This is a genomic window from Mesorhizobium sp. WSM4806 (assembly GCF_055811635.1).
Genome location: NZ_JBVVQZ010000016.1, coordinates 1 through 194,602, shown reverse-complemented (window position 1 = coordinate 194,602; position 194,602 = coordinate 1). Strand labels below are relative to the sequence as shown.

Here is a 194,602-nt window from a genome sequence, read left to right as displayed (position 1 = left end):
TTCACTATTCACTATTCACTATTCACTATTCACTATTCACTATTCACTATTCACTATTCACTATTCACTATTCACTAATCCATCATCGCCTGGCAAGCAGGAAGTCGATGAAGACTCGCAAGGCCGGCGGAACCTGCCGGGAGCTTGTATGATATAGGTAAAAGCCCGGAAATCTCGGCGACCAGGCTTCGAGAAAACGGATGAGCTTGCCGGTTTCGATCCACGGCCGAACCTGGTAATCCAGCATGTAAGCCACGCCGATCCCATCCAGCGCCGCCCTGATCATCAGTTCCGTGTCGTTGACCGTCAGACCGCCGTTCACGGCTATTTCCAAAGCGTGTTGGCCTCGCGCGAACTCCCATCGATAGACGTTGCCGCCACGGGGCCACTGGAAATTGATGCATTGGTGATGGTGCAGGTCGGCGGGATGACGGGGCATGGGGTGATCCTCGAGATAGCTGGGCGCCGCCACTGCGGCCATCTCCAGCTCCCCGCTGAGTTTCACCGCCACCATGTCCTTATGCAGCCGCTCACCAAGCCTGATTCCGGCATCGAATCGTCCCTCGACAATATCGGTCAGCATGTCGTCGACGATGATCGTGAGGGCAATATCGGGATAGGCGCGGCGGAAATCGCCGAGGATGGGCACGATGAAACGCATGGCGGCGATGCGTGGAACATTGATACGCAGCGAGCCTGCCGGTCGATCGCGTGATGCATGCGCGTCGGCGACAGCCCCTTCGAGTTCGCTGAATGCCGGAGCGAGGCGGGCAAACAGCGTTTCGCCTGCAGCGGTCGGCGACACGCTGCGGGTCCCGTGCGGTTTCGCAGCCGGACACCGACACGCACCTCCAGCCCGCGTATCGTCTGGCTAAGCGCCGGCGGCGAAATTCTGAGCCTGGCCGCGGCGCGGACAAAGCTGCCTTCCTCGACGATCGTCGCGAACGCCCTCAGCTCGGAAAACTCGGTCCCTCGCATTATGTACCCCAGACTTAACAAGCCTGTTCGATCATAGGCTATTATCTGATCAATAGCATGCCCCTAACGTCCACATGGAACGCCGCCGCTCGATTTGGAACGGCCGTAGCCAGACGAGAAAGGGACAGCTATGTATCATTCGCTTGAAGGCAAGATCGCGCTCGTGACCGGCAGTTCGCGCGGCATCGGCCGCGCCATCGCCGAGGGGCTCGCGGCAAACGGCGCGGCCGTGGTCGTCAATTATGTCGGCAACGAGAAAGCGGTCCAGGAAGCCGTTGCCGCCATCCGCGAGAATGGCGGCAAGGCCGTCGCCATTCGGGCCGATATCTCCATTGTTTCCGACATTCGCCGGCTGTTCGATGAAACCGAGAAGCAGATGGGCGCGATTGATATCGTCGTCGCCAATGTCGGCGTCGCCGTCATAAAGCCGTTGGTCGAGGCCACCGAAGCCGACTTCGACCACGTCTTCGGCGCCAATGCCAAAGGCACCTTCTTCACGCTTCAGGAAGCGGCGCGGCGCGTGCGCGACGGTGGCCGTATCATCGCGGTTTCCACCGGTGGAACCAAGATGTTCTTCACCCAGACCGCCCTTTATCTCGGCAGCAAAGGAGCCGTCGAGCAGTTCGTCCGCGTCCTCTCGCGCGAACTCGGACCGCGCTCCGTCACCGTGAATGCGCTTTCGCCAGGCTTTACCGACACCGACCTGCTCCCGCAGCGGGATCGCGCGATCGCCGCCGGGATGTCGCCCTTCGGCAGGATCGGAGCGCCGCGCGATGTTGCCGATGTCGCGGTTTTCCTCGCCTCCGACGAGGCCCGTTGGCTGACCGGCGAGAACATCCAGGCCGGCGGCGGCGTTGCTTAGTGGGTAGTGAATAGTGAATAGTAGTGGCAGTGGAATTAGGCAGTCACCGCTGATTAATGACTATTGACTACTGACTACGCACTATTCACTATTCACTATTCACTATTCACCATTCACCATTCACCATTCACCATTCACCATTCACTAATCCGCCATCGTCTCCAGGCTAGCAAACCCCTGTGGCGCATCGCCCTCATCGAACGGCGTCGTCACCTCGACAAACGTGTCGGGATAGAAGCCGTTGAACCGTGTCCTCAGCGACAGCGAATAGGCGCCGATATGGCCGATCTCGATCCAATCGCCGGTATCGACCGTTTCCGGCAGCCAGAACGGCCGCGACAGGATGTCGACGGAATCGCAGGTCGCCCCGCAGACCTTGAACGGCACGATGGTCTTCTCCTCGCCATTGCGCGAGCGGATCGCCGGGTCTGGAATGAAGCGCGCCGGCAGCGTGATCTTGCCGGTCCATGAATCCGACAGCGACGCCCAGATGCCGTCATTGATGTAGAGCCGCTTGCCCTTGCGCAGCAGCACGCGCACGATCAGCGACAGGCAGCGCGCCACGATTACCCGGCCCGGCTCCGCCACCAGCGGCATCTGGTCGAACTGGTATTCCTTGAGATCGCCCGACAGCCGCGACATGATCTGGCCGAGCGACGGCATCTCGATCTGCTTGCGGTTGGGATCATGGCCGTATTCGGCGGGAAAACCGCCACCGACGTCGAGGCCGGCGATGTCGAAGCTGACGCGGTTGCGCACCCAGTCGGCCGAGGCCAGCGCGCGCTCATAGGTGTCGGGATCCTCGATCTGGCTGCCGACATGAAAGCACAAGCCGACCTTGTAGCCCGTCCTGTTCAGCCGTTCGGCCAGTTCGACCGCATTGGCCGGTCCGGCGCCGAACTTCTTCGACAGTTCGTAGGCGGCCGATCCTTTCGTCTGGATGCGCACGAACACGGTGATCGCACCCGGATCGATGTCGAGCGCCCGCACCACGCGGGTCAGCTTGGTGATCTCGTCCTCGTGGTCGAGCGAGATGACCCGGATGCCATATTTCTCCAGCGCCAGCTTGATGTCCGACTGTGCCTTGACCGGATGCATGTAGAGCATCTCGGCGTCCGGCGAGACCGCGCGCACGGCGGCGAATTCGCCGGGCGAGGCCACGTCGAAAGCGCCGACGCCGGCCTCGACCAGCGCCTTCAGCACGATCTGCTCGCCGTTGGTCTTGACCGCATAGGCGGTCTTGCCGGGAAACATGCCCATGAACTGCCTGGCGTCCGCCTTCAGCACCTGCGGGCGGAAGCAATAGATCGGATCGTCCGGGCGAAGCGCCAGCGCCGCTTCGCGCGCATTTTCGAATTGCTGCATGGACGAATCCCTTGGCTTAGACTGCGCACAATTAATCCAACCTATGCGGGAATGAAAACAATTCTGTGTCTCGCACCCCTGACGCTGCGGCGCTACGGCAGATGATGCAATGCTAGTCCACTGATCTGGTTTCGGGTGGCCCTTGCCATCGAACAGAATATGGCCTGAACAGACGCCTGATTGACTTGGCATTCAGAACCATCCGGGAGGATTCTCCATGGCGATCACAACCACGACGGCAATGCGCGGCCCCATGGTCTTGAAAGACTGGGCGCAGCTTCTGCTGCTCGGTGCGATCTGGGGTGGCTCGTTCTTCTTTGCCCGCATTGCGGTTGCCGAGATTCCGCCGCTGGTGCTGGTGCTGTTTCGCGTCGCCATCGCGGCGCTGGCGCTGCATCTCTATCTCGGCCTGCGCGGTCCGTCCTTCCGCATCGCCTTGCCGCATGCCGGCCTGTTCTTTCTGCTGGCGCTCGTCAACAACGTCATACCGTTCTCGCTGATCTTCGCCGGCCAGACCGAGCTTGGCGCCGGTGTCGCCTCGGTGCTCAATTCGACGACGCCGTTCTGGACGTTGATCCTCGCCAACGCGCTGACATCAGACGAAAAGCTCTCCTGGAACAAGCTTGCCGGGATCGCGCTCGGCATCGTCGGCACTGCGGTGATGATCGGTCCCGGCCTGCTTGCCGGGCTGGGCGGTCCGGTCTGGGCGAAATTTGCGCTGGTCGGCGCCTCGCTGTCCTATGCGGTGGCCCTGATGATCGCCCGCCGCTTCAAGGGTGTGCCGTCACCGGTCATCGCCACTGGACAATTGACCGCTTCGACCATCATCATGATCCCGATCGTGCTGCTTGGCCACGGCACTGCCAACCTGTTTTCGGCCTCGCCGCCGGTCTGGGCGGCGGTGTTGGCGCTGGCCCTGCTGTCCACCGCCTTCGCCTACATCCTCTATTTCAACCTCGTCGCCTCGGCCGGCGCCACCAACGCCTCGCTGGTCACGCTCATCGTGCCGGCCAGCGCGATCCTGCTCGGCTTTCTGTTCCTGGGCGAACGGCTCGAATTGTTCGAGCTCGGCGGCATGGCGCTGATCGCGATCGGCCTCGTCACCATCGACGGCCGCCTGTTCGGCCGACGCTGATGCATGTCGCCCAAAAGCACGCCCTCGGGCTTGAACCGAGGGTGCGTAGCGGTTTGCGATAACGACATGCATGACCAACAAGCTGAAGCGGGTCGCTTCCCAGGCCTGACACGATTGAGGGTCCAATCGGACGCCCAAACGACGCTCCAACTCAACTTGTCGAATCTTCGTACCGACGCGAAAATCGATTCCGACTTTCAGCGGCGGTAGCGCTGCCATACCCATTCTTGCCCCAGCTCCGTCACATTTTGTACACAGGGCCGAAGCGGGATTTTGCCGAAGAGTTTCAATGCCTAACGGCAAATGGCCTGTCGCAAATTCCACATTGTCGTCGCATTGCAGCATAGTTTCCGCTTGCCTGTGGCAGAAATGCCCCTAGACTCTGGCCATAGCTCTTTAAGAGGAGGCTATGACATGGGGCTTACCAGGCCAATCAACGCATTGATGATTTGTGCTGCATTTGCATTCATCGGGGCGCTGATTATGGGCTTTCTTCCGTAGACCCGCCAAGCAACGGAAGCAGCACAAAATAGTCCAAGTCATTGAAAAGGCCGGGTTTTTTGCCCGGCCTTTTTGCATCCCGGATTTGACGGGGAGTTACGCCGCGGCGGACCCTGCGGCTTCAGCCTCGTGCGAGCGGATGCCGATCATGTGGCAGATGGCGAAGACCAGATCGGCGCGGTTCATGGTGTAGAAATGAAAATCGCCGACGCCGCGCTCGACAAGGTCCAGCACCTGCTCGGCCGCCACCGCGGCCGCCACCAGCGCATGTGTCTGCGGGTCCGTCTGCAGCCCCTCGAAGCGCTCGGCCATCCACGCCGGCACCAGCGCGCCGCAGCGCGCCGAGAAATTGGCGACCTGGGTAAAATTGTGGACTGGCAATATGCCCGGCACGATCGGTATGTAGATGCCGGCCCGCCGCGCCCGCTCGACATAGCGCTCGTAGAGGTCGTTGTCGAAGAAGAACTGGGTGATCGCTCGCGTCGCGCCATTGTCGACCTTGCGCTTCAGCATATCGATGTCAGTGGCGAAATCCGGGCTCTCCGGATGCTTTTCCGGATAGGCCGAGACCGAGATGTCGAAATCGCCGACACCTTTCAGCGCCCCCACCAGTTCGGCGCCATTGGCATAGCCGTCCGGATGCGGACGATAGGCGGCGCCGACGCCCTCGGCCGGATCGCCGCGCAGGGCGACGAAGCGGGTGACACCCATGTCGGCGAATTCCTGGATGACTTCATCGACCTCGTGACGCGCCGCATCGACGCACGTCATGTGCGCCGCCGGCGTCAGCGTCGTTTCGTTGAGGATGCGCTTGACCGTGCGCGCCGTGCGCTCGCGGGTCGAGCCGCCGGCGCCATAGGTGACGGAGACGAATTTCGGCTTGAGCGGCTGCAGCCGGGTAACTGTGTCCCACAGCCTTGCTTCCATCTCGTCGCTCTTCGGCGGGAAGAACTCGAACGAAACCCTAATCTTGTCGCCAATGTCGGGGCGGCGGGAAAAGCGGAACTGGTTCATCAGGCGGTTTCCCCTATCGGAAAGGCATTGGCCGGTTGTGCATGGTTGGAAGGATCGGCGATCAGCATGCGCTGGTCACGGCCGAGCCACAGTTTTACGGTGAGCCGGGGTTCATTGCCGGCGCGCGGCTCGAATTCCTGGCTCTCTTCGAGGTCGAGCCCGGCCTCGGAAAACCACTCGGTGATCTGCCGGTCGGCAAAGCCGAGCCGCACATGCGCGTGGGCGTCGCGCAGGAATTCCAGCGAATGCGGAGCGAAATCCACGATCACCAGCCGGCCTGCCGGACGCAGCAGCCTTGCTGCCTCGCGGATGGCGCGGGCGGGATCGTCGAGATAGTGCAGCACCTGGTGGATGGTGACGAGATCGAAGGCGTCGCGCTCGACCGGCGGCGCAAAAATGTCGCCCTGGCGCACCTGCGCATTCGAAATGCCGGCCTTGTCGAGATTGGCGCGCGCCACCGTCAGCATCTCGCGCGACATGTCGATGCCGATGCCGCGCCGGTAGAGCGGCGAAAAGATCTCGAGCAGCCGCCCGGTCCCAGTGCCAAGGTCGAGCATCGACTGGAACGGCCGCTTGCCGACGAGCTTGACCAGCGCTGCCTCCACGGCGCGGTCCGGCACATGCAGCGAGCGGATGTGATCCCAGCTTGCGGCATTTGCGGAGAAATATTCGGCGGCGCGATCCTGCCGCTTGCGCTTGACCGCCGCCAACCGCTCGAGGTCACGCTCGACCTGCGGATCGGCACCCCGGATACCGGAGACCAGCCTGAGCACGAAGTCCCGCGCCGCATCCGAATCCGACAGCCGGAAGAAGGCCCAGGAGCCCTCCTGATAGCGGCCGATCAGCCCCGCCTCCAGTAAAAGCTTCAGGTGGCGCGAGACGCGCGGCTGCGACTGGCCGAGGATTTCGGTGAGATCGGAAACGGTGAGGTCGCCGCGCGACAGCAACGCCAGGATGCGCAATCGGCTGGATTCGGCCGCCGCCTTCAATGTATCTACCATGGTGTCGAGCGCGACATGCATGCGAGCATTCTCTTTGAAAAGATATAAACATATGTTTATGTCGATTTTGACAGGCTTGCAAGCGCTATGTCGCTCCCGGACAAGAAAATGGCGCATGCGTGGCGGATCGCGCACAGCCGGAAGCAGGATCGGGGCAAAAACCATGTTCGAAACGCGCAGCGGCGAAAAGCTTCTGGAAACTGATCCCGCCGATATGCCGCCGGATGGCCATGTCGTCTTCATCGGTCGCATCGCCTCGCCCTGGACCTCGCGGGAAACTTGCCCCAAGAACATGAAAGCCGCGCGGGAAACGGGCAAGCCGGCAGTTCTCACCGTCGACCTGCCCTATCGCGAGGGCCTGCTCGGGCTTGAACGCGCCAGCCACGTCATCATCCTGTCCTGGCTGCACCACGCACCGCGGACCCTGATTGTTCAGAAACCCCGCCATGCGGCTGAACCGAAGGGCGTTTTTTCGCTGCGCTCCCCGGCCCGGCCGAACCCGGTCGGGTTGCATATCGCCAGGCTCGTCGCCCTCGACATCGAAACGGGCCGTATCGATCTCGATGCCATCGACCTGCTCGACGGCACGCCGGTGATCGACATCAAGCCTTATTTCGCTTCGACCGATGCCTTTGCCGACGCGACAATTGCCGGACGGGACGAGCGCGGACAGGTCGGGCCCGGACAGGTCGGGCGATGAACGCGCCGACCGGTCGCCGCCGCGCCATCGCTAAGGCGCTGACAGCGCTTTTGCCGCTGGCGCCCTATGCCGACATGGAGAAGATCCGCGCCGACGCCGGCGCGGTGCATATGAAGAGCTTGCCGCCGAGCATTGCCGTATGGCTGGCGACAATAGCCCATATCCGTCATGTGCACACCGACTACGAGAAACTGCTGGCCGAAGGCTACGATCGCGACTCGGCGCGTTTCTTCGTCATGGAACAGACCAACAGGGTGCTGACCCGTTGGCGCGCCACCCGTCTGCTCCAGGATGAGGACGAGGAATAACCAGATCCCCCGATGGCTCATCCGCAACCCCGGCCTGTGTCTTGTGCCAACCGCCGCAGCGCTCTATCGCGTTCGACGAAGACGACCTGACGGAGGACGTGATGAGCAACTTGATCGATCCGCACGCCAAACCACTGCCCTCGCTCTCCGCCCATCATATAGACCCGCACTCCTACCCCGATGGTGTTGCCTTCCTGGACGGGCAGTATCTGCCGATGTCGCAAGCCAAGATCTCGGTGCTGGATTGGGGCTTCCTGCATTCCGACGCCACCTACGACACGGTGCATGTCTGGGACGGTCGTTTCTTCCGCCTCGACCTGCATCTCGATCGCTTCTTCGGCGGGCTGGAAAAGCTGCGCATGACGATCCCGTTCGACCGCGATGGAGTCGCCGAAATCCTCCACAATTGCGTGGCGCTGTCGGGTCATCGCGACGCTTATGTCGAGATGCTGTGCACGCGCGGCGCCTCGCCGACCTTCAGCCGCGACCCGCGCGACGCGATCAACCGCTTCATGGCGTTCGCCGTTCCCTTCGGCTCGGTCGCCAATGCCGAGCAATTGCAGCGCGGCCTGCATGTGGCGATCAGCGACAAGGTGCGCATCCCACCAGCCTCGATCGACCCGACAATCAAGAACTACCACTGGCTCGACCTGGTGCGAGGCCTCTACAACGCCTATGACCGCGGCGCCGAGACCGCACTGCTCCTCGATTTCAACGGCAATGTCGCGGAAGGCCCCGGCTTCAACGTCTTTTGCGTGGACGACGGCAAACTATCGACGCCGGCTGTCGGCGTGCTGCCAGGCATCACCCGCCGCACCGTCTTCGATCTCTGCACGGAGGCAGGGCTTGCCGTTGCCGCGGCCGATGTCAGCGTCGCTGCGCTGCGTCAGTCCGATGAGGTCTTCATCACCTCGACCGCCGGCGGCATCATGCCGGTAACGGTGATCGACGGTGTTCCGGTCGCGGACCGCAAGGTCGGTGCGATTACCAGGCGCCTCATGGCGATCTATTGGCAAAAGCACCGAGATCCGACCTAGTGCAGCCCGGTGCACTATTCCTGACCATCCCTGGCCTCAGGCCCGGTAAATCCACTGCTCGGGCACACGCACCGAAATCTCCTCGCCGGCCGTGATGCGTCCTGGTTTTTCCACCCAGGCGACAAGGCCGCGCAACCGTTTTGCCGCTTTCGGGAACAACAGCGCGCCGGCTTCACGGTCGGCCATTCCGGCATTTTCCGCAACCGATCGCCCGGCGATGCGGCAAGGTCCGTTCTGCGCATCGACCTTGACGGTGACGCCGCCTTTGAAGAACAGCAGCGTGCCGGACGGCAGCATCGAGAGATGCGGCAGGCCTTCGATCAACAGATTGGCGCCGATCCACTCCGGCTTGATCTCGGCGATGGCCATCCGCCCTGCCACGATCGCCAGTTCGTCCGCGGCCACGATCGACAGCTGCCGCTCGTTGCGCATCTCGGTGCCGCGTGGATACCAGGGCTCGCGCCCGCCGGAGCGCCGCGTCGCGCCGGCGTGGAAATCGCCGTCGATGCCGTCGAAGCCAAGCCGCAATTCATCCACCGCGCGTGTCTCGAAATGATCCGATGGCGCGACGTAAAGCGCGGCCACCCGCGCGACAAGTTTCCGCGCCGGGATGATTTCGACCGGGTTTACCGTCTCGGGGAAGAGGTCCAGCATAGGCTTCGCTCCGTGCGTGATGCCAAGCAATTAGCCGCAGTGAGTTCATCAGGTCCAGCCTAAAGCACTGATGCTCCAGTCAAGCAGGCTGATGCGATTACACCGGCGCCTTCCAATGCCGGTGCCGTTCGCGCCAATCAGAGCATGCGCAACAGCGCCCCGCCGATCGAATAGCCGGCGCCGAAGGCGCAGAGCAGGCCATAGTCGCCGGCGTTCATGTCGGCGTGGTTTTCCGACAAGGCGACGACGGCACCGGCGCCGGCGGTGTTGCCGAGGCGCTCCAGCACCATCGGCGCGCGGTCATGGTCGACCTCGTGGCCGAACGACAGCTTCAGGATCATGGCGTTCATACGTGCATTGGCCTGATGCAGCCAGAAGCGCCGGATCGCTTGCGGCGTCAGCCCATGCTCGGCCAGGAACTCGACGATGAATTTGTGCCCGGCGACGGTGACTTCCTTGAACACCTTGTTGCCGACCTGATTGATCAGGTTGCCTTCCAGGTTGATCATATACGGATCGTCCTGGGCGGTGCGCGTGTAATAGCCGAGATTGGTGCGGATGTTGTTGGACATCTGCGTCCAGGTCCGGGTGTCGAGCACCTCGAAACGTCCCGGCCGCTTGTCGCCCTGGGCAAGCCCCTCGACGACCATCGAGACCGAAGCATCGCCGAAGATGAAATGCGTCTGCCGGTCGCGGAAGTTGAGATGGCCGGTGATGATTTCGGGCGTCGTCACCAGCACGCGCCTGTGTGCGCCCGCCCGCACCAGATTGACCGCGATATGCAACGCCGCCGCCGCCGACGAACAGCCAAGGCCCATGTCGAAGCCGGCGCCCCTCGTGCCCATCGCCTGCTGCATCTCGATGGCGATCGCCGGATAGGGCCGCTGGTGATGCGAGGCCGAGCAGATCACCAGGTCGATATCAGGTGGCTCCAGGCCGGCATGGTCGAGCGCTTTCCTGGCCGATGCGATGCCGAACTCGGCTTCCAGCGACAGTGCGTCGTCCGGCCGCGGCGGAATGCGCGGCGCCATGCGGGTCGGGTCGAGAATGCCTTCCCGCTCGATCACATGGCGCGTCTGCACGCCCGAAGCATGGACGATGAAGGCGCTGTCCGACTTCTGCAGCAGCGTCTCGCCCGAAACCTGGCGGCGGACATTCTCCATCTCGACCCAGGCATTGAAGCTGTCGACCAATTCCTCATTGGTGATCGAAGGCTCGGGGATTTCAACGCCGATGCCGCTGATGATGACGCGATGCATTTTCAGTTCGTCCCCATGCGCAGGCGCTACGGCTTGATGTGGGCGCCGCGAGAGTTCGGCGCAACATTATTCGCATCAAGCTAGTTTAAGCCGGCTTAAATCAAGGGCCTGAGGCACAAGACCACAACCTTGCGTGGCTGAAATACGCGTTGTGGCGAATCAAGCGCAGCCAGGCAGTGCGTCTCGGTGTCGCCAATCGTTTCTAGGCAGCGCGCCGCGCGACGATGAAAAGGCGCGGGAAACGCAGCAGCACCTTGCCGTTCGCCGTCTTCGGATAGGCTTCGGTTATCCCAGCGGTGTAGCGCGTGAGAAAAAACCGTCGCTCGTTCTCGTCGAGCGGATCGAGGAACGGCTTCAGCCCCGTCGACTTCAGCCACTCGACGATTGCCCCGGCATCGGCCAGCGGATGATTGTAGGCGGTGTGCCAGATGTCGAGCCGGTCGGAGAACGGCGACAAAAGATCGTAGTAGAACGACACTAGCGGCAGCGGCCCGCGCGCAGCACACTCGAGCTTTTCGGCAAACGGCATTTCGGCCGCCGTCTCGCGCATCAGCCGGTGCGACGGCTCACCCATATTGTCGGGCATCTGCACGGCAAGCGCGCCGCCGGGCGCCAAAAATCCCATCAGCCGCTGGAAGATCGCCGGATGCTCGGGCAGCCACTGGAACACCGCATTGGCGAAGATCACGTCGACCGGCTCTTCGGGCTGCCACGCCGCCGCATCCGCCAGTTCGAAGGCCACTTCCGGCAGACGTGCCCTCGCCTTCTCGATCATGTCAGCCGAGGTGTCCAAACCGCTGACCTGCGCGCCCGGCCAGCGCTCAACCAGCAATTCGGTCGAGTTGCCCGGCCCGCAGCCGATATCGACCACCCGGCGTGGCGCCGCCACCGGCACCTGCGCGACGAGATCGCGCGCCGGACGCGTGCGCTCGTCCTCGAATTTGAGATATTGGGCGGCGGACCAGTCTGCCATTTCAGCTCCTCAGATCATTTGAGAATTCGCCGCCCTAAAAACCCCTATCGCGTCAACCTCTTGTACGTCATGCGGTGCGGGTTGACGGCATCGGGACCGAGCCGGCGGATCTTGTCCTGCTCGTAATCCTCGAAATTGCCCTCGAACCACTCGACATGGCTGTCGCCTTCGAAGGCAAGGATGTGCGTCGCCAGCCGGTCGAGGAACATGCGGTCGTGCGAGATGATGACGGCGCAGCCGGCGAAGTTTTCCAGCGCGTCTTCGAGCGCCGCCAGCGTTTCGGTATCGAGATCGTTGGTCGGTTCGTCGAGCAGCAGCACATTGCCGCCGGTCTTCAGCATCTTGGCCAGATGGACGCGGTTGCGCTGGCCGCCGGACAGATTGCCGACCTTCTGCTGCTGATCGCCGCCGCGGAAATTGAACGAGGCGCAATAGGCTCGGGTGTTGGCCTCGAACTTGCCGAGCTTGACCACTTCGGCGCCGCCCGAGATTTCTTCCCAGACGGTCTTGGTCGGGTCGAGCGCATCGCGGCTCTGGTCGACGTAACCGAGCTTGACCGTCTCGCCGACGCGGATCGTGCCGGCATCCGGCTTTTCCTGGCCGGTGATCATGCGGAACAGCGTCGTCTTGCCGGCGCCGTTCGGGCCGATGACGCCGACGATGCCGCCGGGCGGCAACTTGAATTCGAGGTCGTCGATCAGCAGCGTGTCGCCAAAGCCCTTCGACAGGTCCTCGACCTCGATCACCACATTGCCGAGCCGCTCGCCATGCGGAATGACGATCTGGGTGTCGCTCGGACGCCGCTTGTCGGCCGCATCCAGCAGATCCTGGAACGCCTGGATGCGCGCTTTCGACTTGGTCTGCCGTGCCTTCGGGCTGGACTGGATCCACTCGCGCTCGCGGCCGATCGCCCGCTGGCGCGCATCGTCCTCGCGGCCCTCCTGCTTGAGCCGCTTGGCCTTGGCTTCGAGATATTTGGTGTAGTTGCCCTCATAGGGAATGCCGCGGCCGCGGTCGAGCTCGAGGATCCAGCCGGTGACATTGTCGAGGAAGTAGCGATCGTGGGTGATGATCATCACCGCGCCCGGATAGGCGCGCAGATGCTTTTCAAGCCACGCCGTCGTCTCGGCGTCGAGATGGTTGGTCGGCTCGTCGAGCAGCAGAAGGTCGGGCTGACGCAGCAGCAGTTGGCACAGTGCCACGCGGCGGCGCTCGCCGCCCGACAGCTTGGTGACGTCGGCTTCCTTGGGCGGGCAGCCCAGCGCTTCCATCGCCATCTCGACCTGCTGTTCGAGATCCCACAGGTTGAGCCGGTCCATCTCGTCTTGGAGCTTGGCCGACTCGTCGGCCGTCTCGTCGGAATAGTTCATCATCAATTCGTTGTAGCGTTCGATGATCGCGGTCTTGGCGGCGACGCCTTCCATGACGTTCTCGAACACGGTCTTGCTCGCATCGAGCGCCGGCTCCTGCGCCAGGTAACCGACGGTGGCGCCTTCGGCCAGCCACGCCTCGCCGCTCCACTCCTTGTCGATGCCGGCCATGATCTTGAGGATGGTCGACTTGCCGGCGCCGTTCGGCCCGAGGATGCCGATCTTGGCGTCCGGGTAGAAGGAGAGGTGGATATTCTCGAGCACCTTCTTGGTGCCATAGGCCTTGTTGAGGCCGGCCATGTGATAGATGAACTGGCGTGCCACGCGCGCTTTCCCTGAAAAGTCGACTGGAATGTCGGATTGAATGGAAGTTGCGCGCTATGTAGGCGATGCCGCGCCGAACGGCAAACTGTTTTGGCATTTCGGGTTTGTCTTCCGGCCGAGACGGGCGCGATCGGCATCGGCGCATAGGCATCCAGTGTCACTGGAACTCGATCGGATCGATGATGCCTTTCGGACAGCCGGCATTGTTCGTCGGCACTGAGGCCAGCAGCAGCTCACTGAGCGAAGAGTTCGGACCGATTGGGCCGGTCAGGCCGAGCGTCAGTTCGCCGATCAGCCGCCTGCCGCTCGAAGGATCGTTCACGCAGGAGACGCGAACCCGATCGCCGGCGCCGGGACCAAAGGCACTGTCGAAGGCGGCGCGGATCTGGCCAGAGGTCAGATCCCGGCCAATGTTTTGCGTGAAAAGATCACGCACCGGTGAAGCATTCGCCGCGCGCGTCAAGTTCAGCGCATCGGAAAAATACGCCTGCTGGCTCTTGCCGTAACAGGTGCCATGCTTGATCCATTCATGCCTGTCGAGAGCGGATGCGGTGCCTGGCATCACCCGATCGAGCTCCGACCGCGTGTTCGGCTCGAGCTCGACCGGCGGCAGGTCCTGCCAGCGCGCCGGATTGTCGTTCGCCTTGTCGGCCGCTGCCACCTGGCAATAGAAATTTCCGTTCGGCTGCGGCCACAGCCCATGCAAGGTGAAATGCGTCGCGTCAAAACCGGCCGCGGTCTGCGCCTTGCATTCGGTCTTGCCGGGCTTGGTCTCGCAAAACGCCGGCTGCCAGCTCAGCGCGAGGACATATTCGGGCTTTCGCGACGCCGGCGCAGCAGGCTTCTTCCGATCGGCCGGCACAGGTGCTGCCGGTTCCGTAGACGCGCTGCCACCCGAAACATGGCCGCAATCGACCTTCACCCACCGACGCTCCGGATCGGCACCGGGGACGCGGATCAGATAGTGGCTGGGAGCATCCTTGTTGCCAGCCAGAAGCTCGTAGCTCTGTCCCGCATCGGTCGCGATATTGCCGGGGTTCCTGCCGCTCCTGATGGCCTGGGTGGCTGGACAGGTGGCGTCGGCGACGAAAGAGCCGCTCATCTTGACCTCGGCCCGCGCAGCACCCGTCAGCGGCGCGGCGACAAGCGCCAATCCGAAAACAAGACCTGTCAGCGTACGCATAGGTACTCTCCGGTTGAATAATGCTGGGCAACAGACTGCCGCCCTCTCTGGGTAGCAAATTCTCCATGTCAGAATTGCGATACCCGCGTTGCGACGCAAGAACAGCGCTGCAAAACACCGCGAACGGATTGACGCAAAACCGGCGTCGGCGCACACAAACGTTCGCAGGCGCTAAAGACGCGTTGGAGACGAAGCGACAATGTCATTCAGCCAGCAGCGCGTGCTGCGATCGCCGACCGGCGCCGAGCTCAACCTTTACGTGAAACGCGCCGAGGGCCGCCCGCGTGCGGTCGTCCAGATCAATCACGGACTGGCCGAACATGCCGCGCGCTATGTCCGCTTCGCTACCTTTCTGGGCGAGTGCGGCTTCCACGTCTATGCCCATGACCATCGCGGCCATGGCGCAACCAAGGCGCCAGACGCTCCGCTCGGCAGATTCGCTAATGTGGATGGCGGCGCCAAGGTCATCGCCGATGTCGCCGCCGTGCATGATCTGATCGCCGGCGACCATCCCGGCCTGCCGGTCATCGTCTTCGGCCATTCCATGGGCGGCCTCGTCGCGGTGAATTTCATGCTTCACCATTCCAACCGGCTGCACGCCGCCGCCATCTGGAACGCCAATTTTTCCGCCGGGCTCGCCAGCCGTGCAGCGCAAGTCATCCTGGCCTGGGAAAAATTCCGGCTCGGCTCCGACATGCCGTCGCGCATGCTGCCGAGACTGACCTTCCAGGCCTGGGGCAAGGCCGTCCCCGGTCACCGCACTCCGTTCGACTGGCTGTCGCGCGACGCGGCGGAAGTCGACAAATACATCGCCGATCCGCTGTGCGGCTGGGATGCGTCGGTGTCGATGTGGCGCGACCTGTTCGGCTTTGTCTTCGACGGCGCCGACGACGCTAATTTTTCCGGCATCCGCAAGACCCTGCCGATCTGCCTGGTCGGCGGCGAAAAGGATCCTGCTACCGATCGTGGCAAGGCGGTCAGCCATCTCGCTGGGCGCCTGCACAGGATGGGCTTTTCGAATCTCGTTTCAAAGGTTTACGCCGAGACCCGCCACGAAAGCCTGAACGAGGTGAATCGAAATATCATCATGGACGATTTCGCCGCATGGGCCGACAGCGTGCTGAAACAAGCCTGATCGAGAGGTCCGGTTGGCCCATTGCAAGAGCCGTGACTTCGGCACGCGGGATTGATAGTGCATGTTGCCCAAAAGTGCGCAGCGGTTTTGGATAACGACATGCATAAAAAGAAAACCAGAGCCTGCGTTTCCGATCAATCACGGTGATCCATGACCGAGCCTCCGCTGAAAGGCATCCGCGTAGTCGAACTCGCCCGCATCCTGGCCGGGCCGTGGGCCGGGCAGCTGCTTGCCGATCTCGGCGCCGACGTGATCAAGGTCGAGAGCCCTGATGGCGGCGACGATACCCGCAAATGGGGTCCGCCCTTCGTCATGAGCCATGACGGCGAAAACCTCTCGGCCGCCTACTACCATTCCTGCAATCGCGGCAAGCGCTCCATAGCCATCGATTTCTCGACGCCCGAAGGCGCCGAGACAGTGCGCCGGCTGGCTGCGACATCGGACGTGCTGATCGAAAACTTCAAGCTCGGCGGGCTGAAGAAATACGGCCTCGACCATGACAGCTTGCGCAAAATCAACCCGCGGTTGATCTATTGCTCGATCACCGGCTTCGGCCAGGACGGGCCCTATGCGCCACGCGCCGGCTATGACTTCATCATCCAGGGCATGGCCGGCATGATGTCGATCACCGGCGAGGCTGGCCGCGAGCCGCAAAAGGCCGGTGTCGCCATTTCGGACATTTTCACCGGCCTCTATTCGGTGATCGCCATCCAGGCCGCACTTCGCCATGCCGAGAAGACCGGCGAGGGCCAGCATATCGACATGGCGCTCTACGACAGCCAGATCTCGGCGCTCGGCAACCAGAACCTCAACTATCTGGTTTCGGGAAAATCGCCGGTGCAGATGGGCAACGCGCATATGAACATCGCGCCCTACGAAGTGGTGCCGGTCAAGGACGGCCACATCATCCTTGCCATCGGCAATGACGGCCAGTTCGCCAAGTTCTGCGCGGCCGTCGGGTTGGACGAGCTGCCATCGAACCCCGATTTCGCCACCAATCCCGCCCGCGTCGCCAGCCGGGCCAAGCTGCGCGGGCATATAATCGAGGCGCTGAAAACCTTCGATCGCGATCCGCTGCTGGCCAGGCTGGAGGCGGCAGGCGTGCCTGCCAGCCCGATCAACACGATCGGCGAGATGTTCGCCGACCCGCAGACCATCGCGCGCGGCATGCGGCTCGACCTCGACGACGGCCATGGCAATCTGTTGCCCTCGGTGCGCGCGCCGATGGTCATGTCGGGCACGCCGCTGTTCTATGAACGGCCCTCGCCGCGTCTCGGTGAACACACCGAAGAAATCCTTGCCGAACTGGAGAGGTCAGGAAAATGAAGACCGGCGGACAACTGATTGTCGATGCGCTCGAAGCCAACGGAACGGACCGTATCTATTGCGTGCCCGGCGAATCCTACCTTGCGGTGCTCGACGCGCTGCACGACTCGCCGATCCGCACCATCGTCTGCCGCCAGGAGGGCGGTGCTGCGATGATGGCCGACTGCCATGGCCGCCTGACCGGCAAGCCAGGCATCTGCTTCGTCACCCGCGGCCCCGGCGCCACCAACGCCTCGGCCGGCATCCACATCGCCATGCAGGATTCGGTGCCCGTCATCCTGTTCATCGGCCAGGTCGCCAGCCACGCCAAGCAGCGCGAGGCTTTTCAAGAGGTCGACTACGTCAGGTTCTTCGGCGACATCGCCAAATGGGTCGTCGAGATCGACGACGCCGCGCGCATTCCCGAATTCGTCACCCGCGCCTTCGCGGTGGCGACATCCGGCCGTCCCGGCCCGGTCGTCATCTCGCTGCCGGAAGACATGCTGACCAGCCTGGCCGAAGCGCCGGCCGCCCTGCCCCACACGCCTGTCGAAACGCGGCCGGGCGAGGCCGAGCTCGATGCTCTGGAAAAGCTTCTCAACAAGGCAAAGCGCCCCTTCGTCATCCTCGGCGGCACGCGCTGGGATGCGGAGGCCGTCGCGCGGATGCGGACGATCGCCGAAGCCTGGTCCCTGCCGGTCGGCTGTTCCTTCCGCCGCCAGATGCTGTTCGATCATCTCCACCCGAACTATGCCGGCGATGTCGGCATCGGCATCAACCCGAAGCTGGCGACCGCCATCAACCAGGCCGACATCGTGCTGCTGATCGGCGGCCGCATGGGCGAGATGCCGTCCTCCGACTACACGCTGCTCAAGAGCCCCTATCCCGACCAGTTGCTGGTCCATGTCCATGCCGACGCCGGCGAGCTCGGCCGTGTCTACCGGCCGACGCTGGCGATCAACGCCTCGCCGTCCGCCTTCGTCGAAGCCTTTGCTGGGCGCAAGCCGGCCGCCACACCAGTCTGGGCGGATGAAACACCGAAGCTGCACGCCGCCTATCTCGACTGGTCGACACCGCCCGAAAGCGGCCCCGGCGCCGTCCAGATGGGGCCGATCATGAACTATCTCGAAAAAATGCTGCCCGACGACGCCATCCTCACCAACGGCGCCGGCAACTACGCCACCTGGGTGCACCGCTTCCACCGTTCCCGCCGCTTTGCCACGCAGGCAGCACCGACCTCCGGCTCGATGGGCTACGGCACGCCGGCAGCGGTCGCCGCCAAGGAACTGTTCCCCGAGCGCGATGTGATCGCCTTTGCCGGCGACGGCTGCTTCCTGATGAACGGCCAGGAATTCGCCACCGCCGTGCAGTACGATCTGCCGATCATCGTCGTCGTCGTCAACAATGGCATCTACGGGACCATCCGCATGCACCAGGAGCGCGAATATCCCGGCCGCGTCGTCGCCACCGACCTGAAGAATCCCGACTTCGCGGCGCTCGCCCGCGCCTATGGCGGCCATGGCGAAATCGTCGAGAAGACGGCCGACTTCGCGCCGGCCTTCGAACGCGCCCGCGCCAGCGGCAAGCCGTCGATCGTCGAGATCAGGCTCGACCCCGAGGCGATCACGCCGACCCGGACGATGACCCAGATACGGGACAGGTCGTGAGCGCAGAGGCATAGGCCGAGTTCCTTCGCAGCGCTTTCCCGCAAACTTCGACAGGCTAATGCAGCACTCCGCCGGGGCGCCGCTGCGCTACATCGTCGCCGCCTTCTCGATCTGCCCGCGAATCTCGCCGTCCTTGTGGGCCGCCGTATGGATGTTTATGTAGTATTTGCCGGCCATCAGGTCGGCAGCCTGCGCGTCGGTCAGGATCGCGGCCCCCTTGAACGGGCTTTTCGCAGCGCCCTTGAACGGGACGACGACGTCGGCATTTTCACCCTTTGCTGCCGGACCGTGAATATGTCCGGCCGTCGCCGGTCCACTGAGACCTGAATACATCACGTTCCAGGTTAGCTGTTTCGTGTCGGTGTTGAAGCCGAGAGTGGCCTCGCCTTTGCCCTCCGTGGTGACAGGTGGATTCTGCTGAGCGCCATCGAGCGTCGCCTTCATCTTCATCATGTCGGCCAAGGCCGGTGAACCGCACAGGAAGGCAGCCGAAACGGCCAGCGCCGAAAGCATCGGCGAGAAGGATTGCATGCGCATGGAATTCTCCGTTGTGGCGATGACATCCGCTGAAGCAGGATGCACTGGAACAACGGTTGTGGCGAGCGGATGTTTCCACCGGTAACGGCTATTTTACATGCCAAAAAAAGGGGCGGTCGCCCGTCCCCTTTTTTTCGAATTGCGGGCCGCAGAGGCCCCGGTTGATGGCCCTTACTTGATGGCCTTGTCGGTGATAGCGGTCGTGTACGCGCCGGTCGGCTCCTTGGTGATGATCTTCTGGTCGAGCAACGCCTTGGCGGTGCGCGCGTAGGTCGCCGGGTCGAGCTTGCCGTCGGCATTGTCGATCAGCTTGGCGACTTCGCCCATCATGCGCTTCTGGTGGTTCTCGTCCTGGCCGCCATTGTCCATGACGATGCCGGCCGCCTCGTCGGAATTGTCGACGGCGTATTTCCAGCCCTTCATCGAGGCGCGCACGAAACGCACCATCTTGTCCTCGAAGGCCGGATCCTTGAGCTTGTCCTCCAGGGCATAGAGCCCGTCCTCAAGCAGGTCGTTGCCCATGGCCGAGTAGTTGAACACGATCAGCTCTTCCGGCTTGTAGCCGGCATCGATGAGCTGCCAGTATTCGTTGTAGGTCATGACCGAAATGCAATCCGCCTGCTTCTGGATCAGCGGCTGCACGTCGAAACTCTGCTTCAGCACGGTGACGCCATCCGGGCCGCCGTCGGTCTTCAGGCCGAGCTTGTTCATCCAGGCGTAGAACGGATACTCGTTGCCGAAGAACCAGACGCCGAGCGTATGGCCCTTGAAGTCGGCCTCGGTCTTGACCGGGCCATCCTTCGGGCAGACCAGCTGCATGCCGGCCTTCTTGAACGGCTGGGCGATATTGACCAGCGGCACGCCCTTTTCGCGTGCGGCCAGCGCGCCGCCCATCCAGTCGACGATGACGTCGGCGCCGCCACCGGCGATCACCTGCTCGGGCGCGATATCGGGACCGCCCGGCTTGATCTCGACGTCGAGGCCCTCGGCCTCATAAAAACCCTTGTCCTTGGCGACGTAGTAGCCGGCGAACTGGGCCTGTGTGACCCATTTCAGCTGCAGCGTCACCTTGTCTGCGGCCATCGCCTGGAACGCGGCAAGCGACATCGCGCCGGCCAGCATCGAAACAACAAGTCTTTTCATGCTTTTACCCTCTGGAGTTAAGTGTTCACCCTTTTAGGACCAGGACCTTCAATCCAACCCTGATTCCAAACCCGCCACCGCCCTATCCACCACGGACGGAGGGATGCCAAAACGTGACTGCTCTCTCGAAAAGAGCGACCACGCCATAAAAGACCGAACCCGCAAGTGCTGCAACTGCGATTTCGGCCCAGACCATGTCGATATTCATCCGTCCGACTTCGGTCGAAATCCGGAATCCCATGCCGACCACCGGCGTGCCGAAGAACTCCGCGACGATGGCGCCGATCAGCGCCAGCGTCGAATTGATCTTCAGCGCGTTGAAGATGAAGGGCGCTGCCGCCGGCAACCGCAGCTTGAACAGCGTCTGCCAGTAGCTCGACGCATAGGTGCGCATCAGGTCGCGTTCCATATGGCCGGAGGCAGCAAGCCCGGCGACCGTGTTCACCAGCATCGGGAAGAAGGTCATGATGATGACGACGGCGGCCTTCGACTGCCAGTCGAAGCCGAACCACATGACCATGATCGGCGCTACGCCGATGATCGGCAGCGCCGACACCATATTGCCGATCGGCAAAAGCCCGCGGCGCAGGAACGGCACGCGGTCGGCCGCGATGGCGGCAAGGAAGCCGGCACCGCTGCCAACGATGTAGCCGAAGATCACCGCCTTGAAGATGGTCTGCCGCACGTCGGCCGCCAGCACCGGCAGCGAATTGGCGATGCGCACGCCGATGGCGCTTGGCGGCGGCAGCAGGATGAAGGGAATGCCGGCGCCGCGCGTCACCGCCTCCCAGATGATCAGGATCCAGGCGCCGAAGATCGCCGGAATGATCAGCCTCAAAGCGGTCGCCGCCCAGCGCGAGGCCGGGCGAAGCGCGGACAGCACCGTCACGCAGCGCCAGGCCAGGAGCCATGCCGCGGCAAGCAGCAGATAGAACGACGCGCGGGCGGTGCCCTCATTGCCGGTTATGCCGGCGAGCAGCAGCCACGCTGCGCCATGCGCGCCAAGGAAGAGCAACACCACCCCAATTGCCGGCGGGAAATTATCGGCCCCAATTGCCAGGAGCAGCAACAAGAAAATCAAAGCCGCAGTACCGACACCGTAGCCGGGCGCCGCATCGACAAGCGGCCAAAGAAGCAGCGCGCCGGCAAGAAGGACAAGCGAGGCATACCCTTGCCACGAGCGGGGGGTGATCGACGAAAGGCTCAGGAGATCGCTCATGCCGGCCTCCCGCCCATGGCGCGGTCGACGAGGCGCCCGGCTATGCCGACCACCATCACCAAAAGGGCCGCCACCACCGAGCCCGCCACCAGCGCCGACCAGATATCGATGGTCTGGCTGTAATAGGCGCCGGCGAGCAGCTTGGCGCCGATGCCGGCGACGGCACCGGTCGGCAGTTCACCGACGATGGCGCCGACCAGGCTGGCGGCCACCGCCACCTTCATCGAGGTGAACAGGAACGGCACCGATGCCGGCACCCGCAACTTCCAGAAGGTCTGCGAGGGGCTGGCATTGTAGGTGTGCATCAGGTCGAGATGGGTGAGTTCGGGCGAACGCAGCCCCTTGACCATGCCGACCGCCACCGGGAAGAACGACAGATAGGTCGAGATCAGCGCCTTCGGGATCAGGCCGGTAACGCCGATCGCCGCCAGCACGACGATGATCATCGGCGCCACCGCCAGGATCGGAATGGTCTGCGAGGCGATGATCCACGGCATCAGGCTGCGGTCGAGCGTCGCCACATGGACGATGCCGACGGCAATCAGGATGCCGAGCGCCGTGCCGAAAGCGAAGCCGAGCAGCGTCGAGGACAGCGTCACCCAGGCATTGTAGACAAGGCTGCGATTGCTGGTGACCTTGCGCAGAAACGTGTTCTCGAAGAAATTCACCGCCACCTGATGCGGCGCCGGCAGTGTCGGCTTCGGCTGCGCCATCGTCTTGCCGATGAACTCCACGATCCCCGGCGTCTCGCCGGCACGGCGGTCGAGATCGCGCTGGAACGGCGCGTTGAGGATGACGGCGAAAACATACCAGACGACCACCACGCCTGCGAGGATCGAGGTCACCGGAACGATCTTGTCGCGAAAGGAGTCCATCAGCGAAGCTCCCCTCCTCTCCCCAACGGGGAGAGGAGGGAGCCCATCCCGCCCAATCCTCATAGCTGTGCCCTGCCCTGCGCCGCGTCGCTTCGCTCATTGCTCCGCCCTAGGATGACGAAGGCATGGTTGGCCGCGCTCTCGATGAACGCCGCTTCGCGGCGGCTCCGCCCTAGGATGACGAAGGCATGGGTGGGCCCGCTGGCACCGTCGGGGAGAGGAGAGAGCCCATCCCGCTCAATCCTCATAGCTGTGCCCTGCCCTGAGCCCGTCACGCACCCGCGCCGCGATCGCCAAAAACTCCGGCGTCTCGCGAATGTCGAGCGGCCGCTTTTTCGGCAGCGTCGATTCGATGACATCGCTGACGCGGCCCGGGCGCGGCGACATGACTATGATCCGCGTCGACAGGTAGACCGCCTCGGGAATGGAATGGGTGACGAAGCAGATGGTCTTGTTGGTCCGATCCCAAAGCTCCAGCAGCTGTTCGTTGAGGTGGTCGCGCACGATCTCGTCCAGCGCGCCGAACGGCTCGTCCATCAACAGAAGATCGGCATCGAACGCCAGCGCCCGCGCGATCGAGGCACGCTGCTGCATGCCGCCGGAAAGCTGCCACGGGTATTTCTGCTCGAAGCCGGCCAGGTTGACGAGATCGAGCGTGCGCTTGATGCGCGCCGCCTGCTCTGCCTTCGACAGGCCCATGATCTCCAGCGGCAGCGCCACATTGCGCTCGATCGTGCGCCACGGATAAAGTGCGGCCGCCTGGAAGACATAGCCATAGGCGCGGTTTTCGCGCGCCTGCTCCGGCGTCACGCCATTGACGGAGATGCTTCCCGATGTCGGTTTCTCGAGATCGGCGATGACCCGCAGCAAGGTCGTCTTGCCGCAACCGGACGGCCCGATGAAGGAGACGAATTCGCCCTTGCCGATGGTCAGGTCGACATCCGACAGCGCCTGCACCGGACCGTCGCTGGTCTGGAAGGTCAGGCCGAGCTTGCTTGCCGAAACGACGGCTGGCGACTGTCCGGTCATAGGCCGCAGCCTGGCTTTTCGCACCGCCGCCGCGCCGGCCGCACTCCCGTTGCTTTTGCCAAAATGCTGCTTTCCACTTATCTTGTCCCACTCGATCGAGAGTTTGCCCGATGTCGTCCAAACCCACCTGCCATCTTATCCGCCCCGAAGGCTCTTATGAAGGCAAGCAGGGATTGAGTTATTTCACCGGCATCGCCGCCGAGACGGTCGGCTCTACCGGCATCTGCATGCACCTGCTCACCATGCCGCCCGGTGCCCGCGCCAAGGCGCATATGCACGAAAGCCATGAGACGGCGATCTATGTGCTCTCCGGCGAGGTCCATACCTGGTATGGCGATCGGCTCGAGCAGCAGACCGTGGCCAAGGCCGGCGACCTCTTCTACATTCCCGCCGGCGTGCCGCATCTGCCGGCCAATCTGAGCGACAGCCCGGCCTCGGCGGTCATCGCCCGCACCGATCCCAACGAACAGGAAAGCGTCGTGCTGCTGCCGCAACTGGATGGGCTGGTCGCCTGAGGCCGGCTTCAGTGCAATCGCTTCAGGTTTGCGCTGCCCCTGAGGGGCGGCGCCGACTTCGACAAACCCGCGCAAGCTCACACCCCGGTCGCCGGAATGCCTGATCGTTCCACCTTGCGCGGCGCGGAAATTTCCTTCCAGGTCGACAGCGCCCGGTTGACCGCGGCATTCGGCTCGCGAGCGACGAACTCGCCATGGCCGGGCTTCGCCTTGACCTCGTTCTCCTGGATCGACAATTCGCCGCGCGAAAAGACGAAGCGCGGCAGGCCGGTCACCTCGAAACCTTCGAAGACGTTGTAGTCGATCACCGACTGCTGCTTCTTGGAGGTGATCGTCTTCTTGCGCTTCGGGTCCCAGACGAGGATGTCGGCGTCGGCGCCTTCGACGATGGCGCCCTTCTTCGGATACATGTTGAGGATTTTGGCGATGTTGGTCGAGGTCACCGCGACGAATTCGTTCATCGTGAGCCGGCCGGTGTTGACGCCCGTCGTCCACAGCACCGGCAAGCGGTCCTCAAGCCCGCCGGTGCCGTTCGGGATCTTGGTGAAATCGCCGACACCGTTGCGCTTCTGGCTGGTGGTGAAGGCGCAATGGTCGGTCGCCACCACTTGCAGCGATCCGGCCTGCAGGCCGGCCCACAGCGAATCCTGGTGCAGTTTGTTGCGGAACGGCGGGCTCATCACGCGGCGCGCCGCATGGTCCCAGTCCTTGTTGAAATATTCGCTCTCGTCGAGCGTCAGATGCTGGATCAGCGGCTCGCCGAACACCCGCATGCCCTTCTGCCGCGCCCGGCGAATGGCTTCGTGCGCCTGCTCGCAGGAGACATGCACGACATAGAGCGGCACGCCGGCCATGTCGGCGATCATGATGGCGCGGTTGGTCGCCTCGCCTTCCACTTCCGGCGGCCGCGAATAAGCGTGCCCTTCGGGGCCGTTATTGCCGGCGGCCAGCAGCTTCTGCGACAGCGCCGCCACCACGTCGCCATTCTCGGCATGGACCAGCGGCAGCGCGCCAAGGTCGGCGCAGCGCTGGAACGACGAATACATCTCGTCGTCGTCGACCATCAGCGCGCCCTTGTAGGCCATGAAGTGCTTGAACGAGGTGATGCCCTTCTCGACGACGGTGGCCATCTCGTCGAACACCTGCTTGCCCCACCAGGTGATCGCCATGTGGAAGGAATAGTCGCAGGAGGCTTTCGAGGTCTTGTTGTCCCACATCTGCAAGGCCTCGAGCAGCGACTGCTGCGGCGCCGGCAGACAGAAATCGACAACCATGGTGGTGCCGCCGGCAAGCGCGGCGCGGGTGCCGCTCTCGAAATCGTCAGCCGAATAGGTGCCCATGAACGGCATTTCGAGATGGGTGTGCGGATCGATGCCGCCCGGCATCACGTAGCAGCCGGTGGCGTCGAACTCGTGATCGCCATGCAGGTCCGGCCCGATGGCGATGATCTTGCCGTGCTTGAACAGCACGTCGGCCTTCCAGCTTCGATCGGCGGTGACGATGGTGCCGTTCTTGATGACTTTGGACATTTTTTTGTTCCCTTGTTCTCTTCGCGCTTCTTGGTGAGCGACGTTCGGAATCTTGGTTTCTAGCTCACCCCACGATGACAGCTGTCTCCACCACCGCGTGGAACAGCACATCGGCGCCGGCCGCCGCCCATTCCTTGGTGATTTCCTCGGCCTCGTTGTGGCTGAGCCCGTCGACGCAGGGGCACATCACCATTGCCGTCGGCGCGACGCGGTTGATCCAGCAGGCGTCGTGGCCGGCGCCGGAGACGATGTTGCGATGCGTATAACCCAAGCGCTCGGCCGCATCCCGCACTGCCTTGACGCAGCCCGGATCGAAAGTCACCGGATCGAAATGGCCGACCTGGTCGATTTGATATTTGATGTCGAGCGCTTCGCAGATCGTGTCGATGCCTTCGCGGATGCGCCCGTCCATGGCGTCGAGCACTTCCTTTTCCGGTGAGCGGATGTCGATGGTGAACATGGTGCGGCCGGCGATGATGTTGCGCGAGTTCGGATAGACCTCCATGTGGCCGACCGCGCCGACGGCGTCGGGCTGGTAGTCCATGGCGATCTCGTGCACCAGTTCGATCACCCGCGCCATGCCGAGCCCAGCATTGCGGCGCTTCGGCATCGGCGTCGAGCCGGTATGCGCCTCCTTGCCGGTCAGCGTCACCTGCAGCCATTTCAATCCCTGGCCATGGGTGACGACGCCGATGTCGATGCCCTCGTCCTCGAGGATCGGGCCCTGCTCGATATGCAGCTCGAAGAAGGCGTGGATCTTGCGCTCACCGACTTTCTCGCTGCCTTTCCAGCCGATGCGTTCGAGCTCCTCGCCGAATTTTTTGCCGTCCTTGTCGACATGTTCGTAGACGTCGGCTTGGTCGAGGACGCCGGCGAACACGCCGGATGCCATCATCGCCGGCGCAAAGCGCGCGCCTTCCTCGTTGGTCCAGTTGGTGACGACGATCGGATGTTTTGTCTTGATGCCGAGCTCGTTGAGCGAGCGTACGATCTCAAGGCCGCCAAGAACGCCGAGCACGCCGTCATACTTGCCGCCGGTCGGCTGGGTGTCGAGATGGCTGCCGACATAGACCGGCGGCAGATCGGGCTCGGTGCCCTCGCGGCGGGCAAACATCGTGCCCATCTCGTCGAGGCCCATTTCAAGTCCAGCCGCCTCGCACCAGCGCTTGAACAGCTGCCGCCCCTCGCCGTCCGCGTCGGTCAACGTCTGGCGATTGTTGCCGCCGGCAACGCCGGGGCCGATCTTCGCCATTTCCATTATCGAATCCCACAAACGGTCTGAATTGATTCGCAGATTCTCGCCCGGAGCGGCCATTTCTAAAACCTCATCGATTGCGCAGCGTCCCCCAGGGAACGCTGCCGCGCGCCCTTCAATCCACCGCCCTCAGCACTCCACGCACATGGTCGATCAATTCGTTGATCTGGCCCTTGGTGATGATCAGCGGCGGCGACAGCGCGATGATGTCGCCGGTGGTGCGGATCAGCGCGCCGCGCTCGAACGCTTTCACAAAAGCCGAGAAGGCACGCTTGGTCGGACTGCCGGGAATCGGCGCCAGCTCGATCGCACCGATCAGGCCGATGTTTCTGATGTCGATGACGTTCGGCTCGCCCTTCAGCGAATGCAGCGCGTCTTCCCAATACGGCGCCAGTTCCTGGCCGCGGGTGAGCAGGCCCTCTTCCTTATAGGTATCGAGCGTGCCCAGCGCCGCCGCACAGGCGATCGGATTGCCCGAATAGGTGTAGCCGTGGAAGAACTCGATCATATGCTCGGGGCCGGTCATGAAGGCGTCGTGGATTTCCTTCTTGACGAACACCGCGCCCATCGGGATGACGCCGTTGGAGACGCCCTTGGCGGTGGTCATGATGTCGGGCGTGACGCCGAAATAGTCGGCGGCAAACGGCGTGCCGAGACGGCCGAAGCCGGTGATGACCTCGTCGAAGATCAAAAGGATTCCGTGCTTGGTGCAAATCTCGCGCAGCCTCTCGAGATAGCCCTTCGGCGGCAGGATGACGCCGGTGGAACCCGCCACCGGCTCGACGATGACGGCCGCGATGGTCGAGGCGTCGTGCAGCGTGACGATGCGCTCCAACTCGTTGGCCAGTTCCGCGCCATGCTCGGGCACGCCCTTGGTGAACGAATTCTTCTCCGGCAGGTGGGTGTGCGGCATGTGGTCGACGCCGCCGAGCAGCGTGCCGAACATCTTGCGGTTGGTGACGATGCCGCCGACCGAGATGCCGCCGAAATTGACGCCGTGATAGCCGCGCTCGCGGCCGATCAGGCGGGTGCGCGAGCCCTCGCCTCTGGCGCGGTGATAGGCGATCGCCATCTTCAGCGCGGTCTCGACCGATTCCGATCCGGAATTGGTGAAGAACACGTGGTCCATGCCCTCCGGCGCCAGGTCGACCAAACGGTTCGCCAGTTCGAAGACGATCGGGTGACCCATCTGGAACGCCGGCGCATAGTCGAGCTCTGCGGCCTGGCTCTGGATCGCCTCGGTGATCTTCGGCCGGCAGTGGCCGGCATTGACGCACCACAGGCCGGCGGTGCCGTCTAAAACCGTGCGGCCGTCGCTCGTCGTGTAATGCATGTCCTTGGCGGACACCATCATGCGCGGCGCCTGCTTGAACTGCCGGTTTGCCGTGAACGGCATCCAGAATGCGCTGAGATCGTTCGGCGTGACTTTCAGCCGGTTGGACATGACCAAGACTTCCCCTTGTAACCTGTTTCGGTGCGGCTAACGCTTGGTCTTCCCGACACTTGGTCTCTGCTGCGTTTTCGTGCTACGCAAATTTTGACCGATTGGACAAACGTTAGCACCGCCCTGTCGGCGGTCAAGGGATTACTAGCGGAAATGCGGCAGCTGAGGCGCGCTCCACAGGCCGGAGAAAAACTGGTCCAGAGAATTGGTCCAGATGGCTCTCCAAGCCATGGTATGCCGCGGTGACGGCCGACATGGAAATTCCGGCCCCTCGCCGTACCCGCATCCAGCAGGAAAAGCGCGAGCTGATCCTGGAGGCGGCGCTCGAGGTGTTCTCGACCAGCGGCTTTCGCGGCTCGACCATCGACCAGATCGCCGAAGCCGCCGGCATGTCGAAGCCGAACCTGCTCTACTATTTCCGCCGCAAGGAGGACATCCACGAGACGCTGATGCAGCGGCTTCTCGACACCTGGCTGGCGCCGCTGCGCGAACTCGACGACATCGGCGATCCCTTGACCGAATTGCGAAGCTATATCAGGCGCAAGCTCAAAATGGCGCGCGATTTCCCCAGGGAAAGCCGCCTGTTCGCCAACGAGATCCTGCAGGGCGCGCCGCGCATCATGCCGATGCTGGAAGGCGAGCTGAAGACGCTGGTCGACGAGAAGGCCGCCGTCATCAAGGGCTGGATGCGCGCCGGCAAGATCGCGCCCACCGACCCCTGGCACCTGATCTTCTCGATCTGGGCGACGACGCAGCACTATGCCGATTTCGACGTTCAGGTCCGCGCCGTGCTCGGCCCCGACCGCGGCGGCGACGGCCGCTTCGAGGATGCTGCAAGGTTTCTCGAACAATTGTTCATCGACGGGCTGAAGCCGAAGAGCTGAAGCTTCAGCAATTGGTTTGACAGATTGAGACCGTTTGCCAGAGGCTGCGGCGGCTGCCTCCGCGAGGCGGCCACCGAACCTTCAAAGCGGCTGCGCCGCCAGCGCCAGGAAACCTCCAGTAAGCGCCACGTTGCCGACAAAGCCGTTGATGCGCGACGCGCGCTTGGGGCCCTGATGATCCCAGAAATTGTGGAACATCGGCGTGGCCACCATCAGGAACAGCACCAGGCACAGAGCCGCGGCAGCGGTCCAGACACCTGATATCACCAGCGCTCCGGAAACGATTTGCAGGACGATCCCCAACCACAGCATCAGCCGCGCCTGCGGCACGCCTCGCGTCGTCATCAGCTGGGTCAGGAAGCCTGCATTCTGGATGTTGCGCAGGCCGGCAAAGACAAAGGCGCCGCCAAGCAGCAGGCGTGCGGCAACCAGAATCTCATTCTCAAAATTCGACAACATGGTCTTGATCCCAAAGCAAAAAGAGACGCGCGGGGCGTTAAGGCCGCGCATCCAGTTTCGTCTGCTCAGGCGGCCTTGGCCGCCGCTACCGGATGAATGGCGTGGAAGGGAACGCAGAGCCGGTTCCAGGTGTTGATCATGCCGATCGCGACGGACAGCTTGACCAATTCCTCTTCCGAGAAGTGTTCAAGCGTGCGAGCATAGAGATCGTCCGGCACGCCGCTGTCGGCGATCTTCGTCACCACGTCGGTCCAGGCGAAGGCAGCACGTTCGCGCTCGGAAAACAGCGGCGATTCCTTCCAGGCGGAGACGAGATAGAGCCGCTGCTCGGTCTCGCCATCTCGGCGCGCCTCGCGGCTGTGCATCTCGACGCAGTACGAACAGCCATTGATCTGCGACGCCCGCAGCTTGATCAGATGCAGCAGGCCTTCCTCGAGCCCGCACTCGTCGACCGCCTTGTTGAGCGCCGATACCGCTTCATGATTTCCGGCGCCGCGCCGAAGAATTGCAGCCTCTGCTTCATTCTCTTTCCCTTCACGCTTGCTTGGTTGAACTGGATTTCTGCGGTCGTTGATGACGCTCGACAAAGGCGCAGTTGGCGGCGACTGAACGGGGATCGGCATCGCTCACGTATTCCGCAACGATGTCGGACAGCCGGGACTCAGCAAGAGCGGCGCGATAGGCGCGCTCGGCCTTCAGCATCGCGACGCTGATGCCGCAGGGTTTGACATAGGCCGAGGCATCGAGCCTGGCCGGCCCGCGCTGACGGATTTCGCCGCAACGGAAGGCCGGTTCGCGTCCTTCGACGGCGAGCACGATGTCGAGCAGCGTTATGCGCTCCGCCGGCCGCGCCAGCCGGAAACCGCCCGATGGCCCGGGCACCGATTCCAGGATGCCCGACGCCGTGAGCGCGTTGAGATGCTTGAGCAGATAGCTTGGCGACAGGCCGAACGCTTCCGCCATGGCAGCACCCGGCATGGTCGACGCGCCTTCCACGCCGGCAAGCATGGCGGCGCAGTGGATGGCCGCTTCAACGCCCTCGCCCAGCTTCATTTTTCTGAATTCCAATTCATGGATATATCTTATCGTGGATAATTTTTATCCGCAATAGGAATATCCGGGCCTACGGTTCCTTTTCAAAGGTTGCGCTGCCCCTCATTGCCCTGCCGGGCATTTCTCCCCGTATAGTGACGGGGAGAAAGACGCTATCACCGATGATTTCGCCAATTGTCGGCGGTGCAAAAAGGGCGGCGAGGTTGCGGCAATCCCCCTTCTCCCCGTCACGATACGGGGAGAAGGTGCCGGCAGGCGGATGAGGGGCAGCGCCAACCTCGACAATTCAACCGGACGAAACCGATCTGGCGCTTCGACCAAACTTACTCCGCGGCCACCTTGGCCATCGGGTTGTTTGGATGCGTCGTCCAGTTGGCGTAGACCGGCGACACCGGTCTGCCGGTGCGCTGGTCGATGACGCCGGCCGCCAGCGGCTCCATGGTGATGCAGTTCTCGACAGGGCAGACATTGACGCAGAGGTTGCAGCCGACGCATTCGGCCTCGATCACCTCGAAATGCCGCTTGCCGTCAACCATGCTGGTGATCGCCTGGTGCGAAGTGTCCTCGCAGGCGATGTGGCAGCGGCCGCATTTGATGCACGCCTCCTGGTCGATATGCGCCTTGGCGACGTAATTGAGGTTGAGATATTGCCAGTCGGTGACGTTGGGCGTGGCGCGGCCGACGATGTCGTCGAGCGAGGCATGGCCCTTCTCGTCCATCCAGTTTTCCAGGCCGGCGATCATCTCCTGCACGATCTTGAAGCCATAGGTCATCGCCGCCGTGCACACCTGCACATTGCCGGCACCGAGCGCCATGAATTCGGCAGCGTCGCGCCAGGTGGTGATGCCGCCGATACCGGAGATCGGCAAGCCGTGCGTTTCCGGATCGCGGGCGATCTCGGCGACCATGTTCATGGCGATCGGCTTCACCGCCGGGCCGCAATAGCCGCCATGCGAACCCTTGCCGTCGATGGTCGGCTCCGGTGCGAAACTGTCGAGATTGACGCCGGTGATCGAATTGATGGTGTTGATCAGCGACACCGCGTCGGTGCCGCCGGCAAGGGCGGCACGCGCCGGCTTGCGTATATCGGTGATGTTCGGCGTCAGCTTGGTGATGACAGGCATGCGGGTGTTGGCCTTGCACCAGCGCACCACCATTTCGATGTATTCCGGCACCTGGCCGACGGCGGCGCCCATGCCGCGTTCCGACATGCCGTGCGGGCAGCCGAAATTGAGCTCGATGCCGTCGGCCCCGGTCTCCTCGACCACCGGCAGGATCGCCTTCCACGCATGCTCCTCGCAAGGCACCATCAGCGAGACGACGATGGCGCGCTCGGGCCAGTCCATCTTGACCTGCTTGATCTCGCGCAGATTGGTCTGCAAGTCGCGGTCGGTGATCAGCTCGATGTTGTTCAAGCCGAGCAGGCGGCGATCGGCGCCCCAGATCGCGCCATAGCGCGGGCCGTTGACATTGACCACCGGCGGCCCCTCTTCGCCGAGCGTCTTCCAGACAACGCCGCCCCAGCCCGCCCTAAAGGCGCGGATGACATTGTAGGCCTTGTCGGTCGGCGGCGCCGAGGCCAGCCAGAACGGATTTGGTGATTTGATGCCGACGAAATTGTTTCTGATATCTGCCATGCTCATGCCCTCCCGTTCGAGGTCAGTGCCCGGTGGATCGATTCGGCCGCGTCGCGCCCCTGCGCGACTGCCGAGACGGTGAGGTCGTCGCCGCCATAGATGCAGTCGCCGCCGGCCCAGACGTTTGGCAGCGAGGTGCGGCCTTCGGCGTCGACCTTGATGCGGCCGGCTTCCAGCGCCAGCAAGGCGCCGCTGCCGTTGAGCGCAGCCGGGACAAAGCTCTGGCCGATCGCCTTGAACACCTGGTCGGCGGTGAGCGTCATTCGCTCGCCGGTGCCGACGAGTTTCTCGCCATCCATCGCCGTATATTCGAGCTCGATGCCTGAGACCTTGCCGCCTTCGGCAATGACCCGCTTCGGCTGCAGCCAGTGGCGGATGATGACGCCGTTGGCGGCGGCCAGGTCCTGCTCGAATTCCGAGGCGTTCATGTGCTCCTGGCCGCGCCGGTAGCAGATCGTCACCTCTTCGGCGCCGAGCAGCTTTGATTGCACCGCCGCGTCGATCGCCGTCATGCCGCCACCGATGACGACGACACGCCGGCCGACCGGCAGGCTGGCAAGATCGCTGGCCTGGCGAAGCTCGGCAATGAACTCCACCGCATTGGTGACGCCTTGCGCGTCCTCGCCGTCGGCGCACAACGCGTTGACGCCGCCAAGTCCCATGCCGAGGAACACTGCATCGTAATTCCTGGTCAGGTCCGACAGCTGGTAATCGCGGCCAAGCGCCTTGCCGTTCTGGATGTTGATGCCGCCGATCGAAATGACATAGTCGACCTCAGCCTGGGCAAAATTGTCGATGCTCTTGTAAGCGGCGATGCCGTATTCATTGAGACCGCCGGCTTTCGGGCGGGCCTCCAGGATGGTCACGTCGTGACCGTGGCGGGCGAGCCGATGGGCGGCGGCAAGCCCGGCCGGTCCGGCGCCGACCACGGCGACCGTCTTGCCGGTCGGAGCGGCGCGCGCATAGAACTGCTTGTTCTCAGCCATTGCGACATCGGTGGCATAACGCTGCAGGCGGCCGATCTGCACCGGCTTGCCTTCCGCCACTTCGCGCACGCAGACCTCTTCGCACAGCGTCTCGGTCGGGCAGACGCGGGCGCACATGCCGCCCAAAATGTTCTGGTCGAAAATCGTCCTGGCCGAGCCGATCGGATTGCCGGTCGAGATCTGGCGGATGAACAGCGGGATGTCGATCGAGGTCGGGCACGCGTTCATGCACGGCGCATCGTAGCAGAAATAGCAGCGATCGGACTCGACCAGCGCCTCGTGATGATCGAGCGGCGGATGCAGGTCGGAAAAATTATCGGCGTATTGCTCAGGCGAAAGCCGGCCGCCGGCAATGCCCTGCTTGAAATGACCAGTCGCCATTCCGCTTCCCCATTCCTTGTTGTTTTGCGGAAGGCTAGCACGTTTTGTTTTTTTATCAATTGGTCAATTTTCGAGGCAAGCCGCTGAAAAGCCACAACAAAAACATGATATCAATACTCATGTTTTCTATATTGGCCTTGGCTGTCGGAATTCCGTCGCGAAGATCGTCCTAGATGGATCACGCATGATCGCTGACTGGAAACCCAAGGAGCACGACAATGCCAAACTCCCCGACGTCCTTCTTCTGGTACGAGCTGATGACCACCGATCTCGACGCTGCCGAAGCGTTCTACACCGACGTGGTCGGCTGGAAGGCGCAGCCCTTCGACGGCGCGCCCGGCATGCCGCGCTATATCGTCATGAATGTCGGCGAGCGCGGCGTCGGCGGGCTGATGACGCAGCCGGACGAAGTGCGCAAGACGGGCATGCCGCCGGCCTGGGTCGGTTACATCCATACCGGGGATGTCGATGCTTCGACGAAATCGCTGAAGGAGGCCGGCGGTACGGTTCACCGCGAACCCGATGACATTCCGGGCGTCGGCCGCTTTGCCGTCGTCGCCGATCCGCAAGGCGCGGTCTTCAATTTCCTGCAGCCGATTGGCCCTGACCAGCCGCCGTTGCCGGCTACCACTCCCGGCAATATCGGCTGGCATGAACTCTACACGACCGACTGGCGCGCCGCGTTCGATTTCTATGCCGGGCAATTCGGCTGGACCAAGGGCGACGCCATGGATATGGGGCCGATGGGCACCTACCAGCTGTTTGCCGCCGGCGGCGAACCTGTCGGCGGCATGATGAACAAGCCCGAGCAGGTTCCGGTGCCGGTCTGGCAGTTCTATTTCAATGTCCCCGCAATCGACGCGGCGGCCAAGCGTGTCACCGATAATGGCGGCACGATCCTGATGGGACCGATGGAGGTTCCCGGCGGCGGCTGGATCGTGATGTGCACGGATCCACAGGGTGCTCATTTCGCGCTAACGGCGCCGGTGCGGTAGCTGGGCCGGCGTCATGCTTGTCGAAGTGGGCGATCCTTCGCGCCCCCCTCTGTCCTGCCGACCCCGCGCATTTTGGATAGCCTCCACCTAGCAGCGCCCTCACCCGCGCATCCGCACGAGATTCGCGTCGAACAGCGGCGTCGGCTGCACCCGGGCGGTGTAGCGCTTGCCCAGGAGCTCGATCTCGAAACCATCGGCCTCGTCGGCGATCTCCTTCGGCACATAGCCCATCGCCACGGACGTCTTCGAATGATGTGCGTAGCCGCCTGACGTGACCCAGCCGCGCACGGCGCCGTCGAACCAGATCGGCTCGTCGCCGATGACGTCGGCGTCTGCAGCATCGACGACAAAGGCGCGCAGCCGCAGCTTGCCGCCTTGCTGGCGCTCGGCCAGTGCCGCCTGCTTGCCGATGAAATCGGTTTCTTTCCCGTAGGCGACGAAACGGTCGAGCCCGGCCTCCAGCGGACCGTAGATCGGCCGGTATTCGCGCGCCCACGAGCCGTAATTCTTCTCCAGCCGCAGCGCGTTGAGCGCACGCGCGCCGAACAGGCCGATGCCGAAGTGTTCGCCGGCCGCCATCAGGGTCTGGTACGCGGCACGCTGATATTCCGGCGCCACCCAGATCTCGTAGCCGAGATCGCCGGTGTAGCTGACGCGGCCGACCAGGCACGGCGCCATGCCGATATCCATCCTGGCCGTCGCCATGAACGGAAACGCCGCATTCGACACATCCGCCCGCGTGGCTTTTGCCAGCACGTCCCGCGCCCTCGGACCGGCAATCGACAGGCCCGTCAGTCTCGCCCCCAGCGCCTCGATATGGACCGAGCCATCTTGCGGCAGATGCGCCTCGAACCAGCGCATATGATACTGCTCGGCAATGCCGGAACCGGCGAGGAACCAGCCCTCCCCGCTGGAATTGCCGCTGCCGAGATTGGCCAGCGAAAAGTCGCCGATCAGCCTGCCGTCTTGCTTCAGCATCGGCGCCAGCGTCATGCGGCCGGGCTTTGGCAGCTTGCAGGCAAGCAGGCGGTCGAGCCAGGCCGCCGCGCCCGCGCCCGTCACCCTGTATTTGGCGAAGGACGAGATTTCCGACAGGCCGACACTTGTCCGCACCGTCCTCACCTCTTTTGCGACATGCTCGAAATCGCTCGAGCGCCGCCACGAGAACTCGTCCCTGACGCCTTCGGGCGCATACCACAACGACACTTCCAGCCCATAGGCCACGCCCCACTGCGCGCCCTTCGCCGACAAAAGGTCGTAGACTGGCGTGGTCTTGAGCGGCCGCCCGGCAGGCAGTTCCTCATTGGGGAAGCGGATGGAAAAACGCCGCGAATAATTCTCGCGCACCTTGGCGTTGGTGTAGGCCATCGTTGCCCAGTCGCCGTAGCGAGAGACGTCCATCGCCCAGATGTCGGCGCCGGGATCGCCCTCGATCATCCAGTTCGACAGCGCCAGGCCAACACCGCCGCCCTGCGAAAAGCCGGCCATGACGCCGCAGGCGACCCAGAAGCCAGGCAGGCCGCGCACCGGCCCGACCAACGGGTTGCCGTCGGGCGCGAAGGTGAAGGGGCCGTTGATGATCTGCTTGATTCCGGTGTTCTGGAAGGCCGGGAAATGCCGAAACCCGACTTCCAATGACGGCGCGATGCGGTCGATGTCGGGCTCGAGAAGCTCGTGGCCGAAATTCCACGGTGTCTGGAGCTCGGACCATGGCTTGTTGGCCTTCTCATAGGTGCCCATCAGCATGCCGCCGCGCTCCTGGCGCAGATAGAGCTCGCCGTCGAAATCGACCGCGTGGATGATCTCCGTGCCGGTCTTCTGGTTCCAGGCGGCGACCTCCGGCATGTCCTCGGTGATCAGGTACATGTGCTCCATGGCCAGCACCGGCAGTTCGAGGCCCACCATGCGGCCGACCTCGCGCGCCCACAGGCCGCCGGCGTTGACGACATGCTCGGCCACCACCTCGCCCTTGTTGGTGATGATCCGCCACAACCCGTCGGCGCGGCGCACGATATCCTCGACCTTGGTGAAGCGCTCGACCTCGGCGCCAAGTTTTCTGGCCGCCTTGGCATAGGCGTGGGTGACGCCGGACGGGTCGAGATGACCGTCCTCCTTGTTGCGCACCGCGCCGACGAACTGTTTCGGGTCGAGCAGCGGCATCAACTCGGCCGCCTCATCAGGCGAGATCTCCTCGAGGTCGATGCCGAGATAGCGGCCCTTGGCGACAACGCCGCGCAGCCAGTCGAGCCGCGCCTCGGTCGCCGCCAAAAGCACGCCACCGGTCAGATGCACGCCGGTCGCCTGGCCGGACAGCTCCTCGATCTCCTTGTAGAGCGAGATCGTGTATTTCTGCAGCTTGGCGACGTTGGGATCGCCATTGATCGTGTGCATGCCGCCGGCCGCGTGCCAGGTCGAGCCGGAAGTCAGCTCGTCGCGCTCCAGAAGCACAATGTCGGTCCAGCCGTGACGGGCGAGATGGAACAGCACGGAACAGCCGACGACGCCTCCGCCAATGACCACGACCTTAGCATGCGATTTCATGGGTTTTTCTCATTATTTCAGGGAGTTGGAGGGGTGAGATGAGGGAGGAGCCAAGTCACCCCCCTCTGGCCTACCGGCCATCTCCTCCTCAAGGTCCCCCCAAGGGGGGAGATTGGCAGTTTCAACGCCGCCGCGCTCTTTTCAACGGTGGTGATTGGCGAAGGAGAACGTGACAGCCAATCTCCCCCCTTGAGGGGGAGATGTCCGGCAGGACAGAGGGGGGTACACGAGCGCAAGCCTTCGACCATCACGGCTCGCCCTGCCCGATCGCTTCCTTGCGCCTGGCCACATACGCCTCCAGCGCTTCGCGCACCGCAATATCCATCGTCGGCTCGACATGATCTTCCAGCGCCTTCTTCCACAGCCGCGTCGCCCGCGCCGTGGTGTCTAGCCCGCCGGCCTCCTGCCAGGCCTCGTAGTTCTGCCAATTGGAGAGCATCGGCTGGTAGAAGGCGGTTGCATAGCGCTCCAGCGTGTGCGGCTCGCCGAAGAAATGGCCGCCGGTCGGCACCGCACCCAGCGCCTCGACGGCGAGTTCCGCCTCGTTGACTTCGATCGGGCGCAAAAACTCCATCATGTGCTGGATCATCTCGACATCGATGATGAACTTTTCGAACGACGCGGTCAGCCCGCCCTCCTGCCAGCCGGCTGCGTGGTAGACGAGATTGCCGTGGCCGAGCACCGCACCCCACAGCGCCATCAGCGTCTCATAGGCGCCTTGCGCGTCGGCCGCGTTGGAGGCCGAGCCCGGCGTCGTCCGGTAGGGCAGTCCATAGCGCCGCGCCAATTGCCCGGAGGCGATGTTGGCCTTGGTGTTCTCCGGCGTGCCAAAGGCCGGCGCACCGGACTTCATGTCGACATTGGAGGTGAAGGCGCCATACATGACCGGGGCGCCAGGGCGGACAAGCTGCGTCAAGACCACGCCGAACAGCGCCTCGGCGTTCTGTTGCGCCAGCGCGCCGGCAAGCGTCACCGGGCTCATCGCCCCCATCAGCGTGAACGGCGTCACCGCAACCGACTGGCCGAACTCGGCCATGGTCATCAGGCCTTCGGCCATCATTTCGTCGAAGCGGCGCGGCGAGTTGACCGAGATGATGGTGGTGACGCCGGGATCGTCGCGCATTTGGTCGAGGCTCAAGCCCCGCGAAATCGCCATCATTTCGACGCCGTCCAGCGCCCTGCCGCGGCCGATCGCCGAGACGTGAAAACTCTTGTCGGTCAGCGTCAGATTGGCGAAATAGGTGTCGAGGTGGCGTGAATTGGCCGGCAGTTCCACCGGTGCGCAGACCTGATTGCCGAGCATGTGGATGCAGTTGAAATGCTGCGCCAGCCGGGTGAGGTCGCAATAGTCGCGCAAATTGCCGGCGCGCCGGCCGCGTTCCATGTCATGCACGTTCGGCGGTCCGGCGACGAGCGTAAAATTGATCGTGTTGCCGCCGAGATGGACTGTGTGGGCCGGGTTGCGCGGCGTCAGCGTATAGCTGGACCGCGTCGTCTTCAGTGCCTCGTCGACCATGCCGCGGTCGATGCGGACAGTCATCGACGCATGATTGACCTTGGCGCCGGCCTTCTCGAATAGCGAAAGCGCCCGCGGGCTCATCACCTCGATGCCGAAATTCTCCAGAATGTGCATCGACGCCTGGTGGATCGCCTCGATCTGATCGGCCGAGAGCATCGCCATCGGCGGATAGGGATTTGTCACGCGGCGCAACGGCAGTTGCGGGATGGCGGCCGGTCCCCTGTTGCTGGTTCGCTCGGCGCCGCGCTTGCGTCTCGGTTCGGTCATGCGGCGCATCAAAGCGCCGGCACGACGATCGGGCTGTCAGAAATCCGCCACCTGCGGGCGCGATTTTAGCCAAGGCGGCATTTTGGGATTTCGTGCCGACAAAAGCGACGGAAAACGTCGGAATATCTATCCTCGCTGTGTCCCGGCCAAAGCGGCCGATCAGCCGTTAAGGAACGCTGCAAGATTCCCTTTATGATTCCAGCCTAATCCTCTTCCAATGGGTAGGTCGAGTTTTAGCAAAATTGTAGCCGTTACCGTGCTGCTGGCGCTGTCGGCCTGCGCGACGCCGCCGAGCCATATCAACAATGTCTGCGCCGTCTTCGACCAGAATGACGGCTGGTTCGACAACTGGCAGGCGGCGGCCGAACGCGCCGAACGGAAGCACGGCGTGCCGGTTCCCGTGCTGATGGCGACGGTGCGCAAGGAATCCGGCTTCAAGAGCAACGCCAGGCCGCCGCGCAAGAAACTGCTCGGCTTCATTCCCTGGAAACGTGCCTCCAGCGCCACCGGCTTCTCGCAGGCGCTTGACGGCACCTGGGCGCAATATCAGAGCGAGACCGGCAGCTGGGCGGCGCGCCGCACCAGCTTCGCCGATGCCGTCGATTTCGTCGGCTGGTATCATTCCAAGACATCAGACACGCTCGGCGTCGCCCGCAACGACACCTACAATCTCTATCTGGCCTATTATCTCGGCTGGACGGCCTATGGCCGCGGCAACCGCGGCGATGCCGGCGTGCAGCGCTATGCGCGGGCCACGGAGCAGATGGCTCGGGACTACGCCGCGCAGCTACGCCAATGCGCGCGTTGATGGCGCCACGGATCTAATCGTCCGTCAGCTTCGGCCTCTTGCCATGCGGACGCTGCGGCGGAGCGCCGGCAAAGCCCGGACCGATGCCTTGCGGCGCGTCGTCGGGCACGCCTTCATTGGCGGCATGCTCCTTGTCGAACTTGATCACCGGCTCCATTTTCGCCAGCACGTCGTCGGCAAGCCAGCACAGGCTCATATGACCGTCGCCGAGATGCTTGACCGGCGGCACCTGCGTCTCGCAAAGATTGTCCGGCACCAGCTTCTTGTAGCCGCAGCGGGTCTGGAACGGGCAGCCGGTTGGCGGGTTCATCGCCGACGGGATGTCGCCCTCCAGCACGATGTGCTTCTTGATAACGCTGGTATCGGCGATCGGGATCGCCGACAGCAGCGCCTCGGTATAGGGATGATAGGGCGGCGAAAAGATCTGGTCGGTCGTGCCCTGCTCGACGATATAGCCGAGATACATGACGACGACGCGGTCGGCGATGTAGCGCACCACCGACAGGTCGTGGCTGATGAACAGCATCGTCGTCTTGTTCTTGCGCTGGATGTCCATCAACAGTTCGGTCACCGCCGCCTGCACCGACACGTCGAGCGCCGAGACTGGCTCGTCGGCCACCACCACCTTGGCATCGCCGGCAAAAGCCCGCGCCACGCCGATGCGCTGCTTCTGGCCGCCGGAAAGCTGGCGCGGCTTGCGGGTCTCGAACGCCCGCGGCAGCTTCACCAGGTCGAGCAGTTCCAGCATGCGCTTGCGGCGATCGGCAACGGTGTTGCCGACATTGAATTTTTCCAGCGTGCGGATGATCTGCGAGCCGACCGTATGGCTGGGATTGAGCGTGTCGAACGGATTCTGGAACACCATCTGGATCGACGACACCGTCTCGACGCTGCGGTTCTCGACCCCGATCGACTGGATCTGCTGGTTGCCGAGCGTCACGCTGCCGGAGCTTGCCGTCTCCAGTCCGAGCAGCACCTTGGCCAGCGTCGACTTTCCGCAGCCGGACTCGCCGACAATGGCGACGGTCTCGGATTCGCGCGCCATGAAGGAGATCGTCTCATTGGCCTTGACGACGCGGCCCTCGCTCGAGCCGAACACCTCGCTGCCGCCGACCTTGTAGTACTTTTTGAGATCCTCGATCTTGAGCACCGGCGCGCCGGGCTCGACGCGCTCGTTGACCTTCTTGGCGCCGGGCGGCAGCGCTTCCCAGTCGATCTCGTTGAAGCGCACGCAGCGCGAAAAATGGCCTTCATGGCCGTCGACCGCGATCATCGGGATTTCTGCGGCGTTGCAGACGCCCTCGACGAAATGGTGGCAGCGGGGGCCGAAATTGCAGCCCTTCGGCCGCTCGTGCGGCAGCGGCAATTGCCCCGGGATTGAGATCAGAGGCCGCGAATTCTTGTCGGCGCCAGGCAGCGGGATCGAGCGGAACAGGCCTTGCGTGTAGGGATGGCGCATCCGGTCGAAGACGTCCTTGATCTTGCCGGTCTCCACCGCTTCGCCCGAATACATCACCGTGATGCGGTCGCAGGTTTCCAGGATCAGGCCGAGATTGTGCGACACGAAGATCATCGAGGTGCCGAACTTCTCGCCAAGTCCCTTGACCAGGTCGACGATGCCGGCTTCGACCGTCACGTCGAGCGCCGTCGTCGGCTCGTCGAGCAGCAGCAGCGCCGGCTTCGACAGCAGCGCCATGGCGATGACGATGCGCTGTTGCTGGCCACCGGAAAGCTGGTGCGGAAACGAGCGCATCATCCGCTCCGGATCGGGCAGCCTGACCGAGCGCACCATTTCCAGCGCGCGTTGATAAGCCTCTTCCTTCGACACCTTGTCGTGGATCAGCGGCACTTCCATCAGTTGCTGGCCGACCTTCATCGCCGGGTTCAGGCTGGCCATCGGCTCCTGGTAGATCATCGCGATCTTGTTGCCGCGGATGGCGCGCAGTTCCTCGTCGGACAGCTCGCCCATGTCCTTGCCCTGGAACTTTATCCGGCCGCCGACGATCTTTCCGATGTTGGAGAGGTCGCGCATGATGCCGAGCGACACGGTCGACTTGCCGCAGCCGGATTCGCCGACGATGCCCATCGCTTCGCCAGGCATGACCGTGCAGGAAAAATCCATGACGGCCGGTATCTCGCCCTTGCGGGTGAAGAAGGAGATCGACAGGTTCTCGATCTCGATGATCGGCCCATTGGTCGGCTTGGCGGGATTTCGAACTGCCTCATTCATGGGTCGCTCCAATCCTGGTTCTTTCAGCATATCGGGTCGAGAACCCGTACATCAATCTTTCATCGATTGCTCACGCAGCGAGTCGGCCAGCAGATTAAGGCCCAGCACGAACGACATCAGCGCGATCGTCGGCGGCAGCGCCGGATGGATGAAGGAGCGCAGCAGCCGGCTGGCATCCTTGATCGCGGTGCCCCAGTCCGGGCTCTCGGGCGCCAGCCCCAGGCCGAAATAGCCGAGCGTGCCGAGCAGGATCGTGGTGTAGCCGATACGCAGGCAAGCATCGACGATCAGCGGCCCGCGCGCATTGGGAAGTATCTCCCACAGCATGATGTACCAGGGCGATTCACCGCGCGTCTGCGCCGCTGCCACATAGTCGCGCGTTTTGATGTCCATGACCAGGCCGCGCACGATGCGGAACACGCCGGGGCTGGAGGCGAACACCACCGCCACGAAGATGTTGAGCTGGTTGGGATCGATATGGATGATCCTGAACGGATCGGCATCGAAGACCAGGCCGGCATAGACCCAGCCGCCAATGATCAGCGTCAGCCCCAAGAGGATGTAAAGGCGGTCGGGCCGTTTCTTGTAGCGCGTCCAGAACAGCACGCTGAAGAAGATGATCGGAAACATGAAGAACAGGCCGGCCATCGCATAGGGGATAGGTGTCTCCATGATGCCCGGCGTCACCAGGAGGTAGAACAGCAGGATCACCGGGAAGGCGAGCACCAGATTGGCGAGGAATGACAGCACCGTATCGATCCTGCCGCCATAATAGCCGGCCGGCAGACCGAGCGTGATGCCGACCATCAGCGCAAACCCGGTCGCCGCCGGCGCGATGATCAGCACGATCTGACTGCCGTAGACCATGCGGCTGAACACGTCGCGGGCAAGCTTGTCGCCGCCGAACAGGTAGACAAGTCCCGATTGCGGCTCGACCGCGCCCGGCAGCGCGTCCTTCATGATCGGGATCTGGACAAGCGGATTGAACGGCGAGACGGTCGACGCGAAGATCGCCGTGAACAGCCAGAACAGGCAGATGCCGACGCCGACGATGCCGACGCTGCTGTCGAAGAGCTGACCGTAGAGGCCAAGCCTCTTCTTGTAGGCGAAGCTCGCCCCCATCACCACGACGAGAGCGATCCAGACCGGCCAGAAACGCGCAAGCACGCCAAGCACCACATTGAAGGCGCCGATATATTCAAGCTGCATCCGCTCGATCCCCTATTGAACTCTGATACGCGGATTGAGAAACGCGTAGCCGACATCGGAAATGAGCTGCGTGATCAGGACGATGAACACCGAGACCAGGGAGCAGCCGAGCAAAAGATCGATATCGTTGTTGCCGGCCGCCTCGACCAGCGTGTAGCCAAACCCCTGGTAGCGGAACATCACCTCGACGATGACGACGCCGGTGAGCAGCCAGGGAAATTGCAGCATGATGACGGTGAATGGCGCGATCAGCGCGTTGCGCAGCGCGTGCTTGACCACGACGCTGCCGAAGGAGAGGCCCTTCAGCCGGGCGGTGCGGATATATTGCTGCGTCATCACCTCGACCATCGAGGCGCGGGTCATGCGGGCGATGTAGCCGATGCCATAGATCGCCAGCGTCATCACAGGCAAGGTGAAGTTGTAGAAGGTGATGCCCCGGCTGGCGGAAGCCGCCGAACCGTTCAGCAGGCCGAGCCATGAGGCGAAGATGACGGTGAAAATGACGCCCGAGACATATTCGGGCGTCGCCGTCGAGGCGATCGAGGCGACCGACAAGGTCCGGTCGGTTCGCGAGCCTTCGCGCATGCCGGCGAGGATGCCGATCAGCAGCGAGATCGGCACCATCACCACAAGCACCCAGAACATCAGGATTCCGGTAGCACCGAGCGCCGGGAAAAGCTTCGACGCGACCGTCGTCTTGAACTTGGTCGAGCAGCCGAAGTCACCCTGCAGCACGCCGGAGAACGTCGGCTCGACAGGATCGTTGCAGAAGGCAAAACGTCGCGTGGGTTTGCCCGTTGCCGGGTCTGTGACCGGCTGTTTGGGTACGATACCCAGCCATTGGCCATAGCGGGAGAAGAAATTCTGGCGGTAGCCATGATTGACCAGCCAGTTTTCGAGCTGCTCGGCCGAGGTGTGCATTTCAGTCTGGCTGATCGCCAGCTTTTTCAGATTGGGATCGAGATTGATCAGGAAGAACACGACCATCGTCAGGCACAGCATCGTCAATGCCATGGTGCCGAGGCGTCGAAGGATGAAAGAAAGCATGGCGGTCCCCTGCCGGCTGGTTGGGGTTGAGGCCGGCTCGGAGCCAGCTCGGCCGCAATCGGCAGAGCTGGCTGTCAAACGGACCCTCAGAATGCGATCAACCCTGTCTTATTGCACGCCCCTTTCCGAAGAGTCTGCGCTTTTTTTCTGCGCCGACCTGCGGTTGTGGGATCATGCATGGCGTGGGTGGAAGGGGCGAACCGCCCCTTCCACGATCGATCCGATCAGGCCTCCTCGTCGAGCCAGACCTTGCCGTAGTCGCGCTCGAAGGTCGGGTGCATGGCGTAGTTCTTAACGGAAGCGACCGAATGGCTGTAGAGCTTGCGCCAGTAAGGCTGGATGATGATGCCGGCATCCTGCAGGATCTGCTCGATGTCCTTCATCATTTCCTTGCGCTTGGCGGGGTCGGCAACGGCGAGCGCAGCGTTGAGCTTGGCATCCCACTCCGCATTCGCCCAGCCTGTCTCGTTCCAGGCTTCACCGGTGCGATAGCCGATCGCCAGAACCTGGACGCCGAGCGGCCGCATGTTCCAGTTGGTCATCGACAGCGGGTATTTGGTCCAGTCGTTCCAGAAGGTCGAGCCCGGCAGCACCGTACGCTTGACCTTGATGCCGGCGTCGCGCATCTGCGCGGCGATCGCATCGCCGGTGTTCTTGTGCCAGTCTTCGTCGACCGTGATCAGCTCGTGCTCGAAGTCGGCCTGGCCGGCTTCAGCCATCAGCGCCTTAGCCTTGGCCGGATCGCGGGCAATCTTCGCCAGCTCGAAGTATTCCGGATGGATCGGCGAGACATGGTGGTTTTCGGCAACTGTGCCGGCATTGCCGTAGCCGAGCTGCAGGACGACAGCGTTGTCGACCGCAAGCTGCAGCGCGTTGCGAACCTTCTGATCGTCATACGGCTTGTTGGTCACATTGGTGCGGCAGACGATCGTCGAAGCGGTGACCACCTCGGACTTGACCAGGTCGACACCGTCGAGGATCGACACATAGTCGGCCGACGTCTCGAAATTGGTATGGACTTCGCCGGCTTCGAAAGCGCTGACCATCGCCGCCGGATCGGTGCCATAGTCGATGAACTCGACGCCGTCGAGAAACACCTCACCGTCCCACCACTTGTTGTCTTCGCGGCGTTTGTAGACGACCTTCTGGCCGACATCGTAGGAGACCAGTTCAAATGGGCCGGTGCCGATCGGGCAGGCTTTGAAATCGCCGCCCTTTTCGTCGAAGGTCTTGTGGACGACGAGACCGGGATAGTCGCACACGTTGGGGATGAGCGCGATATCCGGCGAGCTGAGCGTCAGCTTGACCGTGTGTTCGTCGACCTTGGTGACGGCGCTCTCATCCAGCTTGTCGTCCTTGACCAGCGAGCCGAGACGACCGGGCATGGAATTGCCTTCGGCCTTCTTGTCGGCCCAACGCTTGAAGTTGAAGATGACATCGTCGGCGGTGAACGGATCGCCGTTGTTCCAGGTGACGCCCTTGCGCACATGCAGCGTGTATTCGGTGGCGTCGTCGTTGACGTCCCAGCTCTCGAGCAGGTAGGGGCGGAACGTGTATTCGTTCGTGTACTTGACCAGCGGCTCGAGCGCCTGGCGCTCGGCATTGGCGATTTCCGACCAGTCGGCCTTGCGCGGATCCTTCGGATCCTTGATCCACATAGCGACCTTCAGTATGCCGCCTTTCTTGCCCTGCGCGTCCTGCGCTCTCGCCGGCGTCGGGTCGGCGAGGCCGAGCATGCCATAGGCCATCGCCGTGGACGCGCCGAAGACGCTGGCCAAAGCGAGAAACTCGCGGCGATCGACACGTCCGGCCCTGGCTTCCTGGGCCATCGCATGGATGTGATCCGGAACGCGGTCGCCATTACTCTTGTAGATTGTCATCGAGAACTCCCATTGTTGGCTTTCTGCCTTTTACCATTCCGCATCCGGGCCGTGATGTCAAAAACGGCACCGGATTGGGAACATGCCAAGGAATGTGCAACTTTGGAAGGGAAGCAGTTCGCGTGATAACGACAGTCTTGGCGCAAAATTGCTATTGCCCGGCAGATTTCGTTCGAATCTCCGGCATCGATCAAACTGAGACATTCACTACCCCGCCGCACGTCCCGTCGGGCGCGCAACGGACGCTGTAGCGGTTTGATTTTGCGCCGAAATCGATTTCGATTCTCGCGGTCATGCGCGAAGCTTTGCACCGCGCCGGCCGATCGCGGATGAGTGCCAGAACGGCGACGAGGGCTGTCGGACTGCCGGCCACGCAGGCCGGCTTCAGTACTCGCGTTCGTAGAAAATGCCACCCTTGGCTTCGCCGGCATCGGTGGCTTCGCCGCGCAATTTGACGCCGCGGCCGACGTCGAGATCGATCGCCGCCTTGCCCGAACCCGGCTTGTCGCCCTTCTGGATCGTCACATAGGTGCGGTCGTTGAGATATTTGCCGGCCGAGACCGCGGTGCCGCCCTCCTCGTCGGTGACGACGTCGAGATCGTCGACGCCGATGGCGCTGCGCAGGTTCTGGAGCAGTGAGGTCGAGCCGCCGATGCCGGCCAGTTGCGCGGCGGCTTCGGCAAGCTGGGCGATCTGCAGCGGCGACAGGTTCGACATCGAGCGGCCGAAAATCAGTTGCGCCAGGACCTCGTCCTCTGGCAATGCCGGCACCGACGAGAAGTTGAATTTCGGATTGGTCGCCTCGCCCGACACCACGATGGTGACGGTGGTGCTGCTCGTCGTCGATGTCGCCGTGAGATTGAGATAGGGCACCAGCGACCCCGAAAAGCCGACCGTGCCTTCGGTGAAGGTCAGCCGCTTGGCCAGGATCGACAGCCGACCGCGCTGCAAGTCAAAGGTGCCGACCGCTTGCGGCGACGATGCCGGGCCGGTCAGCCGCAGCGAACCGCCAAGCTCGGCATCGACGCCCCTGCCCTGGATGAAGATCTGGCTGGGCGCGTTGACCGTGACATCGAGGTTGAGGCCGCCACCACCGCTGCTGCTGCTCGCCGTCGCCGGACGCAACGCCTTGTCTTGCGCGCGCACGGCGGCCGGTGCGTTCTTGTGCCTGATGTTGAGCGCCGCCAGCGAGCCCGGCAACTTTTCGGGAACGGTGATGACGGTCTTGGCCAGGTTGATCGTACCCGAGATCAACGGCGCCGATGCGAGTGGCCCCTTGATGGTCAGGTCGCCGCCGAGATTGGCGGTGACCACCCTGCCGTCGGTGTAGCGACCGTCGACGAGCTTGACCGACAGGTCGGCCGGAAAGCCTTGCGCCGGATTGATGCCGACCGTGCCGCTGGCCGACAGGCTGCCGCGCGTCGACAAATTGCCGGTCAGGCGGTTGATCCTGGCGACGCCATCGCCGATCGCCACATCGGCGGTGATGTCGTTGATTGCAAGTCCCGAGCGTGCATCGATCAGGCGGGCACCTGACGTGCGGACCGTGCCTGTGATCACCGGCGCCGTCGCCGGGCCGCGCACCTTCAGATTGACGTCGGCAGTGCCGCTCAACGACAGGCCTTGTGCGGCCAGTGTCCGGGTCAGGAAGGCGAACGGCACCTTGCCGGAAAAGTCGAGATCAAGCGTCGGCGTGCCTGATGTCGTCATCGTGCCGCCGCCCTTGAGGCCGAGACCGGCGGCATCGCTCATGTTGGCCTCGAAGGTCAGTCGGTTGCCGGAAAACGTGCCGGAGGACGAAACACCCATGCCGCCGAAACCGGCGCCGCGGGTCTGCGACGTCTGGACGCCTGCGGCGTCGACCTTGAAGGCGACGGCCGGATTGGCCGGCGCGCCCGTCACCTTCACCGTGCCCGAGATCGTGCCGGCGGCATCGAGGCCGGGCGAGAAACTGTTGGCGAGCGACATCGGCACCCGCGCCAGCGTCGCGTTGAGATTGAGCGCCTCCCCGACCTTGCCCGAAACCGTCGCCGTGCCGCCGCCGAGGTTGAGTGCGAGCCTGTCCAGGCTGGTGGTGCCGTTGGCGGTGGTGATGGTCGAGGTCTGGGCGATCGCCGCCTTGATGCCGCGCATCGTCGCCTGGCCGGAGGCGAGCTCAACCGTCGTCGTGCCATTGGCGACCCTGACGCGGCCGGCCGCCTTGGCCGGAATGTCCTTGACGGTGGCGCCGCCGGAAAAGCCGGTCCAGTCGCCGTCACGGGTGAGATCGACATCGATGCCGCGAATGACGGTGTCGCCGGAGGTGACGCTGTCGGCCCGGATTTTTCCGGAGATCACCGGTGCCGCGAGATAGTTGCCGATCGATGCATCGATGGTCACCGTCTTCGCCGAAACATCACCGCGTGTAATCGACGCCGTCGAAGCCTTGACGGTGACGCCAGGCGCATTGCCGGTCTTCGAGAACACGATCGTGCCGCGCACGTCGCCTTCCGCCTTTTCCAGCGCAAGCGCTGCCAGCGGTCCGATGTCAGGTAGGTCGAGCGCCACGGTGCCTTCAGGCACGAACGCCTCGTCAAGCGCCAGGTCGCCTGATATCCGGTTCTTGCCGAGCGACAGCAAAAGCCCGTCGATGGCGCGCTTGCCGTTTGACGTCGCCAGCACGGCGCTGCCTTGCAGGGGCTGGCCCGCGACGTTTCCGGTCAGTTGGACATTGGCCGCCGGGTTGGCGGCATCGGCCTTGCCGGTGGCGGTGAGGCTCAACCCGGTGATCTCGCGTTCGGCAACCGAAAGCCGCTCGCTGTTGACCGTCAGCGACAGGTCGGGCGCGGTGCTGGCGCCTTGCGCGTTCAGCGCAAAGGTGATGGCGCCGTTGGCGTCCCCTGACAGAAGCGAGATGTCGGCCAGCGCGCCTTTGATGTCGACGGTGAGCTTGTTGTCGGCAAGGCTGGCCTGCCCGTCGGCGGTCAGCGCGCCGGATACCAGCCTGATCGCATCGGCGGTGACATTGCCATTGGCGTCGCGCTTCAGCGCGGCACTGAGTTCCGTCCGCTGCGCGAGCACGCCGCGCGCTGCCGCCGGCAGCGCCGCGGAAACGGCATCGGTCTTAAGGTTGAGGTCGATGGCGCCGTCGGCCAGCGAGATCCTTCCATTGAAGCCGCTGTTCAGCGCGTCGCTCGTCACCGACCCGCTGTCGATGACGATGGTATCGGTAGCGAGATCGCCGGCGACCTTGGCAGTAATCTTTCCGGCGAGCAGCGGCGCGATGGTCGGATTGTCCAGGCCGATTTTGTCCGCCGTCACCGTGCCGGAGATCGGCCCTGTTCGGCCCTTCAGATCGAAGGCGTCGGAATGGAGCGCAAGCGCGATGCCTTCGGCCTTGGCGAGGTTGGTGGCGACCGACGGCAGTGTCGCGGAGATATTCAGCGTCGATTGCGTGCCCTGCCCCGCGACCTCCACCGAAAGCGCCTGCAGCTCGAGCTTGATCGGGCTCTCGGTGCTGCCGAGCGTCAGCGGCAGGCTCGGGCCGGTCGAGGCCAGGTCGAGCGAAAAATCGCTGGCGCCGTTCGGATTGATGGTGCCGGCAGCCTTGCCGGAAATCTTGTCCCCGGCAAGCGTCGCGTTGTCGATGGCGACGCCGCCGGCGGAGGAGAAGCTGCCTGCGGCATCGAGGTTGAGCTGCCCAAGCCCCGCCTGGCGGGTCTGGCTGGTCTCGGCGCCGTTGAGCTGCGCATTGAAACGAATGTCAGGGGCTGCCGACGGTCCCGTCACATGCGCCGTTCCACCGAGTGTGCCCGCGGCGTCGAGGCCGGGTGAAAAATCATTGGCCAGGGCGGCCGGCAGCCCGGAAAACTCTGCCGCGAGATCGAGCGTCTGGCCGGCGGTGCCGGAGACTGTCACCGATCCGCCGCCGACATCGAGCATCAGCTTCTCGATGCTGGCCGCGCCATTGGCGATGCTCAGGGTCGACGGCTGCGCGATCGCCGCCTTGATGCCGCGAATGGTCGCTTCGCCGGAAGCGATTTCGACGCTTGTCGTGCCGTCCGCGATCCTCACCCTGCCTTCGGCCCTGGCCGGAATTCCGGCAACGGTGGCGCCGCCGGAAAACCCGGTCCAGTCGCCGTCGCGCTTCAAATCGACATCGATGCCGCTGATCACGGTGCCGCCGGAGGTGACGCTGTCGGCACGGATTTTACCGGAGATCGCCGGTGCGGCGACATAGTTGGCAATCAGCGCATCGATGGTGACCGTCTTTGCCGAAAGATCGCCGCGCGAAATTGAATCTGTGGTCGCCTTGATGGCGACATGAGGCGCATTGCCGGTCTTCGAGAAGACGATCGTGCCACGCACGTCGCCGTCAGCTTTTTCCAGCGCCAGGGCTGCGAGCGGACTGATATCGGGTAGATCCAGCGCAACCGTGCCGAGCGGCAGGAATCGATCGTCGAGAGCAAGGTCGCCGGAAACTTTGTTGTCGCCCAGTGACAGGCTTAGTCCGTTTATGGACCGCTTTCCCTGGCGCGTTACCAGCGACGCCTTGAAATCGAGTGGCTCGTCATTGACGGATCCGGTGAGCGAGATATCGGCCGCCGGGCTGGCGATGTCGCCCTTCCCCGTCGCGGTGAGCTTTAGCCCGGTGATTTCTCGCGCCGCCACCGAAAGCCGGTCGCTGTTGACCGTCAGCGACAGGTCGGGCGCGGTGTTGGCGCCTTGCGCGTTCAGCGCGAAGGTGATGGCGCCCTTGGCATCCCCGGACAGAAGCGAGATGTCGGCGAGCGCGCCCTTGACGTCGGCGCTGACCTTGTTGTCGGCGAGGCTGGCCTGCCCGTCGGCGCTGAATGCACCTGATACCAGCCTGATGGCGTTGGCGATAACATTGCCGTTGGCGTCGCGCTTCAGTGCCGCGCTGAGCTGCGTCCGCTCGGCGAGCACGCCGCGCACTGCCGCCGGCAGTGCCGCGGAAGCCGCAACCGCCCTGAGGTTGAGATCGATGGCGCCATCGGCCAGGGAGACCCTTCCATTAAAGCCGCTGTCCAGTACCTCGCTCGTTACCGAGCCGCTGTCGATGACGATGGTATCGGTAGCGAGATCGCCGGCGACCTTGGCAGTAATCTTTCCGGCGAGCAGCGGCGCGATGGTCGGATTGTCCAGGCCGATTTTGTCCGCCGTCACCGTGCCGGAGATCGGCCCTGTTCGGCCCTTCAGATCGAAGGCGTCGGAATGGAGCGCAAGCGCGATGCCTTCGGCCTTGGCGAGGTTGGTGGCGACCGACGGCAGTGTCGCGGAGATATTCAGCGTCGATTGCGTGCCCTGCCCCGCGACCTCCACCGACAGCGCCTGCAACTCGAGCTTGATCGGGCTCTCGGTGCTGCCAAGCGCCAGCGGCAGGCTCGGGCCGGTCGAGGCCAGGTCGAGCGAAAAATCGCTGGCGCCGTTCGGATTGATGGTGCCGGCTGCCTTGCCGGAAATCTTGTCTCCTGAAAGCGTCGCGCGGTCGATGGCGACGCCGCCGGCGGAGGAGAAGCTGCCTGCCGCATCGAGGTTGAGCTGCCCAAGCCCCGCCTGGCGGGTCTGGCTGGTCTCGGCGTCGTTGAGCTGCGCATTGAAACGAATGTCAGGGGCTGCCGACGGTCCCGTCACATGCGCCGTTCCACCGAGTGTGCCCGCGGCGTCGAGGCCGGGTGAAAAATCATTGGCCAGGGCGGCCGGCAGCCCGGAAAACTCTGCCGCGAGATCGAGCGTCTGGCCGGCGGTGCCGGAGACTGTCACCGATCCGCCGCCGACATCGAGCATCAGCTTCTCGATGCTGGCCGCGCCATTGGCGATGCTCAGGGTCGACGGCTGCGCGATCGCCGCCTTGATGCCGCGAATGGTCGCTTCGCCGGAAGCGATTTCGACGCTTGTCGTGCCGTCCGCGATCCTCACCCTGCCTTCGGCCCTGGCCGGAATTCCGGCAACGGTGGCGCCGCCGGAAAACCCGGTCCAGTCGCCGTCGCGCTTCAAATCGACATCGATGCCGCTGATCACGGTGGCGCCTGATGTGACCGTGTCGGCCTTGATCGTGCCGGAGATCGCCGGCGCCTTGAGAAAGTTGGCGACCAGCGCCTTGACGGCGATGGTCTTCGCCGCCAGATCGCCGCGGGAAATAGACCCGCTCGTCATATCGATGACTACCGTCGGCGCGCCACCATCATTCGAGAGGCGGATGCTGCCCTGCACGTCGCCGGCCGCCGTCTGCCCGGCAAGCGCGGCCAGCGGGCCGATATCGGGCGCTTCGAGGGTCAGCGTGCCGAGCGGCAGCAAGCTGTCGTCGAGCACGAGATCGCCCGAGACCTTGTTGTCGGCCAGCGACAGGCTAAGCCCGTTGAGGGAACGCGTTCCGTCACGCGTCACCAAAGATGCCCTGAGATCGAGCGGCTGGTCGTCGACGGACCCTGTCAGTGCGACATCGGCAGCGGGATTGACGATGTCGGCCTTGCCCGTCGCTGTCAGCTTGATCGTCTTGACCGTCCGGCCCGACGCGGTCAGGCTGTCGCTGTCGGCCGAGACCGAGAAATCCGGCGCCGAGCGCGCGCCGCTCGCCGTCAGCGCGAAATTGACGGCCCCGCCGACCGGTACGCCAACCATCGGCGACAGCACCGAGACATCGCCGAGCGTGCCCCTGATGTCGGCCTGGATGTCGGTGCCCGTCGCGCTGGCGGTGCCGCTGGCGCTGAGCGAGCCCGAATTGAGTTGCAGCGCATTGGCGGCAAACAAGCCTTGCGGGTCGCGGGTCGCGGTCGCCGAGAATGTCACACGCTCGCCGAGAACCGGGCGGATCTGCGGCGGCAGCGCAGTCGAGACGGCATCGGCATTCATCTTGAGCGTCATCGCCAGATCGGCCAGCGTCACCTTGGATGTCACCGAGGCATTGAGCGCATCGCTGCGCAGCGTGCCTTGATCGACGACGATCTCGTCCTTGCTGACCGACCCGGCGAGGTCGGCGGTGACCCTGCCGGTCACCAGCGGCGCCAGCGTCGCCACGTCGGTGTTCAGGCCGCCGGCGATAAGCTTGATGGTGACCGGTCCGCTGCGGTCCTGGATGTCAAAGCCGTCGGAATGGATTTCGGCCACCAGATCGTCCACCCGCGTGCCGCCCGCCACCACCGAGACCAGGGACGCGCCGATGTCGATTATCGGCGCCTTGCCGCCGCCGAACGCGCGAGCCGTGGCGCCGGTGATCGCGACCGTCACCGGCTGCGCCGCGGCGCCGAGGCTGAGCACGATTGGTGGACCCTTGGCGGCGAGTTCCACCGAAAGGTCGCTGGCGCCGTTGGGGTCGATGATGCCCGCGGCGGTGCCATGCACGGCATCGCTGTCGATGCTGGCGCGCTCGACCTCGACGCCGCCCGTCACGATCGCGGTTCCGGCGAGGTCGAAGCTGGTCTTGCCGGCAAACAAGGATTTCAGATTGTCGGGCAAGAAGCGCTGGAAGTCGCCGTCGCCCTTGGCCTCGACATAGTTGCCCTTGTCGGTGAGCTGGTGGCGACCTGTGAGCTGGGTGACGATCTGGCCGTCGACGACGAAGGTACCGATGCCGCTCCAATTGGCGACCGGCCCGGTGCCGGTGACGACGATGTTGACCGGCGGCGCATCCGGCAATTTGAGCAGATTGGCGATGATGCCGCCGGCCGGCTCCGACGCCTTCAGATCGAGGTCCAGCTTGTTGTCGGCGGGCGCGAAATGGATGTTGGCGTCGAGCTTGCCTTGCTTGCCGTCGCGGCGGGTGATGTTGAGGCTGGTTGCGAGCGCCAATGGCGCCGCATCGGCCTTGAACGATCCCTTGGCGGCGAGCTCGGCGATACCGCTGCCGACCAGCGCCTGCCCGAGCGCGATTTCCGGCAGGTCGATCTGCTTGATGTCGAGCGACACCGGCAGCGTGGTGGCGCCACCTTGGCTCGGCTGCGTGCCGGCCGCCGGCAGCCGCGCCAGTTCGATGCGATCGGCGCCGATGCGGCCGGCGCTGAAGTTTTTCGACAGAAGCGCCAGCGGCGACCAGTCGACGGCCACCTTGCGCGCCACCAGCCAGGCGCCCTGGCGATCCTCCAGCACCACATGGTCGACCGTCAGCGCGCCGGACCAGATGCCGTCGATGCCGCTGACCGTGACCTTCTGGTCATCGGTCGACGCCACGGTCGAGATGATGCCGGCGAGATTGGCGCGGCCGCGCTCGGTCTTGGTCAGCACGACGAGCGCACCGACCACCGCCGCCACCAGGACGAGCAGCGTGTAAAGGGCAATGCGAAGGATGCGCTTGAACATTGTCATCAAAACGCCTGGCCGATACCGGCATAGATGCCGAAATCCGGGTCGTCGGGATCCGGGTTGAGCGGCACCGCCGCATCGATGCGCAACGGTCCGAACGGCGTAATATAGCGCAAGCCGACGCCGGCGCCGACCTTCATGCCGGAAAAATCCGGGAATTGATCGGTCGAGACGGTGCCGGCATCGACGAACGGCACGACGCCGATCGTGTCGTTGATGGCGATGCGCATCTCGAACGAGGTCTCGAAGAAGGACAGCCCGCCGATCGGCTCTCCGTCGGCGTCCTTCGGACCGATGCCCTGATAGGCATAACCGCGGACCGAGCCGCCGCCGCCGGAATAGAAGCGCCGGTCGGCCGGAACATCCTGAAGGCCGGCGCCGATGATCGAGCCGATGACGACGCGTTCGGCCAGGACGAACTTCGAGGCCGCGTCGAGCGACTGATAGGCCGATCCTTCGCCCCTAAGCTTGACGAAGGCGGCACCGTTCAAAATGTCGTAGCTCGGCTCGGCATAGGCCAGCGCCCTGAATCCGGTCGTCGGGTTGAGCCGGTTGTCGCGGTTGTCGTAGACATAGCGCAGCGGAATGCTGGCGATCAGAAAAGTGTGCTTGCCGAAGGAATCGGTGATCTTCGAATAGTCGAGCGCGACTTCCGCCGAAACCGTCTGCTGCCGGTCGAGGTCATACGACAGGCCGGTGTTGCCCTTGACCGAGAAACGGTCGTAGGCGTCGGGATGCTCCAGCACGGTGTTGGCGCCGGCGAAGAATTTAGACGCCGGCCCGACCACGCCCGGCTTTTCGAACATGATGCCGGCATTGTAGTTGAGCTCGGTCAGTTCGTTGCTGCCGATGCCGCTGATTTCACCCTCGATGCGCAGTTTTTCGGCACGGCCGAACAGATTGCGGTGACCCCAATAGCCTTCGAGGCCGAGCCCCTCGGTGTTGGAGAAGGTACCGCCAAGGCCGAAATAGCGCGGCTTGCGCTCGCTTACTTCGACGCCGATCGGGATGTTGCCGCCGGCGTCGAGACTGTCGGCCTCCTTCAGCGTGACGCTGTTGAAGACTTCCAGCCGGAGCAGCCGGTCGCGCGCCTCATCGACCTCTTCCGGCGAATATTGGCGGCCGCGCTTCAGGCCGGTCATGTATTCGGTGAAATCGCGGTCGACCTTTTCGGTGCCTTCGACCGTGGTGTCGCCATAGCCGGCAACCGGCCCGGCGGCCACGGTCAGCGCCACGTCGAGCGTCGAGGTGGCGTGATCGGCAACGATCTCGCGGGCGGTCACCTTGGCCAGCGGCCTGCCGTCCTCCTTGAGCGCCCGCACGATCGACGCCTCGGCCTTGAGCACGGCACCGGAACCTGCATCGCCGCCGGCGATCAGGCCGAAATCGGCGCCCGACAGCCCCGCCGCATCGCCCTCCAGCCTGATGTCGCCAAGCGTGAACTTCGGCCCGGCCGCAATGTTGATCACCACCGGAATCGGCTGCGGACCCGAGAATTCGGCGTCCGGCGGCAAATCGTCGAGCGGCTTGCCTTCGATGGTAATGGTGACGACGCCCTCGTAGCGGGCGTCCGCATAAAGGGCGGCGACAAGCTGATCGCGGTCGGCACGCGCCTTGGCCAGCAGGCCGAGCGAACCGGAGACCGGACGTTCTTCGTCGTCCTTCAGCGCCGAGGCGTTTTCGAGCTTTTCGGCGAGATCCTCGTCGGCGTCGGGCGCCTCGATGGTCACCGCATAGCGCAGCGGATCGACGATGTCGGCATCTTCATCCTCCGACGATCCCCACAGCTTGATGCCGAAGATCTCGAAAGCGGCCGCATTTCCGCTCGCGCCAATCAGTGCAGTCGAGCATAGCAAGGCGGAAAGCAAGGCGAGCGAAAACACGCGCCGTGGCGCGGTTCCTCCCGACATCTGCCTTTCATACGCCGACATTACAACTCTACACTAGCGGCCAAAGCTAAAATTGGAATGAAGTTCTGAATTGCTCGTAAACGGGCCACAATCCAAATGCCACAATCCAACTGTCTGAAATGGACAGGGCTTGGAATTCACACCTTCTGCGTCGCCGCGAGAAAGCGTGATCCCTGTCCTGTGGAGGTACTACCGGTCATCGGCCGGAAAGGAAACCGTTGGCAGGCGGGAACCTGCCGCGTCCTTGTGTTGACAAGCTGGACCGAAGCTTGAACATGTCTGGGCGTAACGTGGACGTAACGTAAGCAGTGTCCGGAGGGGTGTCATGGCAATGCGCGCGGCTCGTGGTCTGTCGATTCTTTTTCTTCTCTTTTTCGCTTGGGGCAGTGTCGCGCAAGCGGCCGAAGCGCGCCGGGTGGTGACATCGGACAATTCCGATTATTTCGGCTTCGATCTCAGATCCGACCAGAACGTCAGCCTCGATCAGTGCACGACGACATGTCTCGGCGATCCCGCCTGCCGCGCCTTCACCTACAACCCCAAGGCCAAATGGTGTTTTCTCAAATCCGATTATAACACGCTGAAGCCCTTCAAGGGCGCCGTCGCCGGCAAGGTCGTCAACGTCGAAGGCGACCCCGACATCGGCGCGCCGCCGGCGCTCGCCTTCTTCCCCGCCTGGATGGCCGACCAGGCCCAGCAATACCGCAACAGGCTCACCGGCCCGGCCTACACCAAGCCCACCGAAGGACTGACGGCGCTGCGGGAGGCGGCAAGGCAAGCGTCGCAGACCGGCGACCACCGCTTGGCCGTTCAAAAATACGAGGCTTTGGTTTCGGTATTGCCCGACGATGGCCAACTCTGGCTTGAACTGGCGCGGGAAACACTTGCCGTGCAGCCGACCGCCAACAGCGCCGAGGCGTCGACCCTGCCGGCGAACGCCACCTCCGCCGGCTTCAACGCCTACAAATTGCTGCGCACCACAAAAACCCGTGCCGAAGCGCTGGCACTGCTTGGCGACGGGCTCGATCGCCGCGACCTCGCTCGGCCGGCCCTGCAGGCCTACGAAGCGAGCCTCGCGCTGGTCAGTTCGCCCTGGGTCACGGCCGCCTACCACGACCTCAAGGCGCGCAAGGGCTTCCGCGTCGTCGATCACACGGTCGACGCCGACACCAGCGCGCCACGCATCTGCGCGCAATTTTCAGAAGACCTGGTCAAGACCGGCGTCGACTACGCGCAATTCGTCACTGTCGACAACGCCGCCCCCAAGGGCGTCGAGGCCAAGGACAAGCAGATCTGCGTCGAGGGGCTCGAGCACGGCCAGCATTACGACGTGACCTTCCGTCCCGGCCTGCCGGCCGCCATCGGCGAGGTGATCTCCACCCCTGTGGTGCTGTCGATCTATGTGCAGGACCGCGCCCCGTCCGCCCGTTTCACCGGCGACAGCTTCGTGCTGCCGGCCGGCGCCCGCCGAGGCATCCCGGTCGTCACCGTCAACATGAGCGCCGCCGAAATGAAGCTTTTTCGCATCGGCGATCGCTCGCTGACCCAGCTTCTGTCCGGCTACCAGTTCCTGCGCCAGCTTGACGGCTACGACATCTCCAACATTTCCGACCAGATGGGCGAGCCGGTCTGGCAGGGCCTGATCGACATCGCCAACGACCTGAACAAGGAAGTCACAACCTCCTTCCCGGTCGACGAAGCGCTGCCGCAACGCAAGCCCGGCGTCTATGTGCTGACCGCGCAACCGGTCGACGAGAACGACGACGACTATGATTCGCGCGCCACGCAATGGTTCGTCATCTCCGATATCGGCCTGTCGACCTATACCGGGCAGGACGGGCTGAACGTCTTTGCCCGTTCGCTCGCAACCGCCAAGCCGATATCAGGTGCTGAACTGACGCTGCTGGCCAGGAACAACGAGATCCTCGGCACCGCGACCACGGATGGTGAAGGCCGCGCCGTCTTCAACCCCGGACTGACGCGCGGCGACGGCGGCATGGTGCCGGCCGTGCTGACAGCCAGGCAGGGTGACAGCGACTTCGTCTTCCTCGACATGGGCCGCGCCGGCTTCGATCTTTCCGATCGCGGCGTCACCGGGCGTCCGGCGCCGGGCGCGCTCGACGTCTATGCCTGGACCGAACGCGGCATCTACCGCGCCGGCGAGGACGTCCATGTCGCAGCACTTGCCCGCGACAGCGCCGCCAAGGCGGTCGAGAACCTGCCGCTGACCTTCATCTTCACCCGTCCCGATGGCGTCGAGAACCGCCGCATCATCAGCGACGGCGCATCGGCCGGCGGCCATGCCGTCGACCTGCCGCTCGAACCCAACGCCATGCGCGGCACCTGGACGGTGGCGATCCACACCGACCCCAAGCAGGCGGCGGTCGCCAGCCAGATGTTTTTGGTCGAGGATTTCGTGCCGGATCGCATCGAGTTCGACCTGTCCTCCGACAAGCAGGAGATCGCGCAGGGCGAAACCGCTAACGTTACCGTCGACGGCCGCTTCCTTTATGGCGCGCCGGCCGCCGGGCTGGCGCTCGAAGGCGAACTGACGCTGTCGACCACCCGCGCCTGGGACCGCTTCAAGGGCTATTCCTTCGGCCTCGCCGACGAGCAGTCGGCGGAACCGTCAGTGACCCCGTTCACCGGCCTGTCGGTGGTCGGCGACGACGGCAGGGCGACCTTCCCGGTTTCCGTCGACCAGTTGCCCTCGACCACCAGGCTGGTCGACGCCAAGGTTACGGTCAGGATGCGCGAGACCGGCGGCCGCGCCGTCGAACGCTCGCTCAACATCGCCATCCGGCCGCAGGGCCAGATGATCGGCATCCGCCCGGATTTCGACGGCGACGAGGTGCCGCAAGGCGGCACGGCGAAGTTCGGCCTGATTGCCGTCGACCCCGACGGCAAGCGCGAGGCGCTCCAGGGCGCGCAATGGTCGCTGGTCAAGGTCGAACGCAATTACCAATGGTACCGCTCCAGCAATTCCTGGAATTATGAGCCGGTGACCTTCACCAAGTCGGTGGCCAGCGGCCAGGTCGACATGACCGCCGACGGCGAGGCCACCGTCTCGCTGCCGGTCGACTGGGGCCGCTACCGGCTCGAGATCGAGACGTCTGACCCGGAGGGCCCGGCGACCAGCTACGAGTTCGACGCCGGCTGGTATGTCAGCTCCACCACCACCGAAACGCCCGACGGCCTCGAAATCGCCCTCGACAAGGACAGCTATGCGGCCGGCGAAGTGGCCAAGCTCAAAGTGTCGCCGCATTTTGCCGGCGAGCTGCTCGTCACCATCGGCGCCGACAAGCTCTTGAAGACCGTCACCGCCAGCGTGCCGGCCGGCGGCAGCACCATCGACATCCCGGTCGGCGACGACTGGGGCGCCGGCGCCTATGTCACGGCAACGCTGTTCAGGCCGGGTGATGCGCAGGAAACCCGCATGCCGGCGCGCGCCATCGGCGTCAAATGGCTGAAGGTCGATCCGGGCTCGAAAAAACTCGCCGTCAGCCTGACGCCGCCGGACAAGACCATGCCGCGCCAGCAGCTGTCGATCCCGGTTTCGGTGGCCGGCGTGCAGCCGGGCGCCAACGCCTATGTCATGGTCGCGGCCGTCGACGTCGGCATCCTCAACCTGACCAACTACAAGGTGCCGGATCCGGAGACCTGGTTCTTCGGCCAGCGCATGCTCGGCCTTGAAGTACGCGACCTCTACGGCCGCCTGATCGAAGGCTCGCTGGGCACGATCGGCAAGCTGCGCAGTGGCGGCGACGGCGCCAACATCCAGTCGCAAGGCAGCCCGCCGACCGAAAAGCTGGTCGCCTTCTTCTCCGGTCCGGTCCAGCTCGACGCCGACGGCAAGGCGCGGGTCGACTTCGACATCCCACAGTTCAACGGCACCGTGCGCGTCATGGCCGTCGCCTGGACCGAGGACGGGGTCGGCCACGCCCAGTCCGACGTGATCGTGCGCGATCCGGTGGTGATCACAGCCGGCCTGCCGCGCTTCCTGGCGCCCGGCGATTCGGCCGTCATGCGGCTCGACGTCACCGACGCCGACGGTCCGGAGGGCGACTATGCGCTGTCGATCGACACCACAGGCGATCTTTCGACCGGCAGTGCCGCCCTGCCCGAAAAGCTGACACTGGCCAAGGGCAAGCGGCGGACGCTGACCGTGCCGCTGATCGCTGAGGCACCGGGCAACGCCTCGATCACCATCAAGCTCGCCCATGCCGACGGCACCGCTGTCGAGCAGACGCTCTATGTCCCGGTGCGCCCGGCGCAATTGCCGGTGACCACCCGCATGGTGGTCGACCTCAAGGGCAATGGCGGCTCGCTGCGCGTCGACAAGGAGCTCTTGGCGGCAAGCCTGCTCGACGGCGCTTCGGTCAGCGTCGGCGTTTCACAGGCGGCGGCCTTCGACGTGCCGTCGCTGCTGATGACGCTCGACCGCTACCCCTATGGCTGCGCCGAGCAGACCACCAGCCGCGCCATGCCGCTGCTCTATGTCAACGAGATGGCGTCGGGCGCCGGCATGGCCAGCGACGCCGATCTGCACGGCCGCATCCAGGACGCCATCTACAAGGTGCTGAGCTACCAGGCCTCGGCCGGCAGCTTCGGCCTGTGGGGCCCGGGCTCCGGCGATTTGTGGCTCGACGCCTATGTCACGGACTTCCTGACCCGGGCGCGCGAGCAGAAATACGACGTGCCGGCGCTGGCGATGAACCAGGCGCTGAGCAATCTGCAAAACGCGATCGGCTATGACCAGGACGTCAAGGATCGCGGCAGCGAGATCGCCTATGCGCTCTATGTGCTGGCCCGCAACAAGAAGGCCTCGATCGGCGATCTGCGCTACTATGCCGACACCCAGCTCGAAGCCTTTACCAGCCCGATGGCCGTCGCCCAACTGGCGGCGGGCCTGGCGCTCTATGGCGACACGCAGCGCTCGGAAGCCACCTTCCAGGCCGCCCTGCAACTGGCCAATTCGACCTCGGCATACGACCACTACAGGTCCGATTATGGCTCGCCGCTGCGTGACGGCGCGGCGATGCTGGCGCTTGCCGCCGAATCCAAGCCGGTGCCGACGATCGTGCCGGTGCTGATCAAGCGGGTCACGCAGGAACGCGCCGCCGTCAGATGGACCAGCACGCAGGACGAGTCCTGGATGCTGCTGGCGGCGCGTGCCCTAAAGGCCGGCAATGATGCGATCGCGCTGACCATCAATGGCGCGCCGCATGCCGGCGCCTATTCGAACCAGATCGCCGGCAGCGACATTGCCGACAGTCCGCTGACCGTCGCCAACACCGGCAGCAACCCGTTGCAGGCGGTCGTCACCACGGTGGCCTCGCCGATCCAGCCGCTGCCGGCCAGCGGCGACGGCTTCACCATCGGCCGCACCTACTACAAGCTCGACGGCACCGAAGCCAATGTCACGCAGGCGACCCAGAACGAACGCTATGTCGTCGTGCTCAATATCTATGAGCAGAACAAATGGCCGTCGCGGCTGGTGATCACCGATCTGCTGCCGGCCGGCTTCGAGATCGATAATCCGGGCCTGGTTTCCAGCGCCCAATTGTCGAATTTTTCCTGGCTGGCCCAGACCGACGCCGCCCATCTCGAATTCCGCGACGACCGTTTCGTCGCCGCTTTCAATCCGAACGACGGCGAAGGCGACCGCAACATCACGCTCGCCTATGTCGTGCGTGCGGTGACGCCGGGCACCTATGCCCACCCGGCGGCAACCGTCGAGGACATGTACCGGCCGCAATATTCGGCCCGCACCGCAACCGGCATGATGGAGGTCAAGGCGCCGTAAGGCAAAGATGGCGAACCATGGCGATGGCGCTGCCCCTCATTGCCCTGCCGGGCATTTCTCCCCGTATAGTGACGGGGAGAAAGAGGCCTGCGCCGAAGTTTTCGCCAAATTCGAACGCTGCAGAAAAGCCGCCGTGGGCCGTGACAGCCCCCTTCTCCCCGTCGCTATACGGGGAGAAGGTGCCGGCAGGCGGATGAGGGGCAGCGCCGTGCTCTCCAAAAAATTCCTGCGCCGTTCAGCCATCGCCGCCGCCTCCCTCTCCGGCTTCGCAGCAATCGCCGCCGCCACCCTTTGGCAGCTCGACCGCGCCTTTCCGCCGCCGCTGCCGGCGGCGCTGACGGTATCGACCGAAGTCCAGGACCGCGACGGCCAACTGTTGCGGGCCTTCGCCACGCCGGACGGCTATTGGCGGCTCGCCACCCGCCTCGACCAGGTCGACAGACAGTTCGTCGACATGCTGGTGACTTACGAGGACAAGCGCTTCTGGGATCATGAAGGCGTCGACGTGCTGGCGCTGGCCCGCGCCGCCGGCCAGTTCGCGACCAATGGCCGTATCGTCTCCGGCGGCTCGACGCTGTCGATGCAGCTCGCCCGGCTGACCGAACCGCGCGACAGCCGCAGCCTCGGCTCCAAGCTCAAGCAGCTGCTGCGCGCCCTGCAGATCGAGCGGCGGCTCAGCAAGGGCGAGATCCTCGAACGCTATCTGACGCTGGCGCCCTATGGCGGCAATCTCGAAGGCGTGCGCGCCGCCTCGCTGGCCTATTTCGGCAAGGAGCCGAAGCGGCTGGACGTCTCGGAGGCGGCGCTGCTCGTCGCGCTGCCGCAACTGCCGGAAAAGCGCCGGCCCGACCGCAACCTGGCAATCGCTTACGCCGCCCGCGACCGGGTGCTGACGCGAATGGTCACATCAGGCCTGCTCGGCGAGCCCGAGGCCGCACGTGCCGCGCTCGACGATGTTCCCGCCAGCCGCCGCCCGCTGCCGGCACTCGCCGCCCATGCCGCTTATGCAGTGCTGCCCCGGGCCGTCCCCGGCCACAAGCTGCGGCTGACGATCCGCAAGAGTGTCCAGGAAGGGCTGGAACAGGTGGCCAGGGATGCCGCCGCCAGGCTCGGCCCTCGCCTGTCCGTCGCCATGGTGCTGGCCGACGCCCGCACCGGCGACATCCTCGGCGAAGTCGGCTCTGCCGACTATTTCGACGCCAGCCGCTCTGGTTGGATCGATATGACCAGGATCGCCCGCTCGCCCGGTTCAACGCTGAAACCGTTCATCTACGGGCTCGCCTTCGAGCAGGGATTGGTGGCGCAGGAAACGCTGATCGATGACAGGCCGACGGATTTCTCCGGCTATCGGCCGAAGAATTTCGACATGGGCTATCAGGGCGACGTCAGCATCAGGCAGGCGCTGCAGCTGTCGCTCAACGTGCCGGCGATCAGTGTGCTCGACGCGGTCGGGCCGGCGCGGCTGCTCGCGCGCTTCCGGCAGGCCGGCGTCACGCCGATCCTGCCCGTCAACAAGGCGCCGGGTCTCGCCATCGGCCTTGGCGGCGTCGGCGTGACGTTGCGCGACCTCGTCCAGCTCTATGCCGGGCTCGCCAATGGCGGCAAGGCACACACGCTGCATGACGGCACCGAGCCGGCGAATGCCGAGCGCTCGACCGCTACCGTCCTCGACGATCAGGCGAACTGGCAGATCACCGACATACTGTCGGGCGTCAAGCCGCCCGAGGGCGCCGCCCGGCGCGGCATTGCCTACAAGACCGGCACCTCCTACGGCTACCGCGATGCCTGGTCGGTCGGCTTCGACGGGCGCTACGTGCTGGGCGTCTGGGTCGGCCGTCCCGATGCCGGCGCGGTGCCCGGCCTGTCCGGCTATGTCTCGGCCGCACCGATCCTGTTCGAGGGTTTTGTCCGCTCCGGCCTGGCTGCCATGCCGCTGCCAGGCCAGCCGGCCGGCGTCACCAGACCCAGGCGCGACGATCTGCCGGTGACATTGGCGCGCTTCGGCTCTGGGATCGACGGCCTGGTCCAGGCGACGCCGACCGAGCCCGCGCCGACGATCATCTTTCCGCCCGACGGCGCCCACGTCGATCTCGGCGCCACCGCCGCCGACGCCACGCCGCTGGTGCTGAAGCTGCAAGGCGGCCGCGCCCCGTTCCGCTGGCTGGCCAATGGCAAGCCGCTGGTCGGCATCGACCGGCGGCGCACCGCGACCTGGCAGCCGGACGGCACCGGCTATTCGACCCTGACCGTGATCGACGCGGCCGGGCGTGCGGCCAGCGTGAAAGTGTTCGTTGAATAGAATGCGCCAAGCCATTCAGGGAATTGGCTTTCCATTGGTCGGCGAGTAAGCAGGACACGCTCGACTCCTCAGGCCATTGCCGAGGCGCGACCTGTCTCTAGATAGATTGCTTCATAAGCCCGGATTCGGCACTGCAGCGTTGCGAGGAAAGAATTTCTTCGTGATGCCGAAAGCCGGCGAAAAATTGCTTCATAAGGCCAAAAAAAACAACATTGATTGCATCTAATTTCTACCAATTCAGTAGATTGAGGTGATCTCAACGGAGGCGGAAATGACCAATCCTCATTTCAGGAAACTGCTCGGCGCACTGGTCGCCACATCTGTCCAGTTCGGCACGCTCGGTTTCGCGTTCGCCGATACCACCATCCTCAATGTGTCGTATGATCCGACGCGTGAGCTTTACAAGCAATTCGACGAAGCGTTCGCCGCCCACTGGCAGGCCGAGACCGGCGAGACGGTGACCGTCCAGCAATCGCATGGCGGGTCGGGCGCACAGGCCCGTGCCGTGATCGACGGCCTCGACGCCGACGTGGTGACGCTGGCGCTAGAAGGCGACATCAACGCCATCGTCGAGAAATCGAAGAAAATCAATCCCGACTGGCGGACCAAATTCGAGAACAATTCGGCGCCCTACACCTCGACCATCATCTTCCTCGTCCGCAAGGGCAATCCGAAAGGCATCCACGACTGGGGCGATCTGGTCAAGGACGACGTCCAGGTGATTACGCCGAACCCCAAGACTTCGGGCGGCGCGCGCTGGAACTATCTCGCGGCCTGGGCCTATGCCAACGCCAAGGATGGCGGTGACGAGGCCAAGACCAAGGAATTCGTCGGCAATCTCTACGCGCATGTTCCGGTGCTCGACACCGGCGCGCGCGGCGCGACCGTGACTTTTGCGCAAAAGGGGCTGGGCGACGTGCTGCTGGCCTGGGAAAACGAGGCCTATCTGGCGCTCGACGAATTCGGCGCCGACAATTTCGATATCGTCTACCCGCCGACCTCGATCCTGGCCGAGCCGCCGGTCGCCGTGGTCGACGCCAATGTCGATGCCAAGGGCACGCGAAAAGTCGCCGAAGCCTATCTGAGCTACCTCTACTCCAAGGAAGGCCAGACGCTGATCGCCAAGAACCACTATCGCCCGTCAAAGCCGGATTTGGTACCGCCCGAGGACCTCGCGAAACTGCCTGAGATCAAGCTGATCACCATCGACGATCCGCTTTTTGGTGGTTGGAAGAAAGCACAGCCTTACCATTTCGGCGACGGTGGTATATTCGACCAGATCTACAAGCCGGCCCAGTAGACCCAGTTAGCTAGATTCTAGATCAGGACGACATGACCACAGCACCCGCCAAGGCGGGGTGGCGGTTCAGACAGCCGAGCGTCATTCCGGGTTTCGGATTGACGCTCGGCTTCTCGCTTGCCTACCTCACGCTCATCATCCTCATTCCCCTGTCAGGGCTGATCTGGCGATCGGCCGCGCTTGGCTGGGCCGATTTCTGGGCGATCGCCACCGACCGCCGCACCATCAACGCGCTTGAAATCAGCTTTGGCACCGCCTTCATTGCCGCCATGGTCAATGTCGTCTTCGGCACGATCGTCGCCTGGGTGCTGGTGCGCTACAGCTTTCCGGGCCGCCGCATCGTCGATGCCATGGTCGACCTGCCCTTCGCCTTGCCGACGGCAGTCGCCGGCATCGCGCTGACCACGCTCTACGCGCCGAACGGCTGGCTTGGCAGCCTGCTGGCGCCGCTCGGCGTCAAGGTCGCCTATACGCCGCTCGGCATCGTCATCGCGCTGATCTTCATCGGGCTGCCCTTTGTCGTGCGCACCGTCCAGCCGATCATGGAGGAGATCGACAAGGAGGTCGAGGAAGTGGCCGCCACGCTCGGCGCCAATCGCTTCCAGACCATCGCCCGGGTTCTGCTTCCGGGCCTGGCGCCGGCCATCGTCACCGGTTTCGCGCTGGCTTTCGCGCGCGGCGTCGGCGAGTACGGCTCCGTCATCTTCATCGCCGGCAACCTGCCCTACAAATCCGAGATCGCGCCGCTTCTGATCGTCATCCGGCTGGAGGAATACAATTATGCGGCGGCGACCGCGATCGCGGCGATCATGCTCGCTTTGTCGTTCGTGATGCTGCTGGTCATCAATCTGGTGCAGACGTGGAGCCGCAAGCGCTATGGCTGATCCGGAGATCAAATCCTACGCACCGCACCACGAAAGCCAGTCGGCGGCAGTGACCGAAAGCCGCCCGGCGAAAGCCGTGCTGATGATCGTGACCTTTGCCTTCCTCGGCATTTTCCTGCTGTTGCCGCTGATCGTCGTCTTCAATGAAGCCTTCGCAAAGGGCATCGGTGCCTATACCGAGGCGCTGACCAATCCCGACACGCGTTCGGCGATCCACCTGACGCTGCTCGTGGCGGCGATCTCGGTGCCGCTCAACATCGTCTTCGGCGTCTCCGCCGCCTGGGCGATCGCCAAGTTCGAGTTCAAGGGCAAGGCCTTCCTGACCACGCTGATCGACCTGCCGTTTTCGGTATCGCCGGTCATTTCCGGCCTGGTCTATGTGCTGTTATTCGGCGCGCAAGGCCTGTTCGGCGCCTGGCTGAAGGCGCATGGCATCGTAATCCTGTTTGCCGTGCCGGGCATCGTGCTGGCCACCATCTTCGTCACCTTCCCGTTCGTCGCTCGCGAACTGATCCCCTTGATGCAGGAACAGGGCAATGGCGACGAGGAGGCGGCGCTGTCGCTCGGCGCCAATGGCTGGCAGGCGTTCTGGTACGTGACGCTGCCCAACGTCAAATGGGGGCTGCTCTACGGCGTCTTGTTGTGCAATGCCCGCGCCATGGGCGAGTTCGGCGCGGTCTCCGTCGTGTCGGGCCACATACGCGGACTGACCAACACCATGCCGCTGCATGTCGAAATCCTCTATAACGAATACAATGCCGCAGCCGCCTTCGCCGTCGCTTCACTGCTTGCCGGCCTGGCGCTGGTCACCCTGGTCTTGAAAACACTTCTCGAGATGCGCTACGGCGCCGAGCTCGCCGCGACGCGCGGACACTGAAAAAAGGGACGGTTGATGGAAGTTCGCGTTGCCAACGTGCGTAAGGAGTTTGAGCGGTTTCCGGCCCTCCACGACGTTTCGCTCGACATCAAGTCCGGCGAACTGATCGCGCTGCTCGGGCCATCCGGCTCCGGCAAGACGACGCTGCTCAGGCTGATCGCCGGGCTGGAGCGGCCGACGAAAGGCAAGATCTTCTTTGGCGAGGAGGATGCGTCGCAAAAGTCGATCCAGCAGCGCAATGTCGGCTTCGTTTTCCAGCATTATGCGCTGTTTCGCCATATGACGGTCGCCGACAATATCGGCTTCGGCCTAAAAGTTCGGCACGGGCCGTCACGGCCGTCGGCGCAGGAAATCCGCCGCCGTGCCTCAGAGCTTCTCGACCTCGTCCAGCTTTCCGGCTTGGAAAAGCGCTATCCGGCTCAGCTTTCGGGCGGCCAGCGCCAGCGCGTGGCGCTGGCCCGCGCGATGGCGATCGAACCGGCCGTGCTTTTGCTGGACGAGCCGTTCGGCGCGCTCGACGCCCAGGTCCGCCGCGAATTGCGCCGCTGGCTGCGCGACATCCACGACGCCACCGGCCACACCACGGTCTTTGTCACCCATGACCAGGAAGAAGCGCTCGAGCTTGCCGACCGCGTCGTGGTGATGAGCCAGGGCAGCATAGAGCAGGTCGGCACCGCCGACGAAATCTACGACACGCCGAATTCGCCCTTTGTCTACGGCTTCATCGGTGAATCGAGCGCGCTTCCGGTCAAGGTCGAGGACGGCCAGGTCTGGATCGCCGATCGCCCGATCGGGCTGTCGGCGCCGCAGGCGCCGCGGGGCGAAGCAACGCTGTTCTTCCGCCCGCACGATGTCGACCTGGTGGACGAATGCAATGGCTGCATCGCCGGCACGGTCGCCGCCAGCCGCCGCGTCGCCGGCACCAGACGCGTGGAGCTCGAAATCGGCGGCAAGCGCCAGCGGGTCGAGATCGAGCTGCCGGTCGACCATCCGGCGGCGCAGAAGAGCCGGGTAGCGTTCAGGCCGCGGCGCTGGAAGCTTTTTCCGGGTGCTTGATCCCCTTCCGGCGCTACTCAGCCAGTTCTCGACCTTCAGGCCCTTGATCCGGTTGAACTCTCCCATGTTGGCGGTTACCAGGGTGGTGTCCAGCGCGTAGGCGTGGGCAGCAATAAAAAGGTCGTTTTGGCCAATAGTGGCTCTGCCCGCCGGGTTTCGGATCATGTCGCTGACAAGTTGGTGTCCAGCATGAGCCGCATTAAAAAATTCTTTCGGATTTGACAGGCATATCGTCGGTTCCGGGGAAGTCGTCCTCGGGACCGAGCGGTGGCTCTTGCGCCCATTGCGCGAGCCGCGCCGAGAGGCCAGGTTTGCGGACCGGCTCGATGACCAGGCGGTCGCCTTCACGGCTGATCAAGACCTTTTCGCCGGGGAGCTCGAACTCGACAGGAATGCGCACCGCCTGGCTGCGATTGTTGCGAAACAGCTTCGCCTCTTTCGGCGGAGTCTTGGAATGGCGGCGCTGGGGCATAGCGATGGCTCCTTTGTTTATACCATTTGTAAAATGCCAGACAGTGTCGCGATGCAATCGTCTTGCTAACGCATGGGGACTGCTGCCCAGGTGCTTCGCAAGACTCCGGGTGAAAGAAAATCCTAGCAACGGCCTGGAATGGGAACATTTTTCTCGCGATGGCGTGGTGAAGCCGCTCTGCGTGTCTCGTCGACCACCATGCCTTGCCGCTATGGTTCGGCAATAAGCGCACTGCATCGGAGTCCTGTTTTCATGAAGCGATTTTTGCTTGGCGTCGCCACATTGGCCGGCCTGTTCCTCGCATCCTCCCAAGCCTGGTCGGCCGACAAATTGCTGAACGCGTCCTATGATGTCGGCCGCGAACTGTTTGCGCAGATCAACAAGGCCTTCGTCGCAGAGCACCCCGGCGTGACCGTCGACCAGTCGCATGCCGGGACGTCGGCGCAGGCGCGTGCCATCGCCGAAGGCCTCGGCGCCGATGTCGTCACCTTCAACCAGGTCCTCGACATCGACTTCCTGGTCTCGAAGGGGCTTATCTCCGCCGACTGGCAGAAGGACTTCCCCGACAACGCCTCGCCTTTCTATTCGCTGCCGTCCTTTTTGGTGCGCGCCGGCAACCCGAAGAACATCAAGGATTGGAACGATCTCGTGCGCGACGACGTCCAGGTGATCTTCCCCAACCCGAAAACGTCGGGCAATGCGCGCTACACCTATCTCGCGGCCACCGCCTACGCCAAGGAGGCCTTCAAGGGCGACGACGCCAAGGTCAAGGAATTCGTCACCAAGCTGTTCAACAACGTGCCGATCTTCGACTCTGGCGGGCGCGCCGCCACCACCACCTTCGTGCAGCGTGAGATCGGCGACGTGCTGATCACCTTCGAGTCGGAAACGCGCGGCGTCCGCAGGGAGTATGGCGATGACAAGTTCGAGCAGGTGACGCCCTCGGTCAGCCTGCTGGCGGAGTTTCCGGTGGCGATCGTCGACACGGTCGCCGACGAGCATGGCACGCGTGACCTCGCCAAGACCTATCTCGACTTCCTCTACACGCCGCAGGGCCAGGACATCGCCGCCCGCAACGGCCTGCGGGCTCGCGACGCGGCGGTCGCCGCCAAATACAAGGCCGAGTTTCCCGATGTCCGGCTGCTGACGGTCGAAGATGTCTTCGGCGGCTGGGCCAAGGTCCAGGCCGAGCACTTTGCTGCCGGCGGACTGCTCGACCAGACCTATGGCAGCCGCTGAGCCAAGCGATCTTCGAAATTGATTGAAAGCCGGCTTTGCCGGCTTTCTTCGTTTTTCGCGCTCCGGACAGGTGATTTCCCGCAGGTTCCCAGCGCGCCGTCCAAAACGTCACGAACAATCAACGTGTTTGTGCCTACTGTGCCCTCGGACGGCTTGTTTCGCGAAACTGCATCGCGCGACAAAACGTCATGATTTGCACACAAACAACCGCCAGATGCGGGCGGTTGGGGTTTTCATGAACTGAATCGGCATGCTTACCAAAAAAGGCAAATACGGCCTCAAGGCCCTCGTGCATCTGTCAGGCTTGCCGGTCGGCCAGTTGGCGTTCGTCAACGACATTGCCGTCGCCAACAACATCCCGAAGAAATTCCTGGATGCCATTCTGGGCGAATTGCGCAATGCCGGCTTCGTCCAGAGCCGCAAGGGCAAGGAAGGCGGCTATCGCCTCGCCCGCCCGGCCTCCGAGATCAAGATCGGCCATGTCGTGCGCGTCCTCGACGGGCCGCTGGCGCCGATCCCTTGCGCCAGCCGTACCCAATATCAGCGCTGCGATGATTGCGACGAGGCGACATGCCAGGTCCGGAACATGATGCTGGAGGTGCGCCATGCGATCGCCGAGGTGCTGGACAATCGCAGCCTCGCCGCCATGCGCGACGCCGACAATGACGATTTTCCAGTCGAACTGACGTCACAGATCTGATCTGGCGTCTTGAAGCAATATCCGCGCCGGCGACCCCCTCATGAATCCGGCTCGAACAGGCTTGTGACGTCAGCGACAATGTCGGCGATCGGGCGCGTTGCATCGAGCGTCAATGCATTCTCGTCGGCTGCCGGCGTTTCGAGCGTGGCGAACTGGCTGTCGACCAGGCTTGCCGGCATGAAATGGCCCTGGCGGGAGCCGACACGCTGCTTTGCCGTCGCCGGATCGATTTCCAGGTAGAGGAACAAAATGTCCTGGCAAAAGCCGCGCAGACGCTCGCGATAACTGCGCTTGAGCGCCGAGCAGGCGGCGACGACGCCCTGCCCATCGCCGACCGGTCCTGCAATGCGCAGGCCGATCGCGTCGAGCCAGCCTTCGCGCAATGCGTCGGTCAGCGGCTCGCCGCTTGCCATGCGCGCGACGTTTTCCGGTGGATGCAGCCGGTCGCCCTCGACGAAGACAGCGCCCAGCGCCGCCGCCAGCGCTTCGCCGACCGCCGACTTGCCACAGCCGGCGACGCCCATCACCACGACGGCCGGTGCGGGCCGAATGCAATCGCTCTGCATTTGTGCTGTCTTTTCGTCCACGATGCGGGTCAGCGGCTGGCCGGCGCACGGCCGTAAAGCAGGAGCATGGCGACGATGACGACGCCATAGATGATCTGCCGCCCCGCCTCCGGCATCTGCATGACGGAAAGAATGGATTGCAAAAGCGTGATCAGGATGACGCCCGCGACCGTGCCGAGATAGGAGCCGCGGCCGCCGAGGATCGAGGTGCCACCAAGCACCACCGCAGCGATCGACGGCAGCAGATAGGCGTCGCCCATCGACTGCGCCGCCTTGGAGGCATAACCGGCCAGAAGCACGCCGCCGAAGGCGGAGAGCCCGCCGGATACGGCGAAGGCGATCAGCACCACGCGCCGCGTGTCGATGCCGGAGAGGTAGGCGGCGCGCTCGCGGTTGCCGATGCCGTAGACCGTGCGGCCGAAGCCGGTGCGGGTCAGCACGAAAACCATCGCAGCGCCGATCAGCGCCCAGATGACGACGGCATTGGGCACACCCGGAATGGCAAAGCCGGTCGCCAGATAGCGCATCGCCCGGGTCGCCGAATCCTGCGGCGAGAAGCCGCCGGTATAGACCACCATCAGCCCTTGCGCGACGGCATTGGTGGCGAGCGTGATGATCATCGAGGGAATGCGCAGATAAGCGACGCCAATGCCGTTGACGATGCCGATCGCGACGCCGCAGAAAATGCCGAACGGGATCGCCAGCGCCACGCCGAGCGGGCCGTAGGCGGCGGCCGCACAGGCCATCATCGCGCCCGTCGCCACCGACCACGGCACCGACAGGTCGATCTGGCCAAGGAGGATGACCAGCATCATGCCGGTGGCGATGACGCCGAGAAACGACGCCACCTTGAGCTGCTGCAGCAGATATTCCGGCGACAGGAAGCTGCGCGAGTAAAGGCTGCCGACAAACAGCAGCAGCACGATGCAGGCAAAGGCGGTCAGCACCGCAGGGTCGGCGCGGCGGATGAATTTCGGCATGCGGCCGGCGATGCCGGCGATGGTCGTTTCGCTCACAGGAACCACTCCAGCCGGTTGCGGACCCTGAACAGGGCGAAGGCGCCGAGGCTGACGGCGATCAGCAGGATGACGCCCTGGAACAGCGGCTGCCAGAGCGGATCGAAATCGAAGACGAAGAGCAGGTCGCCGATGGTGCGGAAGGCGAGCGCGCCAAAAATCGCGCCGATGGCGCTGCCCTTGCCGCCGAACAATGAGACGCCGCCGAGCACCACGGCGGCGATCGAGAACAGCGTATAGGCATTGCCGCTGGCATAGGCCGCCTCGCCCGTATAGGTGAAGAAGGTCAGGAACAGCCCGCCGATCGCGGCCAGCAGGCCGGCCAGCGCATAGGCGGCGAATTTTCCCCGGCGGATCGGCACGCCGGACATGTAGGCTGCCATCTCCGAAGATCCTGCGGCATAGGCCGCGCGCCCAAGCACGGAGCGGCTGAACGGCACCCAGACGACAAGCACGACGGCCAGCAGCACCATCAGGCTCGCCGGCACCACGCCGAACAGCCGCCCGGTCAGCGCGTCGGCAAGATCCTCGTTGACCGAACCGCCCGGGAACGGTCGCAGCAGCAGCGCGATGCCGAAATAGACCGCGCCGGTGGCGATGGTGGTGACGATCGGCTGCAGCCGTCCGTAGATGACGATGGCGCCGTTGATCGCCCCGCACAGCAGTCCGGTGCCGAGCACCGCGACGACACCGAACGCGGTCTCGATGCCGGTGCCGATGACCAGCCACGAGGCCAGGCAGTTGGTCAGCAGAAAGATCATGCCGACGGAAAGGTCGATGCCGGCGGTGATCACCACCAGCGTCTGCGCCATGGCGACGAAGGCAAGCAGCACGCCTTTGTTGGAAGCCGTCTGCACGACATTGGCGGTAAAGCCGGCCGGATGGTTCGAGGTGTAGATCGTGAACATCACGATGAAGATACCGAACGCCAGCAGCGTTCCGCGTTGTTCCGCAAGCCAGTAGCGCCAATCTTTCACGCGTCCGCTCCTCGGGCTGGCGTCTTCGCCATGCCTCTAACGGGCATCTCTTCGCCATGGATGTTGAGCGCGCTGGCGATCAGCGCCCGCTCGGTGATCTCGGCGCCGACCAGCTCGCGCTTGACCGCTCCGTCATAGAGCACCAGCACCCGGTCGCAGCAGCCGATCAGCTCGTCATAGTCGGTCGAGTAAAACAGGATCGCCGCGCCCTGGTCGGCAAGCTTGCGCATCAGCTGATACAGTTCCTGCTTGGTGCCGACGTCGATGCCGCGCGTCGGGTCGTTGAGCAGGATGATGCGCGGCTGCCGCATCAGCCATTTGGCGATGACGACCTTCTGCTGGTTGCCGCCGGACAGCGCGCCGACCGGGATGTCGAGGCCGGCCGTCTTGATCGCCAGCAGGGCGACCATGTCGTCGATCAGCCGCTGCTCGGCGGCACGGTCGATGATGCCGGCCCTGGATAACCGGTCGAGTGCGGCAAAGGAGAGGTTTTCGCGCACCGTCATCGGCAGCATCAGGCCTTCGGTCTTGCGGTCCTCCGGGATCAGCGCCATGCCGATCCGGTCACCGCGGGCCTTGGCCGGGCTGGCGATCGCCACCGGTTTGCCGTCGATCAGTATCTGGCCGCTGAGGCCGCGCAGCACGCCGAAGAAGGCGAGCAGCAATTCGCGCTGGCCCTGGCCGTCGAGGCCGCCGAGGCCGACGACTTCGCCCGCCCCGACCGTGAGCGAGATATTGTCCAGCCGGTCGGTCCACGACAGTTTTCGCGCCTCCAGTACCGGAGCGGTTATAGCCGGGGCGCGCACCGGCTTCGGTGGGAAAATATGGCTGTATTCGCGGCCGATCATCAGCTCGACGACTTCATTGTCGCTCTTCGAGCCCGCAACATAGCTGGCGACGTTGCGGCCGTTGCGGAACACCGTGCACTGGTCGGCCAGTTCGGCGATCTCGTTCATCCGATGCGAGATGTAGAGCAGCGCCAACCCTTCCGAGCGCAGCCGCTTCAAGACGCCAAAAATCTTGGCGACGTCGGCCGCGGTCAGCGCCGAGGTCGCCTCGTCGAGGATCAGGATGCGCGGCTTCCTGGCAAGTGCTTTGGCGATCTCGACCATCTGCCGTCTTGAAAGCGGAAGGTCCTTGACCAGCGCCAGCGGGTGGATGTCGGCGGCGCCTGCACGCGCCAGGGCTTCTTCCGCGATGCGCCGCTGCGCCTTGCGGTCGATCATGCCGAACCGTGTGGGCGGATCGGAAATGACGATGTTGTCGGCGACGCTGAGTTCGGGGACGAGCGACAATTCCTGGAAGATGCAGACGATGCCGGCCTGGTTGGCCGCGGCCGGCGACGCGAAGCTCACCTCGCTTCCGTCCAGCATCATGCGGCCTTCGTCAGGCGCGACGACGCCGGCCATGACCTTGATCAGCGTCGATTTGCCGGCGCCGTTTTCGCCGAGGATGGCGTGGATGCTGCCTGGCGTGACCGAAAGCTCGGCCTTTTCCAGCGCCCGCACACCGCCATAGCGCTTGGATATGCCCTCCATGCGGAAGAGCGGAACCGCACCGTCCATCGGCCCCTCCCAAGGCGCTTGTTCACCGGGACCGGCGCCGCGTAATATCCCGCGGCGCCGAGCGACCAGCCTACTGATTTTCCTTGCTCTGGCCCATGATTTCCTGCGCGGTGAAATTGATGCCGCAGGTCGGGAAGGAATTGCCGACGAAGAAATTGTCGGACTGGTCGGGGAAATAGTCCTCGCCCTCCTTGAAGTTCGGATCCTCGACGATCGCCAGCGGCAGCTTCACCGCCTGCGGGACGACCTGGCCTTCGAGCGCGGCGATCGCCGTCTTGATGGCGACCGCCACCTGGGCGGGTCCGGTTCCGGCCGACGAGCATTTCAGCCCTTCTGAGGCGAATTTGGCGCAGAATTTGCGAAAGCCATTCTCCGTTTCGCCGCCGAACGGCACGAACGGATGCTTGGCGTCGATCATCGCCTGAACGATGCCGGTGTCGCCACCCTGCCCGGTGACGCCGTCGAAGGGACCGTTGGTGGCGATCGCGTCGGCCGTAGCCTTTTGCGCGACGCCATCGTCCCATTTGCCGACGACTTCGGTGACCTCCCACTTCTTGCCTGAAGCGTCGAGGGCCTCATGGATGCCGTTGTGGCGGTCGGTGTCGACCGACGTGCCGGCAACGCCCCGCACCTCGAGGAGCTTGCCGCCATTGGGGATATGCTTGATCAGCCAGTTGGCCCACAATTCGCCAAGGCCTTTCTGGTCGACATTGACGTTGATGGCGTCCTTGGTGTCGAGGATGTTGTCGAAGGCGACCAGCACGACGCCGGCTTGCTTGGCGCGCTTGATGACCGGACCGAACGCCGTCGGATTTTGCGCGTTGACGACGATCGCGTCATAGCCGGAATCGATGAAATTGTTGATCGCCGAAATCTGCGCCGGCACGTCTTCGCCGGTCGAGACGACTTTGAATTCCTTGAGCTTGGCCGCGACCTCCGGCTGCGCCGCATAGGCTTTTGCCGTCTGCACCATCTGGATGCGCCAGGTGTTGGCGATATAGCCATTGGCGAGCGCGATGCGGTACGGGCCTTCCTTCTTGGGGAACTTGAAGAACTGCGTGTCGGCGGCCCATGGCGCGAAGCATTCCGGCTCGGCGGATGGGCCTGCGACGATTTCCGGTTCGGCGAGCGCCGACGAACTCAGCATGACGAATGCAGTGGCGGCGACGACGCCACCTACGAGTGACTTGATCATCGATATTCCTCCCAGTTGCAGTTTCTGATTGTTCTTACGCGTCTCGCGTGCCTGGCTCGGCACCTCCTGCCTTGCCGTCGCGCTTTCAGGATGGCCGAATGCCAACCCGATCTCCTCCCTCGTGGCTCAGTAAACCGGAATAAAAACTATCATATTATACATAATAAACAAGCATCAGCTGTCGCTTATATATAATAAACAGACTTTCGCTGTTTCGCGAGCTTTCGCCTGGATATAACTGGTAGCGCTACCATGACGTAGAGTAAAGCGGCATTTGGCGATGCCTGCAAGCGCTTTCAGCGGGCAGTGCTCTCACGGCGCTTGAGTTCGAAGCCAAGGTCTACGACCGGTTGTTGCGGCCGCTTGCCTGCAATCGCCGCGAGCGCCATGGCGACCGACAGCCGGCCGATCTCGTAGCGAGGCGTCCGGACGCTGGTGACCGAGGGGAAAGCCACTTCCATCATGTCGAGATCGTTGAAGCCTGTGATGCCGATCGTCTTCGGCACGGCGATCGAGGCGCGGTGGCACTCGAACAGCGCGCCGAGCGCGATGTCGTCATTGTTGCAGAAAATCCCGTCCAGCGTCGGCATCTTGGCCAGCGCGTCGCGAAACAATTCGCGCCCGAGCGTCACGCTGGACGGCACCGGCGTGGTGGTGACAAGCCGCGAGTTGAACAGGCCGGCCGCCTCCATCGCCGCGCGATAGCCGGCCAGACGCCGCTGCGAGCGCGGGTCCATGCGCGCGCCGATGAAGCCGATGCAGCGATAGCCCATTTCGATCATGTGCTCAGTCGCCGCCCTGCCGCCATCGAAATGCGAGAAGCCGACCATCATGTCGACCGGATCGGGGCCGGTCTCCATGACCTGCACCACCGGGCAGCCGGCCGTCTCGAGCAGTCTTCGCGAAACTGGCGTCTGGTCGATGCCCGCCACGATCAGCGCCGCCGGGCGCTGCGGGCCGAACACCTGCAGCAGCCGTTCCTCCTCGAGGCCGGAATAATGGGTGTTGCCGAGCTGGATGCGGTAGGAGCTGTCGGACAGGCTGTCATAGATGCCGCGCAGCACTTCGGCAAAGACGCTGTTGGTGAGCGACGGCACCAGCACGCCAAAGACCTCGGCGCGCGCCGAAGCCAATGCTCGCGCATTCGGATCGGGCAGATAGCCGAGCTCATCGACAGCAGCCAGGATCTGGCGGCGCAGATCCTCCGAAACGCGCTCCGGCTCGCGCAAGGCACGGGAGACGGTAATGGCGCCGACGCCGGCCTTGCGCGCGACATCGGCGATCGTCGGACGGCCGCCGCCACGGCGCGAGCGCGGTTTGGTCATAGCCTGGTGCCGAACGCGGCGCCCTCGCCGAAGCGCGACCGCGAAATGCTGTTCAGCGTCTTTGCCACTGTCGCCATGCCAATCCGACTTTGCCGCACCCGACTTGCCACACCCGTCTGGCGTCGCGCAGCCTTACCCCATTGTCAAGCGAACCGGGCAGGACGCTACCCGAACTCGGGTAGCGCCACTGTTTGAATTTCGGCTGTGGGTGGTGAGCGGGCGTCTTGTCGTCCACCGTGCTCAGTCTTCTACGCCGTGCGTCGTCCGCTGCGCCAGTTCGTGGCATAGGGCAACGCGAACAGATAGAGACCGCTGAGCATGAGCAAGCCGAGCGGGATCAGCGGCATGAGATATACCCAATAGGCCGGCTCGACACCTACGCCCAAGGTGATGAAGATCGCAGCGACGACCGCCGTAAAAATGATCGACAGCCAGCGGTGGAATTGCCGGATCCACGTGTTCCAGTTCATTTGGGACCTCCTCTGAAGACGAGCCGCACGACCCGCTTGGCGGCTTTTTTGCTACCTTGTTTCGTTGACAGACGTCTTGTTGGGCATTGCGTTTCGCCCGCAGATGCCTATGGCGCCGGCACGCCTATTCTATTCGCGCCAGGACCTGCTCCAGCTTCGCAAAGAACCGCTGCCATCCGTGTTGGGCGCCCTGATAGTACTGCTGCTGATCCGGCCGGAAGCCCAACTGCTCCATGCGCAGATGGGTCCCCGTGCTCGTACGGGTGAGCGTCCACGTGACGACACTTCTGAGATCCTTGGTATCCCACGTGTAAGACAGCGTCTTGTTGGGCTCGACTGCCTGGACCTGACAGTCGACCGTCCCCCAGTCCGCGCTCAGATTGAAACGGTGCCCCTCGTCTGGCTTGAAATCGTTCTTCATCAGCCACTCCTCGATCAAATCTGATTGGGTGAGCGCGCGCCATATCTTTTCCGGCGGAAAAGCAACCTCCCGTTCAACAATGACGGCGCGCGTTTCGGTCTCGGTATTGGTCATTGGTCCATCCTTTTGAGCAGATCTTCGAGGTTGTCGAACCGGCTTTGCCAGAACCCAGCCATTTGGTTTGTCCAGTCGATCAGCGGCGCCAGGGCGCCGAACTCCGCGCTATAGTGCGTGTTGCGGCCTTCGTGGCGATCGCGCACCAACCCGGCCTGCTTCAGCACCCCAAGATGCTTTGACACGGCCGGTTGCGAGACCCCGGCCCGAGCGGTCAGGGCCGCGACGGTTTGGTCTCCATCGCGACACAGCCGCTCGAAGATGGCCCGTCGCGTCCGATCGGCAAGCGTTTTGAAGAGGATCTCGTGGGGCTGTGACATGGCGATCGATAACTCTCTGGCTATCGGAAACCAATAACCGCCGAGATATGTGTACGTCAAGCAGGAACCTGGACCGGGCTCCGCGTCAGGGGGCCTACCCCATGTCGCTGCCATCGCTCTGGCCAGCGGGTCAGTGCTCAGGCCATCGCCGCGGCGCTGCGCCGCGCCTTCCACAACAGCAGCACCATGGCCGCTATGTTCAGCAGGTTCCAGGCGATGCCGTTGAGGAACGCGGCGGCGTAGGAGCCGGTCAGATCGTAGATCCAGCCCGACATCCAGCCGCCGATTGCCATGCCGAAGATAGTTGCCATGATTACGATGCCGACGCGCTGGCCGGCCTCTTTGGCGGGCATGTATTCGCGCACGATGATGGCATAGCAAGGCACGATGCCGCCCTGCGACAGGCCGAAGACCAGCGAGACGACGTAAAGCGACGCGAGCCCGTCGAAGGGGATGTAGAACAACAGCGACAGGGCTTGCAGTACCGAGCCGATCAGCAGGGTTTTCACGCCGCCGATGCGATCGGCAAGGAAGCCGGACGCCAGCCGGCTGACGACGCCCGCCGCCATCATGATCGACAGCATGTCGGCGCCTCGCGCCACGCCGTAGCCGAGATCCATGCAATAGGCGACGATATGGACTTGCGGCATCGACATCGCCACGCAGCAGCCAAGTCCGGCGACGACGAGCAACACCTGCAGCGCTGCCGGTGACAGCGTGATCGGCTGGACCGGCCGGCTGCCGGGTGAACCGGGAGCGGCGGCATGTGGTGCGCCGCGCCTGAGCAGCATGATCAACGGCAGCATGGTGGCGAGGCAGACGACACCGATTGCGGCATAGGTGAAGCGCCAGCCCTCGCTCTGTATGATGTAGGGCATTGCCAACGGCCAGATCACCCCGGCGAGATAGCTGCCGGCGGCGGCAGCCGTCACCGCGACGCCACGGCGGCGGTTGAACCAGTGCGAGATGTCGGCGATCAGCGGCCCGAAAATCGCCGACGTGCCGACGCCGATCAAAAGTCCCTGGACAAGGGTGAACTGCAGGATCGAAGTGGTCAGCGACGCCAGCAGGAACCCGGTACCGAGCGTCACCGAGGCAATGAGCGCCGGTATCCAGTAGCCGATGCGGTCGATGGCGCGGCCGACCAGCACATTGCCGACGGCGAAACCGGCCATGGTCGCGGTATAGGGCATCGAAGCGGCGGCGCGATCGACGCCGAATTCGGCCTGCATGGCGGGCAGCACCACGACCACCGCCCACATGCCGACACCGCCGATCGTCGCCAGCAGCATCGAGATGCCGAGCCGCAGCCAGGCATAGGCGCTGTCTATGCCGGAGCTGCTCGGCCGGCTGGAGGCGGTTGTGGTCAAGGCGTTTCCTGTCCGCGGTGCGCAAGTCGACGGGTTCGACACCACTATCGGCACATTGGCGGCGCCGTGCAGCGCCACATCGCCCAATTGCGTGGCTCCAGGGATTTTGAGCTGCAGTGGAACGGTGGCCGCCGTCCCGGAGTTTTTCATCAAACTTGCCAATGGGCCAATAGAAGGGAGAAGGAGCTTGTCATGACCGCGAAAAGGAAATGGTCGGCCGAGGTCACCGAGCACAGTGATGCGCTGGACCTCGAGGAACACATCTTCGAATCCCACGACCCCAAGAAGATCGCAGCCTCGCTGAAGCGATCGGCCGAGCACAGCGACCGGCGCAAGGCCGAGCCGTTCCAGTCCGCCATGTCGATGCTGAATTTCTACATCAACCGCGCCGGCACGAACCTGCCGGCCAAGCAGAAGAAAGTGCTGGAGGACGCCAAGGACGAACTGCGCGCCGCGTTTGGCCGCCCGAGAGAACACTGAGCAAGGAGCGAAGCGACGCGGCGCAGACCCTGGGAGCCATTCCGTGACAGCCGCCGAAGAATGCAACGGCTCAGAATAAAAGCGCTCTGTAGCGATCCTTCGCGCCCCCCTCTGTCCTGCCCTCTTTGCCAAGACTCGACATCTCCCCCACTTGGGGCAGATCGGCAGCTTCGCGGACAGCGTCCGCAAGGTTGGTGATTGGCGAAATCAGTGATGAAGCCAATCTCCCTCCTTGTGGGGGAGATGTCCGGCAGGACAGAGGGGGGCGCTGTCCCTCCGCGATCAAAGGTCCTGCACCGCAGCAGTGCTCCAAGGTAACGGCATGGATCCTGGGGTCTGCGCGGCGTCGCTTCGCTCCTTGCTTCGCCCCAGGATGACGAAGGCATGGGACCCTGCGGCTAATCTCAAATCTTGAAGATTGGCGGCTGTGGCCCGGCGGCGATCGCGAACGGGGAGATTGCGAACGGCGAAATTGCGGGCGGTGGAGAAAGAAGATGAAGCGCTGCAGTGGTCCCGCGCTATATCAGCGCGACTTGATGACGCTATCTGTATTGGCCAACAGCTTGCGCACCGCGTTGCGTGCCGCATCCGGCCGCTGCAGGCGGATGTTCCTTTCGATCGCCTCGTGCAGCTTCTGCGCGTGCTGCAGATCGTCCAGTTCCCGCGTCGTATAGGCGAACAGATGATCGAACGCCGATTCGATCAGCACGCCGAGCGGCACCAGGAGGTCGTTACCGGAGGCGCGCAGGATCGCCAGGTGAAACCGCGTGTCGGCGCGGGTGCGCTCCTGCAGCGTCGCCGCCGCGCCCATCTCCCGGCAGGCCCGGCTGATCTCGGCCATCTGCTCGTCTGTGCGCCGCATCGCGGCAAAGGCGGTCGCTTCCGGCTCGATGATGTGGCGGAACTCCTGCACCGTTTTCAGGAACACCTCGCGGTCGGGCGAGGTCGCGTACCAGGCCAGCACGTCGCGATCGAGCAGGTTCCAGCGCTCTTTCGGCTCGACCCAGCTGCCGATCTTTGGACGCGACGCCAAAAGGCTCTTGGCCATCAGCATTTTTATCGCTTCGCGCACCGCCGAGCGGCTGACGTCGAAAGTCTCGGACCATTTGGCCTCGTTGGGCAGGATGGTTCCCGGCGGATAGTCGCCGCGCACGATCCTGAGACCGATTTCGTTGGCCAGCGACGCATGCACGCTCGCCCCAGGCATGCGCGCCGTATCGGCACGGCGAACGGCAGCCGGGCGCTCGGCCGACGCCGCCCTGGCCGGTGTTTTTCGCTTATTCGGCTTGCCGTCCCGCATGCGTTCACAAAGTCCGGATTGCGAAAGCTGTCAAGCACCGGACAAGCCTCGGGCGGCAAAGCCTGCTTCTGTGCAAAGATCAGCCGGGATGCATCGGCCTCGTCATGCCGTCTTGACGTATTTCCGCCAGCTGTGTTCCGGGCGGAAGCCGAGGATATCCCGCGCCTTGCGGTTCGAAAGCAGCGTCTCGTATTCGCCGAGCTCGCCCTTGACCGGCACGCCGGGATAGAACCGCTTCAAGAGTTCGGCCGTCGGCAGGTCGGACGAGGTGTCGTCATTGGCGGCGTTGAACACCTGATAGCCGAGCCCGTCCTTCTCGATGGCGCGCAGGGTGATCTGGCCGAGGTCGCGCGCGTCGATATAGCTCCAGGCGATCCGCTTGCGGAAACCTGGATCGGCGAACCATTTCGGGAACAGCGAATATTCATGCGGCTCGATGACGTTGCCGATGCGCAAGGCGTAGATGTCGATGCCGCCGCGCAGCGCGAAGGCGCGCGCCGTCTTCTCGTTGACGATCTTCGACAGCGCATAACTGTCCATTGGATCGACGTCATAGTCCTCGTCGAGCGGGAAATGTGTCGGGTCGCGCGTCTCGTTGGCGAAAACGAGCCCATAGGTCGTCTCGCTGGAGGCGATCACCACCTTGCGGATTCCGAGCTTCACCGCCGCCTCGATGACATTGTAGGTGCCGAGCGCGTTGATGCGGAACACCTCGTTGTCGGGCGTGATCATGATGCGCGGGATCGCAGCGAAGTGCACCACGGCATCGACGGGCTGCGCGCGCAGCGACGGGTCGAATTCATGCAGGCCCATATAGCTCGACAGCGCATTGAACACCTGCCCGCTGTCGGTGATGTCGGTGATCAAGGTGCGCACCTTGGGATTGTCGAGCGGCTTGGTGTCGATGTTGAGCACCTGGCAGCCCTGCTCGACCAGATACTGCACGACATGACGCCCAGCCTTGCCGCTGCCGCCGGTGAACATGATCCGCTTCGTCATTTTGCTCTCCACATTCCCTGGAATTCAGGTGTATTGTCAGACAATATCGAACTCTGCAATCGTCCGCCAACCGCTTTTGGTAAAACCCGCTTCAACAATTCGCCTGCCGAAGTGCGGCGCCGTCATCGAGACCGCAACAGGGATTACACGACATGAACACCACCGCCGCGAGCGAAAAGATCGGCTTCATCGGCCTTGGCCTGATGGGACACGGGATCGCCAAGAACATCGTCGACAAGGGCTATTCCCTGACGTTTCTCGGCCGCAAGAACCGCGCACCGGCGCAAGACATGCTCGACCGCGGTGCGAAGGAAGCCGCAACCTCGCGCGACGTGGCAGCGGCATCCGATATCGTCTTCATCTGCGTCACCGGCTCACGCGAGGTCGAGGCCATCATCCGCGGGCCGGGCGGCCTCAAGGAGGGCCTGAACAAGGGTTCGGTGATCGTCGATTGCTCGACCTCCGACCCGACCTCGACGGTGGCGCTTGCCGCCGAACTCAAGGCGATCGGCGTCGACTATGTCGATGCCCCGCTCAGCCGCACGCCGAAGGAGGCCTGGGAAGGCACGCTGGACGCCATGGTCGGTGCATCCGACGCGGTCTTTGCCCGGCTGAAGCCAGTGCTCGACACCTGGGCCGGACGTATCGTCCATATCGGTGACACCGGCGACGGCCACCGTATGAAGCTGCTCAACAATTTCATCTCGCTGGGCTATGCGGCGATCTATTCCGAGGCGCTGGCGCTGGCCGAAAAGGTCGGCATCTCGCCGCCGCGCTTCGACAGCGTCATCCGCAACGGCCGCATGGATTGCGGCTTCTACCAGACTTTTATGCGCTGGACGCTTGAAGGCGACCGTGACGCGCACAAATTCACCATCGCCAACGCCTTCAAGGACCTCACGTATCTCGAATCGATGGCCGGTGCCGCCGGCATCGCCAACCCGCTCGGCAATGCCACCAAGAACGCCTTCGCCGGCGCATTCGCCGCTGGGCCCGCCGATCAGTATGTGCCGATGCTGGCGACGCATATCGGCAAGGTCAACGGCGTCGATTTGACGCCGACGAAGGATGGGAAGAAACAGACGATTTAAGGCGATCGGCTCGCTGTATCTGATCAAAGTTGGCGCTGCCCCTCATCCGGCTACCGCCACCTTCTCCCCGTGAAAACGGGGAGAAGGGACAAGCTCCAGCGCTGGCGTCCCCCCTCTCCCCGTTCTTCACGGGGAGAGGGTAAGGGTGAGGGGCAGCGCCGACTCTGCGGTATAAATCACCGCCGCGACCGCCCGATAACCTCGTCATTATTGGTGAGCAGCCTGTGCACGGCACTCCTTGCAGCCGCCGGACGCCGGAGACGGAGTTCTTCTCGATTGCCTCATGCAGCGCCTGCGCCCGAGCCTGGTCGCTGGTTTCGCGCGTGACGATGGCGGCAACCTGCACCCATATCAGTCGTCGACAATGACGATGCAGACTACCTCTTTTTGAGGAATTTCCCGAACGCCGTCTCACTGTCATCGTTCGAGGAGAAGGTGCGGGAATAAACAAGAATTTTGAGGCGACCCATGACGCGAGAGCGTGAACCTACGCTTGACGATCTCCTGAGCGAGCCGATCATCCTGACGATCATGGCAATCTACGGTCATACTGCAGATGACATCCGACATCTAATACACCAAGTGGGCGCTCGGAAAACGCCATCAATGCTTCAGAAGCCCTCTTCGATGGCTCACGCGCCCCAGCGGATTTCCAGTCCCGCCTTGACGGCCACTTGATGGCGGATCGGTTGGTGACAGTGGCTTTTCCACGGGACGTCGTTGAGAACCGCGATCCGTGTCAATCGGCGTTTAGGCGTGACATCCGCCGACAGCAGATCGCCCAGGAAACGCAAACAGGTCAGGTTTCTCTATCCCAGACCCAGTCCGCCGGCAGCCAGCGAAAGCCATCGCCCTCCTTCACGACATGGCCAACGCCCGGGAACGGATAGTGGTAGCCGTTGAAACTTTGCTGGGGTCGGATTGTGCGAGGTTCAGACTTCCCTAGTCTCAAAGAGCATTAGCTCCACTCCGCCATCTGCAAAATTGCCAAGATCAGCCGCAGTGGCCCGACCCTCGGAGGACGCTAAGGCCGCTTGAATATCCGCAACGGAATCGAAGTAGAGCGTAGCAATAAGATGATAGCCTGAGGCCCCACCCGGCGAATGGACGCCGCCATCGCTGATTTCGTATTTCCTCAAGCCGGGAATGGCTTTGGCCAGAGGAATGTGGGTCGAAACATAGTAACGGTCGAAGGCGGCCACGTCTTTCGGAGTCTTGTAGAGTGCGACAAGTCTGGCCATGCTCCCCCTTTCAACCGACACTCACCGCCAGCTTTGGGCAAAAGGATACTCCTCAGCAAGAGTGCTGGCAAATGGGTTCGTTCCTCGCTCTGAGGAGGTCAACGAAGCATATGGGTTTCAGGCCCGACGTGAGTCTTCCAGGTCGCCGCTCCCTGGCCGTTCAGAGCGATTGCGTTTGACCTTACCGCCGCGACCGCCCGATAACCTCGTCGGTGTTGGCGAGCAGTCGGTGCACCGCGGTGCGGGCTGCCGCCGGCCGCCGAAGGCGGATGTTCTTCTCGATCGCCTCATGCAGCGCCTGCGCCCGAGGCTGGTCGCTGGTTTCGCGCGTGACGAAAACGAAGAGATGATCGAGCGCCGATTCGATCAGCACGCCCAGCGGCACCAGCAGGTCGTTGCCCGAGGCGCGCAGGATAGCCAGGTGAAAACGCGTGTCGGCGCGGGTGCGCTCCGGCAATGTCGCCGCCTCGCCCATCTCCCGGCAGGCCTGGCTGATCTCGGCCATCTGCTCGTCGCTGCGCCGGATCGCCGCAAAAGCGCTGGCTTCCGGCTCGATGATGTGACGGAATTCCTGGACAGTGCGCAGGAACATTTCGCGATCGGGCGCTGTCGCATACCAGGCGAGCACGTCGCGATCGAGCAGGTTCCAGCGCTCTTTCGGCTCGACCCAGCTGCCGATCTTGGGGCGTGAGGCCAGCAGGCTCTTGGCCATCAGCATTTTTATCGCTTCGCGCACCGCCGAGCGGCTGACGTCGAAAGTCTCGGACCATTTGGCCTCGTTGGGAAGGATGGTTCCCGGCGGATAGTCGCCGCGCACGATCCTGAGGCCGATCTCGTTGGCCAGCGACGCATGCACGCTCGATCCGGGGATCAGCGCCGCGTCGGTCCGGCGGGCGCCGGCCGGGCGGGCGACCGGCGCCTTGACCTTGGCCCGTGCCTTGACCTTGGCCCGTGCCTTGACCGTAGCCCGTCCCTTGACCGTGATAAGTCGCTTTTTCGATCTGGCGTCCGACATCCATGTTCCCCGGCACAGGCTGAACTCAAGGCGCGGCAAAGCAGGAGCGGTTCGCCCCAGCCACGTCACCTCGTAGATTTTCGTGAACCGGCGTGACGGGGCGCCCGTCGAGCGGACGCCCCGAAAATGCGAACCTACTTCTGGATGCAGGTATCGACCGTATCCTTGGTGCACTCGTCGAGACCGGTGAAGACCGGATCGGCAACGGGCTTGCCTTCGACAAGGTCGATCATCACCGAGGGCGCCTTGTAGCCCATCTCGAACGGTCGCTGGCCGACCAATGCGGTCACCAGGCCCTCCTTGGCAATGGCCACTTCCTCACCGATCGTATCGGCGGCGCCGATGACGAACTCGTTCTTGGCGATCTTGTCGGCCATCGGCTTGAACAGGTCGCGATAGGGCTGCGGCGCACCGAACAGCGGCCAGCCGCCCATGATGCCGAAGGCGTCGAGATCGGGATTTGCGGCGAGGATATCGGTCATCGCCTGCACGCCCTTGGCACCGTCGTCATTGGTGAACACCGGGCAGCCGGCGACCTCGGTCCAGCCGCCCTCGCCGGCGAGCGCCGGGAGATCCTTCTGGCCTGTAAGCGCGTCACGCATGCCCTGGGCGCGGCGCAGGATGTTGTCGGCCGCGGGATTGCCCTGGATGGTGCAGATCTTGCCACCGTCGGGCTTGGCCTTCTTGATGTACTCGCCGATCTTGTAGCCCATCAGGTAGTTGTCGGTGCCGAGATAGGTCTTGCGCAGCGCCGCATCTTCCTTGCTGAGATCGGCGTCGAGCGTCATGATCGGGATCGACGGATTGGCGCTCTTGATCGTCTGCGCGATCAGCGGTGCGTTGGACGGCGAAATCGCCATCGCCACCGTGTCCGGCTTGCTCAGCATGTCCTGGACGATCTGGGCTTCGCCGGCTTCGTCCGAGGTCGATGCCGGACCGGTGTAGAAGCACTCATACTCCGAGTCGGCGTTTTCCTTGTTCCATTTCTGGCAACCCTGGTTGATGGCCTCGAAGAACGGATTGTCGAGCCCCTTGACCACGATGACGAGCTGTTTCTTGGCCAAAGCCGGCCCGGCGCCCAGCGCCAGCATGGCGACGGCAGCGAGCAATAGTGACTTCCTCATTTCAGTCCTCCCTTGAAACAGACGGACACGGCGTGCCCGCCACACAGACCAGCCCGGATGCGCGATGACAGAGGTTCGTTTCGCGAGCGCTCGTGTCGTCAAGCCGGGCCGATAAGAATTTCCAGATGCGGTTGCAGACCAGCGCGATAGGGACGCTGCCAGATCCTCGACCGATAAACCTCCGCCTGCTCAGCCCCGGCGAGCCGGGGCAGGAGATCGGCATAATCTCCTCCGACGCCTAGCTAATATCGGCTTGCGACGGACGTCAATTGCTATTTGTCCTACAAAACGGATTTTTCGAAAGAAGCCGCTGTTGACGGCAAGGGGGCATATGCGTAAATGGGCGAAAGCGCGGTTCCCGGGAGGAGCTGGGAAGAGCGAGGCCGCGGCAGGACCGCAGGCCGAAAGCACGGAGGAAGCAGACTGGTGCCGGTTCTCGAACTCGCCAACATCTCAAAACATTTCGGCGCCATCCAGGCCGTCAACGACGTTTCGCTGTCGATCGAGGCCGGACAGGTGGTCGGGCTGATGGGCGACAACGGCGCCGGCAAGTCGACGCTGGTCAAGATGATCGCCGGCAACTTCCGCCCAAGCCTTGGCACGATGCAGATGGACGGCAAGGAGCTGATCCTGCACAAGCCGGTGGAGGCGCGCCAGCACGGCATCGAGATCGTCCATCAGGATCTGGCGTTGTGCAACAATCTGACGGCCGCCGCCAATGTCTATCTCGGCCGCGAGCTGCGCCGCGGCGTCGGGCCGTTTCGCATCCTCGACTACGCCGCCATGTACAAGCGCGCCGGCCAGATCTTTGCCGTGCTGAAATCCGAAACCCGCCCGCGCGATCTGGTCAAGCAGATGTCGGGCGGCCAGCGCCAGGCGGTGGCGATCGCCCGCACCATGCTTTCGCAGGCCAAGATCGTGCTGATGGACGAGCCGACGGCGGCGATCTCGGTCCGGCAGGTCGCCGAGGTGCTGAACCTGATCCGCCATTTGCGCGACCAGGGCATTGCCGTCGTGCTGATCAGCCACCGCATGCCCGACGTCTTTGACGTTGCCGACCGCGTCATCGTCATGCGGCGCGGCCGCAAGGTCGCCGACAAGACGATCGCGTCGAGTTCGCCCGAGGAAGTCACCGGGCTCATCACCGGCGCCATCGAACAGGTTTGATGCCAGCCGGTTTCACCACGCAAGCAGATAAAGGTCGACGATGGCAGTAACTCTTGACCAGACGATCGCGCAGAAACAGCACACTTTGCTGACCAGGGTGTTTGCCAGCCAGACCTTCTGGGTGGTGATCGCGGTCATCCTCGCCTGCCTGTTCCTGTCCGTCGCCACCGATTCCTTCGCCACGACGAAGAACCTCTACAACATCACCCGCAACATCACCTTCGTCGCCATCGTCGCGCTCGGAATGACCTTCGTCATCATCACCGGCGGCATCGACCTGTCGGTCGGCTCGGTACTTTGCCTGTGTTCGATGGTGCTGGCGGTGACCATGCATGCCGGCTACGGCATCGAGATCGGCATTGCCGCTGCGATCGCGACGGCGCTGATCATCGGCGCCTTCAACGGCATCCTGATCGCCTATCTCGGGTTTCCGCCCTTCGTGGTGACGCTCGGCATGCTGTCGATCGCGCGCAGCCTCGCCATGGTCGCCTCCAACAACACCGTCGTCTTCCAGTTCGGGCCCGACCACCACAAGCTTCTGGCGCTGGGCGGCGGCGCCTTTGTGTTCGGCATCGCCAATCCGGTGCTCTACATGATCGTGCTGGCGCTGATCACCGGCTTCGTCCTGCGCTGGACGAAATTCGGCCGGCACATCTTCGCCATCGGCGGCAACGAGCATGCGGCGACGCTGACCGGCGTTCCGGTGCGCCAGATCAAGGTCGCGGTCTACATGATCTCGGCGCTGGCGGCAGGCCTTGCCGGCATCATCCAGACCGGCTGGCTGGGCGCCGTCACCACCAATCTCGGCAACGGCATGGAGCTTCAGGTCATCGCCGCCACCGTCATCGGCGGCGCCAACCTGGCCGGCGGCATGGGCACGGCCTTTGGCGCCGTCGTCGGCGCGGCGCTGATCGAAGTGATCCGCAACAGCCTTGGCCTGCTCGGCATCAACGCCTTCTGGCAGGGGGTGTTCATCGGCGGCGCCATTCTGATGGCGGTCCTGTTCGACCGGCTCCGCAATTTCCGGCGCAACGAATAGGCCGCGGTCACGCGCGCAATTCGTTGTCGTTGCTATCGCTCAGTCTGAAAATCGGCCGGCGCGCCGCGTGGCGTGCGCCAGGCGCGCACATGCGCCTTGACGCGGACCCGGACTGAGCAGCACTATCCCGATTGCAGGCGAAGGGAGGCCAGTCGCCTGCGGGAGGATATACCCATGACGGAAGCGATCAGGCTCTACTGGGGCCGGTTCGGACATGTTTCTGTCCTGAACGTCGCCAGCGACTTCGTCACCCATGCCCATGTCGAGGCGCATATCATCATCTGGCTGGAAGGCACGGCCGGCGAGATGACCATCGGCCGCGAGACGGTGCGGCTTGGGCCCGGCACCGCCGCCGGCATCAATTCCTTCCAGCCGCACAGCCACGCTTTGTCCCGCGACGGCCGGCCCGGGCTGTTCCTCGCCTTCTACATCGATCCGGACTGGGCGCGCCGGCGCCGCGACCTGCCGTCGACCGCGCCGCTGTTTTCGGCACCGGCGATCACGCTGGAGCCGTGGCTGCACAAGGCGGCAGCCAATCTTCTCGACCATCTCAGCGACAATGAGAGCATCGACGACATCGCCAATTACGAGATCGAGCGCTTCATCGACAGTGTGCTCGACGCCGCCGACGCCTCGGCGCCACAAGTGGCGCGCGCCCGCGTCCACAGCGTGCAGGATTTTCGTGTCCGCAAGGCGATCCAGCTGATGAAGGCCAATGTCTGCGAACGCATCTGCTTCGACGAGGTGGCGCGCAGCGTCGGCCTGTCGCGGCCGCATTTCTTCGCGCTGTTCAAGGAGCAGACCAATCTGACGCCCAATGTCTACTGGAACACGCTGCGCATGGAGGAAGCGGTGCGGCAGTTGCAGTGGTCGCAGGAACCGCTGATCTCGGTCGCCTGCAATCTCGGCTTCACCACGCAGGGCAATTTCTCGCGCTTCTTCCGCGACCATGTCGGCGTTCCCCCGACACTCTATCGCGAGGCGGCGCGGGCCATTTCCTGAGCCATTTTCAGACTGCCCGTATTTCAGACTGCCCGTTTTTTTTCAGGCTGCCGTTTTTTCAGATTGCCGGTTTTTTTCAGACTTATTGATAGGCGCTTAAGACGCATTGATAAGTGCTGCCGGGCTTGCCGCCCTACCCTCGCGACACAGCTATTGCAAGGGAATGATCATATGGCGAAAGTCACCGTCTCCAGCGTCATCGACGCACCGGTCGAAAAGGTCTGGGCGCGCATACGCGATTTCAATGGGCTGCCGAGCTGGCACCCTCGCATGGTCGAGAGCCATATCGAGGACGGCAAGGACACCAGCGCAATCGGCTGCGTGCGCAATTTCCAGCTCGCCAGCGGCGCTCGCATCCGCGAGAAGCTGCTCGACTTCTCAGACGACAATTTCCTCGTCAGCTACTCCATCCTGGAGACGCCGCAACCGCTGACCAACCACAAGGCGACGCTGCAGCTGCGCCGGGTGACCGATGGCAACCGCACCTATGCCGAATGGACCGCAAGCTTCGACGCGGCTCCCGAGGAAGCTGACAAATTGGCCGAAGGCATGGGCGCTAACGTCTTCCAGGGCGGCTTTAACGCCCTTAAGACCCATTTCGCCGGCCAGGGTTGAGCTGAATGGGCTCACAAAAAGGATAGTTCCATGGCGCTTGCACTGCAGACTTTCTCGACGGTCAAGGACGCCAGTGCGGCGCTGAAAGCCGCCGGCACCCGCTATCTCGGCGGCGGCACGCTGGTCGTGCGCGCCGCCAATGAAGGCGACGTTTCGGTCTCCGGCCTCATCAGGTCGACCGAACCGGCGCTGTCGGCCATCACTGTTTCCGGCAGGGAGGTCCGCACCGGCGCTTCGGTGACCATGGCGGCGATCGCCCGTCACCCGGATCTGTCTTCCCTTGCCCGCGCGGCGCGCGCCGTCGGCGGCCCGGCGATCCGCAACATGGCGACCATCGGCGGCAATCTCTTTGCCCCGGCGCCCTATGGCGATTTCACCGTCGCGCTGCTGGCACTGGGCGCAACCGTCGGCACCGATGACGGCGAGGTGCCGATCGAAACCTTCCTGGCAAAACGCGAAGACAATCACGCCATCGTCACTTCGGTCGGCTTCAGCTTGCCACTGGAAGGCGGCTTTCGCTTCCTGAAAATATCGAGGGTCAAGCCGAAGGGCGTCTCGGTGCTGAGCATCGCCGCCGTGCTGGAACGAGCGCCGGACGGAACCGTGTCATCGGCGCACATCGCGCTTGGCTGCCTGGCCGACCGGCCGATGCGCGCCAAGGCGGCGGAGAAGGCGCTGCTCGGCAGGAAACTCACCAGCGACGGCATCGCGCCGGCGCTGGCCGTCGCGAACGACGGCACCTCGCCGATTACCGATCCGATCGCCAGTGCCTGGTATCGCAACGAAGTCCTGCCGGTCCATCTCGGCCGGCTTTTGCTCGCCTGAAAGCCGATGGCGCGCATCTCCGCCTGGCTGCGGCGCAAGGAGTAAAAAATGGCAAAGATCCCGGTTCAGTTCACGCTCAACGGTGCGGAGAAGGCCGAATTCATCGACAGCGGCACGACGCTGCTCAATGCGCTGCGCGACAAGATCGGCGACACCTCGCCAAAGGGCGGCTGCCATCAGGGCACATGTGGCGCCTGCTCGGTGATCATCGACGGCGAGTTGCGGCTGTCCTGCCTGACGCTGGCCGAAACCTGCAACGGCGCGGCGATCACCACGACGTCAGGGCTTTCGCAAGGCGGCGTGCTGCATCCCTTGCAGCGCGCCTTCCTCGACGCCTTCGCCACCCAATGCGGCTTCTGCACGCCGGGCATGCTCATGGCCGCCAAGGTGCTGCTCGATCACACGCCGGACCCCAGCCGCGACGAGGTGGTCCAGGCGCTGTCGGGCAATATCTGCCGCTGCACCGGCTACGAGCCGATCATCCAAGCGGTGCTGACCGCCGCGCGGTCCAATTCGCAGAACGCAGCTTGAGGGGAGTCGAAAACATGGAACTCCGCAAGAGCTACTTCGCCGACCAGCGCAAGGACGATCTGCACGAGATCGGCCAGCCACGGCCGCGCTCCGATTCGCCCGGTCATGTCACCGGCAAGACCGCCTATTTCGCCGACCGCAATTTTCCAGGCATGCTGCATCTGAAGATGGTGCGCAGCCCGCATCATCACGCCCGCATCCGCAGCATCGACACTTCAGAGGCGCAGATGCATCCGGGCGTGGTGAAAATCCTGACCGCCAAGGACGTGCCGCACAATGTCTACACCATCCTGATCCTGATCCAGATCGGCCCGGAGGACGAGACGGTGCTGGCCGACGGCAAGGTGCGCTGGAAGGGAGAAGCCGTGGTGGCGGTGCTGGCCGAGACCGAGCGTGCCGCCCAGGAAGCGGCGGCCAAGGTCAAGGTCGACTACGAGGTGCTGCCGGCCGTTTTCGACATGGAAGAAGCGCTGAAGCCCGGCGCGCCTGTCGTCAACGAATATCACGGCCGGAATTATTACCTCTATGACAGCGGCGAATGCCGCAAGGTGCGCTTCGGCGATGTCGAGGCCGGTTTCGCCGGCGCCGATCACGTGCTCGAGCAAACCTATCAATCGTCGCCGATCGAGCACGCGCCGACCGAGACGACCGGCTGCATCGTCGCGCCGGAGGGCAACGACCGCTTCACCTGCTACACCAACACGCAGGCCATGTTCTTCACCCTCGACAACGCCTCGATCATCCTGCAAATGCCCGGCAACAGACTGCATTTCGTCGGCGGCACCGTCGGCGGCGGCTTTGGCGGCAAGGTCGACGTCATCGTCGAACCGATCGCCATCCTCGGCGCCAAGCTGACCGCGCGGCCGATCTCGTTCATCTACAGCCGCGAGGAGGAGATGCAGATTTCCTCGCCGCGCGCCGCCGAAAAAGTCGTCATCAAGGACGGCGTCATGAAGGACGGCCGTATCGTCGCCAGAAAAGTCACCGGGTACACCGATGCCGGCGCCTATTCGCGCCATTCGCCCTATGGCGCGCAGAAGGGCGCCGGCCACTATCCCGGCCCTTACACCATCCCGAATGTCTGGATCGACACCTACTGCGTCTACACCAACCGCACCCCCTCCTCCGCCATGCGCGGCTTCGGCGTCACCATCGGCGATTTCGCGCTTGAGGTGCAGATGGACAAGCTCGCCCGGCTGATCGGCATGGACCCGCTTGAATTCCGCTTCATCAATGCCTACCGCGACGGCGACATGAAGGCGCACCGCCAGCCGACCGAGGGCGCGGCGCTGATCGAGTGTATGCAGGAAGCCTCGCGCGCCGCCAACTGGCCGGTGGCGGAAAAATTCATGGCGATGTCGTCCTACGCGAAGGGAGCTTGAAATGGCGATCAGGCGCGGGCGCGGCGTCGCCGCGATCAACTATCCGACCGGCATGAACCTCGGCGGCGATCCAACCCAGGCGCTGGTCCATTCGACGCCGACCGGCAATTTCATGGTGACGCTGTCGAGCGTCGATCTCGGCCAGGGCATGAAGCAGATCATGGCGCAGATCTGTGCCGAGACGATCGGCGTGCCGACCGACCGCGTTGTTGTCGACACCGCCGACACCGACACCGGCCCGCACTGCATGGGCACCTTCGCCTCGCGCGGCACACATCGCGCCGGCAACGCCGTCATCCAGGCGGCCAGGGAAGCCCGCCAGGTCATGCTGGAAGTGGCGGCCGAAGAACTGGAAGTGAACGCCTCGGACCTCGAGACCGACGGCCAGGGCAACATCCTGGTCAAGGGTGCGCCGCAAAGATCGATCTCGATCTTCGATGTCGCGCTGTCGGCGCATTTCAAGCGCGGCCGCTCGATTTCCGGCCGCGGCATGTTTTTGATCCCGCGCTCCTATCCGGAAAAAGAAACCGGCGCGATGAAACCGTCGACCTGCTACGCGCATGCCTGCACGGTGGTCGAGGTCGAGGTCGACGACGAAACCGGCGAGGTCACCGTGCTGACGGTGAAGAACGTCTTTGAGATCGGCCGCGCGCTGAACCCGAAAATGGTCGAGCAGCAGCTCGTCGGCGGCTCGTGGATGGGCATCAGCCACGCGCTCTACGAGACGACGGAACCCTATTACCCCGACCGCGATCATGGCGGCACCGACTTCAACCAGTATCTGATGCCGGGACCAGGCGATCTTGCGCAAACCGAGATCATCGTGCTGGAGAGGCCCTCGGCCGACGGACCCTTTGGCGCCAAGGGGCCGGGCGAAATGTGCGCCAACCCGCAAATCCCGGCGGTCGCCAACGCGGTCTTCGACGCCGTCGGCGTGCGCATCGACACGCTGCCGATCACGCCGGAACGCATCCTGCGGGCGCTGAAGGCGCAAGCCTCGAACTGAGTGCTGGAAATGCCCAAAAGAAGCGCCCGGACTGGAAGCGCCGACACTGTCGTGATCTCGCCGGAGGCGGTGGCATCGCGCCTCGCCGCCTCGCGCTATCTGGCCGATGAAAGCCTGGCCACCGCCATTTTCCTGGCGATCCGGCTGGGCAAGCCGCTGCTGCTCGAAGGCGCGCCGGGCGTCGGCAAGACCGAAGCGGCAAAGGCGATAGCCGAACTGCTCGGGCGCGACCTGGTGCGGCTGCAATGCTACGAAGGCATCGACGCCGCACACGCGCTCTACGAATGGAACTACCAGCGCCAGTTGCTCGCCATCCGCCATGCCGGCGAGCATGAGGTCGACATCTATGATGACCGCTTTTTGATCGCGCGGCCGCTGCTGCAGGTGCTGAAGGCGCCGGAAAAGCGCGTGCTGCTGGTCGACGAGATCGACCGTTCCGACCATGAGTTCGAAGCGCTGCTGCTGGAATTCCTGTCCGACTTCCAGATCAGCATTCCCGAGCGCGGCACCATCCGCGCCAAAGCGCAGCCGATCGTCGTCCTGACCTCGAACCGCACCCGCGAACTGGCGGAGGCGCTGCGGCGGCGCTGCGTCTACCACTGGATCACCTATCCCGACGCCGAGCGCGAGGCCGAAATCATCATGCTGCGCGCCGGCGACGTCGCCAACGCCACGGCGCGCGCCGTGGCTACCGCCGTGCGCGACATCCGCGCCCGCCCGCTGGCCAAGCCGCCAGGCATCGCCGAAGCGGTCGAATGGGCGAACGCCGCGACGATCCTCGAAAAGGGCGGCAGCCCGTGGCCGGAAGCGTTCCGCCGCGCCATCGGCGTGCTGATCAAGGACGAGGAGGACCTGTCCTACATCGCCCCCGAGCTTGGCCGGATCGTCGAGGAGGCATTGGCGTGACACGCGACGTCAACGATCCCTTCTCCCCGTTCACGGCGGGGCGGCCGAATACGGATCGACCTCACCGCTGGCGGGACAGCGCCCGCGAAGGAATGATGCGGAAAGAAAGCTTCCCCCGCGCCGCAGCACCTCTCCTCGGTTTTGGCCGGCTGCTGCGCCGCTACGGCTTTCCGGTGGCGCCCGAGCAGGTGTCAGGCTTCATGCAGGCGGTGACGCTGCTCGGGCCCCGCTCCATGGCCGATATCCACGAGGCCGCCCTTGCCACGCTGGCGCCGCCGCCCGACCGCCGCGACGAATTCGAGGCGCATTTCCAAAGCTATTTCTACGGCAACACCGCGGCCGTGGTCGAAGGCGAGGCCGACGAGGAAACCCGCATCAAGGACGACGGCGGCGCCAGCGACGAAGAGAACGAGGTGGCGCGCCAGGAGGAAGGCGGCGCGCTATCGTCTGGCGCCGAACAGTTGAGCGCCCGCGACTTCCAGCGCGTCGGCGACGGGCTTGCCGCTTTCCGCCGCAAGCTCGCTAGCGCCCTGCCCGCCCGCCGCTCCTTCCGAACCGTGCGCACGCACGCACGCGGCAAGCTCGATCTGCGCCGCTCGCTGCGCGAAATCGTCAGTGCCGACGGCGATATTCCGTCGCCGCTGCTGCGCCGCCGGCAGACCGTGTCGCGCAAGCTTTTGCTGCTGATCGACGTGTCCGGCTCGATGAAGCTCTACACATCGGACTATCTCAAGCTGGCGCATGCGGCGGTGCAAGGCGCGGACCGGGCTGAAATTTTCACCTTCGGCACGCGGCTGACCCGCATCACCACGGCGCTGCGTATTCGCGACCGCGACCAAGCGCTCGCCCGCGTGGCAGCATTGGTCGACGACTGGGATGGCGGCACCCGCATGGGACCGACGCTGCTCGCCTTCCTGTCGGTGCCGCGGTTCTCCTCACTTGCGCGCGGGGCGGCGGTGGTCATCCTGTCGGATGCCCTGGAGCGCGGCGACCATGCCGAGCTTGAAATGGCGATGCGCCGGCTGAGCGCCCGCGCCTTCCGCCTGTCGCTGGCGACGCCGCTGGCCGGCGATCCGCGTTTCCGGCCGGCGACGGCAGCACTTCGCGCCATCCTGCCGGTGCTCGACGATCTGGTCGACGGTTCTTCGATCGCCGGTCTCACCGATTTCATCCTGTCGCTCGCCCGCCCCGCTCCGGCGGCGGCAGCAATCTGGAAAAGGGTTTCATGATGAAAAAGGCGATCGACGCGCATTTCCATATCTGGCGCCAGGAGGATCAGCCCTGGCTGCGCGGGCCGATGGTGCCGCGCATCTTCGGTCCCTACGAGCCGATCCGACGCGACTACCCGATCGAGGAATTCCTCGCCGACCAGCAAGGCTCTGATGTCGAGAAGGCGGTCTATGTCCAGACCAACTGGGCCAAGGAGGATTTCGAGAAAGAAGTCGCCTTCCTGCAGACGACGGCTGACGAAACCGGTTGGCCGCACGCCATCGTCGGCTATGCCGACATGACGGTGGACGATGTACGCCATCAGATCGACCGACTGATCAAGTACCCCCTGCTGCGCGGCGTGCGCATGCAATTGCACTGGCACGAAACGCCGGCCTTCCGCTTTGCCGCGTCCGCCGATCAGGTCGTCGACCCGAAGGTGCGGGCCAATGTGGCGCGGCTGAAGGACTATGGCCTGTCCTTCGACCTGCAGCTTTTCCCGGCCCAGATGAAGGACGGGCTGACGCTTGTCGGCGAAAATCCCGAGACCAACTTCATCCTCACCCATGCCGGCATGCTGACCGACATGTCGGAGGAAACCACGCAAGCCTGGAAGGCCGGCCTGCGCTCGCTTTCAGCAGCGCCAAACCTCTACGCCAAGCTGTCCGGCCTCGGCACCTTCGTCCACCGCAACGACCCGGCGCTGATCGCCAACATCGTCGACAACGCAATCGAAATCCTCGGCAGCGACCGTCTGATGTTCGGCTCCAACTTCCCGATCGAAAAGCTGTGGACCAGCCACGCCGAACTGATCAAGAAGCACCGGGAGGCGGTGGCCAAGCATGGTGCGGCGGCAGAGGCGGACATTTTTTGGAACACAGCGGAGAAGGTATATCGGCCGGTGTGACGCGCTGCCCCCCTTCCAAACACCATTGTGGGAGAAGGTCACGCCCGATGGCCCGAAATCTCGGCGCCGGCGGCCCGCGGCAGCGCCAGGAAGCGGAACGAGGCCACGAGCCCGATGGCGCCGATCGCCAGGAAGGCGAGGCGGAAGTCGACGAGGTCGGGCGCCGCCCCGGCCCTGGCGATCTGCGACAGGTTGAGCAGCGCCGCGGCGACCGCCACGCCGAACAGCATCGCCACCTGCTGCAGCATGCTGGACAGCGTCGCCGCCGAGCTGCGCTGCGCCGAAGCGATATCGGCGAAGGCCAGCGTGTTGAGCGCGGTGAACTGCATCGACCGCGTCAGTCCGGCAATCAGCATCAGCGCCACCACCAGCGCTTGCGGTGTCTGCGGCGATATCGCCGCGCAGGCCATGATCGACAGCGATGCGATCACGCCGTTGACGACCAGCACCGAACGGAAACCGAAGCGCTTCAGCGTCGGCGTCGTCACCGTCTTCATGCCGAGATTGCCGAGGAAATAAGCCAGGATCAGCATGCCGGCATCGACGGGTCTCAGGCCGAACCCGACCTGGAACAGCAGCGGCAGCAGGAACGGCGTGGCGTTGATGGAGACCCGGAAAATGGTGCCGGCCGACAGCGTCGATATGGCGAAAGTCTGCACCTTGAATGCCGCAAGGTCGAGCAGCGGATTTTTGGCGCGCGCCAGGTGCCGCACGGCCAGCCAGCCGATCAGGACGCCCGCGCCAAGCAGCGCCACGGTCGGCAAGGTGCCGTCTTGCGGATGGGCGATGCGTTCGAGGCCGTAGAGCATTGAGGCAAGCCCGACCGAGGTCACAAGGAAGCCCGGCCAGTCGAGCGGCCTGGTTTCGGAAGCGCGGTCGCCGGGAATGAAGCGGGCGACCAGCGCCAGGCCGGCCGCGCCGAGCGGAATGTTGATGAAGAAATTCCAGTGCCAGGACAGATAAGTGGTGATGAAGCCGCCAAGCACCGGCCCGATCACCGGCGCAAACAGCGCCGGCCATGTGATCAGCGCGGTGGCATTGAGAAGCTCGGACTTCGAGGCGTTGCGCAGCACCAGGATGCGGCCGACCGGTGTCATCAGCGCACTGCCCAGGCCCTGCACGGCACGCGCGGCGACGAACTGGGTCAGGTTCTGCGAGATGCCGCAGGCGATCGAGGCCAGCGTGAACAGGGCGATCGCCACAAGGAAGATGTTGCGCGCGCCGAAGCGGTCGGCGAGCCAGCCGGACAGCGGCACGAACACCGCCATGGTCAGCATGTAGACGGTGATGCCGATGCTCATCGCCACTGCCGGCACGCCGAAGGATTCTCCCATCTGCGGCAACGATGTCGAGATGATCGTCGAATCCAGAAGCTGCATGAAGAAGGCGACGGCGACGATCAATGCCACGCGCCGCGCCTGCCGCGCCGCCGTCGCGGTTTCGGGCAAGGCTTTGTTTTCAGGAATGGCGGTCATGCGCAGAACTGTACGAAAGGTTTTCCCGGCCACTGGGACCAGGCGATTGTCCGGCAAATCGATGACGCACCGGTTTGAACAGCATTTGCGCGGCGACGTCCAGACTTGGCCCAACAAACTTTCGTGTCGTATCGCGACCAGTCACGGCAGAGAAGGTATACCGGCCGGTGTAGCGAGCAGCGCCCTTTCCTTCTCCCCTTGTTGTGGGAGAAGGTCACAGCAGGTCCTGGCCGGCGCATCTCATCCGGCGTCGATCTTCTCCTTGAACTGACCGAGCTGATCCGGGTCCATATGCACCACATGCTTGTCTTCGGGATAGGCCAGGCTGTTGACGTCGGCGACATATTCGGAAAAAGCAGCGATGCGTTCCGCCTGCAGGCGGTCATATTCGGCGGCGAAATTGCGATAGACCTTGGAATGGCGCGGCATGTGGCCACGGTTCTGGCCAAGGATGTCGTCGGCGAACAGATATTGCGCGTCGCAGCCGGTGCCCGCCCCCATCGACAGCATGATCAGCGAGGTTCGCTCCGAAATCGCCTTGGCCACCTCGACCGGCACCACTTCGATCTCGGCGCCGATCGCGCCGGCCGCTTCGTATTGCTTGACTGCCTCGAAAATCTGCATGGCGCTGTCGGCGGTTTTGCCGACAGCCTTGAAGCCGCCGGTCCAGGTGGCGCGCGACGGAATCAGGCCGACATGGCCGATCACCGGGATATTGTCATCGGCCAGCCGTTTGACAGTGGCAAAGCCGGCGCTGCAATAAACCGCGTCGGCGCTCGCCTTGTAGAGCCGGAACGCCCAGCGGACGAAATCGTCGGCTGTGCCAATCTCGTAGAAATTGTCGCCCGGCATGGTGAACAGGCTGGGTGCGGCATCGCGGTATTGCGGATCGAGCACCAGTTCCGGCGGCACCGAGACAATGTCGACCCCGGCTCGTTCGGCGGCCTCGGCCTCGTCCATCGTCAGCACCCGCAGCATGGTCAATTGCCGCTTGCCCTTCATAGCGCGCAGGTCTGCCACCGTCGGTCTTTTCCGGCTCATTGATTTGGTCCCCTTTGCTACGTGAATGGAAGGCCGGTCAGGCGATCTGGATCATCACCTTGCCAGCTTCGACCTTCACCGGATAGGTCTGCAGATTGACGCAGACCGGCGCGCCCTTGGCCTGGCCGGTCTTGTAGTTGAAGCGGCCATTGTGCTTGGGGCATTCGATGATGTCGTCCATGACAAGCCCATCGGCCAGATGCGCCTTTTCATGTGTGCAAAAGCCGTCGGTGGCGAAGAATTCGTCATCCGGCGAACGGTAGATCGCGAAGCTGCGGCCGTCATGATCGAAGCGGATGACATCCTCTTCGTCGACATCGTCCACAGTGCACGCCTCGACCCAATCGGCCATCTCTATTTTCTCCCGAAATTCGCCTTGCTGTGCTGCACAGTGCTATTCAGCTGCTGCCGACATGTTCACTTCGTGGAACTCGCCACGATAGGGCCGTGCCGTCGGCGGCAGTTCGCGCTTGAGGAAATAGTCCTCATATTTGAGCTGCCTGAGCAGGACCGGCCAAACCTCGCGATAGGCATGCCACATCGACGGGTTCGGCTCCGGCAGATCGTGTCTGATCAATTCGTGCAGCCTGGGCAGCGCGTGATAGGGCACCATCGGGAACATGTGATGCTCGACGTGGTAATTCATGTTCCAGTAGATGAACCGGCTGATCGGGTTCATGTAGACGGTCCGGCTGTTGAGCCGGTGATCGACCACATTGTCGGCGAGACCGATGTGCTGCAGCAGGCCGGTCAGCACCATGTGCCAGGTGCCGTAGAGGCGCGGCCCGCCGATCAGCACCAGCGGTATCCACGACTGCATGAAAACCGCGAGCGCGATTGTGGCGACGTAGATGGCGATATGCCAGCGCGCGGCAGTGACGGCGTTGTGCTGTTCCATCTCGGGCACGTAGCTTTTCTCGTCCGGCGTCAGCTTGCCGAACGCCTGGCGTGCCAGTGCTGGGAGCGAATAGCGAAAGTCGAGGATACCGGTGAAGGCGAGTGCGGTGCGCAGCAGGTCCGGCGGGCGCATCACGGCGATCTCGGCATCGCGTCCGACGATGATGGTGTCGGTGTGATGCCTGGCATGGCTCCAGCGCCAGGTCACCGGGTTGCGCATCAGCATGAAGCTGGCAATCTGGTAGACGACATCATTCATCCAGCGCGTGCGGAAAGCCGTGCCGTGGCCGCATTCGTGCCAGCGCGAGTCGCTGGCCGAGGCATAGAGCACGCCATAGACGAAGAAGAACGGCACGCACCACCAGGTGCCCCAAAAGTAAACGCCGCCGGCGGCGGAGACCAGGATGGCGCCCAGCCAGATGGCCGTGTCGCGGATTGCCGGACTGTCGGAACGTTGCATCAGTTCCTTCATCGTCTTGCGCGGCACATCGGTATGGTACCACTCCGCCGAGGCTAGCCCGGTCTCGATCGCAATCCGCGTGCTTTCGCCGACCAGGCTGTAATCGCGCTTCACCTTGCCAGCCATTGTGACCTCCAATTTCCGAACGGCCGCGAGCCCTCTCCACTCCGGCCGAGGCCAGCCTTCCAACTGGTGTTTCGCATCGCCTTCGCCATTGTCACGACCTGCCTCCGAGAACAGGAAAATGACCCGATGGCCGCGGATAATCCTCCCGCGGCTGCCTGGCAATCGCTGCGATCCGGCTCTCGGCGGCGGCGATCTCGCCGGCGCCGTCGAGAACCCGGAACACCGCATTGTAGGAGCGGCTTTCGCCGTGCTCCAGCCAGATCATCTCGCCGCGCTCGCGCGCTGCCAGATTGCCCAGCACATGATGCGTCGACGGCTCGATGCCGAGCGCATAATGCCCAGCCTGGAAATTCTGCCACTCATAGGCGCAAGGCATCTGGTGCTTGCGGGTGACGACTTCGAGACCGAGGCCGAGACGGTCGTTGACCACCGCCACCGGCACGCCGCCGTTGGCGTCGGCGCCGAGTTCGTGCTGCCAGACCTGTTCCGTGAAGCCCAGTTGCGGTGCCGGCGCCGTGCGGTAGCCGACCTTCTGCGCTTCATAGCGCTCGCCGGCATGGCCCGCCCAGACGACGTCGCGGATCGGCGCCAGGTAGCGCGAGCCCTCGTCGAGCACCGGATGGCTGACATTGATGTGATAAAAGTACATATGCGGCGTGCGGCTAAAACCGTGATTGACGACGCGGTCCGAAAGCCGGATCTCGTTGCCGCCGACATCGGCCTCGATCCGCCGCAGCAGATGCAGATCCTCGCCGAACACCGTCGACTGCTGAACGATGCCTTCGGCCCACAGCACGCAGCGGTCGCCGTCCCATGTCTCGCCATAGCCGGTCAATCGCGCCGGGATGGTGCTGACGCGGCCATGCAGCGAATGGCGCACCGTCTTCTTCGGCGGATAATTATAGCTGTCGGCGGGTACCTCGTTCATGAACAATATGTGGTCAAGGCCGCAGGTCAGCAGCAGGCCGGAAAACGACCGCGCCCAGGCCAGCCCCTCCTCGCCTTCATATTCGTGCAGGCCGGGATGGCGAAAGCCGCTCGGCGAATGCCAGCCGATCGCCTGGCCCCTAAAATCGCAATCGGCGATGTCGAGCGCCCGGTCGACCAGCGCGGTGAAGCGCAGGCCGGAGCCGGTGCGGAATTCGAGCATGCGGATGCCGCGCTCCACCCCGTCGCCAAGCGTCATCAGCCGCACGCCGGCGAACTGCGACAGCATGCCGGACCGTTCCGAGACCTGCCGGCGCGAAAGCGTCTTGCCGTAAAGCTCTACCATGTGACGGCTAGTTCCTTCACTTCGCTCTCGTCTCCTTGAGCAGGGCCGACATGTCGGCGCCGGTGATGATGCTCTCCACCGTCAGCAGATCGGTATCGGCGACTGTCTGCTCGGCGACGATCTCGCCATGGCGCATGACGATGATGCGGTCGGCGACCTGGAAGACATGATGGATATTGTGGGTGATCAAAAGCACCGAATGGCCGGCGGCGCGCATCTCCTTGACGAAATGCAGCACACCGTGCGTTTCCTCGACGCCGAGATTGTTGGTCGGCTCGTCGAGGATGATGACCTTGGCGGCGAACTGCATGGCCCGCGAAATGGCGATCGACTGGCGCTCACCGCCCGACAATGTGCTGACCAGCGCATCGGCGTCGAGTTTTTTCGAGATGCCGACGCGCTTCAAAAGTGCCGCGGCGGCATCACGCAATTTGGCGAGGTCGAGCGGCGCGAACACGCCCAGACATTTCAGATTGACCGGCTCGCGACCGAGAAAGAGGTTGCGCGCGATGCTCAGGTCCGGCGCCAGCGAGGTATCCTGGTGGATCGTCTCGATGCCGAGATCCATGGCGTCGCGCGTCGAGCGGATCGAGACTTTTTGGCCGCGCACATAGATGTCGCCGCGGTCGACGGGAAAGACGCCGGAGATCGCCTTGATCAGCGTCGATTTGCCGGCGCCATTGTCGCCGAGCAAGGCCACCACTTCGCCCTCGTTGAGGGTGAAGGAGGCGCTCTTCAGCGCGCGAACGCTGCCGAAGGATTTTTGCAGATTGTGCAGCCGAAGCACTTCCATGGTCAGTTCCTGGCGGCGTTCTTCTGCAGCAAAGCGTGCAGGATGAGCATGGCAAGGATGATGACGCCGACGAAGATATTGTAGGCGAGGCCGGGCACGCCGATCAGCACGATGCCGTTGCGGATGCTGCGCAGCATCAGCGCGCCGACGATGGTGCCCAGGATGGTGCCGCGCCCGCCGGTCAGCGCCGTGCCGCCGACCACCACCATGGCGATCACTTCGAGCTCGTATCCGGTACCGGCTACCGGCGAGGCGGCCGAGATGCGGAACGCACTGATCATGCCGGCCAGACCCGCCAGCACTGAGGTCAGGATGAACAGCCAGACCTTGACCGCATCGGCCGGCACGCCGCGCGCCACCGCAGCGTTGCGGTTCGAACCGATGGCGCTGATCCAGTTGCCGAGCTTGGCGTAGTGCAGCACGTAGATCGCCAGCAGCGACAGGCCGATGAACCACCACAGCGATGTATAGAAACGGAACGTTCCGATATTGAAGCTGCCGGCCAGCAGTGTCACGAAAAAGCCAGGCTGGTCCCAGGACTCCAGCGGAAAGCCTTGCGTGATGTAGAGCGCCGCCCCTCGCACGACGAGCAGCATCGACAGCGTCACCAGGAAGGAGGAGATACCGATCTTGGTGACGATCAGCCCGTTGATGGCGCCGATCGCCACGCACAGCAATAGCCCGGCAAGCAGCGCGATGCCGATATCGAACCCGCCGTTCTGCACCAAAAGCATGACGACGACCGGCGCCAGGCCGAACACGGCGCCGACCGAAAGGTCGAACTCGCCCGCCGTCAGAAGCAGCGTCATGCCGAGCGCGATGATGCCGAGTTCGGGCAGGAACGCCATCATGTTGGAGATGTTGAGCGGCGACAGGAAGTTCCCGTCGGCGATCGCGAACACCGCCAGCAGGACAATCAGGATGACGAGCGAAGAGAATTGCGGCGAGCGGATCAGGCTCGACCTGCGTTTGGAGCGCGGCATTTCCTGTTCTGCGGCGATAGTCATGACTGCTTGGACCATATCTCAGGGCGGCGCCCGCCGCCTGCGCAGCGGGCGTCAGTTTCAATCACTTGTCGTAGAGTTTCAGGATCGGTTCGACGCTCGATGCGTCGTAGAGGCTGAAAGTGTGGATATCGTAGCCGATCGGTTCGCCCGCGGCGGCAAGCCCGAGCAGCGCCACCGGCATGAAGCCCTGCGCCGACGGAAACTGCCAGGCGGCCGCGTTGACGAAGCCGGCCTTGACGGCTTCGGCGGTCTCCCGGGAATTGCCCCAACCTACGACCGGGATCGTGCCGGCCGGCACGCCGGCGCCGTCAAACACCCGCTTGATGCTGGCCGCCACGGAATCGCCGAGCGCGATGATCGCCGGCGGATTGTTGGCGACCATGTAGTCGGTCATCTTGGCGATGATGCCGGCCGGATCGGTGCCGCAATCGACCACGTCGTATTTGATGCCGAGCGGATCGAAGACGCTGGCGATGCCTTCGGTCTCGAGCTGCTGATAGCTGGCGCCCGGCACTTCCACCGGCAGGAACACCTTGTCGCCTTGCTTCACCATCTTGTGGTCGACCAGATATTTCGCCCAGATGACGCCGGCTTGCCTGAGGTCGGCGCCGACATAGGCCTGCCGGCCGGTCGCTGGATCGTCGGTGTTGAAGAACACGATCGGGACGCCAGCCGCCTTGGCTGCCTTGACCTCCTCGTTCCATAGGCCGGGCTGCGCCGAGGTGGTGGCGATGCCGTCCGGCTTGGCGGCAAGTGCGGAGTTGAAGGCCTCCTTCTGCGCCGCCATGTCGCCGCCGCTGAACGAGATCTTGCAGGTCACCTTGAGCTGGTCGCAGGCCTTGGTCGCGCCTGCATTCCAGTCGATCCAGAAGGCGTCCGACGGGCCGCCATGCGACAGCAGGTAGAACGTCTTCTGAGCATCCTGCGCCAGCGCCGGTGCAGCCAGTGCAACACCGGCGAACACGATCGCCGCAGCCGCGATTTTCGATACGAATCTCAACATTCTCTTCCTCCCTTTTTTGTGGCCGTCACAGTCCGTTGGCGCGGAATTTCTCGTCGAGGAATTTCTTGGCGCGCGGCACGTCGTCCTCCGAAAGGTGCTCGATGATGACCGGGATGTTCGGGTGCTTTTCGGCCAAACGCTTGAGATAGAGGTCGTAGTTCAGCGAACCGAGGCCGGGCGCCGGCAGCTCGATCTCGCCGACACCGCGAAAAGTGTGGCTTTCCAGCGCGTCCTCGTCGCCGATATCGGCGTGCTTCTCCGACTTGTCGCCGCCCGAGCGCTTGACGTCCTTGGCGTGGGCTATTTTGATCTTGTCGGTCAGGGTGTCGAATACCTGGTTCAGGATCTGGTCCATCCTGTCGATGTTATGGGTCTCGAAATAGTTGGTCGGATCCATCAACAGGCCGAGGCCGGGATGGTCGACCTGCGCGAACATCTTCACCGTCTCCTCGACCGAGCCGACGACATTGTTGACATAGGTTTCGAGCAGGAACACCGCGCCGTGGTCGTAGGCGGTCTGGGCAAGGTCGGCGATGACCTTGCGGCATTCCTCAAAACCTTCCTCGGTCTTGTTCTTGGGATGGTGCACCCAGTCGGATTCGGTGTTGTAGGTGCCGGTTTCCGAGATCACGTAAGGCGTGCCGAATTCGCGCGCATTGCGGATGATCTCCTTGAGATAGCCGACGCGCCTCTCGCGCTCGCCCATGTCCGGATGAATGATGTTGGTGTAGCCCGACACGCAGCACACCGGCAGGTTATGGTCGCGAAACGTGTCGCGAACTGTCCTGGCCTTTTCCTTGGTGATCTGCCCGACCGACAGGTCGATATCCCTGAAATGCAGGTCGAGCTGCACCGTGTTGAAATCGAGCGCGCGGATCTTCTGCGCGGTTTCCTTAAGGCCGTACGGGAAATAGCCCGTGAAGATACCTGCCTGCATCATGATATGAAATCCTCCCTGTAAGCGATTCAGTTGATTGGGTTTATCGAGATTTCGGACAGCTTGACCGTGCGGCGCTCGTCGATCGAGCGATAGCCGGCTTCGATCAGCGCCATGGTCTTGGTGTTGTCGGCGACGGAAAGTGCCGGCGGCTCACCCGTCTTGACCGCATGCTGGAGTTGCTCCATCACGCCGATGAAGGCATGCGGGAACCACATCGTCTCCCAGCTGGGTGTCACCCATTCGCCGCCGGTGGTCTCGGTCGAGGCATAGGTCAGCGTTGAGGGCGAACCCGTCGGCCAGCCGATCGTGCCCTTGGCGACGCCCTTGGTGCCGTCGACGCGCCAGTTGATGTGCTGGTCGTCCCTGTAGCCGTCCTGGCGCGGGCCGGACCAGACATCCTCCAGCGATACGGCGAGCACGCCGGACGGAAATCGCATCGTCGAGACGGTGATGCCGTCGGAATGGTCGAAACGCGTGCGCGGATCCTTGCGGGTCAGCGTGGTGATCTCGTCGGGATCGCCGAACAGGAAACGCAGCACGTCGAGATGATGGACGCTCATGTTGGCGAGCGTCAGCCGGTCATAGTCCTCGAGAAATGTCTGCCAGTGCGGGATCGCATGCATGTCGATCTGCGCGAAGACGATATCGCCGAGCGCGCCGCTGTCGATGATCTGCTTCAGCACCCGCATCGACTGGTCGTAGCGCATGTTCTGGTTGACCGAGAGGATCTTGCCGGCCCTGGCCGCCTCGTCACGCAGTTTGACCGCTTCATTGAGCGACAGCGCCAGCGGCTTTTGCGCCAGGATCGCCTTGATATGCTGCTGCTTCAGCGCATGGCGGATCAGTGCCGGCTGCTGGTCCGGCGGAAACGCAAGGTCGATGATCTCGACATTTTTGTCCTCGATCAATTGTTCCGGCGTGTCGTGGACGGTCGGTATCTCCCAGCGCCTGGCGACCTTCTCGGCGCTGGCCTTGGTCCTGGAGGCGATTGACACCACGGGAAAACCAGCTTCCTGGTAGGCCGCAAGGTGACATTCGGCCATGATCATGCCGGCGCCGACGCAGCCGATCCTGTATTCCCTGGTGCGGACTTTAACGTCCGGCTCGAAGTCCTTGCCCGCTATTCCTTCGCCAGCCATCTGATCCTCCCGAAGCTCGTTTCTTAGAACCGCTGTCATCGCGCCAGCGCTGCCCCGCTTTGCCCAAAATAATGCACCCTGCCCGGCTCGCAGGATATCGCCACCATCGCGTCCGGCCTGATATCGGGCTGGCCGCGCAGCAGTGCCCGCAGACGCGCCTGCCCGGCGGCGAGTGTCACCACGGTGTAGCCGCCGAGCGGCTCGACCTCGAACACTCGCGCCGGGCGGCCCGCGCGCCCAACCGACATTCCATCATCCGATATTTCCCCATCCTGCCAGGGCCGGACCTTGATGTCTTCCGGCCTGAGCCCAATCTCGACGGCATCGGCCGGCGCGGCCTTGTCCGCGATGCGGATCGTGCCTTCGGCCGCCTCCATGCCTTCCGCGCCGCGCACCGACTTCAAGATGTTCATCATCGGCGAACCGAGCAGCCGCGCGACATAGGTGCTGGCCGGCCGATCATAGATCTCGGCCGGCGCGCCGGTCTGCCTGATCCTGCCGTTTTCCAGAATGGCGATGCGGTCGGCGACAGACATCGCCTCTTCTTGGTCGTGCGTGACATAAATCAGCGTCTTGCCGAGCTCGCGCTGGATGCGCTTCAGCTCGACGCGAGTCTCCTCGCGAAGCCTGGCGTCGAGCGCCGAGATCGGATCGTCCATCAGATAGGCATTGGGGTCGCGCACCAGCGCCCGAGCGATCGCCACGCGCTGCCGCTCGCCGCCCGAAAGCTGCGCCGGCGGCTTATGCAGGATGTGGCCGATATGCAGCTTGGCCGCGACGTCTGCGACACGCTTTTCGATTTCGGCCTCGGCGAGCCGGCGTTCGACCAGGGGAAAGCGGACATTGTCGCGCGCGCTCATATGCGGAAACAGCGCCAGGTTCTGGAACACCATGGCGACATTGCGTTCGGCCGGCGACACCGTGTTGACCAGCCTGCCGCCGATCAGGATTTCGCCGGCGTCCGGCGTCTCCAGCCCGAGCACCAGACGCAGCACCGTCGACTTGCCCGATAGCGGCGGGCCGAAGAAGCAGAAGAACTCATTGTCGTTGACAGTGAACGAGGCGTCGTCGACGGCGAGCGTGTCGCCATAGCGTTTCGTCACATTGCGGAAGACGATATCGGCCATGGTCTCAGCCCGCCTTCATGGCAAGGCCGGTGGCGGCGTCGAACACACGCACGGACGCCTGGGCCGGCGCGACAACCGCTGTCTGCCCGATCGCCAGCCCGACGTCATTGTCGAACACCGCCTTCACCGTGCTCTCGCCCTGGCCGAAATGGACGATGGTGCGCGCGCCGATGCGCTCGACGAACGTTACCGGCATCGACAGGCCGCGGTCTGAGAGAATCACCTGCTCAGGCCGAAAGCCGTAGAGCACATCTTCGCGCGCGGCCCTCACCGCCGGGGCGAGATTGTCCGGCAGCGGCGGCGTGACACCGATCGGCCCGAGATCGATGACCAGGCCACGGTCGCTTTCCGCCGGCCTGCCCTCGAGCAGGTTCATGCCCGGCGCACCGATGAAGCGGGCGACAAAGACATTGGCCGGATCGTTGTAGACCTCGAGCGGCGTGCCGACCTGCTGCAGCACGCCATGGTCCATCACCGCGATGCGATCAGCCATGGTCATCGCTTCGAGCTGGTCGTGGGTGACATAGACCATGGTCTGCCGGAACTGACGCTGCAGCTGTTTCAATTCGGTCCGCATGACAGCCCGGAAGGCGGCGTCGACATTGGACAGCGGCTCGTCCAGCAGGAAAATCGCCGGCTCCATGATCGCCGAACGGCCGATCGCCACGCGCTGCAATATGTTGACCGACAGCCTGTCGGCCTTGCGGTCGAGCAGCGGAGTCAGTTGCAGCATCTCGGCGATCGCGCCCACGCGGCGGTCGATCTCTGCCCTCGGCGCGCCGCGCATTTTTGGGCCGTAGGCGAGGTTCTGCCGCACGCTCATATGGGTGAAGATCGCATAGTTCTGGAAGACGAAGCCGACGCCGCGCCGCCCCATCGGCACGCCGGCCATGTCGCGCTCGCCGAACACGATCTTGCCGCTGGTCGGCTCTTCCATGCCGGCGATCATGTTCATCGTCGTCGACTTGCCGCAGCCCGACGGCCCAAGCAGCGCCATGAACTCGCCGTCGGCGATGGCAAGATCCATCGTCTTCAAGGCGGTAAAGTCGCCGAACTTCTTGACCAGGTTCTGCAGATGGATCGCGCTCATGCCGGCACCTCCCGCGCCCGGGCCATGCGCTTCATGGCAAACACCGCGGCGATGGACAGCACGATCAGGATGGCCAGCGCGATCGCCGCGACATAGCCCCAGATCAGGTCCTGGGTGGTGAGCTTGTAGATGTAGACGGAAATGGTCTCGGTGGCGACGCCGGGACCGCCGCCCGTCATGATGTAGAGCGTGTCGAAGATCTTGAAGTTCTCGATGACCCTGATTGCCAGTGCGATGATGATGATCGTCTTCATCTTCGGCAGCACGATGGTGACGAAGCGCTGCCAGGGATTGGCGCCAAGCAGCGTCGCCGCTTTGATCTGGTCCTCGGGCACGCCGACCAGGCCGGCAAGCAGGATGAGGAACATCAGCGGCGTCCATTGCCAGATGTCGGCGAGCATGACGGCGATGAGCGCCAGCGTCGGGTCCGACAGCCAGGCGATGGTGACGGGAAAGCCTGATAGCGCCGATAGGATGTCGTTGACCGGTCCGCCTGACTGGAACAGCATGAAGAACATGTAGCCGGCCACCGCCGGCACCACCATCATCGGCATCAGCAGGATCGAATAGAAGATCCGCTTGCCCGGGAACTCGTCGGCAAACAGCGTGGCGAGTGCCAAGCCGAGCAGGAATTCCGCCGGCACGCAGACGATCATGACGATGGCCGTTCTCTTGAGCGCGCTCCAGAAGCGCGCGTCGGCGGCAAGGTCGGTGTAGTTGGCGAAGTTGTTCCACAGCGACCAGGCGCTCCACCAGCCGAGGCCGGACAGCGGCGACCAGTCGGTCAGGCTGATATAGAGCTGCATCAACAGCGGAAACACCGCGATGAACAGCACCAGGATCTGCGCCGGCAGTGTCAGCCGGAAACCGAGCTTTACCCCTTCGTCCCGAAGGGTCGGCTTTGCCTGGACGGTTTTCATCACGTCCTCCGGAATCGTGGCAGTGACCGCGCTCATTGCTTGAGCGCCCCGAAGGTCAGCCCGCGCACCAGATGGCGCTGGATCGCGATGCCCATGATGACAGGCGGCACCGCCGCGATCAGGCCGAGTGCCGCCTTGGCACCGTAGAGCTGGCCGGTCATCGAAGACGACAGCGAGGCCATGTAGACCGGCACCGTCACCCATTCGCGTGTCGTCAAAAGCAACGCGATCAGATAGTCCGACCAGTTGAGGATGAAGACGAACAGCGCGGCACTGGCCAGCGGCGCGCGCATCATCGGCAGCGTGATGCGGGTGAAGACGCGCAATCGCGAGCAGCCCTCGACCAGCGCCGCTTCCTCGATCTCGCGCGGCATGTCGTCGAAGAACGTCTTCATCAGCCAGAACGCAAAGGGCAGCGTGACGATGCCGTAGATCAGCGACAGCCCCCACCAGCTGTCGGTAAAGTTGAGAAAGGCCCACATGATCATCACCGGGGTCATCACCGCCATCGGCGGAAACAGGCGGAGCTGGATCAGCGCCAGCGGCAGGTTCTGGCCCGAGCCGAAGCGCGACAGCCCGTAGGCCGCCGCGGTGCCCGCCGACATGGCGATCGCCGTTCCGAACACTGCCGACAGCAGCGATGACAGGATCGGTTTTAGGGCGGTACGGTCGAGCGCGACGATCAGGTTGTTGGTCGATTCACCGAAGACGAAGCGGAAATTGCTGAGCGTCGGGTTCTTCGGCCACCAGGTTAGGTCGGCGCCGGTCGCCGACCATTCGGCGATCGGCTTGAAGGCCATCGAGACCATCCACAGGATCGGCACCAGCGTCACCGCCATAGCAGCAAGGATCGCTGCATAGCGGAATATTTCGAAAGGAACGGAACGCTTCATTTTGCAGCTTTGCTGGTACCATCGTTTGCGGAGGGGAAGAGCAAACTCCTCCCCTCCATTCGTATGCTGGGAGGAGGATCAGCTGATCGGATCGAGAACGGTGGGCCAGGCCTCCTTGTTGGTCTTGATGGCTTCGAGAAGCTTCTCCTCGCCGGTGCGGCGGGCGATCTTCTTCCATTCGGCCTCGGTGTCGACCATCGCCTGCTCGGCGGTCTTGGCCTTGGTCAGCGCGGCAACGAGGTTCTCGTCCAGCGCATTGTGGAAGGCGGTGGCGCCGGGATAGTTGATGGTCGGCACGGTGCGGGCGACCGTCTCGCGCACCACATCCATGTGGTAGGCGTGATAGGTCTGGCGGACCAGCGGGTCGGAGAAATCCGACAACCGGAACGGATCGAAATAGCCGCCCGGATTGGCGGTCATCCAGGCATAGATGCGGCTCGAACCGAGCCACTGCAGGAACAGGTAGCAGGCCTCCGGATTCTTGGCCTGCGACGAGACCGAGGCCGACAGATTGAGCCACAGCACCGAGCGGCTGATCAGCTTGCCGTCGATCTCGCGGCCTGGCGGCAGCATCGAGCCGATCTTGCCGGTGACAGCTGAATCCTTGTTGCCGGCATTGTCGAGGAATTTTGGCAGGTTGGAGAAGGCGCAGGTCATGGCGCCGCCGCCCTTGGCGAAATTGCCATACTGCTCAGGCCAGCCCCAAGAGATCGCATCCGGCGAATGATGGACAAGCGAGGCGATGTACTCGTTGGTAGCAGCAATGCCTTGCTGCGAATTGATCAGCGGCTTGCCGGTATCGTCGAACAGGAACTGATTGGGCGAAGCCATTGAAACATAACGCTGATACCAGTTGGTGTAGCCCCAGCCCTGGTTGCGCAGATCGGTCGAACCGAACAGACCCTTGTCCGGCCGATGGAAGAAGGCGGCGATCTCGTCATGCTGCTTCCAGGTCTTCGGCGGCGCCAGTTCATAGCCATGCTTGTCGGAGAAGGCTTTCTTCTCGGCCGCGTCGCCGAACAGATCGGTGCGATAGACCCAAGTCTGGAAATCGCCGTCCAGCGACACGCCATAGGTCGAGCCGCGATACTGGTTGAGCAGCGAGACGCCCTTGGCGCCGTCGACATAGCCGCGCTCGGGGTCGTCCCATTCCGGCTTGTACTGGGCGACGAAGTCGTCGAGCTTCAGGATCCCGCCGGTTTCGGCGAGATCGCCGAGACGGTTCCATTCCACCGCGTAGATGTCATAGGCCCCACCCTTGGTGGAGATGTCCTGCATCGTCTTGGTGAATTCCTGGCCGTTCGGCACGCCGACGATCTCGAGCGGAATGCCGGTTTCTTTCTCCCACAGATCCTTGATCGAGGGCGCGCCGGCGGGAAATGGCTGCGTCAGCTGGCCGATCGAGCCGTCGGACAGGCCAAGCACGATCTTGGCCGGCGCCTTGCCGGCCCCCTTCATCGCTTTGGCCGCCTCGATGGCGCGGCCTTCCGGCGTGTCGGGACCATACTGATAGCGCTCCGAGCCGTCGAAGCCGGTCGGGCCGCCGATCATGCCCGGCGCCAGCGGATCGGCCGCATAGGCGCGGCTGGGGCGGATGAATTTCGGTGCGATACCTGCGGCGGCAACAAGCACGGCCGCCTTTCCACCGGACGCCAGCAGACGGCGCCGCGACATGCGGATCATATCAGACATTGGAAGTCCTCCCTCGAGGGCCTTGTTCCTCCACGGCCCTCATGATGGATATTGACGGCAGTATGGGAAGGCTGTCAACATCATAAATAATCAAAATACATCATAACATGGCAATTGAGGGGAGAGGATGCAGTCCAGCGAGGTCAGCCAACGGCACCTAGTGCTTGAATTTGAGGGACCGAGCGCCGCGCCGATCCTTTTCGGCCCGGCTCGACGATTTGGTGTAGCGCGCCGGCTTGCGCATCGGCTCAGGCCGGATACATCATTTCCCATCAGAATCGCGGATGGCATGAAGCCGTCGTCCGGCATTCGAACCATTGAGCGCGCGATTTTGATGCGCGTAGCGCGCAAGCAGTGAGGTGATCGACTGTGCGGTCCACCCTGACAGACATAGCCCGGGAAGCCGGCGTTTCAGCCGCGACGGTCGATCGTGTGCTCAACAACCGCGCCGGGGTCAGGGCGCGCACCCGCGAGGTCGTGCTGGAAACGGCGCAGCGGCTGGGCTACATCGCTGAGAATTCGAACAGCCCGACCACGCGCCACGCGCTGTCCGGTGATGTGATACGGCTCGACTTCGCCCTGCCCGCCGGCACCAATTCCTTCATCAAGATGCTGCACCGGCACATCGAGGCGCAGGCGCAATCGCGGCCAGACCTCGATGTTCGCGTCGCCACGATCGAAGGCTTCAATCCCGACCGGCTTGCCCGCCTGCTGCAGGAATTGCGCGGCCAGACGCAGGGCGTCGGCGTCATCGCGCTCGATCACCCGACGGTCCGCGAGGCGATCCGTTCGCTGTCGGCCAGCGGCGTCAAGGTCGTCACGATAGCGTCCGACATCCTGCACGTGCCGAGGGTCGCCTATATCGGCATCGACAACCGCGCCGCCGGCCGGCTCGCCGGCTATCTGCTCAACCGCTTCATGGGCGCCGGTCGTCCGGGCAAGGTCGCGCTGTTCGCCGGCTCGCTCTCCTATCGCGGCCATGAGGAACGCGAGATGGGGTTCCGCCACATATTGACGGAAGAATCGCCCAATCTGCAGATCGTCGAGATGCGCGAGATGCTCGACGACCGGGAAAAGGCCTATGCGGAGGCCTCCGCCCTGCTGGACCGGCATCCGGACCTGGCCGCGATCTACAATGTCGGCGCCGGCAACACCGGCATCGCCCGCGCGCTCAAGGAGCGAGGGCGGGCGCTGTCGACCGTGTTTCTCGGCCATGAAGTGACCGAAGGCACCAAGGAGCTTTTGCTCGACGGCACGCTCGATGCAGTGATCGACCAGAACCCGCGCGTCGAGGCCCGCGAAGCGCTCAACACCTTGACCCACGCGATCAGGGGCCTGCCCTACGAGTTGCACCAGCCGAGGCTGCAGGTGATCTTCAGGGAAAGCATCCCGGAGATCTGAACGGAAGGGTCCCGGGATTACCCGGGAAAGAGAGGCAGCGCCAGCAGGTGCAGGCTGTGGCGCTGCGGCGATCAAGGTAATCTTGAGCTCAATGCGTGCGGACTGTTGTCTTCGGGACGACGACGACCGGGATCGCCTCCGCATGGCCGACCGGCTCGGCGTTCGGCTGGTTCGCGGCGGAAGCAGCTGCCGCCAGGATCGTTCGCGAACACTGGCGCGGCACGCTCGGGCTTGGCCGCGACGAGACGCTGGCGGCGTCCTACTGGCGACGTGGCACGGCAGGACTGATGGCCGGCTGAAAAAGACTGTTTTGATGGCGAATGCAACGCAGGCGATCCCCCTCTCCCCGTTCTTCACGGGGAGAGGGTAAGGGTGAGGGGCAGCGCGAACGTTGAGTAGAAATTCCGACGCTGGTGCTGCCCCTCATCTGCCTGCCGGCATCTTCTCCCCGTGGAAAACGGGGAGAAGGGGCTAGCCGCTGACCCGACGCGACAATTCCCAATCACTCACTTTAGATCATTGCCCAATATTGACGATCGCCCGGTCATCCTCGCCGAGGCCGATCGCGATCCGGTCGCCGGAGACAATGCCCGATATGTCGCAGACGACCAGCGGCATGCTGATTTCGTAGAGGAACTCGGCGACGATGGCGCCGACGGCCAGGATCGGATCGGGCCGCTGCAGGATGATGCCGGCCGGCGCCGTGCCCCGGCGGATCGCCTCGGCCAGGACCGAAGACGAGGACGACGATCCCCGCCCGGATGCCATCACCAGGATCTTGCCGGCGACGTTGCCGCCCGGGTGCGAACGGTCGATGATGTCGCCCGTTTCGGCATCGACGCCGCCCCAGAAGCTGAGCGCATGCGACAGCACCAGCGCCGATCCCTGCGCCTCGCCGGCAAGCTGGAACGTGCCAACTCTGTTCTGCGCTCGACTGTCCTGTTGGCTCATCGCGCGCCTCGCACGACGCGGCCGGCAGCGGCCGAGCGAACGCAGTCTGCCAGGTCGCCGAAGACCACCGACACGCCGATATTGCCGGGCGCATAATGCGCCCATTTGCCGGAATTGGTCATCACCACTCCGTCGAGACGCTCGAGCACCGAGGTGACATAGGTGCAGGTATCCGTAACCGGAATGAGGCCGAACGCATCCATGCCGGCAAGTTCGCCCTCGTCCTGCAATCTCTTGAAAGTGGCGCGCCCGGTGTTGACGTAGATCGGAATGCCCCTGCCCGGCACCACCTCGCGCAGCATCGCCAGCAGGCGCTTCCACTCCTCGTGCGAAAAATGCGGCGTGCCGAGCGATACGGCCGCAAGCGGCGCGCCGTCGGGGACGCTCGACAGTTTTGCCAGCGCCTGGTCGATGTCGGCGCGACAGATCCGGATCGTCGCCTCCGGCGCCACGCCGCGAAATGCCTCGTCGAGCGTCCTTGCTTCCGGCGTGATGCCGACCGCATGAAACAGCGCCACCGCACCCGTCGTTGCCGCCGCCGCGCCAAGCGCCTTCAGCTGATCCTCGTCGCGCGGCTGCGGCAGGCCCGATATCACAGGAATGCGGTCGCCACTCGCTTGCCCGATGACCAGCCCGACGCCGACGAACAGGGCATCGGCAGGTTCGAAAGAAGCGGTCAGCTCGAACAGGATCTGGCCGCGCCGATTATCGGTCAAATGCAGTCCCCAGGCCGGCGCGCGCCCGGTCATCGCGCAGCACAGATCGATGAAATCGCCATAGCGGTTGGTCCGCGCACCGATCACCGAATTGGCAAAGACGATGGCGTTGGACTCGCCCCAGGCGATCTGCTCGCCAAAGCCCGGCCGGAACCGCGTCTGATAGGGCGCGCAGGTGAAGGTCGCCTGGCAGCCGAGTTTTAGATGCGCCTTCATCAGCCGCCGCGCCGGCACCTCTTGCGCGGCCGGCATCTTCACCAGCCCGGGATGGATGAGGTCGAAGGAACCGACATTGAGTGTTGTTGGCACGCTGACGCGGCCGCCGCCCTCGACCAGCCTTTCGACGAAATCGAGGCTGGCCTGGCCGTGATAGAGGCAGCCGTCGATATGCGCGCCGGCAATGTCCAACAATTTGCGCGCGCCGACGGCGTTGGAAAAGGCGACCAGTATCTTCATCGCTGCGGCCACGGCCCGGCCGTGCTCGCCGCCGAGCATCGACTGGTCGCCCGCGCTGAGTTCAAGCGTCATCGGGTGTTCCGCTTTCCCGCACTATGCCCGACCATGCTCTCACTGATTGCGGCCCGCCTGGCAAGATCAGTTTGCCGCGATCAGCACCGTGCTCTCCGGCGACCAGCGCAGCACCACTTTTTGCCCCTCCGCCAACCTTTCAACGCCGGTGTTCTGCACGATGACCTTGAGCGTTTGCCCGCCGCGATCGACGAAATAGGTGCTGTTGTTGCCGGCGAAGATGCGCTTGGATACCTGGCCGCGGAGCATATTGGCGTTCGGATCGGACGTCCCCGAATCGGTGGCGATGCGGATGCGTTCGGGCCGCACCGCGCAGCTGGCCTTGGCGCCGGCGGCAAGCGTCGCGCCTGCCCCGGCGGCAATCGCCGTGCCGTCCTGCAGCCGGATGCCGGCGCCGGTGCTCTCGCCGCGAAAAATGTTGGCGTCGCCGAGGAAGGTGGCGGCGAACTCGCTCTTCGGCCTGTCGTAGATCTCCTCGGGCGGCCCCTCCTGCACCAGCCTGCCGTCACGCAGGATGCCGATGCGGTCGCTCATCGTCAGCGCTTCTTCCTGGTCGTGGGTGACGAAGATGGTGGTGATGCCGATCTCGCGCTGGATGCGCTTCAGCTCGATCTGCATGTCGACGCGCAGCGCCTTGTCGAGCGCCCCCAGCGGCTCGTCGAGCAGAAGCACGCGCGGCTTGGTGACGATGGCGCGGGCCAGTGCGACGCGCTGGCGCTGGCCGCCCGACAGCTGGTGTGGGCGGCGGCCGCCGAGCTTGCCGAGTTGCACCAGGTCGAGCGCGCGCTGCACCTCGCTGGCTATCGTTGCCTTGGCTTGCCCGCGCACCGACAGGCCGAAGGCGACATTGTCGGCGACGCTCATATTGGGAAACAGCGCATAGTTCTGGAACACCATGCCGATGCGCCGCTTCTCGACCGGCACCCGCTCGACGCTCTCGCCGCCGATGGCGATGCGGCCGGAGTCGGGGAAATCGAAGCCGGCGATCTGGCGCAGGAGCGTGGTCTTGCCGCTGCCCGACGGCCCGAGCAGCGCGTAGAAACCGCCGTCGGCGAAATCGATCGAGACATCGTCCAGCGCCTTGTGCGCGCCAAAACTGCGCGACAAATTCGCTACCTGCACGCCGGCCATTATTTCTCTCCGCCGAATTTGAAGAATTTTGCCGTGAGCAGCATCAGCGCCATCGAGACGACGATGATGATCGTCGAGACGGCATTGATCTCCGGCGTGAAACCCTTGCGGATCGCGGCGTAGATCTCGACCGGCAAGGTCGTCTGGCCCGGCGTCGACAGGAAGTACGAGACCACGAACTGGTCGAACGACACGGCGAAGGCGAACAGCCCGCCGGCGATGACGCCCGGCATGATCCAGGGCAGCGTGACCCGCGAAGTCACCTGCCACTGGTTGGCGCCGAGCGATCGCGCCGCCTGTTCCAGCTCCGGCGCAAAGGTCTGCAGCCGGGCTGAGACGACGACGATGACATAGGGCAGCGCCAGCGCCACATGGCCGAGCAGGATCGCGAACAGCCCACGGCCGATGCCGACGCCGAAGAAGAAGATCAGCATCGCCGTGCCGGTGATCAGCCACGGAATGGCGATCGGTGGAAACAGCAGCGCTTGCAGGACTTTCTTGCCGCGAAATTCATGGCGATAGAGCGCCAGCGATGCCGCCGAGCCGAGCACCGTGGAGATGATGGTGGTAATGATGGCGATCTCCACGCTGTTCCAGGTGGCCGAGATCAGCTGGTCGTTCTGCCACAACGACGCGTACCACTCGGTCGTCCATTCGAGCGGCAACTGGTAGAAGGGCGAGACGTTGAACGACATCAGCGCCATGATGATTATCGGGAGGTAGAGAAAGGCGAGCAGCAGCCAGATGTAGAGGCGCCCACACCATTCCAGGATACGCGTCGTCGCCATCACGCGGCCCTCTTCAACACCGGCGACGCCAATGCCAGGATGACCAGCACGACGGCCAGCAGGATAAAGGACAGCGCCGCACCCAGCGGCCAGTTGAACACGGCGACGAACTGGTCCTCGATGACCGTGCCGTAGAAAGTGCCGGTGCGGCCACCGAGAATACGCGGTTCCATGAAGGAGCCGACGACGGGAACGAAGATCAGCGCCGCACCGGCGACCGGCCCCGGCATCGACAGCGGAATGATCACCCGTTTCAGCATTTGCAGCCGCGAGGCGCCGAGCGAGCGCCCTGCCTCGATCAGCGAATCGTCGATGGCCTGCAGCGTCAGGTAACAGGTCAGCACCATGTAGGGCACGTAGGAGTGGACCAGGCCGATGATGACGGCCGGATAGGAATACATCAGGTCGATGTTGATCTTGAACGGCAGCACGGCGTTGAGTGCGGTGTCGAGAATGCCGCCCTCGCGCAGCACCATCGCCCAGGAGAAGATGCGCACCAGGCCGTTCGACCAGAACGGCAGGATGACGAGCAGGAAGATCGCCTCGCGGCTGCGTCCCCTAAACACCTTGGCCAGCACATAGGCCGCGGGATAGCCGATGACGACGCACCACAGCGTCACCTCGAGCCCGAGCCTGAGCGAGGCCAGCAGCAGCGTCCGGTAGAGGCCTTGCGCAAAGAAGGTGGCATAATTGTCCAGCGTGAACGACCACGCCTTTCCCGACAGCGGCAGCTCGGTCATGAAGGAGAAAAACACCATGGCCGACAGCGGCAAGAAGATCGCCACCGTCAGCCAGAGATAGGCCGGCACAAGCAGCGGCAAAGCCGATCGCAATCCGCTCCTCGAACCGGTTGCGACCTGTCCAGCCATATGTTCCTCCCGAAAGCTTGCCGTTACTTTCACCCCGCCCGTTACTTCACATTGACCTTCAGCTCCTGCCACAGCGCCAGATAAGCCTCGCGCTGCGCGTCGCTGATCGGCGCCTGGAACTGGATGCGCTTGGCGACGTCGGGGTCGCCCATCACCTTGCGGTTGAAGGCGTCTTCGGGAAGGGTGGCGACCGCCTTGGCGTTGGCCGACACCGGCGCGCCGACCTTGGTGACCCATTCGACGTAGAACTTCGGGTCGATCATATAGTTGATGAAGGCCTCGGCGCCGGCGACGTTTTTGGAACCGACCGGGATGGAGAAGGCGTCGAGCCAGGCGACGGCGCCTTCCCTGGGGATGACCAGCGAGACCGGCAGCTTGAAATGCGTCTTGGCGCGGTCGGCCGAGCCGCTCCAATAAGTGCCGATGTCGATCTGATTGGAGGCGACCATCTGGTTCCAGTCGTTTTCCGAGCTCCAGAACGTCTTGATCTGCGGCATCAGCGAGGCCAGCTTCGCCTTGACCGCCTCCATATCCTTGATGTCGTTGATGTTTTGGCCGGTGGCGATGGAGCCGAACTGGACCGCCTCGACCGCGTCGTCGCGGATGGTGACGCGGCCCTTATGCGCCTCGTTCCACATCTCGGCGATGCTGGTCGGCGGCGTCACGAAGGCTTTCTCGTTGATGGCGAGCGCGGTCAAGCCCCACACCCATGGCACGCCATAGACCTTGCCATCGCGGGCGAGCATCGGCGAGCCTGCCTTGTCCGCGCTGATGTCGGCATAGTTGGGGATTTTCGAGACGTCGATCGGCTGGATCAGCTTTTCCGCCATCGCCTGGTCGTTGAAGGCGGCGTTGATCATGACGACGTCGTAGAGGCCGGGATTGGTCCTCAGCTTGGTCAGCATTTCCTGTTCGGAATTGAAAAAATCGTTGACGACCTTGTTGCCGGTCGCCTTCTCGAAAGCGGCGATGGCCCAGGGCTCGTCGGCGCCGTAGCCCTTCCAGTTGAGCACATGCACTTCGTCGGCGCTGGCGACCAGTGCGGAAGCGAAGACGGCGGTTGCCGTCAGAAAAGCAGTCAGTTTGGGCATGCGCATGTTCGTTCCTCTCATTGTTTGCCCGGTTGGCGGGCTTGTTGCGTCATTTAGGCTGTCATAAATGGGCCTTTTGCTTCCGGCCGTGCACGGATCGATCGTCATGGCTGAGGAATGTCTGGATCTCCTCGTCGGTCGGCGCCGACGATCCGCCATGGCGGGTGACCGAGAGCGCCGCCGCCGCATTGGCGTAACTTGCCGCTTCGAAGGGCGGCACGCCGCGCGACAGCGCGCTGACGAAGGCGCCGATATGGGTGTCGCCGGCGCCGTTGGTATCGACGGCGGCGACCTTGAAACCGGGCACGGCCTGCGCGGTGCCATCAGCCAGTCGCACGAAGCAGCCTTCCGCCCCGGCGCGGATGATGACCGCCTCGGCGGTCGGGCAGTGATTGGAAAGAAGCCGGGCGGCAATGGCCTCGACAGCGCCGGGGCCGGCGATCTCGCCCGCTTCCGTTGTGTTGCAGCTCAGCCAGTTCGTGCGCGCCAGCACCCGGTCGAGAATGGCGCGCGGAATCTCCGATATGACAGGCGTCGGATCGAAGACGAAGGGAATTTCCGCCGGCAGCGCCTCGATCCAGTCGGCCAGCGCGTCGCGGCTCCCGACATAGCTCAGCGTATAGCCGGAGGCGAACACCCAATCATCAGGCGCAACCCGGACGGCCGCCATCATGCCGAGGCTGAGCACGCTCTCGGCGCCAGGCCATGACACGAAGGTGCGCTCGGCGTCGCCGCTGATCATGGCGACGCAATTGCCGCTGTCCATCAAAGGCGATGGGTGCGTCAGCGTTGCGATGCCCTCGGCGGCAAAAGCGGCACGCAGGAAATCGCCATTCGGTCCGCTGCCGAGCTGGCCGCCGAAGACGACCTTCATGCCGGTGCGACTGGCCGCAACCATCATGTTGAAGCCGCCGCCGGCGACCTGGGCAAAGCTCGATGCGGTCTTTTCGGTGCCGGGCGCCGGCAAGGCGTCGATGCGGTAGACATAGTCGACCACCGCGCTGCCGATATGGACGAGACGCCGGCTCATGTCAGGCTGAGCTCCGCTCATGTCAGGCTGAGCTCCGCTCATGCCGCTGCATCCTTGCCCGAACCGCGTTTCGCCATCCGCACCGCGACCAGATCGGCGGCGAGCGCGCGCACCTGCGCCATGTCGAGCCCTTTGAGCCGGGCGATGTATTCCCTTGGCAATCGGCAAAAGCCGGCGCAGGCGCCTGCCATGCCGGCGGCGATGGCGCCGATCGTGTCGGTGTCGCCGCCGAGATTGGCGCTGATGACGGCCGCCCGCCAGGGATCGCCGCCGGCGATTTCCAGCACCGCGAAGGCCGCCGGAACCGATTCCTGGCTGGCGACGCCGGTGCCGACCAGGTCGACGATCAGCCGGATGCCGTCGGCGACAGCCTTGCCGCGAACCAGGCCCCTCGCCCAGTCGATGCGCGCGGCGATATCGCCGCCGGTGGTCCAGTGACCGCGTTCTGCGCCCTGCCTTGCCGCCACGACCGCGCGATCCGAGGCGGCGCGCCAATCGCCGCCGGCAACGCCACAGCTGACAGCGGCGGCAACGGCAGCCGCCGCGGCAATGGCGATCGAGGTGTTGTGCGTCGCCCGGCAGGTTTCCGCAACCTTGGCGACCAGCGCGTCGAGCGGCTCCGGCGGCATCATGATGCCGACCGGCGCGATGCGCATCGCCGCGCCATTGGTGTCGCCGCTGCGCCCTGCCTCCTCGGCCGGCACGCCATCATTGATGGCGTCGATGGCGCGCTTGGTCGAAGGTCCGAGCAGATCGTAGCTGCCGCGCGCCTTGACCTCGCGCTCCCAGTCGAGCAGCGCCTTGACCCAGCGCGTGTGGTCGAAGCCGTCGCCTGAAGCGACCAGGATGCGGCCGAGCAGCAGCGCCTGTTCGGTGTCGTCGGTGACGGTGCCGGCAGCCAGGCCCTTCGACACCGGATGGTCGGCGGCGGGCGCGACGAAACCCTCGACAGGACCGTAGAGCTCCACGATGCGGGCCGGCGACAAAAGCTGCGTCGGCATGCCGAGCGCATCGCCCAGCGCCCCGCCGACAAGCGCACCCATCGCCCGGTCGATCGCCGCGGCCATCTCCATGCTCAGAACTCCAGGTGAAGCGCGAAATGCGCCGGATTGAGCAGGCTGGTGACATATTCGATGGCGCGGCCGTCGGCGGCGCGCGTCAGGCGCCGTGTGCGCAGGAACGGCGCGCCCGGCGCGCAGTCGAGAATGGCCGCGTCCTCGGCGCTCAGCATCTCGATATCGACCCACTCCTCGCCGTGATCGGGGACAAGCCCCGCCGCGCGCAGCGTCTGGTGCAGCGAGCCCTCGCGCAGGCCGCGCAGCGGCACGTCCTCCAGTTCGGGCGACAGCGGCAGGCGGCTGCGCTCGATCGAGATGGCGTGGCCGTCATCGGCGTTTGAGCGCACCCGGTCGACGGCGATGAAGAACGGGCTTTCGACGCCCAGCCTGGCGGCGAGCTCGCCATCCTGCATGACTTCGAGCCTGAGCGTGCGCGTCTCGGCATTGGCGCCGGCATTGGCCAATGCCCGCGACCAGCCGACGGCGTCGTCGACCGGCATGCCGTCGAAGGTGACGAACGAGCCGATGCCGACCTTGGTGGTGATCAGCCCGCGACTCGACAATTCCTCGAGACCCTTGCGGATGGTGTTGCGGCTGACGGAGAAGCGCTGGACAAGCTCGTTCTCGCTCTGCAGGCGGTCGCCGAAGCCGAGCACGCCGGAGCGGATCTCGTGCTCGAGGACGGTGGCGATCCGTTCCGGCTTGCCGGTTCCGGGAGACGACAGGATCGTGCGACGCGCCATGGAATACCTGTTCAGTAAACCTGTATAATCCTGTTCAATAACGCGACAGGGCAAGTCATGTCAACGGCTCGCGGCCGGCACGCTTTGGGTTCCCGGCATCCCGGGCAAGATTGCCCTGCTGATCACGACGGCCCCTCCCGATCACGACGGCCCCTGCTGATCACGACGGTTCGTCGCAGGCTGCAATTTTACGGGAACCTTCACCACCCCCGAGCGGTTTTTTCTGTAGTCGCGATGCGGCGACGACCAAAAAAATGGAGACAAATGGAGGCAAACCATGCTTACGAAGTTACTCGCGGCGTCCGTGCTCGCCGCTGGTCTGGCCACTTCTGCGATGGCCCAGAGCACAGCCGACACAGAGGCTGGCATGGCTCCCGGCAGCGGCAGAAGCGTCGTCATCGACCCGGCCCCGACCGATCCGAACCTGGCCGAGCCGGATGCTGTCGATACCGGGATTACCGGTAGCATCATTGCGGGCCCCGACGGCACGAATTCCAATGCCGATCGGAACTGCCCGCCAAGCCCGCAGGGCGCGATGCCTGATGCCACGCACACGGCTCCCGGCACGGTTTCACCGACCGTCAACGACAGGCACTGCGGCATGTAGCCGAGATCGATTTCGGGACCAGCGCTTCGGCCGCGGGACAGTGCTTCGTCCCGCGGCCGAAGCGTTATGTGCGAAACCTTTGATGGCAGAGCGAGGCGCCCCCCTCTGTCCTGCCGGACATCTCCCCCACTTGGGGGAGATTGGCTGTCATCACTGATTTCGCCAATCACAAAAGTCGCAAGAAGAGTGCCGTCGTCGAAGCTGCCAATCTCCCCCCTCGTGGGGGAGATGTCCGGCAGGACAGAGGGGGGCGCCGTAGAGCACTACATCAGATGGCGGCTAGCCCTTGCGCGGCCGGGCAGTCTTTGAACTGGTCACCTTGCCGGCCGCCGGCTCCTTCGGCCGAGCCGGCGCCTTCGGCCGAGCCGGCGCCTTTGGCCGAGCAGTCTTGGCTTTGGTTCCGCTTTCCCCACCGTCGATCTCGGCCGCGGCCTGGTCCCAGTGCTGCTGATGCGCGCCGTCGGGCCGGCCGGCCTGCTCCCAGATCGCGTGAGCCCGCCGGCGAATGCGTTCCTGCCTGTCGTCCGTCACTGTTGCCTCCTCGGCTCAAATCGGTGAGCGACAACTTCTAGCTGAATTTTCGACCGGCGTCTTGGTGGCTTCGGCCCAGATCGGGTCGGCCAGAGTCGGGTCGGCCTGAGTCTGGACGGCCTGAGTCTGGCCCGCCTAAATCGGACAGGACCGCGACCCCGAGGAGTGCCGCCTTTTTGGTGATCAGCCCTGCCAGATCCGCGTCCGAGCGCTCCGTTCCGGTTTGCTCACGCACGGCTGCAATCAACGCCTTCATCGACAACAGGGCAGAGCCCCGTTCGGCAAGCAGCTTGTCGACGGATGCGGCCACATCGCGTGATTCGACATGCGGCAACATGGAAATGGCTCCTTCCGTCCCGCCACGAAGACGATCGACAGCCGGCTGCCTGCCGGCGAGCCGCCGCTCTTCCCGCGTCTTCCCGGGAGAGCGGCGGGTGAAGGTCAGTCGATGACCTGCACGATCCTGCGGGTGCCGGGATCGACCAGCACGGTGCGATCGTCGACGACTACGTATCTGTATTCGACGTCGGGAACCTCGTGAAGTTCAACCGTGTCGGGCAACGTGGAACCGACGTTGAGTTCCACGCCCAGGAGGCTGATCGACGCCAGCGGGTGCCTCTCCACATATTCGCGGACGACCGTCTGCTGCTCGGGCGTGATAATCACCTGGTCTGCGGTGGCGACGCCGACACCGGCCAGCAGAACCAGCCCGGCAGCGGCAGGAACAAGGTGGATTTTCATCGTCTTCTCCTGTCTGGTTTGCGGGCTCTGCTGTCCACAGTCGGGACGACTCAGCTCAAAAGCCAACGTTTGACGAAACCGTCTTGTTCCGTGAGCGGCGACTAATTGATCGCCGCGTTGGCTGGCAGTGGCCCGCGATCTTGGTCGCCCAAGCGCGCGGGCCGATCGGTTTTGCCCGATCAGCAGCGATACCGGAGGGGGGTGATATCGACTGCTTCGAAAAGAACATTTAGCGATAACTAATGTTCCGCCCTACGGCAAAAATCCCTGCCGGCGCCGGCACCGTCAGGCGCGAGACCGGCAAATGCTCCCAATCTATGGTTTCGGCGGCTGCGCCGGGACCTCGCCGGGCTTGAGCACCGGTGTCCTGCCCTGGTCTGGCGGCGGTGCGGCCATGCCCTGATCGCCGGTCGGCGGCGGCAGCAGCACGCCGTTGCAGGGGTCAAGCGTGTCGGTCAGGCTGTTGCTGTCACCGTTGTTGACGGGCGGCTGCTGCTGGCCGTTCTGCGGCTGCGCCTGGCAGTGGTCGGCAGGCGCCTGGTCTTGTGTCTCGTCATCCGTCTGGGCGGCAACCGGCGCCGCCAACGCCAGTGCGCCGAGCAGCGTGATTGGCAGGAATGCGAAAGGTTTCATGTCGAACGCCTCCGCGCGAACGATCGCCTCCTTGCCAAAGCCGGTTGGCGGCGATTGGTTCCCGCCTGCAGCAAGCCGCCCGGCTCAATCGCGCCGGCGCGGCATGTTGGGGAATCGTTAATCAGCGATTGCTACTATAGCGGAATGACCAAGAACCTCGGAAACGCCGAAAGAAGTTCCCCAAGGGAGCCGGCAAGCAACTCCGCCCTGAGCCGGCTGGCGCCAGCCTTGTTTCCCCTGGCAGTCGTCGCACTTGGCTATCTCATCGGCTGGCAGTTCTTCGGCTTCTAGAGCGATCTCCCCCCTTGAGGGGGAGATGCCCGGCAGGGCAGAGGGGGTCGGTTCGACTGGGCGCGGCCTTCTCTCTTGCGACAGTGGAGGTTGGCGCTCGACGCGCGGCGCCCCCCTCTGCCCTGCCGGCCATCTCCCCCTCAAGGGGGGAGATCAGCAGCTTCGGCCTCGGCACTCATCCCGCAACGCTGACGAAGTCGTCAGCCCCACTAGTCCGGGAAATCGAACACCGGTTCCTCGCATCGATGGACCCGGCATTGACCGTCAAGCGTCCTGACATAGGCGGCGACAGGCACTTCGGGCCAGTCGCATTCATTGCCGAACCGGCGGACATAGCGGTCATAGGTGTTGCGGCCGGTGGTCAGCACCACCGCGCGCCGGCTCTGGATCAGCTGCTGCGCCTCGTCGCATGTCATGGTGCGCGCATCCGGCCGGCCGTAAGCCATGCTTGTGGCGGCGAGCAGGATCCCTGCGGCTGTCGAGACGATTGGGCGAGCTGGCATGGTAGATCCTCTCAAGGGTCGTGCCCAACGCGCACCTTCGCCCGTGGTTCCGCAACCTTCGGCTTTTAGCGCATCGGCCCACCTTGGTGGTCGCGGGAAGAGACCTTGGATCAGGCGTCGGCTGCTTCTAGCACCAATCTCCAACGCTGGCGATTAGCCATACGCTACTACACCTTCGTCATCCTAGGGCGAAGCAAGGAGCGAAGCGACGCGGCGCAGACCCCTAGGTGTTTGATCCCGGACTTTAATGGCGCATCATCGCAATCCGAGAACCGGTTCCTCGCATCGATGGACCCGACATTGACCCTCAAGCGTCCTGATGTAGGAGGTGACGGGCGCTTCGGGCCAGTCGCACTCATTGCCGTATTGGCGGACATATCGATCATAGGTGTTGCGGCCGGTGGACAGGACGACGGCGCGCCGGCTCTGGATCAGCTGCTGCGTCTGTTCGCATGTCATGGTGCGCGCATCCGGCCGGCCGTAAGCCATGCTTGTGGCGGCGATCAGGATCGCTGCGGCTGTCGGGACGATTGAGCGAGCTGGCATGCTGCATCCTCGCAAAGGTCGTGCCTAACGCGCAGCTTCGCCCGTGGTTCCGCACCCTGCGCAACGGCACGAGGGCGCAACAACACAACCCGCGATCTCACTCCTCCTTCTCGGGCTTGAACCGCCTGACCACCACTTCGAAGACGATGTCCGAGATCCACATCGCCGAGACGCCGATGAGGAACGCCGCGGCCAGCGTCGTGGTGTCGTCGTTGGCCGGAATCGCCAGGCCGGTGGCGCGGAAATAATGCACCACCGGCAAGGTCAGGTAGGCCGCCGCCAGCGCGCCGCAGATCGGCGACGCCACCATCTCGCGAACCTTGTAGCGGTGGCGCGACAAGGCTCGCAAAATCCCGCCGGAAAGGCCGGCGACCACCACCGGCGCCTTGATGCCGAGCGCGTCGAGAAGTTCCTGTATCATGGCTTCCATCCGCACCATCTGGCGCCCTTGCCGTTGTAGGCATTGATTTCGTCGAGCTCCGGCCGCGTCATGGCGGCGACGACGGCGGCGGACGCACGACGCGGCTGGTTGTGGTCGCACCAGACCTGGCGCGCCGGCGAAACCGGCGTTGCGCACCCGGCGAGCAGCAGGCCGCCAAACAGCAGGCACTTGGGCAACAGGCACCCGAGCAGCAGCATCAGCGCTTTGACCATCGCATCGCCTCCCGCCGTGCGGCTTCGTCCGGCAGGTCGCGCGCCGCGCGTTCGGCATCGGTCGCCTCGCGGTCCATTTCGAGGCGCTCCTCGACGGCAACGAGTTTTTCCGCCGCTCGCCTGGCCGCATCCTTGTTGGCCCGACCGCCGGCGACAAACAGGCCGATGCCGCCGACGAGCGCGGCAAAAATCGCCAAGATCGTCGTGTTGCCGGCGAGCGTGCCCAGCATGGAAAGCACCCACATCTCAATTGCCCTCCACGGCAGGCTGGTTTCTGACAAGGCCGGCGACGCCGTCGCGCACGACATTGATCAGGATCTTGAGCAGGGCCAGCACCCCGGTGATTTTTAGCGCCAGGGCGGCGTCGATGCCGAACAGCGTCCAGTCGAAGCCGACCAGGCCGGTGAGCAGCAGGATCAGCACATTGATCAGATTGTGCGCGGCGTTGGTATTGAACCAGTTCATGGCTTTACCTTTCGAAACAAGGAGAGGATTGCGGCGACCAACGGAGCCAGCACTGCGGCCCGTAATCCGGACAACGGTCCGGAAAACGGTCCGCGCCGCACTCCGGCTTTGCCCGGCTCTGCCTTGGCGGGCGTGAAACCGTTCGGTTGCGGCGACTGCGGGATCGGAACCGGCGCCGGAGGGGGCGGCGTGTCCCTGATCCCGGACCATTTGCGGAACGCCTCGGCAAGCCGGATATCGTAGGCGTTCTTCCCATAGGATGCGCCATTGTAGCCCTTGGCGAAGCCGGCCCAGTCATGCTTGCGCAATTTGCCGTCGAGCCGGTTGGCGGCGATGAAATTGACCGCCGCCGCCAGCTGCAGCGCCTCGTCCGCCATCATGGCTTCGACCATGGCCTGCACGGTGGGGAAGCCGGCCGCCCTGAAATTCTCGCCGAGCACCTGGCCGAGCCCCCATGACGCCGATCTGAGCGCCGCCGTCTCGTCGATGGCGCAGGCGGCTTTCAGGCGCGGATAGCTGTCGCGGGGATAAGGCTTTTCGCCCCATTTGGCATAGGCAAGGCCGGCCGCTACCGCCCTTGCCCGAGCCGCGCCCGCCAGATTGCGGTAAAACACATGCGGCTCGAACAGGATGACCGGCCGGTCCTGGGCGTCGAAGCCATGCCCGCTGGTTTCGACATCGAGAAAGGCGTGGATCTCGTCTTCGCCGACGCCGATGCTGGCGCCAAGTCTTGGCTGATCGAGATCGTCGAGGCGCCTGGCGGCGCCCTTGAACGTCATGTCCATGGTCTTGGTCCTTTCCCAGGTTGATGTTTTCAGGCGCCAGCTTGATGTTTGCAGGCGCCCGGTTGATGTTTGCAGGTGCCCGGTTGATGTTTGCAGGCGCCCGGTTGATGTTTGCAGGCGATTGTGTGAAATGGCCCCAAACTGTGGGGATTTGCCGATGTCGCAAGACGAAGGAACGGCGCGCTGGACGGTGAAGGCCGAGCTCTGCGCGGTCGGCCGCGACAAGCCGCTGCTTGTGGCGCTGGCGGTGATCCTGTGCCTCTATTGCGGGCTGATTGCCGGGCCGATCGTCTATGCGTTCCTGGCCTTCCAGGGCATGGCGAATTTCTTCAACTGACGGCGTTGACCAGTTGAGAACAGCTCGTTCCGTCTTGCCATCGGGATGGAAACCGCTTAGCCGGAATAAACTGCTCCCATGAACCGTTCATACCCCATGGGAACAGGTGCGGGAGGGCGCGTGACAATCAGGATCAGGCTTCCGGGCGGGACACTGAAGATCAAGAAAAAGGACGAGCTGCGCCGCCGCGAGCAGAAGCTCCAAGTCCCGGTCTGGCGGCTTGGAGACTATTTCATCGTCTGGTGGCCGAGCAGCATTTCGGATCGTCCGTCCGGACGCCCGCCAAAGGGAGTGGGTGAATAGTGAATAGTGAAGAAGGTGCTCTCACTCTACTCACCACTCACCACTCACCACTCACCACTCACCACTCACCACTCACCACTCACTACTCACTACTCACTACTCACTACTCACTACTACCATTCACCATTCACCATTCACCCGCCCGGACCGTTCTTGGAACCGGTCCCGGAAAACAGCCGGGAGTTGCGCGAGCGTGAGCGCGCCCGCCGCATCCCGGTTCTGAAGCTGGGCTCGCTGTATTTCAGCTGGTGGTCGAACCGGCCGCGTCCGTTGAACGACCAGCCCGACGACGATCCAAACCGATCTCAGGCAGCGCCTTGACGGTCCGAAAAAAGCCGTCCTCGGGCGGCTGCGCTTGAACCCTTCCGGTCAAGCCAGCAAACGCGCGCATCGGCGGTTGACTCTTCGGCTGGGGAAGTTCTCTAATTGCTGCATCGCACATCATCATTGAATTGCACAGCGGAGTTGAACCGATGGCCGTGCGCATCAAACTGCCGGGCGGCACCTTGAAGGTAAAAGTCTATCGCGAATTGCGGGGGCGCGAACGCGAGCGCCGCGTACCAGTCATGAAGGTGGGTTCGCTGTATTTTGTCTGGTGGTCGAACAGCCAGCCTCACAACAAGCCGCAAGACAGCCGTCATTAGCCCGTTGCCATTCGCCCGCGCCTTGGCGCAAGCGAATGGTTGGCGCTCTATGATGGGACGACGCTCATTGATGAGCGAAGGCATCATTTCATTTCACCAGGTCGCGGTCCGGCCGCACCAAAGCGTCGGCCGGAACGTCCGACCGTACGATTGAGCCGGCTGAAATTATCGCCCGGTCGCCGATCGTGACACCCTTCATTATCATTGGCACTGTTGCCGATCCAGACATCATCTCCGATTGTGATCGGTGCTGAGCGGATGCCTGGGTCGACGCGCGGGTGGCCTTCGCGAAAGATGGCCTGCATCTGCGCAAAACGCTTCTGCGGGTCCATGGGATGCGAGTTGGTATCGTGGATCGCCACCCCCCACGAGACGTGGACATGTTTGCCGATCTTGATCCCCACCGGATCCGATGACCAAATCGTCGAGCCTGGACCAAGGTAGAACCAGTCATCGATATTGATCCGACCCTCATGGGCAAAGACCTGCAGGTGTCCGTCCAGATGGCTGTCCGCGCCGATTGAGACCCGGGACCTGTCGCCATGAATATTGAAGATCTCCGCCCCGGCACCGAACTTCGTGCGCGGCCCGATGACGGCATTCTCCCTTGCGGCGCCTGTGGCGATCCAAGACGAAAAGCGGCGGCGAACAGCGAGAATGGTGGAGAAGATACGCATTTGCGAACATCTGCCACACGCCACCATTTCAGTCTAGGCATCGAAGAGACCCCGACGCACCATTTGACGCAGGCATTCGGCGTCGTAGGTGGCATGGCGCCGGCTGCATTCGGATGCAGCTCGTCCGACATGTACAGTGTCGACGTGAGGTAGCCCCATGCGCTCGATCTTGGTGCCGACAACGACCCACTCCTCGCCTTTCCGGAGTTTGGCTACCGTCTCACTCTTGTGCTGAATTGCCTGTGCCATTTGCCTATCCCCTCTCCGCGACATATTCGATGAAGCGCAAGGCGTTGCTGTCATGGCCGACGTCGTTGAAGTGAAGCCCCTCTTGATAGGCTCCAGCGTCGATATAATCGAAACCATCAATCGGGATCGTCAGCACGTTTCGTGACCGGTATGTCTGGCGGATAACGCCAAGCGCCGCGTCGTAAGTCCGCCCTCCAGTGTAGCTACCATCCCAGGCCGAAGACGGGCGCGTCGGCGGCATCGCAAGGATGCGAGGTGTGGCAGCTGCCTCCAGCGTATTAAGCACCGCAGTGATGTTCGTTGAAATCGTAGCCGGCGCGGTACCAAAACTGTCGTTGATGCCAAGCGCGAGTATCGGCACGATCTTGCCGCCAGCATAGCTCGCTTGGACGATTGCTGATGTAAGGCGCGCCATATTAAACGACGCGAAGGTATAGCTCCCATGCGCGGCGCGCAGTGAGCGCAGTCGAGGACGGGATCCCGACACCTTGATTCCAAGACGGATAAGCCCGGTTATTTCGACAGGGCCGCCTACCGCCGTCAGTGTGTAATTGCCGCTGGCAGCCTGCCCCGTCATCGACGGGCCGGAATATTGATCGAGCGCCAGAGCGCCGGCAGCATTGACGGTCTTGTACGCCGCGCCACCGTCGAAAGCGAAGGCAAGCGAACCTTGACCGGCGTCCCGGGTGTAGTGGACATCGACCTGTTCATAGGCTCCAGTGAACGCCAGGGACGCGCCATCCGCAAGGATGATGCTTTCGCCAAGTGGCCCGCGCGTTCCCGTCGAGACGGTTCCGCTGGTCGCAACGCCATAGAAGTCCGGCGTGTAGGTGGAGCTTGGCCGCAGCGCCGTCATGCCCGGTTCGTCATCGGCAATGCCGAGATTGGCAAACTGCGTCACCCGATTGAACCAGTGCGCCGGGCCGTTACTGGCCAGCGCCCAATGACCGATGCTGTCGCCGATCAGGCAGAGGACATCGTTGTTGGCGATATGCTCTGCCATCTTGGCGCGGAAGCCGTCATAGAGATTGAACAGCGACGGGCGAGCCGGAACGAAGAACCGCCGGCCGCCGACGAACGGCTTTCCTGGTCCCCAAAAACCGTCGCCTGACTTAGGCATGGCCGTCAGCGCGAAGCTGCCGGGCGGCACATACGGGTTTGGATGGGCAGCAGCGGCCGAGGCAAAGATTGCGGTCGCGTCAACGACGCCATTCGGGTCGGCGTCCGCCAGCAGGTTCACGCCGGTGTTCTGTGTGCCGCCTGTCAGAGCCCGCGCAGCGTCGGCGATGAGGCCAGTTTTGATCGTGAACGCAACCTCATAGCGGTGCAGGGTCGATGATGCCACAATAGCGCCGTTCGACAGCACGCCAGACCTGATCCATCCGGGGATGCCTTGCGGGTTGACGCTGTTCTGAAACTTGTAGCCGCCGCCGCTGATTGCCGGATACTGCCCCGCTGCAATCGGTATGCTGAGGGGGATTTCGCTCACACCATTGGCCAACGTGATCTGATGCGTGCTGATCACGTTGACGGTTAGATCGCCATTGTACTGGATGACGTGAATGTTGGCCGTGCCAGCCCCGCTGGCACCGACATCGATTTCCGTGATGTAACCATCGGCCGGCGCTGGCGTTTGCATGACGACGCTGTAATTCGCCGGGGTATTCGTGCCGGTGTTGACCAGGTTCGGCCAGCCGACCACCTGCTCAGTGCCGACGATGTCGACCAGATCGTTTGCGGTGTCGTAGGCAGCGCGCGCCTTTGTGCCGACTTCGCCCGTGAAAGTGGCTTTCCATTGCGGACCATTGAAAAAGTCAACGGTCTTGGCTGTGTTCGACGTGGGAACCGTCGCCGTGAACCACTTGCTTTCGCCGTTCGGAATGGCCCCCGCCGTGTAATACCACGTGCCGGCTCCTGTCCGTTGCAGGCCCATGACGCTGCCGGCCGGCTTCAGGATCGAGAGACCCGAGTTGACGGAAGACGGGCCGGCAACGACAGGGATGGTTTGTTCAGAGACGAGAGTTAACGTTCCATCGCCCTCGACCTGGGCAATGACGATACGGATTGTTCCTGCCCCGGCACCGAAGCCGAGTTCCAGGCTCGAAAGAAACTCATCGACAGCCGACAGTGAGCCCGGCCAATAATAGACGCTGGTATTGGTAACAGCCGTGCCGCCGACGGAGCCCGTGATCAGGACCGGCCCAACCGTCCGCGACCCGATCAAGGCGACAACTTCCGCTGCCGAAGCGCGAACGCCTGTGTCGACCGCAACAGGCCCGGCCGCCACGATGTACATTCCCATGATGCCGGCGCCGACTTCGGTCCAGAAGTATTCACCAACCTCAACATTCCGGGCGAGGACCGCCGAAGCGCTGGCCCCGGCAAGACCAGCAGACGCCGCAAAACTGAAAGCTGGCGCGACCGTGTAGGAACCGGGTGCCGTGATCAGGATCATCGTCACAGCACCGCCGGCGACGATGAAGCGTCCTGCGGCACCAGAACCGGCGCCGCCGGTAAACGCCAGATCGAACGTGCCGTTCGTGCCGCCGGCGCCGCCGACCAGGGCACTGAAGCCAGCCACGCCGAAGCCGATCGCGGCTACGATCGTCGGGAAGATGCCCTTGCCATACAGCGACGCGTCGCGTGCCGCCTGGGCGCCGGCCAGGTTGGCCGCCGTGGAAGCGACATCGGCGGCGGTCTGTCCGGCATTGGCAGCGGAGGTGGACGCGCTGGCGGCGGCCTGGCCGGCGCTGGCCTCGGTGGCATGCTTCAGCACCTGCGTTTCATCGCGCAGCGTCACCACCGCACCGACCACCTGCGAAATATCGGGCGGCACGAACGGGGCAATGGTGATGGCGTCGCTGCCCACCACCGGCTCGTCGGCGCTGAATTCAAACACCCGGCCGGCATTGATTGTCCCAACCTGGGTGTGGACCGTCGTTCCTTTCTGCAAGGTGCGGGCGGTGCGGGCGTCGGCGGCGCGGAACCATTCGCCTTCGCTCACCGTGTAGATGCCGTTCTGCGTCGGGTCGGCCTGGTCCTTGACCAGCACGCGGTCGCCGACCTCAGCCGGCACGCCGTCGATGGTCTGCAGGCGATGGAGCAGGATGCTTGCCGTGGTCGCCAGGCGCACGGGTTCGCGTTCGCCGGTCAGAAGTCGAACGGCGGCAGTTGCGGGTCGGGCCATCAGGCTTGCTCCATAAAATAAGCCCCGCGAAGCGAGGCTCGACAGTGCTATGATTCCAGCGCGGCGGGACGCGCCGCCTATGGCACATCGGCGACTAGCCGCCGCGGGTGCGGAGCAGACCCTGAGATCCATTCCGTGACATCGGAGCGCTGCTGCGGTGCAGAACCTTTGATCGCGGAGGGACAGCGCCCGCCCCCTCTGTCCTGCCGGACATCTCCCCACAAGGAGGGAGATTGGCCTTCATCACTGATTTCGCCAACCACCAGCCTTGCAAAAAAGACGCTGTCCGCGAAGCTGCCGATCTCCCCCCAAGTGGGGGAGATGTCCGGCAGGACAGAGGGGGGCGCGCAGGATCGCTACGGAGCGCTTTTATCCTGAACCGCCGCAGCGACCTACGGCAATCCGCCGACGCGCTTGCCAACGCGCCTGCTTGTCCCGGCGATTGTCAGTCCCAACGCCATGCCGGCGCAGTCGGCAACCCAGTCGAGCCCATCCAGGTCGCGCCCGATCAGTTGCGCGCCCTGAAGCACCTCGATCGCCGCCCCGGTAAAGGCGAGGAGAACAATCAGCCTTGTCCTGTGTTCCGGCCAGCCGAGGCTTCCCAGGGCCGCCAGCACGGCGAAGGCGATGGCGTGCTGCAGCTTGTCGTCGTGAAGCGTGACGGCCGTGCCGAGATCCGGCAAGAACCGCGCCGGCAGAAGCGTGAGCAGGAGAACGCCGGCCAACGTGATCGGAAAAACGATCCTTGCCAGCATCGGAAAAGAATCTAGGCGCAACAAGGTAGGGTCAGTCCTTCATCTGAGAAGCCTGGATGGGCGAGGTGGATTTGCCAATGATCGCATCAGCGCTTGGGAATTTCAAATCCAGAACCACAAGTCTGTGTTGTAAGAAAGGCCGCCGTCGCTCTTATCGCCCTGGAAACGACCCCATGCCTGTGAGGGGCTTTAGGTTCCCATAAAAAAGCCCACTAACATGAAGAAGCCATTAAAGATGCCGGTGGGGCTGACGGCAACGCAACAGCCCAGGTGACGAGAAGAACCTGGCCAGGTCGCCGGTGCCGACATCAGTTTTGCGTCGCCGAGACGCCAGCCAGCCGGGCGAGCGCAACCCTGTCGTCGGGCGTCAGATCAGCAAGGCGGTCGTCGCCCGAAGCGGGCCCATTCGGGTTTTCCGCCGACGGATCAGTGCCATCAGCGCCTGTGGTTTCACCGCCACCGGCCTGCGCGGCCGGCGCAGTACCCAGCATTTCGGCAGCGCGCTTCGGGTCCTTGGCGAGCATCGCGTGGGCGAGCGCCTTTGCCGTGTTGCTGCGCCAGCCGGTTTCTGCCAGCTGCCGGGCGACCGGGCTGCCCATCTTGGCGATGAAGTCGAACCCGCTCTGCCTGATCGCCTCGAACGTCGCGGTGTCGTCCGGGTCGCTCCGCGCGATGGCATTGAGCTCCGCAGCCTGCGCCTTGGACCATTCGGCCTGCTCATAGTCCTGGCGGCGCGCATATTGCTGTGCGGCCATGCGCGCCGACCCGGCCAATCTCATCGCCTCTTTTTGCCTGATGAACCTGGCGCGTTCACTTTCCGGCATTTTTGGCACGGTGCTGTCGAAAATCTTGTCGAACAGGCCGGGCTTGACGACACCGTTGCGTGCCTGGCCATACATGGCGTCGTGCAGGCCGCGGCCGTCGGCCGGCGCATTCTGGATCGCTTCTTTCTCGGCCTGGGCAATCTGCCCGTTCAGCTCGCGGCCGATGACCTCGGCGTCGAACGCATCCTGCTGCTGCTTCTGCTGCCGGAAACGCTCGGCGACGGCCGAGAGTTCGTCGCCAAAGCCCTGCATCGCGGCGCCGACCGGCGAGCTGTCGGGATAGGAAACCACGCTGCCGCTGTCGAGCCGGCGCTGGGCGAGCTGGAGGGGGATGGTCGCCATCAGTAAAGCCCTCCGCCGGGCGCCGGCGGAAAGGCGCTGTTGCCGAACGTCACCGCTTTCTTCGGGTCGTACAGTCCGGAAAGGCCGGACACGAGATTGCCGCCGGCCCTGAAGATCGAGGCAGCCGCCGCCTGCCTGCCGGAAAAGCGCGAGATCGCGGCCTGCGTGGCGAAATTGTTCTGGCGCAGCTGCGAGCCGTACTGGATCGCCTTGATGTCGAGCTGGCCCTGCCTTGCATTGGCGGCGTGCACCTCGCTCGGTGAGCCTGACAGGGCGACGCCCGAGGCGCCGGCCCGGGCGCGCGCCTGCGACAGCAACAGATCCTGCTTGTGGCGCTCCTGGTCCTGCTCGAAGGCGGCGGCTTGCGCGTCGGCCTGCGCCTGCTGCTCATAGGCTCGGGCCTGGTAGTCGGCCATCTGCCGCGACTGCTGGCCTTCGACCAACGCGCCGCCGACCGAGAGAGCCGTGCCGATAAGGGCAAGCGTGCACATGGTCAGCCGCGGCCTCGGCCACGCAGCGAATATCGACCCGCGATGCCTCCGACCGGCGCGCCAAGCGGCGGTCGTGGGTCGAGCGCGCCGCCGGGGCTGAGCAGCGACAAAAGCAGTCTGTCGGCCTGGATCGCTGCCGCGCTGAGACGAGCCGGAGCTGTCGCTCGCGGCCCGGTCACGGCGGCGCGCCGGACGGCGGTCGGGTTGATTTTCAGGTTGGCGACGCCGGCGGCGTCGAGCTGGCTGTTGACGGTGGCGACGGCACCGCGCAAGGTATCGGCGTCGAACAATTGCTGGCGCAGCTGCTCGACCAGCCAGTGGGCCATGCGCCAGCGCTCGTCGAGGGAAGCGGCGTTTGCCCTGATCTCGTCGGCAAGTGCTGCGATGTCGACGCAGTCTTCGCTTTGCGCGGCGGCACGGCGCTCGTTCGCCGCCTCACGGGTTTTTTCCAGCAGCGCAACGACGGCGTTGGCCTCGGAGAGCGCAATGCGCGCCGCCACCAGGTCGCCACGGCCGAACATCGCACGACCCTTGGCCTTTTCCAGTTCCTGTTTGCGGGCGGCAGCAGTTTTGAGGTCGCTGTCGAGCAAGGCGATGACGGCAGCAAAATCGGCAGCCGTCCGCGCCCTGCCGAGAGCTTCGGCATGCGGGGATGGGGTCATCGAAGCGGGGTCCTTTTAAGGGAGTGATGGAAGGGCTGAGCGCGCAATCTCCCCCCTCGGGGGGAGATCGGCAGTTTGAACTACGCCTCACTGTCGAACACCGGCGTGAACGCGCGGATGGTGCACGGTGTCGGGTTGGTATGGCGGATTCTCACCCGCCCCTGCCCTTCCCAACTATCGTCGATCGGCACTTCCACATTCCCGGTGAACAGGTTGGCCGAACTGTCAGGGGTCACGACAGAGGGAATACGAACCGGCTCCCACCGCCCACGCTGCATGGAAGTAATCTCCAGCCCGGTCGTATCCGTCTCGAACAGCGACAGAATGACCTTGGCGACTTTCTTGCGCCGCCCAACGATCGAGCCATCCCTGCCGCCGACATCGAGTTCCAGCGTGTCGGCGCCCGCCTCATACGGCAGGCCCACCTGCCATTTGGCGGCAGTCGCACCACCAGGCAAGGAAACCGCCCCAGTAGCCACGACAAGGCCCTTGTAGACCACGCCATCCGCCAGGGCATCGACCGTCTCGCCGTTGAGATGATCGAGCCCTGTGACCGTTCCTGTAGCCACACCGCTGTAGGTCAGACCGCTATCGACCTCAAATGCGTCGGCAATCTCGCCATATTCGAACGGCGCCGACTTGATTTCGATAGTACGCCTGGTGGCGCCGCCGATGGTGCGCTTGACGATCAGCCACAGATCGTCATTGCCGTCCTGCCCCGGCGTCACCACGGCGCTCTCGACCACTCCCCATGCTGAATCTGAGAACGCGGAACTGGAGAAATACCCGGCGATGCGATGCCGGTGCATGCCGCGGACTTCCTGCGAAGGCTGATGCGTGTATCCCCCCAACTCGCCATTATCGAGCGGGAACCACAGCAGCGGGTCGGGATCGGTCTGGAATGCCAGTTCGACGACACCCTGCTTCGGGATATGCTCGGAAACCTGCCCGACATCCTCCGAGGTGAATTTGCCGGTCGCGCTCTGGGTCAGTTCTGCAATCGATTTGCGCGACCTGGTGACGAACAGGAACGATTGCCCGGCATCGACAGGGCGCAGCGGCGCGCAGCCAAAGGTGCGGGAGCGGCGGTTCTTGAACGATGACGGCGTCAGCGCTTCGTCGATGCCCGAGCCCGACAGCGCCCGGATTCCGCCAAGGGTGCCAATGATCAGCGCCCCGTCGGATTCCGCAATCCAGGTGATATCGTTGGCCTGGCCGCCGCCGGCCTGGACGAATTCAAGCGCGTCGTCGTCCTTTTCGCCGGTGGCGAAATTCTCGAAATCGCCGGTTGCCGAGGCATAGACGGAAAATTTTCGGCTGAAGGCCAGGCGCTCCTCGTACAGCGAACCGCTCTGGACATATTTGCCGGGAACGAAGGTGCCGAGGCGCCAGCGGGCGATCGGGCTGAGATTGGGCAGCGCATGCCCATACAGCCTGACCTTGACCACGGTCGCGCTGCTGCGGCTGGTGATGCGCGCCCAGCGCCAGACGGCGTCCGAGCCGAGCAAGCGAATGGTCCGGCCGACATCGCTGGTCTGGAAGCCGGTGCCGTCATTGATGCCGACGATCGAGGATGCCGTGAGATCGAATGGCGTCTGTGTATCGCCATCCTCGTGCCAGCCCATCTCGGCTATGTCCATGTTGTCGTCGCCTTCGGATCCGTTGAGCACTATCCGATAGGACTGATAGGCGGTCTCGTTCTGGAACTCATAAAACCGCACCTCGCCGCGCGACCAGCCGGTTTCCGCCGTCCGGCTGTCAAGCGAGATCCAGTTGGTGCCATCGAAGCCCTGGAAATCCCATGACACCGGTGCTCTGGAGCCGCCGTTCGCCCTAGTCTGTATCCAGTAACCGTCGCACACCTTTGTCGCGGTGCCTGCAAAATCATAGGACACGTCGCCGGTGGTCGTACCGAACGTTATGACTGTCTTGTTGTCACGGTCGAACGCGAGATATGCGGTGCCGGCGCTGGATGCAGCGGTGCCGGTTGGCAGCGTATTGCTGGTCATCGCCGGATGAACGGCGCCTGTCTCGGCCGGCGTCAGCGTGGTCGCGCTTGTGTTGATGTCGTCATAGGGGCCGTCGAGAAAGACGAACTCGGCCAGCGTCCATGCGGTGTGCGCCGTGCGGGTGAGAACCTGCGGCAGGTGGTTTTTGTGGGTGATCCACATCTGGTCGGCGGACTGGACGAATTGCAGGTCGAACAGGTCAGCCTCCAGGTATGGCGTCACCACTTCAACCACCCCGACGCGGGCACCATAGGCATGGACGCGGATGTAGAGATCGCCGAATTCGAGCGCATAGGCCTGGTCCGCCGAGAAGATGAACGGGATCAGCCGCGTCGCTTTGGAAGAATCCCTCACCTCGGCGCAGAAATAGGTGCCGCCGCGCTTCCGGATGCCACCATGGGGAAGCGTCAAAAAGTTTTCGCAGCGGGAGAGCGCGGCCCTGTATAGGTCGAGCGAGGCGCGAGCGTGCAATCGCGGTGAGATTTCGCCACGGACGAAGGTGTCCTGGATGGGATAGAGCATCGTCATCAGGCGCGCCGGAACCGGTTGTCGCCGCGCTGGACCGCCCAGGACGACGTTGAAAACCTGCCGCCACGTTGGATGGCGTTGGCGTGGAACGCCGCGTCCAGCGCCACGCTATAGGCACCGCGGGCGATGTCGATCATGCCCGCCTTGTGGGTCAGCGGATGCGCGATCTTGACGGCAAGCGCTGCAACCAGCACTTCGGTGAACGTCGCGTCCCAGTCGTTCGGATCGGTGAGGTTGGCGATATAGCGGATGATCAGCGGGCTCGATTGGTCGGAATAGATCAAGCCGGCTTCCTGGCGCCACGCGATCGGCACGCCATCCGGCTCGCCATTGTGGGTCAGCGGCAAAGGCCGCAGGCAATCCACGGGCAATTCATAGGCAAAGTTCAGCGTGCCCGCGCCACTGCCGGTATCGGACCCGGCGACGGCGGCCGCCAGGATTGCGAACACCCAGGCATGTTTCATCAGCTCCGCCTCGCGGGTCAGGTCGAAATGCAGGTTGAGCAGGCGGGCCGGTTTGACATCCTGATCAAGGCTGTCGACCGGCGCCTCGTCGAGGACGCCAAGCGCCATGTTGGCAATGTCGAGCGGGGTGACGGCCATGGTTTTAGGCCTCCGTCTGTTTGGATCGGGAAAAGCAGGCATGGTGGGGTGGATTGTGGGGAAGGTCGCGTTCCATCGCGCCCCCTCTGCCCTGCCGGGCATCTCCCCCACGAGGGCGGAGATTGGATGTCGCGTTGGCTTTCGCCAATCGCCAATGTTGAAGAAAGGGCGTTGTCGGTGAAGCTGCCGATCTCCCCACGAGGGGGAAATTGGATGTCGCGTTGGCTTTCGCCAATCGCCAACGTTGAAGAAAGGGCGTTGTCGGTGAAGCTGCCGATCTCCCCCCAAGTGGGGAAGATGTCCGGCAGGACAGAGGGGGGCGCGACGGACGCGACCGCTGGAAAACTGGTGGGCGTTCCCAACATCGCCGCGCAACGCGGCGATGACATCCTGCGGCGTCAGCCGAAGTGTGCGCTCGCCGGCCGCCCGCGCGACTTGGCAAAGGCGCTTGCTGGCAATTTTTCGGCAGCTCTCGCCATCGCCAAACCCCGCTCAAGCGCATCCTCGAGGCTTGTCGTGTAGTAGGCGGTGTTTTCCAGGCCGCTGAAGAAGTTGATGCGGTGAAGCTCGCCCTTTTTGCTTATGACAATGCCGGCTTTTCGAAGCACATCCTGAACTGCCTTGTAGGTCATATCCATGGTTACCCTCCATTGCAAAGACAAGGCAGCATCGCCCGCTTGTGTAACCGTTTGGTGGCGGCGATTGATCAATGTGCAACAACAACAATTCTGGGGCAGCACAGCGCGTGAATTGGGATTAGCCACATCGGCCGACCTGGCGCCCAGAAGAGCGGGACTCTGACGCCCCGCCCTCGCCTTGCTTCATCAGGCCTCGGTCGTCTTCAGCGCAATGAACGTCATGTGCTTGACGCTCGACGCCGTGCGGTCCCAGTTCGCCGCCAGCGCCAACTCGGCATCGGTGGCGAATTCGCCGGCCGTCGACGCGTCGAGGAAGCGGGTGCCGGGCACATGCGGGACGAAATGCCGGCGGGCGACCATTTCGGTGACGCCGCCGCCATGGCCCTGGCGCGGCTTGCGGTCGAACTCCAGCGGCCCGCCCTCGGTATTGACCGGCAGCTCGTTCCACAGGATTGCCTTGTCCTTGAACATGAACGCCGTGTAGACGCCCGCGGCGACCGGGATGTCGTCGTCGATGACGGCCCGCAGCCCCATATAATAGGGGATCAGCGGCCCGCCCTGCTCGGACGGCGGCACATAGTCGATGAGGTCGGCGAGCTTCAGCGCCTTCATCTGCTTGGAATGCATCCAGATCGTCTTGAACTTGTCGGCGCGGTCGCCCATCAGATAGGCGGCCTCGATGATGTCGGTGTCGACGATGGAGGCGCCGGTGATGCGGACGAGGTCGCCGGCATCATTGGCGAGGTTGTTGGCCACCACCCCTTTCAGGATGCCGAGCAGCGTCAGCTTGTTGGCGCGCTGCCAGTAGTCGGTCTGGCGGCGCACGATCAGCTTCTGCGGGTCGTCGCCGGCCAGGATCGAGGTCAGGTCCGGAATGCCCCACGCCTGGGCGCGGACATTGCGGGCGGCGACCTCGCGGCGCGCGCCGATCTTCTTCATCTCGATCGAGTCGGCCGGATCGTCGTTGACCGGCTCGGACGGATCGTTGCCGAGATCCTTCCAGCCTGGCATGTCGACGGAACGCCCGCCCATGGAGAGCTTCGAGGCGATGGCCGGGTCGGAAAACAGGATCCCGGCCTGGTAGATCTCGAGCGACTGGACGTGCTCCTCGAACGAGTATTGCGCATAGACGGACGGAACGATCGCGTCCGCGATGCGGGTATAGGCGTCTGCCATTTTTTTCTTTCCTTCAGTTTGATTGACGGCTGCGCCCCCTCAGGCCGGATGAGGGGGCATCCGGATGCGGTTGCCCTATTTCAAAGGGGGTTGTTCGGTATCCATAGATCGGGGTTTTCGCCGGCCTCGCGTGCCAGCCGCCGGGCGCGAACGGGGTCGCTTCTGACGAGGGCCGAGATATCGGTCAGGTTGCGTTCGCCGGCGGCGTTGCGCTTGAACGGATTGCCTCCGCTCAAGGCCGCGCCGCCGTCGATCGTGTCTTCCCTGAACATCGCCTCGCCGACCGCGTGGAACGCCTTGGCGATCTGCGGATCGGTCAAGGCGCCGTCAGGCAGGAGGATGCCCTTCGCCTTGTAGGCATCGACCAGCCCGAGCTTCTTCATCGCCCGGTTGGCGACCTCCAATCTCCTACGAAAGCCGTCGCTGTCGGTCGGTCCCCAGTCCCGGACCAGGTCGTCGTGAGTGGCCTCGACCGAACGGGCAAGGGCGATCTGCTGCGCCTTGGCCTGTTCGGCCATGTAGCCGACGAAGCGGTCGTGATAGGCCTGCGCCACCTTCGGCGTGGCGCCGGCCTCGACCGCCCACGCCTTGGACGCGTTGGCGAGCTCGTCCGAATAGGCGAAGTTTTCGGGGAGCCCGTCGGGGCGCCTGTACTCGACCTTGTCGGGCGATGTCAGCGGGCGCATCGCCTCAGGCAGCCGGGCATGGAACCTGTCCCAGTCTTCCGCAGCTGCGTCCGCTGCCGGAATGCGCAGGCTTTCGCCCTGCTGCCGTTCCAACTCGGCATAGGATGTGAGAACCCGGTCGAGGCTTTCAGGCTTGGTCCAGCCCTTGGTTTCAGCGAGCTTGCGGTTGCCTTCGGAGAGACCGTCAAACCAGCTCTTGCCGGCCGGCGGGGCGGACCCGTTGTCCCCGGCGGCCGGTGGCCCTGCAAGGTTGCCCGCCGGTGGCGACGCCACCACGGACCCGGCGTCTGCCAGATCTGTCATGAGAAAGATTCCTTCTTGTTGTTTGCAAATGGAAACGAGCACTGGCCAGTTCAGCCGGGCGTGTTATTGGATTGTTGGGGGATCGGCTGGACCCGGCGGAATCGTTGCGGCCGCAGCCTGATTCTTTTCGACAGAACCTGGCCCTATCGTCTTGTTCGAATACGATCTTTCAGAACCGGAGGCACGCACCGTCAAGACGAAAGAAACCATGTCGCATTTCGTGACAAGCGGTGCCGCGGTTCCGCCGCAATGCAACCGCACTTGGCAAACACTTGGCAAAACCAGCCAGTGTATTAGTTCATAGGCTTCAACGGAGTATCAGACGATGACCATGTACAAAGCCATTGCCGCCCTGCTTGTGACTGCCGCGCTGGCAGGATGTGCACAGACCGAAGGCCAGCAAAGAGCCACCACGGGGGCCCTGGTCGGCGGCGCTGGCGGCGCTCTCGTCGGTCAGGCCCTGGGCCGCGACACCAAGAGCACGGTCATCGGCGCAGCCAGCGGCGCCCTGCTGGGGGCGGTCGTCGGCAGCGCGACGACGCCACAGCGGCGCGGCGAACAGCTTTGCCGCTATCAGGACCGCTACGGCCGCATCTACACCGCCCGTTGCGACGACCGCTACTACCGCGGCGATTATTGATAGCCCGTTCTCCCCGTCACTATACGGGGAGAAGGTCCCGGCAGGGGGATGAGGGGCAGCGCAGAATTCTGAGATGCTGGCGCCGCCCCTCACCTGCCTGCCGGCATCCTCTCCCCGTAGAACGGGGAGAGGGGCGCAGTTTCAGCGTCGGCGCAGTCTACCCGATGGTTTTGATCCTTACCCTCAGCGCGTTTAGACGCTATCGTCTGCTATCCAAAGGGGGCGACGATGCGATTTTTGATGACTTCGCTGCTGGTTGTTTGTTCAGTTTCCGCACACGCCAGACAGGCTGTCAGTGTTGAGCGGATCGGCGATTGCCTGGTCTTGCCGGTGGCCGCTGTAGACAATCACGTCAAAGCCACTTTCGAGGTGACGTTGAACAAGGTCGGCAAGGTCAAGTCGGTTACCGTTGTATCTTATGATCCACATTCGGAGGCGGCGGCGGAAGCCGCCCAGCAACTTTTGAAATCGGTCCAGAAGTGTTGGCCGCCAGGCGTCAAAACCAGCCCGATGCGGATCACCGTAGATTTGAGCAAGACTTAACCATAAGGCAGTTTCATCACCCTACCTCCCCTCCAGCCGCGCCGCCTTCTCCAGCGCCGCCAGTTGCGCTTCGTCCAGTGTCAAAAACCCCATGATGTGCTGCACCACTTCGGCGCGCGCGTTGCTCAGCGCGCTGTGCAGTTCGAAGCCGTTCGGCGTCCTGGTCTTGGCCAGCCACTCGCCATAGGACGGGCGGCGGTAATAGCCGGTCGCCGCCGTCAGGTCGGCCAGCACCATCTCGCCGTCCTGGCCTGAGAACACCCTGAGATAGGCCCTGGTCAGCGCATCCTGCGCCCTGGCCGGGCCGCCGGCCTGGCGCGAATGGGCGAAGCGTTTGCCGCTCATGCGCCGCCCTCGCCGTCCTGCGGCATCAGCCCGCTGAGACTGTCGAGCAGGCCGCTGTCGCGCGCCTGGACCGCCGCCGGCACGGCATCCCTGGCAACCTTGCCGGCGGCGGCGATCGCCGCCATGCCGGCCTGCGCTTGTTGCGCCCTGGCTCGGGCATCGCGAATATCAGCCACCTCGTCCTGGCGGCGAAAGATGCGCTGCGGGCTGCGGCCGGCGCTCTGCACGATCTTCAGCGCCTCGTCACCGTCGATATTGTCCATGACACCGGGGTCGAACTGCGCCATCTGCATGGCCGTGGTCACCACCTGGATGGTGTCGCGCGCCTCGGCCGAGCGGCGCAGCACGTCGAGCGGCCCGGTGAAGGTCGGCCGCACCGCCTTGCCGGCAAGGCTCGCCGGCGGCAGGAACCGGCTGTCTTCCTCATACAATCCTTTGTCCTCGAGGATACCGAGCTCGCGGTCGAGATTGGCGGCAAAGCCGGCCTGGATGATCGAGCCGGAGGGCCCGAGCAGCGCGCCCTTCTCCTCCTGCCGGATCAAGGCTTCGGTGGCCGTCATCTGCGGGTTCTGCACCAGCGTCTGGAACAGGTTGACGAACATCATGTCGCGGATCTCCTCGGCCCGGCTTTCCGCGTAGCCGAATGCATGGGTCGGGTTCTGGCCCACAGCAATCGGCGCAATCAGCGGCCGGCCATTGTCGTCGATCAGGCCGGGATAGTTCTCGCCGGGATTGAGCACCGGCACATAGTCGAGCCGCGCTTTCGACGCAGTCGCCGGATCGGTGATCTGCTGCAGCGCCCTGAGACCCGAGCGGCGCACGGCATTTTCCTCGCGCACCGTGGTCAGCGCCTCGATGGTCGGCGAGATGCCATAGGGGTCGCCCTCATGGCGGCGCCAGTTGAAGCAGGACACCGGGAAGGAGCGGAAACCGCTCTCCCTGACGATGACCTCCTCGTCCTCGACGACGTGGTAGGAGGCGATCGCCGTGTCGAGATACTGGTAGGTGCCGGAGAGCCGGTACATCTTGCGCTCGTCACGCGGCTGGATGCACTGGATCAGCGAAATCTTGGTCTCGCATTTGGCCGGGTCGTCGACCAGCATCTTGATCCGCGCCGGCAGCTTGTCATAGCCGAGCAGCTGCGCCGCCTGCCGTGCCGTGCGCTCATAGCGGCGGTGGAAAATGTCGATCTGGCCCCAGCGGTTGCGGCAGAGATAGCCCTCGACCACCGGGATCGAGGCATAGCGGATCAGCGTGCCGCCAAAGCCCTCCTCGGCATAGAGATAGGCCGGGCCGTAGCGCACGACGTTGCGCAGGCAGGCCTGCGTCGCCGGCACGAAATTCGAATTGGCCGAATAGCGCAGCGCAAACAGGAAATCGCGAAGCGCCTCCGCCCATTCCTTCTCCTCGTCGCTCTCCTCGTCGTTCACGGCGGCGGTCGACAGCCCGTGCCATTTCTCCGACTGCGGGATGATCAGGCTTTCCAGCCCGGCGGCCAGCCGGTTGGCGGCCGAGTTGATGGTGTTGGCGTAGACACGGGCGCCGCGCCGCTCGTGCCGCTCGGCCTGCGGTTCCGCGCCCCGGCGCCCACTCCAGACATCGGGCGCGTCGGGGTCGCAGAATTCCGACACCGCCTCCCAGACAGCCTCATACTGGCTGCGCTCGCTCTCCAGTTCCGCCTGTCGCGACAGGATATCGTGGGCACGGGAATCGCTCGCCATGGCATTTCCTCGTTCTGTTGTATCAGCTTGTTCGAAGCCCAGATATTGCCAAGGCCAGGTCGAATTTTGTTCGCTTTTGCGATGTTCAAGGGGCGTGGGGCGGCGACTCAAGGAGATCGATTTGATAATGACGGAAAGCCTACCCGGCGCCCTGAAGAGGCGAAGCAAGCAGGTTGCAAAGCGGCTGATCGGCTACGATTCCCGCAACTGGCTGCGCATCAGGCAGATCGAGGCGTTCACCGCGTTTCTTGAGGCCGACGGCCGCAAATCCTCAGACGTGATCGAGATCTCGCCCGGCTGGAACCGCCACTGGAAGACGATATGCTCGAACTACACCTCCGTCGATTTCCCTGATTTCGACATCTGCAAGGACCGCACCGACCGGCAATATTCCGTCGTCATCGCCGACCAGGTGCTGGAGCATGTGCAGCGCCCGTTTGCCGCGGCACAGAATATCCACGCCATGACCCGGCCGGGCGGCTGGGCGATGGTGGCGACGCCGTTCCTGTTCAGGGTGCATGCCAGGCCGCACGACTACAACCGCTGGACCGCCGCCGGCCTCAAGCAGTTGCTGGTCGAAGGCGGCTTCCCCCAGGCAAACATTGAAGTGTTCAGCTGGGGCAACAAAGCCTGCGCAAAAGCCCATATCGGCGGCCCGGTGCGCGCCTACGGCCTATGGCGCGACCTCAGCAACGACGAGGAATATCCGCTGATGGTCTGGGCCTTCGCGCGCAAGCCGGGGTGAGAGCGCGCAGAGTTCGACGTCGGTGCTTGAACACCCCCCTCTGGCCTGCCGGCCATCTCCCCCTCAAGGGGGGAGATTGGCAGCTTCGGCGTTTCGCCGGCCTTCCAGCGTTGGTGGTTGGCGAAAGCTGAGGTGACATCCAATCTCCTCCCTTGAGGGGGAGATGTCCGGCAGGACAGAGGGGGGTGCTGCTAGACGCTACCCTCCTCCCCACATCAAATCCCCAGCAGCACGCGGCGCTGGCCGCTGAGTTCGCTCGGCGACAGATCGGTCTTGACCGTGCCGGCGGTTCCCTGGCGCTGCTCGAGCTCAGCCCGGAGCGCTGCTTCGCGCGCCTGCACGTCCTTGTCGGCAATGGTCGGTGCCGGTGGCAACGGCTTCAGCGCCGGCGGCTTTTGAAAAAGGCACATGGTTCCAGCATTCTCCAAAGTCAGACGACCCAAAGTCAGACGACCTTGTCCAGTCGTAGAGCAAAAAATCTTCGCCGTTCTTGCCATAGCCCGGCAGGCGGCAGCGTTGCGTGGCGCCCAGCCGGGCCAGCCAGCGCAGCGCCAGTTCATTGGTGGCCAGCGCCCGGGCCTCGACCCGCCAGGCGCCGTGCGCGGCAACCTGCGGACCCAGCACCGCGTGAAAGAACGCCGTGATCCCAGGCACGCAGCGCCTCATGCGGCGCGTGCCCCAGCTCCAGGCGATCCATAGGCCGCCGCGCTGCTCGGCGGCGCCAAAGCCGGCCTCCGGATTGCCGTTCAGCTCGGCGACATACGCAAACCCCTGCAGCGCGGTCAGCGCCAGCAGCGCCGGCGACCATTCGTCGAACTGGCAGTCGATCTCCGTCCGGTCCTCGGGCCGCAGGTTGGCGGCGATGTAGGAGAGGTCGCGCAGCGTAGCGCTGACAATGCGAACGGTCATCGGCGGCGTCCCCTCACCGGAACGCCCCCAGCGGATCGCTCTGCCCTGGCTTTCGCCGTGCCGTCTTGAACTCGGCCGGGTCGACCACCGCTTCCCTCAGCATCATCACACCATAGCGTGTCGCCGCCATCAGGTCGTCGCGCAGCTTCACCACCTGGCCGTCTTTGCGATGGTAGAGCCGAAACTCCTCGAACCAGGGCAGAAGCGTCGAGAACACCTTGAAGCGGCCGCTCTGCATGCGGTCGAGCATCTCCATCAGCCCGGCCTCGAGCGACACCGAACCGTCGGCGAACTGCGCATGGCTGGAAAGCATGTTCAGACCATGCGCGCCATATTGCCGGGCAAGTGCCACGCCCGCACCTTCCAGCGTCTCGCGGCGGCCGTCGCGCGGCCACGCCCAGGGCAGCCATTCGCCCCACGGTTTCAGGGTCAGCGCCTGCATGGCCGGCGTTTGCTGCGAGGCGCGGCAGGCTTTTGCGACATAGACGACGTCGGCCTCCGTATCCCAGGCGAGCTCGACAGCAGCGGAAGGGTGATCCCAGCCGAAATCCAGCGCCCCGAGCCGCGGCCAGTAGCGCGGCAGCCGGAACGGCTCGCAGGCAATCAGGTCCTCCGCCACCGGAAAGATGCGGCCGGAGCCCAGCACCGGAATGCCCCTCGCCCGCGCCTCGCGCTCATGCGCCGGATAGGCCGATACGATCGCGGCGCGCTGCTGCGGCGTGTAATGCTCGGCATCATCGATGGTCATGAAGGTGACGTGGCGGGTCATTTCTTCGCCCTCGCACTTGAATCATGTTGGCAGGCGCCGGCCGTATGGTGTTGTTTGGACAAGATTTTTCTGGCCAAGGCGGCCGCTCTCCCTTCTCCCCTTGTGGGAGAAGGTGGCCTCGCCCACGGGTCTTGCCTCCGGCAAGCCCGAGGACAGGCTCCGCGAGGTCGGATGAGGGGTGTTCCAGCTTGGCAAAAACCGCACTCCGTCCAGCACCCCTCTTCCGTCTCGGCGCTGCGCGCCGATCCACCGTCTCCCGTAAGGGGAGAAGGCAAGGCCGCCGCCCCTCACCCCATTCCCTCCACCGCTTCCGCCGACAGAAACAACAGCACCACTTCCGACATGCCGAGCAACGGCGTGAAGGTGACGATGGTGATGCCGCCTGTCGCGTTGGTGCGGGTCAGGCCTTCGGAATAGATGTCGAGCGGTGGTTCCTCGTCGAACCAGACGCCGTGCAGCGTTTCGCCCTGCCACTTTTCGCGGCCCTTCTCAAAACTCTTGAACGACAGCACCGATTCATCGGCCTGCACATCGCCGCCGCCGCCATGGCGCACGACGACGCTGTCCAGCCCATGCGGCGCGCCGCGCCCCATGATGGTGCTGACAATGGCGTCGGCCGGGATCATGCCGGTGCCCCACGCCGCCGGCTGCTGCGGCGGGCCGATCAGGATGCGCTGCGGGTTGTCGCGCGTGCCCTCGGCGGTGACGCCCGCCGCCCACAGCCGCACGGCCGTGTCAAAAACCTTGCCTTGCCACCACTCGGGATAACGGCCGGTGAGATGCATCGCCCATTCGGCGCCGCCGGCCCTTGTCTTGCCGAGCTGGTTGCCGGCCATGAACAGGCGTTCTCGGTTGGCAGCACCGGCCGCATGGAACTCGGTCTGTCGCGGGTAAGGCCGGTAGGCGGCAAGCTGGTTAGTGCGCCGCCTCCGGTCCAATTCCCTGAGCAGGCTCAGATACTCGGCCTTCGCCGTCGCGGCCCGGCTTTGCGAGGCCCGCTCTTGCGACGCCGGACTTTTCGAGAAACGGCCGCAGGACGGCTTCGAGGCCGCGGATGCGCTGCCTGATTTCGTCATCGCTCAGTGCTTCCAGACTGTTGATGTTGAGATGCAGATCCTTGGGCAGCACCGACAGCACGATCTTCAGATACTGATCGGGCTTTTCGGTACGAACCTCGGCGATGACACCGGCGCCATGCGCCCGGAAATCGGCGCGGATGGCTTCCAGAAACCCATCGGCCAGCGTTTTTTTCGCCCGCTTCGGCCGGCCGGAAGGCTTGGGTTCGGCCACATCAGCCGGTTCGTCGTCGAACGGATTCTCGGCCATGGCCTACCGCGATGCTGGTGATTGGCGAAAGCCGGGGTGACATCCGATCTCCCCCCAAGTGGGGGAGATGCCAAATTTTGGCAAAGAGAGGGCAGGACAGAGGGGGGCGCTGTCCCGCCGACATTTGATATCGGCAACACAGGCACGAACTTGTGAGAAGGCTTGAATTAAAAAAACCCGCCTCGGTGGGCGGGTCGTTGGCGCAAATCAGCACCATGACTATATTCCTAGCATAGCTGCCGTCACAAAGCAAGCGAAATCTCGCGGGCCGGCCTAAAATTCGGCCGCACGCCGCGCTATGCTGCAGCTGTCCGGATCGGAACCGGCGCTCGCGCGTTTGCATTTTGCCAATGGGAGCAAAGCCATGAATGTCGCCAATCTGCAACTCGAGGGCCTGCTGATGGCCGTCGCATCGATCAACCAGGTCCTTGTCCGCAAGGGCGTGCTGACGGTCGAGGAGATAGACATCGCCTTGCGCAAGGCCGAAGCCAGCGAGACCAGCGAGGAGCGCTCCGAAGGCATGTCGGCCTCGAGCCGCGATGCCGTCAACTTCCCGATCCGGCTGCTGGAGCTGGCGAACCAGTGCCAGCCGGAGGCGGACATGCCGTCCTTCTCCAAACTGGCGCGCATGGTCGGCCAGATGAAGGAACCCTACAACGACCAGATGTGACGTCGCAATCGCCTCGCCGTATCGGAACGCCGCTTGCCAGCCGAGCTACGATCACCTTGCCAGTGCAGCCTTCCAGGTCAGCACACGGCCCGGCCCATGCACGGCGGCAAACAGCAGCCCGGCCAGGAAGGTAAAATGATCGACGAAAAAGCCGAACTCGGCCTGGTTTCCGGCCCAGTGCGACGGCCCGTGGAAGGCAAAGGCGAGGAACAGCACATAGGCGCCGGCGACAAGAGCGGCCTGCGAGAACAAGGCGCCGGTCAGGAAGCACAGCACCAGGACCACTTCGAGCACGGCCGCGCACCAGGCCAGAAACAGCGGGAACGGAAATCCGGCGGCGGCGATGTAGCCCGCGGTGGCGCCCATGTCGATGAATTTGAAGGTCACCGCCATGAGGAAGACGGCTGCGAAGATCAGGCGGCCAATCAGGATTGCCGCGGTCTGCCACGGCGGTTGAGCCGGTGATTGGGTGGTTTCCGATGACATGCCGTCCTCCAGGGTTGCGACCGATTTCGCCCCAAGGACGTTGCACCAGCCGCAAACCCGACATGCGGCGCCTTCCCCTTCTCCCCTTGTGGGAGAAGGTGGCCGCGAAGCGGTCGGATGAGGGGCTTGGCATCGCCGCATTCCGTCCAACACCCCTCATCCGGCTCGGCGCTGCGCGCCGATCCACCTTCTCCCACAAGGGGAGAAGGGATCGCGGCGTTTACCCTGCCTTCGCCTCCGGGTGGCTGATCGGTGCCCGCACAGTCCCATACTGGCAGCTCCAGCGGTCGGTCATGTCGCAGCGTATGTCCCACAGCTCCGGGAAGAAGCGATGCAGGGCGCCGGCCTGCAGCAGTTCGACCGGTCGGCCCTTGAGCGATTTCGAGCCGAGCCCGATCGAGCGGTGGATGAGGTAGAGATGATTGGCGCGGAATTTCTGGAACAGCTCGTCGAATTCGATCAGCGCCTCGGCGACGACATAGCTGTCGCCGTGATCATAGCTGACATCGTAGACATCCTCGACCGAGAGCCCGCGACCATCGAGATAGAACGCCTTGAACGCCCGCCACAGATCCGGCGGCATGCGCAGCAAGAGCTTGAAGCCTGGCGATTCCTGGCCGCTGCCATTGCCGAGCTGCAGCCGAATCCTGGTATTCCTTGGGCGACATGGTTTCGAGCAGGTCGAGCTGCGCCGTCATCATCCGCATCAGCCGATGCACCCGCCCCATCAGCGTGACGATGCGATGGGTGTTCTGCTGCTCGAGGAAGTCGACGACATCGACCAGCGTGTAGGCGATGAGCTTCATCCACAGCTCCTCGACCTGATGGACGATCTGGAACTGCAGCTCGTCGGCATTGACCATCTCGGCCAGCGGCTTCTGGCAGGCGAGTAGCTTGTCGCAGCTGAGGTAGACGCCATAGTCGCGCATCTCGGGCGCTTCGATACGGGCGTAATAATCCGGCTTGTGCATGGCAGCTGCTCCTTTGCCCGGCCCATAGGGCTCCTGTTCGGTCCGAGCCCCGCAGTTTAGTCGCTTTTCACTTGAACATTGTCCTTTGTGTTATCCAAATACCAGAAAATGGAGGACGATGTTCGTCCATTGCGAAGGTTTGGAGAACGTATGATGCTGAATGCCGTCGACCGGAAGATCGTCGCGGCACTGGAACGCGATGCGCGCACCTCCTTCGCAGTGCTCGCCGACGAGGTCGGCTTAAGCAAGACGCCGTGCTGGAAGCGGGTCAAGGCGGCTGGAGGACGCTGGCATCATCCGCGGCTACTCGACGCGGGTCGACCCGGCCAAGCTCGGCTTCGGCATCGAAGCCTTCATCCAGGTGTCGATCGATTTCGAGCTCTCCGAAGCCTTCGAGGCTGCAGTCCAGGCGCATCCGCTTATCCGGCGCTGCCACGCCACCACAGCCGAGGCCGACTATCTCCTGCAGATCGTGACCGTCGACATGATGGCGCTCGACAGGATGCTGCGCGTCGAGCTCAGCCGCCTGCCCGGCGTGCGCCGCACGATCACCTCGATGGCGATGCGCGAGATCAAGGATGACATTTCTTTCGCCAATGCCGTGGGGCATGCGCAGCAGAAGGCTTAAGGCGTGTAGCCCAGCGCGGCCAGGGCCGACAGCCCTGCAGCCAGGCCAATTGCGATAACAATGCCGAAATGCCGTTCGACGAATTTGCACCCCTGCCAGTCGTATCGCATTTCTAAAAACTCCGCCGCGTAATCTGGGGCAGCGTGTTCAGGCGTCAAGGCCGGGTCCTTGACAGGCGGTAGACAGGCAGCTGCCATTGTTCATATCGTGGTTCATATCGGAACGTGGAACGACGGCCGAGCATTCTCGCGCTAAAGCTGGGCTTCGATGGCAGCCTTGTCTATGACAGACCATACTTCTACAATCTTTTTGTCCCCAAATTCATAGATAACATTCTCGGCAAAGGAAACTCTCCTCCCATTTACAGGGAGGCCGAGGAAGCTTTCTTTCGGCGTGCAGTCGAACCCGAGCCGGCTCGCTATGTAGGGCGGATCGGAAATCAGCATCTGGACGTTGAAATAAAGGTCCGGAATTTCAGCAAAGTCTCGCTCCAGCATTTTGCGATAGCCTGATAGACCGAGCCGCCGGCCGTTGTGGATCACCTCATCATCAACGAACTGCCCCAGCTTCGGCCAGTCCTGCTTGTTCAGGCAGGCAATATAGTCTCGGTAGAAGTCGGAGAGGTCGGTTCTGGTCACGGCGATTGCTCCCGTCTCTACAAGGCCCTGCTGAAAGCTCATGCTCAAGCCGATGATGACATGAAGCAGCTTCATGCGCGGATGAGAAAGTGCTAGACAGCGTCACTTCCTCTATTCCCGCTTCGTCTAATGGTAGGACAGCGCCCTTTGAAGGCGTGAATCGTGGTTCGAGCCCATGAGCGGGAACCAGCAGCTCACCGGTCGGGGCAACCGGTCAGACCGGCGTGCCTCCCCTTTTCCAAACTGGCATGGATGGTCGGGCCGACCAAGGAACCCTATAACCACCAGATATAATGGAGGACGACATGGCCGACGACAAATCCAGGAGCAAGCAGGACCGCAAACCGGCCGCCGGCGAGGAGCCTTACGACGTAGCGGCGTTTGCGAAGAAATATGGCATACCGCCGAGCGAGGCCGCGACCATCATCAAGCGGTACGGGCCTTCGAGAAAGAAGCTCGACGCGCATATGGCGAGCCGCAACGCCTGACCCGCATCGGCGGCGGCCTGCAGGATAGGTGTTGCGATTATATTAGCCTGAGCGCATATTTTGTCAGCCGGTGAACCAACCAAGCCGGTCAGGCTCGGCGCCAGCCCCTCCCTCGATCCCCTCGACGCCGAGCCGCTGGGGGATCGGCGGCCCTGGAGGCGAACCATGCCCATGTATCTCTCACGATTCAGCTATACGCCCGAGACCTGGGCGCGCCTGATCGAAAACCCCGAGGATAGACGCGAGGCAGCCCGCACCTACATCGAATCGGTAGGCGGAAAGCTGCACGGGTTCTGGTACGGCTTCGGAGAGCACGATGGCTGGAACCTGTGGGAAGCGCCCGACAACGTTTCGATGGCATCGGTCATGCTTGCCATTGGTGCGGGAGGAGCGCTCAGTTCGTACGAGACCACCGTTCTCCTGAGCGTCGAAGAGACGATGCAAGCGCTTGGCAAGGCGAAGTCGGTCCGCTATCGCCCGCCGGGAAAGTCCTGACCAGTCGCGCATCACGGCGCCGGACCGGTTTCGCGGACTTTTCGCCCGGCTAGCCCGGAGAGATCCGGGCTAGGCTCGCCGTCCGGCTGGTGCCGGCGCGCTCGCCCGTGTCTTGCGCGCCCGTGCCACGCTCGCTTGTGTCGCGCTCGCCCGGGTCGCGCACGCCCGCGCCACGATCGCTTGCAGCGGCTCCGGCCGGTGCAGCAGAAATCCCTGGCCGAAGTCAATGCCCATATCCGCGAGGATGTCGAGCGCATCCTGCGCTTCGATCTTCTCCGCCACCACGGAGCAGCCGAGGCTCCTGGCGATGCCGGATATCGCCGAGACGATTTCGCGGTCGAAGCGGCTATCGGCAATATGCTCGATGAACGAACCGTCGATCTTGATCGTGTCGACGGGAAAGCGCCGGAGATATTCGAACGAGCTCATGCCCGCCCCGAAATCGTCGAGGCTGACGCGGCAGCGCCGCTCGCGCGCCTTGCCGACGAACTGCTCGGCAGCTGCGAAATTGGTGACCGCGGCGGTTTCGGTGATCTCGAAGCCGATGCCGGAATGCGGCGCCCCGGTCTCGGCGATGACAGCGTCGACGAAATCCCAAAGCTGCGGGTCGCTGAGCGTCTGCGCCGACAGGTTGAAGCCGAGCGTGAGCGCCCCTGACTTCAGCGCCGGACCATGAAGCGACAGCGCCGTCGTGATAATCCAGCGGTCGAGCCGCGAGGCGACGCCGAACCGCTCCGCCGCCGGGATGAACTCGCCCGGCGGGATCAGCCGCCCGTTGCGGCCGGCGAGCCGCGCCAGGACCTCGACATGGCGGCTTTCTTGCCAGGGTTTTCCGAGCTGGTGGATTTCCTGGCCGAACAGTTTCAGCCTTCCGTCCGCCATGGCGTCGACGGTGTCGGCGGCCAGCCGCGCCGCATTGAGGCCGCTGGAGCCGGATGTCGTCTCGGGCGAGAACACCGCGAAGCGATTGCGCCCGGCGGCCTTGGCCGCATAGCAGGCGTCGTCGGCGCAGGCGAGCGCGTCGGCCACTGCGGTATTCGCATCGGCGACAAAGGCGATGCCGATGCTGGCCGCGAGCTTGCGCGACGCCGCCGTCGAGCCGAGGTCGGCATCGCGAACCGCCGCGAGTACGGCGCCGGCGAGACGCTCGGCTTGCGCTGCATCGCAATCAGGCACCAGCAGCGCGAACTCGTCGCCGCCGAGGCGCGCGGCGTGCACCGACGGCGGCAGACAGCCCAGAATGCGCTCGGCGACGCTCTTCAGGGCAAGGTCGCCGGCGGCGTGGCCGGCGAAGTCGTTCAGTGCCTTGAAGTAGTCGAGATCCACGTAGAACACCGCGAGCCGGCGCGCCGTTGCGATGTGCTCGGCCAGCAGCCGGTCGAAAGCGGCGCGGTTCAAAAGGCCGGTCAGCGCGTCATGGCGGGCCGCATGGGCAAGTTCCTGCTCGCGTTGCTTCGCCTCGGTGATGTCGCGCACCGTGCCCAGGATGTGGCCCGACGACTGGGCGTCGGCGAACCGTATCAGCGATTCGAGATATCGGATTTCGCCGTCCCGCTTGATGATGCGGTATTGCACGGCGACGACCTTTTGGGTTTGCAGCGGCGCCAAATGGGCCCGCTCGGCGGCGGCCCGGTCGTCCGGATGCAGATAGCTGTGCCAGAGGTCTTGCGACACTTCGTCGGTGTCGGCGACAAGCCCGTAGATGTCCCGCGTCCGCTTGTCCCAGTAGCTTTTGCGTGCGGCGAGATCGTGGTGCCAGATGCCGGTGCCGCTGGCCGCCAATGCCAGGCGAAAGCGGACGTTGACCTGTTCAAGCTCTGCTTCCGCCTGCTTCTGCTTGGTGATGTCGGTCTGGACGCCCATCAGTCTGACCGGCCGGCCTTCGGCGTCGCGTTCGACCACTCCGCCGCGATCGAGAACCCATACCCAGTGACCGGATTTGTGCTTCAGCCTGAGCTCGGTTTCGATCGAATCGGTCAGGCCGGCAATGTGGCGTTCGCCGCTGGCCACCGCCCGCTCGCGATCGTCGGGATGCGTCAGCTGCAACCAGAGATCGCTTGTCTCCGCAAGCTCACCCTCGCCATAGCCGAGCATCTGCAACCACATCGCCGAGTAAAAACAGTCGCCGCTCGCGAGATCCCAGTCCCAGACGCCAAGATGCGCGCGTTCGAGCGCCAGTTCCCAGAACTCCCCGTCGCGATTTTTCTTTTCGGCCATGCTCTGGACTTCGCCCGCCTCGTCGCCGCCATTGTGTGGCAAAAGCAAAGAAGAAACCGTTACTGCGCAGCGGCCGGGGTGGACGGCCAATTTCTCTCACCCTGACACCCACGAGGCGGGAATTTTGCGGCAAGCGCAGCCACAGCCGGGTCGGCGCCAGCCTCACTTCTTGCCTTGCGGGTAGATCGCCTCACCGCGCTTCAGCATCTCGACGAAGGCGGCGATCTTCTTCTCGCGGCCAGCCTCGGTCTTCATGTTGTGGATGCGGAAGGCGAGCGCGAAGCGGTTCTGCGCGCTGAGCCCTGCCAGCATCGCCTTGGCCTTGGGCTCGGCGTCTATTGCGGCCTGCAGATCCGCGGGGATTTTCATGTTCTTGCCGCTTGCATAGGCGCGCCCCCAGCGCCCGTCGGCCTTCGCCGCCTCGACCTGTTTGAGCCCATGCTCGGTCATCCGGCCCGCCTCGATCAGCCGGGCGACGTTGTCGACGTTGATCTGGCTCCAGATGCTCTTCCTGCCGCGCGGTGTGTAGCGCTGCAAATAGCTCTTGTTGTCGAGCCCCTTGCGCACGGCATCGATCCAGCCCCAGCACAGCACGACGTCGATGGCCTCCTTGGGCGTGATCGAAGGCAGTCCCGAACCGACCTTGTGGATCTTGATCCAGATTTCTGTCTCGGTGCCGTGATGCTTGCCGAGCCAGGTGTAGAAGCTCTCGGCATCGCTGAATTCGCGCACCTTGGCGGGGTCAACCTCGACCGGCGCCATCAGCGGGTCCGCCTTTCTGTGGTCGTCATCGGTTCTCCTTTGTCGCTGCTTGGCTCCGATCGAATGGAGCAACAGTGGCCTTGTTGCAAGGCTGGCGCGAAGCATTGCTTCGCGCCGCCCATGGCGGTCCTTCAAATCGTGATGTAATAACCTGCGGCCTTCCGGCTCGGCGCTGCGCGCCGATCCACCTTCTCCCACAAGGCCCACAAGGGGGGGAAGGAAAGGAGCCTCACTGCAGCTGCGGTTTCTTGAGAAAGCTGTTGCGGTCGGCCGACTTGACGCGCAGCCAGGTTTCGCGGCCATCGCGCACAACCCGCAGCGGGATTTCGGCGCCCGCCGGGTTCTGCCACAACTTGCGGTAGAAATCGGCGAGCCCGTCGACTTCGCCGTCGCGCACATCCGAGATGATGTCACCCTGGCGCAGGCCGGCTTCGGCGGCCGGGCTGCCTTCGGCGACGCTCATCACCACGACCTCGCCATTGCTTTCGGCGGAGAAGGCGCCGAGCCATGGGCGCGGTGGCTTGGCAACCTGGCCGCGTGTCAGCAGATCGTCGAGGATGGGCGGCAGCAGGTCGATCGGCACCACCATGTTGATATCGGCGATCTCGCCGGCGCGGCTCATCTGCAGGCGCAGCGAACCGATGCCGAGCAGCCTGCCGTCCTGCCCGATGAGGGCCGCACCTCCCCATGACGGATGAGCCGGCGCGGTGAAGATCGCCTCGTCCAGCAGATATTCCCAATAGCCGGCGAATTCCTGCTTGGTGACGATGTACGCGCTGACCGCCTGGCCGATGCCGTCGGCGAGCACCACCGGGTCGCCGGCCATCGCCCTGGCCGCGTCGCCGAAAGCCACCGCGGGCAGGCCGAGCGGGGCCAGCGCCTGCACCAGGCCGAAGCCCGTTTCCTGGTCGTAGGCGAGCGCGTGCGCGGGAATCACGCGCCCGCTGTGGTCGGTCAGCCAGACTTCTTCCGCCTCGGTGATCAGATAGCCGATGGTGAGCACCAGGCCGTTGTCGCGAATGACCACGCCGCTGCCTTCCCGGCTGGTGCCCAGCGCATTCGCGGTGAAGGCATCATCCGGAATCGACGCGCGCACCGTCACGATGGACCGCAAAATCGTATCGATGGTCATGCTCTCAATCCTGGCAATATTCACGACGACCGTGGGCCGGCATCTTCTATAGCTATGGCGCATGTGACGAGGCGCAAGGGCCGAATGCAATCGCGCAGGCTTGCGCTGCCGACATCGACAATAGTTCAACACAAGTTGAACTTCCGTCAGCCCGCACTACCTGTATCTATGCAAGCTGATCCTCCCCAAGACCCTCCCCGCTCACATCAAAGGCCTCCGAAATGAACCAATACACACCGCCGAAAGTATGGACCTGGAACAAGGAGAATGGCGGCGCCTTCGCCAGCATCAACCGGCCGATCGCCGGCCCGACGCATGACAAGCAGTTGCCGGTCGGCAAGCATCCGCTGCAGCTTTACTCGCAGGCGACACCAAACGGCGTGAAGGTGACGATCATGCTGGAGGAACTGTTGGCGCGCGGCCACAAAGGCGCCGAATATGACGCCTGGCTGATCAGGATCAATGACGGCGACCAGTTCGGCAGCGGCTTCGTCGAGGTCAATCCCAACTCCAAGATCCCGGCGCTGATGGACCGCAGCGGGCCAAACCCGATCCGCGTCTTCGAATCCGGCTCGATCCTGCTGCATCTGGCCGAGAAATTCGGCGAGTTCCTGCCGACCGAGCAGCCGGCGCGCGCAGAAACCCTGTCGTGGCTGTTCTGGCAGATGGGCTCGGCGCCCTATCTCGGCGGCGGCTTCGGCCATTTCTACGCCTACGAGATATATACTGGTTGACTAAAGTAACGGAACGTCCAAGGCACATTCCAAGAACCGAACATGTCCGCTTTCAAGCGGTTTAGACCATACTGTCTATCTGATGAACATCATGGTCTAGGCATGTTTATATTTGTGGTGGCCGACCTGAATCTCGAAACCGCATGCAGTCTCGACGGTCCAGTACTCGCGGGTCGCGGTCACTGTGTGTCTTTCGTTCGGCCCTATAGATCAGCCGGACGACGGACAAAAAATATCCAAGCTGCAGAACGATCAAGGTGAGGACCGTCCAGCCCAGCGCCTTCCAGATTGAACCCGTTGCCAAATAAGTCGAGAGCGCCACGACGAATGCCGCGGCGGTCATCCCCACCAGGAACTGTGGAAAATTCATCACTCTTCAAGGCCGCCCCGGAGCTTCTAACAGCCGCGACGACCACCCTTGCCCATTTACCCCGGACCAACGTTTTCACCCTTTTGTTGGTTGCGCAAGGGGCAAATGGATGGGAAGCGTGCGCATGGTTGATGCAGAGGCGAGCGGTGCGCCGAAGCTGCCAATCTCCCCCCTTGAGGGGGAGATGCCAAGTGGGGGCAAAGAGGGCAGGCCAGAAGGGGGGGGCTGTCCCGCCGGCGTCAAAAACTACTACAGGCGCAACGCTCAGGCCGACATGGCCAGCGGCCTAGCGCTCTTGTTGGGGATCTGAATGTCGATCTCCAGCGTCGACATCGTCTCGCCGCGATCCATGGAGACCTGCAGATAATCCTGGTCGATCTGCACGTGCCTGGCGATCACGGCCATGATCTCCTCGCGCAGCACCGAGACGAGATCGGGCTGGCTGCGGTTGCGGCGCTCATAGGCGAGCAGCACCTGCAGCCGCTCGCGCGCCACCGGCGCGCTGCCGCGCCGCTTGAAGAGGTCTAACAGGCTCATGCTGCCCTCCTTCCAAAAAGCCGATCGAGAAAGCCCTTGCGCTCGAACGGCACGACGACCGGCAGGTCCTCGCCCTCGAGCCGTTTGGCCGCCTCGATATAGGCGCGGGCGGCGGAGTTGGTCGGATCGCTGAGTGTCACCGGCGACCCGAGGTTGGAGGCCTTGAGCACGTCCTGGCTCTCGGGAATGATGCCCAGCAGCGGCGTCGACAGGATTTCCAGCACGTCGTCGATCGAGAGCATTTCGCCGCGCGCCGCGCGCGCCGCATCGTACCGCGTCACCAGCACATGCTTGGCGATCTGCTCGCCCCGCTCGGCCTTGACGGTCCTGGCGTCGAGCAGGCCGATGATGCGATCGGAATCGCGCACCGAGCTGACTTCCGGGTTGGTGACGATGACCGCCTCGTCGGCAAAGCGCATGGCAAGCTGCGCGCCGCGCTCGATGCCGGCCGGGCTGTCGCAGAAGACGTAGTCGAACACCGAGCTCAGCTTTTCGATCACCTCGCCGACGCCCTCCTCGGTCAGCGCATCCTTGTCGCGCGTCTGCGAGGCCGGCAGCAGGAACAGTGTCTCGACCCGCTTGTCGCGGATCAGCGCCTGCGACAGCTTGGCCGTTCCCTGGATGACGTTGACCAGGTCGAACACCACCCGCCGCTCGGCGCCCATGATCAGGTCGAGATTCCTCAAACCCACGTCGAAGTCGACCAGCGCCACCCTCTTGCCGGTTCTCGCGACGGCGGCGCCAAGGGCGGCCGTCGAGGTCGTCTTGCCGACGCCCCCCTTGCCCGAGGTGACCACCACAACTTTGCCCATCTATGCCTCCTTATTGTTGTTTGTATTGTTAAGCGTTTGATTTATGCGATGCGCTTAAGTCTTTGTTTTAATTCTAAAACTGCTGCATACTTTCGGGCGACTGCATTAGCTGAACGGCGCGATGCGCAGCGTGTCTTTTTCCAGAAACGCCTGCACCGCTTTTCCACGCAAGGCCGGCTCCATCTCCTCGGCGGTGCAATACCAGCCGTCGACCGACAGCAGTTCGGCCTCGTTTTTGCGGCAGAAGATGCGCGCCGCCGAATGGCCGAGCACACCGGCCGACGCCCGCCCGCGCAACGTGCCGTAGACGTGGATCGAGCCGGCAGCGACGATCTCGGAACCGGAGGCGACCGAGCCCAGCACGATGACATCGCCATGCGCGTGGAAGATCGACTGGCCCGAGCGAATCGGCGTCTTGACCATCAGCGTGGCCGGCGCGTCCGGCAGCCTGTCTTCTGGTTGCCTGTCTTCTGACTGCTTGCCCGGTTCCGCCCTGCCTTCTTCCGCCCTGCCCGCCTCTTCCGGCCCGCCGGCAGCCTTTTGGTCGGCCTGCATGAGCAGCCCGGCTGTGGCCTCTTTGGCGCCGATCAGCAAAGGCGGCAGACTGGGCTCAAGCACCGTGTTGCCTTCGAGCTCGATGGCATAGATGCGGATGCCGCGCAGGCCAAGCTCGGCAACCAGCGCTTCGATCTGGCTGACCGCGGGCTTCAACGTGTTGAGGTTGAGCACCACCGGGCGGCCGGCAAAATAGCCGGGAGAATTGCCGATCCAGCGGTCGAGGCTTTCCAGCCACTCCGAAAGCGGCGTCTCCGGGGTGAGCGTGAAGGCGACGAAGGAGCGGGCGCGAAAGCGAATGGATTTGGTCTCGACGGGGGCGGCGAAGGTCACGGACAGCGATTCCTTACTGATAGGTAAACGCTAGCCAGCCATGGTTAATGAAAGGTTAACGGAGGGCTGTTTGCGGCGTCCGGAAAGCTGTTACTGACAGGCTCGGCGTGTCAGCAGCCGCAGACAACGCTGGAAATCGCCGGCCCCTCCTCGACACCTTGCTGGCTAAGTGCCCTTCGCTGCGTCCTCGATCAGTTCCGCCAGCAAGCTAGAGAACCGCTCGTCAGCCCTATCCCCGATGTTTCCCACTTCTCTTGCCACAATCCCCGGCGAAGAGACCGACACTTGTCCACTCAGCTGAACGTTGACCGTGAACGTTCTTCCGACCACCTCCTTTTCCGTTCCCCGCTTCCTGTAGATTCTGAACCGAATAGATGGTGTTGATGCTTTGGCTTGGCGGCGTGGCGCGGTGTCCATCTCGACGGCCACCTCGCCTGCTACGTCAGCCCTGGCCGTTTCCAGCGACGCAACCACGACGTCGTTTAGCCAGGCCCTTGCTTGCGCGCCGAAGTCCACCCCCTCGGCCTTCTCATTGCCGACCTTCTCCTCTTGCTCACGGCGAGCTTCCTTGCCGCGGTCAAGGGCATCTTTGAACTTAGACATGGTGGTTTGCCTCCAATTGTGAGCGCATGAGACCAGCTGTCACATCGCCATGCTCCTCCTAATGGGTAGAACGCGCGCGAGCGGTGTGCGTTGCGTAGGCGGAGCCCGCGGTTCGCCGTGCTGCGCGCGGCGGTATCCTTCTGCCGCGGTCGATCGCCGGGATGGCGGCGGTGATCGTGGCGCTGTGGGCTGGGGTAGCGTGTCAGCAGCCGGCCGGAGAGCGCTGGAAATTACCTGCCCTTTCCCGCAAGATGCCTGAACATCCCTGGGCTCGACATGTGCAACCTCTACAACATCACCACCAGCCAGGAGGCGATCCGCCAGTGGACCCGCGCCTTGCGCGACAGTCTCGGCAATCTCGAGCCCTCCATCGACATCTACCCCAACCAGCCCGGCCCGGTAGTGCGCAACGCGCCGGACGGTGAGCGGGAACTGGCCAACCTGCTGTGGGGCATGCCGACGCCGGTCGAGCGCGTGAAGGGCAAGGCCGACTACGGCACCACCAACATCCGCAACCCGCAATACGGCCACTGGCAGCAATATCTCGGCGTCGAGAACCGCTGCGTGGTGCCGCTGACCAGTTTTGCCGAACCGAGCCCAACGCCGGGCGACAAGGACCCGGATACCGGTATCCAGAAAAACTACTGGTTCGCGCTGAACGAGGCGCGGCCGCTGTTCTTCTTCGCCGGCCTGTGGACGCCCTGGCAAGGCGTGCGCAAGGTCAAGGATGGCCCCGGCGAGTTCGAGCTCTACGGTTTTCTGACCACCAGGCCCAACGCCCTGATCGCGCCGATCCACGAGAAGGCGATGCCCGTGATCCTGACCACGCAGGAGGAAACCGAGACCTGGCTGACCGCACCGTGGTCGCAGGCCAGGCACCTGCAGCGCACGGCACCCGACGACGCGCTGGTGATCGTCGACAAGCCGGCCACACAGATAAAATTTCCGCCGCAGGCCCCACAGGCGCCGGTACAGGGTTCGCTGTTCTAAAGCTTGAATTTTTGCAGCACCCAGATGTAGCCCTTCGGCGGATGGTCCTGGTCGACGAACTGGGTCTTCACCGTCGTGTCCGTTCGGTTGCACCGCTTGCATCTGAATCGGATGGTCTCCAGCGGCTTGTTCCAGCCCACCACCTTGGCCACGTCGTGGGCCCGAAAACGCCCGACATGGTAGCAGTGGCCGCACTCGACGATCAGCAGCATGTTGGCCTTCGCGGCACGTCCAACGCTGTCCATCGGCCCGGCCATGGCCTCATTTCCGAGTCAAATAGCCCTCGGGAAGCGGAAGCAGGCCAAGATCCGGCATCTGGAAATCGGGCTCCTTCTCCGCTACGCTGGCCATCACCTCATGCAATTTTTCGACAAGCCCGCAAAGCTGCCAAAACAGCTCGCCATGCGCCTTCAGATGCAGTTGCGACGAAAGCACCGTCCTGCGCAGGCTGAGAGCGTCGCTGATGATCGCCTCGGCATGCCTCGCCGACAGCCTGTCAAACCGGCTTTTTCGTCTGCCCATCGCGGCTCTCCCCAGTTTGTGAGCAACCGCCCCACCACTGACAAATAGGAAGGCATTCCTCGCCAAGTCAATTCACACTTGACATTTTTGTTCCCGTTTTGTTCAATTTAAACGGAAACTGTCGGAGGCATCGTCATGGACCACATCGTGACGCTGGACAGACGCCAGGAGGCCGCCCTTCAGGCGATCGCCCAAAAGTTCATCGCCCAGCACAAGGGCGACGCGGTGAAGGCGCTCAAGGAGATGATCGTGCTCAATGGGCACCTGCAGGAGCGGCTTGACGCCGTGGAGGGACGGCGCCGGGCGACGCGGTAAGCGCCTAGAGATGACGGTAGCAGGACGCGTGTTCAATCGTGCCGTTCGAAGGTCGGCTTAGCGCCTATCTTGGTCATTCGAAGCAATTTCGCTGTTACTCGAAAGCGGACATCGGCAGCGCGAAGCTATTGGTCCTGGTTGCGCCATGTTCAGACATTCGCGGTGCTTCTCCAGAGCGGACGTTAGCTCATCGGTAGGAGTCGACCTGCGGACCATGCCTGATGGTAGATGTAGGGAACGGCGTGACCCCCATGCGATGAAGCGGCGGTAGGCCGCCGCTCCGAATTTGAGCGGCCCGTCCGGCAACGCTATAATTGACCGGCAGGGGACGTTATCGATGACGCAAATCAGAGCCATGACTGAGCAGGACGTGCCGTCGGTATCGCTGCTCATTGGAGAGTCTTGGCGCAGGACGTACTCGCCAATCATGGGTGCCGAGACCGCGGCCCTGATTTCGGATGAAGATCACACGCTGCAGCGGATTGCGGCGGAACTGACAGACACCAAGAAAATGTCGTTCGTGGCAGAACGGCCAGACGGCTCGATTGCCGGCTACGCGATGGCTAAGATGAATGAAGCCGGCGACGTCATGCTTGACCGGCTCCACATCGATCAAAGCGAGTACGGCACCGGGCTAGCCGCTAATATATTGCACGCTGTCTTTGCCGCCCATTCCGGCATCCTGAGCATCGCACTCGAAGTGCTCGAGGGAAACGACCGGGCAATGGCCTTTTACCGCAAACATGGTTCGAAGTGGCCGCGTTGCACGGTGCAGAAGGCCATGCATCGTTGATTATGCGCAAACTGCTATCGCGCGCCTAGTCGGAACTCGCGCACAGTACATCACGTCTTCCGTCCCCAGCGCACCGGCGGCCTCCCCGTTCGCAATCCAAATAGACGTCTTTCAGCTGTTTGATTGGCATGTCAGCGTGAGCGAGCGCGAGGGACTTAACAACTGACATGATCATTTTGAGATCCTCCCCAGTTCCCGTCGGTCAACATTCAGTCCTTGGGGTCGCAGGTGTAGTGCCGTTCGAAGGTCCCGTCCGCGCGCCGCTGCTTGTCGAAGCCGCGATCTAAGGCTCGATCGCGCGCTCGTGGACCAGCCAAAGGGGATCTCGGCCGAGGCGTAGCTACTGCCGACGGCCAACCGTTTCGGGATCGAGGCCGAAGCGATCCTGGTGCGCTCGATCGTCGTGCCGGCCGCGCCTGCCTCCGCATGACGGATGGCGCGGCTTCGCAAAGCGCACATGATTTCGTCACGTGAGATGCCGATGTCGCCAAGAACGTCATCGGGTAAACGGCTCAACTGGTCCGTTGCCGACAAGAGAGCTTTTCCCTCGGCGCGGAGGCGTAACCACCTGCGAAATGGACCAATGGCGGCAGCATGAATTATAACCATGATCAGATCGTACCTTCATTGATCTGAATTGACCGGTACGGAACGGCGCGAACGGCACTCCGGGCGAGAGCGTCAGCCGTCCGCGAGGCAAGTTAGGCGTAGTGGTCGATGGATTGGTTTTGCCGCCGCGTGCCCATACGGCGGGCGGTGGCTGGCCCCGGGCCACGCATGTAATAAAGCTCCGGGCGGTAGCGCGGCGCGACGAATTTGCGAAACCCGGCAGCAAGTTTTGTGACGGGAGCCAAGAATTTCATGACTGTTCCCTTTCCTTTCGCCGGCTTGCGCACGAGCCGGCGGGCCTGACGTTGCAACAAGGATATGACAGTCAAACCAGGCTCGGCTGTGGGAATTCCCACACCGGGGAAAACATTGGAAAAATCCGCTCCCAGTTTTGCTTTCCGGAAAGCGGGACCTGTGGCCATCAAATTTCCTTGGATAGGGAGTAAGATGAAGTACACCTGATTGAACAAGAGGCTGTTGTGACAGGCTCTCCGGCCTTCATCTCAAGACTTTGCGATGCCGACCTCGCCGCGCTGACCAAACGGTGGCACGAGCGCAGCTATCGACACAACGAGCTGATCATTTCCCACGGCGACACTGGTCGCGATGTCTTCTTCCTGCTGGAAGGACGGGCTCGCGTGACACTGGTTTCAGCGGACGGCAGGGAGATAGCGTATCGCGATGTCGAACCGGGTGACATTTTCGGGGAGCTCGGAGGCATTGACGGGATTGCACGCTCTGCCAGCGTCGTCGCGCTGGAGGCAACCCGCGCTGCACGGCTGTCCGGCACAGCATTCCGGGATATCGTGATGACCCATCCGACTTTTGCCTGGATGCTGCTTGAGCATCTGTCTGCCCAGCTCCGGCGCATGACCGAGCGGGTATTCGAATACAGCACTCTGGTCGTGCGAAAACGGCTGATCGTCGAGCTCCTGCATCGGGCGGAGAAAGCCGCACTCGTGGACGGCGAGGTGTCCATAAGCCCTGCACCGACGCATTCCGAGCTGGCGGCAACGATGAGCACGCACAGGGAAGCGGTCTCGCGCGAAATGAGCGACCTCGCCAAGAGAGGCCTGATCGAAAAGCGCGGCAGCAGGTTATTGCTGCATGACGTCTCGGCACTACGGGCGCTGGTCGACAAGAAGGAATAGCGAAGGCTGTCGCTGCGGCGGGGGGCAACCGCACGTTTCATACTCCTCGGCCGCAAGTAATTATTCCTTCCGGCAAACCGGGCAACCTAGCGTGCCAGCGCGCGGGTCGGGCTTTGATCGCTTCACCCCTTGCAAGAATCATGACTGGGCTTCTTGATGCGGGCACGGAACGTTATCCCCAGCCTGCTTGCAGACTTACAAGGGCGGATCGAAGGGTGAAGCCGCATGGACGTTAAATACCAAATCTTCGTCAGCTCGACCTACGCCGATTTGGTGGACGAAAAACGGTCGGTCATCGAGGCCGTTCTTAACCTCGGGCATATTCCTGTGGGGATGGCGGCATTCCAAGCCAGCGACGACACTCAATGGGATTACATTAAGCGGCGCATCGATGACAGCGACTACTACGTACTCATCGTAGCAGAGCGGTACGGCTCAGAGTTGAAGGGTAAGAGCTACACCCAGATGGAGTACGGGTACGCCGTCGCCCAAGGCGTGCCTACCGTGGCGTTTTTGCTCGAAGGCGGTGCTCGCAAGACGTGGGCCGCGGAAAAGGTCGAAGTTCGAGAAAAAGGCCAAACTCGAGAGATTCCGAAAGCTGTATGAAAAGAAACTCGTCAAATATTGGCGCAACAAGGACGATTTGGCGGGTAATGTTGCGATGGCTATTAGACGTTATGACCGTGGTCTGAGCGGCGGCCCGCCCTTAGTCTTTGCAGCTGTTTAGCAACGGGGTTTGCTCGGGAGTGCCGAGCCGAGCCCCAAGCGAAGAACGACGGGCCATGGCGCAAGATAACGTTTTTTACGTCGGTGTCGATGTGTCGAAAGCCAAGCATGCTGTCGCGATTGCCGAGGGCGGACGCGGTGGAGAGGTCCGGTATTTCGGCGAGGCGTTCCCCGCGCGTCGTCACCGGAACATCGTAGCCGTGAAGCCGAACCGTGACGGTCCCGTCATCGTGAACAAGCGTCACCTCGCCATCGTGATCGTGTCGCACGGCTTGGCTGAAGACCAAGGCCTGTTCGAGCGACGAATACGAACTTCTTGGCGTCGAGCGCGAGGCAGGCAAGCCGGCTTTCGCGCTCATGGCCGAGCGCGGCACGGACGCTATGTCGGCTCGGCTTTCATTACCTTGAACCGGGAGTTGCGCGAACGGCTCTGGAAACGGGTGCAGGAGCATGCAGGAGCCCCGCCAAACGGGATGAAACGGCCGGCGACGCAATGGGTCAAGCCGGTGCTGATCGGCCGCGTGAAGCATCTCCGCGGCGAGGAGAATCTGCGCCATGCCTCGCTGCAGGATTTTCGGGAGGAAGACTAGGGTAAAACTCAGTCATTCTGGCTATGCCGCGAATGGCCGAGATGGGTTAGGCCCTGCCGTTTGAATCGGTCGGCGGCAACGAGCACAGAGCGCCACTTTCGGACCTTCGAGTCCGCCCAGTTAAAGGTGCAGTTCTCGATCCCGAAGCGGTCCTTGGATCGGGAGGCGGGGCCACATCACCATTCGTTCGTGCAGTCGACCTCAGTCGCAGATCTCTCAGAGGCTCTGGCGGTGCGTCTCGCTTTTCCCTACAACCCCAGGGCGGGCGGCCCGATGATAAATCCATAGATCCTACCGCGGGCGGTTTATGCCAGTAATGGCGATTCCGGTCGAGCCGGCTTCATGATCTATTCAGCCGGCGATCGCAGCCGACCGATTGAAGATGATGGTCACCTTGGTTCCTTCACCGACGGCCGAGGTGACGTCGAACTGCGCCTTGGCATTTTCGGTCAGCGACCGCGCGATGAGGGCTCCGAGTTTACCGGGTGCAGGCCATGTCACACCCTCAGGCAGACCGATACCGTCGTCAGCGACCACGACCCGGCAACCATTGCCGTCCACTATGCTCCGCAGCGTGATTGTCCCTCCCTCCCGACCTCTGAAGGCATGCTTCAGCGCGTTTGTAAGAAGCTCGTTCACAACCAGTCCTGTCGGCATGGCGACATTTATCGAAACCGGATAGGTGTCGACCTTGATGTCGAGGCGGATACCCTCCACCGCGTGAGAGGTCATCACGGCGGAGGCTATCTGGCTCAGATAGACGCCCAAATCGATCTCGTCCTTGTCATCCTCACCAGACAGCGCTTGATACAGGATCGCGAGTGCGTCAACGCGCCCAGCAAGCCGCTCAAATCGGTTCTTGTCTGGCTCGACTGCGTTCCGAGTTTCCATTCGGATGAGCGCAGTGATCATTTGCAGGTTGTTCTTGACCCTGTGCTGCAGCTCGCGGAGGAGCGTATCTTTCTCCCGGATCCGCTCCTCAATGGACAGTTTGTCCGCATCGCTATGGGCAGACACATCCACCAGGGCGACAAGCCGAAAGCAGAGCTTGCCGTCGTCGTCCTCGATGACATTCGAATAGACGTCTACGATCGCTGAACCTGAGCCTTTGCGCTCGAGGCGGAAGGTTCCAATGAAGTCCGTTTGTGTGACAATCGCTTCATCGATCCGCTGATCGAAGGGCGCTTTCACCGCACTCCCCGAAAGCCCCTTCCAATTCTCCTGCTCAAGGCGAGCGGCGGCAAGCCCGGAAAGCTTCTCGAATTCTGGATTGGCGTAGACCACCGTCTCGCCATCCCTCAGATCCGATACCGCAATGGCGATAGGAACTTGGTCGAGGAACTTCTTGAACTGTTCACTTTCGAGCGCAGTCGCAAGTTCGGGAGTGTCGAGCAATTGTTCGACAGGCTCGTGCCTATTATCGTCGGATGTCATACGTTGAGCCCGCTCCTTTTCGCCGTGTAGCAACAGCCATACCCGTGAAGTTAGCTATACGCCTGACATCAGATCAAGGCTACAACACCTAGGCTGTGGTTTGGTGCTGAACGCATTTGATCGTTTCACGATTGTTGGTGAAACCGCGAACGGTATCGTCAACGATGACGCGAGTGCTCCTAGGTCCGGATGAGCCCACTCGGCTGGTATCCAACGCATCTTTATAAGTCGTCGCCAGAGGTCGGTACGGGAGGAGGTGTGATTTCCTCGCCGTCTCCGGACGAAGCGTGCCGAGGCCTCACGTAATCGCGGTCGATCTTGCCTTCCTCAGCCTTGTAGAAATACTGGCTCGCGATGAGCCAACCTTTGAGAGGCCGAAGCGGGGGGATGCAAGTGATGAGCATGAAGGGCAGCGTGGTCAGCAGATGGACCCAGTATGGTGTGTCAAAAGCGACCTGCTGCCATACGCCAAGAAGAACGCTCGGCACACATGCAAAGCAGATTACGAAGAACGCGGGACCATCAGCGGGATCTGCAAACGAGTAGTCGAGATCGCACACTTCGCATTTAGGCTTAAGCGTCAGGAACCCGTTGAAAAGATGCCCTTTCCCACAACGGGGGCACAAACCGCGTACACCAGTGAGAACCGGTTGAAGTGGAGGCCATTCGTCAGTCATAATTGGTCCTCAAGATTGCCGTATTGAACGAGCATGGGCGTCGGCCTGAATCGTGCTCGATCACCAGTGATTGTCCCTTCACAGGTTTGCCTGGAAAGACTGGCCAGAACCACTTCCCCGTTGGATGTTTCACGCGCCGTTGGCGAGCAGGGATCTCTTTGACGTCGCGCGCCGTGCCTTCGCGTCTTCCTCCTGCTGCCGGGGAAAAATGCGATCATCGCGTCCGGTGGTAGGCGCGAGCTCGGTCGACAGCCGTGCCTTGGCATCGAGCTTGAAGCCTGCCATGGCGGTAACCTCCTTGATCCGGTCTCGCTTAAAAGCCGAAGTCGCTCAAGCCTGGGTGATCGTCCGGTCGGCGGCCGAGCGGCCAGCGGAACTTGCGGTCCGCTTCCGTGATCGGATGCTCGTTGATGCTGGCATGGCGCGCGCGCATTAGCCCGTCTTCGGCGAACTCCCAGTTCTCGTTGCCATAGGCACGAAACCACTGACCGCTGTCGTCGTGGTATTCATAGGCATAGCGAACGGCAATGCGGTTACCCTGAAAGGCCCAAAGCTCTTTGATCAGGCGATAATCGAGCTCGCGGTTCCATTTGCGCGTCAGGAAGGCCTCAGCCTCGGCACGGTTGGTTGCGAACTCGGCGCGATTGCGCCAGCGCGTGTCGACTGTATAGGCAAGCGCCACTTTGGCGGCATCGCGGCTGTTCCAGCCATCTTCGGCAAGGCGGACCTTCTCGATGGCGGACTGTTCATTGAAAGGGGGAAGCGGCGGACGGGACATTGATAAGTTCCTTGGTTGTGTAGCGCTGAAAGGATGGGAGGGTGGGTGCAGGAAACGACCACCCTTCATTGGTCATGCGGCAAGGCGATCGATACGTGGAAAATCGATCTCGGTGCCCAGAGCTTCGTTGACGTAGTTGGTGAAGGTGTTCAGCGCGACATGCGCGATGATCTCGAGAATTTCGGCATCGCCGTAACCGGCGGCGCGGACCTTTTCGATTTCGTCCGGCGCCACCGAGCCGGGCGCGTCGACAAGGGCGCGGGCGAATTCGACAGCGGCGGCGGCCATTGGATCTTTCGAGGTGCCGCGGCGGTTCGCTTCGATTTCGCTCTCGTCCAGCCTGGCGAATTTTGCGCCAATATAGGTATACGCGGACAGGCAGTAATCGCAACCATTGACCTCGGCCATGGTCAGGGCGATCCGCTCGCGGGTGGCCGGAGCCAGCTGTCCCTTGCCGAGAGCGCCCTGCAGCGCCGTCAGACCGTTCAGAGCGGCCGGGCTGTTCGACACCAGGCGAAAGATGTTCGGCACGGAGCCGATCTGCTTCTGGACGGCTTCAAGCACAGGGCGGGACGCTTTCGGTGCATCGTTGATTGTGGCGGGCGTGGGAATGCGGGACATGTCTATCTCCTTGATTTGGTTTTGAAAGGCTGTCCCTTTCGTCCCGGATAAGATGCTCCGGCTCTGGACGATGATGAACGTCGAAAAGGCGGAAGATACTCTTGCGTCAGACGCATCAATGACGAGTATCAGAGTTCGAGTTGGATCTGGTTTCCCCCGTCGGTTTCTTGGGCGGGGACTGCGCAGCACAGCAGCACTTCGCACCTTTGGTGAGCTTGGTGCGGCATGGTGTGCTCCAAGGCAGGCGGTCGGGCTCATTCCTGATGAGCCCACTCGGCTGATATCCAACGCATCTTTCCGCCGTCGGCCACGATTCGTCCCAAGCCTGGGAAAGGCATGTGAGTGGCTGCGACCAGGGCTTTTTCCTCGGCCGCACGCGGAAAAAATCGTTCGCGCATGATCTGCGCGGCCGGTCGGTCCTGCTCGAACAGGAAGCCGACCTCCGGGTTCGAGGGATGGACAACCGGGAAGAGCATGTCTGAAACCATCAGCAGACTTTGTCCGCCGTCCTCGATGCGGACTCCGATGTGCCCGGGCGTGTGGCCGGTCAAGTCGATGATCGAGACGCCCGGTGTGATCTGACGTTCGCCATCCATTGCCTGCAGGTTTGGATAGAGGCGGACCAGTTCCAAAGATGCATCGAAGCTGGGTTTCAGGAACTCCGGAGCTGAAATTCTCTTCGCGGGATCAGTCCAGTACGCGACGTCACGGCGATCGACGTACACGTCAGAATTCGGGAAGTTCCGGCTTCCACCGGCCACCAGGCCGCCGAGGTGATCGACATGCATATGCGTGACGATGACCGCCCCGATATCTTCTCTCGTGATTCCCATTGTTTCGAGCGCACCAGGGAGCTGTCCCGTTTTGCCCATCGCGCCGGCGGGGCCGGTGTCGATCAGGATCAGGCGCTCGCCGTCATCGACGAGATACTGGTTAAATACGAAGCGGATGCCTCCGGGCTTGGCCGCCGATATCGCCTGCGCTCGTTCCTCAACTTGTTCGGGCGTGCTCCCGGGGAAATAGCCGAAGGGCATATCGGCAAACCCGTCCACTAGCGCGGTTACGGTGAAGCGGCCGATCCTGATTTGTGCTGAGGGGACGAGCGCTTTGGGATCGGCAGTCCGCGCTTTCGCGGTATTCACGCTGGCGGCCAAAGCGGAGCCTAGTGCAACTGGGACCGCGGGGATTGCGAAGGCAAAGGCTCTGCGCGAAAGATTTGTCATGAGTTTCTCCTGCTGAACGAAAGTTCTCTTCGGCACTGGGTATCGGGGTTGATTTTGGCGTGCGGGCGCATCAACCCGGCGCTTACGCTCTCCAGACGCGCTGGACAGATAGACTTTCACCGGCGCGTCGTCGGTGGCCACCCATAGATGCCCAATTACTATCTGGGTTCTTGAGCAGAATATCTGGCTGCTCGGAGCACAAAGTCGGGCTTTAGGTCATTCCATTACCTTGTGTAGTACCAGTTAAAATAATAGCCGGGCCCGCATCTTGGACGCTCATACTTGCGCCATACCGCCGTCGACAAAGAATTCGACGCCATTTACAAAGCTGCTTTCTTCCGACGCCAAGAAAAGCGCCGCTGCTGCGATTTCGTCCGGACGTCCCATGCGTCCCAGAGGAGTCTGGGCGATTAAAAACTCCGTCATCTGACGACCTTGTTCGAGATCAGGCGTTAAGCCGTGCAAACCCGGCGTCGAAGTCGCGCCCGGCGACAGGACGTTCACCCGGATCCCGGAACCTTTCAGATCGAGAATCCAGCTCCGGGCGAAGCTGCGAATCGCTGCTTTGCTCGCGCCGTAGACGCTGAAAGCAGGGGATCCGTGGCTTCCAGTAGTGGAACCGGTCAAAATATTTGAGCCACCGCCCTGCATCAGCGGCAATGCCTTCTGGACGGTAAACAGCGTGCCTTTAACGTTGACGCCGAAGGTTGTGTCGAAATGCGTCTCCGTAATCTCGCCCAGCGGCATGAACTCGCCAAGCCCGGCATTTGCGAAGAGGATGTCGATGCGGCCCTTCTGGGCCGTGACGGTCTCATACAGTCGGTCGAGGTCCTGAGCACTGGAAACATCGCTGCGAACGCCAGTGACGTTGTCACCTAACGACGCGACGGCTTTATCCAGCTCGGGCTGGCGCCGTCCCGTTATGAACACGTACGCGCCCTCCGCCATAAAGCGCTTTGCACTTGCTAGGCCGATACCGCTATTTCCGCCGGTAACGAGAGCGATTTTTCCGTCTAATTTTCCCATGATCGGTTCCAGTGCGCATGGCTGCAGAGGCAGCGGTTTAAAGTTTTAACTGAAAGCTGCAGTGCTCCTCGCCGGGCTGGTCATACGCCCGCGTAAGCGAGCCTGGTGAAGAAGGCGGGATTCATGATGAACTGTCTCGGCGCCAGCCAACCTCCCGCCTCGGCGAAAATAGCCGAGGCTAGGCAGCACAGGCAGAAGCCGCGGCGAGACAAATTGATTGTATGCGCATTGGGCATCGTGCTCTCCTACGCCATGTAGTGTCAGGCTAGAGGGCCTCGCCGGGAGCCTCACCCTTTGATGAAATCCAGGATGTCCTGGTTCAGCCGGTCCTTGTGGGTCGTCGGTTCCAAGGTCGAAGAGGATCAGGTCCTTCTCGGTCCGGATCAGCGGAACGTTGCATTTCGCATCGATGGCGCCGCTGCTCCCGCCAAGCCGTTTCTCGATGTCGACCCATTCGGCAGGCATCGCGTCCGGTGCGACGACCTCCGCCGGCAGCATAAAATGGCCGTCGCTCAGCACCGTGATGTTGAAGGAACCGTGGCGGAAGCGGTGGGGCGAGGCGGCCATGGCGCGCCATGGCCGCACTGACGAGCAGCCGACAAACCCGACGGCGCCGGCAAGGAAGGTGCGTCGATCAAGTCTCATGGCCCAATCTCCTGATCTCGAATTGTCTGGTGGCTGCAGCCAACAGCGCAGCGACGGCGGCAGACGGCGGCCAGGCCCCGTCGCCGAGGATGAGCAGGCCATCTCCCGCGCCCTTGGGGAGGATATCCAGCAGGCTCGGTAGAAGGGCGATCGGCTTGCCTGCCTGCAGGAACTGAACGATCAGCGCCGCGGCCGAGTTGCGATCAGCGTCGCGCCAGAGCGCGCCCGGCTCGCCGACGCAGAAACCTCCGTGAAAATCCTCCTCGAACAGCTCGCCGAATCTGAGCGTGTTGGCGAGATCGTCGCGGGCGCGGCGGTCGGCCTGGAACCGCCTTGCAAGCTCGTCGGCTTCCGCTCCCAGTCGCGTGAAACGCGTGGGCCAGGGGTAGCCGCCGCACATCGACGCTACAAGCACCTCGGCGCCCGCATCCTGAAGCGCGTAGTAGACCCCCAGGAACTGCTCGAGCCCGACGTTGCCGGCTTCCGAGGACCGACTGAGCATGACGGCTATGCGAAGCGGCGCGCCCGTGGACGTCATCTCGGCCCCCTGACAATCACTCGACTCCGGCCAATGCCAACCGCACCGGCACGCGCGCGGCGATCCATCGCAGCACGTGGGCGATCACCTCCTTGCGGCCGAGATCGTTGAGCAGGTCGTGGAAGTGGCCCGGGTAGAGCTTCAGCGTCTTGTCGGCGGAGCCGGCGGTGTCGAAGAACAGCTGGCTGCCGGCAGGCTTGGTTGCCTTGTCTGCCGTGCCGTGTAAGATCAAGACCGGCAGCGTGATCAGCGGAAAGTCGCGCTTCAGCCGCTCGTTTGCGCGAATCAGTGCTGCGACTGTGCTCGTCGGCTGGACCTCCTTATCGATCAACGGATCCTCGTTCATCGATGTCACAATCGCCGCATCGCGCGAAAAATCCTCGTTGTTCAGCCGCAGGACGTGAAAATGCGGCGCGACGTGGCTGAGCCCCTTGACGACCACGAGAGCGAAATCCGGCGCGTACACCTGGAACGCAAAGCTCTCGCATATGAATCCGGAGAGCTCGGCCTGATGGTCCAGCGCATAGGTGGTCGAGACCACGCCGCCTGCACTGTGGCCCAGCAGGAAGACAGGCAATCCGGGCTCCCGCTGCTTGGCGAGCTGGATCAGCATCGATAGATCGTCGACATACTCAGTGACGTTCTCGACGAAAAACCGCTCGCCGTCGGACTTCCCGCGACCGCGCAAGTCGAGGGCGTAGACGGCGTGGCCGGCGGCGGCCATCTGCTCGGCGGCCCAGAAGTACTGGCCGCTATGTGAGTTAACGCCGTGGCAAATCGCCACGACCGCGCTCGGTCTGGACGCAGGGTGCCAAGAGCGCACGAAGATCCTTGGGCCGTCCGCGCGCTCCAGATATTCCTCCGCCATAGCGGTCGTGGTCGAGGTCATGGCAAGTCTCCTCTTTCGCTTGCGGTCAGCTCTTGATGAAGGCGAGCAGGTCCGCGTTGACGATGTCGGGATGCGTCGTGCACAGGCCATGCGGAAGACCGGCATAGGTCTTCAGCGTTCCGTTCCTGAGAAGCTTGGCGGACAGCGGAGCGGAGTCGGCGTACGGCACGATCTGATCGTCGTCGCCGTGCATGACGAGCACCGGAACATCGATCTTCTCCAGGTCGTCGGTGAAGTCGGTTTCCGAGAACGCCTTGATGCAATCGTAGTGCGCTTTGGCGCCGCCCATCATGCCCTGCCGCCACCAATTGTCGATGATGCCCTGCGAAACCTTCGCGCCCGGCCGGTTGAAACCGTAGAAGGGACCGGAGGGCACGTCGTAGTAAAATTGCGCCCGGTTCGCGACCAGCGCCGCGCGAAACCCGTCGAACACCTCGATCGGCAGGCCGCCCGGGTTCTTGGCGGATTTCACCATGATCGGCGGCACCGCGCCTATCAGCACCGCTTTGGCGACGCGACCCGATTTTGCGCGAGCTACGTAATGCGCGACCTCGCCGCCGCCGGTCGAATGGCCGATATGGACGGCATTCTTCAGGTCGAGCGCCTCGGCCAGTTCGGCAACGTCGGCCGCGTAGGTGTCCATCTCGTTGCCGGTGTCGGACTGTGTTGAGCGGCCGTGGCCGCGGCGATCATGCGCGATGACCCGGTAGCCGTTGTGCAGGAAGAACAGCATCTGGTTGTCCCAGTCGTCGGCGCTGAGCGGCCAGCCGTGATGGAAGACGATCGGCTGTGCGTCCTTCGAACCCCAGTCCTTATAGAAAATCTCGGTGCCGTCCTTCGTGGTGATGAAGCCCATGTTCTGTCGTCCTTCGCTGGGTTGAGTGGTGGATTCAGCGGAAATCGCCTGCGCAGCGTATGCCGGCAGAAGGGTCGCCGCTCCGGCGGTGATGCCTGCTGCGAGCATCTCGCGGCGGGTGAGTTGGATCGGATGCAGGGCGGCGCTCACGGCTGTGACTCCTCGCCGAGGAAGCGAATGACCTCGTCGCCGAACTCGCGCGGGTACTGGAACAGGAAGGCGTGGCCGGAGTCCGGGTAGACGATCAGCCGCGCGTTCGGGATCGCCTGCGCCAGGGCGTAAGACTGGAGCGTCGGGATCATGACGTCTTCGTTCCCGTTCGCCACCAGCACCGGCTGGCGGATCGCCCCGACACGATTGAGAAGCGATGTTTCCGGCGTCCCTAGATCCCCTGCGGCGGCAAGCATCGCCTTCCAGGTTTTTTCGCTCACTAGCCTCGCAAATGAATCCTTGCGCTCCCGTAGCCGAGCGAGGTGCGCACGTCCGGCCGCCTGGCTGGTTTGCGTGTCCTTGAAAAAGAGGAAGAGGAAGTCGTCGTCTGTGTTTGTCGGCTTGGTGGCGACCTCAATCGCCATGGGATTCAGGTTTGCGCGCTCGACATAGCCCGCGCCGCTACCGGCGATGACCAGCCTGCGCACGAGGCCGGGCCGCTGGAGCGTCAGTTCCTGCGCGACGAGGCCGCCGAAGGAGAAGCCCAGCAGATCGACCTGCTTGAAACCCAGGCCGTCGATGAAGGCGCCGGCGTTCCTCGCCCAATCGGCCATGCGGAGAGGGGCCTCGCCGCCGGAGCGGGCCACGCCGATATTGTCGAATATGACGACGTATCGGCTTGCCGCGACATGATCGAGGAATGCCGGGTCCCATTCGTCCATCGTCCCGCGAAAGCGGTTGAGGAGAACCAGAGGCGTTCCGGACGGCGTCCCGAGCGTCCGGTAGGCGTAGGCGACGCCGTCGACGTCGAACGTTTTCGTCTCCACGCAGGCGGCGTCGCAGAACCCAGTCTGGCTGGGTTCTGCCGAGGTGGTCGGGTTGGCCGTGGTCGAGGTGATCAGGACGGCGAGCAGTGCAGTGCCGGCCAGTCCGGCGACGACCGCTTGACGTAAGGATGTACTGCGGGTTGAAGTCATCGCTCTTTCCCTCTGCGCGCTTCGTTCGATGACGAGACAGTTGCGCAGTGGAGCGGCGTGAACCAGTTAATCGTTGCTAAACGGCGCTAACCAGCTTGTTTAGCGTTACCAGACTGGCCACCGAACGCGCCTCCAGGGCCAACGCGCCTTGATCTCGCGCCATTTCGATCGCGCGCTGGAGGAGCAGCCGGGCCTCAGTCGGGCGCGAGGCCTGTTCGGCAAGTATCTTGCCTTTCTGGTGCAGCAGTTCCGGGCAGTACCAAGCCTCGCCACTCGACCTGCAGCGCGCCAGAGCGTCGTCGAGCAGCGCCACGGCTTCCAGCTCCTGGCCAATCCTCGCCAGCCCGGAGGCGAGTATCGATTGGAAGACAGTGTGGTAAAGATAGAATCCCGCACGATCCAGCCGGTCGAGAGCTTCGCCGACGAGTGTGACGCCCGTTGCGGCGTCTCCGGTTCGAATCAGGATATCGCCCTCGAAACATTCGGCATAGGCATGCCAAACGTCGAGCGCGTGGTCGTGCGTGCGCCGATGCAGCATGTCCGTATAGCGCTCGGCGCGTGCGAGGTCACCGGCCATCAGCGACACCGGACAGGCGGCGTCCGACAGGGCGTGGCACAATGTGAGATTGTGGCCCGCGGCAAGAGCGGCGCAGACCATATCGTCGATCTCACGCAGGGCCTCTTCTGTTTTGCCGCGCAGCCACAGCAGACGCGCTAGAGTAATGCGGGCGGTGATGCGTTGATCGTATTGAAAGCGCGCCAGATGCGATCCGTTCGACGGCGGGCGATAGGCATCCAGCATGCGCCGCACATGGCTTTCCGCGGCTGGCTGATCGCCCAGCAGATGCAGTGCCCTTGCCTTCATCCTCTCGCCGATCAACTGGTCCGAGACGTCTGCCGAACGCTCAGACAGCGCGCAGAACGCCTCGGCCATTTCGAGCGCCGCTCGAGGTTCGCCGCCGTTTGTCCGATCGACCCACAGCGCCCAAAGCGCGCGCAGCTGGAAGTCGACATCATCGACCTTCTGGGCGATCTCGAATGAGCGCGTCCAGGCTTGCGCGCCCCCGGGCCGTCCTGAAATCGCGCGCATGTGCGGAAAGCCAAGGGCCGCATGAAGCCGCATCAGGCTTTGCTGATCGGCGTCGGGCTGTCGTTCGAGCCAATCCAGCGCTTGCCTTACCCGCAACAGGCATTCGTCGACCAGCGAAAGATGGTACCACAGCGGAATTGCCGCGACTGTCATTGCAACGCCGGCCGCCGCGTCGCCGCCCGGCGAGAAGCACCAGTCGAGCGCAGCCCTGAGATTGCCGACGTCGCGGGCGAAGCCGTCCACCCAGCCGGCGTCCTGCTCATGCGGCGCGGCACATTCGAGCAGGCTCCGATAGTGGACTGCGTGGCGGCGCGAAGCGTCTTCCCGCGACACGGCGACCGAAAATTTCTCGGCTGCGTAGGCGCGAGTCATGTCAAGCAGGCGATAGCGCACCGGATAGGCATTGCGATCAACGACCACGAGCGACTTCGCGGCAAGGTCGATGATGCACTCTTCGACGTCGCCGCCACTTTCACCCGATACCACTGCGCGCGCCGCCGCCAGCGTAAAATCCTGATTGAACACCGAAAGCTGCGCGAGAGCGGTCTGCTGTGCCGGGGAAAGCAGGGAAAAGCTCCACTCCATCGTCGCGCGAAGCGTCTGGTGGCGTGGCAGAGCCGTGCGTCGTCCACGCGTCAGGATGTCGAAATTAGACCGCAGCGATTCCGCAACGCCGGCAATGCCGAACGTATCAACGCGCCCCGCAGCCAGTTCGATAGCGAGCACGATGCCATCGAGGCGGCGGCAGATATCGGCCACCACCGGGGCGTCGGCGTCGCTCAAAGAATAACCTCCAAGGCTTGCCGAAGCGCGCTCGACGAACAGCTGGACCGCAGCAAAATCCAGTGCCCTTGCCGCATCCAGCTTCTCGTCCGGTCCCGGGCAGTCCAGCGGCGGCAAGCGCAGAACCCATTCGGGCGCGACCCGAAGCGGCTCCCTGCTGGTCGCCAGGATCGTCACGTGCCGCGTCCTGGTGATCAGTTCCTCGGCGATCGCCGCGACTTCTTCGATGAGGTGCTCGCAGCAGTCGAGGACGAGGAGCATCGAGCGATGACTAAGCTTGTTCGCCAGCTCAGCGAGCGGATCGGTCGAGGCGAGCACTAAGCCCGCTGCGGTGGCGATCAGCTCGGTGATCAGCGCTCCATTGGCAATCCCGGAGAAATCGACGAACGCCGTGCCGTCCGAATAACCATCATCCACGCGTTGAGCAAGAGCGAGCGCTACTGTCGTCTTTCCAATGCCTCCCGGACCGACGAGGGTGAGCAGCCTTTGCTCGAGCAGCTGCCCCTCGAGCTGATCGAGAACCGCCTCTCTCCCGATGATACGGTTGGCCAGCCGGGGTAGCGGCAGTCGGGCTATCGTGGGTTGCTGGCCATCGGCCCGCGTCGGCGACTCCTTGCGCGTGACCGGCGCCACGAAGCTGTAGCCGCGATTTGGAATGTTCGAGATATATTGCTGCGCCTCGGGGCCCTCGCCGAGAATCTTGCGCAGCGACGTGATGTGGACGCGCAGGTTGTTTTCCTCGACGAACATGTTTCGCCAGACCTGGGAGACGAGATCGTCTTTGGAAACGATCTCTCCGGCGCGCGACACCAGGACGATGAGGATATCCAAAGCGCGGCTGCCAATCCTCAGCCTTTCGTCGCCCCGCATAAGCAGGCGCTCGGCCGGCACCAGCGTAAACGAACCAAAGGAGAGTGCGGCGCCCGGTGTCACATTCCAAACCTAGTGGGTGCAACGAAGTTTCAGATTTCCACGAGAAGCAGGTCTGTGTGAAGCTATACCTTGGATTCATGACTTGCACGCCTCGGTTCCAACGTTCGCTTCGGCCCCGACTCTGACGGTCGGCAACGCGCCTGATTCCCGCCATTTGCCCAATTGTGGCGGCTTCCTGAAAGCGGACGTTCAAATTAGTTCACGGCTACGTCTAAATCCCTCCGTCCTCGCGGCAGAACGCGACAGTTGGGGACACGGCGCATGTCGATCCCCTACACGACCCTTTTCGGTCGAATTCTAGGGGAGCTGCGCGTCCATGAGGTTCAGGCGGTCGAAGAAGACGCGGTTGCGACGCTTGGCATCGGCAAGAAGCCGGCCGTAGTCGATGACCTCGAAATAGATCCCGAAGGTCCGGTGATAGCCGTAATAGGAGCGCTGGTCCAGCGTTGGCATCGCGTCCGACATCTTCAGCTCGGCGTGCATGCTCGGCGTGATGTCGCAGACGACGTAAGCGAAAGCGGGTATCTTGTCCCCCGCAACCGACAACTCGTGAGATGTGCCTTAAGTTAACTGTGTCGGCGCCACGACGAATAGAACGAAAGCGCCGAGTTGGAACACAGCGGACATGATGGTTTCCGCTGAACGGTTTGCATGACCGGGCCCTGCTCGAAGCGTGCCGACACAATTAGGCCGAGGCCCATGAGCACGACGACGCGCGCCGTTTACGTGGAACCCTTCTTTGCGAGGCGGCAGCGGCTCGACGTCTATGAGCACCTTCGTGTTCGCTCGTTGGGCGGGAACGATATGGCCGCTTGCCAAGTTCGCCGAGACCAACCCGGCCTAGGTTTGACCTTGCCGCATACGCGCAGCGAGACCTTTCTCGCTAGCATTTTTGTCGGGGGCTGGAGCGACGGCGATCTTTGGTGCGATGAGCGGCATTTGAGACGGACAAGCACACCGTCGGGTGGTTTGGGGATTTTTGATCTAAGGCAATCGTGGGTGGCTGATCTCGCAGAGCCGTTTGCGGCGCTGCACGTTTATATGCCAATGCGAGCCCTCAATGAACTCACCGACGAACTTCGCGTGCCGGCCATCGAGCAGCTAGTCTGTACGTTACAGCCTCCGCCGCGCGACGAGGTACTGCTTCATTTGGTCAGTGCTCTGCTACCCGCGATTTCAAAACCCTGGGAAGCGAATGCCCTGTTCGCAGATTACGTCTTCGTTGCGATCCGGATGCATCTCGCTCGAACCTATGGCGGCCTGAAAACGCCTTCAGAGAAGGCTACCAGAGGTTTAGCTCCATGGCGGGAAGGCGAACAAAGGAACTACTCTTGGACAGCATCCAGTCCGATCGGTCTCTGGCGGATTTGGCCGATGCATGCGGTTTGTCAGCAAGGCATTTTACGCGGGCGTTCAAGGCAACAACTGGGCAACCGCCCCATCGTGGGTTGTTGAAACGGCGCGTGGAGCTCGCCAAGGATCTTCAACGGATGAGAGTATCGCAATGATCGGACTTGCCTGCGGGTTCGCTGACCAGAGCCATCTGACCCGTGTTTTTCGAGCGAATGTAGGAACCACCCCGAGTGCCTGGCGACGTAAACGCCGGCACTAAACAGGGTGATTTTGTCCGCCACCACGACTCAGCGAGGTGGACTACCAGCTGTCGTTGCTATGGAGGCTGTCGGTCCGAGGTGGATGAGAGATTGTGTTGGGACATACCAACCCTTCTCCAGTAGTGGCGGATGCCTTCGGATGCAGCGGTCAACGATCACGGTCATTGCCATTGAAAGGGCGAAATTCGGCCTGTCGCATAAATTCTGTCCACACTTTGTGACTTGGAAGCCGGCAAAGGTCACCTGCGATAGTAAAAAAGCGGGGGTAAGCGGTGCAACTTTTGCCGATGCTGGGATTGGCTCTGCTTGGCGCCGGAGCAGGGTTAGCGTGGTTGTTCAGCAAGTTCTTGTCGCAAGTCTCAGGGCCAGCCTGGGATCGGCGCCATGAGCAGCACTGATCAGCTATGTCGGCGGAACGCTGACGATGATCCTCGTCATCTTACTGATGCAAGAGCCTTGGACATTGACAAGCGGCGTCGCGAAAAGCTCGTGGCCTCGTTGGCGCCGGCGTGTTCGGGGTCATCTACATCGTTCTGGCGATTGTCCTGATACCGAAGCTAGGGCCGCGACCGTTGTGGCGCTGATCGTCGCCGGACAGTTGCTGGCGTACTTGGCATCGTTTGCTTGTTCGCTAACCCAGTGTCCGGTTTCGGGGGGAGCGTCACCGCTCTGGACGACCGACATGGAGCGAGCGCAAAGCTGCCATCCCCAACGCCGGTCATGAAGGTCTCGAATGGGTCAGTTCACGTCGATGCATGGGGGGCGCCTGAATGTCCGCTTCTCACATTCCAGGCCTCGAAGCCGCAAGTCCGCTTCCGGCCCCATCGTGTTCTCACCGAGCCACTGGCGCTGGTAGCGAGCCGCGAATGAAGGTATAGTTCAGGTATTGGATTACGGGTGGGCGGTAACCTGGACAATGGCTGGATTGCGTGAACAGATTGCGCGTGAGCAACGCACCATGGGACCGCTCCTGGTTGCGGCAGTGGTCGTCGGCCTTATAGGTCTACCCGTCGCAGCCTGGCTCGACCTCCGAGATCTGTCGGAACGCATGCTGCGCACGCAAGCCAGCGAAATCAGCCGGATCATCGACGACATGCGCGGATTCTACGGCAGCGACGTCGTGGGACGGGTCCTGAAAGCAGACGGCGCCGTGACCGCGACGCACAATTACAGGGACGTGCCAGGTGCGATCCCTATCCCAGCAACCCTCTCAATCGAACTCGGCAAGCGCATCAGCGCTCACGACGGGTCCGTCAAATATCGCTTCGTCTCGGACCTACCTTTCAAAGGCCGCGAGCCCCACCAGCTAGACACATTCGAGCGCAACGCAATCTCTGCCTTTCGCGCCAATCCAAGTGAGCCCATCATCGAAGCCTCGGGTTCGCTGCTTGACCGGCACGTTCGCGCGGCGGCTCCCGTAGTAATGGGACAAGTCTGCGTCAACTGCCATAACTCGCACCCGGACAGCCCCAAGACAGACTGGAAGGTGGGGGATGTCCGAGGTATCCAGGAGATATCGGTCGCCCAGCCGATCGGGGCCAACGTCCTCTCTTTCAAGTATCTGCTTCTGTATTTCGGCTTCGCAGCTGCGGCGGGTCTAACGTTCATTTTCCTGCAGCGTCGGCAGTCCGCCTTGGTTCACGGCATGAACACGGAACTCGCCGAGGCAAACGACTTTCTCGCCGCAATTTCATTGAAGATCGCCAAATATCTCTCGCCTCAAATTTATAAAAGCATCTTCAGCGGCCAAAAGGACGTGACTATCGCGACCGAGCGCAAGAAGCTCACAATCTTTTTCTCAGATATCAAAGATTTCACCGCGATCGCGGAACGGCTCCAGCCTGAGGACCTCACGGCACTCCTCAACGAGTACTTCACCGAGATGTCAATGATCGCGCTCAAGCACGAGGCTACGGTCGACAAGTTCATCGGCGACGCACTTCTTGTGTTCTTCGGAGACCCCGAGACAAAGGGTGTCGAGGAGGACGCGAGGGCCTGCTTGCGCATGGCTGTCGACATGCAGCGCCGGCTAGAGCAGCTGAACAGGTTGTGGCGTGATCGAGGAATTGAGCAGCCGTTCCGAGCTCGCATGGGCATCAACACGGGCTATTGCAATGTCGGCAACTTCGGCTCCGATGATCGCATGGACTACACGATCATCGGGGCCGAAGCGAACCTAGCGGCCCGCCTGCAATCGATTGCCGAACCTGGCGGCATCTGCCTTAGCTATGAGACCTATGCGCTCGTGCGCGACCTTGTCCGAGCGCGTCCGTTGGCGCCGATCGCCATGAAGGGGATCAGTCGGGAGGTTGTCCCCTATGAAGTCGAGGGCCTCCTTGGTGAACTGGCACAGCGCCCTCAGGTCATCAGCGAGCACGCGACTGGCCTCGACCTGTTCCTCGATGTCGAAGCGATCGACGAGAACGGGGTCGAACGGGCAAAGAAACGTCTTTCGGAGGCGCTCCTGGCCTTAACCGCCCGAAGCAAGCCCGCTACTTTTTAGCAGGGTCCTTGAACGTCCGGTTCTGCCGCTACAGAGCCGTTTCGGAAACGCACCCTCGACCCGAAGCAGACTCCCGTAGTGGAGCCATGGATGACCGCTTCGCGCTCAAAATCGGACGTTGAGATCAGCATTGCCCCTTCCTGAAAGCCGACATCCCAAGAACCTCGCTTAGGGTCGTGGTTGCGCCATTTCGCGACGTTCATGGCGCATCTACAAACCTGACGTTCGCGCTATGACTTGATGGGGACCCAAAGCGGCCGTCCGATGCTGCGAGCCTGATGACATGGGCCGACCCTTCGCAGAGAACGGACTGAAGAATAGCCGCGCTGCCGCAGCAAGGGGTTTGCGAGATCGACCGCTCCCCAAAACCACAACCGCGCCTATTGGCGGAGTACCGAATCGGCCGGCTGAGCCGTCATTATCGGATCGGCATGACGATGCACAATCTTCCAGAGACCATCTTCTGGGCGAAAGACGCTCGTCACGCGTAACGCTAGAGGTGTGACATCGCTCCGACCGCCAACCTTGGACCTGAGCTGCTCTACTTCGACGAGGTATGCCAGCTCAGACGTCACACACTTCGCTATGCTCTCGAAGCCGGTAGCGTCGCCGTCCCTGTAATTCGATGCCGCTTGCTCCATCGTCTCAGCGACCTGCTTCCATCCATGCGCGAAAGGGCCAAAGGGATTGCCCAGTGTTACATCGTCTCGTTGGGAAAAGAGCTTCTTCGCAGGCGCGGGGTTTCCTTTCATGAACTTATCCAGGGCTAGGTGATATTTTTCAACTGCTTGATCGAAATCATTGGCGTCGAGAGACACGTCATCCTCCCTGTCGTTTTGGTTCTGATCCGGACTGGCGACTCCTGCAGGTTCAACATTCTGTGTGTCCGCAGCGGTGAGGCATTTCACTAACTGCGGCGCAGCGCGGGTTGGCTTGGTCAGTATAGCAGGGCCAAGACAAGTTTCGCGACAGCGCTTTGAGACGGCTCGGCAAATGGCCGGTTTCCACCCGACCGCGATGTAGAACGCTCCGCGGCTGTACGGCAGAACGAATCCTTCGGCTGGCTCGGTCGCGCCATTTGCTGACCTTCATGGCGCTGCTCCAAACCTGCCGTTCGCGCTACGACCTGATCCGACCCTTCCATGCCCTTCCTTCTGGGCAGCGCTACGACAATCCGTGACCCAATCACGACAGCCGAAATCACAGCGGCAGAGCATCGAAAGACCGCTCCTGGCGCGACCTTCCCGTTCGGAATGATCCGAGGCGGTCATGCCCCAGTGGCAAATTCCAACGTCTCCGGGACCAGCTTTCTTAATATCGCCAATGGGCCACGATTTTTGGCAGAAGGAGAGAGAGAGGGAGCCTGAGCTGCCGAGCTCCGCTTCCGTTGATGCGGTTTGCATTTATCCGCGTGAGGTAAAGCTCGCGCTTCTATTCCGGGCAACAACTGTGTGCGAGGTGCAAAGTAGCCGGCTGAGCCGCATTTCACTTCTTGCGCGGATCGTCAGCCGGGTTGATGTAAGTAATACGAAACGGTCCGACGAAATGAACCTCGATGATAGTCTCTTCGCCTCCCGTCCAGACGTAATGCGCTTGATTTGCTGGCAGCGCGTGGAAGGCTCCGGGTTTTAGCAGGTCGCCAGTCTTTTCGCCCTTTTTGCCGACTCCAAAGCCAATGCTGCCGCTGACCAGGGTGATGGTCTCGGCATACGGGTGAGTGTGGGGCGGAATCTGATAGTTGGGCGGAAACTTGGAGCGTGTGACAACCACTTCGCCAGTCTTTGTCGGATCGCCCGTCAAGACAGCGACTTTAGCCCCTTTTGGCAGGCTAGGATTATCCTTCCATACCAGCTTGTCAGGCGTAAGCAGGGTCACGTCCATATCGTCCGCGAATGCCGAACCTCCACATACGGTCAAAACTGCTGCAACTGTAATACCGAAGGCAAGTGTGGATCTGCGATTCATAGATTTCATCGCTTCCTCCATTTAGCATGTGCGTGGTGCGCACGAACAAATCATCCAGAGCCCGACCCGACCAATTGTCAAATCAACTGATCGGTGGTCGCCATCCCAGCCAACCCCCACCGTCGGGAATCGGGGCGTGAGGCGACCTTACCTGTTCCCGCTGTGTAGGTCAGGATATGGCGCTAGCTTCACATTCCGGTAGTCAGATCAGACGGCAAGATTCCACCCGATTTGAGACGTAGAACGCTCCATCGCGGTATTATCCGAGCCCATGCGGCGGCCGGCTCGGTCGCGCCATTTCTTGACATTCATAGCGCTTCTCCAAAGCTGCCGTTCGTGCTTCGGGCGGTGTCGAACCCGAAGCCGACCAAGTGGAGTTACGGTCAAACGTCCGGAAATCGCGAACAGCTGTCATCCCCTCCGCCGAGGACATGCGGCGCTATTCTGCCTGTGCGGATGCCTTCCTCACGCCTTCGACAAGATGCTCGATATCGGCAGCGTGCTCGAAGACAATGCCATTCTTGACGTAATCCAACGGGGAAAACCCTGCCACAGCGGCCGCGCCTAAATGCTGCTTGGCGATTTGTAGTTCTCCCATCTGAGCGTAGCAGGCGGCGAGTCGGACGCGGGCACCGGGACCGAGCAGAGGCAATCTCTCAAGTTCTGTTGCCGCCGACCGATATTCACCGATTGAATACAGTGCCACAGACCGATCATAGTGGTACCAGTCCGGATGGATGGGATTGAGGCGAAGCGCCCGGTCTATCCAAGCCAGGCCATCAAGCGGCCTGCCGCGCATGGTCAGCAGATAGCCCATTTGACAAACGGTGTCGGCGTCATGAGGATTGAGGTCGAGCGAGCGTCTGACGTGCTGTTCGGCGGCGTCGTGCTGCCTGAGATACAGCCGAACGATTGCTAGAATTCGGTGACACCGCGGGTCTTCGGGGGCCAGCGTCACACCTTTGAGGGCGAGGTCGAGCGCCCCGGCAAGCACCTTCGTGGATGCCATGGCGTACCCGCCGATGATGACCTGCGACAGCGCCAGATAGGACTGTGCAACGCCGTAATGCGGGTCCTTTTCGATTGCTGCTTCGAACAACTGGCGAGCGTCCTCATTGTCTTGGGGCCGATAGCCGCGCAACGCGGCAATACCTCGAAGCACCAATTCATAGGCGGCAAGACTGTCAGTCGGCTTGCTCGACATCCGTTGCAGCCCGGCATCCTCCAGACGCGAGACGAGGCGGCTGACGATGCGATGCGCGATCTCGTTCTGGACGGAGAAAATCTCGGTATCTTGTGCCAGATATCGGTCACTCCAAAGCTGAACCCCACGGGAGGCCTCTGTCAGACGAACCCCGACGTCGAAAGTGCCGCCCAAGCGTTTGATATCGCCATCGACGAAGTAGTCGGCACCAAGCTTTTCGCCAAGCGTCCTCCACTCTTGGGCCGCTTCGCCGCTCACCGCGAAACTCGTGCTCCGTGCAAGCACCGTTACGGCCCTGAATCGACCCAAACCATTGAGAATGTCTTCAGCAATGCCGTCGGAGATCGCGGTTTCGGTCGGATCGTCGGTTCCATGGTGGAAGCGGAGAACGGCGACTGCTGGTGCGTCTGTTGTCAGGTCGGGTTCCCTTGCGACTGCCAGCATGTAACCTCGCCGGGAGACTGTGCGGACCAGCGCCTGCGCTTCATCCCCGAGGGCCTTTCTGATCTCGCGGACACACTGGGTCAGCGAATCTTCGGTGACCGTCACTTCCGGCCAGACTGCATCGAGAAGCTCCGACTTCGAAACCACACGGCCGGCATTTCGGACCAAGTGCGAAAGGAGGACCTGGGCTTTCGGCCGCAGAAAGATGATCTCACGGTCGTAAGACAACGCTCCGCTGCTGGGGTCGAAGCTGAACTTCCCCAGACGACAGGCTTGAGCTGACGCTTCGGTCGCCATCGAAAGCCGTGTTCCCGAATTGGCTAAGCCAAACCTTTATAGGCCAACGACCTGCAATTCGCATCAAGAAGGGAGGTCGGCTTGGCTCCGACGGACGTTCCAAGGAATGGTCGGTGTCAATGGCTGTCAATGCCGCTTCCAGCCCCTCCGTAATGGAGGCTTGTGACGGGCAGCACCAAAAGGTTGCCGCGCTGCTCGCGAGAAGCTCGAAAAGTTCCTGCCGGATTTCGTTTGTGCGCTCGAGGGAATGAAGCATCTCGCGTTCCTTTCAAGCCCGTTTTTCTGCTTGCAGCCGTTCGGCGACCAACGCCTGAAGCTGCCAGAGCTTCCGGTCTCGGATGCCCCTGGCTTCGAGGTGAGTGATGGTGTTGTAGAGATATTCGGCGCATGAACCCCAGTGTCCGGCTGCGGTCGCCAAAGTGTCAGCCACCTGTCCTAGTTCGAGCGAGCCGGCATAGGCGGGCGCGTTGCGATCGACCACGAATGCGAGCGCTCGGACCGGACCTTGTGCGGTCTCGAGCCCTATCCAGCGAGGCACGTTCGACGGCGGTTTTGCAGACATCTCGCGTCGCAACAGCTTGCCCAACGCCTTGGTCAATCCCTCCTCCGGCAGGCGAAAGGCGATCCCTTTGCACGCGCCACCCCGATCGAGCGTCAGCATAAGGCCAGGACGTTCCGGTGAGCCCCGCCAGCGAGTGATTTTGAGCGCAAACGCGCGATGCCAGCCGTAGGTATGTGCGATCCGTTCCTCGACGGCCGCAAATTCCGGTTTCCAGATCAGGGAGCCGTAGGCGAACACCAAGAATTCGCGGCTCTGCCCGCGTCCAGTAAGGATATGATCAACCCACCACGCATAATCCTCGTCCTGCAGATAGACAGTCCCTGAACGCGGTCCTGGATCGACGACGTGGCGATGGGCCTTGGCTACAAGTTCAGGGGTGAGGGTCAGCATCATGTTGGTACACGCTCAACGCTTTTCGTCTCGGATCGAGCGCATTATGCGTCCGCGAAAGGGGCCTGTACCGACGTCGTTCTGAAGTTTTTCTGATTTTAGCTTGGTCTAGTCGGTGCGCGGCCGTACCACAGAATGTCTGCAGACAGGCGCAATCAAGTCATTTCGGCGGTCAATTTCGAGGGCAGGTTTCCACACCCGGCCGGCCGAACCTCATCAGGCAATCTAAAAGTCTGAACGCATCAACTGACCACGTGCGCCATCTCCGGACACCCGCGAATACCGCCACGAAGGTCCGACTCGACGGGGAGCGGAAGTTCAGGCGAACTTGGGAGTATTGTTGTAGTTCGAGATGGCTTGGTTGAATCTCCAGCGTCTTCTGACCTGGACGAGAGCAATTACCAGCAGCGGGCGACCCTTTGAGCTCTGCTCAGAGCGTCTTGCTCATCATCAGGATCGGCACCGGAGCGCCGCCACGGTCATCGACGAATTTCTCGGCGGGATGATAGCCGCAGGCTCGATACAGTGGCTCACCTGCCATTGTGGCTGCCAACTCGACACGAGCAAAGCCCTCGGCCTTGGCTGCGTTTTCACAAAGCGAAAGGATCAGACGACCGACACCGCGTCTGACAAAGGCCGGATGGGTATACATGGCTCTGACCCGCGCCGCGTCGTTGGCGGGGTCAAGCAGCGCCGAATTACGCCCGGGCGACTGATCCCCACCATACATGGTCGCGCGCCGGCTCCAGCCCCCGCAACCTGCCAGGACGCCGTCGTGTTCCACGACGAAATAGGTGCCGTCATCGACAAGCTGCGTGTCCAGCCCCATGATTGCGCGGCTGGATCGGATCTGGGCGTCGTCAAGAAAGGGCTTTTGGAGTTCGGCGATCGCCGCATCCATAAGCGCAGTGATGGCCGCGAGATCCTCGCGTCGCGCGATCCGATGCCGCAAGTCTCCGTTGGCCATGTCAAGCACACAGCGATGGGAACAAACGCACGATATGGCGAATTTCGTTCCGGCAGAAGACCAATGTTTGCCGCTGCGGCAGCCTTGGGGCGCCTGTCGACAGCAGGCCGGGAGTATATCCAACGCGAGTCATTCCGGAAGCCCCGCCAGGCGATAGCCCTCCACGATATGCCGCCGCACGTCCTCGGCCGGGAAGGGCTGCGAAGCCGACCAATGCCGGATTGTGAAGTGCGGATTGCTTATCATGAACATTTTTGCTTCCCAGCGCGCTTCCTCCAATCGGCCAAGTTGCGCAAGGCTTGCCGCAAGCAGGCGTCGTGAAGTCGCGCGATAAGTTTCAGGCCTGCGCAGCGTTTGAACCGCGGATTCGTAGTCGCCGATGGCATATTGGGCCTGGCCCAGCATCCAGTAATACCAACCGGGCGGGTGAGGGTTGAGCCGGAGCGCCCTGCGCACCTGCTCTATGGCCTCGGCTGGCCGGCCCTTTTCTGTCGTCAGTTCAGCCTGCATCGCCCAGGCGTCGGCGTGATTGGGATCCAGCTTGTGGGCAGCGTCGAATTCGGCATCCGATTCCGCCCAGCGACCCTCATGGCCCAATATGACGCCCAATACCCATCGGTTTCCGGCGTCGTTCGCGTCGAGTTCGACCGCCTGCTGTGCTTCGGCAAGCGCCCTCGCCCGGTTGGGATTCATCGGTTCGTCCCAGAACTCCCAGCCCAGCCAGAGATTGAGTGCCAGCCACCGGTGCGCCTCCGCATATTCCGGATCGAGCGCGATTGCCCGATTCAGCAGGAAAATGGCTTCTTTCGCGGTGATCGCCGTTTGCAGGCCCAGGGCACGCGCACGCACACAGAGATCATAGGCCTCCAGATTGCTCGGTCTGTTGCGCACTGGCGCGGCGATCAGGCGGCCCACCAGGGCCTCGACAATCTTGCCGGTCACCTCGTCCTGGACGGCGAATATGTCTTCAAGGCTCCGGTCGAATCTTTCGGCCCAAAGGTGGTCGCCCGAGATCGCGTCGATCAGTTGAGCGTTGATACGCACCCGTCCGGCGGCCCGCCGTGCACTACCTTCAAGGAGATGGCGCACTCCCAGTTCGCGCGCGATTTGACGCACATCTACGTGCCTTCCCTTGTATGCAAATGCCGAGTTGCTGGCGATGACGAACAGCTCGCTCGTCCTCGAGAGGTCCGTGATCAGGTCTTCGGTGAGGCCGTCGACAAAAGCTTCCTGCTCCGGATCGTTGCTCATGTTCGTAAAGGGAAGGACGGCTATGGAGGGCTTGGCGGGAAGCGGGAGCGGCGCTTTCTCCGCCGGCCCGCCATCTTCCGACGCGGCCGACAACCGAATCCGGTAGACGGACACCGGTTCGGCGACGTTCTTTATCGCTTGCGGACCAAGTTCGTCGAAGCCGCAATCAATCTTCCGCTTGACTTGGTCATAAACGCTGCCGGAGACACAGATATCTCCTGCCCCGGCCATTGCCTGAAGTCGCACGGCGACAACGACGCCGTCGCCGAACAGATCGCCGTCCTCGACAACGACATCGCCCAGATTGATGCCGATATGCAGGTTGATTTGCCGGCCGACAGCCAAACCTTGGTTCGCGGCCGCCATCCGCTTCTGGAGCTCGACGGCGCATGACACGGCGTTCACCGCGCTTGCGAACTCGACAAGAACGCCATCACCCATCACTTTTACGACACGGCCTTGGCGGTCGCGGACCAGTGGTTCGAGGATCTCCTTCCGCCGCCCCCTTAACGCGGACAACGTTCCTTGCTCGTCCATGTCCAGAAGTCGACTGTAGCCCACCACGTCGGCAGCCATGATGGCTGCAAGACGGCGTTGGGCGCGTACTTCGGACATTTCGCATTTGCTTTCACAGAAAGCAGGGCAAACGGATTGTATTGACGCCCATTTCAAAAGTCTATCAGGCTGGACTTAGAAAACGGGCTTGCCAAGCATCCAAGTCGGGTGAGCCAATGGCCGATTTCCCGCTTGATCCGGTCGTTCGTCGGCCCCAATGAGAACGTCGCAGAAGGGTCACGAGTGCTGGTCGCGGCCAATGTCGGCTTTCAAGACGAGAACTCGGCTCCGCAAGGTCGCGTTTGGGTCAGGAACGTTGGTTCCGGTTAACGTCGGCTATCGGGCAGCGAAATGGGCTGATGAAGGACGGCAAAGTCACGACGATGCCCACAGCAACCTGAATGTCCGCTCTTGAATATTCGCGGCCCGAAGCTGCCGGTCTGCTCTCGTGAAGAGTTTCGGGCGCCGGCAGGCGTACGAAAGTCCCCGAGGAAGGAACCCGCGGGCCACAGGCGATGGCTAT

General features: G+C 63.2%; 190 protein-coding genes, 1 tRNA gene and 5 pseudogenes. 59 read left to right on the top strand and 137 right to left on the bottom strand.

What is annotated here, in order from left to right:
- Nucleotides 1-82 precede the first annotated feature (82 nt).
- Together AC0L2M_RS23805 and AC0L2M_RS23800 are read right to left on the bottom strand one after the other, a co-directional pair.
- Complete coding sequence (locus AC0L2M_RS23805) at nt 83-661, bottom strand: LysR substrate-binding domain-containing protein (protein ID WP_473536074.1); 579 nt, start codon at nt 659-661, stop codon at nt 83-85.
- Nucleotides 577-978, bottom strand: a complete 402-nt coding sequence (locus tag AC0L2M_RS23800) for a helix-turn-helix domain-containing protein (RefSeq protein WP_473536073.1) — start codon at nt 976-978, stop codon at nt 577-579. Before AC0L2M_RS23800 ends, AC0L2M_RS23805 begins: the two co-directional genes overlap by 85 nt.
- 130 nt (nt 979-1,108) lie before the next feature.
- Here AC0L2M_RS23800 and AC0L2M_RS23795 point away from each other — a divergent pair, with 130 nt between their 5' ends.
- Entirely contained in the window at nt 1,109-1,840 is a 732-nt protein-coding gene (locus AC0L2M_RS23795) for an SDR family oxidoreductase (RefSeq protein ID WP_287228211.1), read from the top strand.
- Between the two features lie 144 nt (nt 1,841-1,984).
- Here AC0L2M_RS23795 and AC0L2M_RS23790 read toward each other — a convergent pair whose 3' ends face one another.
- Nucleotides 1,985-3,205 carry an alanine racemase gene (locus tag AC0L2M_RS23790; protein ID WP_027153812.1) on the bottom strand — a complete coding sequence of 407 codons (1,221 nt, stop codon included), beginning with the start codon at nt 3,203-3,205 and terminating at the stop codon, nt 1,985-1,987.
- Nucleotides 3,206-3,422: 217 nt separating this feature from the next.
- Between AC0L2M_RS23790 and AC0L2M_RS23785 the strand changes: the two genes are divergently transcribed.
- The gene (locus AC0L2M_RS23785; protein ID WP_128167191.1) at nt 3,423-4,340 is read left to right on the top strand and encodes a DMT family transporter; all 918 of its coding nucleotides are present in this window, start codon (nt 3,423-3,425) and stop codon (nt 4,338-4,340) included.
- Between the two features lie 597 nt (nt 4,341-4,937).
- Here AC0L2M_RS23785 and metF read toward each other — a convergent pair.
- Together metF and AC0L2M_RS23775 are read right to left on the bottom strand one after the other, a co-directional pair.
- The gene (metF, locus tag AC0L2M_RS23780) at nt 4,938-5,855 is read right to left on the bottom strand and encodes a methylenetetrahydrofolate reductase [NAD(P)H] (RefSeq protein WP_473536072.1); all 918 of its coding nucleotides are present in this window, start codon (nt 5,853-5,855) and stop codon (nt 4,938-4,940) included.
- Nucleotides 5,855-6,877 carry an ArsR/SmtB family transcription factor gene (locus AC0L2M_RS23775; protein WP_128167193.1) on the bottom strand — a complete coding sequence of 341 codons (1,023 nt, stop codon included), beginning with the start codon at nt 6,875-6,877 and terminating at the stop codon, nt 5,855-5,857. The genes metF and AC0L2M_RS23775 overlap by 1 nt, the downstream gene beginning before the upstream one ends.
- Before the next feature lie 142 nt (nt 6,878-7,019).
- Here AC0L2M_RS23775 and tsaA point away from each other — a divergent pair, with 142 nt between their 5' ends.
- The 3 genes from tsaA to AC0L2M_RS23760 all read left to right on the top strand — a co-directional run bounded on the left by tsaA (nt 7,020) and on the right by AC0L2M_RS23760 (nt 8,901).
- Complete coding sequence (tsaA, locus tag AC0L2M_RS23770) at nt 7,020-7,556, top strand: tRNA (N6-threonylcarbamoyladenosine(37)-N6)-methyltransferase TrmO (protein ID WP_287237218.1); 537 nt, start codon at nt 7,020-7,022, stop codon at nt 7,554-7,556.
- Nucleotides 7,553-7,864, top strand: a complete 312-nt coding sequence (locus AC0L2M_RS23765) for a DUF2293 domain-containing protein (protein WP_128167195.1) — start codon at nt 7,553-7,555, stop codon at nt 7,862-7,864. The genes tsaA and AC0L2M_RS23765 overlap by 4 nt, the downstream gene beginning before the upstream one ends.
- Nucleotides 7,865-7,965: 101 nt before the next feature.
- Nucleotides 7,966-8,901: an aminotransferase class IV gene (locus tag AC0L2M_RS23760; RefSeq protein ID WP_287237217.1), complete on the top strand. Its 936-nt coding sequence runs from the start codon at nt 7,966-7,968 to the stop codon at nt 8,899-8,901.
- Between the two features lie 36 nt (nt 8,902-8,937).
- Here the strand turns inward: AC0L2M_RS23760 and AC0L2M_RS23755 are convergent, their stop codons facing one another.
- The 5 genes from AC0L2M_RS23755 to AC0L2M_RS23735 form a co-directional block, all read right to left on the bottom strand.
- Entirely contained in the window at nt 8,938-9,555 is a 618-nt protein-coding gene (locus tag AC0L2M_RS23755; RefSeq protein ID WP_091594098.1) for an MOSC domain-containing protein, read from the bottom strand.
- Nucleotides 9,556-9,692: 137 nt separating this feature from the next.
- A complete protein-coding gene (locus AC0L2M_RS23750; protein ID WP_287237216.1) occupies nt 9,693-10,814 on the bottom strand; it encodes a beta-ketoacyl-ACP synthase III in 1,122 nt (373 codons plus the stop codon).
- A gap of 202 nt (nt 10,815-11,016) precedes the next feature.
- Entirely contained in the window at nt 11,017-11,787 is a 771-nt protein-coding gene (gene tam, locus AC0L2M_RS23745) for a trans-aconitate 2-methyltransferase (protein ID WP_473479941.1), read from the bottom strand.
- Nucleotides 11,788-11,831: 44 nt separating this feature from the next.
- Entirely contained in the window at nt 11,832-13,481 is a 1,650-nt protein-coding gene (gene ettA, locus AC0L2M_RS23740; protein WP_027153822.1) for an energy-dependent translational throttle protein EttA, read from the bottom strand.
- A 157-nt stretch (nt 13,482-13,638) separates the two neighbouring features.
- Nucleotides 13,639-14,664 (bottom strand): ribonuclease T2 family protein, encoded by a 1,026-nt coding sequence (locus AC0L2M_RS23735; protein WP_473536071.1) that lies wholly within the window; start codon nt 14,662-14,664, stop codon nt 13,639-13,641.
- A 199-nt stretch (nt 14,665-14,863) separates the two neighbouring features.
- Between AC0L2M_RS23735 and AC0L2M_RS23730 the strand changes: the two genes are divergently transcribed.
- From AC0L2M_RS23730 to AC0L2M_RS23720, 3 genes are all read left to right on the top strand, one after another.
- Complete coding sequence (locus AC0L2M_RS23730; RefSeq protein ID WP_128246390.1) at nt 14,864-15,799, top strand: alpha/beta fold hydrolase; 936 nt, start codon at nt 14,864-14,866, stop codon at nt 15,797-15,799.
- 150 nt (nt 15,800-15,949) lie between these two features.
- A complete protein-coding gene (locus AC0L2M_RS23725) occupies nt 15,950-17,125 on the top strand; it encodes a CaiB/BaiF CoA transferase family protein (protein ID WP_473536070.1) in 1,176 nt (391 codons plus the stop codon).
- Entirely contained in the window at nt 17,122-18,771 is a 1,650-nt protein-coding gene (locus AC0L2M_RS23720; RefSeq protein ID WP_473536069.1) for a thiamine pyrophosphate-binding protein, read from the top strand. The genes AC0L2M_RS23725 and AC0L2M_RS23720 overlap by 4 nt, the downstream gene beginning before the upstream one ends.
- A gap of 87 nt (nt 18,772-18,858) precedes the next feature.
- Here the strand turns inward: AC0L2M_RS23720 and AC0L2M_RS23715 are convergent, their stop codons facing one another.
- The 5 genes from AC0L2M_RS23715 to AC0L2M_RS23695 all read right to left on the bottom strand — a co-directional run bounded on the left by AC0L2M_RS23715 (nt 18,859) and on the right by AC0L2M_RS23695 (nt 23,574).
- Nucleotides 18,859-19,308 carry a CHRD domain-containing protein gene (locus AC0L2M_RS23715; RefSeq protein WP_287249500.1) on the bottom strand — a complete coding sequence of 150 codons (450 nt, stop codon included), beginning with the start codon at nt 19,306-19,308 and terminating at the stop codon, nt 18,859-18,861.
- A gap of 171 nt (nt 19,309-19,479) precedes the next feature.
- The gene (locus AC0L2M_RS23710; RefSeq protein WP_023798699.1) at nt 19,480-20,451 is read right to left on the bottom strand and encodes an ABC transporter substrate-binding protein; all 972 of its coding nucleotides are present in this window, start codon (nt 20,449-20,451) and stop codon (nt 19,480-19,482) included.
- Nucleotides 20,452-20,533: 82 nt separating this feature from the next.
- Nucleotides 20,534-21,670 carry an ABC transporter permease gene (locus AC0L2M_RS23705; RefSeq protein WP_473531223.1) on the bottom strand — a complete coding sequence of 379 codons (1,137 nt, stop codon included), beginning with the start codon at nt 21,668-21,670 and terminating at the stop codon, nt 20,534-20,536.
- Entirely contained in the window at nt 21,667-22,545 is an 879-nt protein-coding gene (locus tag AC0L2M_RS23700) for an ABC transporter permease (RefSeq protein ID WP_023798697.1), read from the bottom strand. The genes AC0L2M_RS23705 and AC0L2M_RS23700 overlap by 4 nt, the downstream gene beginning before the upstream one ends.
- Nucleotides 22,546-22,782: 237 nt before the next feature.
- Nucleotides 22,783-23,574 carry an ABC transporter ATP-binding protein gene (locus tag AC0L2M_RS23695; RefSeq protein WP_287237206.1) on the bottom strand — a complete coding sequence of 264 codons (792 nt, stop codon included), beginning with the start codon at nt 23,572-23,574 and terminating at the stop codon, nt 22,783-22,785.
- Nucleotides 23,575-23,684: 110 nt separating this feature from the next.
- Here AC0L2M_RS23695 and AC0L2M_RS23690 point away from each other — a divergent pair, with 110 nt between their 5' ends.
- Nucleotides 23,685-24,089: a cupin domain-containing protein gene (locus AC0L2M_RS23690; protein ID WP_027153830.1), complete on the top strand. Its 405-nt coding sequence runs from the start codon at nt 23,685-23,687 to the stop codon at nt 24,087-24,089.
- A 77-nt stretch (nt 24,090-24,166) separates the two neighbouring features.
- Here AC0L2M_RS23690 and hydA read toward each other — a convergent pair whose 3' ends face one another.
- From hydA to aptA, 3 genes are all read right to left on the bottom strand, one after another.
- On the bottom strand, nt 24,167-25,618 hold the full coding sequence (gene hydA / locus AC0L2M_RS23685; protein ID WP_473536068.1) for a dihydropyrimidinase: 1,452 nt from the start codon (nt 25,616-25,618) through the stop codon (nt 24,167-24,169).
- A 64-nt stretch (nt 25,619-25,682) separates the two neighbouring features.
- Nucleotides 25,683-26,933: a Zn-dependent hydrolase gene (locus AC0L2M_RS23680; RefSeq protein WP_473536067.1), complete on the bottom strand. Its 1,251-nt coding sequence runs from the start codon at nt 26,931-26,933 to the stop codon at nt 25,683-25,685.
- Nucleotides 26,934-26,988: 55 nt separating this feature from the next.
- The gene (gene aptA, locus AC0L2M_RS23675; RefSeq protein WP_473536066.1) at nt 26,989-28,317 is read right to left on the bottom strand and encodes an omega-aminotransferase AptA; all 1,329 of its coding nucleotides are present in this window, start codon (nt 28,315-28,317) and stop codon (nt 26,989-26,991) included.
- Nucleotides 28,318-28,571: 254 nt separating this feature from the next.
- On the opposite strand from aptA, the gene AC0L2M_RS23670 reads away from it, so the two are divergent.
- Complete coding sequence (locus tag AC0L2M_RS23670; protein ID WP_473536065.1) at nt 28,572-29,201, top strand: TetR family transcriptional regulator C-terminal domain-containing protein; 630 nt, start codon at nt 28,572-28,574, stop codon at nt 29,199-29,201.
- An 81-nt stretch (nt 29,202-29,282) separates the two neighbouring features.
- Here the strand turns inward: AC0L2M_RS23670 and AC0L2M_RS23665 are convergent, their stop codons facing one another.
- From AC0L2M_RS23665 to AC0L2M_RS23645, 5 genes and pseudogenes are all read right to left on the bottom strand, one after another.
- A complete protein-coding gene (locus tag AC0L2M_RS23665) occupies nt 29,283-29,660 on the bottom strand; it encodes a DoxX family protein (protein WP_473536064.1) in 378 nt (125 codons plus the stop codon).
- A 65-nt stretch (nt 29,661-29,725) separates the two neighbouring features.
- Nucleotides 29,726-30,183 (bottom strand): annotated as a pseudogene (locus AC0L2M_RS23660) (carboxymuconolactone decarboxylase family protein).
- An 11-nt stretch (nt 30,184-30,194) separates the two neighbouring features.
- Nucleotides 30,195-30,713 carry an RrF2 family transcriptional regulator gene (locus AC0L2M_RS23655; RefSeq protein WP_287249484.1) on the bottom strand — a complete coding sequence of 173 codons (519 nt, stop codon included), beginning with the start codon at nt 30,711-30,713 and terminating at the stop codon, nt 30,195-30,197.
- A gap of 323 nt (nt 30,714-31,036) precedes the next feature.
- Complete coding sequence (gene preA / locus AC0L2M_RS23650; protein WP_128167225.1) at nt 31,037-32,350, bottom strand: NAD-dependent dihydropyrimidine dehydrogenase subunit PreA; 1,314 nt, start codon at nt 32,348-32,350, stop codon at nt 31,037-31,039.
- A gap of 2 nt (nt 32,351-32,352) precedes the next feature.
- Entirely contained in the window at nt 32,353-33,717 is a 1,365-nt protein-coding gene (locus AC0L2M_RS23645) for an NAD(P)-dependent oxidoreductase (protein ID WP_473536063.1), read from the bottom strand.
- Nucleotides 33,718-33,935: 218 nt separating this feature from the next.
- Between AC0L2M_RS23645 and AC0L2M_RS23640 the strand changes: the two genes are divergently transcribed.
- Nucleotides 33,936-34,712, top strand: coding sequence for a VOC family protein (locus AC0L2M_RS23640; protein WP_419693812.1), 777 nt, complete (start codon nt 33,936-33,938; stop codon nt 34,710-34,712).
- 99 nt (nt 34,713-34,811) lie between these two features.
- Here the strand turns inward: AC0L2M_RS23640 and AC0L2M_RS23635 are convergent, their stop codons facing one another.
- Both AC0L2M_RS23635 and AC0L2M_RS23630 read right to left on the bottom strand, forming a co-directional pair.
- Nucleotides 34,812-37,253, bottom strand: coding sequence for a GcvT family protein (locus AC0L2M_RS23635; RefSeq protein ID WP_473536062.1), 2,442 nt, complete (start codon nt 37,251-37,253; stop codon nt 34,812-34,814).
- Between the two features lie 247 nt (nt 37,254-37,500).
- The gene (locus tag AC0L2M_RS23630; protein WP_287173562.1) at nt 37,501-39,039 is read right to left on the bottom strand and encodes a trimethylamine methyltransferase family protein; all 1,539 of its coding nucleotides are present in this window, start codon (nt 39,037-39,039) and stop codon (nt 37,501-37,503) included.
- Between the two features lie 217 nt (nt 39,040-39,256).
- On the opposite strand from AC0L2M_RS23630, the gene AC0L2M_RS23625 reads away from it, so the two are divergent.
- Nucleotides 39,257-39,847, top strand: coding sequence for a transglycosylase SLT domain-containing protein (locus AC0L2M_RS23625; protein WP_128174262.1), 591 nt, complete (start codon nt 39,257-39,259; stop codon nt 39,845-39,847).
- 13 nt (nt 39,848-39,860) lie between these two features.
- Here the strand turns inward: AC0L2M_RS23625 and AC0L2M_RS23620 are convergent, their stop codons facing one another.
- From AC0L2M_RS23620 to AC0L2M_RS23595, 6 genes are all read right to left on the bottom strand, one after another.
- Nucleotides 39,861-42,077 (bottom strand): dipeptide ABC transporter ATP-binding protein, encoded by a 2,217-nt coding sequence (locus AC0L2M_RS23620; protein ID WP_473536061.1) that lies wholly within the window; start codon nt 42,075-42,077, stop codon nt 39,861-39,863.
- 51 nt (nt 42,078-42,128) lie between these two features.
- Nucleotides 42,129-43,286, bottom strand: a complete 1,158-nt coding sequence (locus tag AC0L2M_RS23615; protein WP_128174266.1) for an ABC transporter permease — start codon at nt 43,284-43,286, stop codon at nt 42,129-42,131.
- A 12-nt stretch (nt 43,287-43,298) separates the two neighbouring features.
- A complete protein-coding gene (locus AC0L2M_RS23610; protein ID WP_128174268.1) occupies nt 43,299-44,333 on the bottom strand; it encodes an ABC transporter permease in 1,035 nt (344 codons plus the stop codon).
- Between the two features lie 224 nt (nt 44,334-44,557).
- Complete coding sequence (locus tag AC0L2M_RS23605) at nt 44,558-46,213, bottom strand: ABC transporter substrate-binding protein (protein WP_287173564.1); 1,656 nt, start codon at nt 46,211-46,213, stop codon at nt 44,558-44,560.
- Nucleotides 46,214-46,597: 384 nt separating this feature from the next.
- On the bottom strand, nt 46,598-54,514 hold the full coding sequence (locus tag AC0L2M_RS23600; RefSeq protein WP_473536060.1) for a translocation/assembly module TamB domain-containing protein: 7,917 nt from the start codon (nt 54,512-54,514) through the stop codon (nt 46,598-46,600).
- Nucleotides 54,514-56,442 (bottom strand): autotransporter assembly complex protein TamA, encoded by a 1,929-nt coding sequence (locus AC0L2M_RS23595; RefSeq protein ID WP_128170172.1) that lies wholly within the window; start codon nt 56,440-56,442, stop codon nt 54,514-54,516. Before AC0L2M_RS23595 ends, AC0L2M_RS23600 begins: the two co-directional genes overlap by 1 nt.
- Nucleotides 56,443-56,746: 304 nt before the next feature.
- On the opposite strand from AC0L2M_RS23595, the gene AC0L2M_RS23590 reads away from it, so the two are divergent.
- The 6 genes from AC0L2M_RS23590 to AC0L2M_RS23565 all read left to right on the top strand — a co-directional run bounded on the left by AC0L2M_RS23590 (nt 56,747) and on the right by AC0L2M_RS23565 (nt 68,643).
- The gene (locus AC0L2M_RS23590) at nt 56,747-62,227 is read left to right on the top strand and encodes an alpha-2-macroglobulin family protein (protein ID WP_473536059.1); all 5,481 of its coding nucleotides are present in this window, start codon (nt 56,747-56,749) and stop codon (nt 62,225-62,227) included.
- 193 nt (nt 62,228-62,420) lie between these two features.
- Nucleotides 62,421-64,526 (top strand): penicillin-binding protein 1C, encoded by a 2,106-nt coding sequence (pbpC, locus tag AC0L2M_RS23585; protein WP_473536057.1) that lies wholly within the window; start codon nt 62,421-62,423, stop codon nt 64,524-64,526.
- A gap of 271 nt (nt 64,527-64,797) precedes the next feature.
- Complete coding sequence (locus AC0L2M_RS23580) at nt 64,798-65,826, top strand: sulfate ABC transporter substrate-binding protein (RefSeq protein ID WP_128247732.1); 1,029 nt, start codon at nt 64,798-64,800, stop codon at nt 65,824-65,826.
- 32 nt (nt 65,827-65,858) lie between these two features.
- Entirely contained in the window at nt 65,859-66,710 is an 852-nt protein-coding gene (gene cysT, locus AC0L2M_RS23575) for a sulfate ABC transporter permease subunit CysT (protein ID WP_027154317.1), read from the top strand.
- On the top strand, nt 66,703-67,587 hold the full coding sequence (cysW, locus tag AC0L2M_RS23570; protein ID WP_023798668.1) for a sulfate ABC transporter permease subunit CysW: 885 nt from the start codon (nt 66,703-66,705) through the stop codon (nt 67,585-67,587). The genes cysT and cysW overlap by 8 nt, the downstream gene beginning before the upstream one ends.
- Nucleotides 67,588-67,602: 15 nt before the next feature.
- Nucleotides 67,603-68,643, top strand: a complete 1,041-nt coding sequence (locus AC0L2M_RS23565) for a sulfate/molybdate ABC transporter ATP-binding protein (RefSeq protein ID WP_473536055.1) — start codon at nt 67,603-67,605, stop codon at nt 68,641-68,643.
- 18 nt (nt 68,644-68,661) lie between these two features.
- On the opposite strand, the pseudogene AC0L2M_RS23560 reads toward AC0L2M_RS23565, so the two are convergent.
- Nucleotides 68,662-68,781: pseudogene (locus AC0L2M_RS23560) on the bottom strand (type II toxin-antitoxin system VapC family toxin); the annotation flags it as partial.
- Between the two features lie 61 nt (nt 68,782-68,842).
- Nucleotides 68,843-69,115, bottom strand: coding sequence for an antitoxin (locus tag AC0L2M_RS23555; RefSeq protein WP_473536080.1), 273 nt, complete (start codon nt 69,113-69,115; stop codon nt 68,843-68,845).
- Between the two features lie 252 nt (nt 69,116-69,367).
- Here AC0L2M_RS23555 and AC0L2M_RS23550 point away from each other — a divergent pair, with 252 nt between their 5' ends.
- Both AC0L2M_RS23550 and AC0L2M_RS23545 read left to right on the top strand, forming a co-directional pair.
- Complete coding sequence (locus AC0L2M_RS23550) at nt 69,368-70,354, top strand: sulfate ABC transporter substrate-binding protein (protein ID WP_473536053.1); 987 nt, start codon at nt 69,368-69,370, stop codon at nt 70,352-70,354.
- 250 nt (nt 70,355-70,604) lie between these two features.
- A complete protein-coding gene (locus AC0L2M_RS23545) occupies nt 70,605-71,054 on the top strand; it encodes an RrF2 family transcriptional regulator (RefSeq protein WP_027154320.1) in 450 nt (149 codons plus the stop codon).
- A gap of 38 nt (nt 71,055-71,092) precedes the next feature.
- Here the strand turns inward: AC0L2M_RS23545 and AC0L2M_RS23540 are convergent, their stop codons facing one another.
- The 10 genes from AC0L2M_RS23540 to AC0L2M_RS23495 all read right to left on the bottom strand — a co-directional run bounded on the left by AC0L2M_RS23540 (nt 71,093) and on the right by AC0L2M_RS23495 (nt 80,393).
- Nucleotides 71,093-71,620, bottom strand: coding sequence for a gluconokinase (locus tag AC0L2M_RS23540; RefSeq protein WP_473536051.1), 528 nt, complete (start codon nt 71,618-71,620; stop codon nt 71,093-71,095).
- Nucleotides 71,621-71,649: 29 nt separating this feature from the next.
- Entirely contained in the window at nt 71,650-72,636 is a 987-nt protein-coding gene (locus tag AC0L2M_RS23535) for an ABC transporter permease (RefSeq protein WP_023798663.1), read from the bottom strand.
- A complete protein-coding gene (locus AC0L2M_RS23530; protein ID WP_473536049.1) occupies nt 72,633-73,613 on the bottom strand; it encodes an ABC transporter permease in 981 nt (326 codons plus the stop codon). Before AC0L2M_RS23530 ends, AC0L2M_RS23535 begins: the two co-directional genes overlap by 4 nt.
- Nucleotides 73,610-75,178, bottom strand: coding sequence for a sugar ABC transporter ATP-binding protein (locus AC0L2M_RS23525; RefSeq protein ID WP_287249950.1), 1,569 nt, complete (start codon nt 75,176-75,178; stop codon nt 73,610-73,612). The genes AC0L2M_RS23530 and AC0L2M_RS23525 overlap by 4 nt, the downstream gene beginning before the upstream one ends.
- A 70-nt stretch (nt 75,179-75,248) precedes the next feature.
- A complete protein-coding gene (locus tag AC0L2M_RS23520; RefSeq protein ID WP_027154324.1) occupies nt 75,249-76,373 on the bottom strand; it encodes a sugar ABC transporter substrate-binding protein in 1,125 nt (374 codons plus the stop codon).
- 296 nt (nt 76,374-76,669) lie between these two features.
- Entirely contained in the window at nt 76,670-77,698 is a 1,029-nt protein-coding gene (gntR, locus tag AC0L2M_RS23515; RefSeq protein WP_473536047.1) for an HTH-type transcriptional regulator GntR, read from the bottom strand.
- Between the two features lie 248 nt (nt 77,699-77,946).
- Nucleotides 77,947-78,168, bottom strand: a complete 222-nt coding sequence (locus AC0L2M_RS23510) for a hypothetical protein (protein WP_023798658.1) — start codon at nt 78,166-78,168, stop codon at nt 77,947-77,949.
- A 124-nt stretch (nt 78,169-78,292) separates the two neighbouring features.
- The gene (locus AC0L2M_RS23505) at nt 78,293-78,703 is read right to left on the bottom strand and encodes an SRPBCC family protein (protein ID WP_473536045.1); all 411 of its coding nucleotides are present in this window, start codon (nt 78,701-78,703) and stop codon (nt 78,293-78,295) included.
- Nucleotides 78,700-79,023 (bottom strand): ArsR/SmtB family transcription factor, encoded by a 324-nt coding sequence (locus tag AC0L2M_RS23500; protein ID WP_473536079.1) that lies wholly within the window; start codon nt 79,021-79,023, stop codon nt 78,700-78,702. The genes AC0L2M_RS23505 and AC0L2M_RS23500 overlap by 4 nt, the downstream gene beginning before the upstream one ends.
- Before the next feature lie 137 nt (nt 79,024-79,160).
- On the bottom strand, nt 79,161-80,393 hold the full coding sequence (locus tag AC0L2M_RS23495) for an MFS transporter (protein WP_473536078.1): 1,233 nt from the start codon (nt 80,391-80,393) through the stop codon (nt 79,161-79,163).
- 192 nt (nt 80,394-80,585) lie between these two features.
- Between AC0L2M_RS23495 and AC0L2M_RS23490 the strand changes: the two genes are divergently transcribed.
- Nucleotides 80,586-80,873, top strand: coding sequence for a DUF3175 domain-containing protein (locus tag AC0L2M_RS23490; RefSeq protein WP_091600302.1), 288 nt, complete (start codon nt 80,586-80,588; stop codon nt 80,871-80,873).
- Between the two features lie 523 nt (nt 80,874-81,396).
- Here AC0L2M_RS23490 and AC0L2M_RS23485 read toward each other — a convergent pair.
- Together AC0L2M_RS23485 and AC0L2M_RS23480 are read right to left on the bottom strand one after the other, a co-directional pair.
- Complete coding sequence (locus AC0L2M_RS23485) at nt 81,397-82,173, bottom strand: FadR/GntR family transcriptional regulator (protein ID WP_287052673.1); 777 nt, start codon at nt 82,171-82,173, stop codon at nt 81,397-81,399.
- 102 nt (nt 82,174-82,275) lie between these two features.
- Nucleotides 82,276-83,172, bottom strand: a complete 897-nt coding sequence (locus tag AC0L2M_RS23480; RefSeq protein ID WP_473536043.1) for an NAD-dependent epimerase/dehydratase family protein — start codon at nt 83,170-83,172, stop codon at nt 82,276-82,278.
- Between the two features lie 152 nt (nt 83,173-83,324).
- Here AC0L2M_RS23480 and AC0L2M_RS23475 point away from each other — a divergent pair, with 152 nt between their 5' ends.
- Entirely contained in the window at nt 83,325-84,263 is a 939-nt protein-coding gene (locus AC0L2M_RS23475) for an NAD(P)-dependent oxidoreductase (protein WP_023798651.1), read from the top strand.
- Nucleotides 84,264-85,195: 932 nt separating this feature from the next.
- Here AC0L2M_RS23475 and AC0L2M_RS23470 read toward each other — a convergent pair.
- From AC0L2M_RS23470 to AC0L2M_RS23460, 3 genes are all read right to left on the bottom strand, one after another.
- Complete coding sequence (locus AC0L2M_RS23470) at nt 85,196-85,504, bottom strand: EthD family reductase (RefSeq protein WP_473536041.1); 309 nt, start codon at nt 85,502-85,504, stop codon at nt 85,196-85,198.
- A 181-nt stretch (nt 85,505-85,685) separates the two neighbouring features.
- Nucleotides 85,686-86,519 carry a FadR/GntR family transcriptional regulator gene (locus AC0L2M_RS23465; protein WP_128175102.1) on the bottom strand — a complete coding sequence of 278 codons (834 nt, stop codon included), beginning with the start codon at nt 86,517-86,519 and terminating at the stop codon, nt 85,686-85,688.
- A 134-nt stretch (nt 86,520-86,653) separates the two neighbouring features.
- Nucleotides 86,654-87,643 (bottom strand): sugar-binding protein, encoded by a 990-nt coding sequence (locus tag AC0L2M_RS23460; protein ID WP_473493725.1) that lies wholly within the window; start codon nt 87,641-87,643, stop codon nt 86,654-86,656.
- Nucleotides 87,644-88,069: 426 nt separating this feature from the next.
- On the opposite strand from AC0L2M_RS23460, the gene AC0L2M_RS23455 reads away from it, so the two are divergent.
- From AC0L2M_RS23455 to AC0L2M_RS23405, 11 genes are all read left to right on the top strand, one after another.
- Complete coding sequence (locus tag AC0L2M_RS23455) at nt 88,070-88,810, top strand: ATP-binding cassette domain-containing protein (protein ID WP_473536039.1); 741 nt, start codon at nt 88,070-88,072, stop codon at nt 88,808-88,810.
- Nucleotides 88,811-88,850: 40 nt separating this feature from the next.
- Nucleotides 88,851-89,849, top strand: coding sequence for an ABC transporter permease (locus AC0L2M_RS23450; RefSeq protein ID WP_473536037.1), 999 nt, complete (start codon nt 88,851-88,853; stop codon nt 89,847-89,849).
- A 174-nt stretch (nt 89,850-90,023) separates the two neighbouring features.
- Complete coding sequence (locus tag AC0L2M_RS23445; RefSeq protein ID WP_287121277.1) at nt 90,024-90,851, top strand: AraC family transcriptional regulator; 828 nt, start codon at nt 90,024-90,026, stop codon at nt 90,849-90,851.
- A 171-nt stretch (nt 90,852-91,022) separates the two neighbouring features.
- Entirely contained in the window at nt 91,023-91,466 is a 444-nt protein-coding gene (locus AC0L2M_RS23440) for an SRPBCC family protein (protein ID WP_473536035.1), read from the top strand.
- Between the two features lie 30 nt (nt 91,467-91,496).
- Nucleotides 91,497-92,291, top strand: a complete 795-nt coding sequence (locus tag AC0L2M_RS23435) for an FAD binding domain-containing protein (protein WP_473536034.1) — start codon at nt 91,497-91,499, stop codon at nt 92,289-92,291.
- A 48-nt stretch (nt 92,292-92,339) separates the two neighbouring features.
- A complete protein-coding gene (locus tag AC0L2M_RS23430; protein WP_473536032.1) occupies nt 92,340-92,822 on the top strand; it encodes a (2Fe-2S)-binding protein in 483 nt (160 codons plus the stop codon).
- Between the two features lie 14 nt (nt 92,823-92,836).
- A complete protein-coding gene (locus AC0L2M_RS23425) occupies nt 92,837-94,204 on the top strand; it encodes a xanthine dehydrogenase family protein molybdopterin-binding subunit (protein WP_473536031.1) in 1,368 nt (455 codons plus the stop codon).
- A 1-nt stretch (nt 94,205) separates the two neighbouring features.
- Nucleotides 94,206-95,210, top strand: a complete 1,005-nt coding sequence (locus AC0L2M_RS23420; protein ID WP_027154342.1) for a xanthine dehydrogenase family protein molybdopterin-binding subunit — start codon at nt 94,206-94,208, stop codon at nt 95,208-95,210.
- 9 nt (nt 95,211-95,219) lie between these two features.
- The gene (locus AC0L2M_RS23415) at nt 95,220-96,116 is read left to right on the top strand and encodes an AAA family ATPase (protein WP_236376877.1); all 897 of its coding nucleotides are present in this window, start codon (nt 95,220-95,222) and stop codon (nt 96,114-96,116) included.
- A gap of 92 nt (nt 96,117-96,208) precedes the next feature.
- The gene (locus AC0L2M_RS23410) at nt 96,209-97,345 is read left to right on the top strand and encodes a vWA domain-containing protein (protein WP_128175147.1); all 1,137 of its coding nucleotides are present in this window, start codon (nt 96,209-96,211) and stop codon (nt 97,343-97,345) included.
- A complete protein-coding gene (locus AC0L2M_RS23405; RefSeq protein ID WP_473536077.1) occupies nt 97,345-98,232 on the top strand; it encodes an amidohydrolase family protein in 888 nt (295 codons plus the stop codon). Before AC0L2M_RS23410 ends, AC0L2M_RS23405 begins: the two co-directional genes overlap by 1 nt.
- Nucleotides 98,233-98,270: 38 nt before the next feature.
- On the opposite strand, the gene AC0L2M_RS23400 is transcribed toward AC0L2M_RS23405, so the two are convergent.
- The 15 genes from AC0L2M_RS23400 to AC0L2M_RS23330 all read right to left on the bottom strand — a co-directional run bounded on the left by AC0L2M_RS23400 (nt 98,271) and on the right by AC0L2M_RS23330 (nt 114,108).
- Nucleotides 98,271-99,707, bottom strand: a complete 1,437-nt coding sequence (locus AC0L2M_RS23400) for a DHA2 family efflux MFS transporter permease subunit (RefSeq protein ID WP_473536029.1) — start codon at nt 99,705-99,707, stop codon at nt 98,271-98,273.
- Nucleotides 99,708-99,947: 240 nt separating this feature from the next.
- Entirely contained in the window at nt 99,948-100,748 is an 801-nt protein-coding gene (locus AC0L2M_RS23395) for a 3-methyl-2-oxobutanoate hydroxymethyltransferase (RefSeq protein ID WP_128247707.1), read from the bottom strand.
- A 37-nt stretch (nt 100,749-100,785) separates the two neighbouring features.
- On the bottom strand, nt 100,786-101,100 hold the full coding sequence (locus AC0L2M_RS23390) for a MocE family 2Fe-2S type ferredoxin (protein WP_128247706.1): 315 nt from the start codon (nt 101,098-101,100) through the stop codon (nt 100,786-100,788).
- A 42-nt stretch (nt 101,101-101,142) separates the two neighbouring features.
- Nucleotides 101,143-102,231, bottom strand: coding sequence for a fatty acid desaturase family protein (locus AC0L2M_RS23385; RefSeq protein ID WP_473536028.1), 1,089 nt, complete (start codon nt 102,229-102,231; stop codon nt 101,143-101,145).
- 91 nt (nt 102,232-102,322) lie between these two features.
- Nucleotides 102,323-103,504: an aldose 1-epimerase family protein gene (locus AC0L2M_RS23380; protein WP_473531246.1), complete on the bottom strand. Its 1,182-nt coding sequence runs from the start codon at nt 103,502-103,504 to the stop codon at nt 102,323-102,325.
- 16 nt (nt 103,505-103,520) lie between these two features.
- Nucleotides 103,521-104,303 carry an ATP-binding cassette domain-containing protein gene (locus AC0L2M_RS23375; RefSeq protein ID WP_473536076.1) on the bottom strand — a complete coding sequence of 261 codons (783 nt, stop codon included), beginning with the start codon at nt 104,301-104,303 and terminating at the stop codon, nt 103,521-103,523.
- Complete coding sequence (locus tag AC0L2M_RS23370; RefSeq protein ID WP_473536026.1) at nt 104,300-105,304, bottom strand: ABC transporter permease; 1,005 nt, start codon at nt 105,302-105,304, stop codon at nt 104,300-104,302. The genes AC0L2M_RS23375 and AC0L2M_RS23370 overlap by 4 nt, the downstream gene beginning before the upstream one ends.
- 61 nt (nt 105,305-105,365) lie before the next feature.
- Nucleotides 105,366-106,307 carry a sugar ABC transporter substrate-binding protein gene (locus AC0L2M_RS23365; protein WP_287290803.1) on the bottom strand — a complete coding sequence of 314 codons (942 nt, stop codon included), beginning with the start codon at nt 106,305-106,307 and terminating at the stop codon, nt 105,366-105,368.
- A gap of 25 nt (nt 106,308-106,332) precedes the next feature.
- Nucleotides 106,333-107,247, bottom strand: coding sequence for a sugar phosphate isomerase/epimerase family protein (locus tag AC0L2M_RS23360; RefSeq protein ID WP_023798628.1), 915 nt, complete (start codon nt 107,245-107,247; stop codon nt 106,333-106,335).
- 26 nt (nt 107,248-107,273) lie between these two features.
- Nucleotides 107,274-108,386, bottom strand: coding sequence for a Gfo/Idh/MocA family protein (locus AC0L2M_RS23355; RefSeq protein ID WP_287065544.1), 1,113 nt, complete (start codon nt 108,384-108,386; stop codon nt 107,274-107,276).
- Nucleotides 108,387-108,421: 35 nt separating this feature from the next.
- Complete coding sequence (locus AC0L2M_RS23350; RefSeq protein ID WP_128170198.1) at nt 108,422-109,513, bottom strand: ABC transporter ATP-binding protein; 1,092 nt, start codon at nt 109,511-109,513, stop codon at nt 108,422-108,424.
- A gap of 4 nt (nt 109,514-109,517) precedes the next feature.
- Nucleotides 109,518-110,603 (bottom strand): ABC transporter ATP-binding protein, encoded by a 1,086-nt coding sequence (locus tag AC0L2M_RS23345; RefSeq protein ID WP_287259963.1) that lies wholly within the window; start codon nt 110,601-110,603, stop codon nt 109,518-109,520.
- Nucleotides 110,600-111,559 (bottom strand): carbohydrate ABC transporter permease, encoded by a 960-nt coding sequence (locus tag AC0L2M_RS23340; RefSeq protein WP_123152065.1) that lies wholly within the window; start codon nt 111,557-111,559, stop codon nt 110,600-110,602. The genes AC0L2M_RS23345 and AC0L2M_RS23340 overlap by 4 nt, the downstream gene beginning before the upstream one ends.
- A complete protein-coding gene (locus tag AC0L2M_RS23335; RefSeq protein WP_123152066.1) occupies nt 111,556-112,416 on the bottom strand; it encodes a carbohydrate ABC transporter permease in 861 nt (286 codons plus the stop codon). The genes AC0L2M_RS23340 and AC0L2M_RS23335 overlap by 4 nt, the downstream gene beginning before the upstream one ends.
- 78 nt (nt 112,417-112,494) lie before the next feature.
- Nucleotides 112,495-114,108 (bottom strand): extracellular solute-binding protein, encoded by a 1,614-nt coding sequence (locus AC0L2M_RS23330; protein ID WP_473536025.1) that lies wholly within the window; start codon nt 114,106-114,108, stop codon nt 112,495-112,497.
- Between the two features lie 369 nt (nt 114,109-114,477).
- Here AC0L2M_RS23330 and AC0L2M_RS23325 point away from each other — a divergent pair, with 369 nt between their 5' ends.
- Together AC0L2M_RS23325 and AC0L2M_RS23320 are read left to right on the top strand one after the other, a co-directional pair.
- A complete protein-coding gene (locus AC0L2M_RS23325; protein ID WP_128170201.1) occupies nt 114,478-115,509 on the top strand; it encodes a LacI family DNA-binding transcriptional regulator in 1,032 nt (343 codons plus the stop codon).
- 95 nt (nt 115,510-115,604) lie between these two features.
- A complete protein-coding gene (locus AC0L2M_RS23320; RefSeq protein WP_473536023.1) occupies nt 115,605-115,808 on the top strand; it encodes an SIP domain-containing protein in 204 nt (67 codons plus the stop codon).
- A 217-nt stretch (nt 115,809-116,025) separates the two neighbouring features.
- Here the strand turns inward: AC0L2M_RS23320 and AC0L2M_RS23315 are convergent, their stop codons facing one another.
- The 9 genes from AC0L2M_RS23315 to AC0L2M_RS23275 form a co-directional block, all read right to left on the bottom strand.
- The gene (locus AC0L2M_RS23315) at nt 116,026-116,460 is read right to left on the bottom strand and encodes an aconitase X swivel domain-containing protein (protein ID WP_023798619.1); all 435 of its coding nucleotides are present in this window, start codon (nt 116,458-116,460) and stop codon (nt 116,026-116,028) included.
- Entirely contained in the window at nt 116,457-117,704 is a 1,248-nt protein-coding gene (locus AC0L2M_RS23310; protein WP_473536022.1) for an aconitase X, read from the bottom strand. Before AC0L2M_RS23310 ends, AC0L2M_RS23315 begins: the two co-directional genes overlap by 4 nt.
- A gap of 66 nt (nt 117,705-117,770) precedes the next feature.
- On the bottom strand, nt 117,771-118,835 hold the full coding sequence (locus AC0L2M_RS23305; protein ID WP_473536020.1) for an ABC transporter ATP-binding protein: 1,065 nt from the start codon (nt 118,833-118,835) through the stop codon (nt 117,771-117,773).
- On the bottom strand, nt 118,835-119,623 hold the full coding sequence (locus AC0L2M_RS23300; RefSeq protein WP_473536018.1) for an ABC transporter permease: 789 nt from the start codon (nt 119,621-119,623) through the stop codon (nt 118,835-118,837). Before AC0L2M_RS23300 ends, AC0L2M_RS23305 begins: the two co-directional genes overlap by 1 nt.
- Nucleotides 119,623-120,492, bottom strand: coding sequence for an ABC transporter permease (locus AC0L2M_RS23295; protein ID WP_473536016.1), 870 nt, complete (start codon nt 120,490-120,492; stop codon nt 119,623-119,625). The genes AC0L2M_RS23300 and AC0L2M_RS23295 overlap by 1 nt, the downstream gene beginning before the upstream one ends.
- A 41-nt stretch (nt 120,493-120,533) precedes the next feature.
- Entirely contained in the window at nt 120,534-121,589 is a 1,056-nt protein-coding gene (locus AC0L2M_RS23290) for an ABC transporter substrate-binding protein (RefSeq protein ID WP_473536015.1), read from the bottom strand.
- 55 nt (nt 121,590-121,644) lie between these two features.
- Nucleotides 121,645-122,613, bottom strand: a complete 969-nt coding sequence (locus AC0L2M_RS23285; protein ID WP_287259989.1) for a PfkB family carbohydrate kinase — start codon at nt 122,611-122,613, stop codon at nt 121,645-121,647.
- Between the two features lie 38 nt (nt 122,614-122,651).
- Nucleotides 122,652-123,686: an ADP-ribosylglycohydrolase family protein gene (locus AC0L2M_RS23280; RefSeq protein WP_473536013.1), complete on the bottom strand. Its 1,035-nt coding sequence runs from the start codon at nt 123,684-123,686 to the stop codon at nt 122,652-122,654.
- A 2-nt stretch (nt 123,687-123,688) separates the two neighbouring features.
- Nucleotides 123,689-124,414 carry a GntR family transcriptional regulator gene (locus tag AC0L2M_RS23275; protein ID WP_287141220.1) on the bottom strand — a complete coding sequence of 242 codons (726 nt, stop codon included), beginning with the start codon at nt 124,412-124,414 and terminating at the stop codon, nt 123,689-123,691.
- Nucleotides 124,415-124,691: 277 nt separating this feature from the next.
- Between AC0L2M_RS23275 and AC0L2M_RS23270 the strand changes: the two genes are divergently transcribed.
- Nucleotides 124,692-125,021 (top strand): hypothetical protein, encoded by a 330-nt coding sequence (locus AC0L2M_RS23270; RefSeq protein WP_473536012.1) that lies wholly within the window; start codon nt 124,692-124,694, stop codon nt 125,019-125,021.
- A gap of 279 nt (nt 125,022-125,300) precedes the next feature.
- Here the strand turns inward: AC0L2M_RS23270 and AC0L2M_RS23265 are convergent, their stop codons facing one another.
- The 11 genes from AC0L2M_RS23265 to AC0L2M_RS23215 all read right to left on the bottom strand — a co-directional run bounded on the left by AC0L2M_RS23265 (nt 125,301) and on the right by AC0L2M_RS23215 (nt 130,170).
- Nucleotides 125,301-125,552 (bottom strand): DUF2934 domain-containing protein, encoded by a 252-nt coding sequence (locus AC0L2M_RS23265; protein WP_287363991.1) that lies wholly within the window; start codon nt 125,550-125,552, stop codon nt 125,301-125,303.
- Between the two features lie 37 nt (nt 125,553-125,589).
- On the bottom strand, nt 125,590-125,889 hold the full coding sequence (locus AC0L2M_RS23260) for a hypothetical protein (protein ID WP_473536011.1): 300 nt from the start codon (nt 125,887-125,889) through the stop codon (nt 125,590-125,592).
- Nucleotides 125,890-125,993: 104 nt separating this feature from the next.
- Nucleotides 125,994-126,293, bottom strand: coding sequence for a DUF1236 domain-containing protein (locus AC0L2M_RS23255; RefSeq protein WP_473536010.1), 300 nt, complete (start codon nt 126,291-126,293; stop codon nt 125,994-125,996).
- A 315-nt stretch (nt 126,294-126,608) separates the two neighbouring features.
- The gene (locus AC0L2M_RS23250; protein WP_023798607.1) at nt 126,609-126,926 is read right to left on the bottom strand and encodes a hypothetical protein; all 318 of its coding nucleotides are present in this window, start codon (nt 126,924-126,926) and stop codon (nt 126,609-126,611) included.
- 500 nt (nt 126,927-127,426) lie between these two features.
- Entirely contained in the window at nt 127,427-127,720 is a 294-nt protein-coding gene (locus AC0L2M_RS23245; RefSeq protein WP_473536009.1) for a hypothetical protein, read from the bottom strand.
- A 255-nt stretch (nt 127,721-127,975) separates the two neighbouring features.
- Nucleotides 127,976-128,266, bottom strand: coding sequence for a hypothetical protein (locus AC0L2M_RS23240; protein WP_287229439.1), 291 nt, complete (start codon nt 128,264-128,266; stop codon nt 127,976-127,978).
- 97 nt (nt 128,267-128,363) lie between these two features.
- Nucleotides 128,364-128,705, bottom strand: coding sequence for a hypothetical protein (locus tag AC0L2M_RS23235; RefSeq protein ID WP_473536008.1), 342 nt, complete (start codon nt 128,703-128,705; stop codon nt 128,364-128,366).
- Nucleotides 128,684-128,920, bottom strand: a complete 237-nt coding sequence (locus AC0L2M_RS23230) for a hypothetical protein (protein ID WP_051407780.1) — start codon at nt 128,918-128,920, stop codon at nt 128,684-128,686. Before AC0L2M_RS23230 ends, AC0L2M_RS23235 begins: the two co-directional genes overlap by 22 nt.
- Complete coding sequence (locus AC0L2M_RS23225) at nt 128,905-129,165, bottom strand: hypothetical protein (protein WP_473536006.1); 261 nt, start codon at nt 129,163-129,165, stop codon at nt 128,905-128,907. The genes AC0L2M_RS23230 and AC0L2M_RS23225 overlap by 16 nt, the downstream gene beginning before the upstream one ends.
- 1 nt (nt 129,166) lies before the next feature.
- Complete coding sequence (locus tag AC0L2M_RS23220; RefSeq protein WP_023798600.1) at nt 129,167-129,385, bottom strand: hypothetical protein; 219 nt, start codon at nt 129,383-129,385, stop codon at nt 129,167-129,169.
- Nucleotides 129,382-130,170, bottom strand: coding sequence for an N-acetylmuramidase family protein (locus tag AC0L2M_RS23215; protein WP_473536005.1), 789 nt, complete (start codon nt 130,168-130,170; stop codon nt 129,382-129,384). Before AC0L2M_RS23215 ends, AC0L2M_RS23220 begins: the two co-directional genes overlap by 4 nt.
- Nucleotides 130,171-130,327: 157 nt before the next feature.
- Here AC0L2M_RS23215 and AC0L2M_RS23210 point away from each other — a divergent pair, with 157 nt between their 5' ends.
- The 4 genes from AC0L2M_RS23210 (at nt 130,328) to AC0L2M_RS23195 (ending at nt 131,454) form a co-directional block, all read left to right on the top strand.
- Entirely contained in the window at nt 130,328-130,507 is a 180-nt protein-coding gene (locus AC0L2M_RS23210) for a hypothetical protein (protein WP_091599061.1), read from the top strand.
- A 120-nt stretch (nt 130,508-130,627) separates the two neighbouring features.
- The gene (locus tag AC0L2M_RS23205) at nt 130,628-130,810 is read left to right on the top strand and encodes a hypothetical protein (RefSeq protein WP_473536004.1); all 183 of its coding nucleotides are present in this window, start codon (nt 130,628-130,630) and stop codon (nt 130,808-130,810) included.
- A gap of 153 nt (nt 130,811-130,963) precedes the next feature.
- Nucleotides 130,964-131,131 (top strand): hypothetical protein, encoded by a 168-nt coding sequence (locus AC0L2M_RS23200; protein WP_473536003.1) that lies wholly within the window; start codon nt 130,964-130,966, stop codon nt 131,129-131,131.
- 152 nt (nt 131,132-131,283) lie between these two features.
- Nucleotides 131,284-131,454: a hypothetical protein gene (locus tag AC0L2M_RS23195; protein ID WP_023798595.1), complete on the top strand. Its 171-nt coding sequence runs from the start codon at nt 131,284-131,286 to the stop codon at nt 131,452-131,454.
- A gap of 83 nt (nt 131,455-131,537) precedes the next feature.
- On the opposite strand, the gene AC0L2M_RS23190 is transcribed toward AC0L2M_RS23195, so the two are convergent.
- The 12 genes from AC0L2M_RS23190 to AC0L2M_RS23135 form a co-directional block, all read right to left on the bottom strand.
- The gene (locus AC0L2M_RS23190) at nt 131,538-132,131 is read right to left on the bottom strand and encodes an LbetaH domain-containing protein (RefSeq protein WP_473536001.1); all 594 of its coding nucleotides are present in this window, start codon (nt 132,129-132,131) and stop codon (nt 131,538-131,540) included.
- Nucleotides 132,132-132,164: 33 nt separating this feature from the next.
- Nucleotides 132,165-132,380: a hypothetical protein gene (locus tag AC0L2M_RS23185; protein ID WP_128175023.1), complete on the bottom strand. Its 216-nt coding sequence runs from the start codon at nt 132,378-132,380 to the stop codon at nt 132,165-132,167.
- A 4-nt stretch (nt 132,381-132,384) separates the two neighbouring features.
- Entirely contained in the window at nt 132,385-135,567 is a 3,183-nt protein-coding gene (locus AC0L2M_RS23180) for an SGNH/GDSL hydrolase family protein (protein WP_473535999.1), read from the bottom strand.
- A 392-nt stretch (nt 135,568-135,959) separates the two neighbouring features.
- Nucleotides 135,960-136,322: a VanZ family protein gene (locus AC0L2M_RS23175; protein ID WP_236376797.1), complete on the bottom strand. Its 363-nt coding sequence runs from the start codon at nt 136,320-136,322 to the stop codon at nt 135,960-135,962.
- A 308-nt stretch (nt 136,323-136,630) separates the two neighbouring features.
- Nucleotides 136,631-137,488 carry a hypothetical protein gene (locus tag AC0L2M_RS23170; protein ID WP_473535998.1) on the bottom strand — a complete coding sequence of 286 codons (858 nt, stop codon included), beginning with the start codon at nt 137,486-137,488 and terminating at the stop codon, nt 136,631-136,633.
- Complete coding sequence (locus AC0L2M_RS23165) at nt 137,488-137,979, bottom strand: hypothetical protein (protein ID WP_128169411.1); 492 nt, start codon at nt 137,977-137,979, stop codon at nt 137,488-137,490. Before AC0L2M_RS23165 ends, AC0L2M_RS23170 begins: the two co-directional genes overlap by 1 nt.
- A 2-nt stretch (nt 137,980-137,981) precedes the next feature.
- A complete protein-coding gene (locus AC0L2M_RS23160; RefSeq protein WP_287364014.1) occupies nt 137,982-138,641 on the bottom strand; it encodes a hypothetical protein in 660 nt (219 codons plus the stop codon).
- Between the two features lie 80 nt (nt 138,642-138,721).
- Nucleotides 138,722-141,178: a phage tail protein gene (locus AC0L2M_RS23155; RefSeq protein ID WP_473535997.1), complete on the bottom strand. Its 2,457-nt coding sequence runs from the start codon at nt 141,176-141,178 to the stop codon at nt 138,722-138,724.
- Nucleotides 141,178-141,780, bottom strand: a complete 603-nt coding sequence (locus tag AC0L2M_RS23150) for a phage connector family protein (protein WP_287229456.1) — start codon at nt 141,778-141,780, stop codon at nt 141,178-141,180. Before AC0L2M_RS23150 ends, AC0L2M_RS23155 begins: the two co-directional genes overlap by 1 nt.
- Nucleotides 141,781-142,178: 398 nt before the next feature.
- Complete coding sequence (locus AC0L2M_RS23145) at nt 142,179-142,490, bottom strand: hypothetical protein (protein WP_287180444.1); 312 nt, start codon at nt 142,488-142,490, stop codon at nt 142,179-142,181.
- A gap of 114 nt (nt 142,491-142,604) precedes the next feature.
- On the bottom strand, nt 142,605-143,594 hold the full coding sequence (locus AC0L2M_RS23140; RefSeq protein WP_473535996.1) for a Coat protein: 990 nt from the start codon (nt 143,592-143,594) through the stop codon (nt 142,605-142,607).
- An 80-nt stretch (nt 143,595-143,674) separates the two neighbouring features.
- Nucleotides 143,675-144,583 carry a hypothetical protein gene (locus tag AC0L2M_RS23135; RefSeq protein ID WP_287229460.1) on the bottom strand — a complete coding sequence of 303 codons (909 nt, stop codon included), beginning with the start codon at nt 144,581-144,583 and terminating at the stop codon, nt 143,675-143,677.
- A gap of 325 nt (nt 144,584-144,908) precedes the next feature.
- Between AC0L2M_RS23135 and AC0L2M_RS23130 the strand changes: the two genes are divergently transcribed.
- Entirely contained in the window at nt 144,909-145,223 is a 315-nt protein-coding gene (locus AC0L2M_RS23130; RefSeq protein WP_027154393.1) for a YMGG-like glycine zipper-containing protein, read from the top strand.
- Nucleotides 145,224-145,451: 228 nt separating this feature from the next.
- On the top strand, nt 145,452-145,766 hold the full coding sequence (locus tag AC0L2M_RS23125) for a hypothetical protein (RefSeq protein ID WP_473535994.1): 315 nt from the start codon (nt 145,452-145,454) through the stop codon (nt 145,764-145,766).
- 21 nt (nt 145,767-145,787) lie between these two features.
- Here AC0L2M_RS23125 and AC0L2M_RS23120 read toward each other — a convergent pair whose 3' ends face one another.
- Together AC0L2M_RS23120 and AC0L2M_RS23115 are read right to left on the bottom strand one after the other, a co-directional pair.
- Nucleotides 145,788-146,111, bottom strand: coding sequence for a Bbp19 family protein (locus AC0L2M_RS23120; protein ID WP_091599017.1), 324 nt, complete (start codon nt 146,109-146,111; stop codon nt 145,788-145,790).
- The gene (locus tag AC0L2M_RS23115; protein ID WP_473535993.1) at nt 146,108-147,832 is read right to left on the bottom strand and encodes a portal protein; all 1,725 of its coding nucleotides are present in this window, start codon (nt 147,830-147,832) and stop codon (nt 146,108-146,110) included. Before AC0L2M_RS23115 ends, AC0L2M_RS23120 begins: the two co-directional genes overlap by 4 nt.
- A gap of 127 nt (nt 147,833-147,959) precedes the next feature.
- On the opposite strand from AC0L2M_RS23115, the gene AC0L2M_RS23110 reads away from it, so the two are divergent.
- On the top strand, nt 147,960-148,577 hold the full coding sequence (locus AC0L2M_RS23110) for a methyltransferase domain-containing protein (RefSeq protein ID WP_287194918.1): 618 nt from the start codon (nt 147,960-147,962) through the stop codon (nt 148,575-148,577).
- Between the two features lie 309 nt (nt 148,578-148,886).
- Here AC0L2M_RS23110 and AC0L2M_RS23105 read toward each other — a convergent pair whose 3' ends face one another.
- The 4 genes from AC0L2M_RS23105 to AC0L2M_RS23090 form a co-directional block, all read right to left on the bottom strand.
- Complete coding sequence (locus tag AC0L2M_RS23105) at nt 148,887-149,486, bottom strand: hypothetical protein (protein WP_473535991.1); 600 nt, start codon at nt 149,484-149,486, stop codon at nt 148,887-148,889.
- A gap of 13 nt (nt 149,487-149,499) precedes the next feature.
- Nucleotides 149,500-150,255, bottom strand: coding sequence for a phage terminase large subunit family protein (locus AC0L2M_RS23100; protein ID WP_473535990.1), 756 nt, complete (start codon nt 150,253-150,255; stop codon nt 149,500-149,502).
- A gap of 287 nt (nt 150,256-150,542) precedes the next feature.
- Nucleotides 150,543-151,091, bottom strand: a complete 549-nt coding sequence (locus AC0L2M_RS23095; protein WP_023803840.1) for a terminase large subunit domain-containing protein — start codon at nt 151,089-151,091, stop codon at nt 150,543-150,545.
- 79 nt (nt 151,092-151,170) lie between these two features.
- Nucleotides 151,171-151,581 (bottom strand): hypothetical protein, encoded by a 411-nt coding sequence (locus AC0L2M_RS23090; protein ID WP_473535989.1) that lies wholly within the window; start codon nt 151,579-151,581, stop codon nt 151,171-151,173.
- Nucleotides 151,582-151,945: 364 nt separating this feature from the next.
- Between AC0L2M_RS23090 and AC0L2M_RS23085 the strand changes: the two genes are divergently transcribed.
- The gene (locus AC0L2M_RS23085; protein WP_023803842.1) at nt 151,946-152,251 is read left to right on the top strand and encodes a hypothetical protein; all 306 of its coding nucleotides are present in this window, start codon (nt 151,946-151,948) and stop codon (nt 152,249-152,251) included.
- Between the two features lie 51 nt (nt 152,252-152,302).
- Here the strand turns inward: AC0L2M_RS23085 and AC0L2M_RS23080 are convergent, their stop codons facing one another.
- From AC0L2M_RS23080 to AC0L2M_RS23070, 3 genes are all read right to left on the bottom strand, one after another.
- The gene (locus AC0L2M_RS23080; protein ID WP_128187285.1) at nt 152,303-152,737 is read right to left on the bottom strand and encodes a DoxX family protein; all 435 of its coding nucleotides are present in this window, start codon (nt 152,735-152,737) and stop codon (nt 152,303-152,305) included.
- Between the two features lie 220 nt (nt 152,738-152,957).
- On the bottom strand, nt 152,958-153,320 hold the full coding sequence (locus AC0L2M_RS23075; RefSeq protein WP_473535988.1) for a hypothetical protein: 363 nt from the start codon (nt 153,318-153,320) through the stop codon (nt 152,958-152,960).
- The gene (locus AC0L2M_RS23070; RefSeq protein WP_473535987.1) at nt 153,232-153,708 is read right to left on the bottom strand and encodes a tryptophan 2,3-dioxygenase family protein; all 477 of its coding nucleotides are present in this window, start codon (nt 153,706-153,708) and stop codon (nt 153,232-153,234) included. The genes AC0L2M_RS23075 and AC0L2M_RS23070 overlap by 89 nt, the downstream gene beginning before the upstream one ends.
- A 108-nt stretch (nt 153,709-153,816) precedes the next feature.
- On the opposite strand from AC0L2M_RS23070, the pseudogene AC0L2M_RS23065 reads away from it, so the two are divergent.
- Nucleotides 153,817-153,930: pseudogene (locus AC0L2M_RS23065) on the top strand (hypothetical protein); the annotation flags it as partial.
- Nucleotides 153,931-154,069: 139 nt separating this feature from the next.
- Nucleotides 154,070-154,336 (top strand): Lrp/AsnC ligand binding domain-containing protein, encoded by a 267-nt coding sequence (locus tag AC0L2M_RS23060; RefSeq protein ID WP_473535986.1) that lies wholly within the window; start codon nt 154,070-154,072, stop codon nt 154,334-154,336.
- On the opposite strand, the gene AC0L2M_RS23055 is transcribed toward AC0L2M_RS23060, so the two are convergent.
- Nucleotides 154,333-154,494 (bottom strand): hypothetical protein, encoded by a 162-nt coding sequence (locus AC0L2M_RS23055; RefSeq protein ID WP_473535984.1) that lies wholly within the window; start codon nt 154,492-154,494, stop codon nt 154,333-154,335. The two genes, AC0L2M_RS23060 and AC0L2M_RS23055, sit on opposite strands and share 4 nt — an antisense overlap.
- 93 nt (nt 154,495-154,587) lie before the next feature.
- The gene (locus AC0L2M_RS23050; protein WP_128247737.1) at nt 154,588-154,974 is read right to left on the bottom strand and encodes an ester cyclase; all 387 of its coding nucleotides are present in this window, start codon (nt 154,972-154,974) and stop codon (nt 154,588-154,590) included.
- A gap of 115 nt (nt 154,975-155,089) precedes the next feature.
- Between AC0L2M_RS23050 and AC0L2M_RS23045 the strand changes: the two genes are divergently transcribed.
- The 3 genes from AC0L2M_RS23045 (at nt 155,090) to AC0L2M_RS23035 (ending at nt 155,957) form a co-directional block, all read left to right on the top strand.
- Nucleotides 155,090-155,163: transfer RNA gene (locus AC0L2M_RS23045), tRNA-Gln, on the top strand.
- Nucleotides 155,164-155,279: 116 nt separating this feature from the next.
- Nucleotides 155,280-155,462, top strand: coding sequence for a DUF3606 domain-containing protein (locus AC0L2M_RS23040; protein ID WP_027155385.1), 183 nt, complete (start codon nt 155,280-155,282; stop codon nt 155,460-155,462).
- 165 nt (nt 155,463-155,627) lie between these two features.
- Nucleotides 155,628-155,957: a GYD domain-containing protein gene (locus AC0L2M_RS23035; RefSeq protein WP_027155386.1), complete on the top strand. Its 330-nt coding sequence runs from the start codon at nt 155,628-155,630 to the stop codon at nt 155,955-155,957.
- Between the two features lie 69 nt (nt 155,958-156,026).
- Here the strand turns inward: AC0L2M_RS23035 and AC0L2M_RS23030 are convergent, their stop codons facing one another.
- The 3 genes from AC0L2M_RS23030 to AC0L2M_RS23020 all read right to left on the bottom strand — a co-directional run bounded on the left by AC0L2M_RS23030 (nt 156,027) and on the right by AC0L2M_RS23020 (nt 160,068).
- Nucleotides 156,027-158,174, bottom strand: a complete 2,148-nt coding sequence (locus AC0L2M_RS23030; RefSeq protein WP_473535983.1) for an EAL domain-containing protein — start codon at nt 158,172-158,174, stop codon at nt 156,027-156,029.
- Between the two features lie 162 nt (nt 158,175-158,336).
- Entirely contained in the window at nt 158,337-158,936 is a 600-nt protein-coding gene (locus AC0L2M_RS23025) for a YdeI/OmpD-associated family protein (protein WP_473535982.1), read from the bottom strand.
- 229 nt (nt 158,937-159,165) lie between these two features.
- Nucleotides 159,166-160,068 carry a S1C family serine protease gene (locus AC0L2M_RS23020; RefSeq protein ID WP_128174981.1) on the bottom strand — a complete coding sequence of 301 codons (903 nt, stop codon included), beginning with the start codon at nt 160,066-160,068 and terminating at the stop codon, nt 159,166-159,168.
- Between the two features lie 221 nt (nt 160,069-160,289).
- Here AC0L2M_RS23020 and AC0L2M_RS23015 point away from each other — a divergent pair.
- Nucleotides 160,290-160,784, top strand: a pseudogene (locus tag AC0L2M_RS23015) (glutathione S-transferase family protein); the annotation flags it as partial.
- 124 nt (nt 160,785-160,908) lie between these two features.
- On the opposite strand, the gene AC0L2M_RS23010 reads toward AC0L2M_RS23015, so the two are convergent.
- The 5 genes from AC0L2M_RS23010 to AC0L2M_RS22990 form a co-directional block, all read right to left on the bottom strand.
- On the bottom strand, nt 160,909-161,145 hold the full coding sequence (locus AC0L2M_RS23010) for an exopolysaccharide production repressor protein (protein WP_473536075.1): 237 nt from the start codon (nt 161,143-161,145) through the stop codon (nt 160,909-160,911).
- 291 nt (nt 161,146-161,436) lie between these two features.
- On the bottom strand, nt 161,437-161,709 hold the full coding sequence (gene minE / locus AC0L2M_RS23005) for a cell division topological specificity factor MinE (RefSeq protein ID WP_023803855.1): 273 nt from the start codon (nt 161,707-161,709) through the stop codon (nt 161,437-161,439).
- Complete coding sequence (gene minD / locus AC0L2M_RS23000; RefSeq protein WP_023803856.1) at nt 161,706-162,521, bottom strand: septum site-determining protein MinD; 816 nt, start codon at nt 162,519-162,521, stop codon at nt 161,706-161,708. Before minD ends, minE begins: the two co-directional genes overlap by 4 nt.
- Nucleotides 162,522-162,626: 105 nt before the next feature.
- Nucleotides 162,627-163,409, bottom strand: coding sequence for a septum site-determining protein MinC (gene minC, locus AC0L2M_RS22995; protein ID WP_023803857.1), 783 nt, complete (start codon nt 163,407-163,409; stop codon nt 162,627-162,629).
- A gap of 165 nt (nt 163,410-163,574) precedes the next feature.
- Nucleotides 163,575-164,012 carry a hypothetical protein gene (locus AC0L2M_RS22990; RefSeq protein WP_128170524.1) on the bottom strand — a complete coding sequence of 146 codons (438 nt, stop codon included), beginning with the start codon at nt 164,010-164,012 and terminating at the stop codon, nt 163,575-163,577.
- Nucleotides 164,013-164,288: 276 nt separating this feature from the next.
- Between AC0L2M_RS22990 and AC0L2M_RS22985 the strand changes: the two genes are divergently transcribed.
- A complete protein-coding gene (locus AC0L2M_RS22985) occupies nt 164,289-165,002 on the top strand; it encodes an SOS response-associated peptidase (RefSeq protein WP_023803859.1) in 714 nt (237 codons plus the stop codon).
- On the opposite strand, the gene AC0L2M_RS22980 is transcribed toward AC0L2M_RS22985, so the two are convergent.
- Nucleotides 164,999-165,259 (bottom strand): hypothetical protein, encoded by a 261-nt coding sequence (locus tag AC0L2M_RS22980; RefSeq protein ID WP_473535980.1) that lies wholly within the window; start codon nt 165,257-165,259, stop codon nt 164,999-165,001. The two genes, AC0L2M_RS22985 and AC0L2M_RS22980, sit on opposite strands and share 4 nt — an antisense overlap.
- A gap of 4 nt (nt 165,260-165,263) precedes the next feature.
- Nucleotides 165,264-165,524, bottom strand: coding sequence for a hypothetical protein (locus tag AC0L2M_RS22975; RefSeq protein WP_023803861.1), 261 nt, complete (start codon nt 165,522-165,524; stop codon nt 165,264-165,266).
- Between the two features lie 135 nt (nt 165,525-165,659).
- Between AC0L2M_RS22975 and AC0L2M_RS22970 the strand changes: the two genes are divergently transcribed.
- Both AC0L2M_RS22970 and AC0L2M_RS22965 read left to right on the top strand, forming a co-directional pair.
- Nucleotides 165,660-165,839 carry a hypothetical protein gene (locus tag AC0L2M_RS22970; protein ID WP_128247673.1) on the top strand — a complete coding sequence of 60 codons (180 nt, stop codon included), beginning with the start codon at nt 165,660-165,662 and terminating at the stop codon, nt 165,837-165,839.
- 355 nt (nt 165,840-166,194) lie between these two features.
- The gene (locus tag AC0L2M_RS22965) at nt 166,195-166,632 is read left to right on the top strand and encodes a GNAT family N-acetyltransferase (protein ID WP_473535978.1); all 438 of its coding nucleotides are present in this window, start codon (nt 166,195-166,197) and stop codon (nt 166,630-166,632) included.
- A 701-nt stretch (nt 166,633-167,333) separates the two neighbouring features.
- Here AC0L2M_RS22965 and AC0L2M_RS22960 read toward each other — a convergent pair.
- Entirely contained in the window at nt 167,334-167,663 is a 330-nt protein-coding gene (locus AC0L2M_RS22960) for a hypothetical protein (RefSeq protein ID WP_473536081.1), read from the bottom strand.
- Between the two features lie 57 nt (nt 167,664-167,720).
- Here AC0L2M_RS22960 and AC0L2M_RS22955 point away from each other — a divergent pair, with 57 nt between their 5' ends.
- The 3 genes from AC0L2M_RS22955 to AC0L2M_RS22945 all read left to right on the top strand — a co-directional run bounded on the left by AC0L2M_RS22955 (nt 167,721) and on the right by AC0L2M_RS22945 (nt 169,708).
- The gene (locus tag AC0L2M_RS22955; protein ID WP_091600388.1) at nt 167,721-168,392 is read left to right on the top strand and encodes a Crp/Fnr family transcriptional regulator; all 672 of its coding nucleotides are present in this window, start codon (nt 167,721-167,723) and stop codon (nt 168,390-168,392) included.
- A gap of 225 nt (nt 168,393-168,617) precedes the next feature.
- Entirely contained in the window at nt 168,618-168,998 is a 381-nt protein-coding gene (locus AC0L2M_RS22950; RefSeq protein ID WP_128248497.1) for a DUF4062 domain-containing protein, read from the top strand.
- A gap of 176 nt (nt 168,999-169,174) precedes the next feature.
- Entirely contained in the window at nt 169,175-169,708 is a 534-nt protein-coding gene (locus AC0L2M_RS22945; RefSeq protein ID WP_473535977.1) for a hypothetical protein, read from the top strand.
- Between the two features lie 351 nt (nt 169,709-170,059).
- Here AC0L2M_RS22945 and AC0L2M_RS22940 read toward each other — a convergent pair whose 3' ends face one another.
- From AC0L2M_RS22940 to AC0L2M_RS22875, 14 genes are all read right to left on the bottom strand, one after another.
- A complete protein-coding gene (locus tag AC0L2M_RS22940) occupies nt 170,060-171,142 on the bottom strand; it encodes a sensor histidine kinase (protein WP_473535976.1) in 1,083 nt (360 codons plus the stop codon).
- A 221-nt stretch (nt 171,143-171,363) separates the two neighbouring features.
- Nucleotides 171,364-171,819 carry a DUF983 domain-containing protein gene (locus AC0L2M_RS22935; RefSeq protein ID WP_128172967.1) on the bottom strand — a complete coding sequence of 152 codons (456 nt, stop codon included), beginning with the start codon at nt 171,817-171,819 and terminating at the stop codon, nt 171,364-171,366.
- Between the two features lie 129 nt (nt 171,820-171,948).
- Nucleotides 171,949-172,104 (bottom strand): hypothetical protein, encoded by a 156-nt coding sequence (locus AC0L2M_RS22930; RefSeq protein ID WP_023798986.1) that lies wholly within the window; start codon nt 172,102-172,104, stop codon nt 171,949-171,951.
- Between the two features lie 28 nt (nt 172,105-172,132).
- The gene (locus AC0L2M_RS22925; RefSeq protein WP_128170341.1) at nt 172,133-172,597 is read right to left on the bottom strand and encodes a nuclear transport factor 2 family protein; all 465 of its coding nucleotides are present in this window, start codon (nt 172,595-172,597) and stop codon (nt 172,133-172,135) included.
- A 72-nt stretch (nt 172,598-172,669) separates the two neighbouring features.
- Nucleotides 172,670-173,218 carry a carboxymuconolactone decarboxylase family protein gene (locus tag AC0L2M_RS22920; protein ID WP_473535975.1) on the bottom strand — a complete coding sequence of 183 codons (549 nt, stop codon included), beginning with the start codon at nt 173,216-173,218 and terminating at the stop codon, nt 172,670-172,672.
- Between the two features lie 254 nt (nt 173,219-173,472).
- Nucleotides 173,473-174,441 (bottom strand): MBL fold metallo-hydrolase, encoded by a 969-nt coding sequence (locus AC0L2M_RS22915; RefSeq protein WP_473535973.1) that lies wholly within the window; start codon nt 174,439-174,441, stop codon nt 173,473-173,475.
- Nucleotides 174,442-174,717: 276 nt separating this feature from the next.
- A complete protein-coding gene (locus AC0L2M_RS22910; RefSeq protein WP_473535972.1) occupies nt 174,718-175,467 on the bottom strand; it encodes an SDR family NAD(P)-dependent oxidoreductase in 750 nt (249 codons plus the stop codon).
- A gap of 45 nt (nt 175,468-175,512) precedes the next feature.
- Nucleotides 175,513-176,112: a hypothetical protein gene (locus AC0L2M_RS22905; RefSeq protein ID WP_473535971.1), complete on the bottom strand. Its 600-nt coding sequence runs from the start codon at nt 176,110-176,112 to the stop codon at nt 175,513-175,515.
- Nucleotides 176,102-176,650 (bottom strand): type 1 glutamine amidotransferase family protein, encoded by a 549-nt coding sequence (locus AC0L2M_RS22900; protein WP_473535970.1) that lies wholly within the window; start codon nt 176,648-176,650, stop codon nt 176,102-176,104. Before AC0L2M_RS22900 ends, AC0L2M_RS22905 begins: the two co-directional genes overlap by 11 nt.
- A 16-nt stretch (nt 176,651-176,666) precedes the next feature.
- Nucleotides 176,667-177,539, bottom strand: a complete 873-nt coding sequence (locus tag AC0L2M_RS22895; protein ID WP_473535969.1) for a lysophospholipase — start codon at nt 177,537-177,539, stop codon at nt 176,667-176,669.
- A 25-nt stretch (nt 177,540-177,564) separates the two neighbouring features.
- On the bottom strand, nt 177,565-178,395 hold the full coding sequence (locus AC0L2M_RS22890) for an alpha/beta fold hydrolase (RefSeq protein WP_287377996.1): 831 nt from the start codon (nt 178,393-178,395) through the stop codon (nt 177,565-177,567).
- A gap of 146 nt (nt 178,396-178,541) precedes the next feature.
- Nucleotides 178,542-179,522: an alpha/beta fold hydrolase gene (locus AC0L2M_RS22885; protein WP_473535968.1), complete on the bottom strand. Its 981-nt coding sequence runs from the start codon at nt 179,520-179,522 to the stop codon at nt 178,542-178,544.
- Between the two features lie 76 nt (nt 179,523-179,598).
- A complete protein-coding gene (locus AC0L2M_RS22880; RefSeq protein WP_473535967.1) occupies nt 179,599-182,328 on the bottom strand; it encodes an ATP-binding protein in 2,730 nt (909 codons plus the stop codon).
- A gap of 297 nt (nt 182,329-182,625) precedes the next feature.
- Nucleotides 182,626-182,874, bottom strand: a complete 249-nt coding sequence (locus AC0L2M_RS22875; protein WP_473535965.1) for a hypothetical protein — start codon at nt 182,872-182,874, stop codon at nt 182,626-182,628.
- A 755-nt stretch (nt 182,875-183,629) separates the two neighbouring features.
- Between AC0L2M_RS22875 and AC0L2M_RS22870 the strand changes: the two are divergent.
- The 3 genes and pseudogenes from AC0L2M_RS22870 to AC0L2M_RS22860 form a co-directional block, all read left to right on the top strand.
- Nucleotides 183,630-183,713: pseudogene (locus tag AC0L2M_RS22870) on the top strand (hypothetical protein); the annotation flags it as partial.
- The gene (locus tag AC0L2M_RS22865) at nt 183,707-183,940 is read left to right on the top strand and encodes an AraC family transcriptional regulator (RefSeq protein ID WP_128172975.1); all 234 of its coding nucleotides are present in this window, start codon (nt 183,707-183,709) and stop codon (nt 183,938-183,940) included. The pseudogene AC0L2M_RS22870 and the gene AC0L2M_RS22865, both read left to right, overlap by 7 nt.
- 917 nt (nt 183,941-184,857) lie before the next feature.
- Nucleotides 184,858-186,444 (top strand): adenylate/guanylate cyclase domain-containing protein, encoded by a 1,587-nt coding sequence (locus AC0L2M_RS22860; RefSeq protein WP_023798997.1) that lies wholly within the window; start codon nt 184,858-184,860, stop codon nt 186,442-186,444.
- A gap of 380 nt (nt 186,445-186,824) precedes the next feature.
- Here the strand turns inward: AC0L2M_RS22860 and AC0L2M_RS22855 are convergent, their stop codons facing one another.
- The 6 genes from AC0L2M_RS22855 to AC0L2M_RS22830 all read right to left on the bottom strand — a co-directional run bounded on the left by AC0L2M_RS22855 (nt 186,825) and on the right by AC0L2M_RS22830 (nt 194,139).
- The gene (locus AC0L2M_RS22855; protein ID WP_473535964.1) at nt 186,825-187,262 is read right to left on the bottom strand and encodes a YybH family protein; all 438 of its coding nucleotides are present in this window, start codon (nt 187,260-187,262) and stop codon (nt 186,825-186,827) included.
- Between the two features lie 667 nt (nt 187,263-187,929).
- A complete protein-coding gene (locus AC0L2M_RS22850) occupies nt 187,930-188,418 on the bottom strand; it encodes a cupin domain-containing protein (protein ID WP_473535963.1) in 489 nt (162 codons plus the stop codon).
- A gap of 430 nt (nt 188,419-188,848) precedes the next feature.
- Nucleotides 188,849-190,354, bottom strand: a complete 1,506-nt coding sequence (locus AC0L2M_RS22845) for a winged helix-turn-helix domain-containing tetratricopeptide repeat protein (protein ID WP_287182566.1) — start codon at nt 190,352-190,354, stop codon at nt 188,849-188,851.
- Nucleotides 190,355-190,622: 268 nt separating this feature from the next.
- Nucleotides 190,623-191,309 carry a gamma-glutamylcyclotransferase gene (locus tag AC0L2M_RS22840; protein ID WP_473535961.1) on the bottom strand — a complete coding sequence of 229 codons (687 nt, stop codon included), beginning with the start codon at nt 191,307-191,309 and terminating at the stop codon, nt 190,623-190,625.
- Between the two features lie 427 nt (nt 191,310-191,736).
- Nucleotides 191,737-192,207: a GNAT family N-acetyltransferase gene (locus tag AC0L2M_RS22835; RefSeq protein WP_245268434.1), complete on the bottom strand. Its 471-nt coding sequence runs from the start codon at nt 192,205-192,207 to the stop codon at nt 191,737-191,739.
- A 195-nt stretch (nt 192,208-192,402) separates the two neighbouring features.
- Complete coding sequence (locus AC0L2M_RS22830) at nt 192,403-194,139, bottom strand: adenylate/guanylate cyclase domain-containing protein (RefSeq protein WP_473535960.1); 1,737 nt, start codon at nt 194,137-194,139, stop codon at nt 192,403-192,405.
- Nucleotides 194,140-194,602: the final 463 nt, after the last annotated feature.

Coding starts and splice junctions, on each gene's coding strand:
- AC0L2M_RS23805 (WP_473536074.1), bottom strand. CDS start 661: ATGCGTTTCATCGTGCCCATCCTCGGCGATTTCCGCCGCGCCTATCCC.
- AC0L2M_RS23800 (WP_473536073.1), bottom strand. CDS start 978: ATGCGAGGGACCGAGTTTTCCGAGCTGAGGGCGTTCGCGACGATCGTC.
- AC0L2M_RS23795 (WP_287228211.1), top strand. CDS start 1,109: ATGTATCATTCGCTTGAAGGCAAGATCGCGCTCGTGACCGGCAGTTCG.
- AC0L2M_RS23790 (WP_027153812.1), bottom strand. CDS start 3,205: ATGCAGCAATTCGAAAATGCGCGCGAAGCGGCGCTGGCGCTTCGCCCG.
- AC0L2M_RS23785 (WP_128167191.1), top strand. CDS start 3,423: ATGGCGATCACAACCACGACGGCAATGCGCGGCCCCATGGTCTTGAAA.
- metF (WP_473536072.1), bottom strand. CDS start 5,855: ATGAACCAGTTCCGCTTTTCCCGCCGCCCCGACATTGGCGACAAGATT.
- AC0L2M_RS23775 (WP_128167193.1), bottom strand. CDS start 6,877: ATGCATGTCGCGCTCGACACCATGGTAGATACATTGAAGGCGGCGGCC.
- tsaA (WP_287237218.1), top strand. CDS start 7,020: ATGTTCGAAACGCGCAGCGGCGAAAAGCTTCTGGAAACTGATCCCGCC.
- AC0L2M_RS23765 (WP_128167195.1), top strand. CDS start 7,553: ATGAACGCGCCGACCGGTCGCCGCCGCGCCATCGCTAAGGCGCTGACA.
- AC0L2M_RS23760 (WP_287237217.1), top strand. CDS start 7,966: ATGAGCAACTTGATCGATCCGCACGCCAAACCACTGCCCTCGCTCTCC.
- AC0L2M_RS23755 (WP_091594098.1), bottom strand. CDS start 9,555: ATGCTGGACCTCTTCCCCGAGACGGTAAACCCGGTCGAAATCATCCCG.
- AC0L2M_RS23750 (WP_287237216.1), bottom strand. CDS start 10,814: ATGCATCGCGTCATCATCAGCGGCATCGGCGTTGAAATCCCCGAGCCT.
- tam (WP_473479941.1), bottom strand. CDS start 11,787: ATGGCAGACTGGTCCGCCGCCCAATATCTCAAATTCGAGGACGAGCGC.
- AC0L2M_RS23735 (WP_473536071.1), bottom strand. CDS start 14,664: ATGCGTACGCTGACAGGTCTTGTTTTCGGATTGGCGCTTGTCGCCGCG.
- AC0L2M_RS23730 (WP_128246390.1), top strand. CDS start 14,864: ATGTCATTCAGCCAGCAGCGCGTGCTGCGATCGCCGACCGGCGCCGAG.
- AC0L2M_RS23725 (WP_473536070.1), top strand. CDS start 15,950: ATGACCGAGCCTCCGCTGAAAGGCATCCGCGTAGTCGAACTCGCCCGC.
- AC0L2M_RS23720 (WP_473536069.1), top strand. CDS start 17,122: ATGAAGACCGGCGGACAACTGATTGTCGATGCGCTCGAAGCCAACGGA.
- AC0L2M_RS23715 (WP_287249500.1), bottom strand. CDS start 19,308: ATGCGCATGCAATCCTTCTCGCCGATGCTTTCGGCGCTGGCCGTTTCG.
- AC0L2M_RS23710 (WP_023798699.1), bottom strand. CDS start 20,451: ATGAAAAGACTTGTTGTTTCGATGCTGGCCGGCGCGATGTCGCTTGCC.
- AC0L2M_RS23705 (WP_473531223.1), bottom strand. CDS start 21,670: ATGAGCGATCTCCTGAGCCTTTCGTCGATCACCCCCCGCTCGTGGCAA.
- AC0L2M_RS23700 (WP_023798697.1), bottom strand. CDS start 22,545: ATGGACTCCTTTCGCGACAAGATCGTTCCGGTGACCTCGATCCTCGCA.
- AC0L2M_RS23695 (WP_287237206.1), bottom strand. CDS start 23,574: ATGACCGGACAGTCGCCAGCCGTCGTTTCGGCAAGCAAGCTCGGCCTG.
- AC0L2M_RS23690 (WP_027153830.1), top strand. CDS start 23,685: ATGTCGTCCAAACCCACCTGCCATCTTATCCGCCCCGAAGGCTCTTAT.
- hydA (WP_473536068.1), bottom strand. CDS start 25,618: ATGTCCAAAGTCATCAAGAACGGCACCATCGTCACCGCCGATCGAAGC.
- AC0L2M_RS23680 (WP_473536067.1), bottom strand. CDS start 26,933: ATGGCCGCTCCGGGCGAGAATCTGCGAATCAATTCAGACCGTTTGTGG.
- aptA (WP_473536066.1), bottom strand. CDS start 28,317: ATGTCCAACCGGCTGAAAGTCACGCCGAACGATCTCAGCGCATTCTGG.
- AC0L2M_RS23670 (WP_473536065.1), top strand. CDS start 28,572: ATGGAAATTCCGGCCCCTCGCCGTACCCGCATCCAGCAGGAAAAGCGC.
- AC0L2M_RS23665 (WP_473536064.1), bottom strand. CDS start 29,660: ATGTTGTCGAATTTTGAGAATGAGATTCTGGTTGCCGCACGCCTGCTG.
- AC0L2M_RS23655 (WP_287249484.1), bottom strand. CDS start 30,713: ATGAAGCTGGGCGAGGGCGTTGAAGCGGCCATCCACTGCGCCGCCATG.
- preA (WP_128167225.1), bottom strand. CDS start 32,350: ATGGCAGATATCAGAAACAATTTCGTCGGCATCAAATCACCAAATCCG.
- AC0L2M_RS23645 (WP_473536063.1), bottom strand. CDS start 33,717: ATGGCGACTGGTCATTTCAAGCAGGGCATTGCCGGCGGCCGGCTTTCG.
- AC0L2M_RS23640 (WP_419693812.1), top strand. CDS start 33,936: ATGCCAAACTCCCCGACGTCCTTCTTCTGGTACGAGCTGATGACCACC.
- AC0L2M_RS23635 (WP_473536062.1), bottom strand. CDS start 37,253: ATGAAATCGCATGCTAAGGTCGTGGTCATTGGCGGAGGCGTCGTCGGC.
- AC0L2M_RS23630 (WP_287173562.1), bottom strand. CDS start 39,039: ATGACCGAACCGAGACGCAAGCGCGGCGCCGAGCGAACCAGCAACAGG.
- AC0L2M_RS23625 (WP_128174262.1), top strand. CDS start 39,257: ATGGGTAGGTCGAGTTTTAGCAAAATTGTAGCCGTTACCGTGCTGCTG.
- AC0L2M_RS23620 (WP_473536061.1), bottom strand. CDS start 42,077: ATGAATGAGGCAGTTCGAAATCCCGCCAAGCCGACCAATGGGCCGATC.
- AC0L2M_RS23615 (WP_128174266.1), bottom strand. CDS start 43,286: ATGCAGCTTGAATATATCGGCGCCTTCAATGTGGTGCTTGGCGTGCTT.
- AC0L2M_RS23610 (WP_128174268.1), bottom strand. CDS start 44,333: ATGCTTTCTTTCATCCTTCGACGCCTCGGCACCATGGCATTGACGATG.
- AC0L2M_RS23605 (WP_287173564.1), bottom strand. CDS start 46,213: ATGACAATCTACAAGAGTAATGGCGACCGCGTTCCGGATCACATCCAT.
- AC0L2M_RS23600 (WP_473536060.1), bottom strand. CDS start 54,514: ATGACAATGTTCAAGCGCATCCTTCGCATTGCCCTTTACACGCTGCTC.
- AC0L2M_RS23595 (WP_128170172.1), bottom strand. CDS start 56,442: ATGTCGGCGTATGAAAGGCAGATGTCGGGAGGAACCGCGCCACGGCGC.
- AC0L2M_RS23590 (WP_473536059.1), top strand. CDS start 56,747: ATGGCAATGCGCGCGGCTCGTGGTCTGTCGATTCTTTTTCTTCTCTTT.
- pbpC (WP_473536057.1), top strand. CDS start 62,421: ATGAGGGGCAGCGCCGTGCTCTCCAAAAAATTCCTGCGCCGTTCAGCC.
- AC0L2M_RS23580 (WP_128247732.1), top strand. CDS start 64,798: ATGACCAATCCTCATTTCAGGAAACTGCTCGGCGCACTGGTCGCCACA.
- cysT (WP_027154317.1), top strand. CDS start 65,859: ATGACCACAGCACCCGCCAAGGCGGGGTGGCGGTTCAGACAGCCGAGC.
- cysW (WP_023798668.1), top strand. CDS start 66,703: ATGGCTGATCCGGAGATCAAATCCTACGCACCGCACCACGAAAGCCAG.
- AC0L2M_RS23565 (WP_473536055.1), top strand. CDS start 67,603: ATGGAAGTTCGCGTTGCCAACGTGCGTAAGGAGTTTGAGCGGTTTCCG.
- AC0L2M_RS23555 (WP_473536080.1), bottom strand. CDS start 69,115: ATGCCCCAGCGCCGCCATTCCAAGACTCCGCCGAAAGAGGCGAAGCTG.
- AC0L2M_RS23550 (WP_473536053.1), top strand. CDS start 69,368: ATGAAGCGATTTTTGCTTGGCGTCGCCACATTGGCCGGCCTGTTCCTC.
- AC0L2M_RS23545 (WP_027154320.1), top strand. CDS start 70,605: ATGCTTACCAAAAAAGGCAAATACGGCCTCAAGGCCCTCGTGCATCTG.
- AC0L2M_RS23540 (WP_473536051.1), bottom strand. CDS start 71,620: ATGCAGAGCGATTGCATTCGGCCCGCACCGGCCGTCGTGGTGATGGGC.
- AC0L2M_RS23525 (WP_287249950.1), bottom strand. CDS start 75,178: ATGGACGGTGCGGTTCCGCTCTTCCGCATGGAGGGCATATCCAAGCGC.
- AC0L2M_RS23520 (WP_027154324.1), bottom strand. CDS start 76,373: ATGATCAAGTCACTCGTAGGTGGCGTCGTCGCCGCCACTGCATTCGTC.
- gntR (WP_473536047.1), bottom strand. CDS start 77,698: ATGACCAAACCGCGCTCGCGCCGTGGCGGCGGCCGTCCGACGATCGCC.
- AC0L2M_RS23510 (WP_023798658.1), bottom strand. CDS start 78,168: ATGAACTGGAACACGTGGATCCGGCAATTCCACCGCTGGCTGTCGATC.
- AC0L2M_RS23505 (WP_473536045.1), bottom strand. CDS start 78,703: ATGACCAATACCGAGACCGAAACGCGCGCCGTCATTGTTGAACGGGAG.
- AC0L2M_RS23500 (WP_473536079.1), bottom strand. CDS start 79,023: ATGTCACAGCCCCACGAGATCCTCTTCAAAACGCTTGCCGATCGGACG.
- AC0L2M_RS23490 (WP_091600302.1), top strand. CDS start 80,586: ATGACCGCGAAAAGGAAATGGTCGGCCGAGGTCACCGAGCACAGTGAT.
- AC0L2M_RS23485 (WP_287052673.1), bottom strand. CDS start 82,173: ATGCGGGACGGCAAGCCGAATAAGCGAAAAACACCGGCCAGGGCGGCG.
- AC0L2M_RS23480 (WP_473536043.1), bottom strand. CDS start 83,172: ATGACGAAGCGGATCATGTTCACCGGCGGCAGCGGCAAGGCTGGGCGT.
- AC0L2M_RS23475 (WP_023798651.1), top strand. CDS start 83,325: ATGAACACCACCGCCGCGAGCGAAAAGATCGGCTTCATCGGCCTTGGC.
- AC0L2M_RS23470 (WP_473536041.1), bottom strand. CDS start 85,504: ATGGCCAGACTTGTCGCACTCTACAAGACTCCGAAAGACGTGGCCGCC.
- AC0L2M_RS23465 (WP_128175102.1), bottom strand. CDS start 86,519: ATGTCGGACGCCAGATCGAAAAAGCGACTTATCACGGTCAAGGGACGG.
- AC0L2M_RS23460 (WP_473493725.1), bottom strand. CDS start 87,643: ATGAGGAAGTCACTATTGCTCGCTGCCGTCGCCATGCTGGCGCTGGGC.
- AC0L2M_RS23450 (WP_473536037.1), top strand. CDS start 88,851: ATGGCAGTAACTCTTGACCAGACGATCGCGCAGAAACAGCACACTTTG.
- AC0L2M_RS23445 (WP_287121277.1), top strand. CDS start 90,024: ATGACGGAAGCGATCAGGCTCTACTGGGGCCGGTTCGGACATGTTTCT.
- AC0L2M_RS23440 (WP_473536035.1), top strand. CDS start 91,023: ATGGCGAAAGTCACCGTCTCCAGCGTCATCGACGCACCGGTCGAAAAG.
- AC0L2M_RS23435 (WP_473536034.1), top strand. CDS start 91,497: ATGGCGCTTGCACTGCAGACTTTCTCGACGGTCAAGGACGCCAGTGCG.
- AC0L2M_RS23430 (WP_473536032.1), top strand. CDS start 92,340: ATGGCAAAGATCCCGGTTCAGTTCACGCTCAACGGTGCGGAGAAGGCC.
- AC0L2M_RS23425 (WP_473536031.1), top strand. CDS start 92,837: ATGGAACTCCGCAAGAGCTACTTCGCCGACCAGCGCAAGGACGATCTG.
- AC0L2M_RS23420 (WP_027154342.1), top strand. CDS start 94,206: ATGGCGATCAGGCGCGGGCGCGGCGTCGCCGCGATCAACTATCCGACC.
- AC0L2M_RS23415 (WP_236376877.1), top strand. CDS start 95,220: ATGCCCAAAAGAAGCGCCCGGACTGGAAGCGCCGACACTGTCGTGATC.
- AC0L2M_RS23410 (WP_128175147.1), top strand. CDS start 96,209: ATGATGCGGAAAGAAAGCTTCCCCCGCGCCGCAGCACCTCTCCTCGGT.
- AC0L2M_RS23405 (WP_473536077.1), top strand. CDS start 97,345: ATGAAAAAGGCGATCGACGCGCATTTCCATATCTGGCGCCAGGAGGAT.
- AC0L2M_RS23400 (WP_473536029.1), bottom strand. CDS start 99,707: ATGACCGCCATTCCTGAAAACAAAGCCTTGCCCGAAACCGCGACGGCG.
- AC0L2M_RS23395 (WP_128247707.1), bottom strand. CDS start 100,748: ATGAGCCGGAAAAGACCGACGGTGGCAGACCTGCGCGCTATGAAGGGC.
- AC0L2M_RS23390 (WP_128247706.1), bottom strand. CDS start 101,100: ATGGCCGATTGGGTCGAGGCGTGCACTGTGGACGATGTCGACGAAGAG.
- AC0L2M_RS23385 (WP_473536028.1), bottom strand. CDS start 102,231: ATGGCTGGCAAGGTGAAGCGCGATTACAGCCTGGTCGGCGAAAGCACG.
- AC0L2M_RS23380 (WP_473531246.1), bottom strand. CDS start 103,504: ATGGTAGAGCTTTACGGCAAGACGCTTTCGCGCCGGCAGGTCTCGGAA.
- AC0L2M_RS23370 (WP_473536026.1), bottom strand. CDS start 105,304: ATGACTATCGCCGCAGAACAGGAAATGCCGCGCTCCAAACGCAGGTCG.
- AC0L2M_RS23365 (WP_287290803.1), bottom strand. CDS start 106,307: ATGTTGAGATTCGTATCGAAAATCGCGGCTGCGGCGATCGTGTTCGCC.
- AC0L2M_RS23360 (WP_023798628.1), bottom strand. CDS start 107,247: ATGATGCAGGCAGGTATCTTCACGGGCTATTTCCCGTACGGCCTTAAG.
- AC0L2M_RS23355 (WP_287065544.1), bottom strand. CDS start 108,386: ATGGCTGGCGAAGGAATAGCGGGCAAGGACTTCGAGCCGGACGTTAAA.
- AC0L2M_RS23350 (WP_128170198.1), bottom strand. CDS start 109,513: ATGGCCGATATCGTCTTCCGCAATGTGACGAAACGCTATGGCGACACG.
- AC0L2M_RS23345 (WP_287259963.1), bottom strand. CDS start 110,603: ATGAGCGCGATCCATCTGCAGAACCTGGTCAAGAAGTTCGGCGACTTT.
- AC0L2M_RS23340 (WP_123152065.1), bottom strand. CDS start 111,559: ATGAGCGCGGTCACTGCCACGATTCCGGAGGACGTGATGAAAACCGTC.
- AC0L2M_RS23335 (WP_123152066.1), bottom strand. CDS start 112,416: ATGAAGCGTTCCGTTCCTTTCGAAATATTCCGCTATGCAGCGATCCTT.
- AC0L2M_RS23330 (WP_473536025.1), bottom strand. CDS start 114,108: ATGTCTGATATGATCCGCATGTCGCGGCGCCGTCTGCTGGCGTCCGGT.
- AC0L2M_RS23315 (WP_023798619.1), bottom strand. CDS start 116,460: ATGAGCCAACAGGACAGTCGAGCGCAGAACAGAGTTGGCACGTTCCAG.
- AC0L2M_RS23310 (WP_473536022.1), bottom strand. CDS start 117,704: ATGACGCTTGAACTCAGCGCGGGCGACCAGTCGATGCTCGGCGGCGAG.
- AC0L2M_RS23305 (WP_473536020.1), bottom strand. CDS start 118,835: ATGGCCGGCGTGCAGGTAGCGAATTTGTCGCGCAGTTTTGGCGCGCAC.
- AC0L2M_RS23300 (WP_473536018.1), bottom strand. CDS start 119,623: ATGGCGACGACGCGTATCCTGGAATGGTGTGGGCGCCTCTACATCTGG.
- AC0L2M_RS23295 (WP_473536016.1), bottom strand. CDS start 120,492: ATGGCTGGACAGGTCGCAACCGGTTCGAGGAGCGGATTGCGATCGGCT.
- AC0L2M_RS23290 (WP_473536015.1), bottom strand. CDS start 121,589: ATGCGCATGCCCAAACTGACTGCTTTTCTGACGGCAACCGCCGTCTTC.
- AC0L2M_RS23285 (WP_287259989.1), bottom strand. CDS start 122,613: ATGAGCCGGCGTCTCGTCCATATCGGCAGCGCGGTGGTCGACTATGTC.
- AC0L2M_RS23280 (WP_473536013.1), bottom strand. CDS start 123,686: ATGGAGATGGCCGCGGCGATCGACCGGGCGATGGGTGCGCTTGTCGGC.
- AC0L2M_RS23275 (WP_287141220.1), bottom strand. CDS start 124,414: ATGGCGCGTCGCACGATCCTGTCGTCTCCCGGAACCGGCAAGCCGGAA.
- AC0L2M_RS23270 (WP_473536012.1), top strand. CDS start 124,692: ATGCTTACGAAGTTACTCGCGGCGTCCGTGCTCGCCGCTGGTCTGGCC.
- AC0L2M_RS23260 (WP_473536011.1), bottom strand. CDS start 125,889: ATGTTGCCGCATGTCGAATCACGCGATGTGGCCGCATCCGTCGACAAG.
- AC0L2M_RS23255 (WP_473536010.1), bottom strand. CDS start 126,293: ATGAAAATCCACCTTGTTCCTGCCGCTGCCGGGCTGGTTCTGCTGGCC.
- AC0L2M_RS23250 (WP_023798607.1), bottom strand. CDS start 126,926: ATGAAACCTTTCGCATTCCTGCCAATCACGCTGCTCGGCGCACTGGCG.
- AC0L2M_RS23245 (WP_473536009.1), bottom strand. CDS start 127,720: ATGCCAGCTCGCCCAATCGTCTCGACAGCCGCAGGGATCCTGCTCGCC.
- AC0L2M_RS23240 (WP_287229439.1), bottom strand. CDS start 128,266: ATGCCAGCTCGCTCAATCGTCCCGACAGCCGCAGCGATCCTGATCGCC.
- AC0L2M_RS23235 (WP_473536008.1), bottom strand. CDS start 128,705: ATGGTGCGGATGGAAGCCATGATACAGGAACTTCTCGACGCGCTCGGC.
- AC0L2M_RS23230 (WP_051407780.1), bottom strand. CDS start 128,920: ATGGTCAAAGCGCTGATGCTGCTGCTCGGGTGCCTGTTGCCCAAGTGC.
- AC0L2M_RS23225 (WP_473536006.1), bottom strand. CDS start 129,165: ATGTGGGTGCTTTCCATGCTGGGCACGCTCGCCGGCAACACGACGATC.
- AC0L2M_RS23220 (WP_023798600.1), bottom strand. CDS start 129,385: ATGAACTGGTTCAATACCAACGCCGCGCACAATCTGATCAATGTGCTG.
- AC0L2M_RS23215 (WP_473536005.1), bottom strand. CDS start 130,170: ATGGACATGACGTTCAAGGGCGCCGCCAGGCGCCTCGACGATCTCGAT.
- AC0L2M_RS23210 (WP_091599061.1), top strand. CDS start 130,328: ATGTCGCAAGACGAAGGAACGGCGCGCTGGACGGTGAAGGCCGAGCTC.
- AC0L2M_RS23195 (WP_023798595.1), top strand. CDS start 131,284: ATGGCCGTGCGCATCAAACTGCCGGGCGGCACCTTGAAGGTAAAAGTC.
- AC0L2M_RS23190 (WP_473536001.1), bottom strand. CDS start 132,131: ATGCGTATCTTCTCCACCATTCTCGCTGTTCGCCGCCGCTTTTCGTCT.
- AC0L2M_RS23185 (WP_128175023.1), bottom strand. CDS start 132,380: ATGGCACAGGCAATTCAGCACAAGAGTGAGACGGTAGCCAAACTCCGG.
- AC0L2M_RS23180 (WP_473535999.1), bottom strand. CDS start 135,567: ATGGCCCGACCCGCAACTGCCGCCGTTCGACTTCTGACCGGCGAACGC.
- AC0L2M_RS23175 (WP_236376797.1), bottom strand. CDS start 136,322: ATGCTGGCAAGGATCGTTTTTCCGATCACGTTGGCCGGCGTTCTCCTG.
- AC0L2M_RS23170 (WP_473535998.1), bottom strand. CDS start 137,488: ATGGCGACCATCCCCCTCCAGCTCGCCCAGCGCCGGCTCGACAGCGGC.
- AC0L2M_RS23165 (WP_128169411.1), bottom strand. CDS start 137,979: ATGTGCACGCTTGCCCTTATCGGCACGGCTCTCTCGGTCGGCGGCGCG.
- AC0L2M_RS23160 (WP_287364014.1), bottom strand. CDS start 138,641: ATGACCCCATCCCCGCATGCCGAAGCTCTCGGCAGGGCGCGGACGGCT.
- AC0L2M_RS23155 (WP_473535997.1), bottom strand. CDS start 141,178: ATGACGATGCTCTATCCCATCCAGGACACCTTCGTCCGTGGCGAAATC.
- AC0L2M_RS23150 (WP_287229456.1), bottom strand. CDS start 141,780: ATGGCCGTCACCCCGCTCGACATTGCCAACATGGCGCTTGGCGTCCTC.
- AC0L2M_RS23140 (WP_473535996.1), bottom strand. CDS start 143,594: ATGGCAGACGCCTATACCCGCATCGCGGACGCGATCGTTCCGTCCGTC.
- AC0L2M_RS23135 (WP_287229460.1), bottom strand. CDS start 144,583: ATGACAGATCTGGCAGACGCCGGGTCCGTGGTGGCGTCGCCACCGGCG.
- AC0L2M_RS23130 (WP_027154393.1), top strand. CDS start 144,909: ATGACCATGTACAAAGCCATTGCCGCCCTGCTTGTGACTGCCGCGCTG.
- AC0L2M_RS23125 (WP_473535994.1), top strand. CDS start 145,452: ATGCGATTTTTGATGACTTCGCTGCTGGTTGTTTGTTCAGTTTCCGCA.
- AC0L2M_RS23120 (WP_091599017.1), bottom strand. CDS start 146,111: ATGAGCGGCAAACGCTTCGCCCATTCGCGCCAGGCCGGCGGCCCGGCC.
- AC0L2M_RS23115 (WP_473535993.1), bottom strand. CDS start 147,832: ATGGCGAGCGATTCCCGTGCCCACGATATCCTGTCGCGACAGGCGGAA.
- AC0L2M_RS23110 (WP_287194918.1), top strand. CDS start 147,960: ATGACGGAAAGCCTACCCGGCGCCCTGAAGAGGCGAAGCAAGCAGGTT.
- AC0L2M_RS23105 (WP_473535991.1), bottom strand. CDS start 149,486: ATGACCGTTCGCATTGTCAGCGCTACGCTGCGCGACCTCTCCTACATC.
- AC0L2M_RS23100 (WP_473535990.1), bottom strand. CDS start 150,255: ATGACCCGCCACGTCACCTTCATGACCATCGATGATGCCGAGCATTAC.
- AC0L2M_RS23095 (WP_023803840.1), bottom strand. CDS start 151,091: ATGGCCGGCAACCAGCTCGGCAAGACAAGGGCCGGCGGCGCCGAATGG.
- AC0L2M_RS23090 (WP_473535989.1), bottom strand. CDS start 151,581: ATGGCCGAGAATCCGTTCGACGACGAACCGGCTGATGTGGCCGAACCC.
- AC0L2M_RS23085 (WP_023803842.1), top strand. CDS start 151,946: ATGAATGTCGCCAATCTGCAACTCGAGGGCCTGCTGATGGCCGTCGCA.
- AC0L2M_RS23080 (WP_128187285.1), bottom strand. CDS start 152,737: ATGTCATCGGAAACCACCCAATCACCGGCTCAACCGCCGTGGCAGACC.
- AC0L2M_RS23075 (WP_473535988.1), bottom strand. CDS start 153,320: ATGCCGCCGGATCTGTGGCGGGCGTTCAAGGCGTTCTATCTCGATGGT.
- AC0L2M_RS23070 (WP_473535987.1), bottom strand. CDS start 153,708: ATGCACAAGCCGGATTATTACGCCCGTATCGAAGCGCCCGAGATGCGC.
- AC0L2M_RS23040 (WP_027155385.1), top strand. CDS start 155,280: ATGGCCGACGACAAATCCAGGAGCAAGCAGGACCGCAAACCGGCCGCC.
- AC0L2M_RS23035 (WP_027155386.1), top strand. CDS start 155,628: ATGCCCATGTATCTCTCACGATTCAGCTATACGCCCGAGACCTGGGCG.
- AC0L2M_RS23030 (WP_473535983.1), bottom strand. CDS start 158,174: ATGGCCGAAAAGAAAAATCGCGACGGGGAGTTCTGGGAACTGGCGCTC.
- AC0L2M_RS23025 (WP_473535982.1), bottom strand. CDS start 158,936: ATGGCGCCGGTCGAGGTTGACCCCGCCAAGGTGCGCGAATTCAGCGAT.
- AC0L2M_RS23020 (WP_128174981.1), bottom strand. CDS start 160,068: ATGACCATCGATACGATTTTGCGGTCCATCGTGACGGTGCGCGCGTCG.
- AC0L2M_RS23010 (WP_473536075.1), bottom strand. CDS start 161,145: ATGACCGCCGCGGCATTCGTCGTGGCGCTCTCGACTTATTTGGCAACG.
- minE (WP_023803855.1), bottom strand. CDS start 161,709: ATGAGCCTGTTAGACCTCTTCAAGCGGCGCGGCAGCGCGCCGGTGGCG.
- minD (WP_023803856.1), bottom strand. CDS start 162,521: ATGGGCAAAGTTGTGGTGGTCACCTCGGGCAAGGGGGGCGTCGGCAAG.
- AC0L2M_RS22990 (WP_128170524.1), bottom strand. CDS start 164,012: ATGTCTAAGTTCAAAGATGCCCTTGACCGCGGCAAGGAAGCTCGCCGT.
- AC0L2M_RS22985 (WP_023803859.1), top strand. CDS start 164,289: ATGTGCAACCTCTACAACATCACCACCAGCCAGGAGGCGATCCGCCAG.
- AC0L2M_RS22980 (WP_473535980.1), bottom strand. CDS start 165,259: ATGGCCGGGCCGATGGACAGCGTTGGACGTGCCGCGAAGGCCAACATG.
- AC0L2M_RS22975 (WP_023803861.1), bottom strand. CDS start 165,524: ATGGGCAGACGAAAAAGCCGGTTTGACAGGCTGTCGGCGAGGCATGCC.
- AC0L2M_RS22970 (WP_128247673.1), top strand. CDS start 165,660: ATGGACCACATCGTGACGCTGGACAGACGCCAGGAGGCCGCCCTTCAG.
- AC0L2M_RS22965 (WP_473535978.1), top strand. CDS start 166,195: ATGACTGAGCAGGACGTGCCGTCGGTATCGCTGCTCATTGGAGAGTCT.
- AC0L2M_RS22960 (WP_473536081.1), bottom strand. CDS start 167,663: ATGGCCACAGGTCCCGCTTTCCGGAAAGCAAAACTGGGAGCGGATTTT.
- AC0L2M_RS22950 (WP_128248497.1), top strand. CDS start 168,618: ATGGACGTTAAATACCAAATCTTCGTCAGCTCGACCTACGCCGATTTG.
- AC0L2M_RS22945 (WP_473535977.1), top strand. CDS start 169,175: ATGGCGCAAGATAACGTTTTTTACGTCGGTGTCGATGTGTCGAAAGCC.
- AC0L2M_RS22940 (WP_473535976.1), bottom strand. CDS start 171,142: ATGACATCCGACGATAATAGGCACGAGCCTGTCGAACAATTGCTCGAC.
- AC0L2M_RS22935 (WP_128172967.1), bottom strand. CDS start 171,819: ATGACTGACGAATGGCCTCCACTTCAACCGGTTCTCACTGGTGTACGC.
- AC0L2M_RS22930 (WP_023798986.1), bottom strand. CDS start 172,104: ATGGCAGGCTTCAAGCTCGATGCCAAGGCACGGCTGTCGACCGAGCTC.
- AC0L2M_RS22925 (WP_128170341.1), bottom strand. CDS start 172,597: ATGTCCCGTCCGCCGCTTCCCCCTTTCAATGAACAGTCCGCCATCGAG.
- AC0L2M_RS22920 (WP_473535975.1), bottom strand. CDS start 173,218: ATGTCCCGCATTCCCACGCCCGCCACAATCAACGATGCACCGAAAGCG.
- AC0L2M_RS22915 (WP_473535973.1), bottom strand. CDS start 174,441: ATGACAAATCTTTCGCGCAGAGCCTTTGCCTTCGCAATCCCCGCGGTC.
- AC0L2M_RS22910 (WP_473535972.1), bottom strand. CDS start 175,467: ATGGGAAAATTAGACGGAAAAATCGCTCTCGTTACCGGCGGAAATAGC.
- AC0L2M_RS22905 (WP_473535971.1), bottom strand. CDS start 176,112: ATGAGACTTGATCGACGCACCTTCCTTGCCGGCGCCGTCGGGTTTGTC.
- AC0L2M_RS22900 (WP_473535970.1), bottom strand. CDS start 176,650: ATGACGTCCACGGGCGCGCCGCTTCGCATAGCCGTCATGCTCAGTCGG.
- AC0L2M_RS22895 (WP_473535969.1), bottom strand. CDS start 177,539: ATGACCTCGACCACGACCGCTATGGCGGAGGAATATCTGGAGCGCGCG.
- AC0L2M_RS22890 (WP_287377996.1), bottom strand. CDS start 178,395: ATGGGCTTCATCACCACGAAGGACGGCACCGAGATTTTCTATAAGGAC.
- AC0L2M_RS22885 (WP_473535968.1), bottom strand. CDS start 179,522: ATGACTTCAACCCGCAGTACATCCTTACGTCAAGCGGTCGTCGCCGGA.
- AC0L2M_RS22865 (WP_128172975.1), top strand. CDS start 183,707: ATGCGGTTTGTCAGCAAGGCATTTTACGCGGGCGTTCAAGGCAACAAC.
- AC0L2M_RS22860 (WP_023798997.1), top strand. CDS start 184,858: ATGGCTGGATTGCGTGAACAGATTGCGCGTGAGCAACGCACCATGGGA.
- AC0L2M_RS22850 (WP_473535963.1), bottom strand. CDS start 188,418: ATGAAATCTATGAATCGCAGATCCACACTTGCCTTCGGTATTACAGTT.
- AC0L2M_RS22845 (WP_287182566.1), bottom strand. CDS start 190,354: ATGGCGACCGAAGCGTCAGCTCAAGCCTGTCGTCTGGGGAAGTTCAGC.
- AC0L2M_RS22840 (WP_473535961.1), bottom strand. CDS start 191,309: ATGATGCTGACCCTCACCCCTGAACTTGTAGCCAAGGCCCATCGCCAC.
- AC0L2M_RS22835 (WP_245268434.1), bottom strand. CDS start 192,207: ATGGATGCGGCGATCGCCGAACTCCAAAAGCCCTTTCTTGACGACGCC.
- AC0L2M_RS22830 (WP_473535960.1), bottom strand. CDS start 194,139: ATGTCCGAAGTACGCGCCCAACGCCGTCTTGCAGCCATCATGGCTGCC.